Genomic DNA, 222,692 nt, shown 5'->3' with positions numbered 1-222,692 from the left:
CTTGTTGCCGGTGGTGGTGACGAAGATGTCGGCCTTGTCGGCGGCGTACTCCATGGTCACGACCTTGTAGCCTTCCATCGCGGCCTGCAGGGCGTTGATCGGGTCGATCTCGGTCACCCAGACCTGGGCCGACAGCGCACGCAGCGCCTGGGCCGAGCCCTTGCCCACGTCACCGTAGCCGGCGACACAGGCGACCTTGCCGGCAATCATGACGTCGGTGGCGCGCTTGATGCCGTCCACCAGCGACTCGCGGCAGCCGTAGAGGTTGTCGAACTTGCTCTTGGTGACCGAGTCGTTGACGTTGATCGCGCGGAACAGCAGCGTGCCGGCGGCCGACATTTCCTTCAGGCGGTGCACGCCGGTCGTGGTTTCCTCGGTCACGCCGATGATCTCGGCGGCCTTGCGGGTGTACCAGGTCGGATCGACCGCGATCTTGGCGCGGATCGAGGCGTAGAGGCAGGTTTCCTCTTCGCTCTTCGGGTGGTCGAGCAGCGACAGATCCTTCTCGGCGCGCTGACCCAGGTGCATCAGCAGCGTCGCGTCGCCGCCGTCGTCCAGGATCATGTTCGGGCCTTCGCCCGGCGTGCCGGCGGCGCCGAAGTCGAAGATGCGGTGGGTGTAGTCCCAGTAGTCGGCCAGCGTCTCGCCCTTGTAGGCGAACACCGGCGTGCCCTTGACGGCCAGCGCGGCCGCAGCGTGGTCCTGCGTCGAGAAGATGTTGCACGAGGCCCAGCGCACGTCGGCGCCGAGGGCTTGCAGCGTCTCGACCAGCACGGCGGTCTGGATGGTCATGTGCAGCGAGCCGGTGATGCGCGCGCCCTTGAGCGGCTGCTTCGCGGCGAACTCTTCGCGGATGGCCATCAGGCCGGGCATCTCGGTTTCGGCGATGCGGATTTCCTTGCGGCCCCAGGCGGCCAGCGCCAGATCGGCGACGAGGAAATCCTGGGGGACTTGGGTGATCTGGGGATCGGTGACGGCGTTCATGCGTTGCTCCGGTTCGGCTGGAAGACACCGCCGCCGAAGCACGCACTGCATCACTGGGGAGGGAGAGAGTCACCGCGCCCGGACACCGTGCCGACATCAGCGGCAGGGTGAGCGCGGTTGGAAACAGGATCCGAGCCTGGGACGGCAACCGGGCGACAACCCGGCCGATGGCGTCTCGCAGCGCTCCTCGGAAGCCGTTGATTATAGCGGTGCCACCGTCAGCGGCGACGGCGCAGATGACCCGGCGGAGAAGGTGTCTTTTCCTCCGATGCCGCCATCCAGGACCATGCCGTGGTCCGCAGCACGGACGCCACCACCACGGACGGATAGCCCTGCCATTGCGCCAGGACACGCTCGACGGCCATGCCCAGGCTGTCGCCCTGCTGCCGGGTGACGCGCACCATGTCCCGGTGACCGTTCACCAGGATCGAGTGCAGCTGCGTGTGTTGTTCCATGGTGGCCTCCAGCCCTTGCTGCCAGGCTCCGCCGAGCAGGCGCAAGGAAGAGAGGGCGTCGGGCACATGCCGCACATGCCCTTGCCCTCTCGACCACATTTGTCTCCTCGCAACCTTCGGGATTTTTCACGGTTGACAGCTTTGGAGAGATTGTGAATTCGTGCCGGTCCAGGAGCAATCCGTGCTGCCCGTGTCCAGTGCTGGGTTAACCCAGCAACGCGCCCCCCGCATCCGGCGGATCCGCCCCCTGGAGCAGGCGAAAGATGTCGGCGACCTTGCGGACACCGAGCTTGCTCATCATGCGGCTGCGGTGCTGCTCGACGGTCTTGAGCGAGACCCCGAAGTCGACGGCGATGACCTTGTTGGCCTTGCCCTCCATGACCGCGTCGAGCACCTCCCGCTCGCGCGGCGTCAGCGAGGCCAGCCGGCGCCGCACCTCGTCCGCCCCGTCGGCCCGGTCGCGGGCGGACTCGCGCCGCTGGATGGCGGTCTGGATCCAGTCGATCAGCACCTGCTCGTTGAACGGTTTCTGCAGGAAGTCGAGCGCACCGGCCCGCATGGCCCGCACCGCCATCGGGATGTCGCCATGCCCGGAGATGAACAGGATGGGCACGTCGGCGTGGCGCTCGTTGAGCTGTGCCTGCAGTTGCAGGCCGCTCATGCCCGGCATCCGCACATCGAGCAGCAGCACGTCGCAGCCCAGCGCCGACGGGTCGGCCAGGAAGGCCGCGGCATCCGCATAGGTGCTGACCCGCATGCCGAGCACCTCCAGCAGCATCTGCAGCGAGGTGCGCACCATCGCGTCGTCATCGACGACGCACACGTGGGGCTTTGGCGGGAGCGGGGGCGACGGGGAGCGCGAGGGTGGGGGCATGGGCCGTTTCCTGGGGTGCCGCGGTCGGTACCGCCACGGGCAAGGTGAAATGAAAGACCGCACCACCCGCCGGGTTGGCCTCGGCCCAGAGCCGGCCGTGGTGCGACTCGACGATCGAGCGGCAGATGGCCAGCCCCATGCCCAGCCCATCCGGCTTGGTGGACACGAACGGGGTGTAAAGGTCCGCGACCAGATGCGCCGGCAGACCGATGCCGCTGTCGCGCACGCTGACTTGCACCTGCCCGGCGGCGTCCACCGCGGTGCTGATCTCGATGCGCCGGGGCCGGTCGCTGGTGCGGTGCGGCGCGGGGGGCATGGCGTCGAGCCCGTTGCGCACCAGGTTCAGCAGGAGCTGCTCCACCAGCACCCGATCCACCTGCACCAGCGGCAGACCCACCGTCAGGTCAAGGTCGATCACCGCCTCGGCACGGCGGGCCTGGATGTCGGCCAGGCGCTGGAAACCGGTGATCAGCTCGTTGATCGACACCGCTTCGGTGCGCAACTGGCCCTTGCGGATGAAGTTGTGGATGTGCTGCATGATCCGCCCGGCCCGCATCGCCTCGTCGGCGATCAGCTGCACCGCCCGCCGCAGCTCGGCCAGGTCGCGCAGTCCTTCATGGTCCAGCCGGCGCAGTGCCGCCGCGCTGAAATTGCGGATCGACGTCAGCGGCTGGTTCAGCTCATGGGCCAGCGCGGCGGCCATCTCGCCCATGCTGGTGACCCGCGCGGTGTGCTGCACCTGCTCGCGCCAGTGGGCGAGTTCCTCGGCCTGCTGCTTCTGCTGCTGGACATCGCGCACGCTGCCCAGCAGCCGCAGCGCGCGCCCCGACTCGTTGCGCTCCATGACCCGGCCGCGCAGCCAGAACCAGCGGTCGGTGTCCCCGCGCAGGCGCAGGCGCACCTCCGTGTCCACCAGCGCCGTCTCGCCCTTGATGTGGGCGAGCAGGTCGCGGTCCAGCCGACCCCGGTCGCCGGGGTGGACGAGCGCGCTCCAGTAGGTGGTGCCCGCATCGGGCGGGGCGGGGGGAAAGGTGCCAATCTGCTCGCTGAGCTGGCGCGAGACGTGGAAGCTGCCGCGCGCCAGATCCCACTCCCACAGCGCGTCGCCGTGGCCTTCGAGGGCGAAGCGCCAGCGTGCTTCGCTGGCCTGCACGCGGTCCAGCAGCGCCCGCTCCTCGGTGACGTCGCGCACGACCATCACCGCCTGCGCCTCGCCCGGCAGGCGCACGATCGAGACGAACACGTCGGCCAGGAACAGCTCGCCATCGCAGCGGCGGTGCCACTGGCCCGACACCTGCCAGCGGGCCGAGCGGAAATAGCGGCGGGCCATCCGCTCGTCCTGCAGCAGCCGCGCCACCGGCCGACCGACCAGCGTCGCCTCCGAGCCGCGGTACAGCGCCAGCGCGGCGTCATTGGCCGCGGCGACCATGCCGCGCCGGTCCAGCAGCAGGATGGGAAACGGCGCCGCGTGGAAGATCGCCTGGTAGCTGTCCTTGGCCGCCTGCAACCGGCGCTCCTCCAGCTCCACCCCGGTGAGATCGCAGATGCGGAAGTAGCCCTGCTCGCCGTCGCTGTCGCCATGGCCGGCGCCGTCGCCCTCCAGCCAGTGGATGGTCATCTCCACCGGGAAGCGGCTTCCGTCGGCACGGCGGTGGTAGCGCAGCGGCACGTGCTCGCGGTGGCGCGCGAAGATCTCGTCCACCGCAGACCGGTCGGTCACCAGGTCGTCGTAGCGCATCGTGCGCAGCACCTCGACCGTCAACCCGTAGACCCGCTCGGCCACCGGGCTGGCGCCGAGGATGGCGTGGTCAGCGTGCCGCACGACCAGCACCACATCCCGCGAGATCGCCAGCAGCGCCCCCACCCGGGCGGATTCAGCGGCCGGCACTGCCCAGCTCACCCGCCAGCCGGCTGATGTCCACCAGCTTGGTACACACCGCCGTGATCACGCCGTCATCGGACATCATCGGAAACCGCAATGCGATGAAATGCACCGACTCCCCGCCGATGGGCAGCATCTCGCGGCTCTCGGACGCCTCGCCTGAGCGCAGCACGTCCAGGTCGCGCTCCCGGAAGGTGCGGGCGATGTCGGGTGGAAACACCTGCTGGTCGGTCTTGCCCAGGATGTCGCCCGCGCCCAGCCCGGTCATCCGGCGCAGCATCTGCTCGAAGCGCGGGTTGACGAACTCGTAGCGGCCCGAGGTGTCCTTCACCGAGATGAGCGTGGTGGAGAAGGTCATGATCGACATCAGCCGCTGCTCCTTGTCGCGCAGCTCGCGCTGGACCTCGAACAGCGGCGTCTCGTCGAGCAGGCTGAGCACGCAGCCGCGCACATCGCCCTGCGCGGTCATGCGCGGCGAGGCGCGCAGCAGGTAGTGGCAGCCGCCCTCGGTGAGCTGGCGCTCCAGCGGCCGGCGGGTGCGGATCACCTCGTCGATGGACGCCAGCACCGCGTTCAGCCGGTGCCCGGCCAGCACGTCGCGCAGGCTGTCGCCGACCCGCGCCGGCGACAGGCCGAACAGCCGGGCCGCCGTGTCGTTGTAGCGCAGCAGGCGCTGCTGCTCGCCCGCGACCACGATGGCGTAGTCGACGCTGCTCTGGATGCTCTCCAGGTCGGCGTTGGCGTCGCCCAGCTCGGCCGACTTGATCTGCAGCTCCTCGTTGACGGTGGTCAGCTCCTCGTTGGTGGACTGCAGCTCCTCGTTGGCCGCCTGCAGTTCCTCGTTGGCGGCCTGCAACTCCTCGTTCGAGGCCTGCATCTCCTCGTTGAGCGCCTGGGTTTCCTCGTTGGAGGTCTCCAGTTCCTCGATCACCGTCTGCAGGTGCTCCCGGGTGGCAATCAGCTCGTCTTCGAGATCCTTGGTGACCAGGCCGGGCAGCAGGTCGAAGTGGTCGGACCGGGCCGCATCCGGCACCGTCACCGGCTCGAACGCGATCAGCAGCATCGGCTCGACCTCCACCCCGGGAATCGGATGCACCGCGATGCGGAAGGCGCCGGACGACTTGTCGTGGTCATGCTGGCGGCCAAACACGGCGGCGCGCTTGTGCTGGGCCTGGTGCACCAGCGTCTGCACCTCGGTGCGGAAGTCCTTGCGGATGAGGTTGAGCAGGTTGAAATCGACCCGCCCCACCGGCAGCCCCAGATAATTGCTCACGTCGCCGAAGACGTGCAGCAGCTCCATCTGCGCGTTGATCAGCACGCTCGGCGGCACATAGGCCGACGACGCCGCCGACAGGAAACGCTCCTCCAGCGTGCGCGGCTTGGTCGGCACCACGCTGCGGTGCGGCGGCGCGGCGTCCATCATCAGCGACACGACCGTGGACTTGCTGACCGGCGCGTCGCGGCGGCGGAAGATGCGCTGGTCGCGGTGCACCGTGTCGAACAGGTTGTCGCGCTGGTAGGTGCTCTCCGACTTGCCCAGGAACAGCAGCCCGGCCGGCGCCAGCGCGTAATGGAAGATGTCGAGCACCCGCTCCTGCAGCGAGTTCTGGAAGTAGATCAGCAGGTTGCGGCAGGACACCAGGTCCAGGCGCAGGAACGGCGGATCCTGCACCACGTTCTGCCGCGCGAAGACCACCATCTCGCGCAGCTCCTTGCTGATCTCGTAGGTGTCGCCGTGCGGCTTGAAGTAGCGCGCCACCAGCCCCCGGTCCACCCCCGCCAGGCTGGCCTCGGAGTAATGCCCGCGCCGGGCGATGTTCATGGCCGCCTGGTCGATGTCGGTGGCGAAGAGCTGGATCTTGAAGTCGTGGCGCCCGGCTCCCAGCAGCTCCGACAGCAGGATGGCGATCGAGTACACCTCCTCGCCCGTGGCGCAGCCCGGCACCCAGATGCGCACCTCGTCGCCGATGCGCTTGGTCGCCAGCCGTTCCTCCAGCGCGCGGCGCAGCGCCACGAACGCCTCGCCGTCGCGGAAGAACGAGGTCACCGAGATCAGGATGTCCTTGCAGAGCTGGCCGAGTTCGTCCGGGTTCTTGCGGGTCAGCGCGATGTACTCGTCCAGCGAGGCCACCCGGTTGGCGGCCATGCGGCGCAGGATGCGGCGCCAGACGGTGGTTTCCTTGTAGCCCGAGAAATCGACCTTGGTGTAGCGGTGGACCTTGGCCAGCAGCGTCTTGAGCGTGGCGGGGCTGTTCTGGCCCTGGTGCGGGGGCTGGATCAGGCCGTGGGTGCGCACGATGCCGGCAATCTCGCGGGCAATGTCCGCCGGGGCCAGCACCCAGTCCACGCAGTCGGTGTCGATCGCGGCCTGCGGCATGCCGGAGTACTTGGCAGTCGCCGGATCCTGCGCGAACGTCAGCCCGCCGCTGGCCTTGACCGCGCGCAGCCCCGAGGCGCCGTCCGAGCCCGTGCCCGACAGGACCACGCCGATCACGCCCTCGCCACGCGTCTCGGCCAGCGAGTACAGGAAGGTGTTGACCGACGGCTTGGGCAGCACCTCCTGCGCCGGCGCGATCAGCAGGAAACGGTCATCCCGGAACTCGAGGTTGCGGTTCGGCGGCGTGGTGTAGATCGTGTTGGGCTCGGGCACCATGCCGTCCTCGATCTCGCGCACCGCCATCGCCGTCTCGCGGCCGAGCAGCTGCGCCAGCATGCTGCGGTAGGTCGGCGAGAGGTGCTGCAGGATCACGTACGGGACATTGAGGTCGGTCGGCAGGTGGGCGATGAGCGACGACAGCGCCTCCAGCCCTCCGGCTGACGCCCCGATGGCCACGATGAAGTGACGGCGAATCTCGGCCGGCGGCAGCTCGGCGGCAGGGTCGTGCATGGTTCTTGTCTCCTGACGGAGATTGTAGGAACCCCCGCTTGCCGCGCGCCAACACCGTGGCAGTCAACCGCCCTGGGAGGGGGTGATCTGATCGTCCAGCACGCTCGACACCAGCGACGGCCGCCCGACGACCAGCGGGTCGGCCGGCCCGATGACGGTGACGTCCTTCTTCGTGTAGGGCAGCCGGTGCAGCACGTAGCGCATCGCGTTGAGCCGCGCGCGCTTCTTGCAGTCCGACTTGATCACCATCCACGGGCAATCCGAGGTGTCGGTGTGCAGGAACATGCCCTCCTTCGCGCGGGTGTAGTCGTCCCACTTGTCGAGCGAGGCCAGGTCGATCGGGCTGAGCTTCCACTGCTTGAGCGGGTGGCCCTGGCGCTCCTTGAAGCGGCGGCGCTGCTCCTCGCGGCTGACCGAGAACCAGAACTTGAAGATGTGGATGCCGCTGCGCACCAGGTTGCGCTCGAACTCCGGCGCCTCGCGCATGAACTGGTCGTACTGCGCGTCGCTGCAGAAACCCATCACCCGCTCGACGCCGGCGCGGTTGTACCAGCTGCGGTCGAACAGCACGATCTCGCCGCGCGTGGGCAGGTGCTGCACGTAGCGCTGGAAGTACCACTGGCCGCTCTCGACCTCGCTGGGTTTTTCCAGCGCGACGACGCGGGCACCGCGCGGGTTGAGGTGCTCCATGAAGCGCTTGATCGTGCCGCCCTTGCCCGCGGCGTCACGGCCCTCGAACAGGATGATGACGCGCGCGCCCGTCTCCTTCACCCAGGCCTGCAGCTTGAGCAACTCCACCTGCAGCCGGTACTTCTGCTTCTCGTAGCTCTTGCGCGAGAGCAGGTGGCGGTAGGGATAGGCGCCCTCGCGCCAGCCGGCCGACAGCTCCAGATCCGGGTTCACGCCCGGTGCAGCGCCCTGGTCCCGGCTCAGCAGCGTGTGCCGCAGCACGGCCAGATCGTCGGGCGAGGCGCCATCGATCAGCGCCTGCAACTGCGCCCGCCATTCATCGCCACCCTCGCCACGGGCATGGCGCGCCAGCAGGTCGGTCACCGCCAGCGCCTGCACCTCGCGGGCGGCCTCGGTCGCGGCGCTGACCTCGTAGGACTCCATGCGTGCGGCGGTGATCGGCGCGGACTTGTCGGCCATCACCACCGGCGTGGACACCAGCGCGACAGACTTGCGCGGCGCACGGCGGCGGGGGGCGGCAGGAACTACGGCATCGGCGCGCGTCTTGACAGTCATGGGGACTCCTGGGAAATCATCCTTGTTCGATGACACCATGATGAAAACGCAGCGCCCTGGCGTCCTTGCGCTCCATCAATTCCTGGCCGGATGGGCAAACCCTGACCTGGCACAAGACCACGCCCCAGCCGTCCCGCAGCGACAATCGTGGATTGTTCATCTGCGCCGCCCGCAGCGGACCGCCCCATGCAAGCACTCGGTACCCCCCATTCCCCGAACGCGACCCGCGTCATGCTGCTTGGCAGCGGTGAACTCGGCAAGGAAGTCCTGATCGCGCTGCAGCGCCTGGGCGTCGAGACCATCGCCGTCGACCGCTACGAGCACGCCCCCGGCCAGCAAGTCGCGCACCACGCCCGCACCATCGCCATGAGCGACCCGGCCGCGCTGCGTGCCCTGATCGAGGCCGAGCGCCCGGACGTCGTCGTGCCCGAGATCGAGGCCATCGCCACCCAGACGCTCGAAGCGCTGGAAGCCGAGGGCGTCGTGCGCGTCATTCCCACCGCCCGCGCCGCCCGGCTGACGATGGACCGCGAGGGCATCCGCCGCCTGGCCGCCGAGACGCTCGGCCTGCCGACCAGCCCCTACCAGTTCTGCGATTCGCTCGACGAGCTGCAGGCCGCGATCGACGGTGGCATCGGCTACCCCTGCGTTGTCAAGCCGGTGATGAGCAGCTCCGGCAAGGGCCAGAGCAAGCTCGACGGCCCTGCCGATGTGGCGCAAGCCTGGGACTACGCGATGGCGGGCGGCCGGGTCAGCCACGGCCGCGTCATCGTCGAGGGCTTCATCGACTTCGACTACGAGATCACCCAGCTCACCGTGCGCGCCCTCGGGGCGGACGGCCAGGTCGAGACCCACTTCTGCGACCCGATCGGCCACGTTCAGGTCAGCGGCGACTATGTGGAAAGCTGGCAGCCGCACCCGATGCACCCCGCCGCGCTGGAGGAATCCCGCCGCATCGCCAAGGCCGTCACCGACAACCTCGGCGGCCAGGGGCTGTTCGGCGTGGAGCTGTTCGTCAAGGGCGCCCAGGTCTGGTTCAGCGAGGTCAGCCCGCGCCCGCACGACACCGGCATGGTCACGATGATCACCCAGTGGCAGAACGAGTTCGAGCTGCACGCCCGCGCCATCCTCGGCCTGCCGGTGAGCACCGCGCTGAAGAGCCCGGGCGCCAGCGCGGTGATCTACGGCGGCGTCGAAGCGACCGGCATCGTGTTCGACGGCGTGGACGAAGCGCTGCGCGTGCCGAACTCGGAAGTCCGCCTGTTCGGCAAGCCGGAGAGCTTCGTCAAGCGCCGCATGGGCGTGGCGCTGGTGCATGACGCGGACGTGGAAACGGCGCGGGTCCAGGCCAGGCTGGCAGCGTCGAAGGTGCGGCCGCGGGCGGTGTGAGCGGCTTGCCGCCACAATGGAGCCCTTTTCTGTCCCAACGACCACCGCCCCATGTCCACGTCTGACACCCCGATCGTCCCTGAAGAGGCTGCACAGCCCGTCGCCGAGTCCATCGCCGAGCCCGTCGCGGATGCCGCTGTCGAGCCCGCGGCGGAACCGGTCGCGGACGCCGCCGTGGTCGAGGCTGCGGCCGTGGCCAAGGTGCCCGAGATGACCCCGTCGGAGTGCGCCCGCCAGCTCAAGGACCGCTTCCCCGCGCTGTTCGCCGGCAACGTCGCCAAGCCGCTGAAGCTGCGCATCCAGGCCGACATCAAGGAACGCGCGCCGGGCGTGTTCACCAAGGCGGTGATGTCGGCGTTCCTGCGCCGCCACACCGGCACGACCGCCTACCTGATCGCGCTGACCAAGGCCGAGCACCGCTTCGACCTCGACGGCCAGCCGGCGGGCGAGATCACCGACGAGCACCGCCAGGTCGCCCAGGAAGAGCTGGACCGCCGCCGCGCCGTGCACCAGGAGCGCCGCGTCAAGGAAGCCGAAGCCGAACGCGCCAACCGGGACAAGGCCCGCGCCGAGGAACGTGCCGCCCAGACCCAGCAGCGCGAAGAGCAGGAGCTGCAGGAGCAGAAGCGCCGCAACCGCGCACAGCTGCTGCGCGACTTCGAGAAGACCACGCTCACGCGGGCGAACTTCTGCGTGCTCAAGGGGCTGCCGGAGTCGGATCTGGACCGCGTGCTGGAGATCGCGCGCAAGGAGGCTGCCGAGGCCCCGGCGCCCCAGGCGGACCGCCCGCATGCGCCGCGTGGCGATCGGCGCGACCAGCGCCCGGCCGGCCCGCGGCGCGACGGTGATCGCCCGGCGCCGGGCCAGGGCCGTCCGCCGCGCCGCTGATCTATCGACACCGGAGGGCAGGAACTGAGCCGGAAGAAGCCCCGGTTCCTCTGCCAGTTTCCGGCGCCATGGTCGTCAGTCTGGTGTCAGCATGAATGAAACCGTCCGATCCGGGCGGTTTCTTCATTCTTCACACCTCATCTCGACTGGACTGCCATGAAGCGAATTCAGTTTCTGTCCGCTGCGATCCTGGCGCTTGCGGCGACCGGTGCCGCCCACGCCAACGACCCGAAGGCGACCATCGCCGATCTGGATGCGCGGCTCACCCGCATCGGCGCCGCCCGGCTGGAGGGCACCGACACCGTCGGTGGCAAGACCGTCCCCGCGCTCTACTTCGGCGACCGCAAGATCAACAACAACTACGACGTCGTCGACGCCGTGCGCAAGGCCCACAGCGCCACCGCCACGGTCTTCGTCAAGGACGGCGACGAGTTCGTGCGCGTCAGCACCAACGTGCTGACCCCCGAAGGCAAGCGTGGCGTCGGCACCCAGCTGGCCCGCAACGCCGCCTACGAGGCGGTGAGCAAGGGGGGCACGTACTGCGGCCCGATCGACGTGCTCGGCACCCCCTTCGACGCCTGCTACCACCCGATCAAGGACGCGGGCGGCAAGATCATCGGCGTCAGCTACATCGGCCACAAGAAGTGATGTCCCCCTGCGGCCGCATGCCGTGGCCGCGCTCCACGGAGTACGCCCATGAAACGCATTCACCACGCCCGTGACGCCGCCGGGCGACTGGGGCTGAGCGCGCAGCTGCACCTGGCGTTCGCGCTGGTGGTGCTGCTGACGATCGCGGTCGGCGCTGTCGGACTGTTCGGACTGCACCACGTCGGTACGGAAACGAACGCGCTGTCCGAAAAATGGCTGCCCGGCGTCGGGCGGATCGCCTCGGCCCGCGCGGCGGTGATCGAGGCCCGCGACGTCGAGATCCGCCACAGCCGCACCGAAGACCGCAGCTACCACGCGGAATACGAAGAGAAGATCGGCGCCGCGATGAAGACCGCCGACCAGGCGCTGCTGGACTACGGCCAGCAGGTCAGCGGTGACCAGGAAGCCGGCCTGCTCGCCGAGGTCCGCAAGCACTGGGAGGCCTACCTGAAGTCCCAGCAGCGCGTGATCGCCCTGGGGCGCGACAAGCAGCACCAGGACGCAGCCGACATCAGCGACGGTGCCTCCAGCACCCACGTCGACGCACTGCTGGGCGCGCTTGAAGCGCTGTCCACCTACAACTTCGAGGGCAGCCACACCACGAGCGAGCGGGCCAGCACCGTCAAGGCGATGGCGTGGAAAGGCATGCTCGGGCTGCTGGGCTGCGCCGTGGTGGCGGGGGTCGGCATGGCTTCGCTGTTCGTGCGGCGGCTGCGCAGGCAGCTGGGCGGCGAGCCGGCCACGGCCGTGGCGGTGGCGCGTGCCGTGGCCGCGGGCGATCTGGGCAGTCCGGTACCCGTGAATCCGGGAGACACCGAAAGCCTGATGGCACAGTTGCAGTCGATGCAGACCGCGCTGGTGCGGGCCGTCAGCGCGGTGCGCGAAGGATCGGAGCAGGTAGCAGCCACCAGCGGCCGCATCGCCCAGAGCAACCGCGACCTGTCCTCGCGCACCGAGGAGCAGGCCGCCGCGCTCGAACAGACGGCGGCCACCATGGAGCAGCTCGGCACCACCGTCCAGCACAACGCCCAGAATGCCCTGCAGGCCAGCGAGGTGGCCCGAGCCTCGTCACAAATCGCGGCCGAGGGCGGCGCGGTCGTGACCCAGGTGGTGGTGACGATGAAGGGCATCCACGAAGCGTCGCGCAAGATCTCCGAGATCATCGGCGTCATCGACGGCATCGCCTTCCAGACCAACATCCTCGCGCTCAACGCGGCGGTCGAGGCGGCGCGGGCCGGCGAGCAGGGCCGCGGCTTCGCGGTGGTCGCCGCCGAAGTGCGGTCGCTGGCGCTGCGCAGCGCGGATGCCGCGCGGGAGATCAAGTCGCTGATTTCCGTCAGCGTCGAGCGGGTCGAGCAAGGGTCGAGCCAGGTCGACCAGGCGGGCCGCAAGATGCAGGAGATCGTGGACTCGATCCAGCGCGTGGCGTCACTGGTCGGCGAGATCAGCACCGCCAGCGCCGAGCAGAGCACCGGCGTGGCGCAGGTCGGTCAGGCTGTCTCGCAGATGGACCAGGCCACGCAGCAGAACGCCGCGCTCGTCAACCAGGGGACGGCCTCCGCCGAGAGCCTGGCGGAGCAGGCGCAGGGGCTGGTCGATGCGGTGGCGGTGTTCCGCATGGAGTCGCACGGGCACCACTGACATCTGCACAGCCGATACAAGAAAGGGGCCGCAGATCGCGGCCCCTTTTTCCTTGCCTCTGACAGCGCGGGCCGTGGCGGGCCCGCCAGCACTCACAGCCCGGCAGCAGCGCGCAGCGCCTGTGCCTTGTCCGTGCGCTCCCACGTGAACTCCGGCTCCTCCCGCCCGAAGTGCCCGTACGCGGCGGTCTTCGTGTAGATCGGCCGCAGCAGATCCAGCATCTGGATGATCCCGCGCGGACGCAGGTCGAAGAACTCGTTGACCAGCGCGGCGATCTTCTCGTCCGGGATCACGCCCGTGCCTTCGGTGTAGACCGTCACGTTCATCGGCCGCGCCACGCCGATCGCGTAGGCCACCTGGATCTGGCACTGCTTGGCCAGCCCCGCCGCCACGATGTTCTTCGCCACGTAGCGCGCCGCATACGCCGCCGAGCGGTCCACCTTGGTCGGATCCTTGCCCGAGAACGCGCCGCCGCCGTGCGGGCACGCGCCGCCGTAGGTGTCGACGATGATCTTGCGGCCGGTCAGGCCACAGTCGCCTTGCGGGCCACCGATGACGAAGCGGCCGGTCGGGTTGATCAGGAACTTGGTGTCCGCGGTGATCCACTCCTTCGGCAGCACCGGCTTGATCAGCTCCTCGCGGATCGCCTCAATGAACGAAGCCTTCATCGTCGTCTGCGTCGCGCTCTGGTCCGGGTCGTGCTGGGTGGAGAGCACCACCGTGTCGATCGAGTGCGGCTTGCCATCGACGTAGCGCATCGTCACCTGGCCCTTGGCGTCCGGGCGCAGGAAGGGCATGCGGCCGTCCTTGCGGAGCTGGGCCTGGCGCTCGACGAGGCGGTGCGCGTAGTAGATCGGCGCGGGCATCAGCTCCGGCGTCTCGTCGCAGGCGTAGCCGAACATCAGGCCCTGGTCACCGGCGCCGGTGTTCAGGTGGTCGTCGCTCGCGTGGTCGACGCCCTGCGCGATGTCGTTCGACTGCTTGTCGTAGGCCACCAGCACCGCGCAGCCCTTGTAGTCGATGCCGTACTCGGTGTTGTCGTAGCCGATGCGCTTGATGGTGTCGCGGGCGACCTGGATGTAGTCGACGTGCGCGTTGGTCGTGATCTCGCCCGCCAGCACGACGAGGCCCGTGTTGCACAGCGTCTCGGCGGCCACGCGGCTGCGCGGGTCCTGTTCGAAGATCGCGTCGAGGATCGCGTCGGAGATCTGGTCGGCGACCTTGTCGGGGTGACCTTCCGAGACGGATTCGGATGTGAAGAGGAAATCGTTCGCCACTTATAAACTCCTGAAGTCGGACAAGCTGATCGGGGCGTGTCGCCGTGCTATTCGGGAGCCTGCGGCGAACGCTTTAGCGGTTTGGTTCAACTTCAGCACTTCTCATTGAGAAATCTGGAAGAAGCGTGCCTGATTCGACGTCGTGGTGTCGGCTCCGGCCCGTCGCCCCGCAAGTTGTTCCTTAACTCGGCGAACTTTCAATTCTAGCCCTGCCCCCAGCATCGTGATTTCAACCCTGTTCCGAGTGGGCGCACGCACGCCCCTGCCCCTGCTGCACGCCATCGGCGGGCTGCTGGGCTGGCTGGCCTGGCTGGGTTCGCCCACCTACCGCCGCCGCCTGCGTGACCACGTGGCCCAGGCCGGTGTGCCGTGGCCAGCGGCGCGCCCGGCGATCGCCTCGGCCGGCCGCATGGTGGCGGAGCTGCCCTGGCTGTGGAGCCGCGGCCCCGACGAGCGCCTGGGCGATCTGGTGCGCTGGGAAGGGGTGGATCTGCTGGAGGCAACACTGGCCGAAGGCCGCGGGCTGGTGCTGCTGACGCCGCACCTGGGCTGTTTCGAGATCATCGGCCAGGCCTACGCCGAACGCTTCGGCGCCCGGTATCCGATGACCGCGCTGTACCGCCCGGCCCGCAAGGCCTGGCTGCGCGATCTGGTGGCGCAGTCCCGCAACCGGGCCGGCCTGGAGATGGCGCCGGCCACGCTGGCCGGGGTGCGCCAGATGATCCGAGCGCTGCGCAAGGGCGGCACGATCGGCCTGCTGCCGGACCAGGTGCCGCCCGAGGGCATGGGCGTGTGGGCGCCGTTCTTCGGCCGCGAGGCTTACACGATGACGCTGGCGACGCGGCTGGTGGCGCAGACCGGCGCCCACTGGCTGCTGCTGAGCTGCGAGCGGCTGCCGGCCGGGCGTGGCTTCGTGGTCCGCGTCAGCCCGCCGGCCGAGCCGCTGCCCGACGCACGCGCGGAGCCGGACCCCGACCGGCTGGCCGCACTGGGCGCGGGTGTGGTCAATCGCGCGATGGAAACACTGATCCGCCAGAATCCCGGCCAGTACCTCTGGGGCTACCACCGCTACAAGGCGCCTCGGCCGATCGACACCCCTGCCCCAACGCCGACCGACCCCGCATGAAATCGTTCCTCTCCCGCGCTGGCGCCCATGCGGTGCTGGGCATGCTGTGGCTGCTGCACTGGCTGCCGATGGGCGCGCAACACCGGCTAGGCCTGGGGCTGGGTGCGCTGCTGTGGAAGTTCGGCAAGTCACGCCGGCGCATCGCGCTGCGCAACCTCGAACTCTGCATGCCCGAGAAGCCCCTCGCCGAGCGCGAGGCCATCGCCCGCGCCCACTTCGGCTGGCTGGGCCGCAGCTTCCTGGAGCGAGGCGTGCTCTGGTACGCCTCGCGTGAACGCCTGCAGCGGCTGATCCACGTCGAAGGCGACGTGAAGCTCGCCGAGCGCAGCGACCGCCCGGTGATGTGGCTCGTGCCGCACTTCCTGGCGCTGGACGCGGTCGGCATCGGCCTGCTGCTCAACCAGACGCGCCACGCCGGCTCGATCTACCAGGCCCAGACCAACCCCGTCTTCGACGCCGCCGTGCGCCGCGGCCGGCTGCGCTTCGGTGGCGTGGAGGTGTATGCGCGGCAGGAAGGCGCACGGGCGCTGATGCGGGCGATCAAGCGCGGGGATGCGTTCTTCAACCTGCCGGACATGGATTTCGGCGCGAAGGACGCGGCCTTCGTGCCCTTCTTCGGCGTGCCGGCGGCGACGCTGCTGGCGCCGTCGCGCATGGCGCACCTGCTGAACATGACCGTGCAGCCGGTGGTCGGCGAGATGCTGCCGGGTGGCCAGGGCTGGCGCATGCGCGTGCTCGACCCCTGGCCCGATTTCCCGACAGCGGATGCCGAGGCCGACACGGCGCGCATCAACCGCTGGATCGAGGAGGAGGTGCGCAAGATGCCGGAGCAGTATCTGTGGGTGCACAAGCGGTTCAAGACGCGGCCGGTGGGGGAGGCGGGGTTGTATTGAGCTACACTTCCCAACTTAACGAGATTGACGAAATGTCGAGCCCAAAGGGGAAGTAGCACATGCTTGCGGTAATGCTCGACTCTGATCCATCGACTGTCTCAACTGCATACGAAGAGATGCGTTCGGCGTACTTGGAATACGCCAGGAGCGTGATCTGCGGACCAAGTGCCGCAGAGGCAGATGCGTATGAGGGCTATCGAAAAGCAGTCAAGACATCCATGCTTTTGCTGCTTGCGAGCACACAGCAAAAGCATGCACTTCCACGCGGAGACAAAGGACTCGGGCACGCTCATCGCAATACCTCGCGTGGATTTTTCAGTCAGACCAAGGTCAACGGCCGCAACGCGCCATGACACACGGCACCTCAGTCATCCCCACCATGAAACCCCACACGACTGAAACCCCGACGTCTTCCGCCATTCCACGCCGAAGCACACGCGCCGCCCAACCTTCGCCCTACCTGAGTGCCTCCGAAACCAGCACCCTGCTCCATGCCAGTCTCGACAGCCGCCTGCGCCGCCTCGATCAGGCCGACATGATGACCACCGACGAAGCCGCCGCCCTGCTCGGCACGAGTCGTGTGACCGTCAACGCCTGGATCAACAAGGGTCGCTGCATCGGGCTGACGCAGACCAAGCGCGGCTTCAAGGTGCCGCGCTGGCAGTTCGAGCCGGCGCTCTGGGACCACCTGCCCGTCATCGGTCAGGCACTGGGATTGCACGAAGGCTGGGCACTGCTGAACTTCTTCGAGACACCGCACGGCGGCCTCGAAGGACTGACGCCGCGACAGGCACTGGAACAGGGTCAGGCCGAGCGCGTGCTCGACGTGGCCCGGGCGGAAGGCGCGTGAACCGCGACCTTCCCGCATGAAACTGAGCGACCTCACCTACTGCCAGGAACACACCCTCCCGCGGCTGCATTCGATGTACCGCATCCAGCGCACGCGCCGCACAGCTTGCACCGTAGCCATCGGCGCGGTGCGCCTGCCACCGACCGGACTGCTGACCGGCCGGTTCGACCTGCCAAACGCTCCCGTCGGGTACTTCGCGGAAGAGCCGGAAACGGCAGCCTATGAAACCCTCGCGCGGCGAGAGGCCAAGGCACTCTCGATGACGGACCTGGAGACGCGCAGCCTGCTGTGGGTGCAACTGACCGAGCCCGTCACGCTGCTGGATCTGCGTCCGCACACACCAACATGGCCGGTGCTGACCTCACTGCGTTTCGCCTGCACGCAGGAACTGGCCAGTGACGCCGCCCATCATGGCTATGCCGGACTGGTCTACCGATCGGCACAGCATTACGACCATGATTGCTACACGCTGTTTGCACCCGCTGTCGGCCTGCTGCGCCGCGTGGAAAGCACCCCGCTGGTTGACCGCCCCACGGGCGGACTGCATCGCCTGATGCGCGACGTGGCCCGTGGCGCGCAAATGGCGTTTGTCCCCTGAGCCCCGCGATAATTCCCCCATGACCGCCCGCCCCCCCCTCCCCTTCACCAAGATGCACGGCCTCGGCAACGACTTCGTCGTGCTGGACGCCACCCGCGCGCCGCTCGACCTGAGCGAGGCCGATCTGCGCTTCATCGGCGACCGGCGCTTCGGCATCGGCGCGGACCAGATCCTCGTGGTCGAGCCAGCCCGCGCCGCCGACGCCGATTTCCGCTACCGGATCTTCAACGGCGCGACGGGCGAGGAGGTCGAGCACTGCGGCAATGGCGCGCGCTGCTTCATGCGCTATGTGCGCGACCACGGGCTGACAGACCGCGACACCGTGCGTGTCGAGACGATGAACAACCGCATCGTGCTGGAGATGACGCCGGACGGCCGGGTCACCGTGGACATGAACCAGCCGATCTTCGCGCCCGCGCAGATCCCGTTCGAGCCCACCGGGCTGGCACCGCGGCTGGTCAACGGCTTCGAACTCTGGCCACTGGCGAACCCGGCCGATCCCGCGCAGGTGGTCGAGGTCGCAGCCGTGTCGATGGGCAACCCACACGCCGTGCAGCGTGTCGAGAACGTGGACACCGCGCCCGTCGCCGAAGTCGGACCGTGGGTCGAGGCGCATGCAACTTTTCCGCGCAAGGTCAACGCTGGCTTCCTGCAGGTCGTCGACCGCGGCCATGTCCGGCTGCGCGTGTACGAACGCGGCGCAGGCGAGACGCTGGCCTGCGGAACCGGGGCGTGTGCCGCGGTGGTCGCCGGTATCCGGCTGGGCTGGCTGGACGCGGTGGTCGACGTGGACACCCGCGGCGGGCAGCTCACCATCGCCTGGGACGGCATCGGCCACAGCGTGCGCATGACCGGGCCAGCCGTGACGGTATTCGAAGGCACCGTGGCGTTCCCGGACCGAGATTGCCGGTTCACTTGATTCCGGCAATGAAGGCTGGTCCCTGACCGGCTTTTCCTGCGCATTGCCGCAAAACCCTGCGATACCCTGCTGCCCATGAGCACGCAGGGCATCTCCGAAATCGACATCGCCAGCTACCTGGTCCGCACGCCCGGTTTTTTCGAGCGGCACGCCGAACTGCTGACCCACGTCGAACTGGCCAATCCGCACGGCCCGCGGGCGGTGTCGCTGCAGCAACGCCAGATGGAGATGCTGCGCGAGCGCATCCGCGGCCTGGAACGGCGGCTGATGGACATGATCCGCCACGGCCAGGACAACGCCGCATTGACCGACCGCCTGCACCAGTGGGTGTGCGCGCTGATGCTGGTGACCGACCCGCGCGACATCCCCGACATGCTGGTGATCGACCTGCAGGAACAGTTCCAGATCCCGCAGGTCGCCATGCGGCTGTGGGACGTGGCACCAGCCTATGCCAGCGAGCCGGTGGCCCGCAGCGTCGGGCCGGATCTGCAACGCTTCGCCTCCAGCCTGCGCACACCGTATTGCGGCGCCAACACCACCTTCGAGGCGGTGCGCTGGCTCGGCCATCCTTCGGCCGTGGCGTCGCTGGCGCTGCTGCCGCTGCGGCGCAGCTACTCGGGACCGGCGTTCGGCATGCTGGTGCTCGGCTCGCCCGACCCGACCCGCTACACGCCCGAGATGGGCACCGACATCCTGATGCGCATCAGTGAACTCGCCAGCGCCGCGGTGACGCGGCTGCTGCCCACGGCAGACTGAACGCGATCAGCGCTCCACCGGCGCGGCGACGGTCTCGGCGTCTGCAGCCACGTACATCGACGACAGCGCCACGGTTTCGACCGCCGCCACGGCCGTGACATCCGACACCGGCTGCGGTGCAGCACCAAGCAGGTGGTGACGTCCACCACCGTGCCCACCACCGTGCCCACCACCGTGCCCACCACCGTGCCCACCACCGTGCCCACCGCCGTGTCCACCGCCACGCCCCCCGAACCCGCCACCCGGCCCGCAGACGCTGAGCACCGGCGACATCACGCAGCACCCCGTCGTTGCCACCACCAGCAAGGCCAGCGAGCCGGCCCGAACCACATCGCGCATCTGCATCTGCATCAGGAATCCCCTCAGGACATGAACGTCTCGTGGAACAACGTCCGGCAGGGACTCACGTTGACCCAGACTCCCGCAAGGCCAGCACCAGCGTGAAGACTGCCGGGTCGTCGAGCAGATCCTGGTGCGCACGGCCAGGCTGGTGGATGGGCGCCGCGCCGTCCAGCGTCGCGCAGCGCGGCGGAAAGGTGACGTTGTCGCACGCACTCCAGACGCAGATGAACCGCGCCCGCCACGCCGCCGATTCGCTGGCCGCCAGCCCCTGCAGCCACGGGCTGTCCCGGCGCATCTGGATCGCGTTGGGCCGCCGCCCGAAGCGGGCGAGCCAGGTGCCGCGGTGCGGCGTGCCGATCGTCAGGACGTGGTGGACACGGGCATCTGTCGCCGCAGCGTCCTCCCCGCGCAGCAGCCGCGACCGCCGCCACGCGCGCACCGCCAGACCACCCATGCTGTGGCAGACCACCAGCGGCGCCTGCCCGGTGGCGCGCTGGAGCTGCACCAGCGCGGCGTCGATCTGGTCCGCATAGTCTTCGATCGAGCAGAACACCGGCTCCAGGCTCACGCTGACAACCGGGACGCCCAGCGCCTGCAGCCGCGGATACCACGGGTTCCAGAAGCCGCGGTTGCACAGGTAGCCGTGGACCAGCAGCACGCCGCGCCCGCCCGTGCCCGCCCCGGTCGGCGTGTCCGGCCAGCGCTGGCTGGCAAACGGCATTGCCCAGCCGAAGGCCAGGGTCGACGACCACAGCTCGCGCGCCCAGGCCCGGCACCGCGCTGCCACGCTCGGCCGCGGCGCCGGATCCTGGCCGTGGACCGCCGCCGCCATCGCCTGCTCCAGCGCGAGGGCCAGCGCATTCAGGCCCAGCAGCGCCAGCACCGGCCCGAGCGTGGCGCCGAGGCCGAACCCCTGCCGGAAACACCAGCCAACCCAGCCGGCCACGCCCAGCGCACCGACCAGCCCGATCCACCGCAACAGGCGCGCGAGCACCCCGGCCTCAACCCGGCCGCACGAGCTGCGCCAGCGCGGCACGGATCGACGCCGGAATGGCCACCGGGCGCTGCGTCGCGGTGTCCACGAACACATGCACCATGCGGCCGACCGCGCAGGCGTCCGGCGCGCCCGGCTTGAACAGGCCGGTCTCGTAGGTCACCGAGGAGTTGCCGAGCTTGACCACCGCCACGCCGATGTCCACCTCGCCCGGGTAGGCAACCGGGGCGAAGAAATCGCATTCGGAGCGCACGATGAAGCCGACCACGTCGCCGCGGTGGATGTCGAGCTGGCCCTCGGCAATGAGGTAGGCGTTGATGACGCTGTCGAAGTACTGGTAGTAGATGGCGTTGTTGACATGGCCGTAGCAGTCGTTGTCGGTCCAGCGGGTGGTGACGCGGTGGTGGTGGGGGAAGTCGGCGGAGGTGGGGCGGGGAGCAGACACGGCAACAGTCCAGAGGGTAGAGGCCAGAATTGTCATCCGGCACAGGATGCCGGACCGTGATCTCCCCCGCCATCCTCCAGGCCATCTCCACACCCACACCCCGCTTGAACACCGGCACCCGCACTGAACCCGCGGAACAGCGCCTCGACCTCCTGCGGCGACCGATCCGGCACGCTGCCCAGCCACCAGACCAGCAACTGGAACAGCGCGCCGGCCAGGCAATGCGCCCTGGCGCGGGCCGGCCAGTCGGCGTCGAGGCGAAGGCCCAGGTCCTGCTCGACCAGTTCCACCAGCATCTCGCGGAAGCGTTCCTGCACGATCTGCCCGGAGCGCCGCCCGAGCAGCGCCCGGAACACCTGCTGCTGCGCGTGCACATGGCGATCAGTCCCCCCAGGAAGGCGAGCGGCTCGGCGAGGCTGCCGCGCAGCAGCGCCTCCTTGTTGGGAAAGTGCAGGTAGAAGGTGGAACGGCCGATGTCGGCACGCACGCACAGGGCCTGCACGTCGATGTCGTCCCAGCCGCGCTCGACCAGCAGCGCCAGCAGGGCGTCGCGCAGCGCCTCGCGGGTGCGACGGACACGGCGATCGGGACGGACGGGCACAGGTTCAGGGACAGACATGGGGCACTACCGGAGGCGATGCTGGACACGCAGGCGGGACGTGTCCGGTTCCGGACCAAGACAGCGCCGGTGATCTGGCGCCGCACGCGGCCGGCCACGACCATCGTGGACACCTCCCCATTATTGGACACGCTGTCCACCTGCCGCGATGCCGAAACTGCCCCACCTGTCCCCCTTGTCCAGCCCGCCCGGCCTGCCCGCGCTTCCTGCAGCGCGACCTGCCCTTCCTGCTGCTGGGGGCGGCAACGCTCGGGGCGACGCAGTGGGCGGCGACGGGGCTCGCCACCCAGCTCGCCCTCACGCGCGGTCAGGCGCTGGCTGGCTGGCCGCTGCTGCCGGCGGTGGGCGTGTCGCTGCTGCTCACCGACGGGCTCTGGTACGCCGTGCACCGCTACAGCCACGAAAGCCGCAGCCGCCTCGGGCAGTTCCTGTGGCGCGTGCATGTGGCGCACCACCTGCCGCAACAGGTCTACGTGCTGATGCACGCGATCGGCCATCCGCTGAACGCGGTCCTCGTGCGGGCGCTGCTGGCGCTGCCGCCCTGCTGGCTGGGCTTAGCACCCGAAGCGGTGTTCGTGGCGGGCGTGGTCACCGGCTTCCAGGGGCTGGTGTCGCATTTCAACGTGGACAGCCGGGTCGGCCCGCTGAACCACCTGCTGGTCGGCACCGAGCTGCACCGCTACCACCACAGCGCCGACCCGGCCGAGGCGGGCAACTACGGCGCCGTGCTGTCGGTGTGGGACCAGCTCTTCGGCACCTTCGTCTACCGGCCCGGCGCTGCCCCCGCAGCACTCGGCGTGGCCGATCCCCAGGCCCACCCGCGCGACACCCAGATCGCTGCCGTCCTGCGGGAACCCTGGCGTCCGCTCAGCCGGAACTGGACAAACTGAACCCTTGCCCCCTACGCTGTCGCCGCTGGCGCACCAACCGGGGGAACACACATGCCAACCGATCTGCTCGTCATCACCGAGGTGATGCTCCTCTCAGGCGCCCTGGGCGGCCTGGTGAACGGCTTCCTGTCCGAGGCGCCCGAGACGGCGCGGCTGGCGTGGTGGAAGCACGTCGTCATCGGCATCACGGCGGCCTTCATGGTGCCGCTGTTCCTGGCGATGATCTCGGCCGACCTGATCGACAAGATCCGCGGCACGGCGGGCCAGGCGGGCAACCCGGTGCTGCTGCTGAACCTGGCGGGCTTCTGTCTGGTGGCCGCGGTGTCGTCGCGGGCCTTCATCGGCTCGCTGACCGAGCGGCTGATGCGCGAGGTGCGCGACGCCCGCGCCCAGGCGGACGCCGCCACCACCACCGCCGAGCAGGCCCGCCAGCGCGCCACCGACGCCACCGAAGCGGCGCTGACCGCCCAGTCCGACGCCGAGACCGCACAGGCCCTCGCCCGCGCGCAAATCACCGAGGAGCCGGCCATCGACGCCGCGGAAGACGCCGCCCCGCGCCAGCGCTCCGGCCCGCCCAGCGGCGCCGGACTCGGCACACCACCCGCACTGGCGCAGGAAAAGCTGGTCCTGCTGGCCCTGACCGAAGGCGATGTCGCGCTGCGCACCGTCGCCGGACTGGCGCAGGACAGCCGGCTGGACGAGGCCACCGTGCTCACCGTGCTCGGGCACCTGCAGCAGAAGGCCTGGGCGCTGCCGCTGGCGGGCAGCGATGGCCGGCCGCGCTGGTTTGCCACCGCCGCAGGCAAGGCCCAGACGCGAACCGCCATGCCCGCCTGAGGCCCGCCCCCCGCCCTGGGCAGGCTGAAGGCTTGCTGAGCAGGGGCGGAGTGATTCAGATCAGTCGGGGAACTGCGGAGCGGCCCTACAGTCGGACCGTCTTTCCACTGACCCCGACACCATGCAAAAAAGCACCGCACTCGCCGTCACCGCCCTCACCCTGGCCCTGACCGCCCTGACGGCGCCAGCCGCCCACGCCGCCGACGGCTGGCAGTGGTTGCCCGCCTTCAACAACCCGGCCTGGAAGCCCGACGCCTCGCTGGCGCTGACCGGCAGCCGCATCGGCCCCGGCACCGGCCCGGATGCCAACGCCTGGGGTCTGGACCTGAACTTCAACTGCGGCCTCATGCAGACGCCGGACCAGCGCATCCGCAGCCACCTGAACCTGACGCATTCGAGCAAGAACGGCACCTCGGTGACCGGGTTCGAGGTGTCGCCGCGCTACACGGTGCCGCTGGGGGATGGCCTGTCCGCAGGTGTCGGCCCGAGCGTGGGCGCCTTCCAGGTCAGCACGCCGGGCAATGACCGGACGCTGCTGGGCGTGGGCGCCGCGGCGGGCATGAACTACCGGGCGGGTGCGCTCTACACCGGCTTCGACATCCGCTACCACGCGACCACCTCGCGCAGCGGCGTGGACTACGACCCGCTGACCTTCGGCGCCAAGGTCGGCATCAACTTCTGACCGGCGCAACGCCGGCGAGGGCCGGTGTTCAGCCCTTGAGCGGGTAGCGCCGCAGCAATTGCATCGGCGCCCCGGCGCTGGGCTCGACGTACAGGCTCAGCGCGTCGCAGCGCCACGGGCGCTCCAGTGCTGGCGAGAAGAACGTCCGTGCCAGATCGAGCCAGACCTGGCGTTCACCGGCATCGACCACCGAGTCGCTCAGCGTGCAGTGGAAGGTCCAGCCGTCGAGCACGTAGGGGTAGCCCCAGCGCGCCAGCAGTTCGGACTGGTGCACATCGAGCGGGCGCCGGCTCTGCAGTCGCTGCAGGTCGGCAGCCGTTGGTGGATCGCGGAAGCTGTCGAGGTCGCGCACGCAGGTGTCGGCCAGACGGTGCAGGGGGTGGTCCGCATCCAGCGGCCCGGCCGTCTGCAGCACGATGAAGTCCGCGAGCGTGCCGACCTCCAGTGCAGGCATGTCGAACGCCTGGAGCTGCCGGCTCAGCACGGTCAGCGCCGCATGCAGTCCCTGCATCGACGTGCCTTCGGCCAGCCGCATCGGCGGCTTGAGCGTGGCATGGAAGCCGTAACGCCACGGCGTGGCCCGCCGTGATGGCGGAGACGGGGCGAGGTCGCTGGACGGGTCACGGCCCAGCCAGGTGCATCCGGCTTGCCACAGGGGGTGGTCGACGGGCGGGGTGAGATAAATCGCGTAACGGGCGCTCATGAAGGAAGATTGCAGGCATTCGGCTGTCGCATAGCCTACAGGGTTCCGGCCGGTTTCGTGCAGTCTGGCACATCAAGTTTTCCGACCCCGGACCTCTCGGGTACCAGATTTTCAGGATGAGCCCCCCGTTGTGAACACTGCACATCGGCGGCCCATCTGCGCAGTGCAAACTCCCGAACATGCAACAAGAACAGGTGATGACCCGCGCGCGGCTGGTGCTGCCAGGGGAGGTGGTGACGGGCACGGTGGTGTTGCGGGAGGGTCGCATCGTCGATCTGGACCGCGCGCACTCGGCCCTGCCTTCGGCGATCGATCTGGACGGCGACTACCTCCTGCCGGGCCTGGTGGAATTGCACACGGACAATCTGGAGCGCCACGTCATGCCGCGCCCCAAGGTGCGCTTCCCGATGTGGGGCGCCGTGCAGGCCCATGACGCCGAGGTGGCCTGCGCCGGCATCACGACGGTGTTCGACGCGATCGGCGTCGGCGACCCTTACCACCAGGGCTTCCGCGCGCAGAACCAGGGCGAGCTGCTGCCCGTGCTCGATGCGCTGGAAGCCGCCGGCGTGCTGCGCGCCGACCACCGCATCCACGCCCGCTGCGAACTGCCGGCCGCCAACGCGCGTGCGCTGTTCGAGCCGTTTGCCCACCACGCCCGGCTGGGACTGATCTCGCTGATGGACCACACGCCGGGGCAGCGCCAGTGGTCCGATCTGGACCATGCCCGCGTCTACTACACCGGCAAGAAGGGCTGGACCGACGCGCAGTTCGACCACGAGGTCCAGCTCGCACCGGCCCGCCAGCGCGACCACGCCGGCCCGAACCGCGACTGGTTCTCCGCCTACGCCCGCGCCACCGGCATGGCACTCGCCTCGCACGACGACACCACGGCCGCACACGCCGACGAGGCGCACCACCTGGGCGCCGTGATCTGCGAGTTCCCGACCACGCTCGATGCCGCCCGCCGCGCCCGCCGCCTCGGCCTGCTGACACTCGCGGGCGCACCCAACGTGCTGCGTGGCACCTCCCACGCGGGCAACGTGGCCGCGGTGACCCTGGTGCGCGAGGGCGTGCTGGACGCGCTGTCCTCGGACTACCTGCCGGCCAGCCTGCTGGCAGCGGCCTGGCAGCTCGCGGACGAAGGCCTGCTCGACCTGCCCGCGGCGATCCGGCTGGTCACGCTGCAGCCCGCGCGCGCGGCCGGCCTCACCGACCGGGGCGCCCTGGCCTGCGGGCTGCGGGCGGATCTGGTGCGGGTGCGCGCCGTCGCCGGACACCCCGTGGTGCGCGAGGTCTGGAACGCCGGGCGCCGCGTCGTCTGACCCGCCGGCACGCAGGTGCGCGCCGGGTCGATCGCCGACCAGCAGCAGTTCGGCGCCGGCGATCGGCTCCAGCTGCGCGTGGTGGTCGTTGATGTGGGCGACGTGCAGCGTCAGCAGGGCCATCGCGCCCCGGTTGAACAGCAGGTTGATCGGCATCGCCTCGTCTCCGGTCGGGTCTGCCGCACTGTCTGGCGCCGACGCTGCTTGACAAGCGCCGCCCGCAAACCGAAGGTAGCGGACTTGCTCCGACCCACCACAACGAACATGAACCTGCAGGGGACTCCGACCATGCTGCACCGCCGACTCTGGGCCACCCGCGCCGCCACGACCCTGCTCCTGCTGGGCAGCCTCACCTTCCTGTCGGGCTGCGGCAGCAAGGACGACGGCACGACCTCCAGCAGCAGCAACACCGGCACGCTGCGCGTCATCAACGCCACGACCCAGCGCAGCGCCGTCGGCCTGCTGATCGATGACGTGTCACGCGAATCCGCCATCGAACGCGACGCCACCAGCGCCACCTACCGCGTCACCGCCGGCAGCCACACCATCGCGCTGGCCAACAGCAGCGGCAGCGCCCTGGCCAGCACCACCGCCACCATTGCCGCCGGCAGCGCCACCACGCTGGTGGCCTGGACGGGCGACAACAACGTGGTCAAGTACCTCAGCCTGGACGATCTGGAGGCCGTGCCCGCCAGCGGCCGCAGCAAGCTGCAGGTATTCAACGCGGCACGGGACGCGGGCGCGCTCGACGTCCACCTCACCCCCGCCTCCGAAGCGCTGGGCGACTCGCCGCTGCTGGGCAACCTCGCCGCGGGCAGCGGCAGCAGCGGCTACTCCAGCGTCAACGCGGGCAGCCACCGCCTGCGCCTGCTCAAGGCCGGCAGCGTGCTGGCCAGCGACGTGCGGCTCGACACCACCGTGACCCTGCCGGACGCAGGCGTCGCCGCGCTGGTCATCACGCCGAGCACCGGCGGCGTGCTGGCCCATGCGCTGCTGCTGCAGCCGGCCACCGCAGTGACGGCGCTGACCAACACGCAGGCGCGGGTCCGCATCCTCAGTGCGCTGCCGACCAGCCTGTCGGTGGCCGGCACGGTCAACGGCGCCACGCTGCCGCTGCTGGGCACCTCGCCAGGCTTCGGCAGCTATGCGCTGGTGCCAGCCGGCTCGTCCACGCCGCAGGTCACCGTCAATGGCGGCACGCTCACGGGCGCCTCCTGGACTGCCGCCCCGGGCAGCGACACCACGCTGTTCGTCTGGGGCACGGCCGCTGCGCCCCAGTTCGCCACGCTCAGCGACGACAACCGCCTGCCCGGCAGCACCAGCGCCGCCCGCATCCGGCTGCTGCACGGCCTGGGCAACCTCGCCCAGGACCTGACGCTCAACATCGCCGGCGCCGCGGTCACCACCGCCAGCCAGGGCAGCATGTCGCCCGTGACCGCCGTCTCCGCGGTCACCGACACCACGCTGTCGGTGACGAGCAGCAGCACGGCCGCCAGCGTCTACGAACTCACGGGCAAGACGCTCGACGCCAACGGCGTCTACAGCGTCTTCCTGCTGGGCGACAGCAGCCTGTCCTCGGGCAACGGGCTGACCACGGTGGTGGTCAAGGAGCGCTGATCAGGCCGCGCGGCGGGCCGCCACGGCGGCCTCCAGCGCGTCGACGAACACAGCAGCCACGTCGAAGCCCGTCTGCTGCTGGATCTCCTGGAAGCAGGTCGGGCTGGTGACGTTGATCTCGGTGACGCAGTCACCGATCACGTCCAGCCCGATGAGCAGCAATCCGCGCGCGGCGAGGACCGGCCCCAGCGTCTCGGCGATCTCGCGGTCGCGCGCAGACAGCGGCTGCGCGACGCCCTTGCCGCCCGCGGCGAGGTTGCCACGCACCTCGCTGCCCTGCGGAATGCGCGCCAGGCAGAAGGGCACCGGCACGCCGCCGATGATCAGGATGCGCTTGTCGCCGTGGACGATCTCGGGCAGGAAGCGCTGCACCATCACCGTCGTGCTGCCATCCCGGGTCAGCGTCTCGGTGATGGAGCCGAGGTTCAGCCCGTCCGGGCCGACGCGGAAGATGCCCATGCCGCCCATGCCGTCGAGCGGCTTGAGGATGATGTCGCCGTGCTCGGCGTGGAAGGCGCGCACGGCCTCGGCCTCGCGCGTGACCAGCGTCGGGCCGATCCACTCGGGGAATTCGAGGATGGCGAGCTTTTCCGGGTGGTCGCGCAGCGCGGAGGGCTTGTTGAAGACACGGGCGCCGTCGCGCTCGGCCTGCTGCAGCAGGTGGGTCGCGTAGATGTACTCGGCGTCGAAGGGCGGGTCCTTGCGCATCAGCACCGCGTCGGTGTCGGCCAGCGCCACCTCGCCCTTGGCGACCACGGCGAACCAGTCCGCCTGCTCGCGCCCGGTGAGGATGACCGTGCGGCAGCGGCGCGCCACGACCCGGCTGCCACGCCCCCAGACCAGGTCGCGTGGCTCGCAGACCTGCAGCGTGTGGCCGCGGCGCGCGGCCTCGCGCATCATCGCGAAGGTGGTGTCCTTGTACGTCTTGAAGGACTCGATCGGGTCAGCGACGAACAGCAGCTTCATGGTGGTCAGGGCCGCCACGCAGCCCGGCAGTTCAGAGAGTGGCGCAGTGTTGCACAGGCCCGGTGACCCTGCCGGCCGCGTCGGTCAGCCCGGCTCGGTGATGAAGGCAATCCGGCTCAGTCCGGCCTGCTGCAGCTGCCCGATCAGCTCGGCCACGCGGCCATAGGGCACCAGCCTGTCGGCCCGCAGCAGCACCTCGGGGCGCTCGCCACCACGGCGCTCGATGTCCTTCAGCCGCTCGGCGAAGGCGGGGGGTTCCAGCCGCTCCTCGCCCCAGTAGAGCGCGCCGTTGGCCTGCAGGCCGAGGCTGATCGCGGTCGGCGTCTGCTCGGTGGGGGCGGCGCCGTCGGCCTTGGGCAGATCGAGTTTCAGGCTCGACGTCATCAGCGGCGCGGTGATCATGAAGATCACCAGCAGCACCAGCATCACGTCGATCAGCGGCGTCATGTTGATGTCGCTGATCGGCACCTCGGCCTTGCGGCGTTCAAGGCGCCCGAAGGCCATCGCCGCGCTCCCGCGTTCCCAGTGCCATCTCGCGCAGGTCGTGCGCGAAGCCTTCGAGGTCCGCCTCGCAGGCGCTGACCCATTGGCCGAACACGTTGTAGGCCAGCACGGCGGGAATCGCCACCGCCAGCCCTGCCGCGGTCATGATGAGCGATTCGCCCACCGGCCCGGCCACCTTGTCGATGCTGATCGAGCCGGTGGCCGAGATGCCCAGCAACGCGTGGTAGATGCCCCAGACGGTGCCGAACAGCCCGACGAAAGGCGCCGTGCTGCCGACCGAGGCGAGCAGCACCTGACCGAGCTGCAGTTGCCCGAGCACGCGGTGCAGCGCATCACGCAGCAGGCGGGTGAGGCGGGATTCGGCATCGCTGCCAGCATCGAGCGTGCCGGGGGCGGCCTGCTGGAGCAGCGCGTCGAGCATCGGCACCAGCACCTGCTCGCGGTCGAGCGCGGCGAGCTGCGTGCGACCGGTCGGCACGTCGGGCGCCGACCAGAACACCGGCACCGCCCGCGCCAGGTCACGCCGGGCCCGCGTCAGCACCCAGCCTTTCCACAGGATCAGCACCCAGGCCGACACCGACATCGCCAGCAGCAGCACCGCGACGGTGCGCGAGACGCCGTCGCCCGCCGACCAGATCCGAGCCAGCCCGTCCACGCGGGTCAGCCCAGGCCGAGCACGTCGTTCATGCCGTACAGGCCACGGGCCTTGCCGGCGAGGAAGCGCACGGCGCGCAGGCTGCCCTGCGCGTAGGTCGCGCGGCTGCTGGACTTGTGGCTGATCTCGATGCGCTCGCCGATGCCGGCGAACAGCACGGTGTGGTCACCGACCACGTCGCCGCCGCGGATGGTGGCGAAGCCGATGGTGCTCGGGTCGCGCTCGCCGGTGACACCTTCACGGCCGTAGACGGCGCACTCCTTCAGGTCACGGCCCAGCGCATTCGCCACGACCTCGCCCATCTTCAGCGCAGTGCCGCTCGGCGCGTCGACCTTGAAGCGGTGGTGGGCCTCGATGATCTCGATGTCGTAGCCCTCGTTCAGCGCGCGGGCCGCCATGTCCAGCAGGCGCAGCACGACGTTGACGCCGACGCTCATGTTGGGCGCCATCATGATGGCCACGTCCTCGGCAGCGGCGGCGATCTCGGCCTTCTGTGCGTCCGAGAAGCCGGTGGTGCCGATGACCAGCTGCACGCCCAGTTCACGGCAGACGGCCAGGTGCGCCAGCGTGCCCTCGGGGCGGGTGAAGTCGATCAGGCAGTCGGCGCCCTGCAGGCCGGTGCGCAGGTCGGCGGTGATCGCGACACCGCTGGCCTTGCCGAGAAAGGCCGAGGCGTCCTGGCCAATGGCGGGACTGCCTGCACGGTCGAGCGCACCGGCGAGCACGCAGTCATCGGCCGCCATGACGGCTTCGATGAGCATGTGGCCCATGCGGCCGGTGCAGCCGGCGATGGCGATGCGCAACGGCGCGGGGGTGGACGGGGACATGGACACGGCGGGAGCGTTCATCGGACAGAGGTTTCCAGCGGAGGATAGGAGCGCAGCGGGCCGCTGGCCGCCGTGCCCGGCGCCTGCGCGGAACGGCTGGGGGCGGGCACGGGAATGGCGCGCAGCTGCTGCTCGTCGAGTTCAAGCACGGTCTTGCGCGACGACGGCTTGACCACGTCGATCGAGGCGACGAACTCGCGCTCGGTCGGCACGGAGTCGGCCTCGAAACGGGCGACGCGGTCGTTCTCGAAGAAGACGGTCACGCGGCGCTGCTGCGCGGGCGCGCCCTGGCGACGGATGGTGAAGACATAGTCCCAGCGGTTGGCGTGGAACACGTCCGCCAGCAGCGGCGCACCCAGCAGGGTGCGCACTTGGTCGCCCGTCAGGCCGGGGCGCAGTTGCGCGACCATGTCCTGGGTGACCACGTTGCCCTGCACCACTTCCATGCGGTAAGGCGTGATGAAGCCGAGCAGCGAGCCGTCGGAGGAGATCGTCGAGCACCCGGCCAGCGTGGCAGCAGCCACGAGCACGAGGGGCGACATGAAACTGGGGAAGCGGGTCGGAGCAGCCATGTGGTTTTGGTGGTGGACACCGCCGGTTGCGGCACATCCCGATATGATCCGGCCATTCTAGCGAGCCACCATCGGCCGAACCGGCAATCCCATGACGAACGCGGAAGAACTCAAAAGCTCGGGCCTGAAGGCCACCCTGCCGCGCATCAAGATCCTCGAAATCTTCCAGCGCGCCCAGCAGCGCCACATGACGGCCGAGGACGTGTACAAGGTGCTCCTCCTCGAAGGCGCCGACATCGGGCTGGCCACCGTCTACCGCGTGCTGATGCAGTTCGAGCAGGCCGGCTTGCTGAGCCGCAACCACTTCGAGAGCGGGAAATCGGTGTTCGAACTCAACGAGGGCGAGCACCACGACCACCTGGTCTGTCTGGACTGCGGCCACGTCGAGGAGTTCTTCGACGCACAGATCGAGGCCTGCCAGCGCGCCATCGCGCAGGAGCGCGGCTTCGCGCTGCAGGAACACACCCTGGCGCTCTACGCCCACTGCACCAAGCAGGACTGCACGCGCCGGGCGGTGAAGTAGTTCAGAGCCCCGGCTCGCCGCGGTCCATCAGGTCGCGGTGGCGCTTGATGAATTCCTTGTAGGTGTCGATGCCGCGCAGCTGCAGCACGGTGTTGCGCACCGCGGCCTCAACCAGCACCGCCAGGTTGCGCCCGGCGTCCACCGCGATGATCACCTTGCGCACCGGCATGCCCAGGATGTCCTCGTAGAGCGGCTCGTAGGGCAGGCGCTCGAAATCGCGCTCCAGCGTTTCCTTGCGCACCATGTGGACAATCAGCTTCAGGCGCATCTTCCGCCGCACCGCGGTCTCGCCGAAGATGGCCTTGATGTCGAGCAGCCCGATGCCGCGCACTTCGAGCAGGTTGCGCAGCAGCTCCGGGCAGCGTGCCTCGATCGCCGACTGCGAGACGCGGAACAGGTCCACCACATCGTCGGCCACGAGCCCATGGCCGCGCGAGATCAGCTCCAGCCCCAGCTCGCTCTTGCCCAGGCCGGACTCGCCGGTCAGCAGCACGCCCAGGCCGAGGATGTCCATGAAGACACCGTGGCGCGAGGTGCGCTCGGCGAAGTGCTGGCCCAGGTAGCCGCGCAGCACGTCGATGACGTGGCCGGCCGATTCGCGGGTGCAGAACAGCGGGATCTCGGCGCGTTCGCACATCGCCACCAGCCGGTCCGGCGGCGTGCAGCCATCGGCCACCACCACCACCGGCGGCTCCAGCGCGACGATGCGCGAGATGCGGCGCTCCTGGGCCTCGGATTCGGTCGTGTCCAGATAGCCGACCTCGCGCCGGCCGACGATCTGGACCCGGTACGGGTGGATGTAGTTGAGGTAGCCGACCAGATCGGCTGCCGACTGCGCATCGCGCACGGCGACTTCATCGAAGCGGCGTTCCGGATGGGCATGCCCGGCGATCCACTCCCACTTCAGCATGGCGCGGTGGGAATCGAACAGCGCCTCCGCGCTGATGACGGTCGGTTTCAAATCAGACTCGACTCGGACTCAGGCTCAGGCCACCGAGCGCAGTGGTTCCCAGCGGGAAATCATCTCGTGCAGCTTGACCGGATCGGTCTCGACCTTGAGCCGCTCGCGCAGCTCCCGGTCCGACAGCAACTCGGCGATCTCGGAGAGGATCTCCAGGTGGCGCTGTGTGGCGGCTTCCGGCACCAGCAGGAAGATCAGCAGCACGACGGGCTCGTCGTCCGGCGCCTCGAAGGCGATCGGCTGCGCCAGCCGCACGACGGCAGCCAGCGGATTCTTCAAGCCCTTGATGCGGCCATGGGGAATGGCCACGCCATGGCCCAGGCCGGTCGAGCCCAGGCGTTCTCGTGCAAAGAGGTTGTCGGAGACAGTGGCACGGGCAATGGCGTGCTGGTTTTCAAACAGCAGACCAGCTTGCTCGAACGCGCGCTTCTTGCTGGAAGCGTCCACGTTCACCAGCACATTGCCAGCAGGGAGGATCGCGGCGAGACGGTTCATCGAGATCGGGCGCCGGTTTGAGCATGAGCCTTGGCAAGCGCGGGTCGGGTGTGTTCGGGGAGCTGATTATAGGAATCAGCGCGGCGGCTGTACGCAGCATCTCGCCCTCGGAACAGGCCATGCAGGTCCCGGTTGCCGATGGGCAACGTTCAACTTGTTCATTTCTCTCAGAAATGACGACGGCCCCACCTGTGGGGCCGTCTGTCACCGAGTCGCAGGACCTGGGTCGCTCGACTCGAACCGCCGTCAGACCGCTTCGCCGGTGAGGGCAATGCGCTTGGGCGCGGTGTGGTGGTGGTCCTGCAACTTGTCCTTGTGACGCACGACCTGGCGGTCGAGCTTGTCCATCAGCTGATCGATCGCGGCATAGAGATCCTCATTGGCACTTTCCACAAAGATGTCACGTCCCTTGACGTGCAGCGTGACTTCGGCGCGTTGGCGACGTTCCTTTTCCTTCTGCTTCTCCACGGTGAGTAGCACGTTGACATCCACTACCTGGTCAAAGTGACGGGTAACCCGGTCCAGTTTGGTCAGCACGTATTCGCGCAGAGCCGGGGTAACTTCCAGATGATGACCGCTGATCGTGAGATTCATGAGGCCTCCTTTCGAGAGGTTGGGTGGGGAGACGCTGAAGCCAGTGTGACCATTTCATGAATCGCTGACAAGTCCTCCCTGTCACACCCTGCAACCGCCGTGTGGAATTGCCCTGCACCCCCGAATACGCGCTCGGCCCGCGGGTTTTCGAGCATTCAGACACACCCGCTTCCGCAGTGCAATAATTGGTTCTTCCCGCCGGCACAGGAGTTGAACTCGGACAGCAGTCACCCTCGGTGAACGTCCCCCTCCGGGCACGATCTGCAGGAGTTCCGATGCTCAACGTCTTCACCCTGGCCAACGGCCGCCTGTTCCAGGAAGAGATCGACGCCCCCGAGGCGCTGGCCCATGTCGCGCCGGTCTGGGTGGATCTGGAAGCCCCCACCGCCCAGGAAAAAGGCTGGATCCAGGCGCGCTTCGAGCTGACCATCCCCGAGAACATCGTCGATGACGATCTGGAGGAGTCCGCCCGTTTCTACGAGGAAGACAACGGCGAGCTGCACATCCGCTCCGACTTCCTGATCGACGACGGCGAGACGCCGCGCAACGTGCGCGTGGCCTTCATCCTGCACCACAACGTGCTGTTCTCGGTCCACTCGGAAGACCTGCCCGTGTTCCGCCTGCTGCGGCTGCGTGCAAGGCGCATCCCGGCCATGATCGAGGACGCCAAGGACGTGCTGCTCAAGCTCTACGACGCCGACGCGGAATACTCGGCCGACGCGCTCGAAGGCATCTACGACGCGCTGGAGAAGGTCAGCGCGCGGGTGCTCAAGCAGGACGTGGACGACCACGCCGCCGGCGAGGCGCTCTCGGCCATCGCCCACCAGGAAGACCTGAACGGCCGCATCCGCCGCAATGTCATGGACACGCGCCGTGCCGTGAGTTTCATGATGCGCAGCCGTCTGCTCAATGCGGAACAGTTCGAGGAAGCCCGGCAGATCATGCGCGACATCGACTCGCTCGACTCGCACACCGCCTTCCTCTTCGACAAGATCAACTTCCTGATGGACGCCACCGTCGGTTTCATCAACATCAACCAGAACAAGATCATCAAGATCTTCTCGGTGGCCTCGGTCGCCATGCTGCCGCCGACGCTGATCGCCAGCATCTACGGCATGAACTTCCAGCACATGCCCGAGCTGACGCAGACCTGGGGCTACCCATTTGCGCTCGGGCTGATGCTGGCGTCCGTGGCGGCGCCGCTGATCTACTTCCGCCGCAAGGGCTGGATGCGCTGAGCGCCACCATCGGAACGCCTGTCTGCCAACTATGCACACCGGAACTGCGCAAGTGATCGCTAGACTCGATGGAACCCGGCCGTCCCACGGCCGAGCGCACCAGGAAAGCCCGCAGCAGCCATGGCGCATGCGGGGGATGGGGTTGCTGGCAGGTTGGGCCGTGGCCTGCCTGCCAGCATTCGCCCAGTTCCAGTCCGTGCCGCCCCCACAGCCGCTCGACGAGATCGCCACGCTCGCCACCGCCTCCGCCCGCAATGCCAGCGAGTACCGCATCGAGGCGGCACGCCACCTGTACATGCGCTACTGGCCGCAGATCCTCGACGGCAAGCTGCCCCCGATGCTGCACGCCGTCGCCGCCTTCCGGACCACCGTCGACAGCCGCGGCCGCATCACCGACCTGCGCATCACCCGCTACCCGGCATCCGCCCACGAGGTGGTGCCATGGATCCAGCGCCTGGTCTACGCCGCCGAGCCCTATCCGCCGCCGCCGCGCGGCATGAAGAGCGTGGTCTACCCCGAGGTCTGGCTGGTCACGGCCGAAGGCAGGTTCCAGCTCCACACGTTGTCCGAGGGACAGGCGGATTCCGACGATCCGGCCGAGTAGACCGGCGCATTCAGCCCGCCGCCTGGCGCTTGAGCCAGCGCATCAGCGCACCGAGCACCGGCAGCTTCTCGTACAGCTCCTCGGCCGCGTCCCAGTAGTCGCGGTGCAGCACCAGCCGCCCGTCCGGGCCGAAGCGCAGGTGCGAGCCACCATGGATCGTCGTGGTGCCGGGTCCGAGCCGGGGTGCTTCGAACAGGAAGTCCCAGGTCAGGAAACACTGGTCGCCCTGCGCGATGGCGTCGAGCACGACAAACCGCGGCGAGCCGAGCCCGTCGAACATATGCGCGAACACGCAGCGAATGCCCGGAATGTCGTGGACCTCGTTGAACGGATCCTTGAAGCGGGCGTCGCTGGCGTAGACCTCGTCCAGCCGGTCCAGGTCGGCCGGCGCCAAGTGTTCGAAGAAGGTGATCACGCGGACCACACGCGGGTCCGCGTGGCGCGGCATCGGCAGGGTCATGGCGTGGTCCTCAAAGCCCCGTGGCGCGGCGCACCAGCGAGAAATACAGCCCGTCGCCGAGCAAGCCCAGCAGCTTGAGCACCCGGCTGAAGCGCTTGGGGAAATGGACCTCGAACTCGCCCCGCGCCCAGCCCTTCAGGATCTCCGCCGCCGCCACCTCGGGCGTGATCAGCGCCGGCATCGGGTGGGTGTTCTGCGCGGTCAGCGGCGTCTCGACGAAGCCGGGGTTGATGACGGAGACGTCGATGCCGCTGGGCTTCAGGTCCATCTGCAGCACCTCGGCCATATTGATCAGCGCCGCCTTGGTCGGACCATACGCCAGCGCCTGAGGCAGCCCGCGGTAGCCGGCCACGCTGGCGACGAGGCTGATGTGGCCGCTGCGCTGGGCCAGCAGCGTCGGCAGCACGGCATCGAGCATCCGCATCGCGCCGGTGACGTTGATGTCCTGGTGGCGGATCACCTCGTCGAGGTCGTAGGCGGTGGCGCGCACCGGCAGGTAGTGGCCAGCGCAGTACAGCGCCAGGTCGAGCCGCCCGTGCCGCGCCAGCAGTTGCGCCATGCCCGCCTTCAGCGCACCGGGGGCGGCAGCGTCGAGCGGCAGCGCCATCGCGCCGGGATGGGCGGCGGCAAAGGCCTCCAGGGGTGCCGCCTTGCGCGCCGAGACGACCACCTTGGCGCCACGCCGCGCCAGCGCTTCGGCCGTGGCCAGACCGATGCCGGACGAGGCGCCGACGATCCAGACGACCTGTCCGGTCCAGTCGCGCAGGGGACGGTTGATGGGCATGTCGAACCCCGGCTCAGGGTTTGTGGAAGGCCAGCGTGACCTCGCCGAGCCGGATGCCGAACTTGCTCATCACCGCCTTGTTCAGCATCACCTTGTCGTCCATCAGGTACATCCAGTCGTCGAACTGCACCTCGTACACCTTGCCATCGACCGGCAGCTTCAGCGTGTACTGCCAGCGCAGCGCATTGCCCGCCGCCCGCCCCTGTGCTTCGCCGAGCACGTCGTCGGCGCGGCCGGTGTAGCGGCCGTCGCCGAGGTCGGTCAGGCGCCAGACGCGGCGCTCGGTCTTGCCGTCGCTGTAGAAGAAATCCTCTTCGAGCACGCCTTCGTTGCCGCTCCAGCGCCCGACCATGCGCACGGTGAAGCGCCGGGCGACCTTGCCGGAGCGGTCGGTGAAAACGCCGTGGGCGGTCATCGGGCCGTTGAAGTACTCGCGCAGCACGAGCTTCGGGGTCTCGCGGGCGTAGTCGTCCACTTGCGGCCCGGCACACGCGGCCAGCAGGGCGGTCGCGGCGGCCAGGGTCAGACACCGCACCGATCGGGTCAGGTTCTTGGCATTCATGGAGTCTCTCCTTCGATCACCCGGCGCAGGCGCCACAAGGCCCCCAGCGCCAGCAGTTTCAACACACACGGCAGCGCCGCATACGCCAGGCTCAGCGACCACAGCGCGTCGGCCTCGCGGCTGCCCGGCGTGTAACCCGCCCACTGCAGCGTGGGCAGCGCCAAGCCGGCGGCGAGCGCCAGATTGAGCTTGGTCGCGCTGTTCCACCAGCCGAAGAACGCGCCCTCGGCCGCCCCGCCCTGCCCGCTGCGGCGCACGATGCCGGCCAGCAGCGCACCCGGCACCACCAGGTCCGCCCCCAGCGCCAGCCCGCTGGCCAGGCACACCGCGAAAAAGCCGCCCGTGTCCCCCGCCCCGAGCGCCAGCGCGCCGACAAAGGTCACCACCGCCAGCGCCATGCCCGCCGACCACGTCCGCACCAGCCCCCAGCGCGCCACCGCCCGCACCCACAGCGGCAGCGACACAGCCCCCGCCACGAAATACGCCGCGAGGAAAGCCCCTTCCAGCGCTGGCGCCTGCAGCCGGTCGCGCACGAAGAACAGCACCAGCGTGGCCGGCACCGCACTGGCGATGCCGTTGAGCAGGAACACCGCGATCAGCCGGCGGAACCCGGCCACCCGCCACGGCGCAGCCATCGACAGCGGTGCCGCCACCCGGCTGCGCAGCACTGGCCGCGGCGCCCGCGTCAGCGCAAACAGCGCCACACCCAGCGCCAGCGCAAACACCCCCACCATCGCCGGCAACCCCGCCGCCGACGGCAGCACGCTCGCCAGCACCACGCCGACCAGCGCCGCCCCTTCGCGCCAGCCGATCCAGCGCGCCTGCGCCGCATCACCGCCACCGAGGCGGGCGCCCCAGGTCTGGTGCAGCACGCTGGCGACGCTGTAGGCCAGATACGTCGCCACCAGCAGCGCGCCACACCAGCCCAGCAGCGCCGAGGAAGATCCGCGCACGCTCGCCGGCGGGAAGAACAGGCCGGTCAGGCCGGCCACGAGCGCCAGCGCCACCAGCCCGAGCACGGCCCAGACCCGCGCCATCGCCCCGCCCAGCAGCGCATCGACGCGCTGGCCGATCCACGGGTCCACCAGCGCGTCGAGCGCCCGCACTGCGAGCAGCACCCCGCCCAGCGCCGCCAGCGGCACACCGAACTGCGCCGCGTAGTGGTTCGGCAGCACGACGTAGAGCGGCAGCGCGACGAAGGCCAGCGGCAGCCCGAGCGCGCCGTAGGCCGCGCCGGACGAGGTGGCCGCGTTCATCCCGCCGCGCCCAGCAGCGCCTGGCGCAGCGCCGGCTCCGGACTGCGCGGCGAGAGCCAGATGCCGAAGAACAGCCGCGCGAACTCGGCGCCCGCCACCTCGTGGGTCGGGCGGGCGTTGTGAAAGAAGCGGGCGCCGCGGCCCGGCTGGTGCAGACCCGTGATGCGATCACCGCTGACCACATCGGGAAAGGCCGCCACCATCGCCGCGCGCCAGTCCACCGCCAGCCGGTCCTCGATGCGGTCGATGCGGCGCATCTCGTCGATCGAGCGATCGGCAATGCGCGCGCCGTCCAGCGAGCGGGCGTAGAGCAGTTCCAGCGCGAAGGGCCGCGTGGCGTAGTCCTGCGCGCTCACCGGCTCGCCCGAGACCCACAGGCGCGTGTCGTAGATCGTCAGGCCGAGCCAGCGAAAACGCATCTGCCCCTGCAACTTCGCCCCCGGCAGCGCCGCGCGGACCTCGGCGGGCGGCTCGCTCACACCCTGCGCCGACGCGGTCAGCGCCAGCAGGCCCGGCAGCGTGGCCAGCAGGGTCAGCGACTGGCGGCGGGTGGTCCTCATGGCCGGCGCAGCGTGTACTGCACGACGTTGGTGTTGCCGGTGTCGAACGCCGCCTCGCAATACGCGAGGTAGAAGTCCCACGTCCGCATGAACGGCTCGTCGAAGCCCAGGCGCTGCACCTTGTCGGCCTGCGCGTGGAAATCCGTCCGCCAGCGGCGCAGCGTCTCGGCGTAGTCGGGGCCGAACGCCATCGCCTCTTCCACCACCAGCCCGGCACGTTCGGCGGCCTTGCGGAACTCGGCGTCGCTCGGCAGCAGGCCACCAGGGAAGATGTACTGCTGGATGAAGTCGGTGGAGCGAACGTAGCGCTCGAACAGGTCGTCGCGGATCGTGATGCTCTGGATGCAGGCGCGCCCGCCCGGCTTCAGGCAGCGCGCCACCGTCTCGAAGTACGACGGCCAGTAGCTGCGCCCCACCGCCTCGAACATCTCGATCGACAGCACCGCGTCGAACGGCGTGAAGCCGGGCGCCTTGGCGATGTCGCGGTAGTCCTGCAGACGCAGGTCGGCCTGCTGCGCGGTGCCGTTGCGGGCCATGCGCTCGTTCGCCCAGGCGAGCTGCTCGGTGGACAGCGTGACGCCGGTGACATGGGCGCCGAACTCGCGGGTGCCCATCTCGGCCAGCGCGCCCCAGCCGCAGCCGATCTCCAGCACGCGGTCGCCCTGCCCGACGCGGGCCTGCTGCAGCGCGCGGCGCACCTTGGCGTGCTGCGCATCGGGCAGCGGCCTGGTGTGGTCGCCCTCGAACCAGGCGCTCGAATAGTTCATCGTCCCGTCGAGCCACAGCCGGTAGAAGGCGTTGCCGAGGTCGTAGTGGGCGTGGATGTTGCGCTTGCTGCCTTCGCGGCTGTTGCGGTTGCGCAGGTGGCGCAGGCGGTAGAGCAGCGAGCCCCACCAGTTGCCGAAGATGAGCTGATCGACCGCCTCGCGGTTCGCCAGCAGGAAGCGCAGCAGGCCGGGCAGATCGGGCGTGTGCCAGCCGCCGGCGATGAAGGTCTCGGCGAAGCCGATGTCGCCCGACTTCAGCACGGCCGAGAACAGCGACCAGTCCTTCACCGCGATCGACGCATGGGGCACCGCACCGTGGCCGACACGGCAGTGCGAACCATCGGGCCACTGCAGGTCGAGCGTGCCGCAGGGCAGCTTCTGCAGCAGGCGGAACACGGCGCGGGCTGCGGCCGGCGCGCCGGCGGGCAGCATCAGCGAAGCCGGCGTCAGCGTCGATCCCATCGGCAGACCGGCGCCGGCACAGACGGCCGAGGCGGAAACGGAAGCGGTTCGGGCGGGTGCGTTCATGGTGCGTCGGTTCGGTTGCAGGGGTCGTGGCAGGGGCCGCGGCAGATCAGCGGCTGACCAGCGCCGCGGGCGGCACCGGCTTGCGGAAAAAGGGCACGCGCTGCCACCACAGGTGCAGCGCCTGCCAGTGGATGCGCGCCATGACGCCCAGCGTCAGCAGCGGGCTGCCGAGCCAGGCCTGGTGCAGCGCGCGGCGGGTCAGCGGCGCGAGCTGACCGCTGACGCTGGTCTGCAGCAGCGGCTGGCCGGTGGCGTCGTCGTGGTCGATGCGGGCGACGGTGCGGTCCACCGTGCGCATGAAGCGGAAGCGATAGCCACCCTCGATGGCGCAGAAGGGCGAGACGTGGAACACCTTGGCCGCCCGCAGTTCGCGGCCCCAGCCGAGCGGCTCGGTCGCCGTGCCGGTCAGCAGGTAGCAGTGGCGCTCGCCGAAGGTGTTGTTGACCTCGGCGACGATGGCGCGCAGCGAGCTGTCCGCCCGGTGCGCATACCAGAAGCTCACCGGCTTGAAGGTGAAGCCGAGCACACGCGGGTAGGTGTGCAGCCAGACCTCGCCGTCGGCGTCGGTGATGCCCTCGTCGGCGAGCAGGCGCTCGAACCAGGCGAGTGCATCAGCGCCGCCGTCGCCGTGGTCGCGGTCGTGGAAACTGACCACGCCGGCGCAGTTGCGCGCGAGCACCGGGTCCGGCTGCGTGCGCAAGGTGCGCATCGGCAGCAGCAGGAACCACGTCGGGTAGCGGAAGGCCCGCCGCACTGGCCGCAGCCGCGTGTGGCGCACCTCGCCGCGGCCGATCAGCGCACGCACCGGGCCGGCGTCGGGGGTCATGCCAGCTCCAGCGTGCGGGTGCCGGCCCACTGGCGCTGCAGACCGCGCACGACGTTCAGCCCCGACTTCAGGCCGTCCTCGTGGAAGCCATAGCCCGTCCAGGCACCGCAGAACCAGGTGCTGCGCCGGCCCTGGATCGACGGCAGGCGGGCCTGCGCGTCGATGGCGGCGCGGTCGAACACGGGGTGGCTGTAGTCGAACTCGGCCAGCACGTGCTCGGCGCGCACCGGCCGTACCGGGTTGAGCGAGACCACCACCGGCTGCTCGAAGGGCATCGGCTGCAGGCGGTTGAGCAGGTAATGCAGACAGACGCCGGCATCCTCAGTCGCCGCGTCGCCCGCGTGCTCGTAGTTCCACGCGGCCCAGGCCTTCTGGCGCCGGGGCAGCTGGCCCACGTCGGTGTGCAGCACGGCGCGGTTCGGGTGGTAGCGGATCGCGCCGAGCACCTGCGCTTCGTCAGGGCTCGCGTCGGCGCCGAGCAGGCGCAGCGACTGGTCCGAGTGGCAGGCCAGCACGACCTCGTCGTAGTGCGTCTGCCCGTCGCAGGCGGTCACCACCGCACCACCGTCGGCCAGCCGCCGGACCGACTGCACCGGCGTGTTCAGCCGCACGTCGCGCAGCCGCGGCCGCATCTTCTCGACGTAGTTCCGCGCGCCGCCGGTCACCGTGTACCACTGCGGCCGGTCGCTGACCTGCAGCAGCCCGTGGTTGTGGCAGAAGCGGATCATCGTGGCGATCGGGAACTGCAGCATCTGCGCGGTCGGGCAGGACCAGATGCAGCCGATCATCGGCAAGAAATACCAGCGGCGGAAGGTGTCGGAGTAGCCCTCGGTGTCGAGGAAGTCGCCGATGGACTGGGCGAGCTGGGCTTCGCTGCCGGTGCGGGCGAGTTCGGTGGTGCGCTTGTTGAAGCGCATCAGCTCGCGCAGCATGCCCAAGAAACGCGGGCTGAACAGGTTGCTGCGCTGCGCGAAGACGGTGTCGAGGTTGCAGCCGCTCCACTCCAGCGCGCCCTGCTCGGCCTGTACCGAGAACGACATGTCGGAGGCCGCGGTCTCGACGCCGAGTTCGGCGAAGAGCTTCAGCAGTTCCGGGTAGGTCCGGTGGTTGAAGACGAGGAAACCCGTGTCCACGCCGTGGGTGTGGAGCCGGCCGTCGGTGCCGGGCAGGGTCACGTCGACGGTGTGGGTGTGGCCGCCAAGGTAGTCACCGGCTTCGTAGAGGGTGACGTGGCAGTCCTGGCCAGGGGCGCTCAGGTGCCAGGCGGTGGACAGGCCGGCGATGCCGGAGCCGATGACAGCGATGCGCCGCATGGCTCAGCACCCCGCCCGGAAAAAGAAAGCCCGTGCAGCACCCGGCGACGAAGGAGGGAGGAGGGAGGAGGAGATGAGCCGCCTCCGGGGGACTGCCGGCTCCGGAGAGTCGATCAGGCTGCACGGTTGAAAATCGTTGATCGGGACCATGCTGGCTTCATACGCAGCGCAGCCCGGATCGGATCGGATCGGATGCAGGCGATTGGAGGAAGCGCGGCGCGCAAAGTTCCAGGGGCTTGGTAGCGATTTGTTCGTGGTTCATGTGGTGCACTCCAGGCTTCAGCGCGCGCTCAGCATGGCCCGCACATCGCGCAGCAGCGCGGCGTCGTCGGGTTCGGTCAGGCTGGTGTAGCTGCGCACGGTCTGGCCATCGCGGCTGACCAGGTACTTGTGGAAGTTCCACAGCGGCGACTTGCCCGAGCGCCTGGCCAGGTCGGCATAGAGCGGATGGGCCTTGTCGCCCTTGACCGTCACCTTGCTGAACATCGGGAACTTCACGGCGAACTGGTTCTCGCAGAACGCCGCGATCTCGGTGGCCGAGCCCGGCTCCTGCCCGCCGAAGTCGTTCGACGGAAAGCCCAGCACCACCAGCCCCTCGCCACGCAGGCGCTCGTACAGGGCTTCGAGTCCCTTGTACTGCGGCGTGAACCCGCACTGGCTGGCCGTGTTCACCACCAGCACCACCTTGCCGGCGTACTGGCACAGCGACTGGGGCTGCTCGTCCTGCAGGCGCGGCACGCTGCGGTCGAGCAGCGCCGGACAGGTCGCCGCCTGTGCCGGGCCGATCAGCGCCACCAGTCCGACGGCACAGAGGGCGTGTGCAGCGCGTGAAACTTGCCGTGCCTTGAACATGATTTGTTTTGGGCAAATGTTGGATTGAGGTTTATATTAGGCCTCATCATGGAATTTAACAAGCATTTGTCCAAGACACACCAGAGACACCGGGTTGACAGCGGCAGACGCTGCAGCCGGCCCCGTTTCGGTGTACGGCACACTCGGAGCCCCTGATGAACGACCGGGCACCCGCCGCACTGCACATGCTGACCATCGCCGCCGTCGAACGCGACACCCGCATCGGCAAGGACACCTTGCGGGTGTGGGAGCGTCGCTATGGCTTTCCCGCCCCCCTGCGCGACAGCAACGGCGAGCGCCTCTACCCCCTCGACCAGGTCGAACAGCTGCGCCACATCAAGCGCCTGCTCGATGCCGGCTGGCGGCCCGGGCGGGTGGTCGGCCTGCCGCTGCAGGACCTGCAGGCCATCGGCGACCTCGGTCGCGGCAGCAGCGCCACCGCCCTCCCCCGCGACGACATGGCGCTGAGCGCCGAACCGCAGGCGCTCTACACGCTGCTGCGGGCCCATGACGTGCCCGGGCTGCGCCGCGCGCTGATGCAATCGCTGCTGCGGCGCGGACTGGGGCACTTTGTCGGCGAGGTGGTGACGCCCCTGCTGGTCGAGATCGGCCAGGCCTGGTCGCGCGGGCAGCTCGCCATCTTCGAGGAGCACCTGTGCAGCGAGACGATCGAGACCGTGCTGCGCTCGGCCATCGCCTCGGCGCCCGAAGCGCTGGCCGACGGCGCGCCACGCGTGCTGCTGACCACCTTTCCGGACGAGCAGCACGGTCTGGCGCTGCTGATGGCCGAGGCGCTGTTCACCGTCGAAGGCTGTGCCTGCATGAACCTGGGCCGGCAGACCCCTGTCCAGGACATGGTGCTGGCTGCCCATGCACACCGGGCGCAGGTGGTCGTGCTGAGCTTCTCGTCGCTGAGTCCGGTGGGGTCGTCCCTGGACCACCTGGCCGACCTGCGCGCGCAGTTGCCCGACCCGGTCGAGATCTGGGCGGGCACGCCGCAGGCGGCCATGCTGCGCCGTGGCGTGGCCGGCGTGACCCTGCTGGACAACCTGGCGCAGATCCACACCGAAGTTGCCCGCTGGCGCGCGGCGGCGCGCTGAGCCTGCGCGCCGGCATTCAGCTTTTTGCTACGCATGCGTCAAGCCCGGTGAACTTGCGCTGGCGCAAGGCCCGGCAGACTGGCGGCCATGACAACGCGCAACACCTCCTCCCGCTACCACGGCCTGTCGATCGCCTTGCACTGGCTGCTGGCGTTCGGTCTGGTCGGCTCCTTCGCCGTGGGGATCTACATGCACGAGCTGCCGTTCTCGCCGACCCGCCTGAAGCTCTACAACTGGCACAAGTGGGCGGGCGTGACGATCCTCGTGCTGTCGGCCGCACGGCTGGCGTGGCGGCTGGTGCAGCGTCCGCCCGCCCTGCCGGCGCGCATCCAGGCCGCGATGCCCGGCTGGCAGACCACCGCCTTCCACGCCACGCACCACCTGATGTACGGGCTGTTCTTCGCGGTGCCGCTGACGGGCTGGGCCTACAGCTCGGCCGCCGGCTTCCCGATCGTGTGGTTCGGCGTGCTGCCGCTGCCGGACTTCGTGCCGGTGGACAAGGCGCTGGCCGAGGCGATCAAGCCCTTCCACGAACTCACCGCGTTCGCGCTGGCCGCGCTGGTCCTGGCCCACGTCGGCGCCGCACTCAAGCACCAGTTCATCGACCGCGACCGCCTGCTCGGCCGCATGGGCATCGGCCCGGTCTGAGCCCTCTCACCTGTTTCGGAGCGTTCCCATGAACACGTTCAGCACCGCGGCGCTCGCCGCCACCGCCTTCCTCGTGCTGGTCAGCCAGCCCGTCCTCGCCCAGCAGAAGCTCGATGCCGCCAAGAGCGAGATGGGCTTCGTCAGCAAGCAGATGGGCGTGCCCGTCGAGGGCAAGTTCCGCAAGTTCGACGCACAGGTCGCCTTCGACCCGAAGAAGCCCGAGGCCGGCAAGGTCAGCTTCACCATCGACACCGGCAGCGCCTCCTTCGGCGCGCCCGAGACCGACGCCGAAGTGGTCAAACCGACCTGGCTGGGCGTGACCAAGTTCCCGCAGGCCACCTTCCAGTCCAGCGCGATCAAGGCCGTCGGCGGCGGCAAGTTCGAGGTCACCGGCAAGCTCGCCATCAAGGGCAGCACGCAGACCGTCGTGGTCCCGGTCGCGCTGACCCAGGCGGGCGGCGCCACCACGGCCACCGGTGGCTTCACCCTCAAGCGCCTCGAATTCAAGATCGGCGAAGGCGAATGGGCCGACACGTCGATGGTCGCCAACGACGTGCAGGTCAAGTTCAAGCTGCTGCTGAGCGGCGTGCCTGCGCTCTGAACGTCCTGAATTGCTCCTCACCAACCCTGAAGGAAACCCTCCCATGAAGAAGACCCTGCTCGCCCTGGCCCTGGTGCCCGTCCTGTTCGCCTCCGCCGCCCAGGCCCAGAGCGCCACCTACGCGATCGAGCCGACGCACACCTTCGTCACCTTCGAGATCGACCACTTCGGCACCTCGACCAACCGCGGTCGCTTCGACAAGAAGGAAGGCACGGTCCAGTTCGACCGCGCCGGCAAGTCCGGCAAGGTGGACATCACCATCGACACCACGTCGATCAACACCGGCACCGCCCCGTTCGACGGCCACCTGAAGAGCGCCGAGATCCTGAACGTCGCCGCCCACCCGACCGCGCGCTTCGTCAGCGACAAGTTCGTGTTCGAGGGCGACAAGGTCAAGGAAGTCACCGGCCAGTTCACGCTGATGGGCAAGACGAACCCGGTCACGCTGAAGGCGACCAAGTTCAACTGCTACATGAGCCCGATCATCAAGCGCGAAGTGTGTGGCGGCGATTTCGAAGCCACCATCAAGCGCAGCCAGTGGGGCGCCAGCTATGGCATCAACTACGGCTTCTCGGACGACATGCGCCTGGTGGTCCAGGTCGAAGCCGTCAAGCAGTGAGCCGTGGTCAGGTGGTGAAGCCCTGACGACCCAGGGCACGGGCCAGCACCGTGCCGATCATCTCGCTCGCCGTGCGCCAGGGTGCGCGCGGCTGACGCGGGGTGAACCCCAGCATGGACAGCGACCCGACCAGCGTCATCACGATCGATGCCAGCGCCGCGGCCAGCATGACAGCGGGACACACCATCACCACCAGGAACAACCGGGCCAGACCGGTCGAGGTGGTGAACAGCTCCGACCAGCGGATGCGCCTGTGGTACTTCATGACGGGCTCCTCCTGAAGACTTGTCACGACTGGTCTACATCAGATCCATGTCGTAACACTGGTCACACGAGAATACCTTGATTCGGGGGAATTTTCGTCACCAGGGACAACTTTGCGCGCTTTTACAGAGCGGCAATGTCCCTGGGGCCGATGGGCGCGATACTGGCCGCGCCTGTGCGGCTGACAGGATCAGCGCTTGCGGTCCATGCGCAGGGCGAAGGCCATGCTGCGCTGGTCACAGCCGATGCGGCCGTAGTCGAACGTTTCCTGCTTGCGACCCTTTTCGGTCTGGCGCTCCTGCATCGGCAGGCGGCGCGGGGCGGGATGGTCGGTGCGGAGAAGGTGCTTCATGGCGGTAGGACTCATCGGGGTTTTTTCACATCTTCCGGTGACATGCCGAATGTCGCTTGAAGGTGAACTTATTGATACCGCTGACAACGCACGAGTTAATCTTGGGGATGACAGCGCATCAGCGACCCCGAAGAAACAAGAATGAACGCAGGATCGTTTACTAAACGATCTGCATTTTCTACACTTGAACTCCCGGAATACCAGAGTTCGAGCCCATGTTTTTCCCTGCCGAGCCCCCTGCCGACGCCCGATCCATCGACTGGCCCCACGGCCGCCTGACCCTGCACCGTCTGGGGGCGATGCTGGCGCCGGTGGTCTTCACGGCCCCGGGGCAGCCGGATTTCTCGCCGATGCAGATCGCGCCCTGGCACGCCGAGCCGATCGGCGCGGCGCAGGTCGGCCTGATGCGCGGCCTGCGGGGTGACTGGCCGTGTGTGCCCTTCGGCCGCACGGACCGGCCGGCGGATCTGCCCGCCAGCTGGTCCGCCCGCACCCCGCACGACGGCTGGGGCCACGGTTACAGCGCCCACCACGACTGGACCTGGCTCGCCACCGACGATCCGCACACCCTGGCGCTGACGATCGCCCTGCCCGCGGCCGACCCGATCGCGCGGCTGACCCGGACGGTGCGCGCGCAGCCCGACGCAGCCGTGGTCGACCTCAGCCTGTGCATCGAGGCGCGGGTTCCCTGCACGCTGCCCGTCGCCCTGCACCCCACGCTGCGGCTCGATGCCGGCCGCGTTGCACTCGACCTGCCGCCACATGGCCCCGGTCTGAGCTACCCGGTGCCGGCCGAGCCCGGCCGTTCGCGGCTGGCGCCGGACCAGCGCTTCGACCGGCTCGACGCCGTGCCCGCCACCGACGGCCCGTCCGCCGACCTCACCCGCTTCCCGCAGTCGCAGGACAGCGAGGACCTGCTGCAGTTGATGGCGCTCGGCGGCCCCGTCACCGCCCGCTATCTGGACTGCGGCTGGGCGCTGGCGCTGGACTGGGACCGCGCGCTGCTGCCGGACCTGATGCTCTGGGTCAGCCACCGGGGTCGGCTGTATCCGCCGTGGAATGGCCGGCACTTGGCGCTCGGGGTCGAACCGGTGTCCGGCGTGTTCGATCTGGGCCGGGTCGCTGCGCCGCCGGCCGATCACCCGCTGTCCGCCCGCACCGGCCTGACGCTCACGCCCGGCCAGCCGCTCGTCGTGCGCAGCCGGTTCAGCGCCCGCCCGCTGTCCGCCGCGGAGTGCCAGCCATGAGCGGCGATGTCACCGTCCGCGACATCGCCAACGCCGCGGGCGTGTCGGTCGGCACCGTCTCGCGTGCGCTGAAGAACCAGCGCGGCCTGTCCGACGAGACGCGCCGCCATGTCCGCCAGGTGGCCGCGGACCTCGGCTACGACCTGTCGCGGCTGCGCTCGGGCAAGGCGCCGCGGCTGGTGTTCCTGATCCACCGGCACCACAGCAACTTCGCCGTGAACCCCTTCTTCGCCGAGGTGATGCACGGTGTCGAGGAGGGCTGCCGCCAGTTCGGCGTGGCGCCCACGCTGCTGAGCGCGCGGCAGGGCGACGCGGTGGGCAAGCTGCTCAAGCTGCACGAGCCCGATGCGCTGCTGGTGGCGGGCTACTTCGAGGACGAGGTGCTGGCGCAACTGACCGACCTGGGGCTGCCGCTGGTGCTGGTCGATGGCTGGATTCCCGGCTGCGCCGCCGTCAACCCGGACAACACCGGCGGCGGCTACCAGGCCACGCGCCATTTGCTCGACCTCGGCCGACAGCGCATCGCCTACATCGCCGGCTCGCTGGCGCACTTCAGCATCCGCGAGCGCAGCCGGGGCTACCGGCGCGCCTTGTTCGAGGCGGGGGTGCTGGCCGATCCTGATCTGGAAGCGCTCGCGCCGCCGGGGATGGATGACGCGGAAGGGGCGGCGGCGGCCATGCGCACGCTGCTGCGCCGGCGATTGCGGCCGGACGCCGTGTTCGCCTACAACGACAGCGCGGCGCTGGCGGCGATGCGGGTGTGCCTGGACGCCGGGCTGCGCATCCCGGAAGACATCGCTTTTGTCGGCTTCGACGACATCCCGGCCGCCCGCTACGGCGCCATCCCGCTCACCACGCTGCGCGTGGACAAGCAGGAGCTGGGGCGCACGGGGGTGGAGATGCTCGTGGGGGGTGGGGCGATGCCGCAGGAGATGGTGATGGGGGTGGAGTTGATGGTGCGGGAGAGTTCGGGGTGAGGATCGGCGCCGCATGATGGCGGTAGACGATTGACGCGTTGTATCCCATGGGATACAGTTTGCCATGCGTATCCGTACCACAGAGCTGTACCGCGATTGGATCAATGCCCTCAAGGATCGCGCCGCACGTGCACGCATCCAGATGCGCGTTGATCGCCTGGCCCACGGCAATCCAGGCCAGCACCGCAACCTCGCGGGCGGCGTCTCGGAGCTGAAAATCGATGTTGGACCCGGCTACCGGGTGTACTACACGCAGCGGGGCGATGAACTGATCATCCTTCTCGTTGGCGGAGACAAGTCCAGCCAGCAAAGCGACATCACCCTCGCGCAGGACCTCATGCGCAACCTTCAGGAGTAACGGCCATGCCCCAGTCCAGCAAGAACATCCCATCGGCAACCAAGACGGTGGCCTACGATGTCGCAGAGCAACTGCGTACGCCCGAAGAAATGGCCGCGTACCTCGACGCCTGGCTGACAGAAGCACCAGACGACATCGCGGGCATCGCGCGTGCACTCGGCGACATTGCTCGCGCCAAAGGCATGGCGCAGGTGGCAAAAGAGGCTGGACTGAGTCGTGAAAGCCTTTACAAGGCACTCAGCGAAAACGGCAACCCCAGCTTCGCCACCATCCTCAAGGTCACCAAGGCTCTAGGGGTTCAGTTGCACGCAGGCGTGGCTTGAACCAACAGGCCATCGGCGCGGCGGTGGCACCTGCTGGCTGGGCCGCTACAGTGGACTCGAACACCAAGGCTTCCTGAGATCGGGTAGCCAAGAGCACCCGACGCCCCGCCCCGCTTGTTTCGCTCCCAACGCTGACTCCCCCACGGGAAAGTGCGCTGCCCTCCCCGCACGCCGCGCCCTAGCATCCTCGGCATCAAGTCAAGACATGCGAGGACACACACCATGCGCTGGGGTTTCATCGGAGCAAGCAACTGTCCTGGTCTAATGATTTCGCACACACCGATAGGTGGAAATCACCTGGACAACGAACGTGACGAACACGAAACGAAGAGTCTTTGACGCGAGCTTCAAGCTGCAGATCGTGCAGATGATCCGGTCGCAGGGCCTGGGCATTGGCGAGGTCTGCCGGGACATGAAGCTGGGCGAGACGGCGGTGCGGCGCTGGCTGGCACAGGCCGATGCGGAACAGCTGGGGCAGCCTGGCATCGGCAAGCCGTTGACGGCGGAGCACCAGCGCATCCGCCAGCTCGAAGCCGAGAACAAGCAACTCCGGGGCGACGTAGAAGTTTTAAAAAAAGCATCGGCCTTCTTTGCCCGGGAACTGCGATGAGCTTCAAGCTCGTCGGGCAACTGCAAGAGAAGGCCGCGGTGGTGGAGCAGGTTTGCCGGGTGCTGGGCATCAGCCGCTCGGGCTACTACGCGGCCCGCAGGCGCAGCCGAATGCAGCCGGCGGTGTGCGAGGCCAGCGTGCAACTGAAGGCGGCATTTGCGGCCAGCGGCGGGGCGTACGGCAGCCGACGGCTGCGCACGGCGGTGGCCTCGCGTGGCATCGTCATGGGGATCTACCGCGTGCGCCGTTTGATGTGCCAGCATGGTCTGCGCTCGACGTGGAAGCGCAAGTTCGTGCACACGACCGACAGCAAACACGCGCTGCCGATCTCGCCCAATGTGCTGGCCCGACAGTTCAACCCGACGCGGCCCGATCAGGCCTGGGTCGCCGACATCACCTACATCCGCACGCGCAGCGGCTGGCTGTATCTGGCGGTGGTGCTGGACTTGTTTGCGCGCAAGGTGGTGGGCTGGGCGATGGCCCCGGACATGCAGGCCGGGCTGGTGTGCCGGGCGTTGCAACTGGCCATCGTGCAGCGCCAACCTGCGCCGGGCTTGATCGTCCACACGGATCGCGGCAGCCAGTACGCCAGCGCGGCGCATCAGGCGCTGCTGGCCAGACACGGCCTGGTCGGCAGCATGAGCCGCAAGGGCAACTGCTGGGACAACGCGGTGATGGAGCGCTTCTTCCTGAACCTCAAGATGGAGCGCGTCTGGCAGCGCGATTACGCCAACCATGCCGAGGCCACGAGCGACATCGCCGACTACATCGTCAGCTTCTACAACAGCGTGCGTCTGCACTCCACACTGGGCAACTTGCCACCCAATGCCTTCGAGCATCAATCGGCAATCACACAACCTATCGGGCTGTGCGAAATAACTTGACCAGGACAAACATCGCCGAGCGGGTCATCCCGTCGCTGCGCAAGATCGCCGGGCAGGAGCTGGTCGCCGTCTGCTCGCGCAGCGCCCCGCGCGCGCAGCAGTTCGCCGAGCAGCAGGGCCTCGCCAGCGCCCACACCGACCTGAGCGAGCTGCTCGCGCTCGGGCTGGACGCCGTCTACATCAGCTCCACCAACGAGCAGCACGCCGCGCAGACGCTGGCCGCGCTCGACGCCGGCTGCCACGTCCTGTGCGAGAAACCGCTGGCGATGTCGCTGGCGGACGCCGCGGCGATGATCGAGCGCGCCGAGGCCCGGGGCCGCGTGCTCGGCACCAACCACCACCTGCGCGCCTCGGCGCTGCACGGCCAAGTGCGCCAGATGATCGCCGACGGCGCCATCGGCCGCGTCCACGGCGTGCAGGTCTCGCACGCGGTCTACCTGCCGCCGCACCTGCAGGGCTGGCGGATCGACGCCCCCGGCGCGGGCGGCGGCGTGGTGCTGGACATCCTCGTCCACGACGGCGACCTGCTGCGCTTCCTGCTGCAGACCGAGCCGCGCCGCATCACCACCGTCACCCGCCAGCACGGCCTCGGCCAGGGCCAGGTCGAGGACAGCGCGATGAGCCTGCTCGAATTCGACGGCGGCGTGCTGGCGCAGACCCACGAGTCCTTCGTCGCCAAACACGCTGCGACCCGGCTGCATGTGCTCGGCACCGAGGGCGCGCTCTACGCCGAAGGCTCGCTGACGCAGGACGGCGGCGGCCGGCTGTGGCTGCGCGACACCAGCGGCGAGCGCGAGGTTCCGGCGCCCAAGGTCGACCTGTACGAGATCGGCTGCGACGCCTTCGTGCGCGCCTGCGCCGGCCAGGGCGCCCCACTGGCCAGCGGCGCAGACGGCGAACGCTCGCTGGCCGTCGCGCTGGCCGCCCTGTCCAGCGCGGCCAATGGCCGGGCGCAGCAGATCGATTGACCGAAACCCCCACCCCAACCCTCCCCCGCTGGGGGAGGGAGCAAGACAGTCAGACCGCAAGACCGGATCGCCTCGCATCGGTTCTCCTCCCCCCAGCGGGGGGAGGCCGGGAGGGGGGCTTCGGAACCAGAAGGAACCCATCATGGAAGCCTGGATGCACGATGTCCCCGGTGCCGTACGCGCCAGCCAGCGCCAGCTGCGCGCCGAGGTGCCCGACCTCGCCGGCCGCTTTGCCCGGCTCAGCGAGGCCCTGAACGACGAGGTCTCGGCCATCCGCAGCGAGATGGCGAGCGGCCACGCCGTCCTCGAGATCGCCTACGCCGACATCGCCGCCGGCCGCGTCTCCCCGGCCGACACCGCCCGGATCCTCCGCCGCGGCTGCGCGGTGATCCGCGGCGTGTTCGACCCGGCGCAGATCGCCGAGTGGAACGACGAGGTCGTGCGCTACATCGACGAGGTCGGCTACCTGCTGCGGATGAAGGACAAGGCCGGGCTGGACAAGTACTTCAGCGCGCTCGCCGCCGGCCGACCGCAGATCTTCAGCCTCTACTGGTCCAAGCCGCAGATGCAGGCCCGCCAGCACCCGAACCTGGCCGCCACCCGCGCGTGGCTGAACCGGCTGTGGACCTTCGAGAAAGACGGCGTGCGCTTCTTCGACCCCGACCGCCAGTTCAACTACGCCGACCGCATCCGCCGCCGCGAAGCGGGCGACTCGACGCTCGGCCTGTCGCCGCACTCGGATGGCGGCTCGGTGGAGCGCTGGTGCGAGCCGACCTTCCACCACCTGTACCGCGACGTGCTGCAGGGCGACCCGTTTGCCTTCAACCCCTTCGACGGCGAGGGCCGCACGCAGACCCGGGAAATCCCCTCGCCCGCCGTCTGCTCCGCCTTCCGCACCTTCCAGGGCTGGACCGCGCTGACCCGCCAAGGCCCGGGCGACGGCACGCTCAAGCTGGTGCCGATCGCGCGCACGATGCCGTGGATGCTGCTGCGGGCGCTGCAGCCCGATGTGCCCGAGGGCGATCTCTGCGGCGCGCAACCCGGCCGCGCGCTGGGCGCGTCGGAGCAGTGGCACCCCGCGCTGCTCGCCGGGCTGGTGTCGATCCCCGAGGTGCAGCCGGGCGACACCGTCTGGTGGCACTCGGACATCATCCACGCCGTCGAGAACCAGCACACCGGCAGCGGCTACAGCAACGTCATCTACATCGGCGCGGCGCCCTGGTGCGACAAGAACCAGCGCTTCGCCGAACGGCAGGCCGCGGCGTTCCTGGCCGGCCGCAGCAGCCCCGACTTCGCCCCCGAAGACTACGAACTCGACTTCCCCGGCCGCGCCACGCCCGCCGACCTCAGCCCGCTCGGGCTGCAGCAGATGGGCCTGACCCCGTGACCACCGCACCGACCATGACGACACCCGCTTTCCGCACGCCCGACTTCCTGCTCGGCCACATCCGCCACACGCTGGCGTTCTACGACGGCCGCTGCCTCGACCCGACCGGCGGCTTCTTCCACTTCTTCAAGGACGACGGCACCGTCTACGACACGCGCACCCGCCACCTCGTCAGCAGCACGCGCTTCGTCTTCAACCACGCGATGGCGTACCGGCGCTTCGGCAATCCGGCGTACCAGGAAGCCGCGCGCCACGGCCTGCGCTTCCTGCACGACGCGCACGCGCAGCCGCAGGGCGGCTACGCCTGGCAGCTCGACTGGGACGGCGCGCAGCGCGTGGCGACGGTGCAGGACGGCACGAACCACTGCTACGGCCTCGCCTTCGTGCTGCTGGCGCACGCCCACGCGCTGATGGCCGGCATCGACGAGGCGCGCGCGGGGCTGGACGCGACGTTCGCGCTGATGGAGCAGCGTTTCTGGGAGCCGGCGCACGGCCTCTACGCCGACGAGGCGACGCCGGACTGGCAGGTCGGCCCCTACCGCGGCCAGAACGCCAACATGCACAGTTGCGAGGCCATGATCGCCGCGTTCGACGCGACGAAGGACCGCCGCTACCTCGACCGCGCACTGACGCTGGCGACCTCGATCACGCAGCGGCAGGCGGGGCTCGCCGACGGGCTGGTCTGGGAACACTACCGCAGCGACTGGTCGGTCGACCCCGACTACAACCGCGACGACAAGACCAACATCTTCCGCCCCTGGGGCTTCCAGACCGGCCACCTCACCGAGTGGGCCAAGCTGCTGCTGCAGCTCGAAGCGCATTTGAAGGCCACCCCCGGCGCCGAATGCCCGGACTGGATCGTGCCCACCGCCCGGCATTTCTTCGACACCGCCATGCACCACGGCTGGGACCACACGCACGGCGGCCTCGTCTACGGCTTCGCGCCGGACGGCGAGGTGTGCGACGCGGACAAGTATTTCTGGGTGCAGGCCGAGAGCTTCGCCGCCGCCGCGCTGCTGGCCGTGCGCACGGGCGACGAGGCGTACTGGCAGTGGTACGACCGGATCTGGGCCTACGCCTGGGCGCACATGGTCGACCATGTCCATGGCGCCTGGTACCGAATCCGCACGCCCGACAACCGCGCCTATTCCGACGAGAAAAGCCCCGCCGGCAAGACGGATTACCACACGATGGGCGCCTGCTGGGACGTGCTGCGCGGCCTCGGCGCCTGATCACAAATCAAGTTATCCACAGGCTTATCCACATGCTGCGCCACCTCGTGCTGCTCCAGTTCAAGCCGGACGCCACGCCGGCCGCCATCGCCGGCATCACCGCCGCGTTCCAGGCGCTGCCCGCGGCGATCGACACCGTGCGGGCCTTCGAGTGCGGCACCGACGTCAGCCCGGAAGGGCTGGCGAAGGGCTACACCCACGCCTTCCTGCTGACCTTCGACGACGCGGCCGGGCGCGACCACTACCTGCCGCACCCGGCGCACCAGGCCTTCGTCGCGCAGTTGCAGCCGCTGCTGGCGGACGTGCTGGTGCTCGACTACGTCACCACCGGCGATGGCGGCTGCCGGGGCGGCTAGCGCCGGGCACCGCTCGGCACCGCGATGACTTGCAGCGTCATGCGCAGGGCACCTTCGTAGACCTCATCGACCGCAGCCTGCGGTCGCTGCGCCGCGTCGGCAGCGGGTGCACCGATCCAGGGTCCGAACGCGGTGCGCAGCGCGGACACCGGCAGCATCCGGTCCACGCCGCCACGGTGCTGGGCGATACCGCACCACCGCCCCGCGGCGTCCAGCACCGGCCCGCCGCGCGGCCCGGGCGGCATCTCGATGCCCAGCATGCGCTGGCCCGAACGGGCATCGACCGCCCCCTGGAAGCCGCTGCGCAGCCACGGCCAGGCCGGTCGGGCGCGCGGGTCTGGCCGGAACTCGGCGGCGTAACCGGGGCTGCCGGGAAACGGGTCGCGCGCAGCGGCCGCAGGCAGGGGCTGCTCGACCGCCGAATCGCCCAGCGCCCGCGGCAGGCTGCGGCTGGTCAGTGCCGGTGTCAGCGCCAGCAACGCCAGGCCGAGCGCCGGTTCACGCCGCACCAGGCGTGCGTCGGCGGTCTGCCCCAGGCCATTGCGCACCTGCAGGGACGCCGCCGGCTGCAGGCCCTCCAGCGGCACCAGTGCGTGGCGCCCCTGGTCGATCAGCACGCCGCTGGCCACGACCCTCGCGGCCCGCGGCGTCGCCGGTCCGCTGGCGTAGGGCGCCAGCCGCACGGCCTGCAGCACCGGCTCCGGCTCGGCCACGGGCACGTCGATCCACCGCCGCGCAGCCGCCAGCATCGGCGCCGACGAAAAGCGCCCGGCCGCCTCGTCGAGCAGGCGGTTGGCGGCCTCCTGCTGTCCACCGATCGCCAGCAGCCCGGCGTAGAGCACGGCGCCTTCCACCACCTGCCGATGCGCCCCGGCGGTGTGGGCGCTGAAGGAGGTCGCCTGCCGGTAGTCCCCGGCCTGCAGGTAGGTGCGGACCAGCGCCATCTCGGTGTCGGCGGCGTGGGCCATCGACGCCGCCCGTTCGAAGTGGCGCAGGGCCTGGTCCACCCGGCCCTGCGACAGCGCGGCCTCCCCGTCGGCCAGCAAGGCGGCGCGTTCAGGTCTGTCCGGCGTCGCCAGCGCGGGCAGGCTCGCTGCCAGCACCAGCGTCCATCCCGCCAGCCAGCCAGCGAGTCGCCTCACGGATTGACGGCGGCGCCGGTCGGACAGGACGTGCCGCCCGTGCGCAGCACGCGGGCCGTGCCCAGGTCGTTCGCGCTGGCGCCGCGGGCGTAGGGTGCCGCCGGTGCCTTGTAGCCGGCCATGAACGCGGTCAGCGCGTCGATGTCCTGCGCGCCGCCCAGGGCCTGCTTGCCGTTCAGGAAGGTCGTGAAGCCGTCGCCGCCGGTGGCCATGAAGTTGTTGACGGTGACGCGGTAGGTCTTCGTCGGCGCGAGCACCGTGCCGGCCGTGTCCACGATCGTCTCGGTGGCACCGCCGCGGGTCAGCGTGACGCTGCTGATGCGGGCATCGCAGGCCTTGGCGCCGTCCCAGGTGTACTTGAAGCCGTTCGACGGCACCATGATCCGCGTCGCCGCCGCGGCCTGGCCACGGCAGCCGGCGAACTGCTGCTCCAGCACGTTCTTCAGGTCCTGCGCCGTCAGCGTCAGCGTGACGAGGCTGTTGCCGAAGGGCTGCGTGGTGAAGGCTTCGCCGTAGGTGACGTTGCCATCGCCCTCGCCCGCCGTGCTCGACGCGAAGGTGAAGCCCGGGTTGCGCACGCCGCCGCGGTTCATGAACGCGATCACCGCATCGCCGAAACCGGCCGGCGCCGTGGCGGCAAGCTGGGCGTCGGCGATCAGCTCGCCGGCGGGCATGTTGCAGGCGGCGTCCGCGGCGGTGGCCGGCAGCTCGGCCTTGACCGCGCCGATCACCTTGTTCGCCAGCGGCGAGATCAGGTCGCTGTAGGCCTTGACGATGGCCTGGATGGCGCTGTCGGGCGTGACCGTCGTGTCGGTGCGGTCGACCAGGCGGTTGGTGGCCTGGACGGCGGTGATGTCGCGCGTGGTCGGGTCGATGGTCACGTCGATGTCGCTCAGCACGCGGCCGAACGAGCTGGCGCTGGTGACCGGCACGCGGCGGCCGGTGGCATTGGCCAGCCCGGTGGTGCGCGCCCTGGAGGACACGACGCCGGCGGTGCTGGTGACGTCGACCGTGCCGGCCGAGCAGTTGTAGGCGGCGTGGGTGTGGCCGCTGATGACGAGGTCGACCGCGTTGTCGAGCTGCTTGACGACGGTGGCGATGTCCGAGCCGGCGAGGTCGCCGTCGCAGCCGTTGATGTCGGACAGGCTGGTCGAACTCTGGAAGCCGCCCTGGTGCACCAGCACGACGATGGACTCGACGCCCTGCGCGCGCAGCTCGGGGATGAGCGCGTTGACGGTCGCCGCCTCGTCCTTGAAGCTCAGGCCGGCGACGCCGGTCGGCGTGACGATGGTGGGCGTGGCCTGCAGCGTCATGCCGATGAAGGCCATCTTGACGCCGTTGAAGGTCTTGATGCCGTAGGCGGGCAGCAGCGGCTTGCCGGTGGCGGTGTCGAGCACATTGGCCGACAGCCACTTGAACTTCGCGCCCTCGAACGGGACCGGCGTGCCCGCGGCCAGGCCCTTGCAGCTGTTCGGATCGGCCGCACCGGCGACGACCTTGCAGCCGCCGTTCTGCAGGCGCAGCAGCTCGGCCGAGCCGTGGTCGAACTCGTGGTTGCCGACCGCGTTGAACTCCAGGCCGATGCGGTTGAGCGTCTCGATGGCCGGCTCGTCGTTGAACAGCGACGAGATCAGCGGCGACGCGCCGATGAAGTCGCCCGCGCCGACGACGACGTTGAGCGGGTTCTGCGCCTTGAGCTTCTTGACGTGGCCGGCGAGGTAGTCGGCGCCACCGACCGCGGGGCGGCTGGCGGTCGGCACGGCCGTGTTGGTGCCGAAGGTGCCCGGCGACTGCAGCGTGCCGTGGTAGTCGTTGAAGCCGACGATCTTCACCGTGAACGGCGTGGTCGAGGCGGCCGAGGTGCCAAGCGGCTCGTCGGTTCCGCAGGCGGCCATCGTCAGCAGTGCCACGGCGGTGAGGGCAAACAGGGGGGTGCGTTGCGACATGGTCAGCGTCCCGTTTCGGTCAGGTAATCGCGGCGGGCGGCGATGGCGGTGTCGGCGAAGTCGGAGAACAGGCCGTCCAGGCCGAGCCGGTAGAACTGCAGGTACTCGGCCTTCGGATCGCCCCGGTAGTCGTAGGCCAGGCGGCGCTGCTCGTTGCGGAAGGTGTAGGCGTGCACGAACAGGCCCGCCTTGTGCGCGTCGGCGATCAGCGTCGTCGGGGTCTGCGTGGTGGCGTCGGCCCAGTTGACCTTGCCGTCGCCGTTCAGGTCCTTGACGGCGCCCGTCGCGTCCAGCGTGCCCTTGACCGGCACGATGTAGGGCTTCCACGGGCCGATGCCGTCGGCGTAGGTCTTGATCTCGGCCAGCCCGGCGGGCGTGACCATCGCGCTGAACAGCCGCGTGTCGCCAGCCTTGAACCAGTCGTACGGGCGGTCGTAGGGCGCGGCGAAGGTCAGCGCGCCGGTCTTCAGGTCCACGTCGTCGGCATCGATCAGCTGGATCAGGCGCGTGTTCAGGCCCTTGCTGCGCAGGGTCTTCAGGCTGCTCGGCTCGAAGCTCTGCACGTAGACCGGCGCGGTCTTGCTGTTCCAGCCGGCCGCCACGAGCTGGGCGATCAGCGTGTCTTCCAGCGGCAGGCCGAGGGCGCGGTGGTAGGTCGGGTTCTTGGTTTCCGGGTAGATGGCGATCGTGCGGCCCTTGGCGGCCGACTTGGCCTTCACGAGGTCGATGATTTCCTGGAAGGTCACGACCTTGAAGGCGCCGTTGTAGACCGTCGCGCGCTCCGCGTCGGTGGTGATGGCGCCCAGGGTCTTGATCTCGGCCAGCGTGAAGTCGCTGGCGAACCAGCCGGTCTGCGTCTCGCCGTCGACCTGCGTGGTCTTCTTGCGGGCGGCGAACTCGGGGCGGCTGGCGACGTTGGTGCTGTAGTCGAGGTTGGGGTCGTGGCGGGCGATGAGCACGCCGTCCTTGGTGGCGATCAGGTCCGGCTCGACCACGTCGGCGCCGAGGTCGATCGCCAGCGTGTAGGCCTCCAGCGTGTGTTCGGGCAGGTAGCCGGACGCGCCACGGTGCGCCACGACCACCGGCGCCGAGCCGTCCAGCGTCTTCAGCGCCAGCGGGCCGGTGGTGGCGGGGCTGTCATCGCCGCCACCGCAGGCGGCCAGCAGCGCGGCGCAGGCCAGTGCCACGGCGCTCCAGCGCGTCATCGTTCGGTTGGACAAGGTGGCCATGGCGCTCGCTCCCGGTGGGTGTGCAAAGGAATGTGAAGAAACGCCTACCTTCTTCCACGCCGGTGACGGGCCTGTGTCGGTGCGGTGTCAGCGGGATGACGCGGGGTCGTCGCTATAGTCCGCCCCTCCTTCACCCACCCGACCGCGCCCATGTCCGCCATCCCTGCCTGCCCGCAATGCACCCTGGAGAACACCTACCCGGACGGTGACCACTTTGTCTGCGCCGACTGCGGCCACGAGTGGTCGGCCACCGAGGCGGCTGGTGCCGAGGACGAGGCCGATGCCGTCGTCAAGGACGCCAATGGCCAGGTGCTCGCCGATGGCGACGCGGTCGTGCTGATCAAGGACCTGAAGGTCAAGGGCTCGTCGATCACGCTCAAGCAGGGCACCAAGGTCAAGAGCATCCGCCTCGTCGGTGGCGACCACGAGGTGGACTGCAAGATGGACGCCGGCAGCTTCATGCTGAAGGCGTGTTTCCTCCGGAAAGCCTGAGCGCGACGGGCTTCAGCCCCGCAACGCCTCAACCCCGCAGCACCGCCGCCGCGATCGCCTCGCCCATCTCGGTCGTGCTGGCCGTGCCGCCGAGGTCGGGCGTGCGCGGGCCGCTGCGGATCACGTCCTCGATGGCGCGCACGATCGCGTCGTGCGCGGCGCGGCCAGCCCCTTGGCAGTGGCTCAGGAAATCCAGCATCAGCGCGCCCGACCAGATCATCGCGACCGGGTTGGCGATGTTCTTGCCGAAGATGTCCGGCGCCGAGCCATGCACCGGCTCGAACAGCGAGGGGAAGCGCCGCTCCGGATCCAGGTTGGCCGACGGCGCCAGCCCGATCGTGCCGGTGCAAGCGGGGCCGAGGTCGCTCAGGATGTCGCCGAACAGGTTGGACGCCACCACCACGTCGAACCGGTCCGGCTGCAGCACGAAGCGGGCGCACAGGATGTCGATGTGCTGCTTGTCCACCGCGATCTCCGGGTAGGCGGCGGCCATCGCATCGGCGCGGCCGTCCCACCACGGCATGCTCACCGCGATGCCGTTGCTCTTGGTCGCCACGGTCACCTTCTTGCGCGCGCGCGACTGCGCAAGGTCGAAGGCGTACTTCAGCACCCGGTCTGCGCCGCGGCGGGAGAACACGTTCTGCTGCAGCACCACTTCCTGCTCGGTACCCGGCCACATCACGCCGCCGATGTTGGTGTACTCGCCCTCGGTGTTCTCGCGCACGACGTAGAAGTCGATGTCACCGGGCTTGCGGTTCGCCAGCGGGCACGGCACGCCCTCGAACAGCCGCACCGGCCGCAGGTTGATGTACTGGTCGAACTCGCGGCGGAACTTCAGCAGCGAGCCCCACAGCGAGATGTGGTCCGGCACCGTCGCCGGCCAGCCGACCGCGCCGAAATAGATCGCGTCATGGCCGTCGAGCTGCTGCTTCCAGTCGCTGGGCATCATCTCGCCGGTGCGCGTGTACCAGTCGCAGCTCGCCCAGGCGATCGGCGTGGTGTCGAGCGTGAGGCCGAAGCGCTGCGCGGCAGCCTCCAGCACGCGCAGACCCTCGGGCATCACCTCCTGGCCGATGCCGTCGCCGGGCATCACGGCAATGCGGAAACGCGAGGTCGATGAGGTCATGTGCGGGCTCCGAAACAGGGGGCGCCCATGCTACCGTGGCCGGCATGTGGACCTCGCTGCGCGCCCTGCCCCGCACCGTCTGGCTGATCGGACTCATCAGTCTGGTCAACGACGCAGCCTCCGAGATGCTCTATCCACTGATCCCGCTCTACCTGTCGTCGGTGCTGATGGCCGGGCCGCGCACGCTGGGCCTGATCGAGGGCATCGCCGAGGCGACCGCCAGCCTGCTCAAGCTGTTCTCGGGCGCGGTGGTCGACCGCACGCAGCGCACCAGGCCGTGGATCGTGTTCGGCTACGGGCTGGCCGGCATCGGGCGGCCGCTGGTGGCCCTGGTGACGAGCTGGCCGGGGCTGCTGCTGCTGCGCTTCGCCGACCGGGTCGGCAAGGGCCTGCGCACCTCGCCGCGCGACGCGCTGCTGGCCGCGAGCGCCGGCCCCGAGCGACGTGGTCTGGCCTTCGGGCTGCACCGGGCGATGGACAACGCGGGCGCCGTCATCGGGCCGCTGCTGGCCGCCGCGCTGCTGGCCTCCGGCGTGGCGCTGAAAGACGTGTTCGTCTGGTCGATCGTGCCGGCGGTGCTGTGTCTGGCGCTGGCGCTGGGCATCCAGGAACCCGCCCAGCGGCCAGTCGCCCCCCGCAAGCCCTTCGACTGGCGGCTGCGCGACATGCCACCCGCCTTGCGGCGCTATCTGGTGGTGGTCGCGCTGTTCACGCTGGGCAATTCGTCGAACATGTTCCTGCTGCTGCGCGCGCGGGAACTCGGCCTGCCGCAGGCGCAGGTGCCACTGCTGTGGGCGGGGGTATCGGCCGTGGCGATGGTGCTGTCGACACCGCTGTCGGCGCTGTCCGACCGCTTCGGCCGGATGCGGCTGCTGCTGGGCGGCTACCTCGCCTACGCCGCGGTCTACGCTGCGCTGGGTTGGCTGACGCACGCGGGGCCGGGCCTGTTCGTGGTCTTCGCGGCCTACGGCGTCTTCCTCGCCGCGACCGAGGGCGTGGAGAAAGCGCTGGTCGCCGACCTCGCGCCCGTGGACGGCCAGGGCACCGCCTTCGGCTGGTTCAACCTGACCGCGGGGCTGGTGCTGCTGCCGGCCTCGGTCGTGTTCGGGGCCCTCTACCAGTCGGCGGGGCCGGGTGCGGCGTTTGCGTTCTCGGGCAGCTGCGCGCTGCTGGCAGCGGGCCTGCTGGTCGGCTGGGTGCGACCGGCGATGCCCGCACGCTGACCGCAGGCACGCCAGGCGCCCCGGCTCAGGCGGCCATCGGCAGCGGCGCCCGCTTCGCGTCGGTGGCCAGCCGGACACGGTCCGCCAGCGCGTCGGTGCAGCCCAGCACCTGGCCCTCCATCACCGCCGGCACCGCCACGTCCATCAGCGCCAGCAGGGTCGGCGCCACATCGAGATTGGTGCAGTCCGGCAACCGCACGCCGCGGCGCACCCCGGCGCCGTAAAACGCCAGCAACCCGTCGATGTGGTGCATGCCCTGCTTGACCGTGGGGGCGTCGATCGCCATCAGCGACTCGATCGGATACCCCTGCGGATCGGCGCCCGCGGCCTGCGGAAAGAAATACCGCCAGTCCCGGTCATCGCTGACGAGTCCGAGCGGGGTCACCGTGAGAATGGCGTCGGTTTCCTGCACGACAAACGACGATTCGCGCTGCGCACCCTCCGGGGCACTTCTAGAAACCGGCCCTGCAGCCCTGAACCTGGTCTGAGCCTGCACAAATCCAGCTCAGACGAGCAGTGGATGACGGCGGCGAGCCCCTGTCCCCGCCGCCGCGGTGCCCCGCGACGGGGTTTTTCCCCTCACGCGGGCTGTGCGGACGGACCTGCGCTCTTGACCAGCCACACCAGCCTGCGCGCGTTGTAGGCCGCGCACTGCAGCGTGATCGCCAGCGCATTGCGCGCCAGCGTCATCGCCCGCACGCACTTGCCGCCCTGCTGGCTCAGCGCCGCGAACACGTGCTCGACCCGCGCCCGCGTGCGGTTGATCGTCTTGTTGCGCTGCTTGAGTCGAACCTTGGCCGTCTGCCCTGGCTTGGCGCGACGCGCGATGCCGTCGGCCAGTCCGTGCTGCTGCAGCGTCTGACGGTTGGCCGCGCTGTCGTAGCCCCGGTCGGCCAGCAGCCGCTTGCGCGTGTTCGCCACCTGCAGCACGTCGGGCAGTTGCTGTCCGTCGTCGGCGTTGGCCGCCGTGATCTTCATCTGGCGGATCAGCTTGTAGCGTGCGTCCACGTTGCCGTGCAGCTTGTAGCCGTAGTACGACTTGCCGTGCTTTTGCGTCCAGCGCGCGTCCCGGTCGGTGTGCGCCAGGCGCTTCTTGCTCCAGCCCTCGGGCGCCTCCCCCTTGTTCAGCGCATCGCGCTCCCGGGCGTTGGCCTGCGTGATCGGCGCCTGCACGATGCTGGCGTCCACGATCTGCCCGCCCCTCGGGATGAAGCCGTGCCGCTGCAACTGCTGGCTCAACGCCTCGAAAATCGCCCGGCCTCCCAGCCCGCCTTCGGCCAGCCGCTGCCGGAAGTTCCACAGCGTGCGTGCGTCCGGAATGTTCAGCGCGCCGTCCAGCCGGCAGAACCGCTGGAAGCTCATCCTGTCCAGCACCTGGTGCTCGCACTGCTCGTCCGACAGGTTGTACAGCCCTTGCAGGAACACCATGCGCACCAGCGCCTCGGTCGGGTACGGCGGGCGTCCGCCCTTGCTGCGGTCAGCGCGAGGGCAGGCCTTGTCCACCGCCGCGGCCATCGCTGCGAAGTCGATCAGTTCGTCCATCGCCGCCAGCGTCTGTACGTAGCCCTCCAGCTTGGCCTTGCGCTGCTGCACCACGAACAGGTCGTCCGCGGCCTCCTCAGGAAAGAAGCTCGATGGCTTGGTGCGGGGTGTGATCATGGGGCGGTATCTTGCCGCAGCGCGCGGCTCAGGCGGCGGTCAGGGTCGGTTTCTAGAAGTGCCCTCCGGCCCGCGCTGGCGATAGGCGGTCTCGAACGCGGCCTGCACCGCGTGGCGGCGCACGGGATCGTCGATGCGCAGATTCCATTGCGGCACCATGGTCGGCACCACGTCCGAAACACCTGCGCGGCCCACCACCGCCAGCAGCGCCTCCATGTCACGGATGCGCACGATGACCTTGCCGGCCTTGTAGCGGTCACTGATGAACGGCTGCTGCCCCATGCTCGATGCCACCACCAGCACGGTATTCCCATCCAGCAACTGCATCGCCCGTCCGATCAGTTCATCGCAAAGCCGATAACCCTCCGGCACGGCTTCTCCATACTGGCGACGCTCCTCGGCAGAGGCCTTGACCGGAAACACGGCGTCGTCCCAGGCGCGCCAGTAATGGTGCATGAAATGCGCGGCGTGGTTGCTGTGCCAGGTGGCGAAGTCCGGGCGCTCCTGGCGGTAGAGCGACGCGAAGATGTCGAAATTCAGCCGCGGCTGCAGGCACACCCGGCGCCAGCGCTGGCCGGGCTGCAGGCGCTCGCGGACCAGCTGGGTCGCGACATGGGCCATGGTCCCCAGGCGGAGACCCATGCGGATCAGTGCGGCAGCCGTTCCGGCGTTTTCAGCGAGAGTAGGCGCTCGCGTTGTCTTGTTGTGGACCTGGGTGTAGCGCCGGTTGACGGCCTGCACCGGCGCCAGCCGTGGCGGGTGCGTCTCGTTGCCCGGGGCAAACGGGCCCGGCACGACAAACCCGTTGACCGGCGGCGGCGGGTAGGCGCTGATACTCCCGAATACCCCTACCTTGCGCCCGGCCTCGGCGGCATAGTGCCAGGTGCGCGGGGCGCTGATGGAATCCGAGGATTGCTCCAGCACGGACGCCCCGTGCACCACCGGGGAAACCCCCGTGTGCAAGGTCACCCAGGTAATCCAGGGATCCAGCAGCGGCGAACGCTCCACCGCGGACTGCACGGCCCAGGCCCCTTCTGCCCGCAGTTTCTCGAAATTTGGCAGAAAAGCCTTGCCACGCTGTTCGAGCAGACGATCGACCACGCGCCAGTTGATTTCATTCAATTCCAGCAACAGTACCTTTTCTGAAATACCCACCATGTCTCTCCCCCGAGAAATCGATCAGGAACCACAACCAGAGCAACCATTGGATACGTGCCCCAGAACGGTGAATACTGGCGTTTGTATCGAGACGTTGCAATGGTTCAGATCGGGACATGGACCGGATGGCTCCGAACTCGGCAAAAATGCCCACACAACCACCAGCACGCAATAACACCAACCAGTACCAGGCCGTTGATCAGATGCAGTTATTCCGTGAATTGGCCTGCGCGCAGGCCCGGTCGACGGGCTGTCCCGCAGCCGATGGCCGCGTGCACGCACCTTGAACTGGAAGTGGTTGTCGGCCGCCACCCCCCGCGAATCAGGGGTGGGATCATCACCAATCGATACAACTGCCCGCACCCTCGCATGCACACCGATCCCGCCGCGCTCTACGCCGCTTTCGTCGCCCGCGACCGCCGCTTCGACGGGCACTTCCTGGTCGGCGTGACCTCGACCGGCATCTACTGCCGCCCGGTCTGCAGCGTGCGCACGCCGAAGCCGGACCACTGCCGCTTCTTTGTGCACGCGGCGGCGGCCGAGGCGGGCGGATTCCGGCCCTGCCTGCGCTGCAGGCCGGAGCTGGCGCCGGGGCTGTCGTCGATCGACGCGCCGTCCCGCCTGGCGTGGGCGGCCGCGCGGCGCATCGAGGCCGGGGCGCTCGACGACGCGGGGCTGGCCGACCTGGCCGCGCAACTGGGCATCACCGACCGCCACCTGCGCCGCGTTTTCGGCGCCGCGTTCGGCGTCCGCCCGATCGACTACGCCCAGACCCAGCGCCTGCTGCTGGCCAAGCGGCTGCTGGCGGACACGGCGCTGCCGGTCACCGAGGTCGCCATGGCCGCGGGCTTCGGCAGCCTGCGGCGCTTCAACACGCTGTTCCGCAGCCGCTACGGACTGACGCCGAGCACGATGCGCCGCGCGTCCGACCCGCAGGCCGCCGATCCGACGGGCGGCCTGCACTTCGAGCTGGCCTTCCGGCCGCCGTTCGACTGGGCGGGGCTGCTCGACTTCCTGGCCGCGCGCTGCGTCCGCGGCGTCGAGGAAGTGCTCCCGGTCGACGTCGACGACGCTACCTCCTCGGGTCTGTACCGCCGCACGCTGCGGCTGGGCAGCGGCGACACGGTGCAGACCGGCTGGCTGTCGATCACGCTGGCGCCAGCCGCCCGCCACGCGGTGGCGCTGACGGTGTCACCGGGTCTGCAGCGGGCCTTGCCAGCGGTGCTCGCGGGGGTCGGGCGGCTGTGTGACCTGGGCTGCGATCCGCTGGCCGTCGCGCAAGGCCTCGGGCCGCTGGCCGCGGGCGCACCCGGTCTGCGCGTGCCGGGGGCGGTGGATGGCTTCGAGGTCGCGGTGCGCGCCGTGCTGGGGCAGCAGATCAGCGTGAAGGCGGCGCACACGCTCGCCGGTCGCCTCGTCGAGGCCTTCGGCGAGGCGAGCCCCACGCCCTTCGCCGCGCTGCACCACCTCTTTCCCCCGCCCGAGCGGCTCGCGGCACTCGATCCGGCCGCGCTCGCCGACCTCGGCATCGTGCGCAGCCGGGCCACGGCGCTGGTGGCGCTGGCCCGCGCGGTGGCCTCGGGCTCGCTGGACCTCGGTCCCTGCACCGACCTCGACGCGACACTCGCCCGCCTGCAGGCCCTCCCCGGCATCGGCCCGTGGACGGCGCAGTACATCGCGCTGCGGGCCCTCGGCTGGCCGGACGCGTGGCCGAGCGGCGATGTCGTGCTCTGCAAGGCGCTGGGCGGAGTCACCCGCGCCCAGGCCGATGTGCGCGCGCAAACCTGGCGGCCGTGGCGCAGCTACGCGACGCTGCACCTGTGGCGTGGCGCCTCGGCGGCGACAACGATCACCGCGATGCCCTGACACCGGGACGCCAGGCCACCACCTGCGCCACCACCCAGTCCGGATCGTCGAGCGGCAGGTCGTGGCCCGCGTCCGGGTGCACGGCGATCGGCAGGTTCCACGCCCGCGCCACCGCCTGCGAACACGCGGGATGCACCAGCCCGTCCGCAGCGCCATTGAGCAGCCGCAGCGGCACCGGCGGCGCCCGACGCGGTGCGCGAAACGTTGCAGCCGCCAGCAACTGGCGCAGCGCATTGGCGCGCGACACCGGGTGCGACCGCCGCCAGTCCGCCCACTGCCGCAGCAGCGCGGGCGCCTCGGGCCGGCGGACCGCCCGTGCGCTGGTCAGGCCGAGGATGCAGCGCTCCCAGCGCTCGGCGGACGTGCCCGGCCACAGGCACGCCAGCAGCGGCGCCCAGGCGCGGGGCCGCAGCCGCTGCCAGAACGGGCTGAACGGCCGCAGGCTGGTGTTGACCAGCACGGCCCCGGCGATCTCGTCCGGATGCGCCGCGGCCCAGGCCACCGCCACCATCGCACCCAGCGACATCGCCAGCAGATGCACCGGGCGCCCGGCCAGCCCGCACTCGGCCACCTGGGCCCGCGCCTGCGCAACCAGCCCGGCCACCGTCGCGGCGCTGCGCAGGTGGTGCAGCGCGCCATTGCCCGGCAGGTCGATGCAGACCACCTGCGCCCCCGGCGGCAGCGCCCTGGCCAGCCGCTCCGGCACGTCGCCCCAATGGCGCTGGTCGCGGGTCAGGCCGCGCAGCAGCAGCCAGACGGGCGCGTTCATGCCGGCCCCTTGGCGCCGTACCAGTGCGCCAGCGCCTCGGCGCGGTGCACCTCGCGCGCCTCGCCCACCGGCAGCCAGTGCGCGTGGCTGCAGACAGCGCGTGTCAGGAAGTCGAGCCAGACGATGTGCCGCCGCAGCACGCGCTGCTGGCGGTGCGCGATCAGCGGGTTGAAGATGCCGTGGCGCGAGAAGAGCTGGCGCGGGTTCTTCTTGACCCATAGCCACGAGCCCATCTCCAGCGTCAGCGGCAGGAAGACCCGCGCCCCGGGCAAGGCCAGTGCCCGCAGGTAGAGGTGGTCCCACAGGTCGCCATGCGCGAGGTACTGGCGGCTCTGCGGCTCGAAGACGTAGGGGTGGTGGAGCTGGCTCTGGTCGAGCAGGTGCTTGAGCGCGTGCAGCTCGGGCAGGTGCTCGATGGGCTGGCGCGTGTGGGCGTAGGGAAACCAGATCCGGTCGTGCACGCCGAAGCCCGAGTGGCAATCGACCGCCAGGCTGAACGCCCGCCCCAGCAGCTCGGCCTCGACCACCTCGCACAGCGCGCGGCTCTCGGCTTCCATCGGCGCGCCGCGCAGGCCCCGGTACCAAGGCAGCGAAGCACTGAGCCGCTGGCCGCCGATCAGGAAGGGCACCCGGTCGACGGCGTCCTGCGGGGCATTGCGCATCAGGTCGACGCCCGCCGGGTTGGCACGTGTGCCCAGCCAGAGCCCGCCCGGGTTGACCAGCGGCATGAACACCAGCCGCACCATCTCCAGCTGCTGCTGCAGCACGCGGTCCCAGGACAGGCGCCGCACGAGGCTGCGCAGGTAGGCCATCACCACCTCGGCGCCGATGCGCTCCAGTCCGTGCACGCCGCCGAACAGGCCGATCGCCGGCGCGGTCGGGTCGTCGCTGCCCAGCGTGACCGCGTGGACCGGGAACTGGCGCCCGCCCACCGCGACCTCGCAGACCACCCGCGACCGGGCACGGCCCCGGGTGTCGGCGACCAGCTGCTGCAACTCCTGCAATTCGGGCAAATCAGCGGGAAATTCCGTGCTCACGTTGCGCACCCGGGTCCGATCGGCAAAGCCAAAAAGCATACGCCGGCCATGTGACACTCCGCCCTGCCGTCACCGCCCCGACGCACGCGTGTCACGGAAGTCCGCGACCATCGCGCCATGAACCGTCCCCTCCAACGCTGGATCACCCACCCCGCCCTCGCGCTGGGCAGCACGGTGCTGTGGGGCTGCGTCGAACTCGTGGCCCTGTGGAAATCCCGGAACCGGCGCGTCCGGTAGCCCCGCTCACCTGTGCACAAGCTGTGCATAACTTGCGCAGCCCCAGCCCAGACATCAGGTCCGGAAGCGGCGAGTCGTCCCGCACAGGCTGTGGATAATCCCTTCTGTGGCCGATCGGTCGGCCTCTCGGGAGTCCACCATGCCTTCAAGCACATTCTGGTCTGACCTGTCAACACCCCTCCAGACCATGGTCCTCGCCTGTTCCGGGGCCGGAATGCGCGGCGCGTGGTTCGTCGGGCAACGCCATTTCGACGGCCCCGCGCCCGACTGGCAACGCGATGACCAGCACCCGCTGCTGCAGGAAGCCGCCACGCAGCTGATCGACTGGTACGCCGGCCGGCGCCGCACCTTCCACCTGCCACTGGCCCCCGACGGCACGCCCTTCCAGCAGGCCGTCTGGGCCGAACTGGCCCGCATCGGCTACGGCGGCACCCGCACCTACGGCGAGGTCGCCGCCGCGCTCGGGCGCCCTGCCGCGTCGCGCGCCGTGGGCGCAGCGACGGGCCGCAACCCGCTGTCGATCATCATCCCGTGCCACCGCCTCGTCGGCCGCGGTGGCGCCCTCACCGGCTACGCGGGCGGCCTGGACCGCAAGCGCACACTGCTGGCTTTCGAATCCGGAGCCTCGCTTGAAACCCCGTGACCTCGCCGATCTGGTCCTGCTCGCCGCGCTGTGGGGCGGCTCCTTCCTCTTCATGCGCTACGCCGCACCGGCCTTCGGGGCCCTGCCGCTGATGTGGCTGCGGGTGGCCATCGCCACCGCCTGCCTGCTGCCGGTGCTGGTCCTGCGGGGTCAGGTGGGCGCGCTGCGCGAGCGGATCGGCGTGGTGACGGTCATGGGTCTGTTCAACAGCGCGATCCCATTTGTGCTCATCGCCTGGGCAACGTTGTCGATCACAGCCGGATTGGCGTCGATCCTGAATGCCGCCGTGCCGATCATGACCGCGCTGATCGGCGCCGTCTGGCTGCGCGACCGGCTCGGCGCGGGGCGCGTGGCCGGGCTGGTGATCGGCATGGCGGGCGTCGTGCTGCTGGCGGCGGACAAGGCGGACTTCAAGCCCGGCGGCTCCGGCTGGGCCTTGCTGGCGATGGTCGGCGCGACGCTGTGCTACGGCTTCGCCGCCAACTTCACCAAGCGCCACCTCACCGGCGTGCCCCCGATGGTCAACGCCGCCGGCTCGCAGATCGTCTCGGCGGTCGCGCTGACGCCGTTCGCGCTGTGGACCTGGCCAGCGCAGCCCCCCGCACCGCTCGCCTGGGCTGCCGCCGCGGTGCTCGGCGTCGGCTGCACGGCCATCGCCTATGTGCTGTTCTTCCGGCTGATCGAGCGTGTCGGCGCCTCGCGCGCGGTGACGGTGACCTTCCTCGTGCCGGTGTTCGGCACGCTCTGGGGCGCGCTGTTCCTGGGCGAATCGGTGACGGGGTCGATGCTGCTGGGCGGGGCGGTCGTGCTGCTCGGCACCGGGTTATCCACAGGCGTGATCCGGAGAACTTCGAACCACTGAATCAGTTTCAATTGGTTACAAATAAACCAGAGTCGTCAACAAAAAGAGACACACAGCCCTGGATGGACGATTAGCAATGCAATCGCTTTTTCTGATTGCCAATCGTTCGGTCATTCCGAAGAAAATCGGTCGATGGATGACCGCCTCACGACCCTGCTCCAGCACTTTCCCCTGAACGCCGGCCCGGTCCGTCCGGCGCCCCTGTCGGCGCCGGTCACCCCTGCAATCGACGCGTCTGAAGCCCATGGCTGGCTGCACCTGCTGCTGCGCGGGCCGGTGCAGATCGCACCCCACCAGCCCCTGCTGCAACCCGCGCTGCTCTGGCTGCCGGCCCCCACCGCCCACACGCTGCGCGCACTGAGCGACGGTGGTGCCAGGCTGCTGAGCGCGCCCGTACGTTTCGGCGATCCGGCGCTGAATCCGCTGACCGGGGCGCTGGCGCCACTGGTCGTGGTGCCGCTGCGCGACATGCCCCGCCCGATGGCCGCGGCCTGGGCACTGCTGGTCAGCGAGCACGAGACCGCCGCATGGGCACACGGCGCAGTGCTGGCACGGCTGGCCGAGGTGCTGCTGCTGCAGACGCTGCGCCAGGCGGTGGAGCAGGCGCGCGGGCAGGTCGGCCTGCTCGGCGCCCTGTCGGACGCACGGCTGCAGCGCGTGCTGGAGGCCATCCATGCCCGACCCGGTGCGCCGTGGACGCTGCAGACGCTGGCCGCCGAAGCCGGCTGGTCGCGCACGATGCTGGCGACGCAGTTCCGGGCCGCGGTCGGGGTTCCCCCGGGCGACTACCTGACCGACTGGCGGCTGCGCGTGGCGCGGCTGCGACTGGCCGAGGGGTGGTCGGTGAAGGACGTGGCCGCGGCGGTCGGCTATGCCTCGCCCGCCGCGCTGACACGGGTGTGCACGCAGCGGCTCGGGGCGCCGCCCACCCGCTGGCACCCACCAGCCAGCGCCGGACAGTGATACTGTGACGGGTATCAAGACCGCCGGGTACTCCTGGCGACCCGGTCCCGCGCCTCCTCCCGTCGTTCCTGTTGCACACACCCGATGCTGTCGATCACCGTGGGCCCGCTGTCCCTGCCGCTGAGACCAGTCGCGCTGCTGCTGTCGGTGTGGCTGGCCGCCTGGCTGGCGGGGCGACTGGCGCGCCGCGCCGGGATCGATCCGGCACCCGCGGAATCGCTGCTGCTGCGCGCGGCCGGCGCCGGCCTGGTCGCGGCGCGGCTGGTCCACCTGGCGCAACAGGCGGACCTGTACGCCGCCGCGCCGCTGGCCATGCTCGACCTGCGCGACGGAGGGTGGCACTTGCCGACCGGCCTGGTGGCGGGCCTGGGCGTGCTGGCGGTGGCGCTGCTGCGCCAGCCTGCGCTGCGCCGTCCGCTGGGCCTGGGCGCGCTGGCCGGCGCCGTGGCCTGGGGCAGCGTGCTGCTCTGGCAGGCGCACAGCCGGCCACCCGCGCTGCCGGACCTGGCCCTGGCGCCCCTGTCTGCGGATGGCGCCAGTCCCCCGGTCACGCTGCGTGCACGCGCGCTCGGCCAGCCGACCATCGTGAACCTGTGGGCGAGCTGGTGCGGCCCGTGCCGGCAGGAGATGCCGCTGCTGGCGGCCGCGCAGCAGCGCGAGCGCGCCCGGGGCGCTGCCGGCGTGCGGATCCTGTTCATCAACCAGGGCGAGTCCGCCAGCGCAGTGCGGGCCTATCTGGCCGACCAGGGACTGTCGCTGCAGGACGTGTGGCTCGACCCTGCCATGCGCGTCGGCCCCGCCATCGGCTCGCGCGGACTGCCGACCACCCTGTTCCTGGATGCCGACGGCCGCCAGGTGGAAGCCCATGTCGGTGTCCTCTCCGCCACGGCCCTGGAAGCCCGCCTGCGGGCCTTGCGCCGCCACGTTCCCACCCCCGTTCCTGCCCGAGGTTCACCGCCATGACACCCGCCACCCCGCACACGCACCAGCCCACCCCTGCCCCCCGGCTGCTCGACGATGAACTGGTCCTGCTGGCCGAACTGGTCCCGCTCGCGGGGCAGCAGGTGATCGAACTCGGCTGCGGTGCCGCACGGCTGGCCCGCGCGCTGCTCGCCCGCTACCCCGACAGCCACGTCACCGGCCTCGAAGTCGATGCACGGCAGCACGCCCTGAATCTGGCCGCACCGCAGCAGCCAGGCCTGGTGTTCGTCGCCGCCGGAGCCGAGGCGATCCCGGCCGCCGACCAGTCCTTCGACCTCGCGCTGATGCTGAAGTCGCTGCACCACGTGCCCGTGTCGCACATGGCGCAGGCGCTGGACGAGATCGCCCGCGTGCTGCGCCCCGGCGGACATCTGTACGTGTCGGAGCCGGTCTACGACGGCCCCCTCAACGAACTCGTGCGGCTCTACAACGACGAGGGCACCGTGCGGGCCGCGGCCCAGGCGGCACTGGACACCGCACTGCGCACAGGCCGGTGGTCGCAGGTGTCCGAGTGCCGCTTCGACACACCGGTCGCCTTCCGGGACTTCCCCGAGTTCGAGCAGCGCATGATGCGCCCCACCTATGCCGACCACCGGCTGGACGACACGAAGATCGCCGCGGTGCGCGCCCGGTTCGCGCCCCACTGCGGCCCGCTGGGCGCGCAGTTCACCCGCCCCATGCACGTGCGGTTGCTGCGGCGCGACTGACACGCGACACTGCGTTCCATGCCGAACGCGACCGATCTGCTCCCCCGCCTGCACGCCCAGGGCATCCACACCCTGCTCGTCCAGTTCACCGACCTGCACGGCGCCGCCAAGGGCAAGCTCGTCCCGCTGGCGCACCTGGACGGCGTGCTGCGCGATGGCGCGGGCTTTGCCGGCCCGTCGATCTGGGGCACGGGCCTGCCGCGCACGGGACCACGCTCGGAGTTCTACGCCCGCGGGGACGCCGCCACGGTGCAGCCGCTGGCGTGGATGCCCGGCGTGGCGCGCATCGTCGGCGACGGCTTCGTGGACGGCACGCCGTTCGAGGCCTGCCCGCGGCAGGTGCTGCGCCGCGCCATCGGCCAGCTGACCGCACGCGGCTGGTCGCTGCGCACGGGGATCGAGCCGGAGTTCTTCCTGCTGCGCCACACGCCGGAGGGCCGCTGGCTCCCGGCCGATGACGGCGACCGGCTCGACAAACCGTCCTACGACCTGAAGTCGCTGCCGCGCCAGTTCGACTTCCTGCAAGCGCTGCGGCAGGTGCTGACCGACGCCGGCCTCGACGTGCTGCAACTGGACCACGAGGACGCCCACGGCCAGTACGAAGTCAACTTCGCCTACGACGAAGCGCTGGCGAGCGCCGACCACGTGATGCTGTTCAAGCTCGCCGCGCACGCGCTGGCCGAGGCGCGCGGCATGGTGTTCTCGATGATGCCCAAGCCGTTTGCAAACCAGCCGGGCAGCGGGCTGCATTTCCACGTGTCGCTGTGGAACGGCGAAGGTGACGCTGCGCGCTGCGTGTTCCAGCCGGACACGGGCGCGGGTGATCCGCCGGGCGCGAACCTCTCCGCGCTGGGTCGGCACTTCATCGCGGGCGTGCTGCACCACGCCGCAGCGCTCTGCGCGCTGGCGGCGCCGACGGTGAACTCGTACAAGCGGCTGGTCGTCGGCGAGTCGCTCTCCGGCACCAGCTGGGCGCCGGCCTACGTCACGCACGGCCCGAACAACCGCACCGCGATGGTCCGCACGCTGCCCGGCCGCTTCGAGTGGCGCGTGCCGGACGCGAGCGCGAATCCCTACCTCGCCACCGCCGCGCTGATCGCTACCGGCCTCGACGGCATCGACCGCCAGCTCGACCCCGGGCCGGACTGCAGCGAGGACCTCTTCGCGCTGTCGCTGGCCGAGATCCGCGCCCGCGGCATCGCGCTGCTGCCGCAGTCGCTCGACCAGGCGCTCGACGCGCTGGAAGCCGACGCGGTGGTCTGCGGCGCGCTCGGGCCAGTGCTGGCCGGCGAGTTCCTGCGGCTCAAGCGCGACGAGGTGCTGGCCTACGCACGCCACGTCTCGGCGTGGGAATTCGAGCGCTACGCCAGCGCGTTCTGACTCACATTCCCGCCTTGGCGCTGGGCCGGGCGTTGATACGGTCGCGCCAGTCCTGCAGGTGCAGCAGCCCCAGGTCGCTCGGCCGGAACTTCATCAGCCCGCGTGCGAACTCGACCGCGCAGAAGGCGGTGATGTCGGCGATGGTGAAACGCTCGCCGGCCCAGTACGACCGCGACGCCAGTTCCACGTCGAACACCCGCAGCAGGTCCGGGAGCTTCCCGGCCTGCGACTGGCCGTACTCGGGGAACTGCGGCTGCTCCAGCGGTGCGAGGCCGGGGTGGCAGTGGCGGATCCAGTTCGCGATCGGCAGCAGACAGTAGAACTCGGCGCGCCGGTCGTGCATCTCGATGAAGGCGCGCTCCTCGGCATCTACCCCCATCAGGTTCGGCTCCGGATGCTGTCCCTCGAACCAGGTGCAGATGGCACGGGTCTCGCCGAGGAAACGCCCGTCGTCCAGCTCCAGCACGGGCACGCGGGACACCGGGTTCTTGGCGACGAACTCCGGGGAGCGGTGCTCCTGCGTGTTGATCGCCACCGGCACGGTCTCGACCGACACGCCCTTCTCGGCGAGGAACATCTGGACGCGGCGCGGGTTCGGGGCGCGGGGGGCGATGTGCAGTTTCACGTGGAACACTCCGGGTAGACAGGGCAGGCAGGGCTGAAAGATCCCCTGGAGCATGGCGCAACTTCAGTCCGGCCGCGTCAGGTCTTCCATGTAGCCGAGCCAGCGCATCGCCTGCTCCCGGCTGTCGCCGCACATGTCCTCGTTCGGCTGCAAGCCACCGCAGACGGCGGGGCGCTCCGGCTGGCCGAAGATCCGGCACCGCAGATCTTCATCGAGCTGGATGCAGGGCACACCCGCTGGCTTGCCATTCGGCATGCCGGGAATCGGGCTGGAGATCGAGGGCGCAATGCAGCAGGCAGCGCAGCGGGGACGGCATTCCATGGTGCGCCGATCGTGCCACACTGACCGCCTCCCAGATCTGCCGCGGTCCGTCCGCTGTTCCACGTGAAACACCCCCAATACAACCCCGCCCTCGACAACCCGCCGCTGACCGAAGCGGAGATGGATGAACTCGACCAGCTGCTGCTGTCGGCCGCGACGGACGAGTCGGTCATGGACATGGAGAGCCTCGACGGCTACCTCACCGCCCTGCTGCTGACGCCGACGCTGCCCGACGCCGACGTCTGGGTGCCCGGCCTGTGGAACAGCGACGACCCGGACAGCTCGCCCTTCGCCAGCGGCAAGCAGACCAAGCGCGTCGTGCAGCTCGCGCTGCGCCACCTCGCCTCGATCGACCGCCAGCTCAAGGAAGGTCCGGACACGCTGGAGCCGCTGTTCGGCATCGCCGAGATCCCCGGCAGCGACGACGCCTCGGACGTGGTGGTCGACGCGGAGCTGTGGTGCATCGGTTTCCTGCACGCTGCGGCGCTGACGCCGGACCACTGGAACGCGATGTTCGACGATCCGGAACTGGCCGACCAGCTCGCCCCGATCATCCTGCTCGGCGGCGACCCGGACAGCATGACGCCGGAGCAGGTGGAGATGATCGCCTCGTCGGAAGCCCGCGACGCGCTGAGCCGCATGGTGCCGGAAGCGGTCTCTGCGCTGTACGCACGCGCCGTGGCCGCACGAAACTAAAATCGGGGTTTGTCCGCGCGCCCCGTGCGGACCCCCCGGTCTTCACATGGAGCGCCCGATGCTCTACCCCGAAACATTTGACGTCATCGTCGTCGGCGGCGGCCATGCCGGCACCGAAGCGGCCCTCGCCGCGGCCCGCATGGGCAGCCGCACGCTGCTGCTCACCCACAACATCGAGACCCTCGGCCAGATGAGCTGCAACCCGTCGATCGGCGGGATCGGCAAGGGCCATCTGGTCAAGGAAATCGACGCGCTCGGCGGCGCGATGGCGGCGGCGACGGACGAGTCGGGCATCCAGTTCCGCATCCTGAATTCGAGCAAGGGCCCGGCCGTGCGCGCCACCCGGGTGCAGGCCGACCGCATCCTCTACAAGGCCGCGATCCGCCACCGCCTGGAAAACCAGCCGAACCTGTGGATCTTCCAGCAGGCGGTGGACGATCTGATGGTCGAAGGTGACCGCGTGGTCGGCGCCGTGACGCAGATCGGTATCCGCTTCCGCGCCGCGGCGGTGGTGCTGACGGCGGGCACCTTCCTCGATGGCAAGGTCCACGTCGGCCTGAACAACTACCCGGCCGGCCGCGCGGGCGATCCGCCGGCGGTGAGCCTGTCGGCGCGGCTGAAGGAGCTGAAGCTGCCGCAAGCGCGCCTGAAGACCGGCACGCCGCCGCGCATCGACGGCCGCTCGATCGACTTCTCGAAGTGCGTCGAGCAGCCCGGCGACCTCGACCCGGTGCCCGTGTTCAGCTTCCTCGGCAATGCCGCGCAGCACCCTCGCCAGGTTCCCTGCTGGATCACGCACACCAACCAGCAGACCCACGACATCCTGCGCACCGGCTTCGACCGCAGCCCGATGTTCACCGGCGTGATCGAAGGGGTCGGCCCGCGCTACTGCCCGTCGATCGAGGACAAGATCAACCGCTTCGCCGACAAGGACTCGCACCAGATTTTCCTCGAACCCGAAGGCCTGACGACGAACGAGTTCTACCCGAACGGCATCTCGACCTCCCTGCCCTTCGACATCCAGCTCGCCGCTGTGCGCACGATGGCCGGGCTGGAGAACGCCTACATCCTGCGCCCCGGCTACGCGATCGAGTACGACTACTTCGACCCGCGCGAGCTGAAGAACACCTTCGAGTCGAAGGCGATCGGCGGGCTGTACTTCGCCGGCCAGATCAACGGCACCACCGGCTACGAAGAAGCGGCCGCGCAAGGCCTCTACGCGGGCGCCAACGCCGCCTTGCAGGTCCAGGGCAAGGGCACCCTCACCTTCGGCCGCGACCAGGCTTATCTGGGCGTTCTGGTCGACGACCTGATCACCAAGGGTGTGACCGAGCCCTACCGCATGTTCACCAGCCGCGCCGAGTTCCGCCTGCAGCTGCGCGAGGACAACGCCGACATGCGCCTGACCGAACTCGGCCGCCACGTCGGGCTAGTGGACGACGCGCGCTGGGATGCGTTCAACCGCAAGCGGGACGCGGTGGCACGTGAAACGCAGCGGCTGAAGAGCACCTGGGTGCGCCCGGCCACGCTGCCGGCGGCGGACGGTGAACGCCTGCTCGGCAAGGCGATCGAGCACGAGTACAACCTCACCGACCTGCTGCGCCGCCCCGGCATCACCTTCGACACGCTGGCCGAATTGCTGGCCATCGCCAACCCGGGCGCCGTGGTTTCACGTGGAACACTGCAGGCCGAGCTGGGCGAGACGCTGGCCGATGCGGTGATCGAGCAGGTCGAGATCGCCACCAAGTACGCCGGCTACATCGACAAGCAGAACGACGAAGTGCAGCGCGCCAGCGCCTACGAGCACCTGAAGCTGCCGAAGGACCTCGACTATGCGCAGGTCACCGCGCTGTCGATCGAGGTGCGCCAGAAGCTCGCGCGCCACCAGCCGGAAACGCTGGGGCAAGCGTCGCGGATTTCGGGGGTCACGCCGGCGGCGATCTCGCTGCTGCTGGTGCACCTGAAGAAACACCGGATGCAGGGGTTCGCACATGCGGCATGACCTGATCGCCGGGGCCGAAGCGCTCGGCTGCCCGCTGGATGACGCGCAGGCCGATCGGCTGCTCGGCTATCTCGACCTGCTGGCGCGCTGGAACAAGGTCTACAACCTGACCGCGCTGCGCGACCCGGCGCAGATGCTGACGCACCACCTGCTGGACAGCCTGGCGGTGATTGCGCCGATGCGGCGGCATCTGGTGGAAGTGGGTTCCCGCGTTCGCGGGAATGACGGGGGGAGTACCGTGCTGGACGTCGGCAGCGGCGGCGGCCTGCCCGGCGTCGTCATCGCGGCCACCCAGCCGAACATCACCGTCACCTGCGTCGACACCGTGCAGAAGAAGGTCACCTTCGTCCGCCAGGTCGCCGCCGAGCTGCGCCTGCCCAACCTGCAGGCCCGCCACACCCGCGTCGAAGCGATCACCGACACGCAGTGGCCGCTGATCACCGCCCGCGCCTTTGCGTCGCTGCCGGACATCGTGACGCTCACGCGCCCGCTGCTGGCACCCGGCGGCGTGTGGATGGCGATGAAGGGCCAGCACCCGGCCGAGGAGATCACCGCGCTGCCCGCCGACATCGAGGTGTTCCACATCGAGCCGCTGCAGGTGCCGGGCCTGAACGCCGAGCGCTGCATCGTCTGGATGCGTCAGCGCTGAGACGCGCCCCTGCATCGACCACCCGAAGGAAGCCACCATGTACGGCATCGCGGACTACGGCGCCTTCTGCGCCGCCATCGTCGTGTTCCTGGCGCTGCCGGGGCCGGGCACCTTCGCGCTGCTGGGCGCGACCTCCAAGGGCGGTTTCCGGGGCGGCGCGGCAGCGACACTCGGGCTGATCGTCGGCGACCAGATCCTGCTGTGGCTGGCGGTGGCCGGCGTGGCCGCGCTGCTGAGCGCACATCCCGCGTGGTTCGACGCGGTGCGCTGGGCGGGGGCGGCCTACCTCGGCTGGATCGGCCTGAAGCTGCTCATCGCCCGCGACGGCGAATCCGCCAGCCCGGTGCAGATCGCCCCGCACCACTACGCCCGGCAGGCGCTGCTCATCACCGTGCTGAACCCGAAGGCCATCGTGTTCTACATGGCCTTCTTCCCCTTCTTCATCGACCCGGCCACGCACCGCGGCATTCCCACCTTCCTGGCGATGGCCGTGACCATCGCGGTCATCACCGCGGTCTGGTGTCTGACGCTGTGCGCGTTTGCCGAGGCGATCGCCGCCAAGGTGCGCGCGCACCGGCGCGTCGGCACGGCCCTTCAGCGTTTCGCGGGGCTGTGCATGATCGGATTCGGCCTGCGCCTGATACGCTCCTGATCCGACCTGGATCTCCCTTCGACCCGACCCACGGCCCGAGCGCCCGCACCCCCACATGGCCAAGATCTTCTGCATCGCCAACCAGAAAGGCGGCGTCGGCAAGACGACCACCACCGTCAACCTGGCCGCCGGGCTGGCACGCATCGGCCAGCGCGTGCTGCTGGTCGATCTCGATCCCCAGGGCAATGCCACGATGGGCTCGGGCCTCGACAAGCGGGCACTGGTGCAGACCGTCTATGACGTGCTGCTCGGTTCGGCCAGCGTGCGCGAGGCGCGGCAGACGATGGACCCGGTCGGCTACGACGTGCTGGGCGCCAACCGCGAACTGGCCGGCGCCGAGGTGGAGCTCGTCCACCTGGAGCACCGCGACCGGCGCCTGAAGGCCGCGCTGGCCGAGGTGCAGGACGACTACGACTTCATCCTGATCGACTGCCCGCCGTCCCTGAGCCTGCTGACGCTCAACGGCCTGACCTGCGCCCACGGCGTGATCGTGCCGATGCAGTGCGAGTACTTCGCGCTCGAAGGGCTGTCGGACCTGGTCAACTCGATCAAGCAGGTCCACGCCAACCTGAACCGCGACCTGAGCATCATCGGCCTGCTGCGCGTGATGTTCGACCCGCGCATCACGCTGCAGCAGCAGGTCAGCGAGCAGCTGCAGGCGCACTTCGGCGAGAAGGTGTTCCAGACCATCATCCCGCGCAATGTGCGGCTGGCGGAAGCACCGAGCTACGGCCTGCCCGGCGTGGTGTTCGACCCGAACGCCAAGGGCTCGCAGGCCTTCATCGCCTTCGCGCAGGAGCTGGTCGACCGGGTCGGGCTGCCGGCCGCGAAGAAGAAGGCCCCGTCCCGCAAGGCCTCCCCAGCGACTCAGACCACGCCGAAGCGCCAGACTCCGTCCGCCTGACGCACCCGCTTCAGGTCGCCGTCCAGCCACAGCGCGTGCAGGTGGGCGATGGCCTCGCCCATCGCGAAGGTGAGCTGGTGCAGGTCGAGTTCGCGCCTGAACAGCACCGGCAGGATCTCGAAGGCCGAGTGCGGCCGCACCGCGCAGGCGGCCATCACGTCGGCGAGGCGGTCGGTGTGGTGGTCCTGCAGTTGCTGGATGCGGGGATGCAGACCGCGGAAAGGCTTGCCGTGGGCCGGCAGGATCAGCGTGTCGGCCGGCAAGCGGCGCATGCGCTCGATCGATGCCAGGTACAGCGGCAGCGGATCGGCCTCCGGCTCGATGTCGATGACGCTGATGTTGGTCGAGATGCGCGGCAGCACCATGTCACCCGAGATCAGCACGCCGAGCGCCTCGCAGTGCAGGCTGATGTGTTCCGGCGCATGGCCGAAGCCGGCGTGGCAGGTCCAGACATGGCCGCCCATCGTCAGCCGCTGCCCTTCCATCATCCGGCGGAACTGCTGTGGCACGGCAGGCACCATGCTGGCGTAGTAGTTGCCGCGCTGGCGCACCTTGTCGAGTGCGGCCGGATCGGTCACGCCATGGCTGCCGAAGAAGGCCGCTGCCGCCTCGCCGCCGAAGCCGGTGGTCGAGATCGACGCCATGCGCGCCGCGTTCCAGTCCGACAGGCTGATCCACAGCCGGCAGGGCCACTCGGGCGTGCTCCAGCGCGTGGTCAGCCAGTGCGCCAGGCCGATGTGGTCCGGGTGCATGTGGGTGACGAGGACACGCAGCACGGGCAGTCCGTCCAGCTCCTCGGCAAAGATGCGCTCCCACGCGGCGCGCGTGGCGTCATTGGCGATGCCGCAGTCGACGATGGTCCAGCCCTGGCGGCCGTCGAGTTCGTCGCGCACCAGCCAGAGGTTGATGTGGTCCAGCGCGAAGGGCAGGCCCATGCGCAGCCACCGCACGCCCGGCGCGATCTCCAGCGTGTGACCAGCCGCGGGCAGCGTGTCGCCCAGCACATAGGTGAGTTCGTGTTCCTGAGGGTTCGCCATGGGGGCTCCGGGGACGGGACTGGGTAGACTGGCGTTCGTTCCAGTGATTAACGTTTACGTCAACGGCAGTGTATCCATGACCACCCTCGACCGCTCGACCCCGGACGCCCGCGATGTCTCCCAGGTGACCTACACCATCACCGAGCTGGCGCAGGAGTTCGACATCACCCCGCGCGCGATCCGTTTCTACGAGGACATGGGCCTGCTCACCCCGGCCCGCGACGGCCGCAACCGCGTCTACACCCACCGCGACCGCACCCGGCTCAAGCTCACGCTGCGCGGCAAGCGGCTCGGCCTGAGCCTGCAGGAGATCAAGCAGCTGGTGGACATGTACGAGTCGCCCTCGGACACGGCGCAGCAGCTCAACGCCTTCCTGGCCATCCTGCAGGCGCACCGCGACCAGCTTGTGCAACAGATGGAGGACATCCGCGTCACGCTCGAAGAGATCGAGCAGCACGAGGAGCGGGCGCGCAACCTGCTGGCCGAGGCCGGGCGTTAGTCCGGGGTCGGCCTGGGCAGCGTCACTAGCGGCCGTGTCAGCGCGCTGCGCGGCCCTTCGTGGAGGCTGCCCATCGCCCAGACCTGCAGCGCCACGTCCACCTCGCCTTCGACAAACACCGACCCCAGCACACTCGCCTCGCTGACGGGGTACACGCGGGTGGCCAGGGCGAGCCGGTCATTGGCGTAGACCTCCAGCACGCTGCCATCGAGCAGCACGCGCAGGCGCAGTGCCTCGCCCTCTTCGAGTACCAGCGTCCCGTGCAGATCCTGCCGACGCACCAGGGCATCGGTCGAGCTGCGCGCGCGCTTGATCGACAGGCGACGGGCATCGGGCCAGAAGACGATGCGCGTCACCTCGCTGCCGTCAGGCGAGGCCAGCACCGTCAGGCCGAGCTTCTGGCTGTCATTGACCAAACGGATCGTGAACGTCGCCTCGATGTCGAGGTGGCGGCCGGCGAAGGTGGCCACGACCCCGCGCTGGGCGCCGCTCGTGGCCACGTCGACCAGCGCCTCGCGCAGCGCCGCGATTTCGGCCACCGGGCACAGGTTCAGCCGGCCTCGCGCATCAAGCGACAGCGCGCGCGGTACGGTCATCACGCCCGCCCAGCCGTCGGCGTCGATACGCGCCTGCTCTCGTTGTTCGTTCGTCCACTGCCCTGCATGTCGGCCGCCAGATCGGCACGTCGAAAGCGCGAATCGTCGGCCCTGACGGGAAGCTGTACGCCCATGCGACCACCACCTGCGCCATCTTCGAGTCGCCGTCCGCTGCCTCTTGACTGACGCAGAGGCCAGTCTGGTCAACGGCCTAGAAAGTCGAGCGTGCTGCGGACAAAGTCGGCGTGAAACTGGAAGATCCCGCCGTGTCCGGCATCGGGATAGATGACCAGTCGGCTGTTCGGCAGCCGCCGTGCCAGATCGTACGTGTTGACCGTCGGGACCATCCGGTCGTCGTCACCATTGACCACCAGCACAGGCTGCTGGATCACTGACAGATCGGCTGGCGCCTTCTGCCCCCACAAGTGCAGCGCCTCCAACTGGGCGAAGAATGCGCTCACCGAGATCTCCTTGTCACGGCCCTCGGTGCGTTCCTTCAACCGCTCCAGGAATGCCTTCCCCGCCTGGATGCCACTGGGTGTTCGCGTGAAGAACAGGAACTGTTTCGCATCCTGACCCGTGAAGGCACCCCGGAGCATGTCGTAGAAAGTCACCCCCGCCACGGCGCTGATGCCTTCGCCTCCCGCAGGGCCGGTGCCAGCGAGCACGATCTTGCGGACGAGTTGCGGCTGCTTCAGCACGAGTTCCTGGGCGACCATGCCGCCCAACGAAAACCCCAGGAGATCCACTTTCTCGAAGCCCATTGCGTTGATGAAGGTGATGGCGTCGTCCGCCATCTGTTCCATCGAATTCGACGGCGAGCCGCTAGTTGCCCCGATGCCACGGTTGTCGAAGGCAATGACGTGGTGCCTGGCCGCGAGGCTGTCAATGATCCGTGGATCCCAGTTGTCCAGAACTGCGGCCAGATGGGTCAGCAACACCACAGGCGTTCCGCCGTGGTGCTTGCCCAGTTCCCGGTACGCGAAGTTCACGTCGCTAGCCGTGATGGTGCGGGTGGGAACCTGCTTCCAGGTGACCTCGGACTTTTGTTCGATCGACTGTTCGATCAACAGGTGGTTGTGGTCCGCCCCACTGGCGACAGGCGCTGCCGCCAGTAGCGTTGACGTCTGGAGGGTCGTGAACAGAACGAGTCCCCGGACGGCCGTCTTGAATAGATGTTTCATCGCTGGTAGTCCTGGGGGAGGTAGATCGGGCGCGGCGCCGTCAGGCCATGCCGGATCTGCTGGGTGAGCACGTCGGCCAGCACCTCATCGGCGCCCGCCTCCAGCCCGTCGAGCGCCCGCTGCACGATCACCTCCGCACTGCTTTTCTCGACCTCGAAGCCCCGCGTGAGGTCGGTGTCGACATACGCCATGTGCAGGCCCAGCACCTGGGTCTTCTGCCCGGCCAGCTCGTGGCGCAGGGCATTGGTCAACGACCAGGCGGCCGACTTGCTCGCCGAGTAGGCGGCCAGCTCGCCGCCGTTGACCCATGACGCCACCGACAACACGTTGAGCAGTGCGCCACCGCCGTTGGCCTTGAGCACGGGTGCAAAAGCCTTGCTCACGCCCAGCACGCCGAAGAAATTGGTCTCGAAGATGCGGCGGGCCACCGCTTCGCTGTCCTGCGCCAGGAAACCGCCGGGCTGGGCAATGCCTGCGTTGTTGATCACCAGGTTCACGTCGGCGGCCACTTGGGCAGCAGCGGCGAGTTGGTCGGGCTGGGTGACGTCAAGCTGCAAGGCTTGAACACCCTGCAAGGTGACGGTCGCGGGATCGCGTGCGGCGGCGTAGACCTTGCGGGCACCACGCGCCAGCAGTTCGCGCGCAAACGCCAGGCCGATGCCACGGTTGGCACCGGTGACAAGCACAACGGAGTTTTCGATCTTCATGGCGTTCTCCAATTCAGGTGAGGGAGGAAATGGGTGGGCGGCTATCGCATCTGCACGACGACCTTGCCCTTGGCGCGCCCCTGGGCGAGGTAGTCCAGCGCTTCCTTGGCCTGCTCGAAGGGAAATACCCGGTCGATCACGGGCCGGATGCGTTGCGTTTCGAGGAGCTTGCCGATCTGGGCGAGTTGATCGCCGTCGGCGCGGGCAAAGAGGAACGAGTAGTCGACGCCCTGCTTCTTTGCCAAGCGCATGATCTTGTGGCTCATCAGCGCGAACACGACCGTCAAGACGAGATTGGCCCGGCGAGCGCGAGCGAAAGCGACGTCCAGCGGCCCGACCAAGGAGACGATCTTGCCGCGCGCCTTGAGGATGCCGATGGACTTTTCGATCGAGTCACCCCTGACGGTGCCGAGCGCCGCGTCGTAGCCGCTCAGCGCGGTCTCGAACGCCTGCTTCTTATAGTCGACCACCTCGTCGGCGCCCAGACTGCGCACCAGATCCACATTGCCGGTGCTGGTGGTCGTGCCCACCGTGGCGCCCAACCACTTGGCCAACTGGATCGCGAAGGTGCCGATGCCGCCGGAACCGGCCGGAATGAAGACCTTCTGGCCTGGGCGCAGATCGACGCGTTCCTTCAGCGCCTGCCAGGACGTGAGCCCGACCATCGGGATCGACGCCGCCTGCACAAAATCCAGGTTGGCCGGCTTAAGTGCGGCAGCACTCTCGGGCACCACCGCGAACTCGGCGATCGAACCCGTGCCCAGGTCGAAGATGTTGGCGAAGACCGCATCACCCGGCTTGAAGCGGGTCACCCGACTGCCGACCTCGGTCACGACACCCGCCAGATCGCTGCCCAGCGTGGCCGGAAGCTGGAACTTCACGACGGCCTTGAAGAGCCCGGTCGGAATCATGTTGTCGATCGGGTTCACGCTCGCTGCATGCACCTGGACCAGCAGTTCATCCGCCTTCAGCGCAGGGCGAGGGACGTCTGAGAACCCGATCTCGGGCGACTTGCCATAGCGTTTGAAGGTGAGTGCTTTCATGGGGGCTCGCGTGGGTTGGGGATCTGCTGCTCGCCATACCTGGCAAGCTCGAATGCCTCAATGATGATGATCGTAATCATAAAAGTCAACTTTTTGATGATGATCATCATGAATGTATAGTCGACACTCCACAGGTCAGGCAAACCAACATCGGGCGGACATGAAAGTCACCAAGGCACAGGCAGCAGCCAATCGAGCGCACGTCGTCGAGACGGCTTCTCAACTGTTTCGGGAGCGCGGGTTCGATGGGGTCGGTGTTGCCGATCTGATGGCGGCGGCAGGCTTCACCCACGGCGGCTTCTACAAGCAGTTCGGCTCCAAGGCTGACCTGATGGCCGAGGCCATGGTCTGTGGCATTGCGCAGACCGGGACGCTGGCCGAAGGCGTAGAGGCGTCTGAGTTCATCAGGCACTATCTCTCGCGCGCGCACCGGGACAGCCGTGCGACCGGCTGCACGGTGGCTGCGCTGAGCGGTGACGCTGCGCGACAGCCGGATTCGGTCCGGGTCGCCTTCAAGGATGGCGTCGAGCGCCTCCTGGCACTGCTGAGCCAAAAGGGCCTTTCATCGGACCCGGCCGAGGCCGCTCAGGCGCGCGTCAGGATCCTTGACGTGCTGTCACACGCGGTGGGCGCCATCGTCCTGTCGAGGGCCTGCCCGGACGATTCCCCGCTCGCCGATGAAATCCTGGCGGTCTGCCGCGACGCCATCCTGCGTTCGCAGACGCCGCCCGGCACCGAGAAGGCAACGACTCGCAAGCGCAAGACCGTCTGAGGCGCATGGTGGTGTCCGCCTGCGAGCGGACAAACCCGCATTTCCTGGGAAAACAGGGATTGCTATGATTGACGTTTACGTAAACGTCAAACACGAATGACGAATGTCCCTCTGATGACCGCTGCGCCCTCCTCCGACTTCCAGCCCGCCGACGCCGACTTTGCCGCCCGCGTGCGCGGCTCGTTTGCGCAGCAGGCCGCGATGGCGCTGATCGGCGCCGAGCTGGTCGAGGTCGGCCCGGGCAGGATCGTGATGACGCTGGCGCACAGCGCGCGCGTGACCCAGCAGCACGGCTTCATCCATGCCGGCATCGTCTCCACCGCGCTCGATTCGGCCTGCGGCTACGCGGCGGCCACGCTGATGCCGGCAGAGGCGGGGGTGCTGACGATCGAGTTCAAGGTCAACCTGCTGGCCCCGGCGCGCGGCCCGCTGCTGCGCATCGAAGGCCGCGTGACCAAGGCCGGACGCACCATCAGCGTCGCCGACGGGCAGGCCTGGCAGCCACACCCGACCCGCGCAGGCGAAGACCAGCTCGTCGCCACGATCACGGCCACGCTGATGACGGTCACGGGCCGCGACAACGTGCGCCACTGAACCCCGCCGTCCACGCCCTGCGCAACAATCGACGCCCATGACTACCGAACTGCAAGAGCTCTTCGAGAGCAACCGCCGCTGGGCCGCCGAAGTCGAACAACGCGAGCCCGGTTTCTTCTCCCGACTGCTCAAGCAACAGACGCCGCAGTACCTGTGGATCGGCTGCGCCGACAGCCGTGTCCCGGCCAACGAGCTGGTCGATCTGCTGCCGGGCGACCTCTTCGTGCACCGCAACATCGCCAATGTGGTCGTGCCCAGCGACCTCAACGCGCTGTCGGTGATCCAGTACGCGGTGGATGCCCTGCGCGTGCGGCACATCATCGTGGTGGGCCACTCCAACTGCGGCGGCGTCAAGGCGGCGCTGAACAACCTGCGCGTGGGCCTGGCCGACAACTGGCTGCGCCACATCCAGGACGTGCGCAACACGCACCGCGCCTTCCTGGAGCAGGTGCCGCAGGAGCGGCGCGTCGATGCACTGGTCGAGCTGAACGTGCTGGAGCAGGCCCGCAACGTCTGCCGCACCACCATCGTGGAGGACGCCTGGCAGCGCGGCCAGGAGGTCGTCATCCACGGCTGGGTCTACGGCCTGCACAACGGCCTGCTCGAAGACCTGCGCATGACCGTGGCGGGCATCGACGACATCGAGCCGGCCCATGCACGTGCCGTGGAAGCGGTGCACCAGCGCTATCTCGGCGACAGCACCAGCGACTGAGCGGAGGCCCGGCGCGATGTTCCCCCAGCAGCTCAACGACACCCGCGCCTTCGACATCGCCAGCACGCTGATCGAAGGATTCAACCGCCACTACCGCCTCTTCCGGGAGGCCAGCGCGCAGGCCAAGGACCGCTTCGAGCGCGCCGACTGGCACGGCCAGCAGCGTGCCCAGCGCGAGCGCATCGAGTTCTACGACCTGCGGGTCCAGGAAGCGGTCGAGCGGCTGCAGACTGGATTCCAGGCCGGCGCGCTCGGCATGGACGTCTGGCAGCAGGTCAAGCTGCACTACATCGGCCTGCTGACCAACCACCGCCAGCCCGAACTCGCCGAGACCTTCTTCAACTCGGTCACCACCCACATCCTGCACCGGGACTACTTCCACAACGACTTCATCTTCGTGCGCCCGGCGGTGTCCACCGAGTACATCGAGAACGACGAGCCCACCGCCAAGCCGACCTTCCGCGCCTGGTATCCGACGCGCCCGACGCTGCGCGAGACGCTGGCGGAGATCGTGCGCAGCTTCGACCTGCAAGGCCCGTGGGAGGACTTCGAGCGCGACCTCGACGACGTGCACGCCGCGGCCGACACCGCCATCGGCCAGGACCGGCTGCGCACCAACTTCCAGCTCCAGGTGCTGTCGTCGCTGTTCTTCCGCAACAAGGGCGCCTACGTCATCGGCAAGATCGTCAACGGCCATGTCGAGACGCCGTTCGCGCTGCCGATCCTGCACGCCGCGGACGGCGCGTTCTACATCGACGCCGCGCTCTTCGGCGAGGACGACCTGCAGCGGCTGTTCAGCTTCGTGCGGGCCTACTTCCTGGTCGAGATGGAGATCCCCTCGGCCTATGTGCAGTTCCTGCGCTCGATGATGCCGAGGAAGCCGCGCAGCGAGATCTACAACGCGCTCGGCCTGCAGAAGCAGGGCAAGACGCTGTTCTTCCGCGACTTCCAGTTCCACCTGCGCCACTCGACCGACCGTTTCCGCATCGCGCCCGGCATCAAGGGCATGGTGATGCTGGTGTTCGACCTGCCGAGCTACCCGTTTGTCTTCAAGCTCATCAAGGACTACTACCCGCCGCAGAAGGACACCAGCCGCGCCCTCATCAAGAGCAAGTACCTGCTCGTCAAGCAGCACGACCGCGTCGGGCGCATGGCCGACACGCTGGAGTTCAGCAACGTCGCCTTCCCGCGCGCGCGTTTCACGGACGAGCTGATCGCCGAGATCGAGAAGTTCGCGCCCAGCCTGCTGGAGATCTCCGACCGCGACGGCGACGGCCACCTGGAGGTCATCCTCAAGCACGTCTACATCGAGCGCCGGATGATCCCGCTGAACATCTACCTGCAGGACGCCACGCCCGCGCAGCTCGAACACGCCGTCATCGAGTACGGGAACGCCATCAAGGACCTGGTGGCGGCCAACATCTTCCCCGGCGACATGCTGTGGAAGAACTTCGGCGTGATGCGGCACAACAAGGTCGTGTTCTACGACTACGACGAGATCGAGTACGTCACCGACTGCAACTTCCGCCGCGTGCCCACCCCGCGCAACGAGGAAGAGGAGATGAGCGGCGAGATCTGGTATTCGGTCGGCCCGAAGGACGTGTTTCCCGAGACCTTCGGGCCCTTCCTGCTGGGCAACCCTGCCGTGCGTGCGGTGTTCATGAAGCACCACGCCGATCTGCTGGATGCTGCCTTCTGGCAAGGGCACCAGGCACGCATCCGGGCCGGCCACGTCCACGACGTCTTCCCCTACGAGCAGGACAAGCGTTTTTCCCACCACCGACCCTGACCCCGAAACACGCAGGGCACCACAGGAGCATTTCCATGTCTGATCCGATCGTCATCGTCTCGGCCGCACGCACGCCCATCGGTGGCCTGCTCGGCGACTTCTCCAGCCTCGCCGCCTGGGAACTGGGCGGCGTGGCCATCCGCGCCGCGGTCGAGCGCGCCGGCATTCCCGGCGACGCCGTGAACGAGGTGCTGATGGGCAACTGCCTGATGGCCGGACAAGGTCAAGCACCCGCCCGCCAGGCCGTGCTCGCCGCCGGACTACCGCAGTCGGCCGGCGCAGTGACGCTGTCGAAGATGTGCGGCTCGGGCATGCGCGCGATGATGTTCGGCCACGACATGCTCAAGGCCGAGAGCGCGGACGTGGTGGTGGCCGGCGGCATGGAGAGCATGACCAACGCGCCGCACCTGATGTTCGCGCGCAAGGGCGTGAAGTACGGCGCCACGCAACTGTTCGACCACATGGCCATCGACGGCCTGGAAGACGCCTACGAGCGCGGCAAGGCGATGGGCGTGTTCGCCGAATCCTGCGTCGAGAAGTACGGCTTCACCCGCGAAGCCCAGGACCACTTCGCCATCGCCTCCACCGTGCGCGCCAAGCAGGCCAACGAGGACGGCAGCTTCGACTGGGAAATCGCCCCCGTGACGGCCAAGGCCCGCGGCGGCGACCAGGTGTTCAAGTTCGACGAGCAGCCCTTCAAGGCCAAGCTCGACAAGATCGCCACCCTCAAGCCCGCGTTCAAGAAGGACGGCACCATCACCGCCGCCAACGCCAGCAGCATCTCGGACGGTGCCGCGGCGCTGGTGCTGATGCGCGAATCGACCGCGATGGCGCGCGGGCTGACCCCGGTGGCGCGCATCGTCAGCCACGCCGTGCATGCACAGGCCCCCGCGTGGTTCTCCACCGCACCGGCCGGCGCGATCGAGAAGGCACTGAAGAAGGCGGGCTGGCAGGCCGGCGAGGTCGATCTGTGGGAAGTCAACGAAGCGTTTGCCGCGGTGACGATGGCGGCGATGGCCGAGTTCAAGCTGCCGCACGAGATCGTCAACGTCCACGGCGGCGCCTGCGCGCTGGGCCACCCGATCGGGGCGTCGGGGGCGCGGATCGTGGTCACGCTGCTGGGGGCGCTGAGGAAGCGCGGGCTGAAGAAGGGCGTGGCGGCGCTGTGCATCGGCGGTGGCGAGGCGACGGCGCTGGCGGTCGAGATGCTGTAAGGCCGTGAGGCACGCACGATGACCCTCGGCCTGCACGACCTGCCACTGTTCGCGCTGACGGTGCTGGTGCTCAACGCCACGCCCGGCGTCGATCTGGTGTTCACCATCAGCCGCACGCTGCAGCACGGCGTGCGCACCGGGCTGGCGGGCGCGGCGGGCATCAGCGCGGGCTGTGTCGTGCACGCGCTGGCGGCGGCCTTCGGGCTGGCGGCACTGCTGGCGGTGTCCACGACGGCGTTCACCGTGCTCAAGGGGCTCGGGGCGGCCTACCTGGTCTGGTTGGCGGTCGGGATGCTGCGCAGCGCGCTGAAGCCGACCGCCACCACCACGGAGTCGGTGAGCACCGCCCCCGTGCCAGTCCCGCACTGGCGGGTGTTCCGGCAAGGGCTGCTGACCAATGTGCTGAACCCGAAGGTCGCGCTGTTCTTCCTCGCCTTCCTGCCGCAGTTCATCGATGCGGATGCCCTGCACAAGACCCTCGCCTTCCTCGCGCTCGGCGGCTGGTTCGTGCTGCAGAGCGCGCTCTTCCTCATTGCGCTGGTGCTGCTGACGGCGCGGCTGCGCCACCTGGGCCGTGGGTCCGCGACGACGGGTCGCTGGCTCAACGGGCTGGGGGGCGTGCTCTTTCTCGGTTTGGCGGCCAGACTGGCCCGCACGGATCTCCCATGACAACCCACTCCCTTCCCTCCTCCGTCCTCGTCGTCGGCGCCTCGCGTGGCATCGGTCTGGAACTCGTCCGCCAGTACCGCGACGAGGGCGTGCGCGTCACCGCCACCGCACGGGACACCACGGGTTTGCAGGCGCTCACCGCGCTGGGAGCCCAGGCATTGCGGATCGATGTCGCCAAGACGGCGAGTGTCTCCGGCCTCGCGTGGCAGATCGACGGCGAGGCCTTCGACCTCGTCGTGGTCAACGCCGGCGTCTACGGCCCGCGCCTGCGCACGCTCGACACCCCCGGCGACCTCGACTTCGACCAGGTCATGCACACCAACGTGCTCGGCCCGATGCGCGTGATTCCGCAACTGCTGGACGCGCTGGCGCCGGGCGCGCGGGTGGTGTTCCTGTCCTCGGTGATGGCTTCGATCGGCGGACGCCAGCAGTCGACCGGCTGGCTCTACGCCGCGTCCAAGGCCGCGCTGAACTCGGTAATGAAGGACGTCTCGCTCGCGCTGGCCGACCGCGCCACCTGCATCGCGGTCCACCCCGGCTGGGTGCAAACCGCGATGGGCGGACCGCAGGCGCCGCTGTCGGTCGAGGAAAGCGTCACCTCGCTGCGCAGCACCTTCGCCCGCCTCGGCCCGTCCGACAACGGCCGTTTCCTGAACCACGACGGCACACCGCAGCCCTGGTAAGCCAGCACCACGCCGCACCGCGCCCCATCCCACCCCCGTCATGCCCGCGCAGGCGGGCACCCACGCACAAGAAAACCCCCGAAAGCCCGCCATGCTGCTCAGCGACGACCACCGCGCCATCCAGGACGCCATCCGCTCCTACGTCCAAGACCAGATCGCCCCGCACGCGGCGCGCTGGGACAAGGAACACCACTTCCCCGCCGAACAGCTGAAGGGTCTGGCCGACCTGGGCTGCTACGGCGTGGCGGTGCCGACCGAGTACGACGGTGCGGGCCTCGACTACCTGGCGCTCGCGCTGATCCTCGAAGAAGTCGCGGCAGGCGATGGCGGCACCTCCACCGTCATCAGCGTCAACAACTGCCCCGTCTGCTCGATCCTGATGGGTTTCGCCAACGAGGCGCAGAAGCAGGAATTCCTCAAGCCGCTGGCGCGTGGCGAGATGCTCGGCGCCTTCTGCCTGACCGAGCCACACGTCGGGTCGGAAGCGGGCGGACTGAAGACCACCGCCGTGCGCGACGGCGACGACTACGTGCTCCACGGCGTCAAGCAGTTCATCACCAGCGGCAAGCACGGTGACGTGGCGATCGTCATGGCCGTGACCGACAAGGCCGCCGGCAAGCGCGGCATCAGCGCCTTCCTCGTTCCGACCAACACGCCCGGCTACACGGTGGCGCGCCTCGAAGACAAGATGGGCCAGCACAGCTCGGACACGGCGCAGATCCTGTTCGAGCACTGCCGCATCCCGGCGCGTTACCGGCTCGGAGAGGAAGGCCAGGGGCTGAAGATCGCGCTCGCCGGGCTGGAGGGCGGGCGCATCGGCATCGGCGCGCAGAGCCTGGGCATGGCGCGCGCGGCGTTCGAGGCGGCGCTGCGCTACAGCAAGGAGCGCGTGGCCTTCGGCGTGCCGATCTTCGAGCACCAGGCGGTGCAGTTCCGGCTGGCCGAGATGGCGATGCAACTGGAAGCCGCCCGCCAGCTCATCTGGCACGCCGCGTCGATGAAGGACGCCGGCATCCCCTGCCTGAAGGAAGCCGCGATGGCCAAGCTCTTCGCCAGCGAGATGGCCGAGAAGGTCTGCTCGATGGCGATCCAGACCTTCGGCGGCTACGGCTACGTCAGCGACTTTCCGGTGGAGCGGATCTACCGGGATGTGCGGGTGTGCCAGATTTATGAGGGGACCAGCGATGTGCAGAAGATCCTGATCGGGCGGGCGCTGGCGGCGGGGTGATCCTTCAGGCGCGCTCCATTTCCTGGCCTCAAGGCAGCCGATTCCCCTTGTCATCCGTCCTGAAACTCTGCGACTGGAACGCAAAGAAGAACGCCCGCCACGTCCACGCCGCGCCCGCCTTGCCGGGGTAGCCGAATACCAGCGCGCCGTCCTGCCAGGTGCCGTTGTCGGCGAGGTAGGGCGCGGCGTTGCCCTGGTTCATGTGGATGTCGTGGATGCCGTTGCCGGGCTTGAACTTGAAATACTGGTCGGCCCGGGTCTTCTCCGGCCCCCACTTGGCACCGAAGGCGAAGACCTGCGCACCGGGCGTGGCCATCGCCTTGAGCGTGGCGGCCTCGACCTTGTCCTTCAGGTCGTTGTCGACCCCGGGCGCATCCGGCGGCACCGGCTTCATCGACGCCGTCTTGAACAGGCCGCCGCGCACGTAGTCGATCGCCAGTCCGCCCTTCGTGTGCGGCAGCTTGCGGTAGCCGGCCGGCAGCGCCAGCAAGGCCGCGGTGAACGCCGCCGGCAGCGCGGTCACGGTCTGGAACAGCACGGTGGACGGCGACTTCGGCGCCGAGGACTTGACGTTGACCGCGATGCGGTCCATCTCGCCACCGGCATCGACCAGCAGCTGGTAGTGGTCATCGTCTGCATTGCGCAGGTGACCGAGCACGGTGCCCTTGAGCACGCCGTAGGTGGAAAGTGGCACGGGACCTCCGTTGTTTCAGTTCAGGGACGCCATCGTCCACCGAAACCGCGCCCCGTGCCATGGGCGGAACCTGAGGTGCGCCCGATCAGGATCAGGTCTTCTCGGGCATGGCCGACGAGTGGTGGCTGGTGATCAGCCACTGCTTGCCGTCCCACTGGTAGGTGTAGGTGTAGCGGGCCTTGACCTGCCCGCCGGTCTTGGCGAACGTGAAGGTGTAGAGGCCGGCGTCGAAGGCGGTGTTGCAGCCGAGCTGGATCTGGCGGCTGTCGATGCGGCCCTTCGGCTTGTTCTCCAGGAAGTGGTGGAAGTAGTCTTCCTTCTCCTCGGCATTCAGGCGCGGCTTGTTCGACACCGTCGGCAGCAGGATCGAGCGGTCAGCGTAGTTGGCCACCACCTTGTGCGGGTCGCCGGTCTGCAGCGAGGCATTCCAGCGGTCGAACAGTGCGGCGACTTCCTGCTCGGTCACGGCATGGCAGGACGGGGCCTGGGCCCCCGCGCTGGCCATCGTGGCCGTGGTTGGTGCCAGGGACGAGCACCCGGCCAGCAGCGCGGCACAGACCGTCGAGACGGTGAAGAGGGCTTTCATCGGGAACTCCGTTGACGCAGAAATGGTTCGGCTTCATCGGCCATGGCGGGCCCGCGTTGAGTCTTCGCGCCTGCTGAAGCGTGACGGGCTGCACGCGGGCACAGGCATTGCATGACCAGCACGCGCATACTGGCACCCACCCGTCCACCACTCTCTCCACCAGGCGCCTTCCCGCGCCAATCCCCATGATCCGCATCGAACTGCAAGTCGAGCTGAACTACGACATCGATGCCAATGGCGCCGATTTCGTCTTCAACATCCACGCCGCCCAGACCGCGTGCCAGAAGGTCTCCGCCGAGAACCTGGTGCTGAGCCAGCCGGTCGTGCCGCACATCCACACCGACGCCGCCACCGGCACCCGCTACATGCGCGTGCGCGCCCTGCCCGGCCCGCTCAAGCTGTCCTACGCGGCCACGCTCGACATCACCCACCACTTCGCCGAACCAGCCCATCTGGCCGAGGTGCCGGTCTACCGGCTGCCGCCCGAGGTCATCGGCTACATCTACCCGAGCCGCTACTGCCAGTCCGACCGCCTGCTGCGCCTCGCTGCGCACGAATTTGGTGCACTGTGGCAAGGACACGGGCGCGTGCAGGCCATCGTGGACTGGGTGCGCAGCCGGGTGAGCTTCACGTCCAACGTCTCCAACTCGACCACCTCGGCGCTGGACACGCTGATCGAGCGCGTCGGCGTGTGCCGCGACTTCGCGCACCTGATGATCGCGCTGTGCCGCGCGCTGAACATCCCGGCCCGCTTCGCCACCGGCACCGACTTCGGCGCCGACCCCGCGCTCGGCCCGCCCGATTTCCACGCCTATGTCGAGGTCTACCTCGGCGACCGCTGGTACATCTTCGACCCGTCCGGCACGGCGATCCCGATGGCCTTCGTGCGCTTCGGCACCGGGCGCGACGCGGCGGACGTGGCCTTCGCGACCATCTTCGGTGGCGTGCGCTCGCAGGCGCCGTTCATCATGACGCGGGCCATCGAGGATCCCTCGCAGGGTCTGCTGCGGCCGGTGCGCTGTCGGGAAGCGCTGTCCACCGATGCCGGCACCCCGCCGACATCGATGCCCGTCGCCTTGCCCACGCCGGGACTGCCGCTGAAATAGTTTTTTTTGGCGGGCTGCATCTGTGGGACCAGTCGCCCCGTAGTGAAGGAGTACCCGGCGCCGCCGGCCTCCCTTCCCTCCAGGAGCCTCTCCATGTCGCACCCGACCCTGCACCGCAAGTCCGCCCTTTCGTGCGCCGCACTCGTGCTCGCTGCCACGCTTGCTGCCTGTGGTGGCGGCAGCGACGACACACCAGCCCCCGCGCCCGCCCCGACACCCGTGCCCGTCGGCGACACCGTGGCCCTGACCGCCTCCGGCCGGCTGGTCTCTTTCAACCGCGCCACCCCCGCCACGCTGGTCGGGACCGTCGCCCTGAGCGGCCTGAACAGCGGGGAGTCCCTGCTCGGCATCGACGTGCGCCCGGCCGATGGCAAGCTCTACGCGCTGACCAGCGCCGGCCGCATCGTCACCATCGATCCCTCCACCGGTGTCGCCACCGTGAAGTCCAGCCTGCAGGCCACGGCGGGCGATGACAACGCCTTCGTGATGCTGACCGGTGCCGTCTACGGCGTCGACTTCAATCCAGTGGCCGACCGGATGCGCGTCGTCAGCGACGCGGGCCAGAACCTGCGCATCAACGTCGACACCGGCGCCGTCATCACCGACGGGGTCATCACGCCAGTCAGCGGCACGGTGCGCATCGGTGCCTCGGCCTACACCAACAGCTTCGCGGGCACGACGACGACGCAGCTCTTCGACGTCGATGCCGTCACCGGCCTGCTGCACCTGCAGGATCCCCCCAACAACGGCACGCTGGCCGCCGGCCTGCCGCTGGGCGTGACCGGGACGGGGTCGGACGGCTTCGACATCGATGCCCGCAACAACGCTGGCTGGCTCGCGCTGGGCAGTGGCAGCGGCGCCTCGACGCTCTACCGCGTCAGCCTGAGCACCGGCGCGGCCACCCTCGTCGACACCGTGGCCGGCGGCGAGGCCATCGCCGGCCTCGCCCTGATGCAGTCCGCCACACCGACCGCCCTCGGCCTGACCACCGACAACCGCCTCGTCAGCTTCGACCCGAAGACCCCGACCACCCTGACCGCCACCACCGCGATCACCGGGCTGGCGGCTGGCGAGCTGGTGCTGGGCATCGACACCCGCCCGGTGGACGGCGTTCTCTACGCGCTGACCAGCAGCGGCCGCATCGTCACGCTCGACCCGGCCACCGGCGCCGCGACCGCGCGGACCACCCTGGCCGCCGATCCGGCCGACCTCACGACGCCCTACACCGCCCTCGCCGGCACGGTCTTCAGCGTCGACTTCAACCCGGTTGCCGACCGCCTGCGCGTCATCAGCGACGCGGGCCAGAACCTGCGCATCAACGTCGACACCGGCGCCACGACGACCGACGGTGCCATCAACCGCGCCATCGCCGCCACCGTGCACGCCGCGGCCTACAGCAACACCTTCGCCGGCACCACCGCGACCACGCTGTTCAACCTGGAGGGTGCCTCCGACGTGCTGACCCAGCAGGTGCCACCGAACGACGGCACGCTGGTGAACGTCGGGGCCTTCGGCGTCGACATCAGCGGCCTGGCGGGCTTCGACATCGGCGGCGGTGCCAACGGCTTGGCCCTGGCGGCGCTGCGCCCCTCGGGCAGCGGCCCCTACCTGCTCTACAGCGTCGCACTGACGACTGGCGCGGCCACGCTCTACCGCAACACGAGCGGTGACGCGACCCTGTCGCAGATCGGCGGCGCGAGCGGGCCGGCCCTGCGCGATCTGGCGATCCGGTTCTGATCCGGAACGGGGGCACATGCACGTGGCGCATGGCGTGACATCCATCACGGCTTCCCTGCCAGAATGGACACCATCCCAGCCATCTGCCAACGCACGTCGTGGAAACCAACGCGTTCGACTACGAAGCCGCCCTCGAAGCCTGCGCCCGCGGGGAGCGGTTCGCGCTGAGAGCCTTGTACGACGCCGAGTCGCAGCGCCTGCTCGGGGTGGTGCTGCGCATCGTGCGCAACCGCGAGACGGCGCAGGACATCCTGCAGGAGGCCTTCCTGCTGATCTGGCAGCGCGCGGCGAGCTACCGCCGCAGCCTCGGCACCGGCCGCGGCTGGATCTACACCGTGGTGCGACACCGCGCGCTCGACGAGGCCCGCCGCACGGTGCGCGAGGTGCCGGTCGGTGACGATCTGGAGGTGATCGCCGACGCGGCCGGGCTGCACACCGAGGCCCTCTCGCCCGACCACGGCGCCGCCGACCGGCTCGACGGCTGCCTGGAGCACCTGGAAGAGAAGCGTCGGGAATGCCTGGTCGCCGCCTTCGTCGAAGGCTGGACCCATGAACAGATCGCCAGGCGGGTGGACACACCGGTCGGCACGGTCAAATCCTGGATCCGCCGCAGCCTGCTGGCGCTGAAGGAGTGCATGTCGTGAATGCACCCCTCACCACCCCGGAAGACCGGGACGCCGCCGCAGGCGAATACGTGCTGGGCACGCTGTCCGCCGAGGAACACGCCGCCTTCGTGCAGCAACTGGCCGTGGACGACGACCTGCAGGCACGGGTCTACGCCTGGCAGGACCGCCTGCTCGGACTGGCCCGCCACGCCGCCCCCGTCGATCCCCCGGCGACGCTGTGGCCGCGCATCGAGCAGCGGCTCGGCGCCACACCGCTGCCGGCCACCGCCCGGCCTGTGGCGCCGGCCAACCAGCCCTCGTGGCGCCTGGTGCGGCTGTGGCAGTCGGCCAGCGGCTTCGCTGCGGCAGCGGCGGTGGCACTCGCCGTGTTGCTGGTGCAGCAACCCCCAGCCGACGCCCCGGCCGGCCCGCGTTACCTCGCCGTGCTGCAAGGCCCGGACAAGGACACCGGCTGGGTGGTGGAAGTCACCGCGGGGGACCGCGTGCGCCTCGTGCCGATCGGCACCACGGCCGAACCGCCAGAGGGCAAGACCCTGCAGTTCTGGACCAAGGCCGAAGGCGCCACTGGTCCGACCTCGCTCGGTCTGGTGCGCACCGGCGCGGTCTACGAGCTGCCCGCACAGAAGCTGCCGCAGATCGGCGAGCGCCAGCTCTTCGAGCTGACGCTGGAGCCGGCCGGCGGCTCGCCGATCGGCCGCCCGACCGGGCCGGTGCTCTTCCTCGGCAAGTCGGTGCGCATGTAGACCGAAGGGCGCCCAGCCCTTTCACACGGGAGTCACGCCCGCCTTCGACACTCGCCCGATTGACGGATCGAGCGAACGGGCACCGGCGTGAAACGCAGCGGTTTTCACTTGCTGATGGGGGCACAGTTCGTCTCCGGACTGGCCGACAACGCGCTGCTGCTGGTGGCAATCGCCCAGGTGGCGGCCGCCGGCGGGCCGCCGTGGCTGCCACCGCTGCTCAAGCTGGTGTTCACGCTGGCCTATGTGCTGCTGGCGCCGGTCGTCGGCCCGCTGGCGGACCGCTGGCCCAAGGCACGCGTGATGGGCGCGGCCAATGCCGTGAAGGCGCTGGCCTGCGCGGCGATGGCCCTGGGCGCGCCGGTGACGGCCTGCTTCTGCGTCGCGGGGGCGGGGGCGGCGGTGTATTCGCCGGCCAAGTACGGGCTGGTGACGGAACTCGTGCCCGCAGAGCGGCTGGTGGCCGCCAATGGCTGGATCGAGGTGACGACCGTGCTGGCGATCCTGCTCGGCACGGTGCTCGGCGGCGGGCTGAGCGAGCCGCGCTTCGCGGCCTTCGGCTTCGCGGCGCTGCTGGCGCTCTACGGCCTGGCCGCGCTGCTGAACCTGGGCATCCCCGACAGCGGCGCCCGCTACGCTGCCGCACCGCCGCTGCCACGGCAGTGGCGGGCCTTCTGGCGCGACAACGCGCGGCTCTGGTCCGACCCGCTCGGCCAGGTCTCGCTGGCCACCACCACGCTGTTCTGGGGCGTCGGCGCGACGCTGCAGTTCCTGGTGCTGCGCTGGGCGGGTGAACAGCTCGGGCTGACGCTCGCACAGGCTGCGTATCTGCAGGGCCTGTCGGCCACCGGTGTCGTGCTGGGCGCGGCGCTGGCCGGGCGCTGGGTGCCGCTGGCACGGGCGACGCAGGTGCTGCCGCTCGGCGTGGCGCTGGGGCTGGTGGTCCTGCTGATGCAGTGGGTGCACCAATGGCCGGCTGCCGCGCTGGTGCTGGCCACGGCCGGGCTGCTGGCGGGGCTGTTCGTCGTGCCGATGAACGCGCTGCTGCAGCACCGGGGCAGCACGCTGCTGAGCGCGGGCCGCTCGGTCGCCGTGCAGAACTTCAACGAGAACGCCAGCGTGCTGCTGATGCTCGGCGGCTATGCGCTGTGCACCGGGCTGGACCTCGGCCTCGGTGCGCTGATCCGCGGATTCGGCGTGCTCGTGGCCGGGTTGATGGCGTTGATCGCGCTGCGCCACCGGCACCTGCAGCGCCAGCCCCCGGCATCTCTCATGCCCGCGTCGCCCACGCGCGCGACGATTTCCACTCCCTGCAAGGACCGTCCATGAAGATCGCCATCGTCACCGACGCCTGGGAACCCCAGGTCAACGGCGTCGTCCGCACCCTGAAGATGACCGCGCACGCGCTGGGCCTGCTGGGCCACCAGGTCGAGTTCGTGTCGCCGCAGGGGTTTTTCAGCGTGCCGTGCCCGACCTACCCGGACATCCGGCTGGCCGCAGTGACGCCGGGCCGGATCGCCCGCGTGCTCGATGCGCTGGCGCCCGACTGCCTGCACATCGCCACCGAAGGCCCGCTCGGCTGGGCGGCGCGCTCGGTGGCCCTGTCGCGCGGCTGGCCGTTCACGACGGCGTACCACAGCCGCTTCCCCGAGTACGTCCAGCTCCGCACGCGCATCCCGGTGTCCTGGAGCCACGCGCTGCTGCGCCGCTTCCACAACGCGGGTCAGGCCACGCTGGTGCCGACCGAGCACATGGGCGCCGAGCTGCGCGCGCAGGGCTACCGCGTGCCCACCCACTGGAGCCGCGGCGTCAACCTGCAGCTCTTCACCCCGGAGGGCCCGACGCTGCCGCGCGCCGAGGGCAGCGGGCCGGTGTTTCTCTACATCGGCCGGCTGGCGGTGGAGAAGAACATCGACGCCTTCCTGAAGCTCGATCTGCCAGGGGAAAAATGGGTCGCGGGCGCAGGGCCTGAAGCGGCACGGCTGCAGCGGCAGTACCCCGGCGTGCGCTGGTTCGGCGTGCTGTCCGGGCCGGATCTGGCGACGCTGTACCGCAGCGCGGACGTGATGGTCTTCCCGAGCGAGACCGACACCTTCGGGCTGGTGCTGGTCGAGTCGATGGCCTGCGGCACGCCGGTGGCGGCGCTGCCGGCGACCGGCCCGATCGACGTGGTCGGCCCGAGCGGCGAAGGCGGCGTCATCGACACCGATCTGCGCCGCGCCTGCCTGGCCGCGCTGCAGTGCGACCGCCAGCGCGTGCGGACCTTCGCCGAGCGCTACACCTGGGAGGCCGCGACACGCCAGTTCGTGCAGGCGCTGCAGCCCATCCCGAAGGCCGCGCCGACCAGCGGCGCCGCCCGCCTCACGTCGCCGTGATCGACAGCGGCAGCGCCGGCGCCGCCGCGCGCTGCCGCTGGCGCAGCACCTCGGCCCACTCGATGACCTCCAGCCGCCCGTCGCCGTGCTCGACGAGTGCGGTCAGGCTCTCGACCCAGTCGCCGTCGTTGGCGTAGGTCAGGCCGTCCACCGTGCGCAGCTCGGCATGGTGGATGTGGCCGCAGACGACACCGTCCACGCCCCGGCGTTTCGCCTCGCGGATCACCGCCATCTCGAAATCGCCGATGAAGCTGACCGCCCGCTTGACCTTGAGCTTCAGGTAGCGCGAGAGCGACCAGTACGGCAGCCCGAGCCGCGCCCGCGCCGAGTTCAGCGCCCGGTTCAGCCGCAGCGCGAGCGTGTAGAGGCTGTCACCGATGTGGGCCAGCCACGGCGCGCACTGCACCACGCCGTCGAACAGGTCGCCGTGCATGACCCAGAAGCGCCGGCCATCGGCGGTCTGGTGGACCGCGTCCTCGACCACCTCGATGCCACCGAAGCTGTGGCCGAGGTAGCGGCGCGCGAACTCGTCGTGGTTGCCCGGCACCAGCACGACCCGCGTGCCCTTGCGCGCCTTGCGCAGCACCTTCTGCACGACATCGTTGTGCGCCTGCGGCCAGTACCAGCGGCGCATCAGCTGCCAGCCATCGACGATGTCGCCCACGAGGTAGAGCGTCTCGCACTCGACGCAGCGCAGGAAGTCGAGCAGCGCCTCGGCCTGGCAGCCCGGCGTGCCCAGGTGCACGTCGGAGATGAAGACAGTGCGCACCGACAGGCGATCGCTCGCCTGCGGTTCGCCGGACAGGGTGTCATGGTGCATGGTGTGGACCCTCCTTCAGGCGCGGACTCAGGCCGCCACCAGCATGGGACGCGGCACCGACTCCCAGCGCTGCAGCCACTGCGCGAAGGCGCTCAGCCCGTCGTGCAGCGGCGTGCAGTGCCAAGGGCCGATCGCCTCGATCAGGCGGGTCGGATCCGCGCTGGTGTCGGGCACATCCCCCGCCTGCAGCGGTGCGAACTCGATGCGCGCCTCGCAGCCGAGCACGGCTTCCAGCGTGCGCACGAAATCGACCACGCGCACGGGGTGGTGGTGGCCGACGTTGAACAGCGCGGACGGCACGCCCTCGGCATCGGCCGGCGGTGCGCCGCGCGCGACCAGCCGCACCAGCGCGTCGGTGACGTCGTCGATGAAGGTGAAATCCCGGCGCAGCTCGCCGCGGCCGAAGAGCTGCAGCGGCTCGCCGCGGCGCAGGCGCTGCGCGAAGCTCCAGTACGCCATGTCGGGCCGGCCCCAGGGACCGTAGACGGTGAAGAAGCGCAGGCCCGTCACCGGCAGGCCGTGCACGGCAGCGGTCGCCCGCGCCATCGCCTCGTTGGCCTGCTTGGTGGCGGCGTAGAAGGAGGCGGGCTGGTCGGTGCGATCGGTTTCGCGAAAACCCGTCGGGGCGGCGTCGTTGTCGCGCCGGCCGTAGACGCTGGACGAGCTGGCGTAGAGCAGGTGCTGCACGCCGTGGCGCCGGCAGGCCTCCAGCACCGCACCGAAGCCGAGCAGGTTCGACTGCACGTAATCCATCGGCGCCTGTACCGAATGGCGCACACCGGCCTGCGCCGCCAGGTGCAGCACGGCATCGAAGCCGTGGCGCGAGAAGAAGGCCTGCGTGGCGGCCATGTCGGACAGGTCGAGTCGCTCGACCGGCACGCCCAGCGGCGCCAGCAGCTCCGACACGCGGGCGTGCTTGAGCGCCACCGGGTAGTAGCCGTTGAAGCTGTCGCAGCCAGTGACGCGGTGGCCGGCGCGGGCGAGTGCTGCCGCCGCATGGGCGCCGATGAAGCCGGCTGCGCCGGTGACGAGGAGGTGGGCCATGGTGCACAGATCCTCTGCAGTACCCGTGACAGCACCGTGTCGGCACCGGGCAGCGCGCGTGACGTCGCCCCGCCGCGACGTCACGCGCCGGTCACATCCGCTTCAAGCGCCTGTCACAGCACGTGACGAGGATCGCGTCGCCATGCACATCGCCCCGCCCCCCACGCCGGACCGCGCGTCCCCCCTGTCGCACCCGCCCTTGCTGGCCGCCGCCGCCGTGCTGCTGGCGGGCGGCGCGCTGCTGCACGGCAGTGCCCGCGACACCGCGCTGTTCCATCTGTTGAACGCGCTCGGCACGGTCTGGCCGGCGCTGTGGGCGATGCTGAGCGTGGCCGGTCTGGGGCTGAGCGCCTTCATCGTGCTGGCCGCCCTGCACCGCGGCGCTGGCGTCCGGTCGATGCGGCCGGTCGCGGCGCTGCTGTGGTGCTTTCCGGTGGGCGGTGTGCTGACCCATGTGCTGAAGCGGCTGATCGCGCATCCCCGTCCGGCGGCGGCGCTGGGCGTGGACCAGATCGTCGTCATCGGCGAGCCGCTGATGCGCGGTGCGATGCCCTCGGGCCACGCGATCACGACGCTGGCGGTGTTCGGGCTGTGCCTGCTGGCCTGGCGCACGACGTGGCTGCAGCGGGCGGGGCTGCTCGCGCTGGCGGTGCTGGTGCTGCTGTCGCGGGCAGCGGTCGGTGCGCACTGGCCGGCGGACCTGTGTGTCGGCGCCGGCCTCGGGCTGGTGACGGCGGCCATCGGCTGGCAGCTGTCCGGCCGGGGACGGCTGACGGACTGGCTGTGCAGCCGTCAGGGGCAGCAGGTGCTGGCCGCCGCGCAGATCGGCTGCGGCATCGTGATGGCGGTGCTGCACAGCGGCTACGGACTGGCCCTGCCGCTGCAGTGGGCGCTGGGCGTGTGGAGCGTGGCCGCGGGCCTGCACCGCCTGGGCCGCAGCGGCGCGCTGGCCACCGCACAGCCGGCGCGACAGGCGCCGCTGGGCATCGGCTCGGAGCCGGGCTGAGGTGCGCCACCGGCGCGTGGTCGCAGGGGTGCTCGGGCTGTTGCTGGGCGGGGCGGCGCTGGTGTGGATGGGCCGCACGCTGGATCTGCCAGCGCTGCGCCGCAGCGCGGCGGCCGTGCCCGCGTGGCAATGGGGGCTGGCCAGCACCGGGATCTTGCTGAGTTACGCGCTGCGGGCGGCACGCCTGCACGCCGAGTGGCAGCCGCGCACCGGCGCCCGCTACGCCGAATGCCTGCAGCTCTTCCTGCTGCACAACGCTGCCGCCGCATGGCTGCCGATGCGCAGCGGCGAGGCCGGCTACCCGCTGTGGCTGCACCGCCGCTGGCAGGTGCCGCCGGGCGAGTCGCTGCGCAGCCTGCTGTGGCTGCGCGTGCAGGACGCGCTGGTGCTGGCGCTGCTGAGTGCCACGCTGTGGACCGCGCTGGCGGCGGACTGGCCCGCAACAGCGGCGCTGGCCACGGCGGCACTGGCCACGGGCGTCGTCGTCGCAGCGGGCGTGCGTCTGACGCACCGGGGCAGCGGGCGCGGCTGGCTGTGCTGCCTGGGCAACTGGGTGGTGAAGCTGGCGGTGATCGCCGCGATGCTGGCGGCGGTCGGCGCGCTGCCAGCGGCAGCGGCACTGCGCGGCGCGGTGGGCGGCGAATGGGCGGGCGTGCTCCCGCTGCAGGCGCCGGGCGGGCTGGGCAGCTACGAGGCTGGCGTGTGGATCGCCAGCGGCAGCGGCCAGGCCGCGCTGGCCACGGTGGTCGGCGCCGCGCTGCTGGTCCATGCCCTGACGCTGGGACTGGCGGGCCTGACCGGGCTGGTGGCGATCGCCGCCGCAGCCCTCTCCAATCGAAATACAAGCGCGCTGCAAACCACATGAACATGACCCACCCCGCGCTCCTGCTCCCGGCCCACCGCCTGTCGGTGGTGGTGCCCATGTACAACGAGGTCGAGAACGCCGCGCCGCTGATCGACGCCGTGCAGGCCGCGCTGGCGAGTTATCCACAGCCGTGGGAGCTGATCGTCGTCGACGACGGCAGCCGCGACGCGACGGCCGCCACCCTGCGCCGCCACGCCCGCACGGTCGGCGACCACATCCGCGTGGTGCAGCTCGCGCGCAACTTCCGCCAGACCGCCGCGATGCAGGCCGGCATCGACGCCGCCACCGGCGACGTCATCGTCACGATGGACGGCGACCTGCAGAACGACCCGCGCGACATCCCCCGCCTGGTGCAGCGCCTGCTGACGGAAGACCTCGACATCGTCGCCGGCTGGCGCCACCAGCGGCAGGACGGCTTCTGGTTGCGCAAGCTGCCGTCGCAGCTCGCCAACCGGCTGATCCGGCGCATCACCGGCCTGCCCTTCCACGACCTCGGCTGCAGCCTGAAAGCGTTCCGCGCCGACGTGCTGCGCGAGGTGCGGCTCTATGGCGAGATGCACCGCTTCATCCCCGCCTGGCTGTCCACCGTGACCTCGCCGGCGCGCATGGCCGAGGAGCCGGTCGAACACTTCGCGCGCACCCACGGCACGTCGAAATACGGCCTCTCGCGCACGCTGCGGGTGCTGGTTGATCTGCTGGCGGTGACTTTCTTCCAGCGCTTCGCGGCGCGGCCGGGGCACTTCTTCGGTGTCATCGGGCTGGCGGTGGGCGGGCTGGGGCTGGGCATCCTGGGCTACCTGGGCGTGCTCAAGCTGCTGGGCGAGTCGATCGGGGGGCGGCCGCTGCTGTCGCTGGGGTTTTTCTGCGTGATCGGCGGGCTGCAGTTCCTGACGACGGGTGTGCTGGCGGAGCTGCTGATCCGCATCTACTACGGCGCGCGCCACGGGCAGCCCTATGTCGTGCGGCGCGGCGCAGGCGACGGCGATGGCGCCTGAGCACGCGGTGTCCGCAGTGCCGGGCTGGCGCCTGTGGGCGTGGGCGGTGGTGGTGCTGCTGGTCGGGCTGGCGCGGCTGGGCGCGGTGCCGCTGTTCGATGTGGACGAGGGCGCGTTCTCGGAGGCCACGCGCGAGCTGCTCGCCAGCGGCGACTGGGGCCACACCACGCTCAACGGCGAGCCGCGCTGGGACAAGCCGATCCTGACCTACTGGCTGCAGGCGCTGTCGGTGCGCGCCTTCGGGCTGGGGGAGTTCGCGCTGCGGCTGCCGTCGGTGCTGGCGGCGTGGAGCTGGGCAGTGGCGGTGGCGCTGTTCGCACGGCCGCGCTGGGGCGAGGCGGTGGCGCTGGCGGCGGGCACGGTGGTGGCGACCAGTCTCGGCGTGCTGGCCATCGGCCGCGCCGCCACCGCTGACGCGCTGCTGAACCTGTGGCTCGCGCTGACCGCGCTGGACCTGTGGCGCCACCTGGAGGCCGAGCGCGAATCGCCCGCCGCGCGCCAGGCCTTGTGGCGCGCGGGGCTGTGGATGGGGCTCGGGCTGCTGACCAAGGGGCCGGTGGCGGTGCTGGTGCCGGGGGCGGCGGTGCTGCTGTTCATCGCGGGGGAGCCGCGGGCGGTGTGGCGCGAGCGGCTGGTCACGCTGCTGGGCGACGGGCGGGCGTGGGCGCTGATGCTGGTGGTCGCGGTGCCCTGGTACGCCTACGCGCTGGACCGCCACGGCCAGGCCTTCATCGACGGTTTCTTCATCCGCCACAACCTCGCCCGCTACGGCGGCACGCTCGAAGGCCACGGTGGCAGTGTCGGCTACTACCTGCTGGTGCTGCCGCTGCTGATGCTGCCGTGGACGCCGGTGCTGGGGCTGGTGGTCGCCCGGGTGCGCGGGCTGTGGCGGGTGCCGCTCGGGCGTTACCTGCTGGGCTGGGCGGGGTTCGTGCTGGTGTTCTTCAGCCTGTCGGGCACCAAGCTGCCGCACTACGCGCTCTACGGCCTGACGCCGCTGGCGCTGCTGGTCGGCCAGGCGCTGACCGGGCCGATGCCGGACGGGCTGCGCCGTGTCTTCGCCAGCGGGCTGGTCGTGCTGCCGCTGGCACTGGTGGGGGGCTCGCTGCTGGTGCTGCTGAACGCGCCGGGGCTGCAGCACCCGCTGTACCGCGCGCTGCTCTCGGCGCCGGTCGAGATCGGCGGGCTGCTCGGCGCAGGGGCCCTGGCGAGTGCCTGGGCAGCCTGGTGTCTGTGGGGCACACGCCCGGCGTTGCCGTGGTCAGAGAGCGCCGTGTCCGGCGCGCTCGGTCTGGCGCTGCTGGTGAACGCCGCGCTGGCGCCGTGGTGGGGCGAGCGGCTGCAGGCACCAGTGCGCCACGCCGCCGAGGCCGCGCGCCAGCAAGCCGGCCCCGTCGCCGCCGTCCAGTGGGGGCTGCACCTGCCCAGCTTCGCGGTCTACCTGCAGCAGGAAGCCCCGCGCCGCGCGCCGCGACCGGGCGAGCTGGCGCTGGTGCGCACCGACCAGCTCGCCACGCTGGCTGCGGGCGGTCACTGGCAGGTGGTCCACGCCGAGCGCGGCCTCAGCCTGATCCGCTGGCACGGGGTGGCAGCCACGGCGGCGGCGGCGGTGACGGCGCCTCGGCCATGAACGCGATGCCGCGGGCCCTGTGGAGCCGGCTGCTGGCGCTGGTCGGCGCGGCGCTGCTGCTGCGGCTGGCGGTGCTGCACGGGGTGCTGCTCGACCCGGCCATCGGCCTGCAGGTCGACGAGGCGCAGTACTGGGGCTGGTCGCGCGACCTGCAGTGGGGCTACTACTCCAAGCCGCCGGTCATCGCCGCGCTGATCGCCGCCTCGACGGCGCTGTTCGGCGACGCGGTGATGGGGGTGAAGGCGCTGTCGATGGCGCTGCACGGCGCGACCGCCCTCGCGCTGGCCAGCCTCGCCCACACGATGGCGGGCGACCGACCGGCCCGCGCCGCGCGCGCTGCGTGGTGGGCAGCGCTGATCGCGCTGAGCAACCCGGTCGCCAGCCTGCTCGGGCTGGCGGCGACGACGGACGCCCCGCTGCTGCTGTGCTGGACGCTGGCCGCGGCGGCGCTGTGGCGGCTGCAGCAGCAAGACCGTCTGCGCGACTGGGCCTGGCTCGGGCTGTGGCTCGGCCTGGGGCTGCTGTCGAAGTACACGATGGCCGTGCTGCTGGTCGCCGTGGTCGGCGTGGTGGGAACACGACCGGTGGCGGCGCGGCATCCGCTGGGCGGACCGGCCCTGATGCTGGCCGTGCTGGCGCTGCTGCTGGTGCCGCACCTGGCGTGGAATGCCGCGTGGGGCTGGCCGACCTGGCAGCACACCGCCGACATCACCCTGCAGGCACCGCGTAGCGCCAACGGGTCCGGGTGGGCGCGCCTGGGCGAGTGGGTCGGGGGACAGTGGCTGCTGTTCGGGCCGCTGTGGGCGCTGCTGGTGCTGCAGCGGCGCGTGGCGGCGCGGGCATGGCCGGCGCGGGCCGTGCCGACGCTGACGCCGGCGCAGCGCTTCCTGCTGTGGCTGGCGCTGCCGCTGCTGCTGATCGGCGCGTTGCAGGCAGTCCGCGCCGGCGCGCAGATCAACTGGACCGCGCCCGCCGGACAAGCACTGACCCTCGCGCTGGCGCTGTGGCTGTCAGCCCCCCGCCGCCGGCTCGCCCGCCAGACCGCGGCGGTGGTGGTGGCACTGCACCTGCTGGTGCTCACCGCCCTGCCGCTGGCGGGCACCCTGGCGCGTGCCCTCGGCGGACCGCAGGCGATGCCGCCGCGTGCCCTGGACCTGTGGGCCCGGATGCGCGGCTGGAACAGCGCCTTCGCCACGCTGGAAGCCGCCGCCCGTGCGCAGCGCGACGCCGACCCGCACACCCGCCTGCTGGGCACCAGCCGCACGGTGATCGCCCACGGCCAGTACGCCTGGCGCGGACTCGGCCTGCCCTGGCACGCCTGGCAACCTGGTCCGACGCGCCGCGCCACCGACCACTACCAGCTCACCGCGGCCTGGCCGGTGGATCCCGCAGCCGACGCCGCACGGCCGCTGCTGATCGTCGGGGAAGGCGACGCGCTGCCCGCCGACTGGCTGGAGCGCCTCGAACCGCCGGTGCGCCTCGGCGAGTGTCGCCAGCCGCAGGCCCGCGGGCAGGCGCTGCACCTCGTGCTGTGGCGCACCCGGCTGCGCACACCCGGTGGTCACACGCCATGAAGTGGCGACACCCGACCGCGCTGCTGCGCTGGGCCGTCTGCACCCTGGTGGCGCTGGCGCTGTTTCGCCTCTGGCCGGAGCTGGACCTGGGCGTGAGCGGTGCCGTCTTCGACGCGGACGGACCCAGCCGCTTTCCGCTGGGGGACACCCCGCCGGTGCGGTGGGTCTATCTGGCGGTGCCGTGGATCGGGCGGTTCCTGTTGCTGGCGTCCCTGGTGATGCTGTTCAGGGCGCACACGCCGCTGCGGTGGCGTCGCCGCGCGCAGGTGCTGCTGCTGGCACTGGTGCTGGGGTTGTGGGGCGTGGTCAACGTCGGGCTGAAGGACCACTGGGGCCGTCCGCGCCCGACCGAAGTCAGCGCGTTCGGCGGCCCGCACCCGTTCCAGTCCGCCGGCACGGTCAGTCCGTACTGCGACCGGAACTGCTCCTTCGTCAGCGGCCACGCCGCCACCGGGTTCACGCTGATGGCGGTCGGCCTGCTCGGCACGCCCGCCACGCGGCGCCGCTGGTGGCGCATCGGCGTGGTGGCCGGGTTGCTGGTGGGGGCCGGGCGGGTGCTGCAGGGTGGGCATTTCCTGAGCGACATCGTGCTGGCCGGGCTGGTGATGCACGGGGTGTGCCTGCTGATCCGGGCGGGCTGGTTGCGCTGGCGCCTGCGACAGCGCCTCGTTCATGCGCGCGACAGGGGCTGAGCACAGGGCGTCTCCATAATCGCCCCCATGAACATCCTCATCATCGGCGCCGGCCGGGTCGGCACGAGCGTCGCCGAAAGCCTTGTCTCCGAGCGCAACGACATCACCGTCATCGACACCGACCCGCAGCGCCTGCGCCAGTTGCAGGAGCGGCTCGACCTGCGCGGCGTCACCGGCAACGCGATCCAGCCCTCGGTGCTGCGCGAGGCCGGCGCCGAGGACTGCGACCTGCTGATCGCGTGCGCCCCGATGGACGAGACCAACCTGACCGTCTGCAAGGTCGCGCACGACCTGTTCAACGTCACCACCACCATCGCCCGGCTGCGCTCGCCCGAGTTCGTCGAGGGCTCGCCGCTGCTGGCGCGCGAGGGCGGCTTCGCGGTCGACCATGTCATCTGCCCCGAGCAGTCGGTGACGACCTACATCCGCAAGCTGGTCGAATACCCCGAGGCGCTGCGCATCATCGAGTTCGCCGACGGCCGGGTGACGCTGGCGGGGGTGCGCGCCTACGCGGGCGGGCGGCTGGTCGGGCACCGGCTCGACGAGATCCCGACGCTGGTGCCGGGTCTGGACATGCGCATGGTCGGGCTGTTCCGCGGCGACCAGCCGGTCAAGGCCGATGGCGACACGCGCATCGAGGCTGGCGACGAGGCCTTCGTGCTGACGCGCACGGCGGCCATCTCGGACATGCTCTGCGCGCTGCGCGAGCGTGACCAGCCGGTGCGGCGCGTGATGATCGCCGGGGGCGGCAAGGTCGGCCTGCGGCTGGCGCGCGAACTGCGCGGACGCTACGAGATCAAGCTGATCGAGAGCGACCGGATGCGCTGCGACTACCTGGCGGCCGACCTCGGCTCGGACGTGCTGGTGCTGCACGGCGACTCGACCGACGAGGACCTGATGGCCGACGAGAACGTCGGCGACATGGACGTCTTCATCGCGCTGACCAGCGACGACGAGGACAACATCCTTGCCGGCCTGATGGCCAAGCGGCTGGGCGTGCGCCGCGCCATCGTGCTGATCAACCGCCGCGCCTACACCGAGCTGGTGCAGGGCACGCAGATCGACGTGGCCATCTCGCCGCAGCACGCGGTCATCGGCGAGCTGCTGGCCTTCGTGCGCCGCGGCGACGTCGAGGCCGTCCACAGCATGCGCCAGGGCGCCGCCGAGTCGATGGAGATCATCGCCCGCGGCGACCGGCGCAGCTCCAAGGTGGTCGGACGGCGCATCGAGCAGCTCGCCCTCCCGGACGGGGTGCAGATCGGGGCCATCGTGCGCGGTGACGAGGTGCTGATGGCGCACCACGACACGGTGATCGAGACCGACGACCACGTCATCGTCTTCCTGCCGAACAAGCGGCTGGTGCGGCCGGTGGAAAAGCTGTTCCAGGTCGGTGCGACCTTCTTCTTCTGAGCCGGGTCCGCGATGCGCTACTACTACCCGGTGTTCAAGGTGCTCGGCGGCGTGCTGATGCTGTTCGGGCTGACGATGGCGGTGCCGCTGGGCTTCTCGCATTTCTGCCACGACGGCATCGAGGCCGGCTTCGCGCTGTCGATGGCGATCACGGTGGCGATCGGCGCGGCGCTGTTCCTGCACTGCCGCCACCTCGACCGCGAGCTGCAGCCGCATGACGGCTTCCTGCTAGCGACGCTGGTATGGGTCGTGCTGCCAGTGTTCGGGGCGATCCCGCTGCTGCTGCACATCCCCGGTCTGAGTTTGACCGATGCCTACTTCGAGGCGGTCTCCGGCCTGACGACGACCGGCGCCACCGTGCTGACCGGGCTGGAGAAGCTGCCGGTGTCGATCAACATCTGGCGCTGCTTCATGGTGCTGCTGGGCGGCATGGGCATCATCGTGCTGGCGGTGGCGATCCTGCCGCTGCTGGGCGTGGGCGGCAGCCAGGTGTTCAAGGCGGAGACCCCCGGCCCGATGAAGGACGACAAGCTCACCCCGCGCATCGCCGAGACGGCGCGCGGGCTGTGGGCGGTGTATTTCACGGCGGCCACGGCCTGCCTGCTCGGCTACCGCTGGGCCGGGATGAGCTGGCCGGATGCGTTCATGCACATGTGCTCGACGATGGGCCTGGGCGGCCTGGCCGGGTATGACGCGAGCTTCGCGGCGTTCAACTCCGGGCGGGTCGAGGCGGTAGCGATCGTGTTCATGCTGCTGGCCGGGGTGAACTTCGCGCTGTACTTCCGCGTCTGGCAGCGGCGCTCGATCCTGCCGCTGTGGCGCGACCTGGAGGCACGGCTGTTCTTTGCGCTGATGGTGGGCAGCGTGGCGCTGGTGACCGTGTTCCTGGTCGTGCATGGCGTCTACCCGGAGTGGACGACCGCGCTGCGCCACGCCGCGTTCAACGTCGTCTCGGTGGCGACGACGACCGGTTTCGCGACGGTGGACTACGCCCAGTGGCCGATCTTCGCGCCGATCCTGATGCTGTTCCTGTGCGGGTTCGCGACCTGCGCGGGCTCGACCGGCGGCGGCATCAAGCTCAGCCGCTCGCTGCTGCTGATGAAGCAGGTGCAGCGCGAGTTCACCCGGCTGCTGCACCCGCGCGCGGTACGGCCGGTGACGCTGGGCGGCGCGGTGGTGGACACGCAGGTGCTGTTCTCGGTGCAGGCCTTCATGCTGGTCTACGGCGCGGTGCTGGTGGCGGGCACGATGGCGCTGTTGCTGACCGGGCTGGACATCATCAGCGCCTTCACGGCGGTCGTGGCCTGCATCAACAACACCGGCCCCGGCCTCGGGCAGGTCGGTCCGTCCGGCAACTACCAGGGCCTGAGCGACGTGCAGACCTGGATCTGCACGGCGGTGATGCTGCTGGGGCGGCTGGAGCTGTTCGCGGTGCTGGTGCTGTTCACGCCGCAGTTCTGGCGGCGTTGAGACAGATCGGGCCGGCGGGCAGGATCGATCAGACCCGCCGCTCGCCCCCCGAACGCCGCTCGACCCACGACCCGGCCGTGCTCCCCGCCGCGACCGGCTCCCCCACGGCTGCCGGCGCCGCCACCCCATCCTGCGCCACCGTCTGCGCCGGCCATCCTTCGTACACCAGCGCCCCGCGGAGCACGTCCACCACCCGCAGCACGTCCGCATCCGACAGCGCCGGGTAGATCGGCAGGCACAGCACCTGTGCGGCGATCTCGTGCGCGACCGGCAGGTGGTCCTTGGCGGCCGACGGCAGGCCGCGGTACATCGGCATGTCGCTGAGCAGCGGGTAGAAATAGCGGCGGGCGTGGATGCCGTGCTGGCGCAGGCGGTCGTAGACGGCGTCGCGGCTGAGCGGGTGGTCCGGGCCGATGAAGATGGGGAAATACGAGTGGTTCGGCACCGTGTGCAAGGCCTCGTCCGGCACGCGGATGCCCGGCAAGCCGGCGAGCTGCTGCGTGTAGAGCCGGGCGATCTCGCCGCGGCGGGCGATGCAGTCGTCCACGTGCCTCAGTTGCATCAGCCCGAAGGCGGCCTGCACCTCGTTCATCTTGCCGTTGATGCCCGCGGCCATTACCGTGACCTCGTCGGCGATGCCGAAGTTCTTCAGGTAGTCGATGCGCTGCTTGGTCTTGGCGTCCGGGCAGATGATGGCGCCGCCTTCGATGGTCGAATACACCTTGGTGGCGTGGAAGCTCAGCACCGACAGATCGCCCCAGTTCAGCAGGCTCTTGCCCTTGTACTGCACGCCGAACGCATGCGCGGCGTCGTAGATCACCTTCAGCCCGTAGGTGTCGGCGATCTTCTGGATGCGCTCGACATCACACGGCCGGCCGTAGCAGTGCACCGGCATGATGGCCGTGGTCTGCGGGGTGATGGCGGCCTCGATGCTGTCGGGGTCCAGATTGCAGGTGTGCGGGTCGATATCGGCGAAGACGGGCTTCAGGCCGTTCCACAGCACCGAGTGCGCGGTGGCGGCGAAGGAATACGGCGTGGTGATGACTTCGCCGGTCACGCGCAGGGCCTGCAGCGCGGTGAGCAGGCCGAGCGTGCCGTTGGTGAACAGCGCCAGGTGCTGCACGCCGAGGTAGGCGGCCAGTTCGGCTTCGAGCTGCTGGTGGAAGGGGCCGCCGTTGGTGATGTGCTTGCGGCCCCAGATCTGTTCCAGATAGGGCATGAACTCCGCCAGTGGCGGCAGAAAGGGTTGGGTGACGTAGATGGGTGGGTCGGTGCGGTCCGTGCGGTCGGGGTGCTCAGCGCTCATGGGGGTCTCCAGGGGATGCTTGGTGGCCTTGGGGATGGGCGTGGGCAGCGCGCAGGCCTGCGCTGTGCTCGCTCCACTGCCCGCGGTGCCGGCGGGGGCGCTGCGGGTGACGGACTTCGGGGCGGTGGCCGACGACGACCTCGCCGACGACGCGGCCATCGACCGCGCGCTCAAGGCGCTCAAGCCGGGCGGCTGGCTGGTGTTTCCGCCGGGGCGCTACCAGCAGGCGCGCAGCGTGCTGGTCAGCGTGCCGGGCGTGACGCTGTGGGGACCGGGCGCGACGCTGCAGGCCACCGACCCGCGCGACCACACGCTCGGTCTGCGCGCCGACGGCGTGCGCCTCTACGGCCTGACGCTCACCGCGGCACCCGACCAGCGCCGCAGCGAGCCAGCCCAGGCGCGCATCAGCCTCTACCGCGAAGGCCCGACCCCGCAGCGGGGCAATGTCGTGCGCGGCGTGACCGTCGATGGCGCGGGCTCGGTGGGCATGCTGGTCTACGGTGCGACCGACTTCACCATCGCCGGCAACACCGTGCGCCACACGCTGGCCGATGGCATCCACACCACCGGCGGCAGCCGCCACGGCCGCGTGCTCGGCAACCAGGTGCACGACGTGGGCGACGACCTGATCTCCATCGTGTCCTACGACAACGAGCCCGTGGTGCGCGACATCCTCGTCGCCGACAACACCGTCTCCGGCGCCCGCTGGGGACGCGGCCTGACCATCGTCGGCGGCGCGCACATCACGCTGCGCGGCAACACGGTGACCGGCATCGCGCGGGCAGCCGGCGTGCTGGTTGCGCAGGAAGGCAACTGGCGCACCCACGGCGTGCACGATGTCCGCATCGAGCACAACCGGCTGCGCGAGATCCAGACGCCCGCCGCCCGCGTCGGCGTCACGGCCGCGCCGACCGGCCACGCGGCCATCGAGCTGCACACCCATGCGGTGCCGGACGGTGCAGCCGGTCTGGGCGACATCCTGCTGCAGGGCAACACGGTCGAGCACAGCCGCCACGGCGACCTGCGCCAGCGGGCCGGCCGCCTCGTGCAGACAACGCCTGGCGCGCAGCTCGATTGCCGCCGCTTCAGTGGTCATTGAGGACGACCCCGGCGATGGTCGCCTGCGTGCGGCGCAGACGGTCCACCAGCAGGTTCATCGTCTGCGCCTCGGTCTTGCCGTGGCGACCGACCAGCACCGTCTGGCGGCAGGTGGCGGCGATCACGCGGGCATCGGCCGTGTGGCGCGCGGGCGGCGTGTCGACGATGACACGGTCGAACTCGCGCTGCAGCTCGCGCAGCAGGATGCCGAACATCGGCTGCTGCAGCAGCTCCAGCGGGTTCGGCGGCGGTGCGCCCACCTGCATGATGAACAGCCCCGGCAGATCGGCCGAGCGGTCGAAGGGCTTGGCGGGGCGGCGGCCGTTGAGCAGGTCGCTCAGGCTGGCGCGCTCCTTCAGGCCAAAGAGCTTGTGGATGCCGGGATCGCGCAGATTGCCGTCCACCAGCACCGTGCGCTCGCCGAGCTGGCTGAAGGTCACGGCCAGATTCGCCGCGACGTAGGTGCGTCCATCCCCCGCGTCCGGGCTGACCACTGCCAGGGGCTGGCGGCCCTGCGCAGCGTCGTTGGCCATGATCCTGCTGCGCAGGTCGCGGAAGGCCTCGGCCTGCGGGCTGTAGGGCTCCACCGCCACCACCAGATCCGCACCCCGCAGCCCGTTGCCGTCGAGCGAGTACGGGTAGTTGAACTGCTGTGACAAGGCCCACAGCACATCGGCCTGCGTCACCAGATCGAGGGCCACCGCCGCCTCGCCGAACCGCAGCTTCATGCGCCGCTGCACGACCAGGATGTGCGCGATGTCGCCATCCGACAGCGGCCGCATCGTGCGGATGATCTCGCCCAGCGGGCGCAGCACCGCCGGCGCACCGGGCGACGACCGTGGCCGCGCATCGGCCGCCGGCAGCTCGAACGGCCGCTCGAAGACCGGATCAGGACGGGGGGCATCGGAGACGGAGGGGGACATGGCAGGGGGCGCCGGCGCGGGCATCGGCGTGGGGGCGGGAGACGACATGGACGGGGACGGGGACGGAGGCATGGGTGCCGGCTCCACCCGCGCAGACGCCTCGACCACGGCGGCCACCGGCTCGGCCATCGCCACGGGCGACCTCGCCACGGCGCCGGGTCTGGGTCTGGATCCGGGCACCGGAATCGACATCGGCGTCAGGACAGGGTACGGCAGCATCGGCGGCGGCTCCGGCGACAGGGCCGGCGTGTGCACGTCGGAGAGCACGGGCAGGTGCTCGGGATCCTGCTCGGCATGGAAGCGCGCCCAGGCCCGCTCGACCGCGGCCTGGAACCGCTGGCGGAACAGCGCCGGCGCGAACTGCTCGGCGTGCGCGCGGCAGGTTTCCGGGCGGATCGGCACCGGCAGCGCCTCGAAGGCCTCCACCGCGGCGATCACCGCCTCGGGCGTCTGCTCCGTGAAGAACACGCCCGTGCGCTGCGCCGGGTGGCCTCGGCCGCGCACCGTCTCCAGCGAGCCGCCCCGCCCGAAGGCGATCACCGGCGTGCCGCAGGCCTGCGCCTCGACCGGGGTGATGCCGAAGTCCTCCTCGGCGGCAAAGACAAAGGCCTTGGCGCGCTGCATGTGGTCGACCAGCGCGGCGTCGCCCAGGAAACCGAGCACCGACACGTTCGGCCCGGCCACGGCGCGCACCTTGTCCATCTCCGGCCCGTCGCCGATGACGACGAGCTTCTTGTCGGGCATGCGCGAGAAGGCCTCGACGATCATCGGCATGCGCTTGTACGGGACCATGCGCGAGGCGGTGAGGTAGAAGTCTTCCTTGTCGGTGCGCAGTGCGAAGCGCTCGACATCGACCGGCGGGTGGATCACCTCCGCGTCGCGCCGGTAGACCTTGCGCACCCGGCGCCCGATGAAGGCCGAATTGGCGAGGAACTGGTCGACACCGGCCGCGGTGCGGGCGTCCCACAGCCGCATGTAGTGCAGCAGCAGCTTGGCCACCGTGCCCTTGACGCCGCTGGCCATGCCCGATTCCTTCAGGTACTGGTGCTGCATGTCCCAGGCGTAGCGGATCGGCGAATGGATGTAGCAGACGTGGAGCTGGTCCGGTCCCGTGAGCACACCCTTGGCGACGGCGTGGCTGGACGACAGCACCAGGTCGTAGCCGGACAGGTCGTGCTGCTCCATCGCCAGCGGCATCAGCGGCAGGTAGTGGCGGAAGCGCTTTTCGGCGCCGGGCAGGCGCTGCACGAACGTGGTCTTGGCAACCTTGCCCTGCAGGAAACCGCGCTCGTGCGGCTTCAGGAAATCAACCACTGAAAACAGGTCAGCCTGCGGGTAGATCTTCAGGATCTCCTCGACGACTTTTTCGCTGCCGGCGTGGTTGACCAGCCATTCATGCACCAGGGCAACACGGAGGGGGGCTTGCATGGGGTGGCTCCTCAGGCTCAGGCGAAATGCAGATCCATCAGCTCGGCGAACTCGCGCGCAGCGCGGTCCCAGGTGAGCTGTGCCGCGCGCTGGTAGCCGCGCGTGCGCAGCTCGTCGGTCAGGGCGGGCGAGCCCAGCACGCGGCGCAGCTGCGCAGCCAGCGTGGCGGGATCGTCGGGGTTGCAGTAGAGGGCCGCGTCGGCGCAGACCTCGGGCAGCGAGGCGCGGTCCGACACGATCACCGGGCAGCCGCAGCACATGGCCTCCAGCGGTGGCAGGCCGAAGCCCTCGTAGAACGACGGGAACACGAAACACACCGCCCCCTCGTAGAGCGCACGCAGCTGCTGGTCGCTGACGTAGCCGGTGCGCTGCAGGCGCTCGTGCTGCACGGCGCTGTCGGTGAAGATGCGCGTGTTGCCGCCGCCGGCCGCGACCAGCACGGTGTCCGGGTCGTCGATCAGGCTCATCGCGTTCAGCACGGCAGCGAAGTTCTTGTTCAGCGACAGGCTGCCCACCGCCAGCACGTAGCGCCGTCCGCGCAGGTCGAGCCGCTCGAACACGGTCGGGTCCGCCGGCAGGCGCAGGATGTGCTCGCCGCCCTCGGGGATGACCTCGATGCCATGGTGGTGGGCGCCGAAGTGGCGCGTCAGCTCGTCGGCACTGAAGCGCGAGACGGTGGCGATGACCCGGCTGCGGCGCATCAGCGAGCCGATCATCACGCGGTACCACTGCCGGAAGGCGAAGCTGTAGTTCTGCGGATTGGCCACCGCGGCGGCATCGTGGATCACTGCGATCTGGCGGCGGTGGCGCAGCGGCGCGGTGTTGCACAGGTTCACCAGCGGCACCTCGCCCGCCGCCGCAGCGAGTGCGGGCAGCTCGAACTGCTCCCAGCGGTGGCCGCCGTGGCGACCGGCGTGGCGCACGGCCAGACCCTTGGGCGCAGGGGTCACCAGCGTCGCTTCGGCCGGCACCACGGCCTGTGCCTGCGGCAGCAGACCGGCCTGCAGGCCAGCCTGCAGCAGCTCGATGGCGAAACGGTCCACGCCAGTGGCCTGGCGGGTGAGGAAGCGGGCGTTGATCAGCATGGTCGGGTTCACCGGATCAGCCATGCGACTTCATCGCGGCCAGCCGCGCCGCCGCCGCGTGGGCCGAGTGGTCCGGCAAGCCGGCGGAGCGGCGGTGCATCCGGGCCAGCCGGTGCGCCAGCGGCAGCGGCAGTGCGGCCACCCCCAGCATCCACACCACCAGTTGCACCTTGCGCCGCACCGTGATCAGCGGCCAGCGGCACACCGAATCGAGCGCATGCCGGACCACCGCCCCCGGCGACGGCTGCATGAGCGCCCTCGCCTGCGGTCCGCCGAAGCGGGCACACATGGCCACCGTGCGCGCTTCCCAGGGCGCCAGCCCGAGCGGCTCGGCCCGCGGCAGGCCCAGCCGGTCCAGCCCCTCGGCGACGGCCCGCTTGCCCGCGGTGATGCGCAGGTATTCGGAGAGCAAGCTGCCGGAGTAGTTGTTGAAGACCAGTGCATCGTCGTCGAGCGCACGGTGGATGCGGTACGCCCCCAGGGCGCGCCGCAACGAACGGACCTGCCCGCAGGCCGGTGCCAGCAGGATCGGCACCGAGTCGGCACCCGTGCGCCACGCGGACTCGTCCAGCGGCATCACCTGGCGCAGGTAGTCGCGGTCGTAGGCATTGCCCGAGCCCGGAGGCGAGCCGTAGGCCCCGCACGTGCGCATGAGCCGGGCGGCCTCGGTGTCGTGCAGCTCGCGCGGCACCTGGCGGTGCAGCGGATCGCCGGCACCGTCCACCATGTCCAGCAGGAACTGCACCTTGGAGGTCCCCGGCGTCCACGCGGCGATGATCTCGGCGGCCGCATCCGGGTAGAGCCAGTCGTCGGCATCGAGGAAGAGCACCAGCTGGCCGCGCGCCGCGGCAAAGCCGGCGTTGTAGGCCGAGGCCTGCCCGCCATTGGGCTTGTCGATGACGCGCACCCGGTCGGCATAGGGGGCGATCACGGCCATCGAGCGGTCGGTCGAACCATCGTCGACCACGATCACCTCGGTCAGGTCGGCCACCGTCTGCTCCAGCGCGGAGTCGATGGCACGGGCGACGAACTGCTCGTAGTTGTAGTTGTCGATGACGATGCTCAGCCGGGGAGCGGGGCGGGGGGACGGGTCATGCATGGATCAGCTCGCCGGGTGCGCGGAAGAGTCGCCGGCGGTTCGCCGCGGCGCAGGAATCGGTTTCACCGTGGAGGCCAGCAGCAGCGCCAGCCCGATGCCCAGCGTCCAGGTGAAGGCCCGCGGCACGCCGAGATAGGGGTAGCGGTAGATCTCCATGAAGGTGATGAAGAAGATCGGATAGAACAGCACGCCCACCAGCCGCGCCTCGCGGTAGGCCCGGAAGCACAGCCCGCTGACCAGCCCGATGGCCAGCATGTAGGCCAGGCCGCCGTAGATCCCCATGTCGGACAGCGGGCCGTAGATGCCGGAAGGGCTGTTGAACTCCTCGTCCTGGTAGGTCGCGAGGTAGTAGTCCAGCCGCGGCACCGTGTAGCCGACCGCCTGCGAGAACGGCTTGCCCAGGCCGAAGGGCGCGCGGTGCAGCCACTCCAGCGTGAACTCGAAGGTCCCGGTCGGCCAGGGCATGTTGGCCAGCAGGCCGGCGCCATTGTTCAGCGAGGTGTAGTAGTAGCTCGCGAAGCGGCCGAGGGCGAATTCCCAGAAATCCATCTTGCCCTGGTAGGTGTCGGACGACCACGACCGGAAGTACTCGCTGGCACCGAAGAACAGGATCACCATCGGGATGGCCGCATACGGTCCGACCGTGCGGGCCAGCGTCCAGCCGCCGCCACTGCGTGTCGAGGTCCAGCGCCCGACGGTCAGCCCGAAGGGCACCAGCAGCTCGATCAGCGCCAGCCGCTCGGTCCAGACGTAGACGCGGAACAGCGTGAACAGCCCCAGCACCACGAACATCACATGCATGGCGCGGGGCAGCGCACGTTCGCCCTTGTCGAAGAGCCGGAAGGCGTAGACCGAGAAGAACACCGGACCCATGTTGGCCAGCGAGGTCAGACCCGGCGTCAGCTCGATGGTGTTGCGGTCGGGCTTGAACGCGCCGGTCAGGGTCTGGAACAGCAGCACCGGGTTGAACACGAAGTCGCGGAACCAGATGACGAACGCAAAGGTCGCGATGCCGCCCAGGCCCAGCGCGGCCCGGTCCCAGGCGCGCACATCGCGCGATGCGGGCGTCGCGCCGAACTGCAGTTGCGCCCCCAGCCAGCCCGTCAGCGCGATGGCGAGGATCATCATCGCGCCGAGCTGCAGGTAATGCGCATCGAGCGCCTGCACGCCGCGAAGCGTCAGCGCCGGATGGGGCAGATCGCCCGCGTACGAGATCAGCACCATCAGCGGCAGCAGGAAGCCGACGGCGATGCCGGCCGGCGAGCACCACCAGGGCATGGGCATGGCCATGGGCGTGGACGTCTTCATGCCACCATCTCCCCGCGCAAACGGATCAGCACACCCGCCGAGAGCAGCATCACCGTCGCCTCGGCGCCGATGATCGCCCAGCCATAGGCGCTGCCCTGGTCGATCAGGAACAGGCAGGCGCAGAACGCCAGCGTCGCCGCGAGCTGGATCAGCGCGTAGCGGCGCTCCTGACCGAGCGCGATCAGCGACTGCATGCCGAACAGGCTGGACATGCCCTGGATCGGGATGCTGAAGGCCAGCAGCAGGATCAGCATCACGGCGATCGGCACCTCGGTCTTGAACACGTAGCGCGCGATGAGCGGCGCCGTGGCCATGCAGACCATGCTGATCACCGTGCCGATCGCCAGCGTCACCACCATCAGCCGACTGCCCAGGGCCATCGCCGCCAGCGGCGTGCGCGAGGCCAGCCCGGAGATGCGCACGAAGCCCAGCTGCTGCACCGGCAGCATCACCGCCTGCCCCGCCATGCGCACCCGCAGCGCAAGGTTGGCCGCGCCGACGGTGGCCGGATCGGCGTGCATGCCCAGCAGCGCGATGCCGCCGTTGGTGAGCATCGCGCCATTGACGTTGCCGAACACGATGGCCGAGGAGCTGCGCAGCAGCTGCCCGATGTAGCGCCGCTCGACACGCGAGCGCTGCACCAGCCCGCGCTGCGCCAGGAAGAACCAGGTCACGCCGCTGGTCAGCAGCGACACCAGCGCGTAGACACCGAGCGCGCTCTCCATCGTCGCCACCCGCGGCACCACCGTCAGCAGCACCACGATGCCGACCAGCCGCACGCCGCTGGTGATGAGCAGCAGCAGGCGCGTCTGCTCCAGCGCCCGCACGTACCAGCCCGCATCGAAGGCGAAGCCGACCAGGTAGGCGCTGGACGCCAGCATCAGCGGCCACTCGGCATGCGCCCGCAACTGCCACAGCGCGCCACCCGCCACGCCCACCACCCCCGCGCACAGCAGCAGCTTGGCCGCGGTGATGTTCCACAGGATGCGGTGCACGCCGGCCGGATCGCCCTGGTGGCGCGCCACCTCGCGGATGCCGTACCAGTCGAAGCCGAATTCGATGACCATGCCGAGGAAGGCCGCCAGCGCGGCGTAGAAGGACACGATGCCGTAGTCGTGGATGCCGAGCGTGCGCCCGCAGATCACCGCGAAGACCAGCGGGAAGGCGAACGTGGCGACGTGGGTCATCGCCAGCTCGATCAGCTTGCGCACGGTGGAGGCGCGGTCGGAGGCAACGGCCATGGGCACGGGGTGGTGGCGGTTCGGTGCGGGATCAGTGCGTGTTCAGCACCACGCCGACCAGATCGACCCGCTGGGCACGCAGGCCCTCGACCAGCGCGCGCAGGTGTGCCGCGGCACTGTGGTCGCGTCGGCCGACGACCAGCGCCTGCGTGCAGGCGGTGGCGATCACGCGGGCGTCGGCGGCCCCCTGTGCGGCCGGCGTGTCGACGATGACGCGGTCGAACTTGCGGGTCAGCTCGCGCAGCAGCGTGCGGAAGGTCTCGCGCTGCACCAGCTCCTGCGGATTCGGCGGCGGTGCGCCGACCTGCAGCACGTGCAGGTTCGGCAGCGCATCGATGCGGTCCAGCTCGCCCGCCACCTGCCGGTCGGCCAGGATCGCGGTCAGGCCGGGCCGCGACGGCAGGTCGAACAGCGTGTGCAGCCGTGGCGCGCGCAGGTTGGCGTCCACCAGCACCGTGCGCTGGCCCATCTGGCTGAACACCACCGCGAGGTTGGCGGCGATGTGGGTGCGCCCGTCCCCCGGCGTGGGGCTGACCACGGCGAGCGCCACCGGCTCCGTACCCCCGGGGCGCAGCATGATCTGGGCGCGCAGGTCGCGGAAGATCTCCGCCTTGTCGCCGTGCGGGTCGACGGCCGCGGCCAGCTCCGCCAGGTGCGGCGCCGCCTGCACGGTGGTGCAGGCGTAGCTGAACTGCCGCGCCAGCGCCTGCGCCACATCGTCCGGCTGCACCAGGCGCAGCGCCACCGCCGCGTCCCCGAAGCGCAGCCCGCGCTCGGCCTGCAGCGTCACGATGCGCGCCACCTCCGCGTCCCCGAGCTGGCACTGGCGGCGCAGGATGTCGCCCAGGCTCAGCGTGTGCTGCGGCTCGACCGTGAAAAGGGCTTCCTCGATCGGCGAGACCCGGCTGAGTTCGAAGTCGCGTTTCATGTCCATGTTCACGCCGGCAGGCGGCCCTTGGGGGTGCCAGATGGAGGCCGTGGCCCGCCGAGCCCGGGCAGTGACAGCCCCTGGCCCGCGCCGCCGGCACGGTGGCGCGACGGGATCTCGACCAGCAGCGGCAGGTCGAGCAGTTCGGGCACGTCGTCGGCGCAGCGCAGCCGGCGGTTGCGCTGCTCCTGCACCAGCACCACCACCAGCGCCAGCACCGAGCCCAGCAGCGCAGCGACGCCCAGGTTCACGTCCATCTGCGGCGACGAGGCCAGCGCCGGCGGGGTCGCGGTCTTCAGCACCGAGACGTTGCTCATGCGCGCCTGGCTTTCGGTGGCGCTCTGCGTGCTGCGGCCGGTCACGGCGTCGAAGGCGGACTGCGCGTTCTGCACATCCTTCTGCAGCACGCGGGCCTCGTCGCGGCGCGTGGTGAGTTCGAGCACCTTGGTGCGCTGGGCCTCCAGCGAAGCACGGACCTGCGCCAGGCGCTGCTGGTTCACCGTGTCGCTGACCCCCAGGCTGGCGGCCACGCGGCGCGACTCCGACGCCAGCTGGCTGCGCAGCTGCGCGACGGCGGCGCGCTGCTCGACGATCGACGGATGGCGGTCGCCGAGGCGGGCGCTCATCTCGTTCAGGCGCGTCTCCTGGCGCAGCACTTCGGCCGAGAGCCCGCTGATGACCGGGTTGTTGATCACCTCGGGCGACTTTTCCGGGTTGGCACGCGCCTGCGACTGGCGGCTGCCGGACTCGCCGGTCTGTGCCTGCAGCGACACGAGCTGTGACGACAGCTCGTTGAGACGCGCCGTCTCGACGTCCAGCCGCTCCTCCGCGCCGCCGATGGTCAGCAGGCCGTGCTGGCGCTGGAAGTCCGACAGCTTCGCCTGGGCAGCGTCCAGCGAGGCGCGCAGCTGGGTGGCGCGTTCGTCGAAGAAGGTGGTGCTGGTGCGCGCCGGCTCGACACGCAGGGCCAGGCTGGTGTCGACATAGGCCTGCACGTAGGCGTTCGCGATCTGTGCGGCGGACTGGCGGTCGTCGGCGGTGTAGCCGATGGAAATGATGCCGGACTCCTTGGTCGGCCGCACATCGAGCTTCTTCTTCATCCGCGCGGCCTGCCACTCCTCGAAGTCGCCGACGCCACCGGTCTTGCTGCGCCAGAGCTGGTGGGTGGCGTCGTTCGGATCGCGCGTCATGCCGGTCGCGGCCATGACCGCGCGGGCCACCCGCTCGCTCTGGATCAGGTCGACCTGGGTCGCCATGTAGGCCGCCGCCTGGCCCGACTGCTGCTGCTGCGCCGACACCGCCAGCGGATCGGCCGACTTGATGTCCACGAGCACCATCGAGGTGGCGGAGTACTGCTTGGGCAGCAGGGCACTGACCAGCGCAGTCACGGCCAGCACGGTGGCCAGCACCAGGACAGCGGTGAGCCATCGCGCCTTCAGCGTCAACAGGAATCGGGCAAGTGACATGGATTGATGAGCTTACAGGTTGTAACTTTACAAGTTCCGGACTTCCGGTCTCTTGTGTGAATTGGGGACTGGTTTACCCAGGTAAGCCACCCTCCAGACACGTGAGAACGTCAACACCTGCCCTATCGAAGCGCGGGGTCGCCGCACCCGAACAGGAAAATACGAACCGGTACTGACAAATTTTTCGGTGGTAGATGGTTTATCGTTCGAAATGAACCACGAATGAAGTCAAAAGACCGAAGAAACCTGCGAATAGATGTCACTTCATCTCTACGCGAGACAACGCGTGAATAATGCATCAAAGCGTGGCAGCCCTGACATCGCTTGCAACATACGGGAAGAATTTGTATGGAAAAGAAACAGGAACACCTGGCAGACCACCCCTCTCTGAACGCGTTCGTGGCGGGTGCCCGGCAGTTCCGCCAGCAACGCCAGCCGAAGCATTCGCGCTGGCTGGAGCGACTGCACCTGCGTCTGGACCAGGGCATGGCGGCCGTGCTGCTGCTGCTGTTCAGCCCCGTGTTCCTGGTCGTTGCACTGCTGATCTGGCGCAAGGACGGCGCGCCCATCCTGTTCGGCCACTACCGGATCGGCCAGCACGGCAAGCTGTTCCGCTGCCTGAAGTTCCGCAGCATGTACCTCGATTCCGACGCCATGCTGCGCGATCTGCTGGAAAAAGATGCCAACGCGCGCGCCGAATGGGAGCGCGACCACAAGCTGCTGAACGATCCGCGCATCACGCCGATCGGCGACTTCCTGCGCCGCACCAGCCTGGACGAGCTGCCGCAGCTCTTCAACGTGCTGCGTGGCGAGATGAGCCTGGTGGGGCCGCGGCCGATCACGCTGGCGGAGCTGCCGCGCTATGGCCAGGTGCGCTGGCACTACCTGAGCGTGCGTCCGGGCATGACCGGTCTGTGGCAGGTCAGCGGCCGCAACGACACGACGTACGAAGAAAGGGTTGAACTTGACCGCGTGTTTGTCGAAAAGCACAGCTTGCGCATGCGCCTGAGCATCCTGGTCCACACCTTGCGGGTGGTGTTGCTGGGCAGCGGCGCACGCTGAACCCTGCAACCCGGAAAGTGACCCCGCCCATGACCAGCCGCGTGCTCCACCTCGTCAGTCGATTGCAACCCGGTGGCCGGGGACAGACGCTGTGGCCCACCGTGCTGGCACTCGCCGATGCCGGCGTGCCCCAGAGTCTGGTGCTGATGGACCAGCGCGATGCGGCGCAGGCACGGCTGATGTTGCCGGCCGGTGTGCAGCTGGGCGGCGACAGCGCAGGGCGCGCGGGCCTGCCCGCCGTCCGGCAGGCCGCCACCGCGCTGCGCGGCGCACTCGCGGACGGACCGACACTGGCCGTGCACGTGCACGGCCTCACCGCCGGGCTGCTCGGACGCCACGTGCTGCGCGGCTCGTCGGTGCAGGCACCGATGTTCTTCCACCTCGACAGCGACACGCTGGCGACACGCATCGCGCGCGGACTCGACCGCTCCGCCTTCCTCGTGCAGCGCAACCGGGTCGATGCCCTTGATCCGTCCGGCCGCGAGCACCCGGGCGGCCCGTCCCGGCCGGTCGACGAGGTCTACTTCAACACCGAGCGGGCCGAGGCCGAGACACCGCTGATCGTCACCACCGGGCAGCCCGGCGATCTGGTCTACGCCCAGGCCTTCGTGCAGCTCGCCGTGATGCTGACGGGCCTGCGCCCGGCGCTGACCTTCGGCTGGATCGGCGACGCGACCCCCGCGGTGCAGCAGATGCTGCAGGCGGCCCAGATCAGGCTGATGCGCGGCGCCGATGCGGCCGACCGCGCCGAGACACTGTGCCGTGCCTGGGTCTACGTGTCACCGGATCCGGCGGGCAGCGATGCCCGCGGCATGGCCGAGGCGATGGCCGCCGGCGTGCCGTGCCTGGGGCGCCAGGTGCCGGCCTACCGGGCGCTGATCGTGCATGCGTTGTCCGGCTACCTCTGCAACCGCAACAACGACCTGATCGCGGCCATCGCCCGCCTCGTGGAAGCCGCCCCGCTGCGCCACGAGATGGGACAGGCCGCCCGCACCCGCGCCCGCCACCGCCACGGGCGGCACCGGTTCCGTGCATCGATGCTGCTGGCGCACGGCCTGTCACCGGTGCCGGTCCTGCGCAGCCACCACGGTGTGGCGCGGACCCGGTTTCAGACGGTGGGCACGACCACCGACAACCCAGTCGTGGCTTCGGCCCGCGCCGCCCAGCCCACCGACACCTCGGGGTAGAGCGCCCCCAGCACCTGCCGCCCGACCTGCGCCAGCAGATCGGCCAGCCGCGCAGCAGTGGCCGCTTCGGTGACGTCCGGCCGGCTGCGGTCGGCCCAGAGCTGGTCGAAGTTACCGCGGTGCGGCGCGAGGGTGGCCGCGACCACCTCGCGCCAGCAGGCCGGCGCCTCCGTCTGCGCCCACGGGCCGCGTCCGCGCCCGAAATGCGCCACCGCCAGATAGCGCAGCAGCGCAGCCTCGACCGCCGCATCCAGCGCCGCGGGCTGCCAGCCAAGCCAGGAGGCGTCCAGCCCGCGCACCAGATTGACCCCGTGCGCCAGCCCCATCGCCCCCAGTGCACCGAGCACGCCCCCGGCGATCAGTCCGCCGCCCAGCGTCAGCCCGCCCGAAGCCAGATCGGCGCCCAGCCCGGTGAGCGCGCCCGACACCATGCCGCCGATCACCGCGGCCTGGCCGGCGCCGACCCGCTCGCGCCGGTCGAACTGGCTGCCGACACGCGCCAGGATGTCCTCCGCGGCGGCCTGGCCCTCCAGCGCGTGCAGGTGGAGCAGGTCGGTGGTGCTGCTGCGCACCTCGCTGTCCAGCCGGGCGATCAGCGCCTCCTGGGCCTGCTGGCGCGGATCGCCGCCCTCGCGGCGCAGCCCCAGTGCGCTGCCGACCTGGCGCAGCGCAGCGCGCAGCGTGCCGGCCTCGGGCACCGTCTCGCGGGCATGGGCGATGCGGGCGAGGCTCTCGGCCAGCGTGCGCATCGCGGAGTCGAAGGTGGCCAGGCGCTGCGCCTGCCAGACGCCACGCAGCCGGCCCATCAGCGGCTGGCGCGCGAGCGGCAGGGCGGCTTCGATGGCCTGCAGCAGCGTCAGCTCCTGCACCCAGCAGCGCGCGAACGCATCCAGCGGCAGCACGGCGCGCACCTGCGGCTGCCCCGCCAGATGGGTGCGCCAGCGCGCGATCTCGGCCGCTTCCTGCGCGGGTTGTCCCGGCGCGCCGAGCTGGTTGAGCAGCACGATCACCGGCAGGCCGGTCCACGCCAGCAGCTCCATTTCCGGCGCCACGTAGCCGGCCGCCTCGGGCGACTCGGCCGCGCTGACGAGGTAGAGCACCACGTCCGCCTCGTCGCGCACATTGCGCAGCGCCATCTGGCTGGCCCAGAAGGCGCGGTCGCGCCAGCGGTCCCAGACCTCGGTGAGCAGCCAGCCGATCGGGTTGCCCGCCTGCTTCATCCGCTTGGCCAGCCGCACGCTGTCGCCGAAACCAGGCGTGTCCCACAGCGTCAGGCACTCGCCCTGCGGCGTGTCGACCATGCGGTGTTCGTCGGCGAAGTCGGTGACGTGGGTGGCGTCGCGCACGGTGCCGATGTCGCGGCCGAGCAGGGTGCGCGCCAGCGTGGTCTTGCCGATGTTGGTGTGCGAGACCAGGCTCAGCGCGAGGGTGTTGTCGCGGCGGCTCATGCGGCGGGCGCTCCGTCGAGCTGGCGGCGCAGCGCCGTGGCGGACGGCTCCACCGGCACGCCCGCGCGGACGGCCAGCACCGCCATGCCCACATCGGTGGCCAGGGCCTGCCACGCGGCGCGGCGCTGTTCGATGCGCTCGGGCGCGGTCTGGCCGAAGCGCTGCACGAAGCCGCTCTCCTCGACCACCAGCACGCAGCGCGGCGCCCCCGCCTGGCGCGTGGCGGTCTGCAGCGCACGCAGCCAGCGGCCGTGGATTTCGGCCTCGGGCGTGGCCGACAGGTCGAAGCGCGCCAGCAGCAGCGTCGGCCGACCGACCAGCGACTGCTGCAGCGCAGCCTCGTCCTCGCTGCCGTAGGGGCGGACCGGCACCACCTGCCACTGCATCGTCTCGCCCAGCAGCGGCTGCAGCCAGTGGCGCAGCGCCTCGTGTTCGGCGGGCGTCGCGGCGTCCTGGGCATAGGGCAACAACGTCACGCGCGCCTGCTCGCGGCGCTGCTGGCGCAGCAGGTCGTCGAAGTAGGGATCGCCTTGCAGCTTGAGCGGAAACCGCTGCGACCACCACAGCGCCCGCAGCCCGCCCAGCGCCGCCAGCACCAGCCGCGGCACGACGATGAACATCGCCAGCGTGAGCGCCTGCAGGTGGATCCACGGCGCGGCGCTGTTGGCGGGGGAGGCCACGGGCGGCTCGCCACCGACCAGCTGCAGCGCCTCGAAACCGGCCAGATCAGGCAGGGTGATGGGCGACACCACGAAGGGCGACCATTGCAGCGCATGCAGGGCCTGCTGGGCCGGCCAGTACAGCGTGCCGAGGATCTGGTGCACGGTGGCAGCATCGAGAAAGGTGCTCGCCCAGCCGGCGCGGTAATCCAGCCCGAGGCCGCGCAGATACAGCCCTGCGATCAGACCCAGCGCCAGCCCGGCCGCGCCCAGGTGCATCAGCACCCCGGCGCGCGCCAGCGACAGCGGCGCGCTGGCAGCGGTCCACATCTGCGCCACGCGGTCGAACACCGGCTCGCGCCGTGCCCCGCGCAGCAGACCGCGCAGGTCCAGCATCCGCCGGGACAGGCTGCGGCGCAGCCAGCCGTCCGGGATCGGCAGCACCAGCAGCAGGTAGACCAGCAGATTCCACGCGACCAGCCCCCAGACGCCGGTGCCGAGCAGGTTGATGCGGTGTCCGGCCCCGACCGTGTCGGCCACGAACCCGAGCACGAGGCCCAGCAGCAAGGCCGCCACCGCCCAGCGGCGGTGCCACAGGCGGTGCGACAGCCACGCGGACACCGGCGCCGCGCGGGGCGCCAAGCGGCGAACGGCGGCATCGGCGCGGGTGGCGATGAAGCGGTCGGCACGGCCCGCGGGCTCGGCGCCCTCCAGCGCGACACGGGTCGCCCAGCGCCGGTCCTCGGCGGTCCAGAGCGGGTGGTCGGTCCCGGCGGTCTCGAACGCCTGGATCAGCAGCACTTGTCGGGCGGTCGGTTCATCCATCGGGACACTGTACCGCGCGGAACCTCGCCGACCCCGATCCGACAGGATGGGCCGTTCAGCGCCACTTCATCCGGCCATCGCCTGACCGGGCCGGGCGGCAGACTCGGACGGCCTCCACTCCTGCGTCTTCATGCTCGTCGCCCTGCTGGTCCGCCTGCTGCTGTGCACGCCCCTGGCCGCTTTGCTGCGGTCGGGGGCGGCACCGTGGGCGTGGCCGACTGGTAGTGAGGAAGCGCTCGCGGGTCCGGTGCGAGCCGTCCGGTTGCGCACCCGGCGCCCTCCGATCCCCCATGTCCTGACCGGCCGCGCGCCCCAGCGCCGCCGGCCGTTGCGGCGTCCGCGTGGCCGGGAGCCGCCCGGTGTCGATCCCCCGGCCACGACCACCGCCGCGACCCCGTTTCGCCGGCGCCTCCGCAGGGGGCGCCGGCTCTGCCACGTCTGTACACCCCCGAGTCGGCCCGCAGTCACCCACGCAGCATGGTTTTCGGCAAAAGCCTGCGCTCACTTCAACACATTCGAAGCCTGCACTCACCAACTGGAATCAGGCGCCCTCCCCTGCCCCGGCCTGTCGGAAGGGGTGTCTTACGGCCGGAAAGCCGGGTGGCTTACCGCAGTAAGTCAGGCTGGCGGCGCTGCCACAGTCCCTGTCCGGCCAGACAGACCGCCCAGCAGAACCACGCCGTCCACAGCGTGTGGCTCGGATAGTGCGCACCGCGTACCAGCTGGGCCGCGCCGAACAGCGTGCCCACCAGCACCACACCCAGCAGCCAGCGCCACGCCAGATCCGGCCGGTACGGCCGCAGCACGAAGAAGCCGCTCAGGAAGGCAAAGGCCCCCGCCGCATGGCCGGACGGGAAGCAGCGCCCCGGCCCGCCGTCGCTCTCCCCCCAGCGCCAGTGCGAGACGTATTGCGCCATGCCGCCGAACTCGGCCAGGTCCCACGGGCAGCTCGTCAGGCTCACCCGCTTGATCGCCGGCACCAGCAGTACCGCCGCCAGCGTCACCAGCACCCAGCCGATCCGCTGGTGCTGCGGGAGTCCCGCGAAGGCCGGCAAGGGCCGCCAGATGCCGACGACCAGCAACAGCAACACGGCCCAGGCCAGCCAGCGCCCACCCTCGTGCATCAGCCCGCTGGTCCACCAGGAGGCGCGCCAGGCAAAGCCGGTGGGCGATCCGAACCAGCGGACCACCGCCAGATCCGCGCCCGCCAAGTCCCAGCCGAGCAGCAGCAGCAGCGCCGCCGCCAGCCACCCCAGGTCCCGGCGACCGCTCATGGCTGCGCCTTGCGGCAAGCGCGCAGCAGGTCCCAGTCCGGCGCATACAGCGCGGTGCGCACATCGGTCAGGCCGAGCACGGTGTGGAACAGGTGGTCGTGCGCGGCAGGCTGCGTGGCACGGCGGCGCACGCAGTCCAGGTCGAGTCCGGCGGCGGCGGTCAGGCCCTCGGAGAACCACATCACCATCGGCACCTGCTTCTGCACGTCCGGCGCGATGGCGTAGGGCAGGCCGTGCAGGAACAGGTTGGACTCGCCCAGCGACTCGCCGTGGTCGGAGACATAGAGCACGGCGCTGTCCACCGTCGCCGCCCGCGCCTGCAGGCGCTCGATCAGCGTGGCCAGCACATGGTCGGTGTAGAGCAGCACGTTGTCGTAGGCGTTGACGATCTCGGCCTGGGTGCACTGGCGCAGGTCGTCCTGGGTGCAGGCCGGCTGGAATTTGGCGAAGGCCTCCGGGTAGCGGCGAAAGTAGGAGGGGCCGTGGTTGCCGAGCTGGTGCAGCACGAGCACCTGCGTGCCCTTCGCCTGCGCCAGGCGTTCGTCGAGGCCGAGCAGCAGCGCCTCGTCCATGCAGCGCCCGTCCGCGCACAGGCCGGGCGGATTCAGCTGCAGCACCTCCTCGCTGGGCAGGCCCTCGCACACGCCCTTGCAGCCCGACTGGTTGTCGCGCCACAGGACGCCCACGCCTGCGCGCTTGAGCACATGCAGCAGCGACTCGCTGCCGCGGATCGTCGCCTCGTCATAGTCGCGCCGCCCCACCGGCGCGAACAGGCAGGGCACCGACACCTCGGTGTTCGTGCCGCAGCTCGTCACCTGCGGGAAGTTCACCAGCGTGGGGATCTTCGCGAGTTCGGGGGTCGTCTGGCGCGCGTAGCCGTTCAGGCCCCAGTTGGCCGCCCGCGCCGTCTCGCCGACGACCACGACCAGCACGGTCGGCCGCGTGCGCGCCTGCATCTGCGGGCCGGGTGCGGCGTCGAGGCCGATCGGCTGGCGGGGCCTGGCGGCGCCTTTGAGGTCCTCGGCCACCACGCTGCCCGTCGACCAGAGCACATTGGTCGGCGTGATCAGGTAGCGGATCTCCTTGTGGTTGCGCATCAGCGACGAGAACGGCTGGAACACCGCCAGCACCGCACCCACCAGCACCGCCACCCCGCCCACGATCCACAGCAGCCGCAGCCCGAGCGCCCGGCCGAAGGTCCGCTGGCGCAGCTGAATGCCCCAGAGCAACGCGATCGGCAGCGCCGCCTGCAGCAGCAGCCGCCCCGCGAAGCCGAGGCTCAGCAACTCGCGCGCCTCGCCCACATCGGTGCGCAGCGCATTGCGCAGCATGGATGGATCGAGGTAGACCCCGAAGGCCTGCATGAAGTGGGTCGATCCGGCGGCCACGACCAGCAGCACGGCCACCAGCGGCTTGAGCAGACGCCCATGGCAGAACACTGCCAGCACCACGAAGTTCAGGGCCAGCGCCCCGACGAACAGGGCGGCGCCGAATCCCCAGCTGGAGGGATCGGACCAGCTGCGCCCCTGCAGCGCGGCGCTGAAAAATGGCAGATGACAGGTCAGCGCCCAGAGCAGGCTGACCGCCAGCAGCACCCATTCACTGGGCACGCCGGCAGGTCGGGAACGGAAGGAAGCAACGTGGGGCATCGCAGGAGTGAACCGGAGTGGAATGAATCGAAGCTGAGCAGCGCTCCCTTCCGGGCCGGCGCATCAAGGGCCGGGATTGTCCCCGAGGCCGGGCGCTCTGCGGCGTAGGATGATCCCGGGCCATGTCCGTACCAGACGGCCCGCTGATCCTGTCCACCCGAGGAGTCCTGCCGCATGAACCCCGCCAAGATCCTGGTCGCCCAAGGGGGCGGCCCGACCGCCGTCATCAACCAGTCGCTCGTCGGCGTCGTGCTCGAAGCACGGCGACACCGGGGCGTCGAGTGTGTCTATGGCGCGCGCCACGGCGTGCGCGGCATCGTCAACGAGGACCTCGTCGACCTGACGCAGGAAACCAGCCACAACCTCGAACTCGTCGCCGCGACCCCCTCGTCCGCGCTCGGCTCGACCCGCGACAAGCCCGACGAGGCCTACTGCCGCGAGATCTTCAAGGTGCTGCAGGCGCACCAGATCGGCCAGTTCTTCTACATCGGCGGCAACGACTCGTCCGACACCGTGCGCATCGTCAGCGAGCAGGCCCAGGCGGCGCACTACGCGCTGCGCTGCATCCACATCCCCAAGACGATCGACAACGACCTCGTCGGCAACGACCACACGCCCGGATTCCCGAGCGCGGCGCGCTTCGTCGCGCAGGCCTTCGCCGGGGCGAACCTGGACAACGCGGCGCTGCCCGGCGTCTACGTCGGTGTCGTGATGGGCCGCCACGCCGGCTTCCTCACCGCCGCATCGGCACTCGGCAAGAAGTTCGACGACGACGGTCCGCACCTGATCTACGTGCCGGAACGCACCTTCGATCTCGCGCAATTCCTGGCCGACGTGAAGGCGACCTACGACCGCCTCGGCCGCTGCGTCATCGCCGTCAGCGAAGGCATCCACGACGCCGCCGGCACGCCCATCATCACCACGCTGGCCAAGGACATGGAGTTCGACGCCCACGGCAACATCCAGCTCTCCGGCACCGGCGCGCTGGCCGATCTGCTCTGCGAGGAGATCAAGCGCAAGCTCGGCATCAAGCGTGTGCGCGGCGACACCTTCGGCTACCTGCAGCGCAGCTTCATCGGCTGCGTCAGCGATGTGGACCAGCGCGAGGCGCGGGAGGTCGGCGAGAAGGCGGTGCAGTACGCGATGTGGGGCGGGCGCGATGGCTCGGTGGCGATCAAGCGCGCCGGCTATTACGCGGCGGACTACGAGCTGCTGCCGCTGGAGGCCGTTGCCGGCAAGACGCGCACGATGGAGGACGAGTTCCTCAGCGCCAGCGGCACCGACGTGACCGATGCGTTCCGGATGTACCTGCGACCGCTGCTCGGCTCCGGCATGCCGGATGCGTTCCGGCTGCGGCCGAATCCGGTGGCAAAGGTGCTGGGGCGCTGAGCCTGTCGGTCAGAGACGGCCAGTTATCCACAGCCTGTTATCCACAGAACACCGGCACCAGATTTCCGGGCTGCCCCCGAGAGCGATTCGACAAAGCATGCGGACCGGTACGCCAACTTTCCATAGGTTATCCAGAAACTTGTCCACAGGCTCGGCGGCACGAAACCCTGTCTGCGCAGAGTAGCATTCCCGCGTTGTCCACCTGATCCGACAAACCTCCAAGGAGACCCGCATGACCCTCGACGCGCACACCGCCGCCACCGTGAACGCCGCCCGCCGCCTGGCCCTGCTGCGCGCCGCGGTCCTGCTCGGCGGCACCGCCGTCCTGCCCGGCTGGGCCCTGAGTGAACTCGACGCGACGCAAGGCCTGCGCGCCGCGCTGGAGCGCGGCGCCAGCTCGGCCGTGAGCCTGCTCGGACGCGACGGCGGTTTCCTGAACAACCCGCTGGTGCACATCGCGCTGCCCGAGTGGCTGAACCAGGGCGCCAGGCTGCTGCGCACCTTCGGCCAGGGCGCGAAGATCGACGCACTGGAAACCGCGATGAACCGCGCCGCCGAACAGGCCGTGCCCGCCGCCAAGCCGCTGCTGGTGAACGCGGTGAAGTCGATGTCGGTGCAGGATGCAGCGCAGATCCTGCGCGGCGGCGAGACCTCGGTGACCGACTTCTTCGCCGAGCGCACCCGCACCCCGATGGGCGAGCAGTTCCTGCCCATCGTCACCAAGGCGACCGAGAAGGTGTCGCTGGCCCAGAAGTACAACGCCATCGCCGGCAAGGCCAAGGCGCTGGGGCTCGTCAACGACCAGCAGGCCAGCATCCAGCAGTACGTCACCGGCAAGGCGCTGGACGGGCTTTACCTGATGATCGGCGAAGAAGAGAAGAAGATCCGGCAGGATCCGATCGGGACGGGGAGCAAGATCCTGCAGTCGGTGTTCGGGGCGCTCAAGGGCTGAGCGGCCACTCGCCGGCGCGCGGAACGGTCACGCCGATTCCGCCAGCAGCTTCTCCAGCAGCGCATGCAGCTGCGCGAAGTCCGGCTCGCCCACATAGCGCTTGACGATCTCGCCCTTCTTGTTGAGCACGAAGGTCGTCGGCGTGAGCTGCACCTTGCCGAACTGGCGGGCCATCTCGCCGGTGTTGTCCATCGTGACGCGGAAGGGCAGCTTGCGCGACTCGGCGAAGTTCATCACGTAGGCCGGCGGGTCGTAGGCCATCGCGATCGACAGCGTCTCGAAGCCGCGGTCCTTGTACTTCTGGTGCGTCTCGATCAGGTGTGGCATTTCCTTGACGCAGGTGGTGCAGCTCGTGGCCCAGAAGTTGACCAGCACGACCTTGCCGCGCAGCGCCTCGCTGCTGTGCTTCGAGCCGTCGAGCAGGGTGTACGAGACGGTGGGGGCCATCTCCTTGCCACCCGTGGCCAGCGTGGCGGCAACGGCGATGGCGGCGACAGCGACAACAGCGAGAGCGAGGCGGGCGATCTTCATGGTGTCCGGAGTGTATGTCAGCCCCTCCGTCCACCGAGCCGTCCCGGGTATGCCGTAGCATTTCCCCTTTGAGCTTACCGGAAGCACCTGCCCCATGACCGCATCCCTCCTCGTGCGCGGCTACGAAGTCGTGATCGGCTTCGAGACCCACGCCCAGCTCTCGACCCAATCGAAGATCTTCTCCGGCGCCTCGACCCGCTTCGGTGCCGAGCCGAACACCCAGGCCTGCGCGGTCGATCTGGCGCTGCCCGGCTCGCTGCCGGTGATGAACCGTGGCGCGGTCGAGCGCGCGATCCAGTTCGGTCTGGCCGTGAGCGCCACCATCGCGCCGATGTCGATCTTCGCGCGCAAGAACTACTTCTACCCCGACCTGCCCAAGGGCTACCAGATCAGCCAGTACGAGATCCCGGTCGTGCAGGGCGGCGTGGTCGAGTTCTTCGTCGACGGCGAGCCGTTCCGCCTCAACCTGACCCGCGCCCACCTGGAAGAGGACGCCGGCAAGTCGCTGCACGAAGACCACCACGGCATGACCGGCATCGACCTGAACCGCGCCGGCACGCCGCTGCTGGAGATCGTCACCGAGCCGGAGCTGCGCTCGTCGAAGCAGGCGGTCGAGTACGCCAAGGCGCTGCACACGCTGGTGGTGTGGCTGGGCATGTGCGACGGCAACATGCAGGAAGGCTCGTTCCGCTGCGACGCCAACGTCTCGGTGCGCCGCCCGGGCCAGCCCTTCGGCACCCGCCGCGAGATCAAGAACCTCAACAGCTTCCGCTTCCTGCAGCAGGCGATCGACTACGAGATCCAGTGGCAGATCGACCAGATCGAGGACGGCTACGAGATCGTGCAGGCCACCGTGCTGTTCGATCCGGACACCGGCGAGACGCGGATGATGCGCACCAAGGAAGACGCGCACGACTACCGCTATTTCCCCGACCCGGACCTGCCGCCGCTGGTGATCGCGCCGGAGTGGGTCGAGCGTGTGCGCAGCGAGATGCCCGAGCTGCCCGGTGCGCTGGCCGCGCGGCTGCAGCGCGCGCTGGGCCTGCCCGCCTACGACGCGGCGATGATGACCACCAGCCGTGCGACCGCCGCTTATTTCGAGGCCGCCAACGCCGCCTGCGCGCAGCCGAAGCTGGTCGCCAACTGGATCATGGGCGAGATCAGCAAGCGCCTGAACGCCGATGGCGGCGACATCGCCTCGGCGCCCGTGTCCCCCGCGACGCTCGGCGCGCTGATCAACCGCATCCAGGATGGCACCATCTCCAACAACGCCGCCCGCCAGGTGTTCGAGGCGCTGTGGACCGGCGAAGGTGCGGACGTGGACACCGTGATCGACGCCAAGGGCCTCAAGCAGATGAACGACAGCGGCGCGCTGGAAGCCATCCTCGACGCCGTGCTGGCCGCGAACGCCAAATCGGTCGAGGACTTCCGTGCCGGCAAGGAAAAGGCCTTCGGCGCGCTGGTCGGTCAGGCGATGAAAGCCACCAAGGGCAAGGCCAACCCGGCCCAGGTCAACGAGTTGCTGAAGAAGAAGCTGGCGGGCTGACACTGCCCGGTGCGGCGCCGGCCCACAGGCGCCGCAGGCGCACCAGTTCCTGGTCGTAGCTGGCGTTGATGCGCTGGATCTCGGCCAGGTGGTTCTGGGCCGCGTCCTGCTGGGCCTGCAGCGCCGCCTGGTTCTGGCCGAACTTGATCTTCAGCTCGCGGGGCAGGTCGCGGCCCTTGTAGAACTCCGCCTCCTGCTGCAGGCGCTTGTGGTCGTGCTCCAGCTCGGTCAGGCGGCGCTCGGTGGCCTGCAGCGCCGTGTTGAGCGGCTCCAGCGCCGCGGTGCGGGCACGCTGGTGGCGCGGCTCGTCGGGGTAGCGACTCAGCAGGTTGCGGTCACGCCGGATCGCGTCACGCTTCACGGCACCGGCGGCCATCTCCTGACGCAGCCGGTCTTCGTGCGCCGCACGCTCCTCGGCGGTCATCGACGGTGGGACCACCTGCTTCACCGACCCGTCGGTGTTGCGCAACTCCTGCGTGCGGTCGATGCATTCGACGATCGGCCGGTCCGAGGTGATGCGCTGGCCCTTGGCATTGATGCAGGTGTAGATGTTCGCCGCCTGCGCGGACAGACTGACCGCCGCCAGCGACGCCGGCAGCAGCATGGATCCCGCCAGCCGCACCAGGGCTGCTGCGCGGGCCGGGTTCACGTCTGGACTCCGTAGCGCTCGCGGTAGGCCTGCACCGCTGGCAGGCTGCTGCTCAGGCGCGGGTCGCTCTGGCCCTGCAGGTACGCCAGCAGGTCGGTCAGCGTGGCGATGGCCACCACCGACAGGCCCAGCTCGCGCTGCACGAACTGCACAGCCGAATGCGGGGCATCGACACCGTGTTCGCTGGCCTTCTCCTGGCGGTCCAGCGCGATCGTCACGCCGCAGGGCGTGGCCCCCGCCGCCTGGATCATCGCGATCGACTCGCGCACCGAGGTGCCGGCCGAGATCACGTCGTCGATGATCAGCACGCGACCCTGCACCGGGGCGCCGACCAGCGTGCCGCCCTCGCCGTGGTCCTTGGCTTCCTTGCGGTTGTAGGCATAGGGCACGTTCTTGCCCAGCCGCGCCAGCTCGATCGAGACGGCCGCGGCCAGCGTGATGCCCTTGTAGGCCGGGCCGAACAGCATGTCGAACTCCAGCCCGGAGGCCAGCAGCCGCTGTGCATAGAATTGCGCCAGACGGCCCAGCTTGGCGCCGTCGTCGAAGAGACCGGCATTGAAGAAGTAGGGCGACAACCGCCCCGCCTTGGTCTTGAACTCGCCGAAGCGCAACACGCCGGCATCGACCGCGAAGGCCACGAAATCCTGGGCAAGAGCGTCGGTGCGGGGGGAGCTTGCGTCTTGGGTCATCTGCATGGACGATAAAAAGGGTCTGGTGATGCGACTGGTCAGCCTCAACCTCAACGGCATCCGCTCAGCCTCCAGCAAGGGCTTGCTGGCGTGGGTCGAAACCGTACAGGCCGATTGTATGGGGGTGCAGGAAGTGAAAGCCCAGGCTCAGGACCTGAGCCCTTCCCACACCGTCCTCGACGGAATGCACGGACATTTTCATTTTGCGCAGAAAAAGGGCTACTCCGGGGTAGGGATGTACACCCGGCACACCCCGAGCGCGGTGATCACCGGCATCGGCGTGCCGGAGTTCGACGACGAGGGCCGCTACGTCGAAGTCCGCCACGACACGCCCGAGCGCAAGCTCTCGGTCATCAGCTGCTACTTCCCCAGCGGCTCCTCCGGCGACGAACGCCAGCAGGCCAAGTTCCGTTTCATCGACCAGATCTTCCCGCACTTGATGGCGCTGAAGGCCGAACGCGAGTTCATCCTGGTCGGCGACGTCAACATCGCCCACCAGGAAGCCGACCTGAAGAACTGGAAGGGCAACCGGAAGAACTCGGGTTTCCTGCCGGAGGAGCGGGCGTGGATGACCCGGCTGCTCGACCCGGCCGAGGGCGGGCTGGTCGATGTCTACCGGCGGCTGCACCCCGACACGACCGACGAGTGCTACACGTGGTGGAGCAACCGCGGGCAGGCGCGGGCGAAGAACGTGGGCTGGCGGATCGACTACCACCTGGCGACGCCGGGAGTCGCGGCGCTGGCGCGGTCGGCGTCGATCTACAAGGGGCAGTGGTTCAGTGACCATGCGCCGTTGACGGTGGACTACGACGTTCAGATCTGAGGGGCGCGGCCACTGGCTGCTTGCGACCCATCGGTGACCTCCGATCCGCTGAACCCGGCGCTCCAAAGCGGCCGGTCGGATCCGAACACAGCCCGGACTGTGGATGTTGCGATGCGGAGCTCAGCCGGTCGGCGCTCGCGCGTCGCGCATCAGCCGTCCGATGTGCGCTGCAGGCGCAGGTCGCCCCAGCAGGAACCCCTGGATGGCATCGCAGCCCAGGGCGCGCACGGTGGCCAGCTGTTCGGCGGTCTCCACCCCTTCGGCGGTGGTCTGCATGCCCATGCCCTGCGCCAGCGTGGCGATGCCGCGGACGATGGCCTGCAGGTCCGCTCGCTCGACCACATCGCGCACGAAGCTGCGGTCGATCTTGAGGTGGTCGAACGGAAAGCTGCGCAGGTGGCTCAACGACGAGAAGCCGGTGCCGAAGTCGTCCATCGCGATGCGAACGCCCCGGTCGCGCAGCGTGTGCAAGGCGCCCAGCACCCGGGTGGGATCCTTGACCATGGTCGACTCGGTGATCTCCAGCTCGAGTCGCCGGGCCGGCAGCCCGGACTCGGCCAACGCGTGGGTCACGTCGGCCACCAGCGTGTCGCGCGCGAACTGCACGGCCGAGACGTTGACCGCCACCGTCGTGTGCGCGGGCCAGGCCAGCGCGTCGCGACAGGCCCGTTCGAGCACGAGGCGGCCGATGGGGACGATCAATCCCGTTTCTTCGGCCAGGGGCACGAACTCGCCCGGCGAAATGGCGCCCCGCTGCGGGTGGTTCCACCGCAGAAGAGCCTCGACGCCCATCAGACGTTGTGCGTCGATGGCGTAGCGCGGCTGGTAGGCCAGCTCGAACTGCCGGGCCGCCAGGGCCTCGCGCATCGCATTCTCCAGGCCGCGGCGGGCGTCCACACGCTCGTTCATGTCGGGCTCGAAGTAGCTCAGCTGGCCGCGGCCTTCAGACTTGGCACGGTACAGCGCCAGATCCGCGTGGCGAAGCAGGGTCTCGCTGTCCTCGCCGTCGCTGGGGGCCATGGCCACGCCCACGCTGGTGCCGATGTGCACGACATGGCCATCCACGTCGAAGGGCCGGGTCAGCACGTCGATCAGGCGGCGCGCCAGCCGGGTCGAGCCTTCGGGCTGCACGGCGCCGCGCTGCACCACGGAGAATTCGTCACCACCCAGGCGCGCCACGACGTCGGTCTCGCGCACGCATTCACGCAGGCGCTGGGCCACCTGGCGCAGCAGTTCGTCGCCCGCCGCGTGGCCATAGGTGTCGTTCACGGGCTTGAAGCGGTCCAGGTCCAGGCAGAAGAGGGCCAGACTCTCCCCTCGCCGGTTGGATGCGAGCGCGCGCTCCAGTTCCTCGCGCAGTACGCCGCGGTTGGGCAGGCCGGTGAGCAGGTCGTGCCGGGCCAGGAAGCTGATGCGCTCCTGGGCCTGCCGCTGCTCGGTCACGTCCTCGTGCAGGGCGACACAGCTTCCGTCGGCACGGCGTGACACCACGATCTCGACGATGCGGCCATCGTCCAGCTGCCATTCGCGCCAGCGGGTGCCCTCGGAGCCCGGCGCGGGCTTCGGCTGGTTGCGGCTGGCGGCGGTCTCGCGGCCAGGCGTGGCGTCCATGATCTGGCGGAAGCTGCTGCCGCGGCGCGTCACCTCCTCGGGCAGGCGCCAGATCTTGCGGTAGTGCGCGTTGGCCAGCACCAGGTGGTCCGCGCTGTCGAAGGCGCACATGCCGTGTGGCATCCGCTCGAGCGCGTCGTGCAGCAGGTCCAGTTCGCTGCGCAAGGCGTCGATCTCGGCGCGCAGCGACACGGTGTCCTCGGCGATCGGGGCTGTCATGCGGTTCAGGCGCCGCCGACGCGGCGCGCGAGCCAGCCGTCGAGCTTTTCGCGCGCCCGGTTGCGTGACGGATCCATGCCTTCGTCGTGGCCCGGCCGCGGGCAGCACAACTCGACCACATAGCCGTTCGGGTCGCGGAAGTACAGCGATTCGAACAAGCCGTGGTCGACGATGCCGCGCGTGTCGACGCCCTGGGCCCGACCCTTGTCGCGCATGGTGTGCAGCGTCTGGCGGTCGACCTGCAGCGCGATGTGCAGGTCGAAGTCGTGCCGTGGAAGGAACTCGAACGGCATGTCCGGTGCTTCGAAGAAGGCCAGGCACGCGCCGTCGGCCATGCTGAAGAAGGTGTGCAGCGTTTCCGTTGCGCGGCCGGTGCGCGTGTGGTGAATCTCCAGTGCGTTGACCAGCGGCAGGCCGAGAAAGTCCTCGTAGAAGGCCCGCGTGGCGCCGGAGTCGCGGCACCGGTAGGCGCTGTGGTGCACCCGCTGAATCGGCGAGGCGACGCCGCTCATGCAACCGCCCGTTCAGCGCGCGGCAGGGCTTCCAGGTTCAGCCGGTCAAGGGTCGAAGCGCGATGGCAGGGCAGTCTCACGGGGGCACCTCCAGGATGCGTCTGTCGCAGTGACTGATGTCGGCCGCGACCCGGTCAAACTGAAGGCGTACCGCGCATGGCCCGCGCCAGCTCGTCGTGTCCGCGCGAGGCCAGCGTGTCGGCGGCCGAGTGCCGATCGCGCACCTCCTTGTTCTGGCTGAGCTTGGCCTTGCCCACCAGGGACGTCACGGCGATCTGGATGCCGACGATGTTGCGCAACATCCCGTCGATGAACTCGGGCGCGGAGTCCGCCATCTTCCACGGCGTCGGTTCGGCCGCTTCGTGCTGGCGGGTGAGCCGGGCGACCAGGCCGCGCACGAAGCGCTCGTCATCGTGCACCGTCAATGTGCCGTGGGCATGCACGACCTCGTAGTTCCAGGTCGGCACCTGGCGGTGCGCTTCATGCTTGCTCGGATACCAGTTCGGCGAGATGTAGGCCTGCGCGCCCCGGAAGACCACCATCACCGGCGTGCCCGAGGGGCAGCGCTGCCACAGCGTGTTGGCACGCGCCACGTGGGCGGTCAGCGTGCCCAGCACACCAGTGGCCGGGTCGAACTCGAAGGGGATGTGGTCGGCATCCAGACCGGATTCGCCATGCGTGACCAGCGTGCCCAGCGGGTGCGCTCGGACGATGCGGTGCAGCTCTGCGGGGTCGGTGATGGCGAAGTGTGCGGGGATGTACATGGGATGCAGCCGGGTGTTGGTGGTCTGTTGGTGGTCAATGGCAAGGCTGGAACTATCGAACTCAACCGGCACAATGACAAGCTGACCAGCGCCAGTGCCCATTTCGGCAGCAGTTCCGTGGCGCGTTCGGCGTGCCACCGCGATCTGGTCAGTGCGCGCCGGCCAGCTTGAACACCGCCACCGCCGTGGCCAGCTCGCTCGACTGCTGGCTCACCGCCGAGGCGGCGGCCGCCGCCCGCTCCACCAGCGCGGCGTTCTGCTGCGTGGCCTGGTCCAGCGCGCTGACCGACGCGGCCACACCGCTGATGCCGTTGCGCTGCTCGGCCGAGGCGGTGCTGATCTCGCGGATCAGCGTGCTCACCTGCTGAACCGACCGCACCAGCTCGGTCATCGTCTGGCCGGCCGCCTCGACCTGGCTGTTGCCGCTGCGAACCTTGTCGGCCGAATCGGCGATCAGCTGCTTGATCTCCTTGGCCGCAGTGGCCGAGCGCTGGGCCAGCGCCCGCACCTCGCCGGCCACGACCGCAAAGCCTCGGCCCTGCTCGCCTGCCCGCGCGGCCTCCACGGCGGCGTTCAGCGCCAGGATGTTGGTCTGGAACGAGATCCCGTCGATGACGCCGATGATCTCCTCGATGCGGCGCGACGACTGCTCGATCTGCGCCATCGTGTTCACCACCCGGCCCACGGAGTCGCCGCCGCGCTGCGCCACCTCGCTCGCCTGCTGGGCCAGGCGGGCCGCTTCATCGGCGCTGTCGGCCGACAGCCGCACGGTGGTCGCCAGCTGCTCCATCGTGGCCGCGGTCTGCTGCAGGTTGCTGGCCTGGTGCTCGGTGCGGTCCGACAGGTCCTGGTTGCCCTGGGCGATCTCGCGCGAGCCGATGGCGATCTGGTCGGTGCCCTGGCGCACCTGCGACACCACCGCGCGCAGGCTGTCGGCCATGCGGTCGAGCGCGCTCATCAGCTGGCCGAACTCGTCGCCGCGCTGCTCGCCGGCCGACACCGTCAGGTCGCCCTGGGCCACGGCTTCGGCCACGCGCACGGCGCGGGTCAGCGAGCGCTGGATGGTCCTGGTCAGGGCCAGCACCACCGCACCGACGACGCCGAGCAGCGCCAGCGAGCCCAGCGCGCCCACCCAGAACTCCTGCTGCTGCCGCGCGACCGCGGCCTGCACAGAGTCATTCAGCCGGACGTGCTGCAGCTGCGCGAACGCATCCACCGCCGCGTGGTAACGGGTGACCGCCGGCATGAAGCCCTGCGCGAAGGCCTGCTGCGCGCCCGGCTCGTCACCGGCCTTGCGCCGCTCGGCAATCCTGGCCAGCGCCGCCATGATCGCCGGCCCCGACTCGTCGAGTGCCTTGAGCGCCACCGTTTCGCTCTCGGACGTGGCCCAGGTCTTGATGGAGGTCAAGTGCTTGTCGATCTGCTCGATGCGCGGTCCGATCTCGGGGCCGAACAGCTGGGCCAGCGCCGGATCGGCGCTGCGGTTGAGCGCCATGATGCGCACCGTGGTGCCGGTGGCCACCAGCTGCCAGTCATGCACCTCCTGCATGTGCCGGTACTCGGTCTGGGTGATGGCCGACAGCAGGGCCTCGCCGCGCCGCATCTGCGCATAGCCCATGCCGAGCGCCCCCAGCACCACCACCGCCCCGAGCCCCAGCGCCACATACAGCCGACCGGACACGGTCCACCGATTCCAAGATGTCATGTTTTCTCCTGATTAGCAATGATTCTCAGCAAGGTGCCAACTGACGATCAGGCGTAGCGTAGAAGACAGACCAAGCGCAGGAGCGAGCACATGCCGATGAACCGAATCCAGTTCCAGCAGGGGATGTCGCTGCCAGAGTTCATGGCCAGCTTCGGCACGGAAGAGCAATGCGCCGAGGCGGTCAAGCAGGCGCGCTGGCCGCAGGGCTTCGAGTGCCCGCGCTGCGGCAGTGCGGCGCACTACGTGGTGGGCCACGGGGCGCGCAAGCTGTTCCAGTGCAACGGCTGCCGCCACCAGACATCGCTGACCGCGGGCAGCCTGTTCGCCAGCACCAAGCTGCCACTGAAGACGTGGTTCCTGGCGATCTACCTGCTCAGCCAGGCCAAGACGGGACTGTCGGCGCTGGCGCTCAAGCGGCAGGTGGGCGTGAGCTACCCGACGGCGTGGCTGATGCACCAGAAGATCATGCACGCGATGGCCGAGCGGGTGGACCAGTACCGACTCGACGGCACGGTGCAGCTCGACGATGCCTACCTTGGCGGAGAGCGCAGCGGCGGCAAGGCGGGCCGGGGTTCGGAGAACAAGGTGCCGTTCGTGGCGGCGGTCTCGGTCGATGACCAGGGGCATCCGCAGTACGTCAAGCTCGCGCCGGTGAGCGGCTTCACGCTGGAGGCGGTGGGCCAGTGGGCGCAGGCGGCGCTGATGCCGGGAACGCGGGTGGTCAGCGACGGGCTGGGGTGCTTCGCCGCGGTCACCAGCGCGGGCTGCCTGCACACGCCGATCGTGGTGGGCCAGCGCAAGCCGCGCGAGCTGCCCGAGTTCACCTGGGTCAACACGGTGCTGGGCAACCTGAAGACGACGTTGTCGGGTGCGTTCCATGCGTTCAAGTACCCCAAGTACGCCAGCAGCTATCTGGCAGCGTTCGCCTACCGCTTCAACCGCCGGTTCGACCTGCGCGGGCTGGTGGCTCGGCTCATCATCGATGTCGCGCGGTGCAAGCCTCGGGCTCAGCGGGTCGTTCGGGGGAATGCTGAGGATCGTTGCTAATCAGGTGTTTTCTTGTCTCCATGGCGGTCGGTGTCCCCAACGGATGACCGCATGAAACGGCTTCGACAGGATGCAAGTGAACTTGAGCCTGTGCGGCCGGCGGACTGGATACCTGCTCTGCAGCGGTTGCTGCCGGTGATGTCACCCCCGTGAAGTCCCGGTCGGGACTTCACAGCGGTCATCCTTGCAGCTCAATGCACCCGCAGCACCTCGAACTGCTGCCGGCTGGTGGCGACCTGTAACGACACCTCATCACCCTCGCATTTGCCCAGCATGGCCTTGCCCAAAGGGGCATCGCAGCTGATGACCTGGACGCGCTGGGCGCCGCTGAGCAGCTGCATGCTGCCTCCATCCGGGCCGAGAAAGAGCTGTTGCTGCTGGTCGTCGGCATCGACCAGGCAGACCAGCGCGCCGAGCTGTATGCCCTTGCTGGCGTCGTAGGGGAGCGGGCGGAACTGGCGCCAATGGGCCAACGCCTGGCGGATGGCGTCGGCGCGACGGGCCTGGCCGGTGGCCAGGTAGGCGGCTTCGAGTCCCAAGGTGTCGTACTTGTTCTCGGCGATATTTTCTTCGTGCGTCGCCGTTTCATGGGCTGCCCGCACGGCCTGTTCGGCTTGCAGCAGGTCTTCGGAGAGTCGTTGCAGCACCTGCTGCTGCAGCGAGAATTTATCCATGGCGACAGGTCGGCATCTCGAACAAGCGGGGGGCGGGTTTTGATTATGAAGGGCTCCACCAGCCTTCGGCGCCTCATCTCAATCCGCGACCGCCGGATACGCCACATACGCAAACCACTCGCTGTCCGGCGCCCACCCATTCACATTGATCGTCCCCTGCCCGCCCAGCAGATGCACAAGGTCCGTCGCCGGCCCACCCTCGGCGGGCGCGATGCGGAGGATGACCTCCCGGTTCGCCGGATGCCCGAGCGTGCCGGGCGGGTAGCTCAGGTAGAGCATCCAGCGGCCGTCGGGTGACAGGTGCGGGAACCAGTTGACGCGCTCGTCGTGGGTCAGCTGCTCGACGCCCTGGCCATCCGGGCGCATGCGGAAGAGTTGCGAATGCCCGGGCGGGCGCGCGCCGATCTCGCCGTTGAAGTAGATCCACGCGCCATCGGGCGAATACTCCGGGCCGTCGACCGGCACGCCAGGCAGCAGCAGCGCCCGGTCTTCGCCGCCTTGCGTGGGCACGGTGTACAGCCCGTACTCGTAGCCAACACCATCGGCTGCCGCACGCAGGCCGACATAGGCGAGCAGCGCGTCATCGGGCGAGACGCCGTGCAGGTAGTAATGGAACCCCGTCTCGACCAGCGCCTCGCTCGACACCCGCCGCGGCACGCCACCCTCGAAGGGCACGGCCAGCAACCGGCAGTCGTTGGTGGAGAAATACACCGTGCGCCCGTCTGGCGAGAGCACGTGGTCGTTGTTCGCATCTGCGTGCGCGCCGGTGTCGAGGCGCTCCGGCGCGGATGAGCCATCGGCGCGGACCTTGAACAGCGCGCCCTCGCTGTTGAACACCAGCCACTGGCCGTCCGGCGACCAATTGGGTGCCTCGATCAGGTGCTCGGTCTCCAGCACGACGCGGCGCTGGCGCCCGTGGCGGTCGGCGATGGTGAGCTGCGCGCGCTGGCGGCCCGGGACAAACGCCGGGGTGCCGATGAGGTCGAGGGGCTGGTCGTGCATGGGGCGGGCCTTCACGAGGGGGCGGGGTCGCCAGTCTCGCAGACCCGCGGCCCCCGACCGCCCCGGTTCAGCCAAACCAGCTGATGCGGCCGGTGTGAACATCGTGCATCGCCGACACGATCTTCAGTGCGCCGCCGGCCACCAGCTCGCGCAGCACTTCGCTGCGGTCGGTCAGCATCCGGGCGGCGTCCTGGGCGTTCTGGTCCGCCGCGGCCTGCACCAGCTTCTTGTTCTTGGAATTGCGCGGGCCGTCGATGCCCTGCACCTTGGCAACGGAGGGCGTGATGTTGGCCAGCGTGGCCGTCAGGTTGCCCAGCTTGGCGTTGTCCACCGCGCCCTTGACCGCGCCGCACTCGGTGTGGCCCAGCACGACGATGAGCTTGGCGCCGGCCAGCTTGGTGGCGAACTCCAGGCTGCCGATGATGTCGGTGTTGACGAAGTTGCCCGCGATGCGCGCCGCGAAGATGTCGCCGATGCGCTGGTCGAACACCAGCTCCGGCGGCACGCGGCTGTCGATGCAGCCCACCACGGCGGCGAACGGTGCCTGGCCGTTGCCCGTGGCCTTGACCTGGGCCATCAGGTCGCAGTTGACGCTCTGGCCGTTGACGAAGCGGTCGTTGCCGTCCTTCAGCAGCTTCAGGGCGTCATCGGGCGTGACCATCTTCTGGCGGTCGGCGTTGTACACCATGCAGGCCTGGGCGGACGGGCCGTCCTTGGCGGACGCCGTGCCCACGAAACCGGCGGCGGTGATGGCGCCGGCTGCAGAAAGAAAACCTCGGCGCGGGTGCGGGTGCGGGTGCATGGGTCAATCCTGAGGGAGGGTTCAAGTGCCGCTACTTTGCCGGCCCAAAATGAACATTTCTCACCGCATCAGATGAACGCGGCCGACACGCTGGATGAACTTCAGATGAACCGCCCCGCCCCCTTCCGCCCGCCTCAGGCGGACGGTACCGCCTCCAGCCGGTAGCCCAGGCCCCGCACCGTGTGGATCAGCGGCTGGGCGTTGCCATCGTCGATCTTGCTGCGCAGCCGCCGCACGTAGACGTCCACCACGTTGGTCAGCGGATCCTCGCTGGTGCCCCACACGTTGGCCAGGATGCGCTCGCGGCGGAACAAGCGCCCCGGCGCCGACATCAGCAGCTCCAGCAGCGCCAGCTCCCGCGCCGTCATCGCCAGCGCCACCCCCGCGCGACTCGCCCGCATGGCATCGAGGTCCAGCTCCAGATCCGCCACCTTCAGCCGGGCGGGGGCCGCCGGGGGCTGCAGCCGACCCCGGCGGCCCAGGGCGTCGATGCGGGCCAGCAGCTCCTCGAACTCGAAGGGCTTGACGAGGTAGTCGTCGGCGCCCAGGCGCAGGCCAGCCACGCGGTCGTCCACCGACCCGAGCGCGGTCAGCATCAGGATCGGCAGTTGCACCTGGGTGGCGCGCAGGGTCTGGCACACCTCCAGGCCACTCATGCCCGGCAGCATCACGTCGAGCAGCATCACGGTGCCCGGGTCGTCCAGAAACACCTCCCGCGCCCGGGCCAGTCCGTCAGGCCCCGTGCGGGCCAGCTTCACGCGGTGTCCTTCCGCGCGCAGGCCGCGCTCCAGGAAGTCCGAAATGCGGGCATCGTCCTCGACGATCAGGATGTTCATGGTTCGTTCAGCAGCAAGGCCGGTTCTGACAACAAGGGCAGCCGCAACCGGGCCGTGGTGCCGTGGCCCGGCTGGCTGTCCACGACGACGGTGCCCCCGTGCGCCCGCGCCAGGACCGCGCCGATGGCCAGGCCCAGGCCGGTGCCGTCGGCGCGGTGCAGCCGGGCCAGGGCCCCGCGGTAGTTGCGTTCGAAGATGTGGGGCAGGTCATCCTGCGAGATGCCGATGCCAGCGTCCACCACGCAGACCTCGCAATGGCCGCGGCCGTGTTCGTCACGCACCGCCTGCAGGCTGACCCGCACCTCGCCCTGGGGGTGCGAGTAGCGCACGGCGTTGTCGATCAGCAGCAGGACCAGCTGTCGCAGCCGCTGTGCATCGGCCAGGACGCTCAGGGCTTCGGCCGGAACACCGGGCGCCAGGAGCTGCACGCCTTTTTCCCGGGCCAGCGGCATGCTCTGCACCACGGCTTCCTGCACGGGCAGGGCCGGATCGAGGGGCAGTCGGTGCAGCGCCAGGGCGTCGATGTCACCACGCGCCATGGTCAGCAGGTCGTCGATCACCAGCCCGAGCTGGCGCGAGACCTCGACGATGCGGCGCAGGGCCTCCTGGTATTCCTCCGGTGCGCGCTGGCGGCCCCGCAAGGCCACTTCGGCCTCGCCACGGATGGCGGTGGTGGGTGAACGCAGCTCGTGGCTGATGTCCGCGAACAACTGGCGCCGGCGCGCGTCGGCCTGCTGCAAGGAGTCCAGCGCCGTGCGCAGCTCGCTGGTGCGCTCGTCCACCAGTTCCTGCAGCTTCAGCCGGGCCCTGTCTTCGCGCTGGCGGTGCTGCTTCAGCTCAGTGGCCATGGCGTTCAGGCTGCGGACCACGGTGGCGAATTCGTCGTGTGACTGGGTGGGCACGCGGTGGTCGAGTTCCCCGCGCTGCAGCGCTTCTGCGCCGGTGGTCAGCTCCGTGATGGGCCGGCGCAAGGCTCGCGCAAAGTGGGCGGCCATGACCAGGGCGGCCAGGGCCAGCGCCACGGAGCTGCCCACCCACATGGTGCGCATCAGGCGCAGGGTGCGGTCCGCCGCGGCGCGCTCCCGCTCCACGGAAGACGCGGCGCGCGCGATGCTCTGGGCGATCAGCGTGCGCAGGTTGCGGCCCTCGGACTCTTCGAACACGGCCGTCAGCGCGTCCCAGGCTTCCCGGGCATTGGCCCCGGGCGGCAGCGGTTGCACGGCGTCGATCGCCTTGCCCAGCCGGGCCAGACCACGGGCCAGCACGTCCAGGGCTTCCTGGCGTTCGAACTGTCCCTGCCGGTCCTCGACGCCCAGGTTGTTGCCCAGCAGGATCGCCTGCTGCGCCAGTCCGCGCAGTTGCTCCACCTTGGCCGACAGCTCCTGCTCCAGCCGGTCTCGTTCATCGGGTGCGGGGCCCGCGCCCAGCAAGGCTTGGGACACCCAGGTGCGCAGCCGCTGCTTGGTGGCCGAGAGTTCGACGAACCCGAGGTGGATGTCGCCGGTGACGCGGCCATGCTCGGCGTGGTGGTTGGCCACGCTCAGTGCCCACAGCGCTGCTGCACCTTGCAGGACGGAGGCCGTGGCCAGGGCGGCGAGGGCGATGGTCAGGCGCTTGAGGAACATCCGCCAATTGTCCCGTGCGCGGTCTCGTGCGCGTCTGGCATCATCAAAATTTGGATGCCCTGTCCGTGAACGCCCTGCTCCACACCCTCGCGTCGATGCCCCTGCCCACCGACGCCGTGCGCCTCTTCCACGGCCGCGGCGGCCTGCACGCCGGCTGCGAACACTGGACGCTCGATTTCTACCCGCCCGTCTGGGTGCTGACCAGCTTCCAGCCGGTGCCGGACGAGGCGCTGGCCACCATCGGCGCAGCGCTGGCCGCCCGCTGGGAACAGCTGGCGCCGGGACAGCCGCTGAACTGGGTCTTCCAGACGCGCCTCGAAGGCCGCGCCGACACGCGGCTGATGGCCGGCAGCGTGCCCGACCAGCACGCGGTGGGCGAGGACGGCACGCGCTACTTCGTCCACGTGCTGCGCGGCCAGAACCACGGCCTCTTCCTCGACATGGCGGAGGGCCGCCGCTGGGTGCGGGCGCTGGCGGCGGAGAAACCGCGGCTGAAGGTGCTGAACCTGTTCGCCTACACCTGCGCGTTCTCGGTGGTGGCGCTGCAGGCGGGCGCGCGCCAGGTGGTCAACGTCGACATGAGCCACGGCGCGCTCGCCATCGGCCAGCAGAACCACCGGCTCAACGGCGTGGCGACGGGGGCAAGTTTCCTGCCGCACGACATCTTCAGCTCCTGGGGCAAGATCAACCGCAGCGGCCCCTACGACCTCGTCATCGTCGATCCGCCCAGCTACCAGAAGGGCAGCTTCGTGGCGGGCAAGGACTACGCCCGGCTGCTGCGCCGCCTGCCCGACCTGCTCGCACCGGGCGGCCACGCGCTGCTTTGCCTGAACGCGCCGGAACTCGGCCCCGACTTCCTCACCGAGCCGATGCAGACACTGGCGCCCGAGCTGACGCTGGTGCAGCGCCTGCCGAATCCGCCTGCCTTCGCCGACGCGGCCCCCGAGCGGGCGCTCAAGGTGCTGGTCTACAGGGCGCCAGGCTGAAGAACGAAGGCCTTGGGCTTGCGCGTGCGGCGCACCGGCTCGTCGCGGAGTTCGGTGTAGTCCGGCTCCACCAGCGGGCCGCGGGTGCGGGGTTCGGACAGCGCCAGCGCGGCGGCAGCGGTGAGTTTCGGGTAGCTCACCTTGCCATCGGGGCCGAACTTGCCGAGCAGGATCTCGCCCTTGTTGACGCCGGTCGTGTGCGAGATGTGCACCCACTTCGCCGCGCCGTTCACCTCGTAGATGATCTGGTCGAAGGGCAGCCGGAGCCGGATCGCCAGCTGGAACAGCGCCAGCACCGAGAGGCCCGGCGACTGCAGATCTGCGGCCTCGCCGGTCAGGTGCTGGCTCTTGGACGCGCCGCCGACACGCCGGTTCAGCGCCGGGCCGCGGTAGCCCGAGGTCACCTTGATCGGCTGGCCGAGCGCATCCCGCAAGGGGTCGAGCACGGTGGTGCAGAGCGCCCGCAGCGCGGCGATCCCGGCCGCGGTCGGCTGGTTGTCGATGTGCTCGGCCTGGGCGGTCGTCGACGCGGTCAGCTCTTCCAGCGTGAAGTGGCGGGACAGGTTCATGAGCGGCTCCTCGGTTGGAACGACTGTAGAACGTCGCCCCGCCGACCAGGCCGCGGCCGGGCCAATCCGTCCATCAAACGGATGATGGCCCGCGGTCAGACCTCGGTGATGAACTCGGAGCGCGGGCGGCGCACCTTCTGCAGGTTCACCAGCCAGTCGCCTTCGGGCTGGCGGTAGCCCAGCGGCAGGATCACGGCGCTGCGCAGACCACGCGCCCGCAGGCCCAGGATCTCGTCCAGCGCGGCGGGATCAAACCCTTCCATCGGCGTGCAGTCCACTTCCTCGAAGGCGGCGGCGACCATCGCGGCCGACAGGCCGATGTAGGCCTGGCGCGCGGCGTGCTGGAAGTTCACTTCGGGGTCGCGCTGCGGGTAGGCGGACAGCAGCATGTTGCGGTAGTTCTCCCAGCCTTCGCTGCGGAAGCCGCGGACCTCGTTGGTCAGGTCGAACATGTGGTTGATGCGCTCGGCCGTGTAGTGGTCCCAGGCGGCGAAGACCAGCAGGTGCGAGCCCTCGGTGATCTGGGCCTGGTTCCACGCGATCGGCTGGATGCGGGCGCGCACGGCCGGGTCGGTGACGACGAGGATCTCGTAGGGCTGCAGGCCGCTGGAGGTGGGCGCCAGGCGGGCGGCTTCGAGGATGCGCTCGACCTTGTCCTGCGGCACGGCCTTGGCCGGGTCCATCTTCTTGGCGGCGTAGCGCCAGTGCAGGCGCTCGATCAGCTCGGAAGCCGGGGCAGTGACGGTGGGGTGCGGAATGGGTTGGTTCATGCGCGGACTGTAGAGAGTCTCCCGTTGCAGATATAGCCTCAATCATGGAATATATCGTTGCCTCAAAAGGGACAATCCACCGATGCCCACCCCTGATCCCCAGCTCCTGACCACGTTTTCCGCCATCGTCGGCGCTGGCAGTATCAGCGCGGCGGCGGTGCGGCTGGGCTGCGGCAAGTCGGTCGTCTCGCGCCAGCTCACGCGGCTGGAGGCCGACCTCGGCGCCCGGCTGCTGCAGCGCACCACGCGCCGGCTGACGCTGACCGAGGTCGGCAAGGTCGTGCTGCAGCAGGCGCAGCAGATCGACCGCGCGCTCGACAACGTCGCGCAGATCTCCGGCCAGTTCCAGCAGGAGGTGCGCGGACCGCTGCGGGTGTCCTGCCCGCGTCCGCTCGGCCAGCGCCACCTGGTGCCGCTGCTCGCCGCGTTCACGCGCCAGTACCCGCTGGTCGAGGTGACCCTGCAGGTGGACGACCGGCTGAGCGACCTGGTGGCCGAGCAGATCGACGTGGCCATCCGCGTCGCGCACCTGGAGGATTCGACGCTGGTGGCGCGCCGGCTCGCCGACAACCCGCGCGTGCTGGTGGCCTCGCCCGCCTACCTCGAACGCGCCGGCCGGCCCGACACGCCCGAGGCCCTCGCTGCCCACGAAGGCCTGCTGTGGACCCGCGACGGGCGGGTCCACGACGAATGGAGCTTCACCGCCAGCACCACCGGCCCTGACACCGGCACCACCCGGGTGCGCATGCAGGGCCGCCTGCGCGTCAACGACGGCCTGTCGCTGGTGGCCTTCGCCTGCGCCGGCGCGGGGGTGACGGTGATCGACCGGCTGCTGGTGGACAACGAACTCGCCCGCGGCACGCTGGTCGAGCTGCTGCCCGGCTGGCGCCTGCCGGCAGGACCTCCGCTCTACGCCGTCTACCCGGCGCGCCAGTGGCTGGCGCTGAACACGGCCACCTTCGTCGAATTCCTGCTGTCCCGGTGTTTCACCGGGCGCGCCTGAACCCGCACCACCCCCTCCAACCTGTCTGGGAACCCTGCCCATGGACCTGCTGCGCATCCACCACGCCGCGATCATCGCGTCCGATTACGCCCGCTCGCGGCACTTCTACGTCGACCTGCTCGGCCTGCGCGTGCTCGCCGAGAACCACCGCGCCCAGCGCGACTCGTGGAAACTCGATCTCGCGTTGCCGGACGGCTCGCAGCTGGAGCTGTTTTCCTTCCCGGCCCCGCCGCCGCGGCCCTCGCGCCCGGAGGCCTGCGGGCTGCGCCACCTGGCCTTCTCGGTGCACGACGTGTCCGCGTGGAAGGCCCGGCTGGAAGCCCGGGGCATCGCCGTCGAGGACATCCGCCTCGACGAGTTCACCGGCCACCGCTTCGTGTTCTTCGCCGATCCGGACGGTCTGCCGCTGGAGCTGTACGAGGCCGCACCGGTGGCGTGAACCGCGCGCCGGACCGGTGCTCCGCTCGTTTCCAGAACCCGCTCACGCGGGTTTTTTCATGTCCGCTCCAACCTGAATTGGATCTTTCCACCCAGGAAACGTAATGCGCCAACAATATTTGGTAGCACTTGTTGTGCAACATTAGCGGATGGTGCCAAGAATCACCTTGACTTTTTACAGAAATATCAAACTTGGAGGATTGGGCACGGTGAGCTTCTCAGTCTTGCATGGATGGGGGGGAGCGTGGCTATCGGCAGGCTTACGCCAGTTCTGGCGCACCGGTCTGCTGGCGGTGGCCGGTCTGTGGCTGTCAGGTCTTCCTGTGGCCCACGCTGCCGTGGCCGGTCCCAGCGTGGCCCTGCACTACGGCGCCAGCCCGCCGTGGAACGAGTTGTCCGCGTTCGACTGGGTCGTGCTGGAGCCCGGCCACCACGGTGACGTCTCTGCACGGGCGCAGGCGGCCCCGCGCACCCGCTTCATGGCCTACCTGTCGGTGGGCGAAGTCAACCGGCAGCATCCGCAGCACGATGCGGTGCCGTCCGCCTGGCTGGTGGGCCGCAACAAGGCCTGGAACAGCGCGGTGATCGACCAGCGCACGCCCGAGTGGCCGGCCTGGTTCGTCGAGCATGTGGCCCGCCCGCAGTGGGAGCAGGGCTACCGCGGCTTCTTCCTCGACACGCTCGACTCCTACCAGCTCGTGGCGAAGACGCCCGAGGAACGCGCTGCACAGGAGGCCGGTCTGGTGCGCGTGGTCAAGGCACTCAAGGCCGCATTCCCGCAGGCCAAGGTGATCACCAACCGCGGCTTCGAGATCCTGCCGCAGGTGGCGCAGGACGTCGACATGGTCGCCGCCGAGTCGCTCTACCGCGGCTGGGACCAGGCCACGATGCGCTACCGGGCCGTCAGCGATCCGGACCGCGCCTGGCTGCTCGGCAAGCTCGACGAGGTGCGCACGCAGCACCGCCTGCCGGTGCTGGCCATCGACTACGTCGCCCCCGCCGAGCGCGCCCTGGCCCGCGAGACCGCCCGGCGCATCCGCACGCACGGCTTCGTGCCCTGGGTGACGACGCCGGAGCTGGACGCGATGGGCGTGGGGTCGGTCGAGGTGCTGCCGCGGCGGCTGCTCGTCCTGCACGACGCGACCATCGGCGCCGATGCGGCGGAGCTGACCTACTCGGGCGCACTGCGCTTCATCGGCACGCCGGCGTATTACCTCGGGCTGGTGCCCGAGTTCATCAACCCGGACGAACGGGAGCTGCCCCCGGTGCGGGCGGGCGAGGTCGCGGGGATCGTCACGCTGTTCATGGTCGACCGGCCCCGGCCCGCCATGGCCGCGTGGCTGCGCGGCGCCATCGCGGCGGGCATCAAGGTGGCCGCATTCGGGGAACCGGGCCTGAGCGACGCCGCCGTGCTGCGCGACACCTACGGGATGCTGCGCAGCCAGAACGAGACCGCCCCCGTGGCGCCGGTCGTCTTCAGCAAAAAGACCCCCGCGATCGGCTTCGAGATCACGCCGATTCCCGGCAAGCTCAATTTCACCGCACTGACCGCGCCGGCCGGCTCCGAGCTGCTGCTGCAGGCCCGCGATGGCCGCGGCGAGTTGATGGACGCCGTGGCCTACACGCCCTGGGGCGGCTATGCGCTGTCGGGCCACGACGTGGTGCGGCTGACCGCGGGCGAGGCCGCCTACCGCTGGGTGATCGACCCGATCGCCTTCCTGCGCCGCGCGCTGGCGCTGCCCGCCATGCCGGTGCCCGACACGACCACCGAAACCGGCCGGCGGCTGCTGCTGGTCCACATCGACGGCGACGGCTTCGCCAACCGCAGCGATCTGGTGCGCGCGCCGCTGGCCAGCGAGGTGCTGCTGCGCGAGGTGCTGCAGCGCTACCGGGTGCCGACCGCGATGTCGGTCATCGAGGGCGAAACGTCGCCCTCCGGCCTCTACCCGAAGCTGTCGGCCGAGATGGAGGGCATCGCGCGGCGCATGTTCGCGCTGCCCCACGTCGAGATCGGCTCGCACACCTTCTCGCACCCCTTCCAGTGGGGGGACGTCGAGAAGGGCAGCTTCGGCAAGGGCTACGCGCTCGACCTGCCCGGCTACCGCTTCGACGCGGAGCGCGAGATCCAGGGCTCGATCCAGTACATCCAGTCCCGGCTCGCCCCGGCCGGCAAGCCGGTGGTGCTGCTGCAGTGGAGCGGCAACACCAACCCGAGCGAACAGACACTGGCCGTGCTGGCCAAGTCCGGCGTGCTGGCGATCAACGGCGGCGAGACGCTGACCACCAATGCGCTGAACTCGATGACGCACGTGGCGCCGCTGGGCATCCAGAAGGGCCCCTACTTCCAGGTCTACGCGCCCAACCAGAACGAGAACGTCTACACCAACCTCTTCACCGGCCCGCTCTATGGCTACGAGCGCGTGATCGAGACCTTCCAGCTCACCGAGCGGCCCTACCGCCTGAAGCCGGTCAACATCTACTACCACACGTATTCGGCCTCGCGGCGCGCCTCGCTGGAGGCGCTGCACCGCGTCTACCGCTGGGCACTGGCCCAGCCGCTGCACCCGGTCTACACCTCGGACTACGTGCGCAAGGCGATGAACTACGACCGCATCGTCATCGCCCGCAGCGACGACGGCTTCCTGGTGCGCGGCGCCGGTGCCCTGCGCGAGTTGCGCGCGCCACGCTCGATGGGCGTGCCACAGGTCGGGCGCAGCCTCGGCCTGGCCGGCTTCGTCGCGGGCGAGCAGGAGCAGTACCTGCACCTGAGCGCCTCCGACGCCTGGGTGTCCTTCGCCCCGAACGCTGATCCTTCTGCCCATCTGGTCGACGCCAATGCCCGCGTCGTGTCCATGGAACGCACCTCCACCGGCACGCGCCTGCAACTGCACAGCCATGTGCCGCTGCGCCTGTCGATCCGTCACCCGGCCGGCTGTGCCATCAGCCTGGGCGGGCGGCGTCTGAGTCCGACCGGCGGCACCGACGGCCTCTTCCACTACGCCAGCGACAAAGATGGAACAGAAACGCTCACGATTGGTTGCCCCTGACGCGACGGGACTGCGCGCACGCATCCTGTCCACGGGCGGCCTGCTCGTGGTGGCCGCGATGGTGCTGGTGCTGCTCGCCATGCTCTACCCGCGCCAGCAGCTGATCGAGCGCCTGCGGGCCGAGCCGCGCAACGACGAACTCAGCGTCAGCTACCTCGCCAACCTGCTGTCGAGCGAGCCGGACAACGACGAGCTGCGCATCCTGCTGGCCGAACGCCATTTCGCGCTCGGCCAGACCGACCGCACCGAGGCCACGCTGCAGCCGATGCTGCGCAAGGCCCTCGCCAGCGAGGACACCCGCCAGCGCCTGTACCGCCTGACCTACCGCCTGCTGGAGCAGCGCGCCAACGCCGCCCGCCCCGACAGCCCGGAGGCGCTCGCCCTGCGCACGCAGCTGATCGAGGCACTCCAGGCCCGCCTGTCGATGGACTGGACCACGCCGCAATTGCTGGAATTCGCCCGCAAGGCCACCGCGCTGGAGCAGCTCGGCCTGGCCCAGCGTTTCCACGCCCTGATCCGCTTCGACAGCGAGGGCGACCGGGCCCCGTGGTTCGAGGAAGCGGTCCGCACCGCCCTCTGGGCCCAGGACTACACCGGTGCGGCCACGCTGCACCTGCGCGCACTGCCGATCAGCCCGACGCTGGAACGCCAGCGGATGCACCTGCGCGAGGCGATGCGCATCCTGCAGTCGGGCAACCTGCTGGACAAGGCACTCGCCGTCGCCGAGAACCACGCCGAGCTTGTCGGCAATGACCGCGCGCTGCTGGACTACCTGACCCGCCTCTCGCTGGCCGCCAACCGCCCGGCCGAGGCCCAGGGCTACGCCAGACGCCTGCTGCAGATGAGCGCGCGGCCCCCGGCCGCGCCGCTGCGCTGGCTCGCCCGCGTGGTCGATCTGCTGGTATCGCCCGCACAGGCCGCGGAGCCCGTGCCGCAGGCCGCCAGTCCGGCCGCCTCCGCCGCCGGTGCGCCCGCTGCGGGCGACCCGCGGCTGCCCTTCGACGATGGCGCCTACCTGCTCGCCTTCCAGACCTTCCTGGCCAACCGCAACCAGTCGGACGCCTGGCGCGTCGCGGCCTCCGCCGTCCGGCAGGCGCCGGCCAACATCGCCTGGCGCGAGCGGCTGGCGCAGGTCAGCGAGTGGGTCGGCAAGCCCGAGGAGGCGCTGGAGCACTGGCGCAGCCTGGCCACGCTCACGGCCGGACCGGGGGGTGACCGCACCATCCTGAACCGGGCGCTGCAGGCGGTGCTGCGCCTGGCGCCCAGCCTCAACGACGACGAGGTCATGCTGTCGACCTGGATCCAGGTCGGCACGATGCGCAAGCTGACGATCGAGGAGACGCTCGGCATCGTGGCACTGACCGAACGCCTGGGCCGCCCGGAAGAAGGCATGCAGTGGCTGCTCGACAGCGACCTCCGCCAGCCCGACCGCCGACTGCTGGACACCCGGGCCGGTCTGGCCGAGCGCATGGGCGACCTGCCGGCCGCCATCGACGCGCTGCGCCTGCTGATCCAGCGCGACGGGGCCACCGTGCCCCGCGCGATGCGGCTGGCGCGGATGCACGGCGTGCGCGGCGAACACGCCATGGCCTACGAAGCGCTGGTGCCGCTGGCCGGCAAGGCCGCGGAGACCGACCTCGACTACTGGCGCCTGCTGGCCAACCTGGCCTGGACGCTGCAGATCGAATCACAGGCGCTGCAGGCCCTGACGATCACCACCCGCCAGGGCGAACTCGACCCGATCGAGGCCGACCGCCTGCTGCAGCTGCTGCGCACCCGCCATCCGCAGGACGCTGCCCGGTTCGCCGAAAAGGCCTGGGTGCAGCTGCAGCAGCCCGCCTACCTGACCGCCGCGCTCGACCTCTGGTGGAGCGCACGCGACCTGCCGGCGATGGAGCGCCTGTTCGGCCGCCTCGACGCCGCGGCCGAGCAGGCGATGGCCTCGGACGGGTATTTCTGGGTGCTGCGCGCGCAGTGGCACCAGGCCCGCCACGAGATGCCTGCCGCACTGGCGGACATGCGCCGCGCGCTGGAGGCCTCGCCCGACCACATCGACACCCGCATCGCCTACCTCTTCATGCTGATCGATGCCGGGGCCCAGGGCGAGCTGCAGCGCATGCTGTCGACCTGGCGCGAACAGGCCATCGCCAATCCGGCCTACGACCCGGCCTACGCGGCCGGCTACCTGGTGCTCGAACAGCCGAACCAGGCGCTGCCGTTCTGGCGTCGCCAGGTGCCGCTGCACCCGAACGACCCGCTGTGGCTGACCGGCTATGCCGACGTGCTGGAAGCGGCCGGCAAGGTCCGGTCGGCCGAACAGGTGCGCCGACAGGCCCTGGTGCTGACCCGCCAGCGCCTGCTGGATCCGGCGCTGCGTGCGGCGGCGCCGCCGGATCTCGTCCAGTCGCTGCAACTGCAGCTCGCCCGCCTGCAGCTGGCCACCACGCAGGGCGATGGCCAGCTGCGCGCCATCACCACGCTCACCGGCCCGGACGGCCTGCTGGCCGACACGGCCGTGTCCCCGGCCAACCGCGCCGCGGCGCTGGAACTGGTGCTGGGCTGGATGCTCTCGACCGAGCAGCACGACCAGGCGCGCCTGTGGCTGTGGCGCCGCTACGGCACCACCCTCGCCCGGCCGGACTGGGCCGAGATGATGCTGGCCCTGAACGACGGCCACCTCGCGCACATCAGCGCGCTGCTTGACCACCCGGACGCCGACCGCCTGCCGCAGGGCCTGCGCATCGAGGCCCTGCAGGCGCTCGGCCACACGGCCCGCGCCCAGGCCCTGCGCATCGCCCAGCTGCAGCTGCGCGACGACGATGGCCAGCACGAGACCTACACCGACACCGCGTGGCGCCAGTCGCGCCGGGTCGAGTACGGGCTGGACCTGGGCCGCGACGCGGTGCACGCCAACCGCCAGTCGCTGGCCCTCTGGCTGCCGCTGTCGGAGACGATGCGGCTGCGCGTCGATGCGGAGCAGTCCAGCCAGCGGGCCGGCCTCTCGCGCAGCACCGGCACGCCCGAACTCGGCCTCATCGCCGCGCAGGACCGGGCGCTGTCGGCGCTGCTGCAGTTCCAGCCGGACCGCGCGCTGCAGATGGAAGCCTCGCTGGGCCAGCGATCGGCCGAGCGCTCGTTCGCCACCGGCACGCTGTCGGCCAGCGTGCAGCCGGTGTCGCGCCTGACGCTGCGCGCCGACCTCGGCTTCAACGCCCGCGCCACCGACACGGCACCACTCGCCGTCGCGGGCCGCCAGCAGGAAGCCCGCCTCGGCGCCGACCTGCGCCTGACGCAGACCACCCCCGTGCGCGTCACGCTGCGGGCCGCGCAACTGGACCTGCAGAGCGGCGAGCGCCTGGGCACGGCGCTCGGGCTGGACTGGGAAATCGGCCAGGTGCTGCGCGGCGCCACGCCGGACCTGAGCGTGCGCGTCTTCGGCAGCTACACCCGCTACCGCCGCACCGGCAGTGCCCTGCCCGGCTGGACCGCCCGCCTCACCCCGGACGGCAGCCAGCCGGACGCCGCGTTCTTCGTGCCCGACAGCTTCGCGCTGCACGGCGTGGGCCTGAGCGCCGGCCTGGCCGCACGGGACAGCTACACCCGCGCCTGGCGCCCCTTCCTCGACCTGAGCCTGACCCACCACAGCCGGCTGGGCGCCGGCTACGGCGCCACCGTCGGTGTTGCGGGCCGGCTGCTGGGCAGCGACCTGCTGCTGCTCCAGCTCGGCACGTCGCGGTCCGGCACCGGCAGCGATGCCCGCGCGCTGGGGCTGCGCTACGTCCTCCCGTTCTGACCCGATCTGATCCGGAACCCGCGAACCCGCCAAGGAACCCACCATGCTCCAGTTCACTCCCCTCCCGAAACTCTTCAAGTGCCTGGCCCTGCTGCTGCTGGCCATCGCCGCCACCGGCTGCTCCGTGATGGACAAGACCCGCACGCCGGTCCAGCTCGACGCGGGCGCCAAGTGGGTCATCCTGCCCATCGCCAACCACACCGAGACGCCGCAGGCCGGCCTGCGCGCCGAGGTGATCCTCGAATCGCTGCTGCGCCAGCGCGGCCTGCAAACGCTGGTGCGTCCGCCGGCCCTGCAGGCCGGTGACCTGATGGGCGACCTGCCCGACCGCAAGGTGCAGCAGGACGCCCAGCGCTGGGCCGCCGAGCAGGGCATCCGCTACGCGGTGACCGGCGCGGTGGACGAGTGGCGCTACAAGGTCGGCGTGGACGGCGAGCCGGCCGTCGGCCTGGTGCTGCAGGTCATCGACCTCGGCTCGGGCAGCGTGGTCTGGACGGCCACCGGCGCCAGGTCCGGCTGGAGCCGCGAAGCCCTGTCCGCCGTGGGCCAGAAGCTCATGCGCGACCTGCTCGGCGACCTCTCGCTGCGCTGAGATCCGGGGTCCGCCATGCTGGTTTCCAAGTTCACGGCCGACGCGACCGCCCGGGACGGGCTGCACGCGCTCGCGTCCCCCCGCGCCAAGCTGGGCTGGGCCGCGCTCGAAGTGGTGGTGATGACGCTGGGCCTCGTCGCGATCGGACGCTGGGTCTCGCCCGACGATCCGCTGTTCACCCGCGCGCCGATTCCGTGGACCTGGTTCGCGCCGATCCTGGTCGCGCTGCGCTATGGCGTGCTGGCGGGCCTGGGTTCGATGCTGATGGTGCTGGTGGCCTGGCGGCTGCTGCAGGGAACGGACCCGTCCGCGGCCTTCCCGGTGCTCTACTTCCTCGGCGGCCTGCTGCTGACCATGGTCTGCGGCGAATTCAGCGGCCTGTGGCGCTCGCGCATCCGCCGGCTGTCGCAGGCCAACGCCTACCTCGAAGACCGCATCGAGCGCGTCACCAACCGCCTGTTCATGGTCCAGCGCTCGCACGACGTGCTGGAGCAGGACCTGCTGCTGCAGCCCTCGACGCTGCGCCAGGCGCTCGGCGACATGCGCGCGCGCTCGCTGGCCGGCCAGCTCGCCGCGCCGGCCGCGGCCAAGGCCTTCCTCGACTTCCTCGGCGTGCACTGCCAGATCGAGAGCGCCCAGGTCCTCACGCTCACGCCCGGCGCCGGCCACGGCACGACGCTGGCCAGCGTCGGCCAGCCGGTGCCGGTGCAGCTGACCGATCCGCTGGTCCAGTACGCGCTCGACCAGCGCCGCCTGGCCCATGTGCAGGCCGGCTTCCCGGTGCACGAGGCGGCCACCAGCCACCTCGTCGCCGCACCGCTGGTGCTCGGCACGCACCGCGAGCAGGCACTGCTGGTGGTGAGCCGCATGCCCTTCCTCGCGCTGCACGACGAGGCGCTGGAGCTGATGGCCGTGCTGTGCTCGTCGTTCTCGGACGCCGCGCTGGTCAGCGACGAGGTCCCGGGCCTGCTCGCCCACCTGCCGAACTGCCCGGTCGAGTTCGCCGAAGAGGCCAGTCGGCTTGACCGCATCGCCTGCGAGTTCAAGCTGCCCAGCCAGGTGGTGGTGCTGACCTTCGGGGACACCGAACACGCCGCCAGCCAGCGCCGGCTGGCCGAGCGCCGTGCCCGCTCGCCCGATGTCGTCTGGCCTTACGCGCTGGAGGACGGCCGCGAACGGCTGGTCACGCTGATGCCGCTGGTCGGCCGCACCGCGGTCGATGGCTATCTGCACAGCCTGGCCACCTACGTGGCCGAGCGCCAGGGGCTGGCGCCGCACCAGGCCGATCTGGCCACGCTCGGCATCCAGTACCGCGTGATGACACTCGGCCAGGCGCCACTGGCACCCGCGCTGGTGGGCGTGCTCGGAGGCACCAGCGCATGAACCCGCTGCAGTTCCTGCTCGCACTGGCGCTGGAGGCCGGCGCAGCACTGCTGCTGTGGACCGGCGAGCGCGATGTCCTGCAACTGGGCGCCTACCTCGCCGTGCATGCGCTGGCCTGTGCGGTGCTGGCCCTGGCACTGCTGCCGCTGCTGCCCGGGCGGCTGCGCCAGCCGCCGCTGGCGGTGCTGGCGCTGCTGTTCAGCCTGGCGTTCTTCATCCCCTTCCTGGGGCTGGTGGCGCTGCTGCTGGCGGTGGTCGTGATGCGGATGCTGCCGGTGCGCGAACGCGACACCCACTTCCGGCTGGCCGCGCCGCCGGAGTTCCTGCTCTCGGTGCGCGACCCGCCGCGGCTGTTCCGCGGCCTGAGCATCCGGCAGCTGCTCACCGACGTGCACGCCGCCGCCACGCTGCGCACCCGCGCCCTCAACGCCATCGCCAGCAAGCCCGCGCGCATCGCCGGCGACCTGCTGCGCAAGCTGCTGAGCGACCCGGTGGAGGACCTGCGCCTGGTCGCCTACGGCCTGCTCGACACGCAGGAAAAGGCGCTGCGCACCCGCATCTCCGAACAGGCCGCGCTGCTGGAGCAGCTCACCACCGAGCCGCACCGCCACAGCGCCAGCCGCATCGAGGTGCTGCGGCATCTGGCGGAGCTGAACTTCGAGCTGGTCTACCAGTCGCTGGTGCAGGGCGACGTGCGCGAGCACACGCTGGCCCGCGCCATCGAACACGCGCAGGCCGCCATCGCGCTCGACCCGGGCAACGGCGGCCTGCGCCAGCTGCTGGCGCGCATGCACCTGGAGCAGGGCGACATCGACCGCGCCTGCGACGACCTGATCCGTGCCACCGAGGACGGCCTGCCCGACAACCGCGTGCTGCCCTACCTCGCCGAGATGGCCTACCGCCGCGGCGACTGGCGCAGCGTGCGGGCCCTGATGCACCGCATCGACCCGCTGACCGTGACCCCGCGCATGGCCGCGCTGGTGCGCTACTGGCAAACCGCAGGAGAGCGGACTTGACTGAATTGCCCCGTGCCGAATCGGCCGACATCGCACTGCTGCTCGAAGGCACCTATCCCTACATCTCGGGCGGTGTGTCGAGCTGGGTGCACCAGATCATCACGGGCTTCCCCGACCTGACCTTCGCGGTGGTGTTCCTCGGCTCGCGGCCCGAGGACTACGGCCCGATCCGCTACCAGCTCCCGCCCAATCTGGTCCACGTCGAGGCGCACTACCTCTTCGACGCCGAAGACCGTCCCGCCCAGCGCACGGTGCGCACCGACCCGGCCGCCTTCGCCCACGTCAAGGCACTGCACCGCCACTGGCAGGACCCCGAGAACACCCCCGCCGGCACCGACCCGCAGGCCCTGTTCGGCGCCGTGATCGACCGCTTCGACGACCAGCTCGGCGAGGCGCACTTCCTGCGCGGCGACCAGGCCTGGGACCACCTGTGCGCCCAGTACGAGGAGCGCTGCACCGACCCGTCCTTCGTCGACTACTTCTGGACCGTGCGCACCATGCACGCGCCGCTGTGGAAGTTGAAGCGCATCGCCGACCACCTGATCCCGGTGAAGGCCTTCCACACCGTCTCGACCGGCTATGCGGGCCTGCTGGGCGCCATGTGCAAGCGCAAGCACGGCCGCTCGCTGGTGCTCTCGGAGCACGGCATCTACACCAAGGAGCGCAAGATCGACCTGTTCGGCGCACGCTGGATCGCCGACAACCGCTCGGTGCTGCAGCGCGACCTGACCGAGCTGAGCTACTTCCGGGAGCTGTGGATCCGCTTCTTCCAGGGCATCGGGCGCGCCTGCTACGAGTCGAGCGACCAGATCATCGCGCTCTACGAGGCCAACCGCCGCCGCCAGGTCGCCGACGGAGCGGCCGGCGAGCGCACCAGCACCATCCCCAACGGCATCGACATCGCCCGCTTCGCACCGCTGCGCGCGCTGCGGCCCGCCCAGGTGCCGCCCGTGCTCTGCCTGATCGGGCGCGTGGTGCCGATCAAGGACGTCAAGAACTTCATCCGCGCGCTGCGCAGCGTCATCAACCAGCTGCCCGAGGCCGAAGGCTGGATCGCCGGTCCCGAGAACGAGGACCCCGCCTACGCCGAGGAATGCAAGCTGCTGATCGCCAGCCTCGGCCTGCAGGACCGGGTGCGCTTCCTCGGCTTCCAGCAGCTCACCGAGCTGCTGCCGAAGGTGGGGCTGGTGGTCCTGTCGTCGATCAGCGAGGCGCTGCCGCTGGTGCTGCTCGAAGGCTTCGCCGCGGGCGTGCCGGCGGTGAGCACCGACGTCGGCTCCTGCCGCCAGCTCATCGAGGGACTGGACGACGAGGACCGGGCGCTCGGCCCGTCCGGCCGCGTGGTCGGGCTGGCCGATCCGAAGGCGCTCGCCAGCGCGGCGGTCGAACTGCTGTCCGATCCTGCGGCCTGGCAGCGCGCCAGCGACGCGGGCGTGGAGCGGGTCCGGCGCTACTACTCGCTCGAACGCATGCTCGGTCGTTACCGGGACGTCTATGAAAGGGCCCTGACGTGGCAGGCATCGGTTTCGAGCTGAGAAAGCTCCTGCGGCGCGACAGCTTCGCCGGATTGTTCAAGGCCTACGCCTACGCGGGCATCATCAGCTCCGGGCCATGGGTGCTGTCCATCCTGGGCATCCTGGTGATCGGTCTGTTCTCGAAGAAGCTCCTGACCGTTCCGGACGCCCAGATCACCCGGTTCCAGGTCTCGGTGACCTACCTGATCATGCTGTCGCTGGTGCTCACCGGGCCGATCCAGCTCTCCTTCACGCGCTGGGTGGCCGATCGGCTGTTCGAGAAACGCGCGGCGATGATCGCGCCCAACTTCCTCGGCGCGCTGCTGATCGTCATCGTCGGCGCGGGCCTGCTCGGGCTGCTGGCGGTGGCCACGCTGTTCCCGGGACAGACCAACCTCTACCGTGTCAGCTTCGCCAGCGGGCTGGTGGTGATGAGCGGCATCTGGCTGGCGACGATCTTCCTGTCGGGCATGAAACAGTACAAGACCATCGTCGCGCTGTTCGGCCTGGGCTACGGCGTCAGCGTGACGGGCGCCCTGCTGCTGAGCCGGATGGGCATGGAAGGCCTGCTGCTGGGCTTCGTGGTCGGGCAGTTCGTGCTGCTGGCGGGCATGCTGGTGATGGTGCTGCGCACACTGCCGGCCGAGCGGCTGATCGCCTTCGACTTCCTGAAGCGCGGCGCGATGTTCACCTCGCTGGTCTGGGTCGGGCTGTTCTACAACCTGGGCGTCTGGGCCGACAAGCTGGTGTTCTGGGCCGCGCCGGAAGTCAGCCAGCCCATCATCGGCCCGCTGCGCGCCTCGGTCATCTACGACATCCCGGCCTTCCTCGCCTACCTGGCGATCATCCCGGGCATGGCGGTGTTCCTGGTGCGCATCGAGACCGACTTCGTCGAGTACTACGAGCGCTTCTACGACGCCGTGCGCGAGGGCGGCTCGCTGGGCAACATCCAGCGCCTGCGCGACGAGATGGTGTTCACCATCCGGCAGGGGCTGTACGAGATCCTGAAGATCCAGGGCATCACGGTGCTGCTGGTGATCCTGGCCGCACCGCGCGTGCTGGACTGGCTCGGCATCTCGCACCTGTACCTGCCACTGCTCTACCTCGACGTGGTGGCCGCCAGCCTGCAGGTGGTGCTGCTGGGGCTGCTCAACATCTTCTTCTACCTCGACCGGCGGCGCGTCGTGTTCGGGCTGACGGCGCTGCTGCTGGTGCTCAACGTCGGGCTGTCGCTGGTGACGCTGCAGCTCGGTGCGTCGTTCTACGGCTACGGCGTGGCGCTGGCGATGATGATCACGGTGTTCGTGGCCATGCTTGCGCTGGAGAGCAAGCTGCACCGGCTGGAGTACGAGACCTTCATGCTGCAGTGACCGGCCGCCGGGGCCGGCCACGGTGTGGTGGAGCGGCTTACTGCGGCTGGAAGCCGCTGGCCTTGATGATGCGCGTCCAGACCTGCTTGTAGGCGTGCTCGCGCTGGCCCAGCTGCTCGGCCGGCATGTAGCCCACCGCCAACCCCATGCCGGTGAGCCGTTCGCGCACGTCGGGCTGGGCGATCACCTTCGACAGCGCGGCGCCGAAACGGTCGATCGTCTCCTTCGGCGTGCCGGCGGGCGCAAAGACGCCGTAGTAGGGCACGTCCTCGAAGCCGGCCAGACCCAGCTCGGCAAACGTCGGCACGTCCGGCAGCGCCGCCTGCCGCGCGCCACCGAGCACCGCGACCACGCGGATCTTGCCGGCCTTGTGGTTCTCGATGAAGTCCGGAACCGAGCCGACACCCGCGGCGATCTGGTTGCCCAGCATGTCGGTCATCATCGGCGCGCTGCCGCGGTAGGGCGCGGAGATCAGGTCGAGCTTGTACTTCTCGCCGATCACCTTGACGAGGAACTCCGGCACCGAGGCCGGCGCCGGCACGCCCACCGCGCCCTTGCCGCCACCGGCCGTCTTCACCCAGTTCACGTACTCGTTCACCGACTTGGCCGGTGTGCCGCCCGAGACGGCCAGCGCATTGACGAAGGTGGCGAAGCCGGCGACCGGCACGAAGTCCTTGGCCGGGTCGAAGCCGGGGGTCTTCACCACCAGCGGCAGGATGGTGATGGTGTGGTCGTGCGAGAGGAAGAAGGTGGTGCCGTCCGGTGCGGCGGTCTTGAGCGCCTGCGCGGCGAGCTGGCCGCCAGCGCCGGGCTTGTTCTCGACAATCACGGTGGTGCCGAGTTCGTCCTTGAGTCGCTCGGCCAGCGTGCGGGCGATGGCGTCGGTGCCGCCGCCGGGCGGGAAGCCGACGAGCAGCTTGATGGGCTTGCCGTTGTCAGCAAACGCCGGCAGAGCGGTCAGCCCGGTGGCGGCCACGGCCCAGGCAGCGACACACGCCAGGATCGAACGACGAGAGGAAAGCAGGGTCATCATCAGGTGCTCCAGCGGGTGGGATACGGGTGAACAGCGAGGGGGATCAGCGCCCCAACTTTTCCACAAAATAGTCGGCAATCCGCTCGTGCAGCCGCGGCAAGGTCGCACCGCGGTCAAAGAACGGCGGATCCCCTAGCAACCGGTCCGCCACGCTGCCCGGTGGAAACGGGGGCAGCGGCGACAGCATGGCCCCGTGCCCCGCCTCGGGCAGGTGCATGAGCACGTCACAGCGCGGCGCGCACGCTGCCCGCACTGCCTCGGCGTGGAAGGCCGGGACTTGGTTGACATCCCGCGCCGCGATGACGAGCCCCAGCGCAGTCCGCGGATTCGCGAGGGACTCGGGTTGAAAGTCAGCGGCAAACGGCACCATGGCCACGACCGCTCGGACCCGGGAATCGGTGTGACCCTCCAGGCGTTCGTCGCGGAAGCGCCAGCCGATCACCTGCCGGGCCACCCAGACCTTGATCGGGTCGAGCCAGTTGCCCCGCAGCAGGGTGATGAAGCCGACGCATGAGGAAAAATCTACCTCGATATTGCGCTCGCAGTGGTCGCGGAATCGGCTCGGTGACCAGAGCCCACCGGCCAGCGACAGCGCCGTGTGCCCACCCGCCGAGCCGCCAAAAACTCCGACCGCGTCCAGCGTCAGCCCAGGAGCGAACTGGGGCTGCGCGGCCAGTGCGTCGATCGCTTCACTGACCTCGCGCGGTCGCAGGGCCCAACTGTCAGGACCGGGGTGGGCGTCGTCCAGATTGTTGTCGCCCCGGTGCTGGGGCATTGCCACGACAAATCCCCGACTGACCAGCGTCCGGGCCAGATCGGCGTGGACCCAGGGCGAGCCGCCAGAGCCGTGCGAGACGACGATCAGGTGTCCGTTGCCCTGCGTCGGCGCGGCCTCAGCGGCCCAGGAGAGCTGGAAGGGTCCGATCCGGACAGGCTGTTCGACCGCCGCCGTCGGATAGAAGACCGTCGTCCGTCCTCCGTCGGCCTGTGCGACCTGCGTGAACCCCAGACGTGGCTCCGCCACCGCTGCCGACAGGTGTCCACCCACAAGCCACACGAAGAGCCCCACCAGCACCTCGTGGGCAAAGGCCATGGCGTAGTGCTCCCGTGTCATGGCATCAACCCCGCTCTTCGCGCGGCTCGCTGCGGTTCGACCCCGCCACCAGATCGAAGCGGAACAGCCGGCATTCGATCGGCCCGTTCCACATCGGCACGCGGCGCGACTCCTTCAGCCGCATCGCCTGCGGCAGCTTGGCGTCCGGGCTGAGCACCCAGGCGGTCCAGCCGGCGTACTGGCGTTTCCAGTGCGTGGCGAGCGCCGCGAAGAAGGCCTGCGAGGTGCCGCCGCCTTCGAAGGTCTCGCGCGAATCGCGGTAGCCGCCGGGGGCGGAACCGGTGCCCTTGGCGTCGATGCGCTCGCCGTAGGGCGGGTTGAGCATCAGCACGCCGCGCGCGGTCGGGGCGTTGCGCTGCAGGGCATCGACGGTCTTGAAGTCGATGGCGTGCGCGACACCCGCACGCTCGGCGTTGCGGGTGGCGAAGTCGGTCATGCGGAAGGAGACGTCGCCTGCGTAGACCCGAACCGCCGGCGCATGGATGCGCGACCGTGCCTCGGCCTTCATCGACTGCCACGCCACCACCTCGGCGCGGAACGGGGCCAGCTTCTCGAAGGCAAAGCTGCGCTGCAGGCCCGGCGCCATGCCGCAGGCGATCTGCGCGGCCTCGATGGCGATGGTGCCCGCGCCGCAGCAGGGGTCGAGCAGGTCGCCGTCCTCGGCGCGGCCGTGCCAGCCAGCGGCGGCCAGCATCGCGGCAGCCAGCGTTTCCTTCAGCGGCGCCTCGCCCTGCACCTCGCGCCAGCCGCGCTTGAACAGCGCCTCGCCGCTCAGGTCGACGTAGATCTGCGCGTAGTCCTCGCCCACGTGCAGCTGCACCGACAGGTCAGCAAAGCGCGGGTCGACGTCCGGGCGCTCGCCGGTCTGCTCGCGCATCACGTCGCAGATCGCGTCCTTGATGCGCAGCGAGGCGAAGTGCAGGCTCTGCAGCGGCGAGCGCACGGCCGAGGTGTCCACGCGCAGCGTCTGGCGCGGCGTGATCCAGTCGGTCCACGGCACCGTGCGGGCGATGTCGTAGAGGTCCTCCTCGTCGCGGTAGCGGCCTTCGGCGACCTGCCACAGCACCCGCGGCGCCAGCCGGCTCTCCAGGTTGAGGCGCATCGCGGTGTGGACACTGCCGATCAGCGAGATGCCGCCGCGGCCGAGCTGCACCGACTCGGCCGCGCGCGGCGCACCGGCTGCAGTCAGGATGGCGCGCACTTCGTCGGCCAGCAGGGGCTCGACGCCAGCGGCGCAGGGCAGGAACAGGGGGGTCGGGTTCAAGGCAGTGGTCCGTCGTCTTCGTGATCAGGGGGCAGCCGCGATTGTCGCCCCGGATGCCCTGCCGATACAGCCACACACGCACAGGTACCGCTCGTCACCTGGGCGGCGTCATCGACACACCGCTTTCAAACGTTCAATACATCCGGACACTGTCTTAATGGATGGTGTGCATTCCGGTGCACTGGGCAGACTACGCTGGGTGTACCTCGACAACGGAGATTTCCCACCATGATGCAATTCACCCCTACCCGTCCCCTGGTGCTGGCCCTGGCGTCTGCGGCGCTGCTCCTCGGCGGCTGCGCCGACATGAGTGCCCGCCAGAAAGGCACGGCGACCGGGGCTGCGGCAGGTGCTGCGGTCGGTGCGGTGCTGAGCAAGGTCACCGGCGGCAAGGCCGGTTCGGGCGCGGTCATCGGCGGCGCGGTCGGTGCGGTCGCGGGCAACCTGTGGTCCAAGAAGATGGAAGACAAGCAGCGCGCGATGGAGCAGGCCACCCAGGGCACCGGCATCGACGTGAGCCGCACCAGCGACAACCAGCTCAAGGTGAACGTGCCGAGCGACCTGTCCTTCGACACGGGCCGCGCGAACATCCGCCCCGAGCTGGCGCCGATCCTGACCAGGTTCGCGCAGGGTCTGGACGCCACGATGCGCGTGCAGATCACCGGCCACACCGACAGCCAGGGCAGCGATGCGGTCAACAACCCGCTGTCGGTCGAACGGGCAGCCTCGGTGCGCGACTACCTGGTGTCGCAGGGCGTCTCGGCCACGCGCATCTCGATCGAAGGCAAGGGCGAGCACCAGCCGGTGGCGGACAACAGCACCGCCGAAGGCCGTGCGAAGAACCGCCGCGTCGAGATCTTCCTGCGCGAGCCGGAAAAAGCCGGCTCCTGAGCCCGCGCAGCGTCGACGATCAGGCCGGCTTCCAGAAGATGTAGTCGGCCTGGTACTGCACGACGATGCGCTGGCCGGCATTGCTCGGCGCGCAGATCTGGGACGGCGCCACGCCACCCTTGGTCGCCGTGCGCTGGATGTAGCTCACGCCGGTCATCGCGCCCGCCCCCATCGCCGGGTTGGCCTTGACGAGCTGGTGCGGGATGTTGCCCGCGCCGGCCGGTGCCACCGCCACCTGCGTGCCGGTCAGCTTCGAGCCATCGGCCGACTGCCAGGTGGCGGGCGGGCCGTAATAGCTGCCGACCAGCTTGCCGCTGCGGTCCTTCAGCCCTGCGGCCGGCCCGGCGAAGAGCCACTCCATCTGGTCCGCCGTGCCTGCCTTGACGCGGCACTCGTAGGTGATCTCGCCCGCGCCCACGGTTTCCATGGCGACCTTGTGGCCGTCCGGCACCTTGACGGCGTCCGGCAGGGCCATCTGGCTGTACGGTGCGGCCATGGTCATCGGGGCCATGGGGCCGGAGCTGGCACAGGCCGACAGCAGGGCCACGGCGGCGGCGGACAGGATGAGCTTGGTGTTCATGGACATCTCCAGCAGGTTGCGGTTGAGGTTGGTGATGTCTCTTACGCAGCGGCCCGTGCACTGGATGCAGCCCAGTGAAAAAAAATACGCCGAACCGCTCAGATCAGGCGTGGAGGTGCCGATAGGCGGGCATGTCCAGACCCACCTCCACCCCACCCCCCTCCCCCATGCGCCACCTGCTGGCCATGGCCTGCCTGACGGCCGTCGCCGGTTGCGCCCTGCCCCCGGCCGAACCGCCGGCACAGACGCGCCGCGAAACCCTCTGGGCCGTGACCGACACGGCCGAACTGCTCCGCTTCAACGCAGGCCAGCCGCAGAAGGTGCTGCAACGCCTGCCGCTCCAGGGCCTGGCGCCGGGCGAGCAGCTGGTCGGCATCGACTACCGCGTGGCGAAGGGCGTGCTGTACGCGCTGACCTCGGGCGGGCAGCTCTGCACGCTCGACACCGTCACCGGGCAACTGCGGCCGGTCGGCGCGGCCGTGCCTGCGCTGAAACAGGCCGGCCGCACCGGCTTCGACTTCAACCCGGTCGCCGACCGCGTGCGGGTCGTCACCGAGTCGGGCCAGAACCTGCGCCTGCACCCGGACACGGGCGCGCTGGCGGCCACCGATCCGCCGCTGCAGTGGCCAGCCGGCACCCCGCGCATCGCCGGGGCGGGCTACACCTACAACACGAAGAACGACAAGCTCACGACCAACTACGCGGTCGACCTCGCCACCGGCAGCCTGGTCACGCAGGGCTCGCCCGAGTCGGTCCAGCCCGCCGTGTCGCCCAACACCGGCCGGCTGTTCACGGTCGGCCCGATGGGCACCGGGCCGGTCGACGATGTCGCCTTCGACATCACCGACACCGACAACACCGCCCTGGCCGCGCTGCGCCAGCAAGGCCGCACCCGGCTGCACGTGCTGGACCTCGCCACCGGCCGTGCCACGCTGCTCGGCACCGTCGGCAACGGGCAGGCGCTGTGGGGCATGGCGATCGAGCCTTGAGGCTACAGACCCGCCGCGCAGGCCGGGTCGCTCAGTCCCACTGCAGCAGCTCGGCCAGCCGCCGCGCCACCCACACCGCCTCGTCCGGCGTGAAGCCGGAGTCGGGCGTCTGCAGCCCCGCCTCCATGCGCATCAGCACCTCGTCCTCGGACACGCCGAGGTCGAAGTGGATGTGCTGCGCCTGTGCGACGAGCTGCTGCGCGAGGTCTTCGCAGGCCTCGTAGCGGGCGCGGACCTCGGCGATCGGCGTGCGCAGGCGACTGCGGGTGCGGTCGCGGTGCAGGTCGAGGAACGATTCGGGGATGAGGATCTGGTTCTCGTGGTCGTCGGACATGGCGGGACGTGCAAGGTCAATGGGCCGGCGCCGACGACGCATGCGCCGCCTTCGCCAAGGTGAACCAGGTCAGCACGCCGGCGATCAGCGCACAGCCGCCGATGCCGCTGACCATGGGCATCGGGCTGCCATCGACGAACTGCGAGATCACGCCCATCACGACGGCGCCGGTGACCATCTGCGTGGTGCCGAGCAAGGCGGACGCGGTGCCGGCGATCTCGCCGTGGGTGTCCAGCGCCAGCACGGCCGTGGTCGGCACCACCAGCCCCAGAAAGCCGAAGCTGCAGAACACCAGCACGCTGAGCACGTCCAGCCGGTCCACCCCGAACGCGAACAGCGCCCACAGCAGCAGCGCGATTGATGCGAAGCCGGCGACACCCGCCTCCACCACGCGCACCAGCCCGTAGCGGGCGCAGAGCCGGCCGTTGAACTGCGCGATACCGATGAAGGCGGCGGCGTTGATCGAGAAGAAGAAGCCGTACTGCATCGGCGTCACGCCGTAGTGGTCGATCAGCAGGAACGACGAGTTGCCGAGGTAGGCGAAGAAGGCCGACATGCCAAACGCGCCGATCAGCGTCAGCGCCATGAAGTGCCGGTCGCGCAGCAGCGTCCAGTACGTCGCCAGCACGCCGCCGAGCGTCGAGGCGGTGCGCGAGGCGGCGGGGCGGCTTTCCTCCAGTTGCGACGCCAGCAGCGCGATGCCGAGCACGCCCAGCGCCGACACGGTCCAGAAGATCCAGCGCCAGCTCGCCACCGAGATCACCAGACTGCCCGCCAGCGGCGCCAGGATCGGCGAGACGCTGAACACGAGCATCAGCATCGAGGTGAGCTTCGTCGCCTCCACGCCGGTGTGCAGGTCGCGCACGACGGCGCGCGGGATCACCGTGCCCGCGCAGGCGCCAACGCCGGCGATGAAGCGCAGCACGATCAGCGTCTCGATGTCTGGTGCGAGTGCGCAGCCGATGCTGCCGGCGACGAACAGCGCCAACCCGAAGTACAGCGGCGGCTTGCGCCCGAAGTGGTCCGACAGCGGGCCGTAGAGCAACTGGCACAGGCCGAGCGCCAGGAAGAACACCGTCAGGCTGAGCTGCACCTGGGCGATGTCGGCGCTCAGGCTGTGGCCGATCTCGGGCAGCGCCGGCAGGTACATGTCGATCGCGAACGGGCCGATCGCGGAGACCAGGCCGAGCACGAGGGCGTGGCGGAAGAGGGAGGACTGCATGGGGGGTGCGACCGGGGAGGGCGCGAGCGGGCAGGCCTGTGATGGTACCCGGGTCGGCTTGCCCGCGTTTTACCGTATTGCATCCTGCCAATACATTTAGATCACATAGATTTGATCATTTACCCATAAAAGATCAAAATTATGCGATGCCAAAATCCCCCGAAGCCCTGTCCATGCTGCCGCCGGTCGTCGAGCGTTCCTTGCGCCAGCTCGGCGAAGATCTGGCGCTGGCGCGCGTGCGGCGCGGGGAGTCGCAGCGGGCCTGGGCACAGCGGCTGGGCGTGTCGGTGCCGACGTTGATCCGGCTGGAGCAGGGCGATCCGGGCGTCGGCCTGGGCATCGTCGCCACGGCGCTGTGGCTGATGGGCCGGGCCGAGGCGCTGGGCGAGCTGGCTGCGCCGCAGCACGACCGCGGGGCCTTGGAGCGCGACATCCAGGCTGCGATGCAGCGGCGACGGTCGCGCTCGCGGATCCGGTCCGCCGTGGCGGGCAAGGCGGATGACCCGACATGACCCCACCCCGTCATGCCCGCGAAGGCGGGCACCTACGCGCCGAGAGACAGGTCGTTGGCTGGGGTGGATCCTCGCGTTCGCGAGGATGACGGGGTGGGGTGGTGGTGGGGGTAGGGATCAGGCCGCGCTGCGCTCCCGCCGCGCCCGCACCGCCTCCGCCAGCCTTCTCAACACCGGCTCCGTCTGCGCAAAGCTGATGCACGCATCCGTGATCGACACCCCGTGCCGCAGCGGCTCGCCCGGCCGCAGATCCTGCCGCCCTTCCTCCAGGTGGCTCTCGATCATCACGCCCGTGATGCGCTGCTCGCCGCCCGCGATCTGGCCGGCGATGTCCTCGGCGACCTCGATCTGGCGGCGGTGCTGCTTGCTGCTGTTGGCGTGGGACAGGTCGACCATCACCTGTTCGCGCAGGCCCGCGCCGCGCAGCATCGCGCAGGCCGCGTCCACGTCCGCCGCGCTGTAGTTCGGCGCCTTGCCGCCGCGCAGGATGACGTGGCAATCGGCGTTGCCCGTCGTCTCGAACACGGCGGCCACGCCCATCTTGGTCATGCCCATGAAGGCGTGCGGCGCGCTCGCGGCCAGGATCGCGTCGGTCGCCACGCGCACGCCGCCATCGGTGCCGTTCTTGAACCCGACCGGGCAGCTCAGGCCCGAGGCGAGCTGGCGGTGGCTCTGGCTCTCGGTGGTGCGCGCGCCGATCGCCCCCCACGAGATCAGCTCGGCGATGTACTGCGGGCTGAGCAGGTCGAGGAACTCGCTGCCCGCCGTCAGGCCCAGGCCGAGGATGTCGATCAGCAGCGCGCGGGCCCGCTCCAGCCCCTCGTTGATGGCGAAGCTGCCGTCCAGGTGCGGGTCGTTGATGTAGCCCTTCCAGCCGACCGTCGTGCGCGGCTTCTCGAAGTACACGCGCATCACGGTGACCAGCTCGCCGCGCAGCTCGTCGGCCAGCGGCTTCAGGCGCGCGGCGTATTCCATCGCCTGCGCGTGGTCGTGGATCGAGCACGGCCCGACGACGACCACCAGCCGGTCATCGCGGCCATGCAGCACGTCGGCGATCTCGCCGCGCACCTGCTCCACCAGCGCCTGCGCAGGCTCGCTCACCGGCAGCCGCTCGTGCAGCAGCGCGGGGGTGATCAGCGGGCGCACGGCGTCGATGCGGGTGTCGTCGGTGCGGGTGGTGTCGCGCGTGGAGCGGCGGGAGCCGGTCTCGCGGTCGTGGAGGGGGGTGTCGATCGTGCTCATGGCGCGATTGTCGCGCCGCTCATGGCCTCACCCGTTCGCACCTTCCGCGACCTGCTCGCACGCCAGACAGCGCAGCGCCTGCGGCCGGACCTCCAGCCGCGCGAGCGGAATGTCGGCGCCGCAGTCGATGCAGACGCCGTAGGCATCGTGGTCCAGGCGCTGCAGCGCCAGCCCGATGTCGGCCAGCTCCTGGCGCTCGTGGTCGGTGAAGGCGAGGTCGATCTCGCGGTCGGCGGCGCGGGCCGGGGCGTCGTCGCTGGACTGGTCCAGCACGTCACGGGCATGCTGGACACGCGAGGCACCCTGGGTGTGCAGGTGCATCGACGCCAGCAGGGTCTCCTGGCGCTGCAGCAGGGCGGTGCGCAGCGCGGCGCGGCGCGGCAGGTCGAGCTTCTGGGTGGTGGTCATGGTCTTCTCCGGACGGGTTCAGGGGGACCGGACCATCGTGGCACCCGGACGGCCCGGCAGGCTTGACCCGGCGCAACCGCCCGCCCGTCACCGCACTGGCGTGCGACCGCGGATCAGAAGCTGTAGCCGACGCTGACAGAGAGCTGCGGGATCGCGCGGATCTTGCCGACGCCGTCGCGCAGCTCGGCCAGTTCCTTGTCGATGTTGGCCTGGATGTCGGCCTCGTTCGCCAGCGCGCCACGCGCCGTGGCGGTGACCTTGGCCTTGCCGATCAGGGCGCCGATGTCGGCCGCCATGCGCCAGCCGCTGCTGGTCTGGTGGCCCCAGCCGATGCCCAGGTAAGGCGTGACCGCGGGGAACTTGATCTCGACGTTCAGGCCGTCCCCGGGAGAGGTGTTGTAGGTGCGGTCGCCGATGGTCAGCGAGCCGCCAGCGCCGGACGCATCCAGCGAGATCCGGTAGTTGTTCGAACTCAGTCCGCCGGTCAGGCGGAAGCTGCCCTCGAAGGGGAACCAGTCGCCGAACAGCGCCACCCGCTGCAGCTTGTAGCGGCCGGTGTAGGCGATGCCGTCCTCGGTGGTGTCCTTCTGGCGGCTGCCCATGGTCATGAAATCGCCCCGCACGGTGAAGTGGCTGTCGATCGGGTGGGCATAGCCCAGGCCGATGCCCGGCAGGCCGAGATTGGCATAGACCTCGCCCGCGTGGGCCGGCGCGGTGCCGAAGGTGCTCAGCAGGGCCAGCGCGATGCCGGCCAGGTGCATGGGCTTGAGCTTGGGAGTGCAGTGCATGAGAGGCTCCGATCAGGAGGCCGGACCCGGTCGGTGGCAGCCCCGCGCTGCGCCGTTCCACAGGTTCCGTGCCTGCAGACTAGGGTTCTCCCGCCCTCGCCGCATCCCCCGTGCGGTGGATTGACGACCGGCGTTCAGGTGCATGCCCGGCGCGATCAGGTCGGGCGTCAGGATGGTGGCGTTGGTCTTGTCGGCCGTCACGGTGGGCAGGCCGGTGCGGGTGTCCATGGACGTCTCCGGGAGTGCTGGGCTTGGGTAGAGTCTCCCGAAGGTCGGCGTCAGGCGGAAGCGCATGAACTGCCGCGTTTCGCTGCCAACCCTGCCGAAATGACAGCCTCCGCTGCCACATTGCTGCACCACCCCACAGGACCATGCCCATGCCTTCGCCCATGCCGATGACCGCGCACCCCATGCTCACCGCACTGCAGGCGCAGGCCGACGCGTTCATCGCGCTGCGCCGCGACCTGCACCGCCACCCCGAACTCGGCCTGTCCGAACACCGCACCGCGCAGATCGTCGCCGAGCGGCTGGAAGCCTGGGGCTACACCGTGCACCGCGGGCTGGCGACCACCGGCGTCGTCGGCCAGCTGACGCGCGGCAGCGGCCCGCGCCGGCTCGGCCTGCGTGCCGACATGGACGCGCTGCCGATCCAGGAAACCAGCGGCAAGCCGTGGGCCAGCGCGCACGACGGCGTCATGCACGCCTGCGGCCACGATGGCCACACGGCGATGCTGCTCGCCGCGGCGCACCACCTCGCGCACCACGTCGACTTCTCCGGCACGCTGAACCTGGTCTTCCAGCCCGCCGAGGAATACCCCGGCGGCGCAAAGCTGATGATCGAGCAGGGCCTGTTCGCGCGTTTCCCCTGCGACGCCGTCTTCGCGATGCACAACATGCCCGGCATCCCGCAGGGCCGGCTCGTGCTGCGCGACGGCGCGGCGCTGGCCTCCAGCGACGACGTGACGATCACGCTGCACGCCACGGGCGGCCACGGCGCGGCGCCGCAGCTCGCCACCGACCCGGTCGTCGCCGCGGCCAGTCTGGTGATGGCGCTGCAGACCGTCGTCTCGCGCAACGTCGATCCGCAGCAGATGGCGGTGGTCACCGTCGGTGCGCTGCACGCCGGCCGCGCCAGCAACGTGATCCCGGACCGGGCGACGCTGGAGCTGAGCGTGCGCTCGCTCGACCCCGGCGTGCGCGACCTGCTGGAGCGGCGCATCCGCGCGCTGGCAGTGGCGCAGGCGGAAAGCTTCGGCGTGCGCGCCGAGGTGGACTACAAGCGCGACTACCCGGTGCTGGTCAACACCCTGGCCGAAACCGACTTCGCCCGCCGCGTGGCGCTGGAGCTGCTCGGCCCGGACCACGTCACGCTGAACGGCCCCGCGCTCAACGGCAGCGAGGACTTCGCCGTGATGCTGGAACACTGCCCCGGCAGCTACCTGCTGATCGGCAATGGCGACGGGGCGGGCGGCTGCATGGTCCACCACCCCGGCTACGATTTCCATGACGACAACATCGGGGTCGGCGCGGCGTACTGGGCACTGCTGGCAGAGCGGTTTCTGGTCGACGCCGCCCCCGGCCTTTGAGCCACCCACCAACACCCTCACCCCACCATGCGCCTCGCCACATTCGCCCTCTGCGCCCTGCCCCTGCTGACCGCCTGCAGCACCGACCAGTTCTGGAACATCGGCCAGGCCTGGCAACGCGACCACTGCATGAAGCTGCAGGACCAGATGGACCGCTCGCGCTGTCTGGCCGACATGACCCGGTCGCGCGAAGACTACGAGCGGCAGGCAGAGGGGCTGCGGCGGGCGAAGCCGTAGTGCAGCCGACGCGCGCACTCAGAGCGTCTCGACCCGGATCCCCTTGAACTGTCCGGCCACCGGCACGCCTGCCCCCGCCGGCGGTGGATAAGCCGCCGGATCGAAGCGGTGCAGCAGCTCCGCTTCCCGGACCTGCGCCAGCGCGAGGTTGGCGAGCTTCACGTGGCCGAAGCCGCGCACCGTGTGCGGCACGCTGGCAATCTGCACAGCCAGCGCGCGCCGCCGGGGGGAGGCGTCCACCGCCAGCGCGGCGAGCAGCTCGCGCACGCGGGCCTCGTAGCGGCCGATCAGTTCGCGCTCGGTGCGGCGTTCGTCGGTGCGGCCGAACGGGTCGAACACGGTGCCGCGCAGCGCCTTGCCCTTGGCGAGCCAGCGCATCGCCGGCAGCAGCCACGCGCCGAGCCGCAGCTTGCGCGGCGGCTGGCCGTCCTTCGGGCGGGCAAGCAGCGGCGGGGCCATGTGGAATTCGAGCTGGAAGTCGCCTTCGAACTGGGCGTCGAGGCTGCGGCGGAAGGCGGGGTCGGTGTAGAGCCGGGCGACTTCGTACTCGTCCTTGTAGGCCATCAGCCGCAGGAACTGCGTGGCGACGGCGCGGGTCAGCGGTAGCGCAGCACTCGCACTCGCACTCGCACTCGCACTCGCATCCGCACCGTCATGCTCGCGAAGGCGAGCACCCACGCTGTCAGACACCGTCGAAGCTGTGCGTGGGTTCCCGCTTTCGCGGGAATGACGGGAGGGGGGGGTGAACGCGGCGGATTCGGCGGTACGCACCTCGTCCACCAGCGCCCGCCACCGCTGCGCCCACACGGCGTTTTGATAACCCGTCAGGTGCGCCACGCCGCGGGCGATCAGCGCGTCCAGCGGCTCGACTGCGGGCGTCTGTTCCGCGGAGGCATCCCCGGCCAGCCCACCCAAACCGCCCAGCAGCGCCCGGCACGCCGCCGGGTCCGCCGCCGCCAGCCGCCCGAGCGCGAAGGCGTTCTGGTTGTTCTCCACCGCCACCCCGTTCAACTCGATCGCCCGCTGCATCGCCGCCAGGCTGACCGGCACCAGCCCCGCCTGCCACGCGAAGCCGAGCGCCACGATGTTCGACACGATCGCGTCGCCGAGGAAGTCCTCCGCCAGCCGCTGCGCATCGAGCGTGCGCACCTGCCCGGCGCCGGCGGCGTGCTCGATCTTCTGCAGCAGCAGCGGCGCCTGCAGGCTCGCGTCCGGGTTGCGCAGCGACTCGGCCACCGGCGTCTCGTGCGTATTCGCCAGCACGCGGGTGCGGCCGTGGCGCACGGTCTGCAGCGCGTCGGCGGATGCGCCCACCACGAGGTCACAGGCCAGCAGCGCGTCTGCCTGCTGCGCATCGATGCGCACCTGGTGCAGCCGCTCGGGCCGGTCGGCGAGCCGCACGAAGCTCAGCACCGCGCCGCCCTTCTGCGCGAAGCCCATGAAGTCGAGCACGCTGGCGGCCTTGCCTTCGAGGTGCGCGGCCATCGCGATCAGCGCGCCGACCGTGACCACGCCCGTGCCGCCGACGCCGGTGACGAGCAGGTCGTAGGGCGCCGCCCAGACATGCGCGGCGGGCAGCGGCAGCGCGTCGATGCGGCGGCGGAACGGGCTGTCCGCACCCGCGGCGCCGACCAGCGCGCCGACGTGTTTTTTCAGCCGCCCGCCGACCACGCCGACAAAGCTCGGGCAGAAGCCCTTGGCGCACGCATAGTCCTTGTTGCAGCTCGACTGGTCGATGCGCCGCTTGCGGCCGAACGGCGTCTCCTCGGGCAGCACGGCCACGCAGTTCGATTGCACCGTGCAGTCGCCGCAGCCCTCGCACACCGCCTGGTGGATGAACAAGCGCTTCGGCGGATCGACCAGTTCCTTCTTCTTGCGCCGCCGCCGCTTTTCCGCCGCGCAGGTCTGCTCGTAGATCAGCACCGTGACGCCGGGCACTTCGCGCAGGCGGCGCTGCACGGCGTCGAGTTCGCTGCGGTCGTGGAAGGTGGTGCCGGGCGGGAACTGGGCGTGCTGGCCGTCGTACTTGGTGATGTCGTCGCTGAGCACCACGACTTGCCGCACGCCCTCGGCCTCGACCTGCCGCGCGATGCGGTCCACGCTGGTGACGCCGTCCACCGGCTGGCCGCCGGTCATCGCCACCGCGTCGTTGAACAGGATCTTGTAGGTCAGCGTTGCTTTGGCCGCCACCGCCTGCCGGATCGCGAGGTAGCCGGAGTGGTAGTAGGTGCCGTCGCCGAGGTTCTGGAAGACGTGCGGCTCGCGGGTGAACATCGCGTGCGAGACCCAGTCCACGCCCTCGCCGCCCATCTGGATCAGGCCCTCGGTCTCGCGGTTCATCCACGTCGCCATGAAGTGGCAGCCGATACCCGCCTGGGCGCGCGAGCCGTCGGGCACCTTGGTGGACGTGTTGTGCGGACAGCCGGCGCAGAAATACGGCGCCCGCCGCACGCCGTCCGCGTCGTTGTGCAGCAGCGCTGGCAGCGTGAAATCGACGACCAGGTGCCGCCGGTCCAGCGCCGGAAACCGCGCCGCCACCCAAGCGGCCACCAGCGCGATCAGCCGCGACGGCCGCAGTTCGCCCAGCGCCGACACCAGCGGCTGGCCGGCTGCATCGCGCTTGCCGAGCAGGGTGGGGCGCTGGTCGGCGGGGGCGTTGTAGAACAGCTCGCGCAACTGCGTCTCCACCACCGGCCCCTTTTCCTCGATGACGAGGATCTCGCGCAGCCCAGCCGCGAAGTCGGTCAGCCGCGTCGGCTCCACGGGGAACGTCAGCCCCACCTTGTAGAGCCGCAGACCGGCCGCGGCGAGGTCGTCCGGCGACAGGTCGAGCCGGCGGAAGACCTCCATCAGGTCGACGTGCGCCTTGCCCGCGGTGACGATGCCGAACGTGGCGCGCTCGGACGCGATCACCGTGCGGTCGATCGGGTTGACGCGGGCGAAGGCACGCACCGCGTCGAGCTTGGCGTGCAGCCGCGCCTCGATGGTCAGCGAGGGCAGGTCGGGCCAGCGGTAGTGCAGCCCGTCGGCGGGGGGCGTGTAGCCGGTGCGGGCGCGCACGGTGTCGGCGTCCTGCCAGGCGGACACGCGCTGCGCGAGCGGGTCGAGGTCGACGGTGGTGCCACTTTCGACCACCTCCGACAGCGCCGTGAACCCGACCCACGCGCCCGAGAACCGCGACAGCGCCCAGCCGTAGAGCCCGAACTCCAGCATCTCCGCCACCGTCGCGGGCGACACGGTCGGCACGCTCCACGCCTGGAACGCCTGGTCGCTCTGGTGCGGCGTCGAGGACGACACGCAGCCGTGGTCATCGCCCGCGACGACGAGCACGCCGCCGTGCGGGGACGAGCCGTAGGCGTTGCCGTGCTTGAGCGCGTCGCCCGCGCGGTCCACGCCCGGCCCCTTGCCATACCAGAGTGCGAACACGCCTTCGACCGTGCGCTGCGGGTCGGATTCGACGCGCTGGGTGCCGAGCACGGCGGTGGCGGCCAGCTCCTCGTTGATCGCGGGCAGGAAGCGGATGCCGAGTTCGTCGAGCCGTGGCTGCGCCTTCCACACCTGCTGATCGACCATGCCGAGCGGCGAGCCGCGGTAGCCGCTGATGAAGCCGGCGGTGTGCAGGCCGCGCTGCGTGTCGAGCGCTTGCTGCATCGCCATCAGGCGGATCAGCGCCTGCGTGCCGGTGAGGAAGACCGTGCCCGCGGTGGCCCACAGGTTGTCGGACAGGCGGTAGTCGGTGCGCAGGGCTGGGGCGGTTTGCATGCAAGTCTCCGTCGATCGGCAGGATCGTTTTTGTCGGAAGACTTTAGAGTTCGCAGCAGATCAGTCGGTTCTTTTCTTCCTTGCTTTTCGCTGTAGATTGGAATGAACCAACCAATTGCTGCGGAGACACGCGAATGAATGAACTTGACCGCCGGGACGCCCTGATCCTGACCGAACTGCAGCGCGACTCGCGCCAGTCCATCGCCCAGATCGCCGAGCGCACGGGCCTGTCCACGACGCCGTGCTGGAAGCGGCTGCGCGAGCTGGAGGCGCGCGGCGTCATCACCGCCTACACCGCGCTGGTGGACCGCGAGCAGGTGGGGCTCGGCCTGTGCGTGATCGCCGAGGTGAACCTGTCGCCGCACACCGAGGACACGGTGCAGCGCTTCGAGCGCGAGGTCGCCGCCTGCCCGCCGATCGTGAGCTGCTACAGCACGACGGGGCAGAGCGACTACGTGATGCGCGTGCTGGTGCGCGACATCAAGGCGTATGACCGCTTCCTGCACGACACCGTGTTCAAGCTGCCGGGGGTGACGCATGTGCGGTCGAGCATGGTGCTGCGGGAGGTGAAGGCGCAGGGGCGGTTGCCGATCGAGGTGCCGGCGGGTGGGGTGGGGGGTTGAGGCATCAGTGGTCGATTCACAATCGACCCTCATGTCTGCCGAATCCACCATGAACAACACGTCGTCTCCTGTCCAACGCCACCGCCCGAGGTTCGCCTGATGCGCTCGGCTGCGGAATTGCTGCGGGAACTCAACAGCGTCGATGAATCGCCTGGCATCGAGGCCAAGCGCGCCTCCGGTGCGGGGAAATCGGTGCTGGAAACGATCATCGCCTTTGCCAACGAGCCGGCGCTGGGCGGTGGTTATCTGCTGCTGGGTGTCGAGCGGATCGGGCCGGGGCAGGCGTATCACGCGGTCGGGGTGACGGATCCGGACAAGCTGCAATCCGATCTGGCGAGCCAGTGCGCCAGCCAGCTCAACCAGCCCTTGCGCCCACGCATGCGGGTCGAATCGATCGACGGGCAGGCAGTGCTGGTGGTGTTCGTGGCCGAGGTGCCACTCACCGACAAGCCGGTCTACCTGCGCGCCACCGGGCTGCCTCGCGGCGCGTTCCGGCGCATCGGCTCGACCGATCAGCGCTGTACCGACGACGACCTGTGGGCGCTGCGCCGCATCGACGAGCCGCAGCCCGGTTTTGACGCGAAGGTGGTCGAGGACTGCTCACTCGACGAACTCGATCCCGACGCGGTGGCCGAATACCGGCGACTGCGGCGGCTGGTGAATCCGCAGGCGGAGGAGCTGGGCTACAGCGACGACGACTTGCTCGAAGCACTGCTGGCGGCGCGGCGCGTGGGCGGGGTACTCAAGCCGACAGTGGCGGGGGTGCTGCTGTTCGGTCGGCCGCTGACGTTGCGGCGGCTGTTTCCGACAGCGGAGGTGTCGTATGTGCGGGTGGTCGGCACCGAGTGGGTGGCCGATCCGGAGCGCCGCTTTGCCGCGACGCTGGACGTGCGCAAGGGCGCGCTGCTGGCGTTTCGGCAGATCGCAGCAGCCATCGAGGACGACCTGCCGCGCGGCTTCTACCTGCCGCCCGGCGCGATGCAGAGCCTGCAGGAGCCGCTGGTGCCGCGTCAGGCGTTCCGCGAGGCGCTGGCGAACGCGATCATTCACCGCAGCTACCGTTTCAACCAGCCGACGATGGTGGTGCGCTACAGCGACCGCATCGAGTTCATCAACACCGGCTGTTCGCTCAAGCCGGTGGCCGAACTGGGGCGCACCGGGCCGGCACAGCGCAACCCGGTGCTGGCGGCGGTGTTCCGAGATGTGGAAATCGCCGAGGCGAAGGGCAGCGGCATTCGCACGATCCGCCGTGTCTGCGAGGCACATGGCTGTCCGGCGCCCGAGTTCGAGTCGCGGCGGGAGGCGGGGACGTTCGTGACGGTGCTGCGGTTGCCGGTGATCGAGGCGGAGGCGGCGGATCAGAAGGTTGCAAGCGAGGTTGCAACCTTGCCGCCCGAGCTTGCAACCTTGGTGGCGACTTTGCAGGGGCGAATGACGCGGGATCACTTGCGGGCGGGCATCGTGCGTCTGTGCGCGTGGCGTCCGCTGAGTGGTGGAGAACTCGCTGAGCTGTTGGGGCGCGATCGGCATTACCTGCGCAACAAGCATCTGATTCCGATGGTCGCGAGTGGGGTGCTGGCGTTGCGGCATCCGGGGCAGCCGAATCATCCGCAGCAGGCGTATGTCGTAGCGTGAGACTCAAGCACACACGCCTGTGCGCATCAGCACCCGGCCAGTGGCGTCATCTCGGCCAGCAGTGTTTCGGGCGCGATGTCCTGCTCATGGGGCCAGGTCACGGCGCCATAGAGGATGCCGACGCGCCTGAAATAGCGCTCATCCTTGAGTTCACGGAACACGCCGCGTTCCAGATACGGCTTCATGTCGAAGATGCCGCGCCGGCCATCCTCGATTTCCACATACAGGCGGTACTCCGGCAGCGGCTTGACGGGCTTCACATCCCAGTGCATTGCGCACCTCGCAGCGGGTCGATCTTGTAGGGGGCGGCGGAGTCAAGGCTGAGGTGCAAGGCCCGAGGGTATTCGGCTTGACATCGAAATCAGACTTCGTCGTGCGAGCCGGCTTGCTGAACCGCCCACTGCGGACCCGCACGGTGGGTGATGTGAGGGCTGGGGGCTAGATACCCCTAGCTACCCGACTAGCCATCACTCGCCGAGTGCGTGCCGAAACTCTGGCGTCGCCGCCGCAATCTGGTATGACTGGATGCAGAGGACTGGCAAACCAAACTCGGACTCCAATTTCAGGCGGGTGTGCTCGCTGTCCTTTGGAAAGGTGCGGGCCACAATTGCAGCAATGACTTTCTTGCTGCCCGTGCGAGGCAGTGCCGCGACTGCTTGAATTACTTTTCGCATCTCTGACGCCGCTATATTGCCCAATTTGGACTGGACGTAGATAGTCTCGGCCGCGTTGGAAGCAACTACGTCTATCTTTAGCGCATCAAGCTCGGAGCCTGCTCTGCTGCTTTCGTAGCCAAGCGATGTGAAATAGGCCACGACTGCGTGTTCTGCTACCTTGCCCCGCGCATTCTGATGACTGCCAAGTACCTTGGCGAGCGAGTTTCGTATATCCAGAACATCTGCTTTGGTTGCTGAGTGTTGCTGCCGCTCACTTTCGGAGACAGCGTCCGAATAGAAGCCGATTTCCGTGCCGGCGAATGCTGTGAAGATGAAGTCATCCCGTTCTGTTGGAATCAACTGATCCGTCATCTGTGTTATCAGCCGATCCAACTCATCTTCGCCAAGCGGCTGCTCAATGACTAGCGTTCCGTGAATCAGCCTATTCTCGAAATGTAGATCCAGTGAGCCGATATTGACGGTGGAATCCGGACGGTTTGACGGTCGCCTTATTATGTGAGATTCGCTTGATGCGGTCCGAACGAGACGGGTGAATAAGAAGACAGGAGGGTGATTCATGTGATGGCTAAAGTTCACCTGCGACACGAAATGCCCACTACCGCCAGGTAGTGGGCATTTTGGGGCATCAGATGCAACGGCAAGTTAGAAATTTATTCTGATTTTTCCAAAATAGCATTAAGAAGTGAATTTGCTAAATTTTCTGCCAAATTCATCGTTCCAATTTTTGTTATCTTATCTTGTGAATTTCTAACAAACCATTCATTACCATCAACTGGCGATGTTGACGCTTCTATGCAAGAGGGGAATTTTTCCCCGTCTGCAATCCATTTTGGAAACCCCGTTGGGTTAGGGCTTGACCACTGAATTGATGGACCTCCTTGATCTTTGAATGATTTTCTCATTAATTGGCTACGATTAATTATGTAAGCCAGTTTTTCAAATTTCTCAAATCCAGGTATGGTTACCGTCACAATAAATGCCCAGCTTCTTGCAACGCTACTGTTGTTGGACAAAGAAATGTAGTCAACCAAATCAAGAGCATCGAAATTTTTGATTGTGCATTTGCCGCCAAGTTCTTCAATTTTTGAAGATATCTTGTATTTGATGATGTCTGCTAGTTGCATAACACTGGTAGACCAGATTTTTAGTTGCTGCTCTTGTTGCGCGCGAAGCCGTTCTATTATTGGATTATAATCCTGCTTTCTCCGCGCAGAAGATTCTAAACCTATTAAGGCACCTTCAATTCGTTCAAAAACCAATTCGGCAAATGATCGAATATCTCCAGCATAATCCGACTCACCCAATGCGTCGATGTAACGATCGCGTTCTTTTTTCTTGATTATTATCGGAGGATAGCCGCCTCTGATTAATTCAAGATTGCCAATTGCACGAGCCACTCGCCCATTTCCATCAATATACGGATGAATATGAGTGAGCCATGCATGCAATATCCTGATTAGCAACGATCCTCAGCATTCCCCCGAACGACCCGCTGAGCCCGAGGCTTGCACCGCGAGACATCGATGATGAGCCGAGCCACCAACTCGCGCAGGTCGAACCGACGGTTGAAGCGGTAGGCGAACGCTGCCAGGTAGCTGCTGGCGTACTTGGGGTACTTGAACGCATGGAACGCACCCGACAACGTCGTCTTCAGGTTGCCCAGCACCGTGTTGACCCAGGTGAACTCGGGCAGCTCGCGCGGCTTGCGCTGCCCCACCACGATCGGCGTGTGCAGACAGCCCGCGCTGGTGACCGCGGCGAAGCACCCCAGCCCGTCGCTGACCACCCGCGCTCCCGGCATCAGCGCCGCCTGCGCCCACTGGCCCACCGCCTCCAGCGTGAAGCCGCTCACCGGCGCGAGCTTGACGTACTGCGGATGCCCCTGGTCATTGACCGAGACCGCCGCCACGAACGGCACCTTGTTCTCCGAACCCCGACCCGCCTTGCCGCCGCTGCGCTCCCCGCCGAGGTAGGCATCGTCGAGCTGCACCGTGCCGTCGAGCCGGTGCTGGCTCTCCCGCTCGGCCATCGCGTGCATGATCTTCTGGTGCATCAGCCACGCCGTCGGGTAGCTCACGCCCACCTGCCGCTTGAGCGCCAGCGCCGACAGCCCCGTCTTGGCCTGGCTGAGCAGGTAGATCGCCAGGAACCACGTTCTCAGCGGCAGCTTGGTGCTCGCGAACAGGCTGCCCGCGGTCAGCGAAGTCTGGTGGCGGCAGCCGTTGCATTGATACAGCTTGCGTGCGCCCTGGCCCACCACGTAGTGCGCCGCAGTGCCGCAGCGCGGGCACTCGAAGCCCTGGGGCCAGCGTGCCTGCTTGACCGCCTCGGCGCATTGCTCTTCCGTGCCGAAGCTGCTCATGAACTCCGGCAGCGACATCCCTTGCTGGAACTGGATTCGGTTCATCGGCATGTGCTCGCTCCTGCGCTTTGTCTGCCTTCTACGCTACGCCTGATCGTCGGCTAGGGCCTTGCTGAAGATCATTGCTAATCAGGTGCAATATTAACGATCTAATCGGTGCAGGAAGCTCTGCATTTTTTAAAGACCATTGCTCCCATCGTTCCATGTGATCCATGATCTCAGACCAGTTTCTTGGAGGTTGATGCGACGATCCTGTTATTATTATTTCCTCATTTCTAAATACACCTGCGCCTTTGCGATCGCCAAGAATAAGGGCGTGAATTTCGCGGAGTTGACTAATATCAGTAGGGCGATCTTTAATGCGTGCAATTTCGGCAATCTTGGTTAGTGCCGCATCAAGTGCAATTGCATCGCGCGCGTACGCGGGGTCGTGCCCAGAAATTGTTACACCTTTTAAAACTGCAAGTTCTGTTTCCCCGACAGAAAGGGTGCTACCTTCGATAGCATTGGATTCAGCAACTTGTTCAAATCTTTTCTCCCCATAATAGTCGCGAAGCGTGGCATCAGTCATGATTCCTGTACTTCGTAGTGTGCCAACGCGTTCTTCTATTTTTATTAACCTTTCGATTACTTGAGATTGCGCGGATTCTTCTAGTGAATAGATTGTTTTTTGTAAGCTTAACATTTGGAATATATTATTAAATGGTGTGATTGTGGTAATTTGCGGATTATTTTTAGGATTTAGTGCAGTTTCTCATCTCGAAACCACAGTGGGTAGGAGTATATTGCACGTGGATTATACCTTGCTTTTTTCTAACTTAATATCGACGTCACACCTTGCTGGCGTAACAACCTTGCTGCTGCGTACCAGCTTGCGAGCAGCGGAACACAAGTGCGCGCCGGGATTGGAGTTTTTCTCTGTCTTGCATGGTTTGCCCCCCGTAAAAACGACCCCAAAGCTTGCACCGCTGGCGTAACCCGTTACGCAGCCAAGCTCAGCACCAGCATACCCGCGCCCTGATCCGCTCGTCCACTGCTGCCACCCTATCCGCCAACCCCTCACACGTAACAACATGCGAACCGTGCCACTGCCTCAACGGGCGTCGGTGTAGCATCCACCCCGCTCGCACACACTGCGGGCACGGGATTGGCGTCCCGACAGAAGGCGCAGCAGCCGCGCCCAACGCGGCTTTTTCACGTCAGTACGATGTGGGCTGCGTGCATGGCTCCGTCTATGGCGGGCCGTGCGGGGGAGTCGCAAGACTCGCCGGCCCTTCTCCGGTACGCCAACCTCGCACGGTCTGCCGCCCTCATTGGCGTGGGGGTAGGCAGGTTCGATCCCTGTCAGAAGGAGCCATTCATGGCTGACACCACCATTTCCCTCGGCGCCCCCTCGCCCGACGACTCCCACCTCCCCGGCCTCGCCGACCTGTTCTCCGACATCGCCGCCGACCTCGACAGCCTGCGCGAACTCGTCGCCGCGCAGCCCGCTGCATGGCGTGCTCGGCGATCTGCTGGCCGTCCTCGCCTGGCGCTGCGACCTCGGCACCCGGCTGGCCGGCGGCCCCGCGTCCCAGCCCACCGCCGAAGAGCGCTTCGTCCATCCCCACACCGCCAGCCGTCTGGGCTTGTGACCGGGAGCGCGACGATGCACCGCCACCACCACCCCCTGTTCGCCTTCGCCCGCCTGCTCCCCCGCTGGCTGCGCCGCCTGACGCTGCGTGAACGCACGTTCTGCGTCATCGCCCTCGACCGCTGGATCCCCCGACCTCCCCGCCCGCGCTGACCCGCCCACGACGGACCGACCGACTCCGAGCGCCCCCACCAACACGGGGCGCCCGTCGGCGCCCGCGCGTCTGCACGTCACGCCACAGGGGTTCTCTTCCACGGACTTTGTCCTGGTCAAGTTATTTCGCACAGCCCGATAGGTTGTGTGATTGCCGATTGATGCTCGAAGGCATTGGGTGGCAAGTTGCCCAGTGTGGAGTGCAGACGCACGCTGTTGTAGAAGCTGACGATGTAGTCGGCGATGTCGCTCGTGGCCTCGGCATGGTTGGCGTAATCGCGCTGCCAGACGCGCTCCATCTTGAGGTTCAGGAAGAAGCGCTCCATCACCGCGTTGTCCCAGCAGTTGCCCTTGCGGCTCATGCTGCCGACCAGGCCGTGTCTGGCCAGCAGCGCCTGATGCGCCGCGCTGGCGTACTGGCTGCCGCGATCCGTGTGGACGATCAAGCCCGGCGCAGGTTGGCGCTGCACGATGGCCAGTTGCAACGCCCGGCACACCAGCCCGGCCTGCATGTCCGGGGCCATCGCCCAGCCCACCACCTTGCGCGCAAACAAGTCCAGCACCACCGCCAGATACAGCCAGCCGCTGCGCGTGCGGATGTAGGTGATGTCGGCGACCCAGGCCTGATCGGGCCGCGTCGGGTTGAACTGTCGGGCCAGCACATTGGGCGAGATCGGCAGCGCGTGTTTGCTGTCGGTCGTGTGCACGAACTTGCGCTTCCACGTCGAGCGCAGACCATGCTGGCACATCAAACGGCGCACGCGGTAGATCCCCATGACGATGCCACGCGAGGCCACCGCCGTGCGCAGCCGTCGGCTGCCGTACGCCCCGCCGCTGGCCGCAAATGCCGCCTTCAGTTGCACGCTGGCCTCGCACACCGCCGGCTGCATTCGGCTGCGCCTGCGGGCCGCGTAGTAGCCCGAGCGGCTGATGCCCAGCACCCGGCAAACCTGCTCCACCACCGCGGCCTTCTCTTGCAGTTGCCCGACGAGCTTGAAGCTCATCGCAGTTCCCGGGCAAAGAAGGCCGATGCTTTTTTTAAAACTTCTACGTCGCCCCGGAGTTGCTTGTTCTCGGCTTCGAGCTGGCGGATGCGCTGGTGCTCCGCCGTCAACGGCTTGCCGATGCCAGGCTGCCCCAGCTGTTCCGCATCGGCCTGTGCCAGCCAGCGCCGCACCGCCGTCTCGCCCAGCTTCATGTCCCGGCAGACCTCGCCAATGCCCAGGCCCTGCGACCGGATCATCTGCACGATCTGCAGCTTGAAGCTCGCGTCAAAGACTCTTCGTTTCGTGTTCGTCACGTTCGTTGTCCAGGTGATTTCCACCTATCGGTGTGTGCGAAATCATTAGACCAGGACACTTGTCGCCCCCTGTGCGCGTCCCGGCTCGGCGCGCGGGCTACCCACGCCGGTAGAGCGGGAACCACGACACCGGCGACCCAGAGGCGCAAGCTGCCACGGGTGTGGTGGGGCGTTCGAGCCCTGAAGGCAGCCTGTCGCGCGCGTCGAACCCGCCAGCGACCCCCGTAGCGACCGACTGACCGACCGATGGTCCGCGTCACGCCGTCCACGCCCAGGGGCCAGCCCCACACGCCGGCAAGGCTTCACCGCCGCGGCGTGCTGGGTCGAGGCTTGCCCCTTCGCTCCCTCCTTCCCTCTCTCCGGTCCCTCGGGGAGCGCGGGCGACAAGTCCTCAGTTCGGGAATTTTTCTATCGGGTATTGATCAGAGGCGGTGGAAGCGATCCCCGGTTCACGGATCCTCCGACATCCGCCGCACCACGCCAAGTTTCAGCCCGACGATGCCCAGCAGCCGGTTCATCGTCTGCACCGTGCCCTCGCTGCGCCCCTGCTCGATGTCCTGCACGGTTCGGTGTGACACACCCGCCAGCCGCGCCAGCTCGGCGCTGGTCAGGCGCATGGACTTCTTCAGGTGGCGGATCGCGTCAGCCAGCGTCCACTCGGGGTGAGCGAGCACCTCCTCGATCGCCTGACGGCGCAGCAGCACCTGTTCACTGACCGGCAGAGGGAGGTAGCGCTTGTCCATGGCCGACGCCGGTTCAGCGCAGTCCGTCCAGCTGGCGGGCCAGCGACTCGATGCCGGGGCGCAGCAGGGCGTGGACCGCCGAAGACAAGCCCAGCGCCACACCCTCGCGCGCGATGCTGGCCAGCGCCGGTGCCATCTGCCGCAGCCCGTCGCACAAGGCCGCACGGTCCAGCACGGGGTCCCGGCCGACGGCATCAAGCACCCGCGACCAGTCCGGACTGCCTGCGTCGCCCTCGGCCCAGCGCATTCGCCGCCCGATGCCATCGGGATGCAGGAACATCGGCGCGAAATCGAACAACGGCGACAGCGCGACATGCCCGCTGAAGTCACGCTGCAGCGCCGTGTTGCGGGCGTGGTTGTCCTTGTTGCCCAGCGCCAGATTGGCGATGTCGCGCCGCAGGTATTCGAGCACCTCGGTCTGCGGATCGGCACAGCGCCGCACCAGCTGGTGGCAGACCGCGTCATGGCTGGGCACAGTGCCGAAGCCGGCGGTGCCGGTCAGCGACGCGATGCTTTCCTGGGCCAGCCGCTCGACCCCGTCCGCGTCGATCCGGCGGTCAAACCGCGGAATGAACAAGGCCCGCCCGCGCAGCACCAGCGGCGCGTGCACCCGCAGCCCAAGTCGCTGCGCCAACCCCATGTAGACCGCCTCGTGGCGCAGGATCTCGGCCAGCGGCTCGCTGCGCCCACGGCCGAACTTGACGATGTAGTGCGCACGGGCCTGCGCATCGGGCAGTGTGTGGTCCAGGTACAGCAACCCATCCGCGGCCCGCGTCAGCAGCAATTTGGGCCACTCGCCCTGCACACCGGAAGAGCCCGCCACGAACAGGCCATGCGCCGCCAGGTGATCGGTGAAATCGCCGCCACGCTCGGCCACCTCTTCGTCCGTGAAGCCGCGGCACTCGCCTGCCCGGTCGGCCAGCCATTCGGCGGCCTCGCGGATGCGCAGATGCCCGATCGGATTCGCAGCCCCCGCCAGCAGCAGCGGCCAATCCGCCGGTTCGGCAGCCGTCTCCGGCAGGTTCAGCCGCCGCAGCATCTCCTCCCGACCGAAGCCCTGCGGCAGCAGGTCGATCAGGAACACCGGCCAGTGCGGCAAGTCCAGCGGCGCGAGCCCGACCGGGAAGCGGCAGGTGAACGCATGGGCGTCGCGCGCACCCTCATGCTCGACGGCCCAGGCCACCTCATAGCCGGTGTAGCTATGGGCTCGCCAGCCCAGCTGCGCCGACGCGAACAGGCTGACACTGCCGACATCACACCAAGCGCCAGCAGTGAACAGTTGGATGGTGCATTGGGAATTCATTTGCACAGAATTCTAGTCATTCAAGTTGCCACTGCATCCATGAAATCACTAGATTTCTGTGTCAATGCATCGAAACGCTGCTCCCCGAGCACTCGAACTCCACACCCGTTGCGTCAGATCACCCGCCGGTACGCACCGGCCCCCAGAATGGACCGCGCAAAGGGAGATCTCGCATGGACAGGTGGCTGGTCGGAGGATTGGGCGTGCTCGCCGTGCTGGTGGCGGTGGGCGTGGCGGCGGTAGCCGGACTGTCGCGGATCGGCGCCACGCGCTGGGCGGAGGCCACGGCGGCGCTGCACCAGCAGCTCGATGCCGCCCAGGCGGCACCCGCCGCCGGCCGCCAGTTCAACGCGGCCCGCGACCTCGACGGCCTGCCCCCACCCGTGCAGCGCTACCTGCGCGCCGCGCTGACCGAGGGCCAGCGGCGGGTCCGCAGCGTGGACATGGCGCAGGTCGGCACCATGGACCTCGGCGAACGCACGCCCCGCTGGAAACCCTTCCGCGCCACCGAGCGGTTCGCCATCGACCGGCCGGGCTTCGTCTGGGACGCAGCCATCGCGGTGTTCCCGGGCGTGCCGGTGCGGGTGCACGACGCCTATGTGGCGGGCGAGGGCCGGCTGCATCCGGCCGTGTTCGGGCTGTTCACGCTCACCGACCAGCGCGACACCGGCGGCGAACTGGCGCAGGGCGAGTTGCTGCGCTTCCTGGCCGAGGCGCCCTGGTACCCGACCCTGCTGCTGCCCGGCCCGAATCTGCGCTGGGAGCCGGTGGACGACCGCGCGGCGCGGGTCACGCTGCGCGACGGGGCCACCGTGGTGACGATGACCTTCCGCTTCGGCGACGACGCGATGGTCGACTCGATGCGGGCCGAGGCGCGGGGACGCATGGTGGACGGACACAGCGTGCCGACCGTGTGGGAGGGCCGCTGGTCGGACTACGCGGTGCGCGACGGCATGCGCGTGCCGCTGGCGGGCGAGGTGGCGTGGCGTCTGCCCGAAGGACTGAAGCCCTACTGGCGCGGGCGGGTCACGCGGCTGACCTACACCTTCGTTGACTGACATGACCGTGACGGAAGCCGGGGCCGAAGTTCGCTACCGTACGGGGTCTGATCCCACCGAAGGAAGCCGCCCATGCTGATCCGACCCGCCCGCCCCGAGGACCACGCCCAGTGGCTCCCGCTCTGGAAGGGCTACCAGACCTTCTACCGCGCCAGCATTCCGGACGCGGTCACCGCCACGACCTGGCAGCGCTTCCACACGCCGGAGGAGCCGATGCACTGTGCCGTCGCCGAGGTCGAGGGCCAGCTGGTGGGGATCGTCCACTACCTCTTCCACCGCAGCTGCTGGACCACCGGCGACTACTGCTACCTGCAGGACCTGTACGCCGCGCCCGACCACCGTGGCCAGGGCATCGGCCGGGCACTGATCGAGCATGTCTACGCCGCGGCAACGCAGGCCGGCACCTCGCGTGTCCACTGGCTGACCCACGAGACCAACCTCGACGCGATGCAGCTCTACGACCGGATCGCCGACAAGAGCGGCTTCGTGCAGTACCGACGGCTACTGGGCTGAACCGCGGGCGGCAGGTGGCTGGCCGCCTTCAGGCGATGCAGGGCGCCACGCCGACCGAGCTGCGCAGCAGCGTCTCGAACGCCTCGGCCGGCAGCGGCCGGCTGAACAGGTAGCCCTGCAGCTCGTCGCAGCCGTTGCGGCGCAGGAAGTCGCGCTGCTCGGTGGTCTCGACACCTTCGCCGACGGTGGTCAGGCCGAGGCTGCGCGCCAGGTTGATCACGGTGGTGACGATGGCCTCGTCCTGCGGGTCGTGGTGCAGGCCGCGCACGAAGGACTGGTCGATCTTGAGCTTGTCCACCGCGAAGCGCTTGAGGTAGCTGAGCGAGGAGTACCCGGTGCCGAAGTCGTCGATCGACAGCGTCACGCCAAGCTGCTTCAGGCCGGCGATGGTGGCGATGGTGAAGGTCGAGTCCTCCATCGCCACGCTCTCGGTCAGCTCCAGCTCCAGCATCGCCGCCGGCAAGCCGCTGTCGCGCAGCGCCTCGGCCAGGCTGTCGCGCAGCCCCGGGTGGCGGAACTGCACCACCGACAGGTTCACCGCCACCGGCACGACCGGCAGCCCCGCCGCCTGCCATTCGGCGGTCTGCGCCAGCGCCCGCCGGATCACCCAGGTGCCGATCTCCTGGATCAGCCCCGACTCCTCGGCGATGGGGATGAACCGCGACGGCGGCACCAGGCCCCGCGTCGGGTGCTGCCAGCGGATGAGGGCCTCGACGCCGACGATGCGCTGCGTGACGGCGTTCACCTTGGGCTGGTAGTGCAGCACGAGCTGCCCCCGCTCCTGCGCCCAGCGCAGGTCGCGCGTCAGCGCCAGCGCGTCCTGTATCTGCTCCTGCAGGTTCAGCGAGAAGAAGCGCACCGTGTTGCGGCCCTCGCGCTTGGCCTGGTGCACGGCCGATTCCGCCGCCTGCGTCAGGCGGGCCAGGTCGGATCCGTTGTCGGGGTACTCGGCCACGCCCACACTGGCGGTCAGGTGCAGCACCTGGTTGCTCATCACGTTCAACGGTTCGGCCACGGCGGCCATCAGGCGCAGGCTGAGCTGGGCACTGTCCCGGGCCGAGGTGTTGGGCAGCAGCAGGATGAAGTCGTCGCCACCGAGCCGGCACACGGTGTCATCGGTCCGCAGCACGCCCGTGAGCCGCAGGGCGACCTCGCACAGCACCTGGTCGCCGACCTCGTGGCCGAGGGACTCGTTGATACGGCCGAAGTGGTCCACGTTCAGGTGCATCACGGTCAGCGGCGTGCGCTGCCGGCCAGCGGTCGACAGCGCCACCCGCGCACGGTCGGCCAGCAGGGCCCGGTTGGGCAGGTCGGTCAGCGCGTCGTAGTTGGCCAGGTGGAGGATGCGTTCTTCGGCCGCCTTGCGGCTGGAGGTTTCGGTGAAGATGCCCAGGTACTGGCGGACCTGGCCCTGATCGTCCCGGATCGCGTTGATGGTGAGCCACTCGGGGTACACCTCACCGGACTTGCGGCGGTTCCAGATCTCGCCGCCCCAGTGGCCCTCGGCATTGATCTGCGCCCACATCGCTGCATAGAAGGCCCCGTCCTGCCGCCCCGACTTGAGCAGCGCAGGGGTCTTGCCCAGCACCTCGCCCAGCGCGTAGCCCGTGATCCGGGAGAAGGCGCGGTTGATCGAGAGGATGCGCGCCCGCTCGTCGGTGATGAAGATGCCTTCCTGGCTCGACTCGAACACCTGCGCGATCAGGCGTGCACGTTCTTCGGCCTGCCGGCGGTCGGTCACGTCCAGCCAGGCACCGGTCAGGTTGGTGATCGCGCCCGCCGCATCGCGCACCACCACCACGCTGTCATTGATCCAGCGGTAGTGGCCGTCCGCATGCCGGAAACGGTATTCATGCCGCACCGAGCCGGTGGCCATCAGCGTGCGCTGCGCCTGGTGGATTCGATCCAGGTCATCGGGATGGAGGCGGTACGTCCACAGATTCGGCGTCGACAGCCACTGCGCCACCGGGTAGCCGGTGACGGTCTCGACGTTCTGCCCCACGAAGTCGATCGCGAGCGCCCCCGACGGTGCGGCCGGACGCAGCGAATAGAGGACGGCCGGGTTGACGTTCAGGATGTCGGCGAGGTGGTCACGCTGCTGCATGGCCTGGGCTTCCAGCGCGGCACGGGTCCGCTCGGACCGGCGCACCAGCACGTAGAGAAGCAGCGCACTGAGCCCGACAAAGAGCAGCCCCTTGAAGGACTGGATCGTCGACAGCAGCGCGATGTCCTGCGTGAACAGCCCGATGGCGCGGTCCGAAACCAGGATCCAGACCGTTCCGAACAGCAGGAAGAGAGCGACGATGCGGGCGGCAGTCATGCGGTTGAAAGCGTGGCACGTAGAAAGTCGAATATCTTCAACTCTTTGCGTATCTTGACGACGCACAAATAACGGGGCATTGCCAAAGAAGGGGGTATTCACGGCTCGTCAGCGGGTGTCGGCTGCGGCACAGTGGTCGCTCCCTGCAGCATCCCCGCCACGGAGACCGCCATGCCGCCCCACGCCCTGGTCGCCGCGCCTTCCCAGCGCGCCCACATCGCCACGGTGATGCAGGTGGCTGACGCTGGCATGACCGCACCCGCTGCCGCCCGCCACGACACCATCATCCGCGCGAGCTGGCAGCGCTGCGTCCACGAACACCGGCTCGACCCGACGCGAATGCAGGAGGCGATCATCCTGCCGCAGGCCCGGCTGCGCGAGCACCAGGAGCAGATGGACGCCTTCCTCCACATCGCCCGCCACGGGCTGGAGGCGCTGTACCAGCAGGTCGCCGGGCTGGGCTATGTCGTGCTGCTGACGGACGCGCGCGGGGTGACGGTGGATTTCCTCGGCGACCTGGTGCTGGAGCCGAGCCTGCGCAAGGCGGGGCTCTACCTCGGCGCCGACTGGAGCGAGGCACACGCGGGCACCTGTGGCGTCGGCACCTGCCTGAGCACCGGCGAGGCGCTCACCGTCCACCTCGACGACCACTTCGACGCCACGCACATCCCGCTGACCTGCACCAGCGCGCCGGTCTACGACGCCCGCGGCCAGCTCAACGCCGTGCTCGACATCTCGCAGCTCAGCAGCCACCAGCCCAAGGAGAGCCAGCACCTGGCGCTGCAACTGGTCAAGGCGTGTGCGCAGCAGGTGGAGAACGCCGCCTTTCTGCACCGCCACCGCCGCGACTGGGTGCTGCGGCTGAGCGAGGCGCCGCAGTTCCTCGACGTGAACCCCGACTACCTGCTGGCGCTCGACAGCAGCGGGCGCGTGATCGGCCACAACCGGCGGGCGCAGCGGCTGTTCGAGCCGGCGACGGGCGCGGCGGGTCGTCCGCCGGGCGCCGTGTCCACGCTGATCGGACAACCGCTGGGCCGGCTGCTGGACGTGTCGTTGAACGAGCTGGGGCGCTTCGTGCAGGGCCGGGCGGTCGACCAGCGCGCGGTGCTGCGTGCGGGCGGCCGACACCGGCTGTTCCTGGGCGTGACGCCACCGCCGACCCGCGCGCCCTGGTCCTCCGCCGCGGCACCGGACGCCGCGCCGCGCCGGGCACCGCAGGTCGAGCAGCCCGTACCGCCACCGCTGCAGGCGCTCTCGGGCGGCGACCCCGCGCTGGACCGCCAGATCACCCGCGCCGCCCGGCTCGTCAACAGCCCCGTCAGCCTGCTCCTCACCGGCGAGACCGGCAGCGGCAAGGAATACTTTGCCAAGGCGCTGCACCAGAGCAGCCAGCGCCGCGCCGGCCCGTTCGTCGCGGTGAACTGCGCCGCCATCCCCGAGACGCTGATCGAGAGTGAACTGTTCGGCCACCTCGCGGGCAGCTTCTCCGGCGCCGGGCCGCGGGGCAAGCGCGGGCTGATCCAGGAAGCCGATGGCGGCACGCTCTTCCTCGACGAGATCGGCGACATGCCGCGCGGACTGCAGGCGCGGCTGCTGCGGGTGCTGGCCGAACGCGAGGTGCTGCCGATCGGCGCGACGCGGCCGGTGCCGGTGAACCTGCGCGTGATCGCCGCGACGCACTGCGCGCTGGAGGCGATGGTGCGCGAGGGGCGTTTCCGCGAGGACCTGTACTACCGGCTCAACGGCGCGCTGTTCACGCTGCCGCCGCTGCGCGAACGGCAAGACCTCGACTGGCTGATCGACCGCCTGCTGGCCGACGCCACCCGCCCGGCCGCGCCACCCCGCCTGACCACCGACGCCCGCGCCGCGCTGCACCGCCACGGCTGGCCCGGCAACCTGCGCGAGCTGCACAACGCGATCGACTACGCGCGCACGGTCTGCAACGACGGCGTGGTGCGGCTGGACGATCTGCCGGACGCGCTGACGGCGAGGCGTCGTGAAACCGCAGCGCCGGTGAGCACCGAAGCGACGCCGGGCGAGGAGGCCGATCGGTTGTTGCAGGCGCTGCGGGCGGCGCGCTGGAACGTGTCCGCCGTGGCGCGCACGCTGGGCTGCTCGCGCATGACGCTGTACCGGCGGATGAAGCGGTTCGGGATCGCGTCGCCGCTCGACGACGCGGGGCCGCTGGCGCACTGAGCCGCAGCCTGGCGCGTGCTACTTCGCAGCCGCTGCGGTGGCCGCTTTCCAGGCGATGAACCCGCCGTGCAGAAGGCGCACGTTCTCGAACCCGGCCAGGCGCAGCGCCATCGCCGACTGGGCCGCAAACGAGCCCGTGTTGCAGTAGGCCAGGATCAGCTGGTCCTTGGGCAGCGACGCCCGCTCGGCGAAGACCTTGCGCCACTCGATGTTCACGGCACCGGGGATGTGCTCCTTGGCGAACTGGCCTGCATCGCGGACGTCGAGGAGGTAGAACGTCTTCCAGTCTCCCGCCGGGATCTGCTCGGCCATGATGGTGCCGCTGTTGTAGTCGCTGAACTCGAAGTAGGTCTCCAGCGCCTCCGTGCTGGCCTTGTCGAGCTGGGCGTGGGCCAGGAGCGGCAGTCCGCCCAGCACGGCGGCACAGGTGGCAGCCAGGGCCAGGGTCTTGGCTCGGTGAGCCGCGGTCATCAGGTTCATCAGGTTCATCAGGGTCTCCAGCAAGGTCAGTCTTCCAGCACCACCGGGGCCGGGTTGAGTCGCAGGTGGGTTTCTTCCCCCCAGCGCCACAGCACGCCCCCCGACAGGAACATCGCCACGGCCACGAACGAGAACGCGGTCTCGATGCGTCCACCCAGTGCCGCCGCGGCGCCCAGCCCGAGTGCACCGAGCCCGTAGCCCAGGTCGCGCCAGAAGCGGTAGAGGCCGATGGCCGAGGCGCGCCATGTCGGGTGGGCGATGTCGGCCACCGCGGCGCTCAGATTCGGGTAGAGCATGGCCATGCCCAACCCGGCGACCGCGGCCGACGTGCTCCACCACCACGCGCTGTGGCCCATCGGCAGCAGGGCCACGCCCGCGCCACACAGCCACATGCCCGCGACGTTGAGGCCGTGCCGACCGATGCGGTCGGAGAGCCGCCCGGTGAAGAACTGCGCGCCACCCCAGGTGAAGCCGTAGACGCCCACGATCCAGCCAATCCCGGGCAGATCCACGCCCTGCTGGTGCAGGTAGACCGGCCAGAAGACCCAGACCAGCGCATCGACGAACTTCTCGACCAGCCCGGCCTGGCACAGCGCGGCCAGCCGCCGGTCCTTCCAGCTCACCAGCGCGAAGAGTTCGCGGGTGCTCGGATGCGCGCTCACCCCGGACGGATGACGCGGGCGCAGGCCGGCGACTGCGGCGGCCGCCGCGTGGCCCTTCACCTCCGCATGCGCCCACGGCAAGGTTTCGACCACGGCCCACCACGCCAGCACGCTCGCCAGCCCGATCACCGCCATGCCGAACCACAGCAAGCCTTGCCGCGGCCCGAGCCACACCGCGGCGTAGCCCGTCAGCACCCCGGCGATGGCGACACCTGCATAGCCCGAAAACTCGTTCAGCCCGATGACCAGACCGCGCTGGTCCGCCCGCGTGAGGTCGAGCTTGGCAGTCTGCGTCATGGACCACGTCAGCCCCTGGTTCACCCCCAGCAGCACCGTGGCCGCGACGATCCAGCCCCAGGACGGCGCCCAGGCCACCAGAAGCGGAATCGGCAGCGCCACCGCCCAGCCGATCAGCAGCACCCGGCGTCGCCCGATGCGCTCGGCCAGCCGGCCCGCGACGAAGTTCATCGCGCCCTTGACGAAGCCGAAGGCGACGACGAACGCCACCAGCAGCATGAACGAGCCGCGTGGCACGCCGAACTCGGACTCGGCCAGCGCCGGCACGACGTTGCGCATCATGCCGATCGTCATGCCGACCAGCAGCACCTGCAGCAGGTGGTGGGACACCTGAGCGCGGTTGGCACGCAGACCGAAGCGCATGGAGGTCCGTGCCTTCAGGCGGCAAGCGGCAGACCGCGGGCGCGCCACTCGGCCACGCCATCGGTCAAGTGGATGGCGGGGTGGCCGTGCTGGCGCAGCAGTTCGACCGCTTCCTTGGCCATGAGGCAGAACGGCCCACGGCAGTAGGCCACCACGGGCAGCCCTGGCGGCAGCTCGGCCAGACGCTGCCTCAACTCGTTCATCGGCATCGATCGGGCGTGCGGCAGATGGGCGGCGCTGTACTCGGCCGCGGGGCGCACATCCAGCACCACGACCTCGCCCAGGGACGCCTTGTGCAGCAAGGCTTGCCGGTCCAGCCCTTCGAGTGCGTGCCCGTGTGCGACCACGTCCCCGAGCGCCACCTGCAGTTCCACGAGCCGTTCCTCGGCTTCGGCGCGCAGGCTGACCCACAGGTCGGCCACGCTGGTGCTGCTCAGGCGGTACAGCACGTACTTGCCGTCCTTGCGCGTCTCGACGAGGCGGGCCAGCCGCAGCTCCCTGAGGTGTGCGCTGGTGAGCTTGACGCTGATGTCGGCCTGCGCTGCCAAGGTCTCGACGGTCTTCTCCCCCTGGCACAGCAATTCGACCAGTTCCAGCCGCTTCGGGCTGGCCATGGCCTTGCCGATGCGGGCGACCTGCTCGTAGAGGTGGTTCTTGATCTCTCGGTGTGCGGTCATCCGAACATTCTAGTATTCATTGGAATGTATCCACGGCAGGTTCAGGTGAGGGTTCATGTGCACGCCGTACACCTGTCTCGCTGTGACAGGTGTCACCGCCCGAATGGACGGACGACCGACCGCCTCCACACGCGGAAAACCCAGCCCCATCAAGCACTTGCGCAATGCTGCGGCGCAGCACCCCAGACGGGCACAGCCCTTGCGCAAAGCCTGTCTCCGACCCACCAGAACGGAGACAAGCCCATGACATCGACGGACACCGTCACCACGACTACCCCCACGCCCACGGAGCAGGCCGCCGACTGGCTCGCCCGCTTCGCCGCCGCGCTCGCCGCCGGACAAGCCGACACCGCCGCCGCGCTGTTCGGCGAGGACAGCTACTGGCGCGACCTCGTCAGCTTCACCTGGAACCTCCGCACCGAGGAAGGCCGCGGCGCCATCCACGAGATGCTGGCCGCGCGGCTGGCCGATGTGCAGCCGTCGAACTTCCAGCTGCAAGGCGACGCCACCGAGGCCGGCGGCATCACCGAGGCGTGGTTCACCTTCGAGACCGCCGTGGCGCGCGGCCTGGGGCACCTGCGGCTCATGAACGGGCTGGCGTGGACCTTCCTGACCACGATGGTCGAGCTGAAGGGCCACGAGGAGAAGAAGGGCACGCGCCGCATCAAGGGCGCCGAACACGGTGTCCACCCCGGCCGGCAGACCTGGCTGGAAGCACGCCAGCACGAGGCCGCCACGCTGGGCTACACAGAACAACCCGAGGTCGTCATCATCGGCGGCGGGCAGGGCGGTATCGGGCTGGGCGCGCGGCTGCGGCGGCTGGGCGTGCCGACGATCATCATCGAGAAGAACGCCCGCGCCGGCGACTCCTGGCGCAACCGCTACAAGAGCCTGTGCCTGCACGACCCGGTCTGGTACGACCACATGCCCTACCTGCCGTTCCCGGACGACTGGCCGGTGTTCTGCCCCAAGGACAAGGTCGGCGACTGGCTGGAGAGCTACACCAAGCTGATGGAGCTGAACTACTGGAGCAGCACCGTCGCCGAGAAGGCCCGCTGGGACGAGGACGCGCAGCGCTGGGAAGTGCGTGTCGTGCGCGACGGCCAGCCGGTGACGCTGCGGCCGAAGCAGCTCGTGTTCGCGCTGGGCGTGTCGGGCTATGCGAACGTGCCGAAGATCCCCGGCGCCGAGACCTTCCTCGGCCAGCAGCACCACTCCAGCAAGCACCCCGGCGGTGACGCCTGGCGCGGCAAGAAGGCGGTCGTGCTCGGCTCGAACAACTCGGCGCACGACATCTGCGCCGACCTGTGGGAGAACGGCGCCGACGTGACCATGGTGCAGCGCTCGTCCACGCACATCGCGCCGTCGGACTCGCTGATGGAGCTGGCGCTCGGCGGGCTGTACTCGGAGCAGGCGGTGGCCAGCGGCATCGACCACCACAAGGCGGACCTGGTCTTCGCCTCGGTGCCGTACAAGATCATGCACACCTTCCACATCCCCGTGTACGAGGAGATGAAGCGCCGCGACGCCGACCTCTACCGCCGCCTGGAGGAGGCCGGCTTCATGCTCGACTTCGGCGAGGACGGCTCGGGGCTGTTCATGAAGTACCTACGCCGCGGCTCGGGCTACTACATCGACGTGGGCGCGAGCGAGCTGATCGCCAACGGCAGCGTCCACCTGCGCAGCCGCGTGGACATCGCCCGCGTCAACCCGACCTCGGTGACGCTGACGGACGGCAGCGAGCTGCCCTGCGACCTGCTGGTCTACGCCACCGGCTACGGCTCGATGAACAACTGGCTGGCCGATCTGGTCTCGCCGGAGGTGGCGGACCGGGTGGGCAAGTGCTGGGGTCTGGGCTCGGCGACGACCAAGGATCCAGGGCCGTGGGAGGGCGAGCTGCGCAACATGTGGAAGCCCACGCCTGTGGATAACCTGTGGATCCATGGCGGCAACCTGCACCAGTCGCGCCACTACTCGCAGTTCCTGTCGCTGCAGTTGAAGGCGCGCATGGAGGGCATTCCGACGCCGGTGTACAAGCCGGCGCCGAGCCACCACCGGCGCTGACGGAGGGACCGACCGCAGGCCGCGCCAGCGCTCTACCATCGGTGCATGGATCTGCCTGCGCTCCCCTCGTCACCGCTGTTCCTGCAGTCGCTCTGGATCGGCCTGTCGATTGCCGCGCCGGTCGGTCCGATCGGGCTGCTGACCATCCAGCGCACGCTGGAGCAGGGCACCCGCGCGGGCCTGGCCACCGGACTGGGCGCGGCGGCGGCGGACGCCTGCTACGGCGCGCTCGGCGCGTTCGGCTCGCGGCTGGTGATCGACGCGCTGGCGCAGGCGCGGCCGGTGCTGCTGGGGCTGGGCTGCGCGGTGCTGCTGTGGATGGCATGGTCGCTGTGGCGGGCTTCACCGGCTCCCAACGCTGCGCCACTGCCGGGCGAGACGCAGCTCGGCAAGCTCTTCGCCGGCACCTTCGTGCTGACGCTGTCCAACCCGTCCACCATCTTCTCGTTCATGGCGATCTTCGGCGCGCTCGCCACAGGCAGCGCCGTGCCGGCCGCACCAGGGCCGATGATCGCCGGGGTGTTCTGCGGGTCGGCGCTGTGGTGGCTGGTGCTGTGCGCGGGGGGGGCGCTGGCGGGCCCGGTTCGATGAAACCTGGCGGCGCCGGATCAACCGGGGGGGGCGGCGGTGATGCTGGCGGGGCTGGCGCTGTGGCAGGTGGTGGTGGCGATACAGTGAGCCGCAAATGGGGTGGCTTCCACGCTGGCCGCGCTGCTAACATGGCCCCCGGCTGCCCAGCAGCCAACGTCGCTCGGACGGTTCCGGGCGCTCACGTGAAAGCCACTGCCAATGTCTTCCTCTGCCTCCACTTCGGGCAAGCGCCGCTTTGCGCGCATCGATCGCCTTCCCCCCTACGTCTTCAACATCACGGCCGAGCTGAAGCTCGCCGCGCGCCGCCGTGGCGAGGACATCATCGACCTCAGCATGGGCAACCCCGACGGCGCCACCCCCGCGCACATCGTCGCCAAGCTCACCGAGGTCGCGCAAAGGCCCGACACCCACGGCTACTCGGCCAGCAAGGGCATCCCGCGCCTGCGCCGTGCGATCTCGCATTGGTACAAGGACCGCTATGACGTGGACATCAACCCCGACAGCGAGGCCATCGTCACCATCGGCTCCAAGGAGGGCCTGGCGCACCTGATGCTCGCCACGCTCGACCGCGGTGACACCGTGCTGGTGCCCGACCCGAGCTACCCGATCCACATCTACGGCGCGGTGATCGCGGGCGCCGACATCCGCTCGGTGCCGCTGGTGCCCGGCGTGGACTTCTTCGCCGAGCTGGAGAAGACCATCCGCGGCAGCTACCCGAAGCCGAAGATGATGGTGCTGGGCTTCCCGAGCAACCCGACCGCGCAGTGCGTGGAACTCGATTTCTTCGAGCGGGTGATCGCGCTGGCGAAGAAACACGACATCTTCGTCGTCCACGACCTGGCCTACGCCGACATCTGCTTCGACGGCTGGAAGGCGCCGTCGATCATGCAGGTCAAGGGCGCCAAGGACATCGCGGTCGAGTTCTTCACGCTGAGCAAGAGCTACAACATGGCCGGCTGGCGCATCGGCTTCATGGTCGGCAACCCGGACCTCGTGGCCGCCCTCGCGCGCATCAAGAGCTACCACGACTACGGCACCTTCACGCCGCTGCAGGTCGCTGCCATCGCCGCGCTGGAAGGCGACCAGCAGTGCGTCAAGGACATCGCCGCGACCTACCAGAAGCGCCGCGACGTGCTGGTCAAGGGGCTGCGCGAGGTCGGCTGGGATGTCGAATGCCCGAAGGCGTCGATGTACATCTGGGCGAAGATCCCCGAGCGCTATGCGGCGATGGGCTCGCTGGAATTCGCCAAGCTGCTGATGGAGAAGGCCAAGGTCTGCGTCTCGCCCGGCATCGGCTTCGGCGACCACGGCGATGACCATGTGCGGTTCGCGCTGATCGAGAACGAGGGGCGGATACGGCAGGCGGTGCGCGGCATCAAGGCGATGTTCAAGGCTGACTAATCGAACCGTAGACCAAAGAGGCCGCCGCTGTTGGTGGCATCTGTCAGCCTGACCGGACAAATGAACTCTCCGATGTCGAATCCAGGGCGAAATCCATCCTTGGGCAAGGCATCGGAGTTCATGGTCACGATGTACTGATACCCCACCGCCTTGGCGTGGTCCGCACCCAATTGAAGCGCCTTGGCAATCTGACGCTCATCGACACCGTCAAAAAGATGGCTGTCGTGAACCAGGAATCCTGGACCCATGCCTCGACGAGTCGCCAGGTCGGCCAGCATCAGATCGAAGCAGAAGATCTGCATGTTGGTGATGCCTTTGCTGCGTTGCGAGTCGATCCGCACTTCGACCAAGGGGCCATTGTGCGTGGCACTGATGGTCAGGATGCCGGCCTTCTCGTACAGCGCATTGGACAGGTCTTCAAAAATCAGAACGGCTTCGTCAATCAACTCTCTGCGCTCATGCTGATCCTCTTGAAGGGCCTTGTGCAGCCTCGCCCGCTCGATTTCCAGTTCGGCCTTGGTACTCTCGATGCGCTCAGCGATGACCAGTCGCTGCTTCAAGCCCTCGGCTTCTGCCTCGGCTCGGCTGGCCTCCTCCTGCAGAAGGGCGTAGTGCTCCAAGGCGCCGCCTGACTGGAGAATGCCCATGATCTGCTGGCGTCGAATATCCAGTTGCTCGCGCGTGCGCTCTCGCTCGGTGATCCGCAGTTCTGCCGAACTGATCTCCGCGCCGAGATGGGCTTTGCGGTTCTGCACGATCGCCTGATGAAACAGCTCGATCTCTGCAAAACGCTTGCTGACCGTGTCCGGTAGAACAACTTGGGCTTCCCGGTAAACCCGCTCCAGGCTCGTGACAGCGGGCGGGCTTTCCGTCGTCAGGGAATCCTGTAATTGCAGGATCAGTTCGCGGTCCGAGGTGTTCTCGTCACTGAGCGATGAAATCTGCCGCGTGATGGTCGAAGCCTCCTTCTCCAGTTCTGCGTAGGCCGGCACCACACGGAAAGTCGCCAACTGTTCTTTCATGCGGCGTACACGGGCTTCCGTGATGACCACGCGCGTGCGCAGATCAGCCGCCGAACTGAAATAGCGCCCCAGCACCCCGTCCTTGGCGGCCTTGCGCAGTTCGGCGATGGCTTTTTCCTCGGTGCGCAGTTTCTGGAATTCCTGCGGTATGTGCGCATCAAGGCCCAGCAGGTAGGACACGGCGACCTGCTGATCCCACGCCTGCTGTTTTGCCGCGTGCTGGGTGGGTTGCAGCATGCCTACGCTGTTTTGGCGTCTGGCGAAATAGGAAAAGAGCGATCGGAACGTGGGGCCGAAACGATGGTTGGACTCATCGCTTGAGGTGGACAAACCAAAGAGCACGCGCCCCAGGAAAAGTCGCCACTGGTCATTGCTGAACTGAAATTCCCCTGTCTTGGCATCTCGCTCAGGTTGTACCGGCCAATTCACCACAGGGCCGTCGAGATGAACACGGGACGGCTTGCTGCCGGAACGTCCGATGTTCACAGGGGCATCCCCAATGTCTGCACACATCTCAAACGTCCACGGCGCCAGCGCAGCAGATCGGAAAATGCTGTCCTTGTCCGCGGTGCCCCCCATCAAGAAGTGGATCAGCTCCACCAGACTGGTCTTGCCTGCCCCATTGCGGGACTGGCGATCCGTGGCACCTTCACTCTTGTCCGCCAGCAGGATGTTCAGCCCCGGCTTGAACGTGAGGGACTTGAAGCTGGGAAGGTCACTGGTGATGGTGTAGATCATGGTGCGGCGGCCTTGCGGACAAGTCCCCGGTCGAGGTCAACCGCGCCCACCATGAAAAGCAGATCCAGAGCCAGGATGAACCAGTCGTAGTTGATCGGTGCCGCTTGATGTGTCTCTTTGCGGGCGTTGCGCACCAGATCCCACAGTCGCGAGACGGTCGCAGGTTCGTGCAGGTAGCCGAGGATCTCCCCGCCGACGGTCAGCAAGGCTCGATCAGGCCGGATGTGCTTGGTGGGAAGGATCATGGTGATGGGGTCGGATCTGGTTTGGCATCCTCGAAGATGTCGCAACGCTCGAAGAAATAGGACAGCACGGCGAGGACGGCACCCTGGCGCGCAGGCTCGCCACGCATGCCTCCCGCAAATTCTTGCAAGTCTTCGAAGATTTCATCGGGTGTGTACCCGATGGCCTTGAGTCCACGATAGCGGTTCCTGAACCCCTCGGCGACTTCCTCGCCCAAGCCGGGATCAGGCCACTGAGCAAGGCAGTCTTCAACCAGTCTTTCCCTCAGACGTCCCTGGCACAGCGCTCCTGCCACGTCGCGTGACAGCGCATTGTTTTCGAGCTTGGAAGCAGAGGGGGCCGTTGTCGGAGGGTCGGCGGGCGGCTCCCGCCGGCTGATCAATTTCAAGATGGGGACCAGTTGAGCGAAGCCCAGCCGTTCCAGAGTCTTCTGCGACGGAACGGCACCGAACAGATCTTCAAGCTGGTGCAAGGCGAGCGACATGACCACGTTGCGCATCTCTGCCTCACCAAAGACGCTGGTTCTGATGCCGGGATAGGCTGTTCGCAAGTCCTGCAGCTTCTGAACGGCCTCCGCAGGAAGCCCGCGCACATCGTTGTGAACGAACTCCCAGCGCTGCATCCGTGCTCCCCAGTGCGCAACGGCGCCGTGGAAGTCTTCGTCGATCTTCTTCAGAAGATCGGCCAGCTTCATCGCGTCCGGCGCGTAGCACTGAAAAACCGTTCCATCGCTTGCGCGGAAGCCATCGCACTTCAGATCTCCCAGGGCCCCATAGGGCCGCACAGGCTGGAAGTCTCCAGTGAAGCCATATGTCATCACGCGGGCGAAGAAGCTCTCGAACGCCTTGCCTTTTTCGGTCAAGAACACGTTCTTGAAGTTCAGGCCGTAGCAGTAGCGTTGTGTCGCATCCAATGTGATCCAGCCTGAGCCGCTCCCGTTTTTTCTTTAGTCAGTGATTTTCGTCTTGGTGAGCAAGTGCCTCCAAGCACTTTCGGCCTGCACCAGCAACGGCCCTGCGGCAATCGCCACAATGCCAGGCCATGAACCCCCTGCTCGACCTCCTGCGCCAGCCGTCTACCCCGCGCCCCGCCTCGCCAGACGGCACCCCCGCCCCCGACCGCTTCTGGGCAGAAGGCCGCTTGCCCGCCGGGCACCTGTCGATCGAGGTGGAAGGACTCGGCCCGCTGCCCCAGCCCCTGCCGCCCCCCCAGGCCCAGGCGCTGCACGACCTCAGCGAACCCGCCCAATTCGGCCTGCGCGACCAGACCCTGCTGGACCCCACCGTGCGCCACACCGGCGAGGTCAGCGCCGACCGGCTCAGCCTCGACTGGCAGCCCGGCGCCTTCGCCGCGCTGAAGCAGGCGGTCGCGCAGGCACTCGGCGTGGAGCAACTCGACGCCTGGCTGCACAACATGCTGATCTACGGCCCCGGCCAGTTCTTCAAGCCCCACCAGGACACCGAGAAACACCCCGGCATGGTCGCCACGCTGGTGCTGGTCTGGCCATCACCGCACATCGGCGGCACGCTGCGGGTGCAACTGGGACAGCAGGAAACCGTCCTGTCGTCGCAGCACCTGCAGGCGCAGGACCTCCGCTGGTTCGCGTTCTATGCCGACTGCCGGCACGAGGTGCTGCCGGTGCAGGAGGGCTGGCGTGTCGCCCTGACGTTCGACCTCGTGCTGCCCGCCAAGGCGGCACGCCCGGTGGTGGACGCGGCGTTGCAGACAGCCGTGGAAGGTGCGCTGCGGCAGCAGTTCGGGCTGGACAGCGATGCGCTGAACATGGCCCCGTGGGTGCTGCTGCTCGACCACGAGTACACCGAACACGGCCTGCGCTGGCCGCTGCTCAAGGGCGATGACCGCTGGCGGGTGGCGACGCTGCGCGAGGCGGCCGAGGCGCTCGGGCTGCGCCTGCACCTGGCGCTCGCCGAGTTGCACCAGACCTGGAGCGCAGAGCCCGCACCCCGATCGCGCTGGAGTCGCCACGACGACGACACCCCCGAACCGGGCGAGCTGATCGACGAGTCGCTGTCGCTGGATTTCCGGATCGATCAACAGGACCATGTCGGCCCGCGCGGCAGCCTGGTGATCCGCCGCGGCGACACCACCAGCTTCACCGAAACCGGCCGTGCCCACCTCGTCGAGGAGCAGTACGAAGGCTACATGGGCAACTACGGCGAGACACTGGACTACTGGTACCGCCGCGCTGCGCTGGTGATCCAGTTACCGCAGGCGGCCGAGCGGGACCGCTTCGTGCTCGACTTCGACGGCGCGCTGGCGGACCTGCTGCGGCTGGCCAGATCCTCCTCCGACGCCCCCGCGCTCGCCACCCTCGCCAGCCGTGTGCAGGCCGCTGCCAGCACGCTGGCCGATCGGGTATCGCTCAGGGGCCGCGAGCTGCTCGACGCCTGTGCCGAGATCGCCGCCGTGTTGCCCGACCCGGACGCCGCCACCGCCTTGCTGGCCAGCTTCGACCCGTGCAGCTTCCGGCCAGAGGACGCTGCCGTGCTGGCCCGGCTGCAGCGACAGCGCGGCGCCCTCTGGCTGCGCGGCGTGGTACGGCGCTGGCGCGATCCGCAATCGCGGCGGTTCGCCTCGACGACCGGGTGGTGTGCGCAGTGGGGGGCGTACCTGTCCACGCCGGCACCGTGGCCGACACCACTGTCAGCGTTCACGCAGGCCGCCCTGGACGCGGGCTGGGGCCTGATGCCGCTGGACGACTGGTTCGACGCCTGCCTGGCTGCGCTGACCCGCAACGATCAGGCGAGAGCGAAGGCCAGACCGGCCACCCGGATGCAGCTGCAGCCCGGCCTGCTGCAGGCGGTGAACGAACTGGCGCAGTCCCTCGTGCTGCGGGCGGACGACGGCGTGGAGGATCTGCAGGTGCTGATCGACCATGTGCTCGCACACCCGGGCCTGTATCCCTCCACGCAGCTGGCGCCCTTCGTGCAATCCGTCGGCGCCTTGTCTCGCCAGTGGCCGCAGGACCAGCCCCTGCACGACCGCGTGACCGAGGCGCTGCGCAACGCCCTGGCAGAACCGCTGCGCGACCTGTCGGACCACCGCCTGCACGGCGTGGAGTGGGTCTGCCACTGCAAGGACTGCCTGGGCATGATCCCCTGGGCCGAGTCCGCCAGCGCCGAGCCGCTCGTGCTGGCGATGGCCGAGCAGCGCCGCCGGCATGTCCAGGCACAGTTCGAGGCCGCGGGCGCACCGCTCACCGTGACCACACTCCGGCAAGGTTCTCCCCACAAGCTGGTGCTGCGCAAGCCGGGTGATCTGCAGGAACGTGATCGGGCGGTGCGTGAAGCGTGGGTCCGTGACCTGGCCGCATTGAACCCTTGAAACCCGGACATCACGCCCGCAGCACGTCAATCCCCAAGGCCTGCAACGGCGCCACGGTGGCCTCCGACGTGTCCGCCGCCACCACCAACGTCGCCACCTCCCCCGCCGGCGCGATCACATACGCCGACGCCGCCCCGAGCTTCTCCGGCGACGCCATCACCACTGTCTCGGCTGCACGTTCGTGCAAGGCGCGCTTGATGGCCGCTTCCTCGAAATCCCCCGTGCTCAGCCCCGCCTCGGCGTGGATGCCGGTGACGCCCATGAAGTAGAGGTCGGCGCGGAGGTGGCGCACGGCCTCGATCGTGGTGGCGCCGACCGTGACCATCGAGTGCCTGAACAGCCGGCCGCCGAGCAGGATCACCTCGATGTGCGGGTGGTCGCCGCGCTCGCCGAGTTCGACCGCGATGGTCGGGCTGTGGGTGACGACGGTGGCGCGCAGCTCGGGCGGCAGGGCGCGGGCCAGCGCCGTCGTGGTCGTGCCGCCGTCGAGCAGCACCACCTGTCCCGGCTGGATCAGCGCCGCCGCCCGCCGCGCCAGCGCCTGCTTCGCGTCCGGCGCCACCTGCCGGCGCACCGCCATGTCGCCGATCGCCGCCGACGCCGGCAGCGCGCCGCCATGCACACGCTGCAGCCGCCCCTCGCGCGCGAGTTCGCGCAGGTCGCGGCGGATGGTGTCCTCGGAAATCTGCAGCTCCTCGCTCAGCGCCTTGGCGACGACCTGGCCGTCGCGGGCGAGGCGCTGGAGGATGAGTTGCTGGCGCTGGCGGGTGAGGAGGGTGGTGGACATGGTGCAGCGATGATAGTAGATTGCACGAATATCAACATTTATGCACGAGTTTGCACGATGACAACCACCACCATAGATACCACCAACACCACCGACCGCACGCTGCTGATCCTGATCGCCGGCCCCTACCTCTCCGGCACCGACGGCGACCCGCAGCGCATCGCCGCCAACATGGCGCGCATGGAAGCCACCGCGCTGCCGCTCTACGAGCGCGGGCACCTGGCGATGATCGGGGAGTGGGTGGCGCTGCCGATCATCCACGCGGCCGGCGGGCGCGAACACGGCGACGCGGTGTTCCACCAGTACCAGTACCCGGTGGCGCAGCGGCTGCTGTCGCGCTGCGATGCGGTGCTGCGCATTCCCGGCGAGTCGCGCGGCGCCGATCAGGACGTGGCGCGGGCCCGGGCGCGCGGCCTGCCGGTCTACGAGCGGATCGAGGACGTGCCGGTCAAGGTCTGATCAAGGGCGGACCGCGGGCACCACGTCGGCGGCGCACTGCGCGATCAGCTCGTAGGAGCGCAACCGCGCCGCGTGGTCGTGCGTGGCGCCGGCGATGATGAGTTCGTCCGCCCCCGTACGCTCGACCAGCGCCTGCAGCCCGTCGCGCACCGTCGCGGGCGAGCCGACCACCGCCACCGCCAGCATCCGCTCGACCTGCCGGCGCTCGGCCGGGCTCCACAGGGCATCCATGTTATCCACAGGCGGCGGCAGCGGGCCGCGCTGGTTGCGCACCATGCCGAGGAAGCGCTGCTGGATGGATGTGAATAACTTCTGTGCCTCGGCGTCGGTGTCGGCGGCGATCACGTTGGTGCCGACCATCGCGTAGGGCTGTGGATAACTGGCCGATGGGCGGAAGGTGCTGCGGTAGATGTCGAGTGCCTGCAGCAGCATGTCCGGCGCAAAATGCGAGGCGAAGGCGAACGGACGGCCCATATAAGCGGCCAGTTGCGCCCCGTAGAGCGACGATCCGAGCAGCCAGATCGGCACGTGCGTCCCCGCCCCAGGAATCGCGCGCACGCTCTGGCTCGCGTCCGGTTCGCCGAGGTAGCGCTGCAGTTCCATCACGTCCTGTGGAAAACTGTCCTCGTCGCTGCTGTGCTGGTGGCGGCGCAGCGCACGTGCGGTGGCCTGGTCGGTGCCAGGCGCGCGGCCGAGGCCGAGGTCGATGCGGCCGGGGTAGAGCGTGGCCAGCGTGCCGAACTGTTCCGCCACGACCAGCGGCGCATGGTTTGGCAACATCACGCCGCCGGAGCCGACGCGGATCGTCGAGGTGCCGCCCGCGATGTGCCCGACCAGCACCGCGGTGGCGGAGCAGGCCAGCCCCGCCATGTTGTGGTGTTCCGCGAGCCAGTAGCGGCGGTAGCCCCAGCGTTCGGCGTGCTGCGCCAGGTCGAGGGCGTGGCGCAGCGCGGTGGCGGCATCACTGCCTTCGGCGATGGGGGCGAGGTCGAGGACGGAAACGGCGATCATGGCGGCATCTTCGCGCAATCCGCTCCGTCCCGCTGTCCGCCATGGAACATCCCCGCCGCCCGACTTGTCCACAGTGCGCCCGCCCGCTGCGCACCTGCCTGTGTCGCTGGGTCAGACCTGTGGATAACCTGGTCCGGGTGCTGATCCTGCAGCACCCGCGCGAAGTCGGAGAGGCCAAGGGCAGCGCCGTGCTGCTGCAGCGCAGTCTGGCAAACAGCTGGTTATCCACAGGCGAGCAGTTCGACACCGCGGATCTGGAGACCTTGTTGCACACAGGGAACCGGACCAGCGTGCTGCTGTATCCGGAAGATCCGGGCACCGCCAGAACTGTGGATAACCCAGCGATTCCGGACGAAGCGGAACGTCTGCAGCTGGTCGTGCTGGATGGCACCTGGCGCAAGAGCCGCAAGCTGCTGCACCTGAACCCGGCGTTGCAGCACCTGCCGCGGCTCGCGCTGGCCGAGCCACCGCCCTCGCAGTACGGGACGGTCCGCAAGGCGCACCGGCCGGACCAGTTGTCCACACTGGAAGCCACCTGCCTCGCGCTGGCGCAACTCGAACAGGCTCCGGAGCGCTACGCACCGCTGCTGTCCGCGTTCGGCGGATTCGTCGGCCACCTGGCCGCCACGGCCGAGGCCGGAGCCGCTTCAGCCGAGATCGGCGAGCGCCCCGACGAGGTCTGAGAACAGCGGTCGCCGCGTCACCTGCGGTTGCAGACAGGCATCCCGCAGCACAGCGAGCGGCCCGCAGCAGGCATCCACGGGGTTATCCACAGCCTCCAGCAGCTCTTCCAGCAAACAGCCGAAGGCGCGCACCTCCAGACGCTGCAGTCCCTCGGCCGTGGCGCGGTCGTCCGGGTCGAAGAACGAGGCGGCGCCGAAGTCGCTCAGCAAGACCCGGTCCGTGCCGTTCCACAGGAGGTTGTGGCCATACAGATCGCCGTGCAGCAGACCACGGGCATGCAGATGGGCCACCGCCCCGGCCACGGACCGGATGATTATCAACAACTTGTCCACAGACAGGCTGAATCCGTCCGGATAGACATCCCGGCTGCACGAAGCGAAGCTCGGCGGCCCGGCCAGTGCCTGGAAGGAGGAGTCGAGCAACGGCAACACCAGGCCCGGCACGGGGTCGGCCGGGTTGTGGACAAGTCCCTCCACACCGACCAGACCGGGGTGTCCGGCGGCAGCGATGGTGGCGGCCATCTCGCTGTCCGGCAGACCATCGCTGGTCACCGAACCCTTGAACAGCTTCACCGCCACCGCTGTGGATAACCGCTCGCTTTCTTTCCATGTGGCCTTGTGGATAACTCCGGAGGCTCCTTCGCCGAGCACGTGCTGGAACACCAGGTGTTCCCAGGGAATCCGTGGAAGATCCATGCTGTGGCGCGCATGGGATGGCTTGTGGAAAACCTGGTTGCCGGCCAGCGCCAGCCAGGCCAGTCGCGGCATCGACAGCAGCCAGGGGGGCAGCGCTTCCAGCCGGTTGGCCGCCAGCCGCAGCAGCGCGAGTTCTCCACAGCCGGACAGGTCGGGCAGGGTGGTGAGCCGGTTGCCAGCCAGCATCAGTTTCTCCAGCCGCAGGCACGCACCAAGGGTGTCGGGCAGGGTCTCGACCGCGTTGTCGGTGAGGATCAGCCAGCGCAGCCGAGGGGGCAGCGACTCGGGCGGCACACGGGTGATCCGGTTCGCCTTGAAGCCCACCATCTCCAGTTGTCCACAGCTTCCTAACACCGGAGGCAGCGTGGTGAAGGCATTGTCCGAACAGAAGACCACGCGCAGGCGGTGCAGCCGTGGCAGGTCGTCCGGCAGGGTGGACAGGCGGTTGCCCGTGAGGTTCAGGATCTCGAGCGTGTCGGCGAGATCGAACACCTCGGGCGGCAGTGCGGTCAGGTCGCAGCACAGGTCCAGGCGGCGCGCGCCCGCCAGCGCACCACGGCGCAACGCACGGAGGTTCTCCAGGCTCATGTTCCGGTCTCTCAGCGCAGCAGCGGACGGGAGGCCACGCGGCGCTCGATGTCGGCCTTCATGCGCTCGTAGGCGGGTGCGCCGACACCGCCGTAGGTCGCCTTGAACTCGGCCTCGCTCAGGAATTCAGGCAGGTCGGCCACGCCGGGCATGAAGTCCTCGTCGGTCACGCCCTTCGAGAGTTCGGCCTGCAGCCGCTTCGGATCGTTCGCGGCGATCTGGCCGAAACGGGTGCCGGCGCGGTCGGCCGCGATGTCGTTGAAGCTGAAGCCGCTGCCGCCGCGCGAGTCGGAGATTTCCTTGTACAGCCCGATGGCGTCCGCCAGCCGGCCGCCCCCTTCGGCCGCGAGCACGGCCGAGACCAGGAAGTGCATCGAGAAATCCTCGCGCCCGCGCAACAGCACCGGACGCGGCACGGGCTGGGCCCAGCCACGCGCTTCCTGCACGAAGCGCGACGGGCTCTGGCCGGTGGCATAGAGCGCCAGCGCAATCAGCGCAGTGCGGTTTTCCAAGGCCGCAGCCGCATCGTCGCCACCCGCCGCGGCCGCGCGCACCCGCGCCAGCTCGAACATCGGCGGCAGCAGACCGGCCAGCGGCACGGCCTCGCGCGACAGGCGCACCAGCGGCACCAGCCGGTCGACGTAGGCCCGCAGCCGCTGCTGGTCCGCCGGCGGCAGCATCACGGTGCGCAGGCCCTCCGGCCGCCAGACGTAGTCCAGCACGATCTCGGCCGGCTGCAGCGTGACCTGCTGCACCATGCCCATCACCGTCTGCACCGGCTCGGTGAGCTGGTAATGCGCCAGGCCCTGCACCAGCAGCCAGCGCGCCAGCCCGGTCGGCACCGGCAGGCGGCCGATCTGCAGCTGCTCCAGCACGGGCCAGCCCACGGTCTGGCGCACACGCGCCTCGACGTTCAGCCACTGGCCGAAGGGGCTGTGTGGCACCTGGAGGCTGAACTGCACCCGTGCCGCCTGGTCCTCCAGCACGACGCGGCCAGCCCCGTGCAGCAGCCGCCGGGCGGCGTCGTGCAGCACCAGGTCCAGATCGCGGCCACCGGCGTGGAAGGTGCGCACGGCTTCGCCCTCCTGCGGGTGCTTGCGCGGGTCCGCCGCGCTGAGCAGGTCGCGCACGCGGACGATGTCGGCGGGGGTCATCGCCGAGTCGCGCACGACCAGCGCACGGTCGTGCAGCGCCAGCCAGACGATCAGCACGGCCGACAGCACGAGTGCCGCCACGGTGAGCAGCAGCAGCTTGAGGACAGTTTTCATGATGCGGCGCATCTTAGACGCGCCCGGCGGGTCTGCCGACTCTGCGGGTTCAGGGCAGGCGGTCGTCCGGCAGGTAGATGCGGTCGGAATAGGTGGCCAGCCATTCGGGCCGGAACGCCACGAAGATCGCGGCGACCATGCCCGTCAGGAACGCGTCGCCCCACGCCGCCAGCCAGCGGCCGATCATCTGCTCGCCGGGGTCGAGCCCCGGGGTGCCGCCGTGCAGCCACATCGACAATGCGCCGCTCAGCACCATGCTGCAGGCCGTGACGAGGAAGCCCCGGCCAAGGATGTAGACGAACAGGTGGTGCGGGAGCCAGCGCCGCACCGCCGCGCCCAGACCCAGCGCCAGCGTCGCAGGCATGACACCGAGCCAGACCAGCCGGTGCAGCGCCTCGGCCGTGTCCAGACCGGCCATCAGCGCGGTGATCCCGGCGACCGGCACCATCGCCAGCACCGCCATCGGCCAGCCCGTGAGCAGCATCAGCAGCACCGCGCCGGACAGCGGCTGCACGACGGCCATCGCCACATAGCGGTCGGTGCCCCAGAACAGCGGCATCGCCGACCACCAGGCCAGCCACGCCCACGGCGGCCCCTCGGCCCGCGCCGCGCGCCAGGGCCGCAGCGCCAGGGCCACCACGAGTGCCGCCAGGGCGAGCAGGAGATCCAGGGTCATCCCGTCATCCTAGCCGGCCCCCTGCCGGGTCGGGATGACGGTGGTCAAGTCCGGCGGGTCGCCCGGACTCCGCACTCGGACACGAATGGAACCGAAACGGTCCGGCGATGCCGACATCCAGTGCAGAGGCGGCGGCCATACCAGCTACAGTCCCGGGCAAATTCCAGGACTTCGAATCACGGCCGGCATTGCCCTCCCCATGGCGTCAACTTCCTCCCCCCGCAAGACCCCCTCTGCCCGCAAGCGCGCAGCCCCCCGACCGACCGCGTCCGACCTCGCCGAGGCACCGGTGACGGCCCTGCCCGACACGGCCACCGAGCCCCCCCCCGCAGCGGCACCGGCCCGCAAGCGCGCACCGCGCAAGACCCCCGTCCGCGCCGCAGCGCAGACGCCGGAAACCGACGTGCCCCCGGTGGTGGTGGTGGCTGCGCCAGTCGAGCCAGTCGAAGTGGCGGCCCCTGCACCAGCCCCGGCAGAACCCGCCGTAGCCGCCCCCGCCAGGAAGACCGCACGCCGCACCCCCGCACGCAAGAAGGCCGCTGCGCCGGTCGTGCAAACCGAAGCCGAAGCGGCGGCACCCGCGCCAGCGCAGGACGCGGCCCCCGCCTCCGGACCAGTGGCAGCACCGGTGTCCGCGCTGGAACCGCTTGCTGAACCGGCACCCGAGATCGAGCCCGCCCCGGTGGCAGCGCCCGCGCCCGTGCCGGAACCCGCGCCGGTGCCCGCCGCCGAGCCCCTCCCCGCCGTGGAAACGCCCGCCCCGCCGCCGCCGGACCTGCGTCCGCCGCACAGCAGCGTGACGCTGCTGCCGGGCGTGCGCCAGCAGTTGCACTGGGTGGCCGGCCGCGGGTGTCCGCCGGACCTCGATGCCGCCGCGCAGGCGCTGGGCATGCCCACCGACGCCGCCCCGCTGGTCAACGACCTGGCGCTGGTGGATCTGGTGCGGCTGGCCCGCGAACGGCGCCACACCCTGCAGGTGGACGAGGCCGTGTGGGACTGGCTGGCCCAGGCCCGCGACATGCGTTCCCGCGTGGCGCACCTGGAGCGTGGTCACCCGGCCGGCCCTCTCAGCCCCGCGCTGGCCGCGCTGGTGACCGGCACGCTGCGCCCCTACCAGGCCGAAGGCGCGCTCTACGCGGCCTGCGCCGGCCGCAGCCTGCTGGCCGATGACGCCGGTCTCGGCAAGACCGTGCAGGCCATCGCGGCCCTGCGGCTGATCGGCCAGAGCTTCGGCGCAGCGCGGGCACTGGTGCTGTGCCCGCCCGAGCGGCTGGCGCACTGGCGCGAGCAGTGGCAGCAGTGGACCGGCACCGCCGCTGTCACGCTGGACACGCTGTCCGCCACCGACACCGACACCGATACCGACGCCCCGATCACCGCCGTGATCGCCGATCTGGGCAGCCTCGCGGGCGACCTCGACCGCCTGCGGGCATTCGACGCCGACGTGGTGGTCATCGACGAGTCCGTCGACGCGAGCGCCTCCCCGTGGGCCAGCCCGGACAGCGCGGCCCGGCTGCAAGGGCTCGCCGGCACCCCCTGGGCCCTCGTGCTCGCACGCGCGCCGCTGGAAAGCCGCCCGGACGCGTGGCAGGCCATGCTCGACTGGATCGATGGCAGCCGTTTTGGCGCCGTCGCCGCCCTGCAGGGAGGACACATCGACGCGCTGGCGCCGTGGATGCTGCGCCGCTCGCGCACCTTCGTGCTGCGGCAGCTGCCCGAGACGGTCGAGCAGACCACCCGGGTCACGCTGCCGCCGGAACAGCGCACCACCCACGACACGCTGCTGGGCCAGGTGCGCCGCAGCGTGCAGCGCTGGCAGCGCAGCCAGTTCCTCGGCAGCAGCGAGCAGCGCCAGCTGCTGCACACGCTGCACACGCTGCGCCAGTGTGGCCAGGACGGCAAGATCGACGCCGCCCTGCAGGCCATCGACACGGCCCTGTGCACGCCCGAGACCAAGGTGGTCGTGTTCAGCCAGTGGCCGGGCGCGCTCGACGCGCTGGACACGGCCCTGCAGGCGCGCGGCACCACCGTCCGCCGCCTCGGCCCCGAGCTGGTCGGCGACGCCCGGCGTGCGCTGATCGGCGAGTTCCAGCAGGCCCCGGAGCTGCGCGTGCTGCTGTGCAACGACGACGACCGCGGTGGCCAGCTCGGCCTGCGCCACGCCGCCACGGCGATCGTCCACCTCGACCGCCCATGGAACCCGGCACTGCTGGTGCAGCGCCTGAGCCGCGTGCACCGCACGGACCGGGTGCGGCTGGTGGCCGTCCACCATGTGCTGGTGGACGACAGCATCGAGTCGCGCCTGGTGCACGCCCAGCAGGACGACGCCGGACACGCCCGCTTCGTCGGGCTGGTCGAGGGGCCGAACGCCGACGTCTTCCTCGAAGGCCCTCGGCTGGCGCGGTTCATGGGCGCACTCGCTGCGCTGGTCGATCCGGCGGTCCTGAAGCCGGACTGAGCAAGAGGCACCGGGGGCCGCACACGCAGCGGCCCCCGGCTACCATCGCGGTGATGTCCCACACCACAGGAGCGCGGTCATGGCCCTGCCGCTCGGCACACCGGAGCTGATGTCGATCGCCGCCACGCTGGGCTGGGCCAGCGGGCTGCGGCTGTACGCCGTGCTCTTCTGCACCGGGCTGGCCGGTTACCTGGGCTGGATACCGCTGCCGGGCGGGCTGCTCTGGCTGCAGCAGCCGGTGGTGCTGGGCGCGAGCGGGCTGATGCTGTCGGCCGAGTTCTTCGCCGACAAGATCCCCGGCTTCGACTCCTTCTGGGACCTGCTGCACACCTTCGTGCGCATCCCGGCGGGTGCAGCGCTGGCGGCGGCGGTCTTCGGTGGCGACGAGGGCAGCTGGTCGATGGCCGCGGCCGTGCTCGGCGGCTCGCTGGCGGCCACCGCCCATGTGGCCAAGACGACGACACGGGCGGCGGTCAACACCTCGCCCGAACCGTTCAGCAACTGGGGACTGTCACTCGCCGGGGACGCTGCGGTGCCGGCGATGCTGTGGCTGTCGTGGGTCCAGCCCCTGTGGGCCGCGGTCGGGCTCGGCGTGGCCGTGGTGGTGATGCTGGGGCTGACCTTCTGGCTGCTGCGCCACGTGCGGGCGCTGCTGCGGGGGCTGGTGCAGCGCTTCAGCGGCGCGTCGACAGCGCTGGACTGATGGCCGCCGCCGCCCGCAGCGGTGGCAGCGGCGTCTGGGTCATCAGGAACTGCTCGGCGAGCCGGCCCAGTTCCGCGCTGCCGCAGGCCCGGCACAGGCTGAGCACCGCGCGGGCGTATTCGGGCGGGCCGAGCATCAGGTTGATGTCCACATCCTCGCCCATCTCGTGCATGAGCAGATCGTGGATACGGCTGGCGATCTGGTGGCGGACTGGGTCGTGCATGGCGGGTCTCCTGGGTTCACCCCCAGTCCATTGCACGGGCCGTGCCGGCCAGATTGCAAATTCGATCACGCCATCGGAGCGCCCCGCCATGACCGCGCACCAAGGCCTGTCGGGGTAACTACCGGGCCGCGCCCGCAGCCATGCGCGGCACCGCCGCAGGCTGCCCCGAAATGGTGCGACCGCGGCAACCCGGTTGTTCAGATCGCCTTGCGCAGATTGGCCGGCGCGATCTTGAGCGCCTCGCGGTACTTGGCCACCGTGCGGCGCGCGACCTGGATGCCTTGCTCCTCCAGCATCGTGCTGAGCTGGCTGTCGGAGAGCGGCTTCTTCTGGTCCTCGGCGGCCACGAACTGCTTGATCAGCGCCCGCACCGCCGTGCTCGACGCATTGCCGCCCGCCTCGGTGTTCAGCGACGACCCGAAGAAATACTTCAGCTCGAAGGTGCCAAAGGGCGTGTTCATGTACTTGGCGGTGGTCACGCGCGAGATGGTGGACTCGTGCAGACCCAGCTCGTCGGCGATCTCGCGCAGCACCAGCGGCTTCATCGCGATCTCGCCGTGGGTGAAGAAGCCCTTCTGGCGCTCGACAATGGCCTGCGAGACCCGCTGGATGGTGTCGAAGCGCTGCAGGATGTTCTTGACGAACCAGCGCGCCTCCTGCAACCGCACCGCCAGCGTCGCGCCGCCCTCGTCGCCGGTGCGCTGGCTGCGGTGCTGGCGCAGGACCTGGGCGTAGAGGTCGTTGATGCGCAGCTTGGGCATCACGTCCGGGTTGAGCACGACACGCCAGCCGCGGCCCGCCTTCTGCACGATCACGTCCGGCACGACGATGTTGGCCTCGGCGCGGGCAAAGCGACGGCCGGGCTTGGGCTCCAGCGTCAGGATGAGCGTCTGCGCGTCGCGGATGTCGTCCTCGTCGGCGCCAGTGGCGGCCATGAGCTTCTTCATGTCGCGCCGGGCGAGCAGCTCCAGATGGCCCTGGCAGATCAGGATGGCCACGCGCTGCGCCTCGGTGCGGTCGCACTCGCGCAGCTGCAGCACCAGGCATTCGCCCAGGTCGCGGGCGCCGACGCCGCAGGGCTCCAGGTTCTGCAGCCAGCCCAGCGCGCAGCGCAGCTGGTCGATCAGCTCCTCGCGCAGCGTGGCGGCTTCCTCGTCGCCAGGCGTGTCGCCGATCGACAGCTCGATGGCCAGCCGCTCGGCGATGTCCTCCAGCGGGTCGGCCAGGTAGCCGTCCTCGTTGAGCGAGTCGATCAGGGCCTCGACCAGCAGCATGTCCTCGCCCGCCAGCCGCATGCCGAGCAGCTGGCCGCGCAGGTGGTCGTTGAGGCTTTCGGTGAGGCTGGAGCGCTCGCTCCAGTCACCGTCCTCGTCCTCGACGGCGTTGCTGCGCGCGCCGGACACGTCGGAGAGGCTGTCGTAGTCCTCGCGCTCGCTGCCGGAGTCCCAGTCGTTGCTGTCGCTGGCGCTGCTGTTGAAGTCCAGCTGGTCCACGCCGGGCGTTTCGGCCTCGGACGCCGGGCTGGTCGCCGCGGCCGGGGTGTCGCCGCCATCCCAGTCGTCGGTGGCCCCGGGGCTGCGCTCGGGCGGGGCCAGGGTGGTGTCGGCCATGGGCCGGTCCTGGGCGACCCCCTCTTCGTCGACTTCCAGGAACGGATTCGCTTCGAGCATCTGCTCGACTTCCTGGTGCAGCTCCAGCGTCGAGAGCTGCAGCAACCGGATCGATTGCTGCAGTTGTGGCGTCAGCGCCAGGTGCTGCGAGAGGCGGACCTGCAGGGAAGGTTTCATGGGATGGGGACCAAAATCACATGCGGAAATGTTCGCCGAGGTAGACCTTGCGCACGTCCGGGTTGTCGACGATGGCCGCCGGCGTCCCTTCGGCCAGCACACGGCCCTCGCTGATGATGTAGGCGCGGTCGCAGATGCCCAGCGTCTCGCGCACGTTGTGGTCGGTGATCAGCACGCCGATGCCGCGCGCCTTCAGGAAACCGATGATGCGCTGGATCTCGATCACCGCAATCGGATCAACCCCGGC

At 69.4% G+C, this 222,692-nt stretch carries 215 protein-coding genes, 4 pseudogenes and 1 riboswitch (2 of these 220 only partly in view); of the genes and pseudogenes, 107 read left to right on the top strand and 112 right to left on the bottom strand.

All coding sequences use genetic code 11. From position 1 onward, the window contains the following. The 6 genes from ahcY to ppk2 all read right to left on the bottom strand — a co-directional run. Positions 1-984 carry the 5' portion of an adenosylhomocysteinase gene (gene ahcY / locus BDD16_RS09205; RefSeq protein WP_179633672.1) on the bottom strand. 459 nt of this gene lie to the left of the window's left edge, so 984 of the gene's 1,443 nt are visible here — the first part of the coding sequence; its start codon is at positions 982-984; the stop codon falls past the left edge of the window. Between the two features lie 102 nt (positions 985-1,086). Beyond that, positions 1,087-1,179: riboswitch (S-adenosyl-L-homocysteine riboswitch) on the bottom strand. Between the two features lie 23 nt (positions 1,180-1,202). After that, entirely contained in the window at positions 1,203-1,439 is a 237-nt protein-coding gene (locus BDD16_RS09200) for a hypothetical protein (protein ID WP_179633671.1), read from the bottom strand. 205 nt (positions 1,440-1,644) lie between these two features. Beyond that, entirely contained in the window at positions 1,645-2,262 is a 618-nt protein-coding gene (locus BDD16_RS09195) for a response regulator transcription factor (RefSeq protein WP_310732816.1), read from the bottom strand. Beyond that, the gene (locus BDD16_RS09190; protein WP_179633669.1) at positions 2,246-4,201 is read right to left on the bottom strand and encodes a PAS domain S-box protein; all 1,956 of its coding nucleotides are present in this window, start codon (positions 4,199-4,201) and stop codon (positions 2,246-2,248) included. The genes BDD16_RS09195 and BDD16_RS09190 overlap by 17 nt, the downstream gene beginning before the upstream one ends. Further along, positions 4,188-7,082, bottom strand: coding sequence for a chemotaxis protein CheB (locus tag BDD16_RS09185; protein ID WP_179633668.1), 2,895 nt, complete (start codon positions 7,080-7,082; stop codon positions 4,188-4,190). Before BDD16_RS09185 ends, BDD16_RS09190 begins: the two co-directional genes overlap by 14 nt. A 63-nt stretch (positions 7,083-7,145) precedes the next feature. After that, entirely contained in the window at positions 7,146-8,327 is a 1,182-nt protein-coding gene (ppk2, locus tag BDD16_RS09180; RefSeq protein ID WP_179633667.1) for a polyphosphate kinase 2, read from the bottom strand. A gap of 186 nt (positions 8,328-8,513) precedes the next feature. On the opposite strand from ppk2, the gene purT reads away from it, so the two are divergent. The 4 genes from purT (at position 8,514) to BDD16_RS23300 (ending at position 12,893) form a co-directional block, all read left to right on the top strand. Next, positions 8,514-9,716, top strand: coding sequence for a formate-dependent phosphoribosylglycinamide formyltransferase (gene purT, locus BDD16_RS09175; protein WP_179633666.1), 1,203 nt, complete (start codon positions 8,514-8,516; stop codon positions 9,714-9,716). A gap of 51 nt (positions 9,717-9,767) precedes the next feature. After that, on the top strand, positions 9,768-10,604 hold the full coding sequence (locus BDD16_RS09170; RefSeq protein WP_179633665.1) for a ProQ/FINO family protein: 837 nt from the start codon (positions 9,768-9,770) through the stop codon (positions 10,602-10,604). 156 nt (positions 10,605-10,760) lie between these two features. Then, positions 10,761-11,252, top strand: coding sequence for a Cache 3/Cache 2 fusion domain-containing protein (locus BDD16_RS09165; protein WP_179633664.1), 492 nt, complete (start codon positions 10,761-10,763; stop codon positions 11,250-11,252). A gap of 48 nt (positions 11,253-11,300) precedes the next feature. Further along, positions 11,301-12,893: a methyl-accepting chemotaxis protein gene (locus BDD16_RS23300; protein ID WP_179633663.1), complete on the top strand. Its 1,593-nt coding sequence runs from the start codon at positions 11,301-11,303 to the stop codon at positions 12,891-12,893. Positions 12,894-12,985: 92 nt separating this feature from the next. Here the strand turns inward: BDD16_RS23300 and metK are convergent, their stop codons facing one another. Further along, entirely contained in the window at positions 12,986-14,170 is a 1,185-nt protein-coding gene (metK, locus tag BDD16_RS09155) for a methionine adenosyltransferase (RefSeq protein WP_179633662.1), read from the bottom strand. A gap of 226 nt (positions 14,171-14,396) precedes the next feature. On the opposite strand from metK, the gene BDD16_RS09150 reads away from it, so the two are divergent. The 6 genes from BDD16_RS09150 to BDD16_RS09125 all read left to right on the top strand — a co-directional run bounded on the left by BDD16_RS09150 (position 14,397) and on the right by BDD16_RS09125 (position 19,312). Then, positions 14,397-15,296, top strand: a complete 900-nt coding sequence (locus BDD16_RS09150; RefSeq protein WP_179636071.1) for a lysophospholipid acyltransferase family protein — start codon at positions 14,397-14,399, stop codon at positions 15,294-15,296. Continuing rightward, the gene (locus tag BDD16_RS09145) at positions 15,293-16,189 is read left to right on the top strand and encodes an LpxL/LpxP family acyltransferase (RefSeq protein WP_179633661.1); all 897 of its coding nucleotides are present in this window, start codon (positions 15,293-15,295) and stop codon (positions 16,187-16,189) included. The genes BDD16_RS09150 and BDD16_RS09145 overlap by 4 nt, the downstream gene beginning before the upstream one ends. A gap of 379 nt (positions 16,190-16,568) precedes the next feature. Then, positions 16,569-17,039: a helix-turn-helix domain-containing protein gene (locus tag BDD16_RS09140; RefSeq protein WP_179633660.1), complete on the top strand. Its 471-nt coding sequence runs from the start codon at positions 16,569-16,571 to the stop codon at positions 17,037-17,039. Positions 17,040-17,055: 16 nt separating this feature from the next. Then, positions 17,056-17,637, top strand: a complete 582-nt coding sequence (locus tag BDD16_RS09135) for an RES family NAD+ phosphorylase (protein WP_179633659.1) — start codon at positions 17,056-17,058, stop codon at positions 17,635-17,637. Positions 17,638-17,656: 19 nt separating this feature from the next. Further along, on the top strand, positions 17,657-18,556 hold the full coding sequence (gene dapF, locus BDD16_RS09130; protein ID WP_179633658.1) for a diaminopimelate epimerase: 900 nt from the start codon (positions 17,657-17,659) through the stop codon (positions 18,554-18,556). Positions 18,557-18,631: 75 nt separating this feature from the next. Next, complete coding sequence (locus BDD16_RS09125) at positions 18,632-19,312, top strand: DUF484 family protein (protein WP_179633657.1); 681 nt, start codon at positions 18,632-18,634, stop codon at positions 19,310-19,312. Positions 19,313-19,318: 6 nt separating this feature from the next. Here the strand turns inward: BDD16_RS09125 and BDD16_RS09120 are convergent, their stop codons facing one another. From BDD16_RS09120 to BDD16_RS23395, 5 genes and pseudogenes are all read right to left on the bottom strand, one after another. Further along, entirely contained in the window at positions 19,319-19,663 is a 345-nt protein-coding gene (locus BDD16_RS09120; RefSeq protein ID WP_179633656.1) for a hypothetical protein, read from the bottom strand. A gap of 52 nt (positions 19,664-19,715) precedes the next feature. After that, positions 19,716-20,648, bottom strand: coding sequence for an esterase/lipase family protein (locus tag BDD16_RS09115; protein WP_179633655.1), 933 nt, complete (start codon positions 20,646-20,648; stop codon positions 19,716-19,718). A gap of 7 nt (positions 20,649-20,655) precedes the next feature. Then, the gene (locus BDD16_RS09110) at positions 20,656-21,093 is read right to left on the bottom strand and encodes an acyl-CoA thioesterase (RefSeq protein WP_310732817.1); all 438 of its coding nucleotides are present in this window, start codon (positions 21,091-21,093) and stop codon (positions 20,656-20,658) included. A gap of 32 nt (positions 21,094-21,125) precedes the next feature. Then, positions 21,126-21,467, bottom strand: a complete 342-nt coding sequence (locus BDD16_RS09105; protein ID WP_179633653.1) for a hypothetical protein — start codon at positions 21,465-21,467, stop codon at positions 21,126-21,128. Between the two features lie 59 nt (positions 21,468-21,526). Continuing rightward, positions 21,527-21,712: pseudogene (locus BDD16_RS23395) on the bottom strand (TetR/AcrR family transcriptional regulator); the annotation flags it as partial. A gap of 347 nt (positions 21,713-22,059) precedes the next feature. Between BDD16_RS23395 and BDD16_RS09095 the strand changes: the two are divergent. From BDD16_RS09095 to BDD16_RS09085, 3 genes are all read left to right on the top strand, one after another. Then, entirely contained in the window at positions 22,060-22,602 is a 543-nt protein-coding gene (locus BDD16_RS09095) for a sterol desaturase family protein (protein ID WP_310732818.1), read from the top strand. A 51-nt stretch (positions 22,603-22,653) separates the two neighbouring features. After that, entirely contained in the window at positions 22,654-23,439 is a 786-nt protein-coding gene (locus BDD16_RS09090; RefSeq protein ID WP_179633652.1) for a YEATS-associated helix-containing protein, read from the top strand. 121 nt (positions 23,440-23,560) lie between these two features. Next, positions 23,561-24,121, top strand: a complete 561-nt coding sequence (locus BDD16_RS09085) for an outer membrane beta-barrel protein (protein ID WP_179633651.1) — start codon at positions 23,561-23,563, stop codon at positions 24,119-24,121. A gap of 28 nt (positions 24,122-24,149) precedes the next feature. Here BDD16_RS09085 and BDD16_RS09080 read toward each other — a convergent pair whose 3' ends face one another. Next, positions 24,150-24,824, bottom strand: coding sequence for a DUF1045 domain-containing protein (locus tag BDD16_RS09080; protein WP_179633650.1), 675 nt, complete (start codon positions 24,822-24,824; stop codon positions 24,150-24,152). 179 nt (positions 24,825-25,003) lie between these two features. Between BDD16_RS09080 and BDD16_RS09075 the strand changes: the two genes are divergently transcribed. Both BDD16_RS09075 and BDD16_RS09070 read left to right on the top strand, forming a co-directional pair. Next, positions 25,004-26,146 carry an alpha-D-ribose 1-methylphosphonate 5-triphosphate diphosphatase gene (locus tag BDD16_RS09075; protein WP_179633649.1) on the top strand — a complete coding sequence of 381 codons (1,143 nt, stop codon included), beginning with the start codon at positions 25,004-25,006 and terminating at the stop codon, positions 26,144-26,146. Positions 26,147-26,434: 288 nt separating this feature from the next. Next, positions 26,435-27,763 carry a DUF4397 domain-containing protein gene (locus BDD16_RS09070; RefSeq protein ID WP_179633648.1) on the top strand — a complete coding sequence of 443 codons (1,329 nt, stop codon included), beginning with the start codon at positions 26,435-26,437 and terminating at the stop codon, positions 27,761-27,763. On the opposite strand, the gene gshB is transcribed toward BDD16_RS09070, so the two are convergent. The 5 genes from gshB to BDD16_RS09045 form a co-directional block, all read right to left on the bottom strand. Then, on the bottom strand, positions 27,764-28,729 hold the full coding sequence (gene gshB, locus BDD16_RS09065) for a glutathione synthase (protein ID WP_179633647.1): 966 nt from the start codon (positions 28,727-28,729) through the stop codon (positions 27,764-27,766). A gap of 84 nt (positions 28,730-28,813) precedes the next feature. Further along, positions 28,814-29,233 carry an ExbD/TolR family protein gene (locus tag BDD16_RS09060; RefSeq protein WP_179633646.1) on the bottom strand — a complete coding sequence of 140 codons (420 nt, stop codon included), beginning with the start codon at positions 29,231-29,233 and terminating at the stop codon, positions 28,814-28,816. Then, positions 29,214-29,888: a MotA/TolQ/ExbB proton channel family protein gene (locus tag BDD16_RS09055; protein WP_310732819.1), complete on the bottom strand. Its 675-nt coding sequence runs from the start codon at positions 29,886-29,888 to the stop codon at positions 29,214-29,216. Before BDD16_RS09055 ends, BDD16_RS09060 begins: the two co-directional genes overlap by 20 nt. A gap of 5 nt (positions 29,889-29,893) precedes the next feature. Beyond that, the gene (gene dapB / locus BDD16_RS09050; RefSeq protein WP_179633645.1) at positions 29,894-30,715 is read right to left on the bottom strand and encodes a 4-hydroxy-tetrahydrodipicolinate reductase; all 822 of its coding nucleotides are present in this window, start codon (positions 30,713-30,715) and stop codon (positions 29,894-29,896) included. Between the two features lie 17 nt (positions 30,716-30,732). Further along, the gene (locus BDD16_RS09045; protein ID WP_179633644.1) at positions 30,733-31,287 is read right to left on the bottom strand and encodes an outer membrane protein assembly factor BamE; all 555 of its coding nucleotides are present in this window, start codon (positions 31,285-31,287) and stop codon (positions 30,733-30,735) included. 91 nt (positions 31,288-31,378) lie between these two features. Here BDD16_RS09045 and fur point away from each other — a divergent pair, with 91 nt between their 5' ends. Continuing rightward, positions 31,379-31,810: a ferric iron uptake transcriptional regulator gene (fur, locus tag BDD16_RS09040; protein WP_179633643.1), complete on the top strand. Its 432-nt coding sequence runs from the start codon at positions 31,379-31,381 to the stop codon at positions 31,808-31,810. 1 nt (position 31,811) lies between these two features. Here fur and hprK read toward each other — a convergent pair whose 3' ends face one another. The 3 genes from hprK to hpf form a co-directional block, all read right to left on the bottom strand. After that, complete coding sequence (gene hprK / locus BDD16_RS09035) at positions 31,812-32,771, bottom strand: HPr(Ser) kinase/phosphatase (protein WP_179633642.1); 960 nt, start codon at positions 32,769-32,771, stop codon at positions 31,812-31,814. A gap of 24 nt (positions 32,772-32,795) precedes the next feature. Beyond that, positions 32,796-33,266 carry a PTS sugar transporter subunit IIA gene (locus BDD16_RS09030; RefSeq protein ID WP_179633641.1) on the bottom strand — a complete coding sequence of 157 codons (471 nt, stop codon included), beginning with the start codon at positions 33,264-33,266 and terminating at the stop codon, positions 32,796-32,798. 246 nt (positions 33,267-33,512) lie between these two features. Next, positions 33,513-33,860: a ribosome hibernation-promoting factor, HPF/YfiA family gene (gene hpf, locus BDD16_RS09025; RefSeq protein WP_179633640.1), complete on the bottom strand. Its 348-nt coding sequence runs from the start codon at positions 33,858-33,860 to the stop codon at positions 33,513-33,515. A 275-nt stretch (positions 33,861-34,135) separates the two neighbouring features. Here hpf and corA point away from each other — a divergent pair, with 275 nt between their 5' ends. Together corA and BDD16_RS09015 are read left to right on the top strand one after the other, a co-directional pair. Then, on the top strand, positions 34,136-35,098 hold the full coding sequence (gene corA, locus BDD16_RS09020) for a magnesium/cobalt transporter CorA (RefSeq protein WP_179633639.1): 963 nt from the start codon (positions 34,136-34,138) through the stop codon (positions 35,096-35,098). Positions 35,099-35,258: 160 nt separating this feature from the next. Beyond that, the gene (locus tag BDD16_RS09015; RefSeq protein ID WP_179633638.1) at positions 35,259-35,702 is read left to right on the top strand and encodes a hypothetical protein; all 444 of its coding nucleotides are present in this window, start codon (positions 35,259-35,261) and stop codon (positions 35,700-35,702) included. A 10-nt stretch (positions 35,703-35,712) separates the two neighbouring features. Here the strand turns inward: BDD16_RS09015 and BDD16_RS09010 are convergent, their stop codons facing one another. From BDD16_RS09010 to BDD16_RS08970, 9 genes are all read right to left on the bottom strand, one after another. Next, positions 35,713-36,162 carry a nuclear transport factor 2 family protein gene (locus tag BDD16_RS09010; RefSeq protein WP_179633637.1) on the bottom strand — a complete coding sequence of 150 codons (450 nt, stop codon included), beginning with the start codon at positions 36,160-36,162 and terminating at the stop codon, positions 35,713-35,715. Positions 36,163-36,172: 10 nt separating this feature from the next. Then, the gene (locus tag BDD16_RS09005) at positions 36,173-36,946 is read right to left on the bottom strand and encodes an SDR family NAD(P)-dependent oxidoreductase (protein ID WP_179633636.1); all 774 of its coding nucleotides are present in this window, start codon (positions 36,944-36,946) and stop codon (positions 36,173-36,175) included. A 13-nt stretch (positions 36,947-36,959) separates the two neighbouring features. Beyond that, the gene (locus BDD16_RS09000; RefSeq protein WP_179633635.1) at positions 36,960-37,508 is read right to left on the bottom strand and encodes a DUF3833 domain-containing protein; all 549 of its coding nucleotides are present in this window, start codon (positions 37,506-37,508) and stop codon (positions 36,960-36,962) included. Continuing rightward, on the bottom strand, positions 37,505-38,764 hold the full coding sequence (locus tag BDD16_RS08995) for an MFS transporter (protein ID WP_179633634.1): 1,260 nt from the start codon (positions 38,762-38,764) through the stop codon (positions 37,505-37,507). Before BDD16_RS08995 ends, BDD16_RS09000 begins: the two co-directional genes overlap by 4 nt. Beyond that, positions 38,761-39,324, bottom strand: a complete 564-nt coding sequence (locus tag BDD16_RS08990) for a chalcone isomerase family protein (RefSeq protein WP_179633633.1) — start codon at positions 39,322-39,324, stop codon at positions 38,761-38,763. The genes BDD16_RS08995 and BDD16_RS08990 overlap by 4 nt, the downstream gene beginning before the upstream one ends. Then, positions 39,321-40,553, bottom strand: a complete 1,233-nt coding sequence (locus tag BDD16_RS08985) for an SAM-dependent methyltransferase (RefSeq protein ID WP_179636068.1) — start codon at positions 40,551-40,553, stop codon at positions 39,321-39,323. Before BDD16_RS08985 ends, BDD16_RS08990 begins: the two co-directional genes overlap by 4 nt. Before the next feature lie 112 nt (positions 40,554-40,665). Then, positions 40,666-41,445, bottom strand: a complete 780-nt coding sequence (locus BDD16_RS08980; RefSeq protein WP_179633632.1) for a DUF1365 domain-containing protein — start codon at positions 41,443-41,445, stop codon at positions 40,666-40,668. Continuing rightward, a complete protein-coding gene (locus tag BDD16_RS08975; protein ID WP_179633631.1) occupies positions 41,442-42,758 on the bottom strand; it encodes an NAD(P)/FAD-dependent oxidoreductase in 1,317 nt (438 codons plus the stop codon). Before BDD16_RS08975 ends, BDD16_RS08980 begins: the two co-directional genes overlap by 4 nt. Positions 42,759-43,037: 279 nt before the next feature. Beyond that, complete coding sequence (locus BDD16_RS08970) at positions 43,038-43,610, bottom strand: glutathione peroxidase (RefSeq protein WP_179633630.1); 573 nt, start codon at positions 43,608-43,610, stop codon at positions 43,038-43,040. Between the two features lie 155 nt (positions 43,611-43,765). On the opposite strand from BDD16_RS08970, the gene BDD16_RS08965 reads away from it, so the two are divergent. The 4 genes from BDD16_RS08965 (at position 43,766) to BDD16_RS08950 (ending at position 46,578) form a co-directional block, all read left to right on the top strand. Beyond that, entirely contained in the window at positions 43,766-44,710 is a 945-nt protein-coding gene (locus BDD16_RS08965; RefSeq protein ID WP_179633629.1) for a MerR family transcriptional regulator, read from the top strand. An 87-nt stretch (positions 44,711-44,797) separates the two neighbouring features. Beyond that, complete coding sequence (locus tag BDD16_RS08960; RefSeq protein WP_179633628.1) at positions 44,798-45,358, top strand: cytochrome b; 561 nt, start codon at positions 44,798-44,800, stop codon at positions 45,356-45,358. Positions 45,359-45,386: 28 nt separating this feature from the next. Continuing rightward, positions 45,387-45,959, top strand: a complete 573-nt coding sequence (locus BDD16_RS08955) for a YceI family protein (RefSeq protein ID WP_179633627.1) — start codon at positions 45,387-45,389, stop codon at positions 45,957-45,959. A gap of 43 nt (positions 45,960-46,002) precedes the next feature. Beyond that, positions 46,003-46,578, top strand: coding sequence for a YceI family protein (locus BDD16_RS08950; protein ID WP_179633626.1), 576 nt, complete (start codon positions 46,003-46,005; stop codon positions 46,576-46,578). 7 nt (positions 46,579-46,585) lie between these two features. Here BDD16_RS08950 and BDD16_RS08945 read toward each other — a convergent pair whose 3' ends face one another. After that, positions 46,586-46,843, bottom strand: a complete 258-nt coding sequence (locus tag BDD16_RS08945; RefSeq protein ID WP_179633625.1) for a hypothetical protein — start codon at positions 46,841-46,843, stop codon at positions 46,586-46,588. Between the two features lie 189 nt (positions 46,844-47,032). Beyond that, the gene (locus BDD16_RS08940; protein ID WP_179633624.1) at positions 47,033-47,194 is read right to left on the bottom strand and encodes a hypothetical protein; all 162 of its coding nucleotides are present in this window, start codon (positions 47,192-47,194) and stop codon (positions 47,033-47,035) included. A gap of 215 nt (positions 47,195-47,409) precedes the next feature. On the opposite strand from BDD16_RS08940, the gene BDD16_RS08935 reads away from it, so the two are divergent. The 9 genes from BDD16_RS08935 (at position 47,410) to BDD16_RS08895 (ending at position 55,536) form a co-directional block, all read left to right on the top strand. Continuing rightward, positions 47,410-48,441: a hypothetical protein gene (locus BDD16_RS08935; protein ID WP_179633623.1), complete on the top strand. Its 1,032-nt coding sequence runs from the start codon at positions 47,410-47,412 to the stop codon at positions 48,439-48,441. After that, positions 48,438-49,418, top strand: a complete 981-nt coding sequence (locus tag BDD16_RS08930; protein ID WP_179633622.1) for a LacI family DNA-binding transcriptional regulator — start codon at positions 48,438-48,440, stop codon at positions 49,416-49,418. Before BDD16_RS08935 ends, BDD16_RS08930 begins: the two co-directional genes overlap by 4 nt. 64 nt (positions 49,419-49,482) lie before the next feature. Then, positions 49,483-49,776, top strand: coding sequence for a type II toxin-antitoxin system RelE/ParE family toxin (locus BDD16_RS08925; protein ID WP_179633621.1), 294 nt, complete (start codon positions 49,483-49,485; stop codon positions 49,774-49,776). A gap of 5 nt (positions 49,777-49,781) precedes the next feature. Further along, a complete protein-coding gene (locus BDD16_RS08920; RefSeq protein ID WP_179633620.1) occupies positions 49,782-50,099 on the top strand; it encodes an addiction module antidote protein in 318 nt (105 codons plus the stop codon). Positions 50,100-50,391: 292 nt separating this feature from the next. After that, positions 50,392-51,593, top strand: a protein-coding gene (locus tag BDD16_RS08915) for an IS3 family transposase (protein WP_375139092.1) whose coding sequence is annotated in 2 segments (ribosomal slippage) — positions 50,392-50,680 and positions 50,680-51,593 — 1,203 coding nt in all. Because the reading frame shifts where the segments join, the coding sequence is not laid out codon by codon here. After that, the gene (locus tag BDD16_RS08910) at positions 51,590-52,561 is read left to right on the top strand and encodes a Gfo/Idh/MocA family protein (RefSeq protein ID WP_179633619.1); all 972 of its coding nucleotides are present in this window, start codon (positions 51,590-51,592) and stop codon (positions 52,559-52,561) included. The genes BDD16_RS08915 and BDD16_RS08910 overlap by 4 nt, the downstream gene beginning before the upstream one ends. 142 nt (positions 52,562-52,703) lie before the next feature. Next, positions 52,704-53,948 (top strand): YbiU family protein, encoded by a 1,245-nt coding sequence (locus BDD16_RS08905; RefSeq protein WP_179633618.1) that lies wholly within the window; start codon positions 52,704-52,706, stop codon positions 53,946-53,948. 14 nt (positions 53,949-53,962) lie between these two features. Continuing rightward, positions 53,963-55,180, top strand: a complete 1,218-nt coding sequence (locus BDD16_RS08900) for an AGE family epimerase/isomerase (RefSeq protein ID WP_179633617.1) — start codon at positions 53,963-53,965, stop codon at positions 55,178-55,180. Positions 55,181-55,212: 32 nt separating this feature from the next. Continuing rightward, positions 55,213-55,536, top strand: coding sequence for a Dabb family protein (locus tag BDD16_RS08895; protein ID WP_179633616.1), 324 nt, complete (start codon positions 55,213-55,215; stop codon positions 55,534-55,536). On the opposite strand, the gene BDD16_RS08890 is transcribed toward BDD16_RS08895, so the two are convergent. From BDD16_RS08890 to BDD16_RS08880, 3 genes are read right to left on the bottom strand one after another with little or no spacing between them, the layout of a single operon-like run. Continuing rightward, a complete protein-coding gene (locus tag BDD16_RS08890; RefSeq protein ID WP_179633615.1) occupies positions 55,533-56,678 on the bottom strand; it encodes a tetratricopeptide repeat protein in 1,146 nt (381 codons plus the stop codon). The genes BDD16_RS08895 and BDD16_RS08890 overlap by 4 nt on opposite strands. Continuing rightward, entirely contained in the window at positions 56,675-58,624 is a 1,950-nt protein-coding gene (locus BDD16_RS08885) for a bifunctional metallophosphatase/5'-nucleotidase (protein WP_246332500.1), read from the bottom strand. The genes BDD16_RS08890 and BDD16_RS08885 overlap by 4 nt, the downstream gene beginning before the upstream one ends. A gap of 2 nt (positions 58,625-58,626) precedes the next feature. After that, positions 58,627-59,853: a glycerophosphodiester phosphodiesterase gene (locus BDD16_RS08880; protein ID WP_246332499.1), complete on the bottom strand. Its 1,227-nt coding sequence runs from the start codon at positions 59,851-59,853 to the stop codon at positions 58,627-58,629. Positions 59,854-60,003: 150 nt separating this feature from the next. Between BDD16_RS08880 and BDD16_RS08875 the strand changes: the two genes are divergently transcribed. Further along, positions 60,004-60,345 carry a zinc ribbon domain-containing protein YjdM gene (locus BDD16_RS08875; protein ID WP_179633614.1) on the top strand — a complete coding sequence of 114 codons (342 nt, stop codon included), beginning with the start codon at positions 60,004-60,006 and terminating at the stop codon, positions 60,343-60,345. A 28-nt stretch (positions 60,346-60,373) separates the two neighbouring features. Here BDD16_RS08875 and BDD16_RS08870 read toward each other — a convergent pair whose 3' ends face one another. Then, entirely contained in the window at positions 60,374-61,471 is a 1,098-nt protein-coding gene (locus tag BDD16_RS08870) for a tartrate dehydrogenase (protein ID WP_179633613.1), read from the bottom strand. A 44-nt stretch (positions 61,472-61,515) separates the two neighbouring features. On the opposite strand from BDD16_RS08870, the gene BDD16_RS08865 reads away from it, so the two are divergent. Next, positions 61,516-62,694 (top strand): MFS transporter, encoded by a 1,179-nt coding sequence (locus BDD16_RS08865; protein WP_179633612.1) that lies wholly within the window; start codon positions 61,516-61,518, stop codon positions 62,692-62,694. Between the two features lie 25 nt (positions 62,695-62,719). On the opposite strand, the gene BDD16_RS08860 is transcribed toward BDD16_RS08865, so the two are convergent. The 3 genes from BDD16_RS08860 to BDD16_RS08850 form a co-directional block, all read right to left on the bottom strand. Further along, entirely contained in the window at positions 62,720-63,079 is a 360-nt protein-coding gene (locus BDD16_RS08860) for a hypothetical protein (protein WP_179633611.1), read from the bottom strand. Positions 63,080-63,273: 194 nt separating this feature from the next. Next, on the bottom strand, positions 63,274-64,353 hold the full coding sequence (locus tag BDD16_RS08855) for an IS5 family transposase (protein ID WP_179632624.1): 1,080 nt from the start codon (positions 64,351-64,353) through the stop codon (positions 63,274-63,276). 39 nt (positions 64,354-64,392) lie between these two features. Beyond that, on the bottom strand, positions 64,393-65,484 hold the full coding sequence (locus tag BDD16_RS08850; RefSeq protein ID WP_179633610.1) for an alkaline phosphatase family protein: 1,092 nt from the start codon (positions 65,482-65,484) through the stop codon (positions 64,393-64,395). A 396-nt stretch (positions 65,485-65,880) separates the two neighbouring features. On the opposite strand from BDD16_RS08850, the gene alkA reads away from it, so the two are divergent. Next, positions 65,881-67,377: a DNA-3-methyladenine glycosylase 2 gene (alkA, locus tag BDD16_RS08845; protein WP_179633609.1), complete on the top strand. Its 1,497-nt coding sequence runs from the start codon at positions 65,881-65,883 to the stop codon at positions 67,375-67,377. Here the strand turns inward: alkA and BDD16_RS08840 are convergent. Further along, complete coding sequence (locus tag BDD16_RS08840) at positions 67,361-68,146, bottom strand: alpha/beta fold hydrolase (RefSeq protein ID WP_179633608.1); 786 nt, start codon at positions 68,144-68,146, stop codon at positions 67,361-67,363. The genes alkA and BDD16_RS08840 overlap by 17 nt on opposite strands. Next, a complete protein-coding gene (locus BDD16_RS08835) occupies positions 68,143-69,183 on the bottom strand; it encodes a M14 family zinc carboxypeptidase (RefSeq protein ID WP_310732901.1) in 1,041 nt (346 codons plus the stop codon). Before BDD16_RS08835 ends, BDD16_RS08840 begins: the two co-directional genes overlap by 4 nt. 376 nt (positions 69,184-69,559) lie before the next feature. Here BDD16_RS08835 and BDD16_RS08830 point away from each other — a divergent pair, with 376 nt between their 5' ends. The 6 genes from BDD16_RS08830 (at position 69,560) to glnT (ending at position 74,956) form a co-directional block, all read left to right on the top strand. Further along, a complete protein-coding gene (locus tag BDD16_RS08830; RefSeq protein WP_246332498.1) occupies positions 69,560-70,063 on the top strand; it encodes a methylated-DNA--[protein]-cysteine S-methyltransferase in 504 nt (167 codons plus the stop codon). Next, a complete protein-coding gene (locus tag BDD16_RS08825; RefSeq protein ID WP_179633606.1) occupies positions 70,050-70,925 on the top strand; it encodes a DMT family transporter in 876 nt (291 codons plus the stop codon). Before BDD16_RS08830 ends, BDD16_RS08825 begins: the two co-directional genes overlap by 14 nt. A 132-nt stretch (positions 70,926-71,057) precedes the next feature. Continuing rightward, on the top strand, positions 71,058-71,888 hold the full coding sequence (locus tag BDD16_RS08820; RefSeq protein ID WP_179633605.1) for a helix-turn-helix transcriptional regulator: 831 nt from the start codon (positions 71,058-71,060) through the stop codon (positions 71,886-71,888). 84 nt (positions 71,889-71,972) lie between these two features. Further along, complete coding sequence (locus BDD16_RS08815) at positions 71,973-72,851, top strand: TlpA disulfide reductase family protein (RefSeq protein WP_179633604.1); 879 nt, start codon at positions 71,973-71,975, stop codon at positions 72,849-72,851. Next, positions 72,848-73,576, top strand: coding sequence for a class I SAM-dependent methyltransferase (locus BDD16_RS08810; protein ID WP_179633603.1), 729 nt, complete (start codon positions 72,848-72,850; stop codon positions 73,574-73,576). Before BDD16_RS08815 ends, BDD16_RS08810 begins: the two co-directional genes overlap by 4 nt. Positions 73,577-73,594: 18 nt before the next feature. After that, positions 73,595-74,956 (top strand): type III glutamate--ammonia ligase, encoded by a 1,362-nt coding sequence (gene glnT / locus BDD16_RS08805; RefSeq protein WP_179633602.1) that lies wholly within the window; start codon positions 73,595-73,597, stop codon positions 74,954-74,956. Position 74,957: 1 nt separating this feature from the next. On the opposite strand, the gene BDD16_RS08800 is transcribed toward glnT, so the two are convergent. Both BDD16_RS08800 and BDD16_RS08795 read right to left on the bottom strand, forming a co-directional pair. Next, positions 74,958-75,581, bottom strand: a complete 624-nt coding sequence (locus tag BDD16_RS08800; protein ID WP_179633601.1) for a glutathione S-transferase family protein — start codon at positions 75,579-75,581, stop codon at positions 74,958-74,960. A gap of 63 nt (positions 75,582-75,644) precedes the next feature. Further along, positions 75,645-75,902 (bottom strand): YkgJ family cysteine cluster protein, encoded by a 258-nt coding sequence (locus tag BDD16_RS08795; protein ID WP_179633600.1) that lies wholly within the window; start codon positions 75,900-75,902, stop codon positions 75,645-75,647. 63 nt (positions 75,903-75,965) lie between these two features. Here BDD16_RS08795 and BDD16_RS08790 point away from each other — a divergent pair, with 63 nt between their 5' ends. The 5 genes from BDD16_RS08790 to BDD16_RS08770 are packed head-to-tail and all read left to right on the top strand — an operon-like array spanning position 75,966 to position 80,805. Next, positions 75,966-76,598 (top strand): UPF0149 family protein, encoded by a 633-nt coding sequence (locus BDD16_RS08790; RefSeq protein ID WP_179633599.1) that lies wholly within the window; start codon positions 75,966-75,968, stop codon positions 76,596-76,598. Between the two features lie 58 nt (positions 76,599-76,656). Beyond that, complete coding sequence (gene mnmG / locus BDD16_RS08785; protein WP_179633598.1) at positions 76,657-78,600, top strand: tRNA uridine-5-carboxymethylaminomethyl(34) synthesis enzyme MnmG; 1,944 nt, start codon at positions 76,657-76,659, stop codon at positions 78,598-78,600. Continuing rightward, entirely contained in the window at positions 78,590-79,249 is a 660-nt protein-coding gene (rsmG, locus tag BDD16_RS08780; protein WP_179633597.1) for a 16S rRNA (guanine(527)-N(7))-methyltransferase RsmG, read from the top strand. The genes mnmG and rsmG overlap by 11 nt, the downstream gene beginning before the upstream one ends. A gap of 37 nt (positions 79,250-79,286) precedes the next feature. After that, on the top strand, positions 79,287-79,901 hold the full coding sequence (locus BDD16_RS08775; RefSeq protein ID WP_179633596.1) for a LysE family transporter: 615 nt from the start codon (positions 79,287-79,289) through the stop codon (positions 79,899-79,901). A 55-nt stretch (positions 79,902-79,956) separates the two neighbouring features. Continuing rightward, entirely contained in the window at positions 79,957-80,805 is an 849-nt protein-coding gene (locus tag BDD16_RS08770) for a ParA family protein (protein ID WP_179633595.1), read from the top strand. On the opposite strand, the gene BDD16_RS08765 is transcribed toward BDD16_RS08770, so the two are convergent. Continuing rightward, positions 80,769-81,842, bottom strand: a complete 1,074-nt coding sequence (locus BDD16_RS08765; protein WP_179633594.1) for an MBL fold metallo-hydrolase — start codon at positions 81,840-81,842, stop codon at positions 80,769-80,771. The genes BDD16_RS08770 and BDD16_RS08765 overlap by 37 nt on opposite strands. Positions 81,843-81,918: 76 nt before the next feature. Here BDD16_RS08765 and BDD16_RS08760 point away from each other — a divergent pair, with 76 nt between their 5' ends. Beyond that, positions 81,919-82,341 (top strand): MerR family transcriptional regulator, encoded by a 423-nt coding sequence (locus BDD16_RS08760; protein WP_179633593.1) that lies wholly within the window; start codon positions 81,919-81,921, stop codon positions 82,339-82,341. On the opposite strand, the gene BDD16_RS08755 is transcribed toward BDD16_RS08760, so the two are convergent. Beyond that, positions 82,338-82,937, bottom strand: a complete 600-nt coding sequence (locus BDD16_RS08755) for a GH32 C-terminal domain-containing protein (protein ID WP_179633592.1) — start codon at positions 82,935-82,937, stop codon at positions 82,338-82,340. The genes BDD16_RS08760 and BDD16_RS08755 overlap by 4 nt on opposite strands. Before the next feature lie 59 nt (positions 82,938-82,996). Here BDD16_RS08755 and BDD16_RS22945 point away from each other — a divergent pair. Continuing rightward, a pseudogene (locus BDD16_RS22945) lies at positions 82,997-83,119 on the top strand (aromatic compound catabolic protein); the annotation flags it as partial. Positions 83,120-83,140: 21 nt separating this feature from the next. Here BDD16_RS22945 and BDD16_RS08750 read toward each other — a convergent pair. The 3 genes from BDD16_RS08750 to BDD16_RS08740 are packed head-to-tail and all read right to left on the bottom strand — an operon-like array spanning position 83,141 to position 85,871. Further along, positions 83,141-84,121, bottom strand: a complete 981-nt coding sequence (locus BDD16_RS08750) for an alpha/beta fold hydrolase (RefSeq protein ID WP_179633591.1) — start codon at positions 84,119-84,121, stop codon at positions 83,141-83,143. After that, on the bottom strand, positions 84,118-84,828 hold the full coding sequence (locus BDD16_RS08745) for an SDR family oxidoreductase (protein ID WP_179633590.1): 711 nt from the start codon (positions 84,826-84,828) through the stop codon (positions 84,118-84,120). Before BDD16_RS08745 ends, BDD16_RS08750 begins: the two co-directional genes overlap by 4 nt. Positions 84,829-84,869: 41 nt before the next feature. Then, positions 84,870-85,871: an NADP-dependent oxidoreductase gene (locus BDD16_RS08740; protein WP_179633589.1), complete on the bottom strand. Its 1,002-nt coding sequence runs from the start codon at positions 85,869-85,871 to the stop codon at positions 84,870-84,872. Between the two features lie 160 nt (positions 85,872-86,031). Here BDD16_RS08740 and BDD16_RS08735 point away from each other — a divergent pair, with 160 nt between their 5' ends. The 8 genes from BDD16_RS08735 to BDD16_RS08700 all read left to right on the top strand — a co-directional run bounded on the left by BDD16_RS08735 (position 86,032) and on the right by BDD16_RS08700 (position 93,532). Further along, on the top strand, positions 86,032-86,643 hold the full coding sequence (locus tag BDD16_RS08735) for a TetR/AcrR family transcriptional regulator (RefSeq protein WP_179633588.1): 612 nt from the start codon (positions 86,032-86,034) through the stop codon (positions 86,641-86,643). A 114-nt stretch (positions 86,644-86,757) separates the two neighbouring features. After that, positions 86,758-87,237 (top strand): PaaI family thioesterase, encoded by a 480-nt coding sequence (locus BDD16_RS08730; protein ID WP_179633587.1) that lies wholly within the window; start codon positions 86,758-86,760, stop codon positions 87,235-87,237. Positions 87,238-87,274: 37 nt separating this feature from the next. Then, on the top strand, positions 87,275-87,949 hold the full coding sequence (gene can / locus BDD16_RS08725; RefSeq protein ID WP_179633586.1) for a carbonate dehydratase: 675 nt from the start codon (positions 87,275-87,277) through the stop codon (positions 87,947-87,949). Positions 87,950-87,965: 16 nt separating this feature from the next. Continuing rightward, positions 87,966-89,738 (top strand): bifunctional isocitrate dehydrogenase kinase/phosphatase, encoded by a 1,773-nt coding sequence (gene aceK, locus BDD16_RS08720; protein WP_179633585.1) that lies wholly within the window; start codon positions 87,966-87,968, stop codon positions 89,736-89,738. A 35-nt stretch (positions 89,739-89,773) separates the two neighbouring features. Next, the gene (locus BDD16_RS08715; protein ID WP_179633584.1) at positions 89,774-90,952 is read left to right on the top strand and encodes an acetyl-CoA C-acyltransferase; all 1,179 of its coding nucleotides are present in this window, start codon (positions 89,774-89,776) and stop codon (positions 90,950-90,952) included. An 18-nt stretch (positions 90,953-90,970) separates the two neighbouring features. Then, positions 90,971-91,621, top strand: a complete 651-nt coding sequence (locus tag BDD16_RS08710; protein ID WP_179633583.1) for a LysE family translocator — start codon at positions 90,971-90,973, stop codon at positions 91,619-91,621. Next, a complete protein-coding gene (locus tag BDD16_RS08705) occupies positions 91,618-92,304 on the top strand; it encodes an SDR family oxidoreductase (RefSeq protein WP_179633582.1) in 687 nt (228 codons plus the stop codon). The genes BDD16_RS08710 and BDD16_RS08705 overlap by 4 nt, the downstream gene beginning before the upstream one ends. Before the next feature lie 91 nt (positions 92,305-92,395). Continuing rightward, positions 92,396-93,532: an acyl-CoA dehydrogenase family protein gene (locus BDD16_RS08700; RefSeq protein WP_179633581.1), complete on the top strand. Its 1,137-nt coding sequence runs from the start codon at positions 92,396-92,398 to the stop codon at positions 93,530-93,532. A 28-nt stretch (positions 93,533-93,560) separates the two neighbouring features. On the opposite strand, the gene BDD16_RS08695 is transcribed toward BDD16_RS08700, so the two are convergent. Both BDD16_RS08695 and BDD16_RS08690 read right to left on the bottom strand, forming a co-directional pair. Next, a complete protein-coding gene (locus tag BDD16_RS08695) occupies positions 93,561-94,226 on the bottom strand; it encodes a DUF2278 family protein (RefSeq protein ID WP_179633580.1) in 666 nt (221 codons plus the stop codon). A gap of 91 nt (positions 94,227-94,317) precedes the next feature. Then, positions 94,318-94,812 carry an SgcJ/EcaC family oxidoreductase gene (locus BDD16_RS08690; RefSeq protein WP_179633579.1) on the bottom strand — a complete coding sequence of 165 codons (495 nt, stop codon included), beginning with the start codon at positions 94,810-94,812 and terminating at the stop codon, positions 94,318-94,320. Between the two features lie 185 nt (positions 94,813-94,997). Here BDD16_RS08690 and BDD16_RS08685 point away from each other — a divergent pair, with 185 nt between their 5' ends. The 6 genes from BDD16_RS08685 to BDD16_RS08660 all read left to right on the top strand — a co-directional run bounded on the left by BDD16_RS08685 (position 94,998) and on the right by BDD16_RS08660 (position 101,396). Continuing rightward, positions 94,998-95,918 (top strand): transglutaminase-like domain-containing protein, encoded by a 921-nt coding sequence (locus tag BDD16_RS08685; RefSeq protein WP_179633578.1) that lies wholly within the window; start codon positions 94,998-95,000, stop codon positions 95,916-95,918. 93 nt (positions 95,919-96,011) lie between these two features. Next, positions 96,012-97,655, top strand: a complete 1,644-nt coding sequence (locus BDD16_RS08680) for a DUF4394 domain-containing protein (RefSeq protein ID WP_179633577.1) — start codon at positions 96,012-96,014, stop codon at positions 97,653-97,655. 98 nt (positions 97,656-97,753) lie between these two features. Continuing rightward, positions 97,754-98,299 carry a sigma-70 family RNA polymerase sigma factor gene (locus tag BDD16_RS08675; protein WP_310732812.1) on the top strand — a complete coding sequence of 182 codons (546 nt, stop codon included), beginning with the start codon at positions 97,754-97,756 and terminating at the stop codon, positions 98,297-98,299. Next, a complete protein-coding gene (locus tag BDD16_RS08670; protein ID WP_310732811.1) occupies positions 98,296-99,024 on the top strand; it encodes an anti-sigma factor in 729 nt (242 codons plus the stop codon). The genes BDD16_RS08675 and BDD16_RS08670 overlap by 4 nt, the downstream gene beginning before the upstream one ends. A gap of 87 nt (positions 99,025-99,111) precedes the next feature. Next, complete coding sequence (gene lplT, locus BDD16_RS08665) at positions 99,112-100,350, top strand: lysophospholipid transporter LplT (protein WP_310732810.1); 1,239 nt, start codon at positions 99,112-99,114, stop codon at positions 100,348-100,350. Next, positions 100,347-101,396, top strand: a complete 1,050-nt coding sequence (locus tag BDD16_RS08660; RefSeq protein ID WP_179633575.1) for a glycosyltransferase family 4 protein — start codon at positions 100,347-100,349, stop codon at positions 101,394-101,396. The genes lplT and BDD16_RS08660 overlap by 4 nt, the downstream gene beginning before the upstream one ends. Here the strand turns inward: BDD16_RS08660 and BDD16_RS08655 are convergent. Together BDD16_RS08655 and BDD16_RS08650 are read right to left on the bottom strand one after the other, a co-directional pair. Next, positions 101,383-102,216 carry a UDP-2,3-diacylglucosamine diphosphatase gene (locus tag BDD16_RS08655; protein WP_179633574.1) on the bottom strand — a complete coding sequence of 278 codons (834 nt, stop codon included), beginning with the start codon at positions 102,214-102,216 and terminating at the stop codon, positions 101,383-101,385. The genes BDD16_RS08660 and BDD16_RS08655 overlap by 14 nt on opposite strands. Positions 102,217-102,243: 27 nt before the next feature. Then, complete coding sequence (locus tag BDD16_RS08650) at positions 102,244-103,260, bottom strand: NAD-dependent epimerase/dehydratase family protein (RefSeq protein WP_179633573.1); 1,017 nt, start codon at positions 103,258-103,260, stop codon at positions 102,244-102,246. Positions 103,261-103,402: 142 nt separating this feature from the next. Between BDD16_RS08650 and BDD16_RS08645 the strand changes: the two genes are divergently transcribed. The 8 genes from BDD16_RS08645 to BDD16_RS08610 are packed head-to-tail and all read left to right on the top strand — an operon-like array spanning position 103,403 to position 112,902. Further along, positions 103,403-104,266, top strand: a complete 864-nt coding sequence (locus tag BDD16_RS08645) for a phosphatase PAP2 family protein (RefSeq protein ID WP_179633572.1) — start codon at positions 103,403-103,405, stop codon at positions 104,264-104,266. Between the two features lies 1 nt (position 104,267). Continuing rightward, positions 104,268-105,131, top strand: coding sequence for a lysylphosphatidylglycerol synthase domain-containing protein (locus BDD16_RS08640; protein ID WP_179633571.1), 864 nt, complete (start codon positions 104,268-104,270; stop codon positions 105,129-105,131). Positions 105,132-105,133: 2 nt separating this feature from the next. Beyond that, the gene (locus BDD16_RS08635; protein ID WP_179636062.1) at positions 105,134-106,126 is read left to right on the top strand and encodes a glycosyltransferase family 2 protein; all 993 of its coding nucleotides are present in this window, start codon (positions 105,134-105,136) and stop codon (positions 106,124-106,126) included. Continuing rightward, positions 106,116-107,756 (top strand): ArnT family glycosyltransferase, encoded by a 1,641-nt coding sequence (locus BDD16_RS08630; protein ID WP_179633570.1) that lies wholly within the window; start codon positions 106,116-106,118, stop codon positions 107,754-107,756. The genes BDD16_RS08635 and BDD16_RS08630 overlap by 11 nt, the downstream gene beginning before the upstream one ends. Next, complete coding sequence (locus BDD16_RS08625) at positions 107,753-109,330, top strand: ArnT family glycosyltransferase (protein ID WP_179633569.1); 1,578 nt, start codon at positions 107,753-107,755, stop codon at positions 109,328-109,330. Before BDD16_RS08630 ends, BDD16_RS08625 begins: the two co-directional genes overlap by 4 nt. Next, positions 109,327-110,022, top strand: coding sequence for a phosphatase PAP2 family protein (locus BDD16_RS08620; RefSeq protein ID WP_179633568.1), 696 nt, complete (start codon positions 109,327-109,329; stop codon positions 110,020-110,022). The genes BDD16_RS08625 and BDD16_RS08620 overlap by 4 nt, the downstream gene beginning before the upstream one ends. 15 nt (positions 110,023-110,037) lie before the next feature. Continuing rightward, complete coding sequence (gene trkA / locus BDD16_RS08615) at positions 110,038-111,432, top strand: Trk system potassium transporter TrkA (RefSeq protein WP_310732814.1); 1,395 nt, start codon at positions 110,038-110,040, stop codon at positions 111,430-111,432. Positions 111,433-111,444: 12 nt separating this feature from the next. Further along, entirely contained in the window at positions 111,445-112,902 is a 1,458-nt protein-coding gene (locus tag BDD16_RS08610) for a TrkH family potassium uptake protein (protein ID WP_179633566.1), read from the top strand. A 169-nt stretch (positions 112,903-113,071) separates the two neighbouring features. Here BDD16_RS08610 and BDD16_RS08605 read toward each other — a convergent pair. Continuing rightward, positions 113,072-114,208: pseudogene (locus tag BDD16_RS08605) on the bottom strand (DegT/DnrJ/EryC1/StrS family aminotransferase); the annotation flags it as partial. 22 nt (positions 114,209-114,230) lie between these two features. On the opposite strand from BDD16_RS08605, the gene BDD16_RS08600 reads away from it, so the two are divergent. Further along, on the top strand, positions 114,231-115,307 hold the full coding sequence (locus tag BDD16_RS08600) for a right-handed parallel beta-helix repeat-containing protein (protein WP_179633564.1): 1,077 nt from the start codon (positions 114,231-114,233) through the stop codon (positions 115,305-115,307). Here the strand turns inward: BDD16_RS08600 and BDD16_RS23390 are convergent. Genes BDD16_RS23390 through epsF form a run of 7 tightly spaced genes read right to left on the bottom strand, consistent with a single transcriptional unit; the run spans position 115,294 to position 124,784 of the window. After that, positions 115,294-117,657: a polysaccharide biosynthesis tyrosine autokinase gene (locus tag BDD16_RS23390; RefSeq protein ID WP_179633563.1), complete on the bottom strand. Its 2,364-nt coding sequence runs from the start codon at positions 117,655-117,657 to the stop codon at positions 115,294-115,296. The genes BDD16_RS08600 and BDD16_RS23390 overlap by 14 nt on opposite strands. Positions 117,658-117,674: 17 nt before the next feature. After that, positions 117,675-118,766: a glycosyltransferase family 4 protein gene (locus BDD16_RS08590; protein WP_179633562.1), complete on the bottom strand. Its 1,092-nt coding sequence runs from the start codon at positions 118,764-118,766 to the stop codon at positions 117,675-117,677. Further along, positions 118,759-119,841, bottom strand: a complete 1,083-nt coding sequence (locus BDD16_RS08585) for a glycosyltransferase family 2 protein (protein WP_179633561.1) — start codon at positions 119,839-119,841, stop codon at positions 118,759-118,761. The genes BDD16_RS08590 and BDD16_RS08585 overlap by 8 nt, the downstream gene beginning before the upstream one ends. Before the next feature lie 3 nt (positions 119,842-119,844). Further along, positions 119,845-121,149, bottom strand: coding sequence for an O-antigen polymerase (locus tag BDD16_RS08580; RefSeq protein ID WP_179633560.1), 1,305 nt, complete (start codon positions 121,147-121,149; stop codon positions 119,845-119,847). Further along, positions 121,146-122,390: an oligosaccharide flippase family protein gene (locus BDD16_RS08575; protein WP_179633559.1), complete on the bottom strand. Its 1,245-nt coding sequence runs from the start codon at positions 122,388-122,390 to the stop codon at positions 121,146-121,148. Before BDD16_RS08575 ends, BDD16_RS08580 begins: the two co-directional genes overlap by 4 nt. Positions 122,391-122,421: 31 nt before the next feature. Next, entirely contained in the window at positions 122,422-123,324 is a 903-nt protein-coding gene (locus BDD16_RS08570) for a polysaccharide biosynthesis tyrosine autokinase (protein WP_179633558.1), read from the bottom strand. 2 nt (positions 123,325-123,326) lie between these two features. Next, positions 123,327-124,784, bottom strand: a complete 1,458-nt coding sequence (epsF, locus tag BDD16_RS08565; protein ID WP_179633557.1) for a chain length determinant protein EpsF — start codon at positions 124,782-124,784, stop codon at positions 123,327-123,329. A gap of 477 nt (positions 124,785-125,261) precedes the next feature. On the opposite strand from epsF, the pseudogene BDD16_RS08560 reads away from it, so the two are divergent. Beyond that, positions 125,262-125,846, top strand: a pseudogene (locus tag BDD16_RS08560) (sugar transferase); the annotation flags it as partial. Positions 125,847-125,863: 17 nt separating this feature from the next. After that, positions 125,864-127,033 carry a glycosyltransferase gene (locus tag BDD16_RS23285; protein ID WP_218897751.1) on the top strand — a complete coding sequence of 390 codons (1,170 nt, stop codon included), beginning with the start codon at positions 125,864-125,866 and terminating at the stop codon, positions 127,031-127,033. Here BDD16_RS23285 and BDD16_RS08550 read toward each other — a convergent pair. From BDD16_RS08550 to BDD16_RS08535, 4 genes are all read right to left on the bottom strand, one after another. Next, positions 126,955-128,481: a GTPase domain-containing protein gene (locus BDD16_RS08550; protein WP_179633554.1), complete on the bottom strand. Its 1,527-nt coding sequence runs from the start codon at positions 128,479-128,481 to the stop codon at positions 126,955-126,957. The genes BDD16_RS23285 and BDD16_RS08550 overlap by 79 nt on opposite strands. Continuing rightward, on the bottom strand, positions 128,478-129,965 hold the full coding sequence (locus tag BDD16_RS08545; protein ID WP_179633553.1) for a DUF2868 domain-containing protein: 1,488 nt from the start codon (positions 129,963-129,965) through the stop codon (positions 128,478-128,480). Before BDD16_RS08545 ends, BDD16_RS08550 begins: the two co-directional genes overlap by 4 nt. 605 nt (positions 129,966-130,570) lie before the next feature. After that, positions 130,571-131,239: a phosphatase PAP2 family protein gene (locus BDD16_RS08540; protein ID WP_179633552.1), complete on the bottom strand. Its 669-nt coding sequence runs from the start codon at positions 131,237-131,239 to the stop codon at positions 130,571-130,573. Further along, positions 131,236-132,849 carry a phosphoethanolamine transferase gene (locus BDD16_RS08535; RefSeq protein WP_310733989.1) on the bottom strand — a complete coding sequence of 538 codons (1,614 nt, stop codon included), beginning with the start codon at positions 132,847-132,849 and terminating at the stop codon, positions 131,236-131,238. Before BDD16_RS08535 ends, BDD16_RS08540 begins: the two co-directional genes overlap by 4 nt. 213 nt (positions 132,850-133,062) lie before the next feature. On the opposite strand from BDD16_RS08535, the gene BDD16_RS08530 reads away from it, so the two are divergent. Both BDD16_RS08530 and BDD16_RS08525 read left to right on the top strand, forming a co-directional pair. Further along, complete coding sequence (locus BDD16_RS08530; RefSeq protein WP_179633550.1) at positions 133,063-134,277, top strand: 6-phosphofructokinase; 1,215 nt, start codon at positions 133,063-133,065, stop codon at positions 134,275-134,277. Positions 134,278-134,509: 232 nt separating this feature from the next. Further along, positions 134,510-135,229, top strand: a complete 720-nt coding sequence (locus tag BDD16_RS08525; protein ID WP_179633549.1) for a DUF4197 domain-containing protein — start codon at positions 134,510-134,512, stop codon at positions 135,227-135,229. 27 nt (positions 135,230-135,256) lie between these two features. Here the strand turns inward: BDD16_RS08525 and BDD16_RS08520 are convergent, their stop codons facing one another. Further along, positions 135,257-135,760, bottom strand: coding sequence for a peroxiredoxin family protein (locus BDD16_RS08520; protein ID WP_179633548.1), 504 nt, complete (start codon positions 135,758-135,760; stop codon positions 135,257-135,259). A 94-nt stretch (positions 135,761-135,854) separates the two neighbouring features. On the opposite strand from BDD16_RS08520, the gene gatB reads away from it, so the two are divergent. Beyond that, positions 135,855-137,306: an Asp-tRNA(Asn)/Glu-tRNA(Gln) amidotransferase subunit GatB gene (gene gatB / locus BDD16_RS08515; RefSeq protein WP_179633547.1), complete on the top strand. Its 1,452-nt coding sequence runs from the start codon at positions 135,855-135,857 to the stop codon at positions 137,304-137,306. On the opposite strand, the gene BDD16_RS08510 is transcribed toward gatB, so the two are convergent. Together BDD16_RS08510 and pyrE are read right to left on the bottom strand one after the other, a co-directional pair. Then, on the bottom strand, positions 137,272-137,955 hold the full coding sequence (locus tag BDD16_RS08510) for a DUF4124 domain-containing protein (protein WP_310732809.1): 684 nt from the start codon (positions 137,953-137,955) through the stop codon (positions 137,272-137,274). The two genes, gatB and BDD16_RS08510, sit on opposite strands and share 35 nt — an antisense overlap. Further along, positions 137,952-138,644: an orotate phosphoribosyltransferase gene (gene pyrE / locus BDD16_RS08505; protein WP_179636059.1), complete on the bottom strand. Its 693-nt coding sequence runs from the start codon at positions 138,642-138,644 to the stop codon at positions 137,952-137,954. The genes BDD16_RS08510 and pyrE overlap by 4 nt, the downstream gene beginning before the upstream one ends. Positions 138,645-138,669: 25 nt before the next feature. On the opposite strand from pyrE, the gene BDD16_RS08500 reads away from it, so the two are divergent. Then, positions 138,670-139,467: an exodeoxyribonuclease III gene (locus BDD16_RS08500; RefSeq protein ID WP_179636060.1), complete on the top strand. Its 798-nt coding sequence runs from the start codon at positions 138,670-138,672 to the stop codon at positions 139,465-139,467. A gap of 120 nt (positions 139,468-139,587) precedes the next feature. Here the strand turns inward: BDD16_RS08500 and BDD16_RS08495 are convergent, their stop codons facing one another. The 4 genes from BDD16_RS08495 to BDD16_RS08480 all read right to left on the bottom strand — a co-directional run bounded on the left by BDD16_RS08495 (position 139,588) and on the right by BDD16_RS08480 (position 144,278). After that, entirely contained in the window at positions 139,588-141,297 is a 1,710-nt protein-coding gene (locus BDD16_RS08495) for a putative bifunctional diguanylate cyclase/phosphodiesterase (protein ID WP_179633546.1), read from the bottom strand. A 5-nt stretch (positions 141,298-141,302) separates the two neighbouring features. Continuing rightward, positions 141,303-141,809, bottom strand: a complete 507-nt coding sequence (locus BDD16_RS08490; RefSeq protein ID WP_179633545.1) for a VOC family protein — start codon at positions 141,807-141,809, stop codon at positions 141,303-141,305. 134 nt (positions 141,810-141,943) lie between these two features. Continuing rightward, positions 141,944-142,573: an FMN-binding negative transcriptional regulator gene (locus BDD16_RS08485; RefSeq protein WP_179633544.1), complete on the bottom strand. Its 630-nt coding sequence runs from the start codon at positions 142,571-142,573 to the stop codon at positions 141,944-141,946. 148 nt (positions 142,574-142,721) lie between these two features. Next, on the bottom strand, positions 142,722-144,278 hold the full coding sequence (locus tag BDD16_RS08480; protein WP_246332496.1) for a methyl-accepting chemotaxis protein: 1,557 nt from the start codon (positions 144,276-144,278) through the stop codon (positions 142,722-142,724). A 90-nt stretch (positions 144,279-144,368) separates the two neighbouring features. On the opposite strand from BDD16_RS08480, the gene BDD16_RS08475 reads away from it, so the two are divergent. Continuing rightward, positions 144,369-145,325 carry an IS1595 family transposase gene (locus tag BDD16_RS08475; RefSeq protein ID WP_179632313.1) on the top strand — a complete coding sequence of 319 codons (957 nt, stop codon included), beginning with the start codon at positions 144,369-144,371 and terminating at the stop codon, positions 145,323-145,325. A gap of 191 nt (positions 145,326-145,516) precedes the next feature. On the opposite strand, the gene BDD16_RS08470 is transcribed toward BDD16_RS08475, so the two are convergent. The 5 genes from BDD16_RS08470 to BDD16_RS08450 all read right to left on the bottom strand — a co-directional run bounded on the left by BDD16_RS08470 (position 145,517) and on the right by BDD16_RS08450 (position 150,264). Then, positions 145,517-145,999, bottom strand: coding sequence for a GreA/GreB family elongation factor (locus BDD16_RS08470; protein WP_179633543.1), 483 nt, complete (start codon positions 145,997-145,999; stop codon positions 145,517-145,519). A gap of 78 nt (positions 146,000-146,077) precedes the next feature. After that, positions 146,078-147,001, bottom strand: coding sequence for a TolB family protein (locus BDD16_RS08465; protein WP_179633542.1), 924 nt, complete (start codon positions 146,999-147,001; stop codon positions 146,078-146,080). Between the two features lie 67 nt (positions 147,002-147,068). After that, complete coding sequence (locus tag BDD16_RS08460; RefSeq protein ID WP_179633541.1) at positions 147,069-147,803, bottom strand: carbonic anhydrase family protein; 735 nt, start codon at positions 147,801-147,803, stop codon at positions 147,069-147,071. 134 nt (positions 147,804-147,937) lie between these two features. After that, a complete protein-coding gene (locus BDD16_RS08455; RefSeq protein ID WP_179633540.1) occupies positions 147,938-148,639 on the bottom strand; it encodes a response regulator transcription factor in 702 nt (233 codons plus the stop codon). Then, positions 148,636-150,264 carry a sensor histidine kinase gene (locus BDD16_RS08450; protein WP_179633539.1) on the bottom strand — a complete coding sequence of 543 codons (1,629 nt, stop codon included), beginning with the start codon at positions 150,262-150,264 and terminating at the stop codon, positions 148,636-148,638. The genes BDD16_RS08455 and BDD16_RS08450 overlap by 4 nt, the downstream gene beginning before the upstream one ends. A gap of 65 nt (positions 150,265-150,329) precedes the next feature. Between BDD16_RS08450 and BDD16_RS08445 the strand changes: the two genes are divergently transcribed. After that, positions 150,330-151,250, top strand: a complete 921-nt coding sequence (locus tag BDD16_RS08445) for a class I SAM-dependent methyltransferase (RefSeq protein WP_179633538.1) — start codon at positions 150,330-150,332, stop codon at positions 151,248-151,250. Here BDD16_RS08445 and BDD16_RS08440 read toward each other — a convergent pair. Together BDD16_RS08440 and BDD16_RS08435 are read right to left on the bottom strand one after the other, a co-directional pair. Next, the gene (locus BDD16_RS08440; RefSeq protein ID WP_179633537.1) at positions 151,232-151,819 is read right to left on the bottom strand and encodes a D-Ala-D-Ala carboxypeptidase family metallohydrolase; all 588 of its coding nucleotides are present in this window, start codon (positions 151,817-151,819) and stop codon (positions 151,232-151,234) included. The genes BDD16_RS08445 and BDD16_RS08440 overlap by 19 nt on opposite strands. Before the next feature lie 95 nt (positions 151,820-151,914). After that, entirely contained in the window at positions 151,915-152,589 is a 675-nt protein-coding gene (locus BDD16_RS08435; RefSeq protein ID WP_179633536.1) for an NAD(P)H-dependent oxidoreductase, read from the bottom strand. 82 nt (positions 152,590-152,671) lie between these two features. Between BDD16_RS08435 and BDD16_RS08430 the strand changes: the two genes are divergently transcribed. The 9 genes from BDD16_RS08430 to pelG all read left to right on the top strand — a co-directional run bounded on the left by BDD16_RS08430 (position 152,672) and on the right by pelG (position 166,745). Further along, positions 152,672-153,592: a LysR family transcriptional regulator gene (locus tag BDD16_RS08430; protein WP_179633535.1), complete on the top strand. Its 921-nt coding sequence runs from the start codon at positions 152,672-152,674 to the stop codon at positions 153,590-153,592. Between the two features lie 40 nt (positions 153,593-153,632). Then, a complete protein-coding gene (gene gloA2 / locus BDD16_RS08425; protein WP_179633534.1) occupies positions 153,633-154,031 on the top strand; it encodes an SMU1112c/YaeR family gloxylase I-like metalloprotein in 399 nt (132 codons plus the stop codon). A gap of 337 nt (positions 154,032-154,368) precedes the next feature. Further along, positions 154,369-157,077, top strand: a complete 2,709-nt coding sequence (locus tag BDD16_RS08420; protein ID WP_179633533.1) for a bifunctional glycoside hydrolase/polysaccharide deacetylase family protein — start codon at positions 154,369-154,371, stop codon at positions 157,075-157,077. Next, positions 157,064-160,870 carry a tetratricopeptide repeat protein gene (locus BDD16_RS08415; RefSeq protein ID WP_179633532.1) on the top strand — a complete coding sequence of 1,269 codons (3,807 nt, stop codon included), beginning with the start codon at positions 157,064-157,066 and terminating at the stop codon, positions 160,868-160,870. Before BDD16_RS08420 ends, BDD16_RS08415 begins: the two co-directional genes overlap by 14 nt. Positions 160,871-160,913: 43 nt before the next feature. Then, on the top strand, positions 160,914-161,462 hold the full coding sequence (locus BDD16_RS08410) for a penicillin-binding protein activator LpoB (RefSeq protein WP_179633531.1): 549 nt from the start codon (positions 160,914-160,916) through the stop codon (positions 161,460-161,462). 15 nt (positions 161,463-161,477) lie between these two features. Continuing rightward, on the top strand, positions 161,478-162,845 hold the full coding sequence (locus BDD16_RS08405; protein ID WP_179633530.1) for a PelD GGDEF domain-containing protein: 1,368 nt from the start codon (positions 161,478-161,480) through the stop codon (positions 162,843-162,845). Further along, complete coding sequence (locus tag BDD16_RS08400; RefSeq protein WP_179633529.1) at positions 162,842-163,861, top strand: tetratricopeptide repeat protein; 1,020 nt, start codon at positions 162,842-162,844, stop codon at positions 163,859-163,861. The genes BDD16_RS08405 and BDD16_RS08400 overlap by 4 nt, the downstream gene beginning before the upstream one ends. Further along, on the top strand, positions 163,858-165,396 hold the full coding sequence (pelF, locus tag BDD16_RS08395) for a GT4 family glycosyltransferase PelF (RefSeq protein WP_179633528.1): 1,539 nt from the start codon (positions 163,858-163,860) through the stop codon (positions 165,394-165,396). Before BDD16_RS08400 ends, pelF begins: the two co-directional genes overlap by 4 nt. Beyond that, positions 165,372-166,745: an exopolysaccharide Pel transporter PelG gene (gene pelG, locus BDD16_RS08390; protein WP_179633527.1), complete on the top strand. Its 1,374-nt coding sequence runs from the start codon at positions 165,372-165,374 to the stop codon at positions 166,743-166,745. Before pelF ends, pelG begins: the two co-directional genes overlap by 25 nt. A gap of 37 nt (positions 166,746-166,782) precedes the next feature. Here pelG and BDD16_RS08385 read toward each other — a convergent pair whose 3' ends face one another. The 3 genes from BDD16_RS08385 to BDD16_RS08375 are packed head-to-tail and all read right to left on the bottom strand — an operon-like array spanning position 166,783 to position 170,156. Next, positions 166,783-167,775, bottom strand: coding sequence for a Bug family tripartite tricarboxylate transporter substrate binding protein (locus tag BDD16_RS08385; RefSeq protein WP_179633526.1), 993 nt, complete (start codon positions 167,773-167,775; stop codon positions 166,783-166,785). Between the two features lie 46 nt (positions 167,776-167,821). After that, a complete protein-coding gene (locus BDD16_RS08380; protein WP_179633525.1) occupies positions 167,822-168,871 on the bottom strand; it encodes an alpha/beta hydrolase family protein in 1,050 nt (349 codons plus the stop codon). A 25-nt stretch (positions 168,872-168,896) separates the two neighbouring features. After that, entirely contained in the window at positions 168,897-170,156 is a 1,260-nt protein-coding gene (locus BDD16_RS08375) for a THUMP domain-containing class I SAM-dependent RNA methyltransferase (RefSeq protein WP_179633524.1), read from the bottom strand. 231 nt (positions 170,157-170,387) lie between these two features. Between BDD16_RS08375 and BDD16_RS08370 the strand changes: the two genes are divergently transcribed. After that, positions 170,388-171,047: a YiaD family glycine zipper/OmpA-like lipoprotein gene (locus tag BDD16_RS08370; protein ID WP_179636057.1), complete on the top strand. Its 660-nt coding sequence runs from the start codon at positions 170,388-170,390 to the stop codon at positions 171,045-171,047. 19 nt (positions 171,048-171,066) lie between these two features. Here BDD16_RS08370 and BDD16_RS08365 read toward each other — a convergent pair whose 3' ends face one another. Beyond that, positions 171,067-171,627 carry a DUF3455 domain-containing protein gene (locus BDD16_RS08365; RefSeq protein ID WP_179633523.1) on the bottom strand — a complete coding sequence of 187 codons (561 nt, stop codon included), beginning with the start codon at positions 171,625-171,627 and terminating at the stop codon, positions 171,067-171,069. Between the two features lie 167 nt (positions 171,628-171,794). On the opposite strand from BDD16_RS08365, the gene BDD16_RS08360 reads away from it, so the two are divergent. Then, the gene (locus BDD16_RS08360) at positions 171,795-172,616 is read left to right on the top strand and encodes a DUF4394 domain-containing protein (protein WP_246332494.1); all 822 of its coding nucleotides are present in this window, start codon (positions 171,795-171,797) and stop codon (positions 172,614-172,616) included. A gap of 31 nt (positions 172,617-172,647) precedes the next feature. Here the strand turns inward: BDD16_RS08360 and BDD16_RS08355 are convergent, their stop codons facing one another. Both BDD16_RS08355 and BDD16_RS08350 read right to left on the bottom strand, forming a co-directional pair. Further along, positions 172,648-172,950 (bottom strand): hypothetical protein, encoded by a 303-nt coding sequence (locus tag BDD16_RS08355; RefSeq protein ID WP_179633521.1) that lies wholly within the window; start codon positions 172,948-172,950, stop codon positions 172,648-172,650. A 16-nt stretch (positions 172,951-172,966) separates the two neighbouring features. After that, the gene (locus tag BDD16_RS08350; RefSeq protein WP_179633520.1) at positions 172,967-174,172 is read right to left on the bottom strand and encodes a multidrug effflux MFS transporter; all 1,206 of its coding nucleotides are present in this window, start codon (positions 174,170-174,172) and stop codon (positions 172,967-172,969) included. Positions 174,173-174,318: 146 nt separating this feature from the next. On the opposite strand from BDD16_RS08350, the gene BDD16_RS08345 reads away from it, so the two are divergent. Further along, positions 174,319-174,684, top strand: coding sequence for a helix-turn-helix domain-containing protein (locus BDD16_RS08345; protein ID WP_179633519.1), 366 nt, complete (start codon positions 174,319-174,321; stop codon positions 174,682-174,684). 117 nt (positions 174,685-174,801) lie between these two features. Here the strand turns inward: BDD16_RS08345 and BDD16_RS08340 are convergent, their stop codons facing one another. The 4 genes from BDD16_RS08340 to BDD16_RS08325 all read right to left on the bottom strand — a co-directional run bounded on the left by BDD16_RS08340 (position 174,802) and on the right by BDD16_RS08325 (position 177,350). Further along, positions 174,802-175,926, bottom strand: coding sequence for a 3-deoxy-7-phosphoheptulonate synthase (locus BDD16_RS08340; protein WP_179633518.1), 1,125 nt, complete (start codon positions 175,924-175,926; stop codon positions 174,802-174,804). 27 nt (positions 175,927-175,953) lie between these two features. Further along, the gene (locus tag BDD16_RS08335) at positions 175,954-176,334 is read right to left on the bottom strand and encodes a TraR/DksA family transcriptional regulator (protein WP_179633517.1); all 381 of its coding nucleotides are present in this window, start codon (positions 176,332-176,334) and stop codon (positions 175,954-175,956) included. Between the two features lie 113 nt (positions 176,335-176,447). Next, entirely contained in the window at positions 176,448-177,122 is a 675-nt protein-coding gene (locus tag BDD16_RS08330; protein ID WP_246332493.1) for a hypothetical protein, read from the bottom strand. A gap of 12 nt (positions 177,123-177,134) precedes the next feature. Further along, positions 177,135-177,350: a hypothetical protein gene (locus BDD16_RS08325; protein ID WP_179631889.1), complete on the bottom strand. Its 216-nt coding sequence runs from the start codon at positions 177,348-177,350 to the stop codon at positions 177,135-177,137. A gap of 149 nt (positions 177,351-177,499) precedes the next feature. Between BDD16_RS08325 and BDD16_RS08320 the strand changes: the two genes are divergently transcribed. Together BDD16_RS08320 and BDD16_RS08315 are read left to right on the top strand one after the other, a co-directional pair. After that, positions 177,500-178,708 (top strand): M20 aminoacylase family protein, encoded by a 1,209-nt coding sequence (locus tag BDD16_RS08320; RefSeq protein ID WP_246332492.1) that lies wholly within the window; start codon positions 177,500-177,502, stop codon positions 178,706-178,708. 27 nt (positions 178,709-178,735) lie between these two features. After that, a complete protein-coding gene (locus tag BDD16_RS08315) occupies positions 178,736-178,945 on the top strand; it encodes a hypothetical protein (protein WP_179633516.1) in 210 nt (69 codons plus the stop codon). Positions 178,946-178,963: 18 nt separating this feature from the next. Here BDD16_RS08315 and BDD16_RS08310 read toward each other — a convergent pair whose 3' ends face one another. Continuing rightward, positions 178,964-182,707, bottom strand: coding sequence for an indolepyruvate ferredoxin oxidoreductase family protein (locus BDD16_RS08310; RefSeq protein WP_179633515.1), 3,744 nt, complete (start codon positions 182,705-182,707; stop codon positions 178,964-178,966). A gap of 134 nt (positions 182,708-182,841) precedes the next feature. On the opposite strand from BDD16_RS08310, the gene BDD16_RS08305 reads away from it, so the two are divergent. Both BDD16_RS08305 and BDD16_RS08300 read left to right on the top strand, forming a co-directional pair. Continuing rightward, complete coding sequence (locus BDD16_RS08305; protein ID WP_179633514.1) at positions 182,842-183,330, top strand: Lrp/AsnC family transcriptional regulator; 489 nt, start codon at positions 182,842-182,844, stop codon at positions 183,328-183,330. 117 nt (positions 183,331-183,447) lie between these two features. After that, the gene (locus BDD16_RS08300; protein ID WP_246332491.1) at positions 183,448-184,965 is read left to right on the top strand and encodes an ATP-binding protein; all 1,518 of its coding nucleotides are present in this window, start codon (positions 183,448-183,450) and stop codon (positions 184,963-184,965) included. 26 nt (positions 184,966-184,991) lie between these two features. Here BDD16_RS08300 and BDD16_RS08295 read toward each other — a convergent pair whose 3' ends face one another. From BDD16_RS08295 to BDD16_RS08275, 5 genes are all read right to left on the bottom strand, one after another. Further along, positions 184,992-185,237, bottom strand: a complete 246-nt coding sequence (locus BDD16_RS08295; RefSeq protein ID WP_179633512.1) for a DUF2442 domain-containing protein — start codon at positions 185,235-185,237, stop codon at positions 184,992-184,994. Positions 185,238-185,432: 195 nt separating this feature from the next. Then, entirely contained in the window at positions 185,433-186,200 is a 768-nt protein-coding gene (locus BDD16_RS08290; RefSeq protein ID WP_179633511.1) for a hypothetical protein, read from the bottom strand. Between the two features lie 92 nt (positions 186,201-186,292). Next, a complete protein-coding gene (locus BDD16_RS08285) occupies positions 186,293-187,090 on the bottom strand; it encodes a Fic family protein (protein ID WP_218897747.1) in 798 nt (265 codons plus the stop codon). 8 nt (positions 187,091-187,098) lie between these two features. Then, positions 187,099-188,055 carry an IS1595 family transposase gene (locus tag BDD16_RS08280; protein WP_179632657.1) on the bottom strand — a complete coding sequence of 319 codons (957 nt, stop codon included), beginning with the start codon at positions 188,053-188,055 and terminating at the stop codon, positions 187,099-187,101. Positions 188,056-188,083: 28 nt separating this feature from the next. Continuing rightward, entirely contained in the window at positions 188,084-188,689 is a 606-nt protein-coding gene (locus BDD16_RS08275) for a Fic family protein (RefSeq protein WP_179633509.1), read from the bottom strand. Positions 188,690-189,503: 814 nt separating this feature from the next. Between BDD16_RS08275 and BDD16_RS23200 the strand changes: the two genes are divergently transcribed. Together BDD16_RS23200 and BDD16_RS08270 are read left to right on the top strand one after the other, a co-directional pair. Further along, complete coding sequence (locus BDD16_RS23200) at positions 189,504-189,638, top strand: hypothetical protein (RefSeq protein WP_259375353.1); 135 nt, start codon at positions 189,504-189,506, stop codon at positions 189,636-189,638. A 14-nt stretch (positions 189,639-189,652) separates the two neighbouring features. Next, positions 189,653-189,790: a hypothetical protein gene (locus tag BDD16_RS08270; RefSeq protein WP_179633508.1), complete on the top strand. Its 138-nt coding sequence runs from the start codon at positions 189,653-189,655 to the stop codon at positions 189,788-189,790. 116 nt (positions 189,791-189,906) lie between these two features. Here the strand turns inward: BDD16_RS08270 and BDD16_RS08265 are convergent. The 3 genes from BDD16_RS08265 to BDD16_RS08255 all read right to left on the bottom strand — a co-directional run bounded on the left by BDD16_RS08265 (position 189,907) and on the right by BDD16_RS08255 (position 193,136). Continuing rightward, a protein-coding gene (locus tag BDD16_RS08265) for an IS3 family transposase (protein WP_375139092.1) occupies positions 189,907-191,108 on the bottom strand; the annotation gives its coding sequence in 2 pieces (ribosomal slippage) (positions 189,907-190,820 and positions 190,820-191,108; 1,203 coding nt in all). Between the two features lie 431 nt (positions 191,109-191,539). Then, positions 191,540-191,833, bottom strand: coding sequence for a helix-turn-helix domain-containing protein (locus BDD16_RS08260; protein ID WP_179633507.1), 294 nt, complete (start codon positions 191,831-191,833; stop codon positions 191,540-191,542). A 13-nt stretch (positions 191,834-191,846) separates the two neighbouring features. Beyond that, the gene (locus BDD16_RS08255; RefSeq protein WP_179633506.1) at positions 191,847-193,136 is read right to left on the bottom strand and encodes a type II toxin-antitoxin system HipA family toxin; all 1,290 of its coding nucleotides are present in this window, start codon (positions 193,134-193,136) and stop codon (positions 191,847-191,849) included. Between the two features lie 173 nt (positions 193,137-193,309). On the opposite strand from BDD16_RS08255, the gene BDD16_RS08250 reads away from it, so the two are divergent. Both BDD16_RS08250 and BDD16_RS08245 read left to right on the top strand, forming a co-directional pair. After that, positions 193,310-194,194 (top strand): DUF6920 family protein, encoded by an 885-nt coding sequence (locus BDD16_RS08250; RefSeq protein ID WP_179633505.1) that lies wholly within the window; start codon positions 193,310-193,312, stop codon positions 194,192-194,194. Between the two features lie 72 nt (positions 194,195-194,266). Further along, positions 194,267-194,707 carry a GNAT family N-acetyltransferase gene (locus tag BDD16_RS08245; protein ID WP_179633504.1) on the top strand — a complete coding sequence of 147 codons (441 nt, stop codon included), beginning with the start codon at positions 194,267-194,269 and terminating at the stop codon, positions 194,705-194,707. 28 nt (positions 194,708-194,735) lie between these two features. On the opposite strand, the gene BDD16_RS08240 is transcribed toward BDD16_RS08245, so the two are convergent. Further along, on the bottom strand, positions 194,736-197,027 hold the full coding sequence (locus BDD16_RS08240; protein WP_179633503.1) for a putative bifunctional diguanylate cyclase/phosphodiesterase: 2,292 nt from the start codon (positions 197,025-197,027) through the stop codon (positions 194,736-194,738). A gap of 171 nt (positions 197,028-197,198) precedes the next feature. On the opposite strand from BDD16_RS08240, the gene BDD16_RS08235 reads away from it, so the two are divergent. Further along, positions 197,199-199,223: a sigma-54-dependent Fis family transcriptional regulator gene (locus BDD16_RS08235; protein WP_179633502.1), complete on the top strand. Its 2,025-nt coding sequence runs from the start codon at positions 197,199-197,201 to the stop codon at positions 199,221-199,223. 18 nt (positions 199,224-199,241) lie between these two features. Here BDD16_RS08235 and BDD16_RS08230 read toward each other — a convergent pair whose 3' ends face one another. Genes BDD16_RS08230 through BDD16_RS08220 form a run of 3 tightly spaced genes read right to left on the bottom strand, consistent with a single transcriptional unit; the run spans position 199,242 to position 201,702 of the window. Then, entirely contained in the window at positions 199,242-199,712 is a 471-nt protein-coding gene (locus BDD16_RS08230; RefSeq protein ID WP_246332489.1) for a rhodanese-like domain-containing protein, read from the bottom strand. Between the two features lie 17 nt (positions 199,713-199,729). Continuing rightward, complete coding sequence (locus tag BDD16_RS08225) at positions 199,730-201,025, bottom strand: MFS transporter (RefSeq protein ID WP_179633501.1); 1,296 nt, start codon at positions 201,023-201,025, stop codon at positions 199,730-199,732. 14 nt (positions 201,026-201,039) lie between these two features. Next, positions 201,040-201,702 carry an ArsR/SmtB family transcription factor gene (locus BDD16_RS08220; RefSeq protein WP_179633500.1) on the bottom strand — a complete coding sequence of 221 codons (663 nt, stop codon included), beginning with the start codon at positions 201,700-201,702 and terminating at the stop codon, positions 201,040-201,042. A 243-nt stretch (positions 201,703-201,945) separates the two neighbouring features. Here BDD16_RS08220 and BDD16_RS08215 point away from each other — a divergent pair, with 243 nt between their 5' ends. The 3 genes from BDD16_RS08215 (at position 201,946) to alaC (ending at position 205,758) form a co-directional block, all read left to right on the top strand. Further along, positions 201,946-203,766 (top strand): flavin-containing monooxygenase, encoded by a 1,821-nt coding sequence (locus BDD16_RS08215; RefSeq protein WP_179633499.1) that lies wholly within the window; start codon positions 201,946-201,948, stop codon positions 203,764-203,766. A 45-nt stretch (positions 203,767-203,811) separates the two neighbouring features. Further along, on the top strand, positions 203,812-204,357 hold the full coding sequence (locus BDD16_RS08210; protein ID WP_246332488.1) for a LysE family transporter: 546 nt from the start codon (positions 203,812-203,814) through the stop codon (positions 204,355-204,357). Between the two features lie 198 nt (positions 204,358-204,555). Next, positions 204,556-205,758, top strand: coding sequence for an alanine transaminase (alaC, locus tag BDD16_RS08205; protein ID WP_179633498.1), 1,203 nt, complete (start codon positions 204,556-204,558; stop codon positions 205,756-205,758). Here alaC and BDD16_RS08200 read toward each other — a convergent pair. The 3 genes from BDD16_RS08200 to BDD16_RS08190 are packed head-to-tail and all read right to left on the bottom strand — an operon-like array spanning position 205,755 to position 208,674. Next, positions 205,755-207,518 carry an ABC-three component system protein gene (locus tag BDD16_RS08200; RefSeq protein WP_179633497.1) on the bottom strand — a complete coding sequence of 588 codons (1,764 nt, stop codon included), beginning with the start codon at positions 207,516-207,518 and terminating at the stop codon, positions 205,755-205,757. The genes alaC and BDD16_RS08200 overlap by 4 nt on opposite strands. Further along, positions 207,515-207,763, bottom strand: coding sequence for an ABC-three component system middle component 6 (locus tag BDD16_RS08195; RefSeq protein ID WP_179633496.1), 249 nt, complete (start codon positions 207,761-207,763; stop codon positions 207,515-207,517). The genes BDD16_RS08200 and BDD16_RS08195 overlap by 4 nt, the downstream gene beginning before the upstream one ends. Continuing rightward, positions 207,760-208,674, bottom strand: coding sequence for an ABC-three component system protein (locus tag BDD16_RS08190; protein WP_179633495.1), 915 nt, complete (start codon positions 208,672-208,674; stop codon positions 207,760-207,762). The genes BDD16_RS08195 and BDD16_RS08190 overlap by 4 nt, the downstream gene beginning before the upstream one ends. A gap of 128 nt (positions 208,675-208,802) precedes the next feature. Between BDD16_RS08190 and BDD16_RS08185 the strand changes: the two genes are divergently transcribed. After that, on the top strand, positions 208,803-211,106 hold the full coding sequence (locus tag BDD16_RS08185) for a 2OG-Fe(II) oxygenase (protein WP_179633494.1): 2,304 nt from the start codon (positions 208,803-208,805) through the stop codon (positions 211,104-211,106). Positions 211,107-211,116: 10 nt separating this feature from the next. On the opposite strand, the gene BDD16_RS08180 is transcribed toward BDD16_RS08185, so the two are convergent. After that, positions 211,117-211,893 carry a DeoR/GlpR family DNA-binding transcription regulator gene (locus BDD16_RS08180; RefSeq protein ID WP_179633493.1) on the bottom strand — a complete coding sequence of 259 codons (777 nt, stop codon included), beginning with the start codon at positions 211,891-211,893 and terminating at the stop codon, positions 211,117-211,119. A gap of 57 nt (positions 211,894-211,950) precedes the next feature. Here BDD16_RS08180 and BDD16_RS08175 point away from each other — a divergent pair, with 57 nt between their 5' ends. After that, a complete protein-coding gene (locus BDD16_RS08175) occupies positions 211,951-212,352 on the top strand; it encodes a DUF4406 domain-containing protein (RefSeq protein ID WP_179633492.1) in 402 nt (133 codons plus the stop codon). On the opposite strand, the gene BDD16_RS08170 is transcribed toward BDD16_RS08175, so the two are convergent. Beyond that, positions 212,353-213,363: an LLM class flavin-dependent oxidoreductase gene (locus tag BDD16_RS08170; protein WP_179633491.1), complete on the bottom strand. Its 1,011-nt coding sequence runs from the start codon at positions 213,361-213,363 to the stop codon at positions 212,353-212,355. 41 nt (positions 213,364-213,404) lie between these two features. Between BDD16_RS08170 and BDD16_RS08165 the strand changes: the two genes are divergently transcribed. Continuing rightward, positions 213,405-214,046, top strand: coding sequence for a tRNA-uridine aminocarboxypropyltransferase (locus tag BDD16_RS08165; RefSeq protein ID WP_179633490.1), 642 nt, complete (start codon positions 213,405-213,407; stop codon positions 214,044-214,046). Here BDD16_RS08165 and BDD16_RS08160 read toward each other — a convergent pair. Genes BDD16_RS08160 through BDD16_RS08150 form a run of 3 tightly spaced genes read right to left on the bottom strand, consistent with a single transcriptional unit; the run spans position 214,011 to position 217,274 of the window. Continuing rightward, positions 214,011-215,330, bottom strand: a complete 1,320-nt coding sequence (locus tag BDD16_RS08160; RefSeq protein ID WP_179633489.1) for a leucine-rich repeat-containing protein kinase family protein — start codon at positions 215,328-215,330, stop codon at positions 214,011-214,013. The two genes, BDD16_RS08165 and BDD16_RS08160, sit on opposite strands and share 36 nt — an antisense overlap. An 11-nt stretch (positions 215,331-215,341) precedes the next feature. Next, the gene (locus BDD16_RS08155; RefSeq protein WP_179633488.1) at positions 215,342-216,598 is read right to left on the bottom strand and encodes a YfiM family lipoprotein; all 1,257 of its coding nucleotides are present in this window, start codon (positions 216,596-216,598) and stop codon (positions 215,342-215,344) included. 49 nt (positions 216,599-216,647) lie between these two features. Further along, positions 216,648-217,274: a hypothetical protein gene (locus BDD16_RS08150; RefSeq protein ID WP_179633487.1), complete on the bottom strand. Its 627-nt coding sequence runs from the start codon at positions 217,272-217,274 to the stop codon at positions 216,648-216,650. Positions 217,275-217,473: 199 nt separating this feature from the next. On the opposite strand from BDD16_RS08150, the gene BDD16_RS08145 reads away from it, so the two are divergent. Next, a complete protein-coding gene (locus BDD16_RS08145; protein WP_179633486.1) occupies positions 217,474-219,732 on the top strand; it encodes an SNF2-related protein in 2,259 nt (752 codons plus the stop codon). Positions 219,733-219,811: 79 nt separating this feature from the next. Next, the gene (locus BDD16_RS08140; protein WP_179633485.1) at positions 219,812-220,435 is read left to right on the top strand and encodes a DUF4126 domain-containing protein; all 624 of its coding nucleotides are present in this window, start codon (positions 219,812-219,814) and stop codon (positions 220,433-220,435) included. Here the strand turns inward: BDD16_RS08140 and BDD16_RS08135 are convergent. The 3 genes from BDD16_RS08135 to lptB all read right to left on the bottom strand — a co-directional run. After that, positions 220,407-220,658 (bottom strand): hypothetical protein, encoded by a 252-nt coding sequence (locus BDD16_RS08135; protein ID WP_179633484.1) that lies wholly within the window; start codon positions 220,656-220,658, stop codon positions 220,407-220,409. The two genes, BDD16_RS08140 and BDD16_RS08135, sit on opposite strands and share 29 nt — an antisense overlap. Before the next feature lie 197 nt (positions 220,659-220,855). Then, on the bottom strand, positions 220,856-222,445 hold the full coding sequence (locus BDD16_RS08130) for an RNA polymerase factor sigma-54 (protein ID WP_179633483.1): 1,590 nt from the start codon (positions 222,443-222,445) through the stop codon (positions 220,856-220,858). Between the two features lie 16 nt (positions 222,446-222,461). Further along, positions 222,462-222,692, bottom strand: partial view of an LPS export ABC transporter ATP-binding protein gene (gene lptB / locus BDD16_RS08125; RefSeq protein ID WP_179633482.1) — the 3' end only. Its footprint extends 522 nt past the window's final position; only the last 231 of its 753 coding nucleotides appear in the window; its start codon lies off the right edge, out of view; the stop codon is at positions 222,462-222,464.

The organism is Sphaerotilus montanus (assembly GCF_013410775.1).
GTDB classification, from domain to species: domain Bacteria; phylum Pseudomonadota; class Gammaproteobacteria; order Burkholderiales; family Burkholderiaceae_C; genus Sphaerotilus; species Sphaerotilus montanus.
This window is presented reverse-complemented; position numbering and strand designations above follow the sequence as displayed.

Coding starts and splice junctions, on each gene's coding strand:
- BDD16_RS09200 (WP_179633671.1), bottom strand. CDS start 1,439: ATGGAACAACACACGCAGCTGCACTCGATCCTGGTGAACGGTCACCGG.
- BDD16_RS09185 (WP_179633668.1), bottom strand. CDS start 7,082: ATGCACGACCCTGCCGCCGAGCTGCCGCCGGCCGAGATTCGCCGTCAC.
- ppk2 (WP_179633667.1), bottom strand. CDS start 8,327: ATGACTGTCAAGACGCGCGCCGATGCCGTAGTTCCTGCCGCCCCCCGC.
- purT (WP_179633666.1), top strand. CDS start 8,514: ATGCAAGCACTCGGTACCCCCCATTCCCCGAACGCGACCCGCGTCATG.
- BDD16_RS09170 (WP_179633665.1), top strand. CDS start 9,768: ATGTCCACGTCTGACACCCCGATCGTCCCTGAAGAGGCTGCACAGCCC.
- BDD16_RS09165 (WP_179633664.1), top strand. CDS start 10,761: ATGAAGCGAATTCAGTTTCTGTCCGCTGCGATCCTGGCGCTTGCGGCG.
- BDD16_RS23300 (WP_179633663.1), top strand. CDS start 11,301: ATGAAACGCATTCACCACGCCCGTGACGCCGCCGGGCGACTGGGGCTG.
- BDD16_RS09145 (WP_179633661.1), top strand. CDS start 15,293: ATGAAATCGTTCCTCTCCCGCGCTGGCGCCCATGCGGTGCTGGGCATG.
- BDD16_RS09140 (WP_179633660.1), top strand. CDS start 16,569: ATGAAACCCCACACGACTGAAACCCCGACGTCTTCCGCCATTCCACGC.
- BDD16_RS09135 (WP_179633659.1), top strand. CDS start 17,056: ATGAAACTGAGCGACCTCACCTACTGCCAGGAACACACCCTCCCGCGG.
- dapF (WP_179633658.1), top strand. CDS start 17,657: ATGACCGCCCGCCCCCCCCTCCCCTTCACCAAGATGCACGGCCTCGGC.
- BDD16_RS09125 (WP_179633657.1), top strand. CDS start 18,632: ATGAGCACGCAGGGCATCTCCGAAATCGACATCGCCAGCTACCTGGTC.
- BDD16_RS09120 (WP_179633656.1), bottom strand. CDS start 19,663: ATGCAGATGCAGATGCGCGATGTGGTTCGGGCCGGCTCGCTGGCCTTG.
- BDD16_RS09090 (WP_179633652.1), top strand. CDS start 22,654: ATGCCAACCGATCTGCTCGTCATCACCGAGGTGATGCTCCTCTCAGGC.
- BDD16_RS09085 (WP_179633651.1), top strand. CDS start 23,561: ATGCAAAAAAGCACCGCACTCGCCGTCACCGCCCTCACCCTGGCCCTG.
- BDD16_RS09080 (WP_179633650.1), bottom strand. CDS start 24,824: ATGAGCGCCCGTTACGCGATTTATCTCACCCCGCCCGTCGACCACCCC.
- BDD16_RS09075 (WP_179633649.1), top strand. CDS start 25,004: ATGCAACAAGAACAGGTGATGACCCGCGCGCGGCTGGTGCTGCCAGGG.
- BDD16_RS09070 (WP_179633648.1), top strand. CDS start 26,435: ATGCTGCACCGCCGACTCTGGGCCACCCGCGCCGCCACGACCCTGCTC.
- gshB (WP_179633647.1), bottom strand. CDS start 28,729: ATGAAGCTGCTGTTCGTCGCTGACCCGATCGAGTCCTTCAAGACGTAC.
- BDD16_RS09060 (WP_179633646.1), bottom strand. CDS start 29,233: ATGGCCTTCGGGCGCCTTGAACGCCGCAAGGCCGAGGTGCCGATCAGC.
- dapB (WP_179633645.1), bottom strand. CDS start 30,715: ATGTCCCCGTCCACCCCCGCGCCGTTGCGCATCGCCATCGCCGGCTGC.
- BDD16_RS09045 (WP_179633644.1), bottom strand. CDS start 31,287: ATGGCTGCTCCGACCCGCTTCCCCAGTTTCATGTCGCCCCTCGTGCTC.
- fur (WP_179633643.1), top strand. CDS start 31,379: ATGACGAACGCGGAAGAACTCAAAAGCTCGGGCCTGAAGGCCACCCTG.
- BDD16_RS09030 (WP_179633641.1), bottom strand. CDS start 33,266: ATGAACCGTCTCGCCGCGATCCTCCCTGCTGGCAATGTGCTGGTGAAC.
- hpf (WP_179633640.1), bottom strand. CDS start 33,860: ATGAATCTCACGATCAGCGGTCATCATCTGGAAGTTACCCCGGCTCTG.
- corA (WP_179633639.1), top strand. CDS start 34,136: ATGCTCAACGTCTTCACCCTGGCCAACGGCCGCCTGTTCCAGGAAGAG.
- BDD16_RS09010 (WP_179633637.1), bottom strand. CDS start 36,162: ATGACCCTGCCGATGCCGCGCCACGCGGACCCGCGTGTGGTCCGCGTG.
- BDD16_RS09005 (WP_179633636.1), bottom strand. CDS start 36,946: ATGCCCATCAACCGTCCCCTGCGCGACTGGACCGGACAGGTCGTCTGG.
- BDD16_RS09000 (WP_179633635.1), bottom strand. CDS start 37,508: ATGAATGCCAAGAACCTGACCCGATCGGTGCGGTGTCTGACCCTGGCC.
- BDD16_RS08995 (WP_179633634.1), bottom strand. CDS start 38,764: ATGAACGCGGCCACCTCGTCCGGCGCGGCCTACGGCGCGCTCGGGCTG.
- BDD16_RS08990 (WP_179633633.1), bottom strand. CDS start 39,324: ATGAGGACCACCCGCCGCCAGTCGCTGACCCTGCTGGCCACGCTGCCG.
- BDD16_RS08985 (WP_179636068.1), bottom strand. CDS start 40,553: ATGGGATCGACGCTGACGCCGGCTTCGCTGATGCTGCCCGCCGGCGCG.
- BDD16_RS08980 (WP_179633632.1), bottom strand. CDS start 41,445: ATGACCCCCGACGCCGGCCCGGTGCGTGCGCTGATCGGCCGCGGCGAG.
- BDD16_RS08975 (WP_179633631.1), bottom strand. CDS start 42,758: ATGCGGCGCATCGCTGTCATCGGCTCCGGCATCGCCGGCCTGTCCACC.
- BDD16_RS08970 (WP_179633630.1), bottom strand. CDS start 43,610: ATGTTCAAGGCACGGCAAGTTTCACGCGCTGCACACGCCCTCTGTGCC.
- BDD16_RS08965 (WP_179633629.1), top strand. CDS start 43,766: ATGAACGACCGGGCACCCGCCGCACTGCACATGCTGACCATCGCCGCC.
- BDD16_RS08960 (WP_179633628.1), top strand. CDS start 44,798: ATGACAACGCGCAACACCTCCTCCCGCTACCACGGCCTGTCGATCGCC.
- BDD16_RS08955 (WP_179633627.1), top strand. CDS start 45,387: ATGAACACGTTCAGCACCGCGGCGCTCGCCGCCACCGCCTTCCTCGTG.
- BDD16_RS08950 (WP_179633626.1), top strand. CDS start 46,003: ATGAAGAAGACCCTGCTCGCCCTGGCCCTGGTGCCCGTCCTGTTCGCC.
- BDD16_RS08945 (WP_179633625.1), bottom strand. CDS start 46,843: ATGAAGTACCACAGGCGCATCCGCTGGTCGGAGCTGTTCACCACCTCG.
- BDD16_RS08940 (WP_179633624.1), bottom strand. CDS start 47,194: ATGAAGCACCTTCTCCGCACCGACCATCCCGCCCCGCGCCGCCTGCCG.
- BDD16_RS08935 (WP_179633623.1), top strand. CDS start 47,410: ATGTTTTTCCCTGCCGAGCCCCCTGCCGACGCCCGATCCATCGACTGG.
- BDD16_RS08930 (WP_179633622.1), top strand. CDS start 48,438: ATGAGCGGCGATGTCACCGTCCGCGACATCGCCAACGCCGCGGGCGTG.
- BDD16_RS08925 (WP_179633621.1), top strand. CDS start 49,483: ATGCGTATCCGTACCACAGAGCTGTACCGCGATTGGATCAATGCCCTC.
- BDD16_RS08920 (WP_179633620.1), top strand. CDS start 49,782: ATGCCCCAGTCCAGCAAGAACATCCCATCGGCAACCAAGACGGTGGCC.
- BDD16_RS08905 (WP_179633618.1), top strand. CDS start 52,704: ATGGAAGCCTGGATGCACGATGTCCCCGGTGCCGTACGCGCCAGCCAG.
- BDD16_RS08900 (WP_179633617.1), top strand. CDS start 53,963: ATGACGACACCCGCTTTCCGCACGCCCGACTTCCTGCTCGGCCACATC.
- BDD16_RS08895 (WP_179633616.1), top strand. CDS start 55,213: ATGCTGCGCCACCTCGTGCTGCTCCAGTTCAAGCCGGACGCCACGCCG.
- BDD16_RS08885 (WP_246332500.1), bottom strand. CDS start 58,624: ATGTCGCAACGCACCCCCCTGTTTGCCCTCACCGCCGTGGCACTGCTG.
- BDD16_RS08880 (WP_246332499.1), bottom strand. CDS start 59,853: ATGGCCACCTTGTCCAACCGAACGATGACGCGCTGGAGCGCCGTGGCA.
- BDD16_RS08875 (WP_179633614.1), top strand. CDS start 60,004: ATGTCCGCCATCCCTGCCTGCCCGCAATGCACCCTGGAGAACACCTAC.
- BDD16_RS08870 (WP_179633613.1), bottom strand. CDS start 61,471: ATGACCTCATCGACCTCGCGTTTCCGCATTGCCGTGATGCCCGGCGAC.
- BDD16_RS08865 (WP_179633612.1), top strand. CDS start 61,516: ATGTGGACCTCGCTGCGCGCCCTGCCCCGCACCGTCTGGCTGATCGGA.
- BDD16_RS08855 (WP_179632624.1), bottom strand. CDS start 64,353: ATGATCACACCCCGCACCAAGCCATCGAGCTTCTTTCCTGAGGAGGCC.
- alkA (WP_179633609.1), top strand. CDS start 65,881: ATGCACACCGATCCCGCCGCGCTCTACGCCGCTTTCGTCGCCCGCGAC.
- BDD16_RS08840 (WP_179633608.1), bottom strand. CDS start 68,146: ATGAACGCGCCCGTCTGGCTGCTGCTGCGCGGCCTGACCCGCGACCAG.
- BDD16_RS08830 (WP_246332498.1), top strand. CDS start 69,560: ATGCCTTCAAGCACATTCTGGTCTGACCTGTCAACACCCCTCCAGACC.
- BDD16_RS08820 (WP_179633605.1), top strand. CDS start 71,058: ATGGATGACCGCCTCACGACCCTGCTCCAGCACTTTCCCCTGAACGCC.
- BDD16_RS08815 (WP_179633604.1), top strand. CDS start 71,973: ATGCTGTCGATCACCGTGGGCCCGCTGTCCCTGCCGCTGAGACCAGTC.
- BDD16_RS08810 (WP_179633603.1), top strand. CDS start 72,848: ATGACACCCGCCACCCCGCACACGCACCAGCCCACCCCTGCCCCCCGG.
- glnT (WP_179633602.1), top strand. CDS start 73,595: ATGCCGAACGCGACCGATCTGCTCCCCCGCCTGCACGCCCAGGGCATC.
- BDD16_RS08795 (WP_179633600.1), bottom strand. CDS start 75,902: ATGGAATGCCGTCCCCGCTGCGCTGCCTGCTGCATTGCGCCCTCGATC.
- mnmG (WP_179633598.1), top strand. CDS start 76,657: ATGCTCTACCCCGAAACATTTGACGTCATCGTCGTCGGCGGCGGCCAT.
- rsmG (WP_179633597.1), top strand. CDS start 78,590: ATGCGGCATGACCTGATCGCCGGGGCCGAAGCGCTCGGCTGCCCGCTG.
- BDD16_RS08775 (WP_179633596.1), top strand. CDS start 79,287: ATGTACGGCATCGCGGACTACGGCGCCTTCTGCGCCGCCATCGTCGTG.
- BDD16_RS08770 (WP_179633595.1), top strand. CDS start 79,957: ATGGCCAAGATCTTCTGCATCGCCAACCAGAAAGGCGGCGTCGGCAAG.
- BDD16_RS08765 (WP_179633594.1), bottom strand. CDS start 81,842: ATGGCGAACCCTCAGGAACACGAACTCACCTATGTGCTGGGCGACACG.
- BDD16_RS08760 (WP_179633593.1), top strand. CDS start 81,919: ATGACCACCCTCGACCGCTCGACCCCGGACGCCCGCGATGTCTCCCAG.
- BDD16_RS08755 (WP_179633592.1), bottom strand. CDS start 82,937: ATGACCGTACCGCGCGCGCTGTCGCTTGATGCGCGAGGCCGGCTGAAC.
- BDD16_RS08750 (WP_179633591.1), bottom strand. CDS start 84,121: ATGAAACATCTATTCAAGACGGCCGTCCGGGGACTCGTTCTGTTCACG.
- BDD16_RS08745 (WP_179633590.1), bottom strand. CDS start 84,828: ATGAAGATCGAAAACTCCGTTGTGCTTGTCACCGGTGCCAACCGTGGC.
- BDD16_RS08740 (WP_179633589.1), bottom strand. CDS start 85,871: ATGAAAGCACTCACCTTCAAACGCTATGGCAAGTCGCCCGAGATCGGG.
- BDD16_RS08735 (WP_179633588.1), top strand. CDS start 86,032: ATGAAAGTCACCAAGGCACAGGCAGCAGCCAATCGAGCGCACGTCGTC.
- BDD16_RS08730 (WP_179633587.1), top strand. CDS start 86,758: ATGACCGCTGCGCCCTCCTCCGACTTCCAGCCCGCCGACGCCGACTTT.
- can (WP_179633586.1), top strand. CDS start 87,275: ATGACTACCGAACTGCAAGAGCTCTTCGAGAGCAACCGCCGCTGGGCC.
- aceK (WP_179633585.1), top strand. CDS start 87,966: ATGTTCCCCCAGCAGCTCAACGACACCCGCGCCTTCGACATCGCCAGC.
- BDD16_RS08715 (WP_179633584.1), top strand. CDS start 89,774: ATGTCTGATCCGATCGTCATCGTCTCGGCCGCACGCACGCCCATCGGT.
- BDD16_RS08710 (WP_179633583.1), top strand. CDS start 90,971: ATGACCCTCGGCCTGCACGACCTGCCACTGTTCGCGCTGACGGTGCTG.
- BDD16_RS08705 (WP_179633582.1), top strand. CDS start 91,618: ATGACAACCCACTCCCTTCCCTCCTCCGTCCTCGTCGTCGGCGCCTCG.
- BDD16_RS08700 (WP_179633581.1), top strand. CDS start 92,396: ATGCTGCTCAGCGACGACCACCGCGCCATCCAGGACGCCATCCGCTCC.
- BDD16_RS08690 (WP_179633579.1), bottom strand. CDS start 94,812: ATGAAAGCCCTCTTCACCGTCTCGACGGTCTGTGCCGCGCTGCTGGCC.
- BDD16_RS08685 (WP_179633578.1), top strand. CDS start 94,998: ATGATCCGCATCGAACTGCAAGTCGAGCTGAACTACGACATCGATGCC.
- BDD16_RS08680 (WP_179633577.1), top strand. CDS start 96,012: ATGTCGCACCCGACCCTGCACCGCAAGTCCGCCCTTTCGTGCGCCGCA.
- BDD16_RS08660 (WP_179633575.1), top strand. CDS start 100,347: ATGAAGATCGCCATCGTCACCGACGCCTGGGAACCCCAGGTCAACGGC.
- BDD16_RS08655 (WP_179633574.1), bottom strand. CDS start 102,216: ATGCACCATGACACCCTGTCCGGCGAACCGCAGGCGAGCGATCGCCTG.
- BDD16_RS08650 (WP_179633573.1), bottom strand. CDS start 103,260: ATGGCCCACCTCCTCGTCACCGGCGCAGCCGGCTTCATCGGCGCCCAT.
- BDD16_RS08645 (WP_179633572.1), top strand. CDS start 103,403: ATGCACATCGCCCCGCCCCCCACGCCGGACCGCGCGTCCCCCCTGTCG.
- BDD16_RS08635 (WP_179636062.1), top strand. CDS start 105,134: ATGACCCACCCCGCGCTCCTGCTCCCGGCCCACCGCCTGTCGGTGGTG.
- BDD16_RS08630 (WP_179633570.1), top strand. CDS start 106,116: ATGGCGCCTGAGCACGCGGTGTCCGCAGTGCCGGGCTGGCGCCTGTGG.
- BDD16_RS08625 (WP_179633569.1), top strand. CDS start 107,753: ATGAACGCGATGCCGCGGGCCCTGTGGAGCCGGCTGCTGGCGCTGGTC.
- BDD16_RS08620 (WP_179633568.1), top strand. CDS start 109,327: ATGAAGTGGCGACACCCGACCGCGCTGCTGCGCTGGGCCGTCTGCACC.
- BDD16_RS08610 (WP_179633566.1), top strand. CDS start 111,445: ATGCGCTACTACTACCCGGTGTTCAAGGTGCTCGGCGGCGTGCTGATG.
- BDD16_RS23390 (WP_179633563.1), bottom strand. CDS start 117,657: ATGCAAGCCCCCCTCCGTGTTGCCCTGGTGCATGAATGGCTGGTCAAC.
- BDD16_RS08590 (WP_179633562.1), bottom strand. CDS start 118,766: ATGGCTGATCCGGTGAACCCGACCATGCTGATCAACGCCCGCTTCCTC.
- BDD16_RS08585 (WP_179633561.1), bottom strand. CDS start 119,841: ATGCATGACCCGTCCCCCCGCCCCGCTCCCCGGCTGAGCATCGTCATC.
- BDD16_RS08580 (WP_179633560.1), bottom strand. CDS start 121,149: ATGAAGACGTCCACGCCCATGGCCATGCCCATGCCCTGGTGGTGCTCG.
- BDD16_RS08575 (WP_179633559.1), bottom strand. CDS start 122,390: ATGGCCGTTGCCTCCGACCGCGCCTCCACCGTGCGCAAGCTGATCGAG.
- BDD16_RS08570 (WP_179633558.1), bottom strand. CDS start 123,324: ATGGACATGAAACGCGACTTCGAACTCAGCCGGGTCTCGCCGATCGAG.
- epsF (WP_179633557.1), bottom strand. CDS start 124,784: ATGTCACTTGCCCGATTCCTGTTGACGCTGAAGGCGCGATGGCTCACC.
- BDD16_RS08550 (WP_179633554.1), bottom strand. CDS start 128,481: ATGAGCCGCCGCGACAACACCCTCGCGCTGAGCCTGGTCTCGCACACC.
- BDD16_RS08545 (WP_179633553.1), bottom strand. CDS start 129,965: ATGGATGAACCGACCGCCCGACAAGTGCTGCTGATCCAGGCGTTCGAG.
- BDD16_RS08540 (WP_179633552.1), bottom strand. CDS start 131,239: ATGAGCGGTCGCCGGGACCTGGGGTGGCTGGCGGCGGCGCTGCTGCTG.
- BDD16_RS08530 (WP_179633550.1), top strand. CDS start 133,063: ATGAACCCCGCCAAGATCCTGGTCGCCCAAGGGGGCGGCCCGACCGCC.
- BDD16_RS08525 (WP_179633549.1), top strand. CDS start 134,510: ATGACCCTCGACGCGCACACCGCCGCCACCGTGAACGCCGCCCGCCGC.
- BDD16_RS08520 (WP_179633548.1), bottom strand. CDS start 135,760: ATGAAGATCGCCCGCCTCGCTCTCGCTGTTGTCGCTGTCGCCGCCATC.
- gatB (WP_179633547.1), top strand. CDS start 135,855: ATGACCGCATCCCTCCTCGTGCGCGGCTACGAAGTCGTGATCGGCTTC.
- pyrE (WP_179636059.1), bottom strand. CDS start 138,644: ATGACCCAAGACGCAAGCTCCCCCCGCACCGACGCTCTTGCCCAGGAT.
- BDD16_RS08495 (WP_179633546.1), bottom strand. CDS start 141,297: ATGACAGCCCCGATCGCCGAGGACACCGTGTCGCTGCGCGCCGAGATC.
- BDD16_RS08490 (WP_179633545.1), bottom strand. CDS start 141,809: ATGAGCGGCGTCGCCTCGCCGATTCAGCGGGTGCACCACAGCGCCTAC.
- BDD16_RS08485 (WP_179633544.1), bottom strand. CDS start 142,573: ATGTACATCCCCGCACACTTCGCCATCACCGACCCCGCAGAGCTGCAC.
- BDD16_RS08480 (WP_246332496.1), bottom strand. CDS start 144,278: ATGACATCTTGGAATCGGTGGACCGTGTCCGGTCGGCTGTATGTGGCG.
- BDD16_RS08475 (WP_179632313.1), top strand. CDS start 144,369: ATGCCGATGAACCGAATCCAGTTCCAGCAGGGGATGTCGCTGCCAGAG.
- BDD16_RS08470 (WP_179633543.1), bottom strand. CDS start 145,999: ATGGATAAATTCTCGCTGCAGCAGCAGGTGCTGCAACGACTCTCCGAA.
- BDD16_RS08465 (WP_179633542.1), bottom strand. CDS start 147,001: ATGCACGACCAGCCCCTCGACCTCATCGGCACCCCGGCGTTTGTCCCG.
- BDD16_RS08460 (WP_179633541.1), bottom strand. CDS start 147,803: ATGCACCCGCACCCGCACCCGCGCCGAGGTTTTCTTTCTGCAGCCGGC.
- BDD16_RS08455 (WP_179633540.1), bottom strand. CDS start 148,639: ATGAACATCCTGATCGTCGAGGACGATGCCCGCATTTCGGACTTCCTG.
- BDD16_RS08450 (WP_179633539.1), bottom strand. CDS start 150,264: ATGTTCCTCAAGCGCCTGACCATCGCCCTCGCCGCCCTGGCCACGGCC.
- BDD16_RS08440 (WP_179633537.1), bottom strand. CDS start 151,819: ATGAACCTGTCCCGCCACTTCACGCTGGAAGAGCTGACCGCGTCGACG.
- BDD16_RS08435 (WP_179633536.1), bottom strand. CDS start 152,589: ATGAACCAACCCATTCCGCACCCCACCGTCACTGCCCCGGCTTCCGAG.
- BDD16_RS08430 (WP_179633535.1), top strand. CDS start 152,672: ATGCCCACCCCTGATCCCCAGCTCCTGACCACGTTTTCCGCCATCGTC.
- gloA2 (WP_179633534.1), top strand. CDS start 153,633: ATGGACCTGCTGCGCATCCACCACGCCGCGATCATCGCGTCCGATTAC.
- BDD16_RS08410 (WP_179633531.1), top strand. CDS start 160,914: ATGCTCCAGTTCACTCCCCTCCCGAAACTCTTCAAGTGCCTGGCCCTG.
- BDD16_RS08405 (WP_179633530.1), top strand. CDS start 161,478: ATGCTGGTTTCCAAGTTCACGGCCGACGCGACCGCCCGGGACGGGCTG.
- BDD16_RS08400 (WP_179633529.1), top strand. CDS start 162,842: ATGAACCCGCTGCAGTTCCTGCTCGCACTGGCGCTGGAGGCCGGCGCA.
- BDD16_RS08385 (WP_179633526.1), bottom strand. CDS start 167,775: ATGACCCTGCTTTCCTCTCGTCGTTCGATCCTGGCGTGTGTCGCTGCC.
- BDD16_RS08380 (WP_179633525.1), bottom strand. CDS start 168,871: ATGGCCTTTGCCCACGAGGTGCTGGTGGGGCTCTTCGTGTGGCTTGTG.
- BDD16_RS08370 (WP_179636057.1), top strand. CDS start 170,388: ATGCAATTCACCCCTACCCGTCCCCTGGTGCTGGCCCTGGCGTCTGCG.
- BDD16_RS08365 (WP_179633523.1), bottom strand. CDS start 171,627: ATGAACACCAAGCTCATCCTGTCCGCCGCCGCCGTGGCCCTGCTGTCG.
- BDD16_RS08360 (WP_246332494.1), top strand. CDS start 171,795: ATGCGCCACCTGCTGGCCATGGCCTGCCTGACGGCCGTCGCCGGTTGC.
- BDD16_RS08355 (WP_179633521.1), bottom strand. CDS start 172,950: ATGTCCGACGACCACGAGAACCAGATCCTCATCCCCGAATCGTTCCTC.
- BDD16_RS08350 (WP_179633520.1), bottom strand. CDS start 174,172: ATGCAGTCCTCCCTCTTCCGCCACGCCCTCGTGCTCGGCCTGGTCTCC.
- BDD16_RS08345 (WP_179633519.1), top strand. CDS start 174,319: ATGCCAAAATCCCCCGAAGCCCTGTCCATGCTGCCGCCGGTCGTCGAG.
- BDD16_RS08340 (WP_179633518.1), bottom strand. CDS start 175,926: ATGAGCACGATCGACACCCCCCTCCACGACCGCGAGACCGGCTCCCGC.
- BDD16_RS08335 (WP_179633517.1), bottom strand. CDS start 176,334: ATGACCACCACCCAGAAGCTCGACCTGCCGCGCCGCGCCGCGCTGCGC.
- BDD16_RS08330 (WP_246332493.1), bottom strand. CDS start 177,122: ATGCACTGCACTCCCAAGCTCAAGCCCATGCACCTGGCCGGCATCGCG.
- BDD16_RS08325 (WP_179631889.1), bottom strand. CDS start 177,350: ATGGACACCCGCACCGGCCTGCCCACCGTGACGGCCGACAAGACCAAC.
- BDD16_RS08320 (WP_246332492.1), top strand. CDS start 177,500: ATGCCTTCGCCCATGCCGATGACCGCGCACCCCATGCTCACCGCACTG.
- BDD16_RS08315 (WP_179633516.1), top strand. CDS start 178,736: ATGCGCCTCGCCACATTCGCCCTCTGCGCCCTGCCCCTGCTGACCGCC.
- BDD16_RS08310 (WP_179633515.1), bottom strand. CDS start 182,707: ATGCAAACCGCCCCAGCCCTGCGCACCGACTACCGCCTGTCCGACAAC.
- BDD16_RS08305 (WP_179633514.1), top strand. CDS start 182,842: ATGAATGAACTTGACCGCCGGGACGCCCTGATCCTGACCGAACTGCAG.
- BDD16_RS08295 (WP_179633512.1), bottom strand. CDS start 185,237: ATGCACTGGGATGTGAAGCCCGTCAAGCCGCTGCCGGAGTACCGCCTG.
- BDD16_RS08290 (WP_179633511.1), bottom strand. CDS start 186,200: ATGAATCACCCTCCTGTCTTCTTATTCACCCGTCTCGTTCGGACCGCA.
- BDD16_RS08280 (WP_179632657.1), bottom strand. CDS start 188,055: ATGCCGATGAACCGAATCCAGTTCCAGCAAGGGATGTCGCTGCCGGAG.
- BDD16_RS08275 (WP_179633509.1), bottom strand. CDS start 188,689: ATGTTAAGCTTACAAAAAACAATCTATTCACTAGAAGAATCCGCGCAA.
- BDD16_RS08270 (WP_179633508.1), top strand. CDS start 189,653: ATGCACCGCCACCACCACCCCCTGTTCGCCTTCGCCCGCCTGCTCCCC.
- BDD16_RS08260 (WP_179633507.1), bottom strand. CDS start 191,833: ATGGACAAGCGCTACCTCCCTCTGCCGGTCAGTGAACAGGTGCTGCTG.
- BDD16_RS08255 (WP_179633506.1), bottom strand. CDS start 193,136: ATGAATTCCCAATGCACCATCCAACTGTTCACTGCTGGCGCTTGGTGT.
- BDD16_RS08250 (WP_179633505.1), top strand. CDS start 193,310: ATGGACAGGTGGCTGGTCGGAGGATTGGGCGTGCTCGCCGTGCTGGTG.
- BDD16_RS08245 (WP_179633504.1), top strand. CDS start 194,267: ATGCTGATCCGACCCGCCCGCCCCGAGGACCACGCCCAGTGGCTCCCG.
- BDD16_RS08240 (WP_179633503.1), bottom strand. CDS start 197,027: ATGACTGCCGCCCGCATCGTCGCTCTCTTCCTGCTGTTCGGAACGGTC.
- BDD16_RS08235 (WP_179633502.1), top strand. CDS start 197,199: ATGCCGCCCCACGCCCTGGTCGCCGCGCCTTCCCAGCGCGCCCACATC.
- BDD16_RS08230 (WP_246332489.1), bottom strand. CDS start 199,712: ATGAACCTGATGAACCTGATGACCGCGGCTCACCGAGCCAAGACCCTG.
- BDD16_RS08225 (WP_179633501.1), bottom strand. CDS start 201,025: ATGCGCTTCGGTCTGCGTGCCAACCGCGCTCAGGTGTCCCACCACCTG.
- BDD16_RS08220 (WP_179633500.1), bottom strand. CDS start 201,702: ATGACCGCACACCGAGAGATCAAGAACCACCTCTACGAGCAGGTCGCC.
- BDD16_RS08215 (WP_179633499.1), top strand. CDS start 201,946: ATGACATCGACGGACACCGTCACCACGACTACCCCCACGCCCACGGAG.
- BDD16_RS08210 (WP_246332488.1), top strand. CDS start 203,812: ATGGATCTGCCTGCGCTCCCCTCGTCACCGCTGTTCCTGCAGTCGCTC.
- alaC (WP_179633498.1), top strand. CDS start 204,556: ATGTCTTCCTCTGCCTCCACTTCGGGCAAGCGCCGCTTTGCGCGCATC.
- BDD16_RS08200 (WP_179633497.1), bottom strand. CDS start 207,518: ATGATCTACACCATCACCAGTGACCTTCCCAGCTTCAAGTCCCTCACG.
- BDD16_RS08195 (WP_179633496.1), bottom strand. CDS start 207,763: ATGATCCTTCCCACCAAGCACATCCGGCCTGATCGAGCCTTGCTGACC.
- BDD16_RS08185 (WP_179633494.1), top strand. CDS start 208,803: ATGAACCCCCTGCTCGACCTCCTGCGCCAGCCGTCTACCCCGCGCCCC.
- BDD16_RS08180 (WP_179633493.1), bottom strand. CDS start 211,893: ATGTCCACCACCCTCCTCACCCGCCAGCGCCAGCAACTCATCCTCCAG.
- BDD16_RS08175 (WP_179633492.1), top strand. CDS start 211,951: ATGACAACCACCACCATAGATACCACCAACACCACCGACCGCACGCTG.
- BDD16_RS08170 (WP_179633491.1), bottom strand. CDS start 213,363: ATGATCGCCGTTTCCGTCCTCGACCTCGCCCCCATCGCCGAAGGCAGT.
- BDD16_RS08165 (WP_179633490.1), top strand. CDS start 213,405: ATGGAACATCCCCGCCGCCCGACTTGTCCACAGTGCGCCCGCCCGCTG.
- BDD16_RS08160 (WP_179633489.1), bottom strand. CDS start 215,330: ATGAGCCTGGAGAACCTCCGTGCGTTGCGCCGTGGTGCGCTGGCGGGC.
- BDD16_RS08155 (WP_179633488.1), bottom strand. CDS start 216,598: ATGAAAACTGTCCTCAAGCTGCTGCTGCTCACCGTGGCGGCACTCGTG.
- BDD16_RS08150 (WP_179633487.1), bottom strand. CDS start 217,274: ATGACCCTGGATCTCCTGCTCGCCCTGGCGGCACTCGTGGTGGCCCTG.
- BDD16_RS08145 (WP_179633486.1), top strand. CDS start 217,474: ATGGCGTCAACTTCCTCCCCCCGCAAGACCCCCTCTGCCCGCAAGCGC.
- BDD16_RS08140 (WP_179633485.1), top strand. CDS start 219,812: ATGGCCCTGCCGCTCGGCACACCGGAGCTGATGTCGATCGCCGCCACG.
- BDD16_RS08135 (WP_179633484.1), bottom strand. CDS start 220,658: ATGCACGACCCAGTCCGCCACCAGATCGCCAGCCGTATCCACGATCTG.
- BDD16_RS08130 (WP_179633483.1), bottom strand. CDS start 222,445: ATGAAACCTTCCCTGCAGGTCCGCCTCTCGCAGCACCTGGCGCTGACG.